The following is a 230,686-nucleotide window of genomic DNA, read 5'->3' as shown; positions in this document are numbered from 1 at the left end:
AAACCATTAGCTGTTGTGAACTGACCAGAACTTGCATGTGCAATTTGCTTCCAGGCATCGGGGTAGCGATTCGATATCTTAAGTTGCTTTTTTTCAGGAAACATAAAACCCCACTCATCTTCTGCCGTTTCTCCTTTTAACCAATATCCTTCATTATTGAGCAGCATAAAATGATGTGAAGATGAGCGGTCTTTCTGGTCCAGTAAAGATACCAGCTTTTCTGCTAGATAGTTGATTATAACAATTCCATGCTTGTCACCTGCTTTGTCAAAGATAGGTGTTGCAAATCTAACCATCGGCTTGAAGGGCTGCTCGATGTTACCGTGTTCTATGTTTAGGTCCATCGGAGAAACAAAGATCTCTTCTCGTACCTTCATCATAGTGTTTTTGAAGTAATACCTCCCACCCTTGTTTTGCAGCTTCTCTGGTGGAACAATTTCCCCCTCACCGTATCGATTGTTCACCCTGATCACTTCTTTACCCTCTTCATTGAGGTATCTGATCTGGTCAAACTGCTGCTTTTCTTCAAGCATTGATTTGAAAATCAGTGCCACCCTTTCAGCGCTCCTATTTATCTCCGGTTGTATTACCAGTTGTTGAAGATCTTCAACGGAGGCAAGAAACATGAGGTCTTTAATGGCACTTTCAAGCAGATGTTCGAATACGGTTTCACTCTGATAGAGATTCAGCATTTCCGACTGTTTAACAAGCATTCTCTTGCTATCAACTTCATTGATAAACATCCAAATGGATATACTCGATAGAAGTATGATCGGCGGTATAAATAGTACAGCAAAGATACCAACGTATTTACGAACAAGAGAATGTGTCACTTTGATATTCCAGTATTTGATCAAGGTGTTATTTACAGTACAGCCTTCTTTATAAGCCGAAAAAATGCGTCCACAACATCTGGATCGAAGTGTTTCCCCCGCTCACTTCCTATCAGCTCCAATACCTCCTCACTCGGCCAGGCATCTTTATATGGTCTTTCATTGGAAAGTGCATCATAAACATCGGCCAACGCAGTAATTCTGCCACTAAGCGGTATGTCGTCTCCGACAAGGCCATTAGGATAGCCTGATCCGTCATAGCGCTCATGATGTGTTCTTGCGATCTCGCTGGCCAATTTCAAATGGCCATGCCCAGCAAGTATTTTCTCACCGTTAAGTGTATGCAATTTTATTGTATCGAACTCTTCATTAGTCAGCTTTCCCGGTTTTTGCAACACGCTGTCGGGCACTGACAGTTTGCCGATATCGTGCAGAGTCGCTGCCTGTCCCATCTGAATCGCCTCTTCCTTGCTTATACCGAGTTCCTGGGCGAGCATACTGGTTATCAATTCAATTCTTCTGATATGTTCTCCCGTGTTTTCATCCTTATATTCAGAGGCAACGGCCAACAGATTTATAGTCTCCTGATGTTCTCTTGATATCAGTTCAAACAGGTCGATATTCTTGAATGCGGAACTCGCCTGCATCGACAGAATGTTCAGCAATCGCTTGGCATGTTCACTGATATGACCTAGATTTTCCAGCAATATGGCGGCAACGATCTCATTTTTATCCTTTATCGGTATGGCAAAAGTACCCTCTTCCACATTGAATACACCTTGGATACTGTCGAGCTGAGGATGGAGCCTGTGCAGCATTACAGCAATCTTCTCTTCATCCTCCTCCCAATTCCCCTGATTGTTTATTCCATAACAAATCTTGTATTCACCATCCTCCGTTACCGGATAAGCGATGAATCCAGAGAGCGAATCCACTTTACTGCGCCCTTCGGAGATGCCTAACAAATCGATAATGGCATTCAATATGGAACGAAAAAAGTCTTCAAGTGAGGTGATTTTGAATATCGCTGGCGCAGCTTGAACGATATATTCCAATGATCTTTTCTGGCTGTTCAGTGCAGTGATAAACTCGTAGGACTTGAGTCCCATGCGTACAGATGTATATAGCTTTTCCTGTGTGAGTTCAGTTTTCTCCTTATAATCATTGATATCGTAGTGATCGATTACATATCGCTCAGGCGCATACCCCGGTTGCCCAGTACGCAGAATTATCCGCATATGGTTGTTGCCCAGAACATTCCTCACATACTCGACAACTTCGAAACCCGCGTTCTCGGTTTCCATCACTACATCAAGCAAAACGATTGCTATATCACGTTCCTTACGTGCTGTTTCCATCGCTTCCTGAGCCGAATAAGCGGAGATGAAACTGAGTTTGCGCCCCTTATAATCAAAGTGCTTCAGCGCCAGTTCTGTAACCTGATGCACACTCTCATCGTCGTCAACAATAAGTATTTTCCAACCTATTTCAGAAAGCCTTTTCTTTTTTGATTTTTTTGCAAAAAATAGTTTAGCCATCGCTTGTTATTCCAATGCTTCCACCACTAACGAAATATTAAAACGACTCCCCTCTCCAGGTTTGCTTTGAACCTCAATCTCGCCGCCAAAGCGCTGTGCAACTAGATTATAGACAATATTGAGTCCAAGACCGCTACCACCCCTATCCCGTGCCGTTGTGATAAATGGTTGAAAAATTGTATCTTTCAACGCCGCATCCATACCCTTGCCATAATCCTCAACCAATAGGTTCAGAAGATTACCTTGTTGTTCGATTTTAATATGAACGACCCCAGGTTCTTGTGGCTTATATGCGTGATTAATCACATTAGAAAGAAGGTTGTTTAATATTTGCGATAGTGATCCAGGATAGGTCTTTACGATCAGTTGTTGTGGGCAATCGAGATCCACTTGAATCTTTGTTTTCTTTAACTGGTTCTTAAATGTACGAATTATGTCTCGGAGGTATTCACATACATCAAACTGCCGTATATCGTCGAAATTCTGATCAACCGATATCATCTTGAAGCTGCTGATCAACCTTGCTGCCTGATCGAGGCCCGACTTGGCTAGATACATCGACTCATGAACAGTTTCAAAGAACGTATCCATGTCACTTTCAGAAAGCTCTTCCTCCTCATACAACTTTTTCAACTGCCTGACCTCTTCATTGCAGGCAGAAATCGAAGTCATGGCTACACCAATCGGCGTGTTCACCTCATGTGCCACACCGGCCACGAGCGATCCCAATGCTGCAAATTTCTCCTTTTCAATTAACTGCTGCTGCATTGCTTTCAACATTTTGAGATCTTTCTCGATTAATTGTTTACTCTTCTTTAACTCTAAATCCTTCTGTTTAAGAATCGAGAGTGCATCCTGATAACGTTTACGGACGAGATTGCTTTGACGTGACGATTCCTTAAACAGCTTCAGTTGCTGTTCAAGTGCCTCGATTCTGTTGTCGGTGCCACTGACCATTTACGTTGTTAAATACGGATACATAATATCAGTACCACATACCAGAGAATTCAAATAGCGTAACGCATGATCAACATTATTCGAATCAATAATTGAACCGTGTTGCGGCAATACAGCATTGATCTGATACTTGCGGATTTTTTCAATATAACCGCGGCAAGCGATATTCGAGGCCATATAATCCACATGAAATAGATCCAAGACCGACTCATGCGCTTCAAAATCATCTACAATCAAGCGCCATTCAAGCTGAATGGCTGCCCATATATCCCCGGAAAACAAAAAACCGCTCGATTCATCGAAACTGGTGAATGCACCAGCAAAATGTAGATAGGGTGCCTCGGTAAAATTGATCCTCTTACCGCTTTTGAAAGTGAATGCAGGTTCTTCGACCACGTCGTACCAGTGATACTCACCGACTCCATAGTACGGCAAAAGGACTTGCGTTCGCGGTGTAGTAAAGATCGACATCTTCGGATTTACTTCCAGCCACTGCGGCATTGATGCCGCCACATCAGGATCCTGATGGCAGATAATCAGACCACTGACCATTTCAGGATCCAATACCTGGGCTACACGTTCCCTGGTCTTCTCGAAGTATGCCTGATGTCCCGGATCAACAATCAATGCTTCATCGCCGGACTTAATCAGATAGATATTGCTTCGAAACGCAGTGTGCTCCGGAATACCCAACCAGTAGATTTCGTGTACTTCATCGCAATAAAGAAGCACAGGGTTCTCAGTATCCGGATCAACATCCTGGTATTTCGCAATTTGATTCCCTTTCATCATTCAACCTTGTATTGCTGTCCAAACAGATTGGTTACGCACCATTCGCTGCAGATTGTCAACATATCCCCAGTACTGTTGTCGGCTAACCGAAAATTCACTGAAGCAGAAATAGTCGATTTATTCACAAGCAATACCGATAAATTTCAAAAATACTAGATTTGGGGCTATTTCAGGCTTCATGCAGGGATGCATTGGGTTTCACCACCCTTACACTCTCATGGCTGGGGGCAATATGCACCGACCTGTAACCCACTTTGGACTCATTCCAGCGAAACTGACTGATACCTATAAATGTCTGATCAATCGGGTGATGGAGCTTTAAGGTTAGTAGGCATAACAACTTTCACCTATCCGTGACATCCATATCACTAAGAACGAAGGGTATAAATCGTAACTCTGGAGTCTGTAGACGATCTCTACGGAAATAGCCGAAATGGATAAAAATCATCGCCTTTACACTAGAGATACCGTGCTATGGTTACGAGGGGTTGGAAACGACGACAACGTTTCGGGCTAGGGCCTGTTAACACTAATCCAATATGCCCTGTTGAGCCTGAAAAAGTGCCAATCAAGGCGCGAGGAGAGAAGTTTGGTTATTCCAAATGAACGACGAGCAACGCCGAGTGGCGCTTTTTCAGGCTCAACCCGAAGGGCTGGGGCTGTTTTTGCGCCCAGCGGCGTTATCATTCGCTCATGTAGCCGCGCTACACCACGCTCATTCTGCCTTGCTGGGCACGAAAACAGCCCCAGCAGGGCATATTGGATTAGTGTTAACAGGCCCTAAATGCGAGATGTGAGGATCTATTAAATACTACGAATCCGCTTTCTCACTTGCATTCATCTTAGACCGCCCTTGTAGGTATTCTGGACCATGCTCAGAAAAACAGGAGAGACACAGTGGGTATAATACTCACCCTATCCGGTCATTAGGGTATCAATCTCATTCACTTTTTCGTCGCACATAAAAAAGCCGGCGCTGAACACCGGCTTGAGCCTGAACTGAATCAGTGATTCAGCGCAGTTGGTCTTTTTTAGTTTTTATATCTACCAAAAACAAACTTTGGTTTCAGCCACGCTACCATCATCGGCAGGATGGTGAGGGCTGTGACTACATCGATCAATAATGCCTGACTGATATATATCCCCAAGCCCCAGGTGTTGGCAAGATCGGTATTCAGCAATGGTATGAAACAACCAAGCAGTACGATTACTGAAATGATCACTGCCGAGCCGGTAGTATTCAACGTATTGATCAACGACTGCTGCCAATCCCCCGCGGTTGCCTGCATCTCCTCTTTCAGCCTCGACATCATATAGATGCCATAATCGATACCAAGTCCCATGGCGATACTCAGCGCCACCTGAAGATGGAAAGCCAGATTGCCCGACCAGTTTTGCACACTGGTCATAAAACCACCAAGACCATACTGGGCGAACAGGGTGATGAACAGCAGTACCATAAGGATTATCGAGACCACGACGGAACGGAATATCAGGGCGGCGATGATAAATACAGCTGTTGCTGTCAACAAAGGGCCGGTTAGCCAGTTATCCACCGCGACCTCACGCGTGGCCTCTGTGGCACCCAGGAAACCACCCACCCCAGGCCTGATATAATCAGGGCCGTCGACAGACAACTCGTTGCTGTCACCGGAAAGATCTTCCACCGGGCCTGAGCGCAAACCGAAGTTGACCTTGCTGAAGCCGGTGTCGTTCTTGTGCTCCTCGATGTATTGCTGGATATCCATGGTGACTACATGGGCCTCTATGGGATCCATGGTGTTGATGAATCCCATCACCACGCCTTCGTTCCAGTTCTTCATCACGAAGGAGTCCATGTCTCCCTCTTCGGTCATGGTCTCCAACAGACCGTTATAGAGTTGCACGATGCCGTCACCGCTCCTGTCGTCATCGGGATCGATGGAGCGCAATTTTTCCGAGGTGGGGATATACAGATCAGCGACATCCGGTTGCTCACCCGGCTCAGCCGTGAGCAGCATATTCACGAGCCGGATATATTGCGCATAGGAGCCGGTGAAACCGATGAACGGATGAGCGCGCATCCACTCCTCCATCGCCTCGATGTCGGCAAGTACATCGGCCTCATTGAAGATACCCTGAGCACCACAGGGATCGGGATCCCAGCAGGCCAATTCAAGCTTGGCCTTTTCACAGGCGGCAACCTTCTCCAGCGGATCCTCGATATCATAGATCTCTTCCGGAAAGTAGGTATCCACGCACAGCTCTTGTACCGGTTCCTTACCCCGAATCGGGATGGATACCGATATCACCCCCGGCATGATCTTATTCAGTCGTTCGATATGCTGGATGGTGATCGACTTCTCCTTGAACGCCGCACGGGAGTAGTTGATGCCCTTTTCAACCCCCGGCATGATGTCGAACTCATCCTGTATTCTGGCCACCTCCGGATCTTCCCTCCCAGCCTCACCGGCCAGCATGCCGGAGATACCCCGGCCTATTTCCGTATAGTAGATAGACCAGGCGAAGATTCCGATTACAAAAAGGATGGGAAGCGCCTTGCCCGGACCATTCAACATACCGGTGATAACCCCGCCCACCTTGGTCTCCCACGATTGCTCATGGCCCTCAGTCATATCAACCTGGCTGCAGGGAAAGGTCATCATCAGCAATGGGATCAAGGTGGTGGTGGTAAACAGCAGGGTCAGCATGCCGAACATACCGAAGTAGGCATAGGCCTTGTAGAATGAGATATCCACTGTCGCCAGGGTGGCGAAGCCGACCATATCGGTCACGATCGAGAGAGTGGCCGGTACGATGGTGTGGGATATTGCGACCCTGGCGGCCGATTCGCAATCCCCCGAGGTAGCCTGCTCCTGCATAAAACGTCGCGTTACCTGCACCGAGTGTCCTATCCCTATCGCGAGCAACAACATCGGGGTCAACACCATCATGGTGGTCAGTTTAAAAGCGGAAAATCCCATCAATCCCAGTGTCAGCACAATCGTTGCACTGACCCCGATGATCGGAAACAGGGAACCGCGCCAGTTGCGGAATTCAAACCAGAGTGCGGCGATAACGATGGCAAAAGAGATGACGAACAACCACCACTTATTCACCAGGTCGGCCAGCATCCACGCCAGGAAGTAGGGTTCGCCCGCCACCAGTAGTTCGAACCTTTCATCCTCACCATACTCATCCATCATCGCCCTGATCTCCCTCACCCAGGGCAGATAGATCTCCTTAACTTCATCGGTATAGTCGCCGATGATGTAGAGGGATTTGGCGGTGCAGTTGTTCTTTTCCCTATCCTGAAATTCGCATTTATTCCCTTCGGCATCCTCAAACCCGACCAGCATCGGACCGATGACGGGATTGGTCTCTATACCCTCTTTAAGAAAGGCCAGCTGCTGTTGCGCCTTTTCCTGGTCGCTGCTGATACCTTCGGTGGGGATCAGACGCTTGAAGACCAGGCCGTTCTCATCGGCCCCCATAAACTTGATCTTCTTCGCGGCGATATCGATGAAATTGGATTCCCGTGCCTTTGGTAGCGCGACGAGTCTGTCGTGAATCTCCTGGACCTTGTTGATGAACCAGTTCTTGTAGACATCCCCCTCCTTGATGCGCAGCGTGAAGACCATCAGATTACCCATGCCGAAGTTGTATTCGGCATACAGATTGGTCGCTACGTAACGATTGCTGGGAGGCAACAGGGTATCCGGATCATTGCGCATATCCAGATACTTGACCTGCAAGGCGGCAACGATGGTGACCACCAGTAAGATCAGCATCAAGGGCCAGCGAAATTTGATAACAAAGTTCGCGTAACCTTCAGCCCATCGATTTCCTGATCCGTTGCTTGACACAGAACCACTCATGGCTCGATCCCCGTGAAAGCGCTGTTTGGTAAGAGCTGCCCGGTATTCTCACCGGGCATCTCCAGTTGCTTAAGATGATTGAAGCAGGACTGTTTTTCGAATTATTCGAAGATCCACTTCAGACCAACCTGGAAGTTTGAGCTGTTCTCAAACTGACCGAAGGTTGTATCTTCATCACCCCAGTAGTTGTTCCACTCCACTGAGCCAAGAATGGTATCGGTAAAGGTGTACTCGATATCGAGACGATTCCATTTGCCGCCACCCTCTTCGTAGATGAAGATATTATTCCAACGATGCTCCTGGGAATCACCAAAGGGCTTGGACAGGAAGAACGAGTAAAACTCCTTGTCCTCATACCCCTTCATCAAGCCGTTGCCCAGGTTCATGGTCGGGAAGTCTGCGGTATAACGGCTACAATCCACGGTCACACCGGTTTGGGTCATACAGCTGTCTTTCTCGTCGACGAAGTCGAGATTACGGAACTGGATGAACTGACCGCTGACAAGCAGGTTGGTGGCGACAGTGACATCAGCACCCAAGACATATTTGAAGTAGTCGGCATCCTCCATCTTCAGGGCGTTGGTCAGGTCGCCGATGGAGAGCAGGAATTTGTCGATAACAGGTTGCTTGTCTCCCTCGTCATAGAGAAACTCACCTCTAAGCACCAATGGGATATCACCCATATCGAGTGCATAGTCGAAGGAAGCGCCAACACTGTTAACCCGATGCAGGGTCTCGGTGAAACGTAGAGTCGGTGCCCCTGCACCCATCACCATTGCATCATTTAAAGGATTGCCATCCGCCAAGCCCGGCAATACGGCACTCGGATCAAGGGCGCCGTAGTATGTGGAACCGGTTCCATCGTGCACCAGGATGGTGGTGGGGTTGGCCATATCCCAATTCGCCCTGGCCTGATCCCGGGTCAAACTGGTTGCGACATCTGGTACGTAGGTATCGTCCTGCTGCGGACCGGCAGTGCCGTTGGTATCGAAGAACAGGGTCGGTGCGAGCTGCACGGCCAATTCATCCCCGGCGGAATTGCGCCAGCTCAGATCGAGATCCGGATTGGCACCATAGTGGTGGAAATAGTTGAAAGACCAGTTAAGACCACCATCGGTGGAGTTGCGAAAACGAAAACCGGCATTCACATCGCTGTCATCCGGATAGTCACGCACCCACTCGCTGGTAGTGCCGGTCAGACCTGTGGGTGCCGTTGGACTGAAGCTGGTAAAGGTGTTGAAGGTTGCGAATGTCGCATTCGACATGAACTCAAAGGCAGAGCTTGCATTTTCCGGATCCCAGGTCACCTCTGTGGGTGAAAGTGGCGTGAGACCTGTGATCGGCATCAGGTTGGTGCTGCCGTAGTTGCCATTGGGATCGTTCAAGCCGGCAGGGAAACCAGGCTGTCCGGTAAAACCGAACTGGCTGAAGGCATTCAGCAACAACCAGCCCGGTGCGGCCACTGGATCAGTGGGTACCGTTGGATTCAACAATCCTGGCGTTGTCGCTGCGTCCCAGAAGTTACCGGCAAATCCGTCCACGGTCAGACCTGCAAAAAGATTCAGGCCCACAGGCAGTGGCATACCGCCGGTAAACCCACCCCCCATTGCGGCGCCATTGAAGGTGGCCGCCACATTACTCAGGGCAGGTGCCACATTATAAAAGCCGTTTACTTGGCCACTGATAGTCTCAACCCCCTTCATCAGGAAGGGATGTCCGGCATCACCATTTGGATTGAGTCCCGGGATCTTGTTCTCTTCCACCTGGGAGACGATGAGCTGTACGTTGCTGTTATCACCGATATTGCGTTCCGCATTGATCATCCAGATCGGAATCCGGGAGTCTTCCATGGCATTCTGGTTGAGTTCGCGAAAATCGGTGGGATTGATGATATCCAGCAATTTGATACCGTCAGCCGTGCCCCAAACCACCTGCTGTTTACCCAAGCGCATATCCCAGCCCAGAGCCGAGGTATCCACATACAGCTCTCTTACATAGTCGTGCTGGGTGTAGAGCTCATGTCCCTTATAGTAGTCATTCACGCCTTCGGAATCGTAGATAAAGTTCAGATCGGCGTGCCAGGTACTCTCTTCACCCAGGTACCCATTTAGGAAAAGACGGGCCGAGTTTTCGAATTTCAGCAAATCCCCTTTATCGTGACCTCTCTCATCAAGCATCGAGTCCGCCTCACCGGTCACTTGGCCGTCGCGAGTAAAGACAGATGTTTCATTCTTCAGATAGCCAGTGATCTCGACTTCAGCAATCGCCACACTAGGCAATATCAAGGCAAGCAGGATCGATTGATGCAACTTACAGCGTTTGAACATGAATTGTTCCTCCCGGGTTCAACGATAACCGGCAGCCCTTATTGTCACTATTGCCGGATCCGATGATGTGTATGGCCGCCGATTACCGGCCAGCCGGATTTTATTCGGCCTGCCCCTGACCGGGGCAGACCCATTTATGATTAGCGTTTTATTTTTCTCAAGGTCTTTTCTGACCAGAAGTCCGATGCCCATCCCTGATTGAACTGGACGATCTCCTTGGGGATTACCGCCCAAGTCTCATGACCCGAGGCGGAGGTCTTGCCATACCAGTAACCCCAGTATTGGGCGCGAGGATCATCCTGATCGAGAGATCTCCAGTCTCGGTCGATCACTTTCACCTTCTCACCCCCCTTGAAATACTCGGTGCGGTAATCGGCGAATGTCTTGCTATCCACGTAACTCACGCGATGATCGTACCACCAGTTCTCACGCTTGGTAGTGCTCTTCAGCTTATATACCTCTTTGCCCTTATGATCACAGGCCGCCTCGGGGGGGTTGGGCAGGTACTTGTTTTTGGATTCCGCTTTAGCGATGGCGCCAAGACAGTCGTTGAAGGTCTCGGTACCCAGCAGTTCATGGGTTTCGTCCTTGGGCTTACGCAAGGTTACGTCACCGAATGTGAAGTCGGTACCGCCCCAGGCATCATCATGAGCAGGTTCGGCAAAGCGACGGATCTTGCGCAATGCCGGCAGCCAGATGGAGTAGGACTGGCTCTTGTTGTCATCCACATAGTCGGTGATCAACATACCGGTGCCTTTCAACTTACCGGAGCGGAAGATGGCGATATCCTGGGCGTTGGTGGCGCTGTCTCCGTATTCATTGTTCAGATAGCGCTCTACGGTGATGGTGGTTGGCTTGCTGCCGGCGGACTTGTTGACAATCACAGTTATCTTGCCGGGTGTGGCACGGTTGCTCCGTTTGGGATCCTTGTTGTTGTTGGTGATACCGAAATTCTTCAATGCATAGAAATGGTTGACAAAATAGACCTGATCCGCAATCGCATCCGCATCCGGGGTTCCGCTAGGCAAAGGCAGATCTTTGGCTACCCCCGCGATGGCACTACTGGAAATAAACAAACCACCGGTGAGTGCAGCGGCCACAAACTTTTGCACCTGCATAGACTGATCCTCCTGTTTTGGGCGGTTTAGATGGGCTGAACCACCCTATATATTATTGAATTAGGTATTTCTTATGGGCGTTTTTTTAGTATTCAGATCACATTTATAACAGTGAACCCGGTCATTTAGCAATCGGGGTTAACCTTAATTGTTAATGGTGGTAATAGCTTTTACTTATTTTTAAGCTCTCGACAATAATGGCCGCCAATTATTAAGATCCACTTAAGAGGAAATTGGTCATGACTGCACAATTCATCCGCTGCAGGGCCGAAGCAGATGGATTAAACTTGAATTCAACTCTTTGATATAACAAAATTTCCCTTTTGTTTAAGGCAACCCCCGGTATCGAATGTCCATAATCGCACTAGGACTGAACCATAAAACCGCCCCCGTGGATGTCCGCGAGAAGGTGACCTTTGGCCCGGATATCATCGTCGGGGCCTTGCGCAGCCTGCAGGATAACCCGGCGGTCGAGGAGACAGTTATCCTCTCCACCTGCAATCGCACCGAGATCTACTGTTCGGTCAATCAAGAGGATCATGAGCCTCTGGCGGATTGGATCAGCCGCTTTCACGGCCTCTCTGAGAATCGTGTCTCACCCTACCTCTATTGCCATTTCGGGCTCGACGCCATCAAGCACCTGCTGCGGGTATCCTGCGGCCTGGACTCCCTGGTGCTGGGTGAACCACAGATTTTGGGACAGGTGAAAACCGCCTTTCAAACCGCCACCGACGCGGGCACCACCGGAAAACTGCTGTTCAAACTATTCCAACACGCCTTCTCCGCCGCAAAACAGATCCGTACCGATACCGCCATCGGCAACAGCCCTGTATCTGTGGCATTTGCGGCGGTCAGCCTGGCCAAGCAGATATTCAGTGAGCTATCCGAGCAGACCGCACTCTTGATCGGGGCCGGCGAGACCATCGAACTGGCGGCCCGTCATCTCAATCAACACGGAATAGGGCGAATCATCGTCGCCAACCGCACGGTGGAGAAGGCGCATAACCTGGCATCCCAGTTTGACGGCTACGCCATTGCCTTGACTGAACTCAGCACCCACCTGGCCGAGGCGGATATCGTCATATCATCCACCGCCAGCCCGTTGCCGGTATTGGGTAAGGGGAGCGTGGAGAGCGCCCTCAAGGAGCGCAAGCACAGCCCGATCTTCATGGTCGATATCGCAGTACCCAGGGATATCGAGCCCGAAGTGGCCGATTTGAGCGATATCTATCTCTACACGGTGGACGATCTGGATGAGGTGATTCAGGAGAACATGCGCTCCAGGGAAGAGGCGGCCGAACAGGCGGAGGAGATCATCGAGCACTATGTGGGTGAGTATATGGGATGGCTGCGCTCACTGGATGCAGTGGGTTTGATACAGGACTATCGAAATTATGCCGAGCGACTGCGGGATGAAGTGATGCAGAAAGCGTTGCAGCAACTGGCCAAAGGCAAGTCACCGGAGGAGGTGATGCAATTCATGGCGCACACCCTCACCAACAAATTGTTGCACACCCCCAGCACGCAGATGCGACAAGCCGGATTCAATGGCCAGATGGAGTTGCTCGAAGCAGCCAATACGCTGTTTCAGCTCAATAAAACAGAAACCAAATCATGAAGTCTTCGCTGCGCGGCAAGCTCGACCAGATCGCAGAACGCTTCGAAGAGATTACCGCCCTCCTCGCCGATCCGGAAATCCAGAACAAGCAGAATCAGTTTCGCGACCTGGGGCGTGAATATGCCCAATTGGAACCGGTGGTGGAGGCATATCGAGGCTATGTCACTGCCGAAGAGGATGTCTCCGCCGCCCAGGAAATGATGAATGATCCTGAAATGGCCTCCCTTGCAAAAGAGGAGCTGGCCATGGCACAGGCGATCAAGCAGCGCCTGGAGCCGGAACTACAGCTGCTGCTGATCCCCGCCGATCCCAACGATCAGCGCAATGTGTTTCTCGAGGTACGCGCCGGTACCGGTGGCGCCGAGGCGGCGCTCTTCGCCAGTGACCTGCATCGTATGTATCTGCGCTATGCCGAAAGTCAACAGTGGCAGACCGAAACCATCAGCGAGAGCCCGGGTGAACACGGCGGTTACAAGGAGGTGGTGTGTCGCATCAGTGGCAATGCGGTCTACTCCCGCTTGAAATTCGAATCGGGGACGCACCGGGTGCAGCGGGTTCCCGAGACGGAATCCCAGGGGCGTATCCATACCTCCGCCTGTACCGTGGCGATCCTGCCCGAGGCAGAGGGGGTCGACGAGGTGGATATAAACAGCAACGACCTGCGCATCGACACCTACCGCGCCTCCGGCGCCGGCGGACAACATGTCAACAAGACCGACTCTGCGGTACGCCTGACCCATCTGCCCAGCGGCATCGTGGTGGAGTGCCAGGATGAACGCTCCCAGCACAAAAACAAGGCCCGGGCCATGTCGCTGCTGCAGGCCAAGCTGCTCTCCCAGGCCCAGGAAAAGATCGTCAACGAACAGGCCAGCTCACGTAAACTCCAGGTTGGCAGCGGTGATCGCTCGGAGCGTATCCGTACCTATAACTTTCCGCAGAACCGACTCACCGACCACCGTATCAATCTCACGCTCTACAAGCTGGATGAAGTGATGACAGGCTCCCTGGATCAGGTCATCGAACCCCTATTGCGCGAGCAGCAGGTGGAAGCCCTTGCAGCCATGGGCGAAGCCTGAGATAACATCTCTCTATGGCCACCCTACAACAGGCCCTGAAAACAGCACAGCAGGCCCTCAGTGCCCTGCCCCAAGCCAACCCCGAGCTGGAGGCAGCCCTGCTACTGTGCCATCTCCTGGAACAACCACGCAGCTATCTGTTTGCCTGGCCGGAGAAGGAGTTGACCCCTGCGCAGCAACAGCGCTATGTGGATCTTGTAGAACGGCGCCGGGCCCAAGAACCGATCGCCTATATCACCGGTCAACGGGAGTTCTGGTCCCTCAACCTGAGGGTCAATCCCCACACCCTGATTCCCCGCCCTGAAACCGAGCTGCTGGTAGAGCGATCTCTGTACCACCTGCAGCTGATATCCCAACCCCGCATCGCGGATCTTGGCACCGGCAGCGGGGCGATAGCCCTGGCGCTGGCGAGTGAACGCCACGATGCACAGATCGCTGCCACAGATATTTCAGCCGAGGCCCTGGCCCAGGCCAGAGAGAACAGCACGGCACTTGGTTTTACTCAGTTAACCTTCCATCAGGGCAGTTGGTGCGAGGCACTTCCAGCGGAAGAGTCCTACGACCTGATCGTGAGCAATCCCCCCTACATCGAGGCCGATGACCCCCACCTCAACCAGGGTGACCTGCCCCAGGAGCCGGAATTGGCTCTGGTCTCAGGTAGAGACGGCTTGGATGCCATCAGAGCCATCATCCAGCAAGCCAGCCTCCAGCGCCTGAGCCCTGGAGGCTGGCTCCTATTGGAGCATGGCTACCAGCAGGCAGAGGCAGTGCAGCAGCTGTTGGAATCGGCAGGCCTCGGTAACATCGCGACCCATCCAGACCTCGCCGGGCTGCCCCGGGTCACTGAAGCCCAATCGATGGATATCGCGAAGGGTGGACACAACTGGTACTTGACACTCAGTCACCTGATTGGAAAAGAGCCAGGGATCAGGTGATACACACCTGGTTCCAACGCTGTTTGCTTAAGATACCTCTCCCCTCGCTATCCCAGCAGTAACGGTGCGGCAAGCCGCACCCTACCCATTCTGATGGTTCGCTGATATCTGCATTCGCACGCGGGAGCCCCATCGTCTCAAGGAAATCAAGATGTCAATCCGCTTGCTTGATTATTTCAGCGCATTCGTTAGGATTGCCAGGTATGGGTGAAACCCCACACGACTTAGTGAAAATCCGGGACATTCACTTTGCCGAACTCCACCCGGACCCCAATCAGGCTGCAACCGCAGCAATGCTGCTGGCAGATGTGGCGGGCATTATCGAGGCGAACCCCTGCTCCGCAATCCACCTGCAGGTCAGCTATCAGTTGATGGAGGTCTCTCTGGAACAGATAGAGACAGGTCTGACCGCAATGGGTCTGCATATCGACAATCGCCTGCTCTACCGTCTCAAGCGCGCCCTCTACCACTACACGGAAGAGACCGAGCGGGCAAATCTGGGTTGCACCCACAGCGACTCGAAATGCACTCGCATGATCTTTGCCGACCGCTACCAGCGCATGAACCATAAACTCCGGGATCAACGCCCGGAACATTGGCGAAAATATCTCTGAACGATCCCCAGTTGCGTTTTCCTACTCGACAGATAACCGATTGCCCTGACACTATTTGGGCGTCACAATGATTCGCACCGGACCAACAGACAATGAATGACGATCAACTACTGCGCTACAGCCGGCAGATTATGCTGCCGGCGATCGGAATCGAAGGCCAGGAGATACTCCTGGGCGCACGCATACTCATCGTCGGCCTGGGTGGACTCGGCTCACCGGCTGCCATGTATCTGGCCGCCGCGGGGGTGGGTAATCTGGTGCTGCTCGATTTCGATCAGGTCGACCTGACCAATCTGCAGCGGCAAATCGTGCATACCACCTCGCGCATCGGTGAGTTGAAGGTAGAGTCGGCCCGCGAGACCCTGCTGGCCCTCAACCCGGAATGCCAGGTGGAGACCATTGCCGAAAAACTGGATCAAGAGGCGCTGCAGCAGCAGATAGAAAAGGCCGATCTGGTACTCGACGGCACGGATAATTTCGCAACCCGTTTCGCCATCAACAAGGCCTGTTACCTGACAGGAACACCCCTGGTCTCTGGTGCAGCCATCCGCATGGAGGGTCAGATCAGCGTCTTCACCGGGGAACCCGGCGGTCCCTGCTACCACTGCCTCTATCCAGATGAGGGGGAGATGGATGAAACCTGTTCCGCAAACGGCGTGCTTGCACCGCTGGTGGGGGTAATCGGCAGCCTGCAGGCTACCGAGGCCATCAAGCAGCTGACCGGGGCCGGCAACACACTCCACGGCAGGCTGCTACTGTTGGACGCCCTGGAGATGGAGTGGCGCAGCTTGCGTCTCATCCCTGATCCCGCCTGCCCGGTTTGCGGTACGCCAGGTTGATGCGGGGTGAGGGCTGAATCGATCCCATGGCGCCTGCTCTGTGGATTGCTCTTCGGCCTTGCCTGCCTCCTGATCGCACTGCTTCCTGAAACCCTTCTGGCCAAGCTGGAGTACCATCGGGCTCAGATCTTCGAAGGTGAATGGTGGCGCCTCCTCAGCGCCCATATGACACATCTGGGTTGGGGACATTTAAGCATGAACCTGGCGGGTTTCTGGCTCATCCTGTTGCTGTTTCCCAACATCCAGCAACCTGGGCGCTGTCTGATCCTGTTATTTCTGCTGATGCTGGGCACCAGTGCCGGTTTGTGGCTATTCTCTCCTGAAGTGAGCTGGTACCGGGGACTATCGGGTATCCTGCATGGCCTGTTGTGCTGGGGGTTATTGAGCCAACTGAGGAGCCACCCCACAGTCTCCTTGTCGATCCTGATCCTGATAGTCATTAAGCTGCTATGGGAGCAATGGCAAGGCCCGCTACCAGGCAGCGAATCACTGGCCGATGGAAGCGTCATCGTCGACGCACACCTTTACGGCGCGGTCAGTGGCGGCATACTATGGGGTCTGGTGACCATTTACACTGGCATTGCCACGACCCATACCCGTAGCTGAGGAAACCGAGTGAAGCCAATCATATTTCTGCTTTTTTTTGCCTACTTACTCAGCGCTTGCCAGGAGATGGAGGGTATCGATATGAGTCAACTCTCCCCTGAAGAGAAAAAAGCCGTGGAATCCCTGTTATGGGTAAAGGATGCCGATCCGAACAAGCATGCGGCACAGGCACTGGAAAAGGGCGACAAACGTTTGATGGCCATGGCCTCCCGCTCGACCAGCATACCCGGCATACAACCGGAGTTGCTATCCAAGGCCAAGAGTATCTGCGGGATCCGCTATTTAGAAGGCTCCACCGACACTGTGTTTGGCGAAACCCATCTACTTCTCATCCAGCGCGCAGCGGAGTACGCGGCATCCTATAACAAGATCGTTGTTCAACAATGCATGCAGACGCAATAAATCCTAAGTCACCAGATAGTCGATCACGAGACCGATGAAGATCACCATGCCGAATTGGTTGTTGTTGAGGAAGGCGTCAAAGCAGGCCTTGGGTTCCCTGGCCCGAATCAGCCACTGCTGATAGGCAAACAACCCACTGCCCAGCACCACCCCCACATAGTAGATGGCTCCCCTTTCAACCAGGACGCCAATCACCAGCAGTAACCCTATCATGGTCACTTGCAGCAGTCCGATCATCAGCCTGTCGTGGCTGCCAAACAGGATCGCACTCGACTTGACCCCGATCCTGATATCGTCCTCCCGATCCACCATGGCGTATTGAGTGTCATAGATCAACGCCCAGATCAGGGCGGCGCAGAATATCAGCCAGGCGACCGGTGCTACGGTTTCGTTCAGGGCCATGAAGGCCATCGGTACCGCCCAACCGAATGCGGCACCCAACACGACCTGAGGCAGGTGGGTATAGCGTTTCATGAAGGGGTATACCCCAGTCAGCAACAGCGCCACCAGTGACATATAGCGGGTTGGCCAATTGAGAAAAATCAGCAGTGAGGCCGCTATCAGGGAGAGCGCGACAAAGACCCCCAGCGCCTCACCTGGCGTGACCAGGCCAGTGGCGATGGGCCGGCCTTGTGTGCGCGCCACATGGGCGTCAAAATCGCGATCGGCATAGTCGTTGATAGCGCAGCCGGCGGATCGCATCAACGCCACCCCGGCGACAAACACCACCACGATATGCCAGGCAGGTGAGCCCTCACCGGCAATCCACAGCGCCCACAAGGTGGGCCACATCAGCAGCAGAATACCGATGGGGCGATTCAACCGCACCAACAGGGCATAGCGGCGCAGACGCTCCAACCAGTCCACTGGACCGGCATCGGGAGGCATCATGTCAACCTGTTGACTGGTCATCAGCTGCAACCTCCCTTGAGTGGCAGGGTGGGGAGAAAAATCTCATTTACCAGCAATGGCTTTTTCTCTACATAAAACAGGGTGCGTCGTCCCCAAAGATGATCCGGTTTATCCCGCAGATTATTGCAGGCCGTTTCGAATAGAGGCTGTCTCGGCAGCAACTGCGCGATCTGGGTTGCCCCCCGAACCACCTTGGGATCGGAAAAGAGCACCGCACCCAAGGGTTTCTCCCCCAACTGGGTGAGCCGTTGCGCCGCCCCTTTGAGACTTGAGATCGGTATCAGGGTGCGGGCAAAAACCCATGGGCTGTTATCACATTGCAACTCCACATCCCGCACCAGGGCCACCATTCCCCGGCGCATCCTCAATATACGGCATTCACTGGTGAGGGGAGTTCCCCAACCCTGATGTAACAGGCGCACCCTGAACTCGCCAGCAGCGCAACACTGGATGACACGCTGCGTCAACGAACCCCTATCACCCAGCCAGGAAGCCACTAACGGCGGTATCTTCGTGTGCGAACGTTGACGCCAATCGCACCAATTCGGCTCAGGGTTAGTGCTGCTGCTTCTCTGCTGACTCAAACCAAGTTATCCCGAAAAATGCTTATTATCGCACACCCTAGGATCGAGTGAAGAAATTCAGGCGCCGCGGCTAAGACGGGCTAAGCCTTGACATACTCGACACGTTCCCCCAACCAACGATTGACCAACTGGGCAGCCGCATCAGGGTAGCGATGCAGTAACATCTCCGCCGCCTCCCGTACCTCGTCGAGCATCCCCTGATCCCTGACCAGGTCAGCGATTCTCAGCTGCATCTCACCGGTCTGGCGGGTACCCAATACCTCACCTGGCCCCCGCATCTCCAGGTCTTTCTGCGCGATGACAAAGCCATCGCTGGTCTCACGCAGAATCGCCAGACGCTGTTTGGCGTTGGCCGAGAGCGGTGCATGGTACATCAGAACGCAGTGACTCTCTGCACTGCCGCGACCTACCCTGCCCCGCAGCTGATGCAGTTGCGCCAATCCCAGGCGCTCGGGATTTTCGATAATCATCAGGCTCGCATTGGGCACGTCCACCCCCACTTCAATCACCGTGGTGGCCACCATCAGGTCGACTGCACCGGATTGAAAATCCTGCATCACACGCTCCTTCTCCTCCTGCTTTACCCGGCCATGCACCAGTGCCACCTTCAACTCCGGCAGCGCCTCCGCCAGGAGTCGGGCCGTATCCTCCGCGGCCTGGCACTGCAACACCTCCGACTCCTCGATCAGGGTACAGACCCAATAGGCCTGGCGTCCCTCTGCACAGGCGGCTCGAACCCGTTCAACCACCGCATCGCGCCTGGCCTCGGATATCACCGCTGTGACGACCGGCTTACGCCCTGGCGGAAGAACATCGATAACCGACAGATCGAGGTCGGCATAGGCAGTCATCGCCAAGGTACGCGGGATCGGTGTGGCGGTCATGATCAGTTGATGGGGTGTATGTCCCTTTCTGTTGCCCTTCTCGCGCAACGCCAGCCGTTGATGGACACCGAAGCGATGCTGCTCGTCGATGACCACCAAACCGAGATCATTGAACACCACATCCTGTTGAAACAGGGCATGGGTACCCACCGCCAACTGTATCTCTCCCGAGGCTATCCGTTCGACTACCGCGTCCCGTGGACGTCCCTTGAGTCGCCCGGTGAGCCAGCCGATGTCGATCCCCAACGGCCGCAGCCATTGAGAAAAGTTACGCAGATGCTGTTCCGCCAGCAGCTCCGTAGGGGCCATCAACGCCACCTGACTGCCGGCAGCGATGGCCTGCAGTGCCGCCATGGCACTGACCACGGTCTTACCCGAACCCACATCACCCTGTACCAGACGCTGCATCGGCTGGGAGCGCTCCAGATCCCACTCGATCTCCGCCACCACCCGAGCCTGGGCTGAGGTCAACTGGAAGGGCAGGGCCGCCAGAAATGCCTGCTTCAGGCCATGCTCCGATTTGAAAAGGGTGGCACCAATACTTTGATGCTGAGCCCGCATACTGCGCAGGCTGATCTGATGGGCCAGCAGTTCCTCGTAGGAGAGACGCTGCTGTGCCGGATGGATCCCGGCCAGCAGCAGCTGCTGATCGGCATCGGGAGGGGGAGAGTGGAGAAAACCGACTGCCTGTGCCAGGTTCAATTCAGGGAAACGCGCCAATATCGATGGGGGCAGCCACTCGACCAACCCCTCCGGCTCCCGTTGCAGCCTCTCCAGGGCCTGTTGCATGAGACCACGCAGGGTCAACTGATGCACCCCCTCGGTAGTGGGGTAGATTGGCGTCAACGAGCTCTCCACTGCCATCGGTTGATCCGGATCGATACGCTGATACTCGGGATGGACCATCTCCAGACTGTGGGGGCCGTTGCGTACTTCACCAAAACAGCGCAGCCGAACGCCACGATTCAATGCTTGCCGCTGAGCATTGCTGAAATAGAAAAACCGCAGAAACAGGCTACCTGTACCATCGGCGAGGTGCACCATCAATGAACGGCGGCGCCCGTACTTGATCTCCGCCAGGTCGATCTCACCCTCGATGACCACCTGATCACCTCGTCGCAAGCTGCCGATAGGCTGAATCCGGGTACGGTCCTGATAGCGTAACGGCAGATGGAACAGTAGATCCTGCAGGCTCACAATGCCCAATCTGGCGAGTTTTTCGGCACTCCTTGCCCCGACCCCTTTCAATACCGTAACGGGCTGTTCGGCCAGACTCTTCGATGCACTTTCCTTTATCAATGGGACTCGCTTTCGTTGTACTATTCAGCTCTACCACAGCATGCCAGAACAGATGGGAGAAAGGCAAAGATGGTGATCCAGGAACAGTTACAGATTCAGACCCGGGGACGCAGCACCTACAACATCACCGACCAGGTGGCGGAAGTCATCACCCGTGCCGGACTGCAGACAGGAATCTGCCAACTCTTCATCCAGCACACCAGCGCTTCACTGATTCTGTGTGAAAATGCCGACCCCAGCGTGCGTTCCGATCTGGAGCGGATCATGGCCCGCCTGGTACCGGATGGGGATCCGTTATTCGATCACACCCTCGAGGGGCCTGACGACATGCCTGCCCATGTTCGCTCAATTCTGACCAGTATGGATTTGAGCCTGCCGATCAGCCACGGCAGACCTGCCCTGGGGACATGGCAGGGGATCTATTTGTGGGAGCATCGCACCCATCCTCACCAGCGCAAGGTGACGATCACCCTATATGGAGAATAGATACAACTATGAGTTTTGAGTTTTGAGTGGATGGGTTCGCTTCGCTCACGATTCTTTAGCTCCACTCATCCCAATTCTCATGCGCCACAAATCTGGCCCCGATAACTAATAACTAAAAACTAAAAACTCTTAAGCCAGATCCGTGGGCTTGCCATCGAGGCTCACTCTATTGCGTCTCTCCCTGAACTCTTTGACACCCTTTTCGCCTTTATTCTCGGCCCACTCCACAAGTGCATCACGCTGTCCTAGATAGTCAAACAACGGCACACCAAAGCCGCAGGAAGTCGCGACCAGGTCCACCTCCATGAGGATAATCTGCCGGGCTCCCGGCAGTAGCGGGAAACGACCGATATGGGCATCCCAGACTTCACTCCCTTCGTGATGACTGGTTGCCTTGCCATACAGCCTGAGAATCTTGGGATCCCCCTCGAAGGCACAGAACATCAAGGTCATGCGCCCATCTTCCATCAGGTGGGTTGCCGTTTCATTCCCGCTCCCGGTGAGATTGAGCCATACCAGTTGCTGGGGATCTATGATACGCAGACTGTCCAATCCCTTGGGTGAGAGATTGATCCGCCCTTCACTCGTCCCGGTGGCAACAAAGAAGAGCTGTTGTCGAATGATAAAATCGATATGTTTATCGCTGATCTGATCGTATTGTTTACCCATTGAGTTCTACTTGTAAAAAAGCTGTTATTTATCCATTTTCACCTTACCGCCGAAGAAGCGACCGGTGAGACTGTTCTTGGTTTTTAACAACCACTCCTCCCGTTCCTCCAAAAGCTGCCGGGAGAGAGAGACCAGTGAGCGTACAGATCGCGTACGGGTGATATCCATACGTATCTCTGTCTGTAGTGTGGCTGTTGCCCAGGGACCACCGTTGTGCTTTCGAATAAACTTGCGTATCTGCGCGTGCAGGGCGTTGCGCAGTAGGGCGACCACCTCTTCTTCAGCCTTTTCCGGGATCTTGCCGACCAATCCATGCTTCAACTTCTTGGCCTGATTGGGGGATACCAGCTTAAGGGTCACGCAGTCATTCAAAATCAAGTATTCCATATCCGAGCGTAGATCCTTGAGGCGCTCCGGCATCGACTTGGCATCTGGCACATAACCGGTGGCCTTCTTGTTGGCATTCAATATTTTTGGCGCTTGCTCGTCGCTATCAACCTCATCATCCTCGTTTTCATCAGATGCGGCACTCGACTCTTCACTTTCAGCGGGGTCACTGACTTGGCCGATTTCTGACTCCAACCATTCAGCCTGCTGGTTGAGCAGTTGGTGGAAATCGGCGGGTGTGCTCTCATCATGGAGCATAGCGCTAATCGCCTGGTGCATAATATCCGTGTAGTACCCGATGATGGTTGGATCCGTGACACCATGGGCCTGGCAGATTATAAACACCCGCCCCTGGATATTTACCTGCATCATCTGTTCGAACTGTCTATCCATCTCACCTACCTTAGCTGTAGCTCCCACAGGCAAGCAGCTCAATCTTGGTGGAACTGTCGCCATATGATGCTAATCATAGGCGAAATTCACGATTCATCACCCAAACTGCATAATCGCATCCATCTCCACAGCCGCATCCTTTGGCAAGGCCACCACCCCGATAGCGGCCCTGGCCGGATAGGGTTCCGAGAAATATTCCGCCATCACCTGATTCACCACTGGAAAGTCTCCCAGGTTGGTGAGGAATACATTCAGCTTTACAACATCGGCCAGACTGCCGCCTGCAGCCATGGCTACCGCCTGAAGATTATCGAAAACACGACGGATCTGCTGCTCAACATCTCCATCCACCATCTGCATGGTCTCAGGCACCAGTGGTATCTGACCTGATAGGTAGACTGTGGCGCCAACCTTGACCCCCTGGGAGTAGGTACCTATGGCCTGCGGGGCCTGATCGGTGCGGATGATTTCACGGCTCATGTTCAGCTCCTGGTTTGGTTAATTTTGAATGTTGAATTATTGTTGTGTTCGCAAGGCTCACACTTTTTAATCTCTGACAAAGGTGTGCGAAGCACACACAAATCAATTCAAAATTCACAATTATTATTTGATTCTGTTGATGCGCATGATCGAAGGCAGGGAGCGCACATGGCGCAGAATTTTCGCCAGATGCTTACGATTCTTCACCGTAATGACGAAGACAAGGGTGGACGAGAGTCCATCCCTTTCTTCAGAGCCTACATGCTCAATATTTGAACCCTGTTGGGAAATAACCGAGGCCACGGAGGCCAGCACGCCTCTTTGATTGCCGGATTCGACCCGTATCATCGTGGCGAACTCCCCAGCCACATCCGCCTCCCACTCCGCCTCGATCCACTTGTGGCCGTGCTTTTTATAGTCCCCGAGATTTGGACAGCCCTGCCGATGTATGACGATGCCCTTACCGGGATTGAAGACACCGACTATGGCATCGTCAGGAATGGGACGACAGCACTTGGCGAAGTTCACCACCATCCCTTCTGTGCCTTTGATGGCCAGCGAGCCGGCAGGGATCTCCTGCTGTGGGGTGGATTCGTTGCTTTGCGGCGCCAACTCCTCTCCTGCCAACCGGCGGGCAAGCAACATCGGCATATGGTTGCCAAGGGCTATCCCCGCCAGCAGATCGTCGGGTTGTTCCAGTCGGAACTCACTCAATATCTGATCTATCCTTTCAGGATCTACCTGATCGAGGGTCAGTGATAATAGACTGAGTTCCCGCTCCAACAGACGTCTCCCCAGGTTGACCGCCTCCTGGGTCTTCAGGTTTTTCAAATAGGAGCGGATATTGGCACGCGCCTTACCGGTTACCACGAAGTTGAGCCAGGCCGGACTCGGTCCTGCGGTTTCGGAGTTGATAATCTCCACGGTCTGACCATTGTGCAGACGGGTGCGCAACGGCACCAAGCGCCGGTCAACTCGCGCGGCAACACAAGTATTGCCTACATCGGTGTGTACGCTGTAGGCGAAATCGACCACGGTAGAACCTTTTGGCAGAACCATGATGCGTCCCCGCGGGGTGAACACGTAAACCTCGTCGGGAAACAGGTCGACCTTGACATGTTCGAGGAATTCCACCGAGTCCCCGACACCCTGCTGCATCTCCAACAGATTTTGCAGCCAGTCCGAGGCACGGGACTTGACCCATTGGCCACTTGCCTCACCGGTCTTGTACATCCAGTGGGCGGCAATACCCGATTCGGCCAGTTTATCCATCTCCTCGGTGCGAATCTGGATCTCGATGGGGATACCCTGGGGTCCGAAAAGCACTGTGTGCAGGGACTGGTAACCATTTGCCTTGGGTATCGCGATATAGTCCTTGAAGCGTCCCGGCATCGGTTTATAGAGATTGTGTACGGCACCGAGCACGCGATAGCAGGTATCCACCAAATCCACCACGATACGAAAGGCGAACACATCCACAACCTCGGAAAAGCTCACCTTTTTCTTCAGCATCTTTTTATAGATGCTGTAGAGATGTTTCTGGCGTCCGAATACCTGCCCCCTCATATCTTCCTGTTCAATCCGGGCGCGGATCACCGACTCCACATTCTCCACCAACTCCCGGTGATGTCCTCGGGCATCGGTAACGGCGCTCTTCAGGGCCCGGTAACGCATCGGCCAGTAAGCGGCGAAGCCCAGCTCCTCCAGCTCCAGGCGCATGCTGTTGATACCCAGCCGATTGGCGATGGGGGCGAAGATATCCAGGGTTTCTTTTGCGATACGGCGTGATTTTTCCGGTTTCATCACTCCCAGGGTACGCATGTTGTGCAAGCGGTCCGCAAGCTTGATCAGAATCACCCGGATATCCTTGGTCATCGCCAGTAACATCTTGCGCAGACTGGCGGCCTGGGCCTCCGCTTGGGAGTTGAAGTCGATCTTTGAGAGCTTACTCACCCCATCGACCAGTTCCGCGATCTCAGCGTCAAATGTATCCGCGAGCTGCTCCTTGGCGGTGGGGGTATCCTCAATGACGTCATGCAGAATGGCCGCCATCAGACACTTATAGTCCATCCGCATATCCGCCAGAATGCGTGCCACAGCAACCGGGTGATAGATATAGGGCTCGCCGGTCTTGCGATGCTGTCCCACATGGGCCTCAGCGCCGAACAGATAGGCTCGATAGACCTCCCGGATATGGTCGGGTGAGAGGTAAGACTCGAGATAGGCACACAGGTCGCTGATCAGGAAACGCGGGGCATCCTGATCATCTTCCAATATGCCTAAGGGATTGTTCATTCACCTCTCCAGTGCCTGGTTAGCCCTGCCTTATGGTCAGCCTGTGATATCAATCGATTTGGCCTGAATCCGGGACTTACCATAGGGGATCGAATGCAGCTTCCCTCAACAGCCCTGACGGGTCAAGAAGCAGACTCAGTAATAGGGGGAATTCTGTGCCTATTCAACCTTGAGTTGCAAGGGTTGATGTTGTCGGTGTGAGAGTCGGGTGCGGCAGCCCTGGGCTGCCGGTCGGAAACGGTTATGGCAGGAGCGACAGGGTAATTACTTACCAGGCTCCATGGGAGTGATATCGATATCCATCATGGCCTCATCCACCAGCATCTCTTCCTCAGCCTCCTGCCTATCCATATCCTGGTGAGAGATCAATCCCTCAGCAATCTCGCGCAATGCCATCACTGTGGGTTTGTCGTTCTCCCAGGGAAGCAGCGGTTCAACGCCATTCACCAATTGACGCGCCCGTTTTGTGGCCAGCAGAACCAGATCAAAACGGTTATCCACATAGTCCATGCAATCTTCTACTGTGACACGTGCCATCGATGCTCTCCACAGGGGGGCGAAATTAGGTCTTCGACCGGAAAAAAGGAAGCAGATAATAAACCATGCATCCATTAAAGCCAACTCCATGCTGCGTTTTTTCAGCACTATTCTCGGGAATCGGTAGCCTTATGGTGACTCGACTCGCTGAAAAACCGGGCCGGCGGTTCACCCAGGTTTTCACGGAACATGGCGATGAATGCGCTTGGACTGGCATACCCCAACTCGAATGCGACCTCGCTAACCGAGATCCCATCCGCCAACCGGTTCATGGCCTCCAACAGACGCAATCGCCGCCGCCAAGCGCCAAAACTCATCCCCAAATTGCTGAGGAACAGCCGTCCGAGGGTACGCTCACTGGCACCGGCGTGGGTCGCCCACTGGGCCAGGGTCTGGTTATCCGCAGGATTTTCCACCAGGGTATCGATGATCCTGCGGATTCGGGGTTCGTCCGAAAAGGGCAGATGGAAGGGGAACTGCTCGATCTTCTGCATCTGGTCCAGGATCACCAGCATCAACCTCCACTCCGCACTCGCTTCCCGATATTGGTTGCCGATAAGGCTCGCCTCCAGGATCAAGGCCCGCAACAACGGTGTCACTCTCAGCACGCAGCAGCTCTCAGGCAGCCCGGTCAGATAGGCGGGATCGATATAGATCGAACGCAGGGATACCGGTTGCGTCATCTCCACCTCGTGCATCTCCCCGGGGGGGATCCAGACCGCCTGGGCCGGGGGTACCAACCAGGCCCCCTTGTCCGTGGTGGTCCTCATTACGCCGCGGATGGCATACAGCAGTTGCCCCCGCAAATGGGCATGCCGGGTCACCAACTCAGCCCCCGGTCTCTCCATGGAAACAGAAAGTACAGGTCTCCGGGCATCGACGACATGTCCCACATGGACCGAGGGATCAACTGTCTTTTTCTCGATATTCATTGTCATATTATAGCTATTACGCCAAAAGAAAAGGGGCCATAATCACACTATGCAAAGCTTCTCTCTAGCAAAACTCAGGCGTCCCGAAATCCTCCTGCTGTTGATGGCCATTGCGGTGCCACTCAGCTTCGCGGCCTGGCAGACCCTGTTGAATAACTTTGCCATCGAGCGGGCCGCTTTCACCGGCAGGGAGATTGGCATACTCCAGAGCCTGCGTGAAATCCCCGGTTTTCTTGCCTTTGCCGTGGTATTTCTTCTGCTGCTGATCCGCGAACAGCGACTGGCCTATATCTCCCTGGCACTGCTGGGGGTCGGCACCGCCATCACCGGGCTTTTTCCATCGGTGATCGGTCTCTATATCACCACCGTCATCATGTCCATAGGCTTTCACTACTATGAAACCCTGCAGACATCACTCGCCCTGCAGTGGATCGATAAAGCCCGCTCCCCGGAGACCCTTGGACGCCTGATCGCCGCGGGCTCTTTCGCCTCTATCATCACCTTCGGCCTGATCTGGCTGTTAGACGATCTGCTGGGCCTCGATTTCCAATGGATCTATTTGATCATGGGCGGACTCACCCTGGTGATCGTATTGATTGCCTGGTTGGCCTTCCCGCTCTTCCCGCAGAAGACCGAACAGCATAAACACATGGTGTTTCGCAAACGCTACTGGCTCTACTACACCCTGACCTTCATGTCGGGGGCAAGGCGGCAGATCTTTGTCGTGTTTGCAGGCTTTTTGATGGTGGAGAAGTTTGGCTACAGCGTCTCTCAGATTGCCCTGCTGTTTCTGATCAACGCCACGATCAATGTCTTCCTGGCCCCACGCATCGGCCGGCTGATAGGCCGGATCGGGGAACACCGGGCACTGTTGATCGAATACGCGGGGCTGGTTCTGGTGTTTTGCGGCTACGCCCTGGTGGAGACCGCCTGGGTCGCTGCCGGTCTCTACGTCATCGATCACCTCTTCTTCGCCCTGGCCATCGCCCTGAAGACCTATTTCCAAAAGATCGCCGCACCCGAGGATATCGCCTCCAGCGCAGGTGTCAGCTTCTCCATCAACCATATCGCCGCAGTGGTCATCCCCGCCCTGTTCGGCATCATCTGGCTGACAGACCCCGCCCTGGTCTTCTATGCGGGCGCCGCCATGGCGGGTGTATCCTTCGCCCTCTCTCTACTGGTGCCGGAAACGCCGACCATGGGCCGGGAGAGCCGGCTCGCCTACTCCAATATCGGTATTAACTAGTTTCCCCCATCAACTATATGAACATAAGTAGGCGCCTAGCAACATCCAGATAGTGTTACCGACATTGACTAACACCTCCTGTGCACCCCAGCTTATCAAACTACTCCCATTGGGCAGCAGGATGACATTGATTGGGAATATGGCTATCCTCTGCGCTCTTGTGTCTCAATAAATCGCGTGCCTTGTCCCGACCGAGAAGAACTCAGAATGAAACCAGGATAAACAGGCCGCCTTGCAAAGAGACCCAGAAGCCCATTGTACGGCTCAAGCCGCAATGCGCCTGTAAAGTTGAAGCAGTTCGATGAAGATAAAAGTCAGTGAATTTATCGTCAGATACCTTGAACGCCTTGGCATAGATACCATTTTCGGTATGCCGGGGGCGCATGTTCTGCCGATCTACGATGCCCTCTACGACTCGACTGTTCAGGCCGTTTTGGCCAAACATGAACAGGGGGCGGCCTTCATGGCCGGGGGTTATGCCAAGGCATCCGGCAAGGTGGCTGCATGTATCGCCACCGCGGGACCGGGCGCCACCAACCTGATCACCGGCATTGCCAACGCCTACGCGGACAAACAGCCCGTTCTGGCCATCACCGGCGAGGCCCCCACCTATATCTTCGGCAAAGGGGGATTGCAGGAGAGTTCCGGTGAAGGCGGCAGCATCGACCAGGCCGCACTGTTCAAACAGATCACCCAATACAGTAAAACGGTGGAGAGGACCGACTATCTGCCTCAAGTATTGATTCAGGCGAGCAAGGCACTGTTTGAACCCAACCCCGGACCTGTGTTGCTGAGTATTCCATTCAATGTGCAAAGCGAGTTGATCGAGGAGGCACTGCTTGAGGATCTGACCATCAAGCCTGAACCGATCTTCAACCCGGTGCAGGAAAGCAAACTGGATCACTTCCGCACTCTGCTCCAGGAGGCAAGCCAGCCGGTCATCGTCGCCGGTTACGGGGCTATTCGTTCGGGCGCCCGGGACGCAGTCAGCGCCTTCAGCCAATTACTGCAACTTCCTGTCGCCTCAAGTCTCAAGGGCAAAGGGATCGTCAGTGAAGACTCCACACTCTCCCTCGGCAGCCTGGGCGTCACATCCAGCGGCAATGCCTACAAGTTCATTGTGGAAAAAGCAGATCTGTTGATCATTCTGGGCGCCGGTTTCAATGAACGTACCAGCTATGTTTGGGATCACTCCCTGCTGCGGGATCGAAAAATCGTTCAGATTGACAACGACCCGCATCAACTGGAGAAGGTATTCAAGGCAGATCTGGCAATCTGCGGCGATATCGGCGAAGTGATAAACGCTCTCATGGCGAGGTTGAGCGTGAAGCGTGAGGCTCAGACGCGTATCACTGAAACAGAGAACAATATTACCGACCTCAAGTCATCCAGCGAAGGTGACTACACCATATTCAAATCGGGCTTTTCCCTCGCTGCGGCATTCTTTAACAAGCTGGCTGAACATTTCCCGCAAGGGATACGGGTATTCGATGACAATATGATCTTCGCCCAGAACTTCTATGAGGTCTCCAACGGCACCCAATACTACCCCAACTCCGGCATCTCATCCCTGGGGCACGCCATTCCCGCTGCCATCGGCGCCCAATTCACCGCGCAGATGCCCAGCTTCGCCGTGCTTGGGGATGGGGGTTTTCAGATGTGCTGCATGGAGATCATGACTGCGGTCAACTATAAGCAGCCGCTGAATGTGGTACTGTTCAATAACGGCACCATGGGACTGATTCGAAAAAACCAACATCAACTCTATCAGCAGCGTTTCATCAACTGCGATTTCATCAATCCCGACTACAGCCATCTTGCCCAGACCTTCGGCATTAACTATAAACAGATAACAGCGCCGGAGGACCTGGATCACCTGTTCGAAACCTATGATTTACGCCAGGCAATCAACCTGATCGATATCACTATCGACAAGGATGCCTTTCCCAACTACTCCTCCAAGCGTTGACGATCCGTCTGAAAAATCCATAAACAATGGCCTCAGACAAACTTCAAGCACTGCAAAGGTTTTTCACCCAACACGCCTCCCATCCATCGTTGCACAATGCCGTCGAGCATTGGCAAAAGCTATCGAACACCGACCTGACCAGCAAACATACCACTGCACTGGTCGAGTTGACTGACACTGCAAGCATGTACCTTGAACACCAGTTGCACCGCAGCGGCTACCCCGATGATCTACTCGACCTTCATCAACAGCTGTTTCTGGAGTTGGAGTCACTGATCGCCAATCAATCAATAGATGACCGACATAACTTCATTATCGTGATACCCGTCGCTGACAGACCACAGCATCTTCAAACCTGCTTGGACAGCCTGTACACCCTCTGCCGACGCTTCAATTATGGCGGCTTCGCACAACAGAAATTCCAAAAGATAAGGGTGCTGATTGCGGATGACAGTAAAGATCCGGACAACCGGAACTTGAACCGCAAGATACAACAACAGTTTTGCCAACTCGGTCTCGAGGCCATCTACTTCGGTCAGGATGAACAACTGCAACAACTGGATAAACTGAGCGATAGTCAACGGGAAAATCTAGTCAGGATTCTCGGCGATCAACCAGCAACGGCCTTTTATCACAAAGGGGCGTCTATCACTCGCAACCTAAGCTACTTGAAACTGAAACAGCTTATCGCTGGCGATAGCCAGACATTGATCTGGTTCATCGACAGCGACCAGGAGTTCCGGGTCAACAGTCACCGCCATCGGGATGGCATCTATGCCATCAACTACTTTCATCGCATCGATCGCATCTACGCCTCCACAGAGACCCTGGTTTTGACCGGCAAGGTGGTTGGCGATCCCCCGGTGTCGCCCGCGGTGATGGCCGCTAATTTCCTGCAGGATGTCCTGGGATTCGTCTCTGACTGCGCCAGACTGCAACCTGAGCACGCATGCCAATTTCATCAGACGGCAACCACCCAGGGCGGAGACGCGGCCTACCATGACATGGCTGATCTGTTTGGTTTTCATGATCAACAGGAATACTTCCGTTACAGCTGCCGGCTTCAGGGCGAGCACGATCAAGTTGCCTGTTTCAACGATTTTTCCCAGCTGTTGAGTCACTTTTTCGATGGCGAACACCTGACCCGGCAAAACGTCTACACCAACCCGCCAGCGGCGATGGAACTCGCACCGGCACGTACCCTTTACACCGGTAACTATCTTCTCAGTCCCCAGGCACTGGACTACTTTATCCCCTTCGCGACACTCAAGCTGCGCATGGCCGGTCCGCAACTGGGACGCATTTTGAAATCCGAACTGGGTAGTCGATTCGTATCCGCCAATCTGCCGCTACTGCATAAGCGCACCCGGGATCAGACCGGCGAATCCGAATTCAGACCGGGTATCGACAAAGGCCGGACAGGCATAGATATATCGGGTGAATTCGAACGTCAGTTCTTCGGCGATATCATGCTGTTCAGCCTGCAGGCATTGATTGAGCATGGATACCCGCAGCAAAAGATCACCGACGAACGGATAGCGCAGATCCTGATCACTACCGAATCCAGCATGCTGGATCGCTACAAGCAAATGCAGCAAGAAATCATGGCCAAGCTGGAAACCCTCAAGCAACAGATCGATAATCGAGACCGCTGGTGGTTGCACTGTTCCTCAACCACAGATGCAATTGAGAATATTCGACAATTCATAGGCAACATGGCCGGCAACTTCGGTGAAGGCTCTCCCGGTTATGCCATGATTCGTTCAATCCAGCATCGACAGCGGCGCAGGCAACAGATCCTGCAGGCATTGCAGTCATACACCGAGGACCGTGAAAACTGGCGGCAGCTCCTTACACAACTATTATGAATATCTTTATTCTCAATGCAGGTAGGTGTGGATCCTCAACCTTCGTTCAGGCCTGCAAACACATCAGCAACTTTTCCGCGGCCCATGAGTCCCGTTCAACCCTGACTGGAGATCTGCGCCTGGCCTACCCCGACAACCATATCGAGGCGGACAACCGGTTATGCTGGATGCTCGGACGACTCGACCAGAAATATGGCAACGACGCCTACTATGTTCACCTAACCCGGGATCGCCAAGCGTCGGTGGAGAGCTTCGTCAAGCGCATGGACTACGGCATCATGCGGGCATACAGGGAAGGTATCCTCATGGGTGGACAACAGCAATCGGCGCTGGAGATCGCTTCCGATTATATGAATACCGTTTCGCGAAATATCTCACTCTTCCTCAAAGGCAAGGATCACACAATGATGTTCAACCTGGAAAACGCCAGCAGTGACTTTGTCGATTTCTGGAATTGGATAGGCGCCCAGGGTGAACTGGATAAGGCCCTTGCAGAGTGGCAGATCCGCTACAACGCATCGGTTTAACCTGTCTCTTTCAGGACATGGTTACAATCCACCTGCAATACCTCCGCGCCATGGGTGCAATCAACCCCTGATCTACCCAGAGATATCCGATTCCAGGCCCGCTCATGCAGGTAATAGAGCACCATTTTGGTCACCACCTCGGTGAGGCCGATGGCCGCCGCCGTGCTCAGGCTGCCGGTGAAGAACCAGGAGAGCAGGATGGTGTCGATGGAGCCGGTGACACGCCAGGAAACCGCCTTGGCGAGACTGCGTATGGGGCGATCCGAGGTGACGGCCTGTTGCGACCGCTTCTCGGCTTTTTTGTCCGCAAAAGATAGCAGCATCAGTCGTTATCCGCCTCAGGCTTCCAGGGCAACCGGTTGGTAACCCGCCTGCAAGGCACCGATTTCATGCAGATAGGCCAACAGCTGGTTGACCGCCTCCGCCACCGAGATCTCACCGGCGGGTATATGTACCTCCGCTTTCTCAGGCACCTCATAAGGGCTGTCGATACCGGTGAACTGCTTGATTTCGCCTCGATCCGCTTTGGCATACAGCCCCTTGGGATCACGCTCGCGGCAGACCGACAGATCCGCATCCACGAAGACCTCCACGAACTGTCCCTCGGGCATGATCTCCCTCACCAGCCGGCGGTCGTCACGAAAGGGGGAGATGAAGGCAGCCAGGGTGATCAGACCGCCGTCGGCCATCAGCTTCGCCACCTCGCCCACCCGGCGGATATTCTCCTGACGGTCATCGTCACTGAATCCCAGATCCCGGCAGAGACCGTGCCGGACATTGTCGCCGTCCAGCAGGTAGGTGTGATAGCCCTGCCCGGTGAGGATCTGCTCCAGGGCCCCGGCGATGGTGGATTTACCGGAGGCGCTGAGGCCGGTGAACCAGATCACAAGCGGGCGCTGGAATTTCTGCTGCGACCTGGTCTCCTGGTCGACCGGGTGGGAATGCCAGACGATATTGCTGCTCATTTTAAAATTGCTCCTTATCTCAGATTTAGAAAATTTGTTCAGGTACCTTCATTGCGTGATGCTGCATAAGCAACCGCTTTTAAAAAGTTTTGAGTTTTTAGTTTTTAGTTTTTAGTTAATGTCTTCGCTTTGCTCACCGATTGTTGGTTCCCCCTCTCCCTGGCCCTCTCCCGCGAGGGGAGAGGGAATGCACGGATCAAGGCTGTTCTTGAACAGAAAGCATGTCTACCAACTGACATGAAACTTTGGATACACTCTATAAGAACGTCCTCTCTCCCCTCGCGGGAGAGGGACAGGGAGAGGGGGGATATTGAACCCGTGAACGCAGCGAACACCCAATCACTCATTCATGTATGCCGCACTCCCGCTTCAGTCCGAAGAAACGGGTCTCCTCCTCGTGCATGCCCAGCTCCAATGGACGGCTGGTGTGGATATCCCCCACCGATGCGTAGCCCTGGTCCCACAGGGGATGGTAGGGAAGATTGTGCTGTTGCAGATAGCGGTGCACATCCCGGCTGTGCCAGTCGACCACCGGATGGATCTTGAAGCGGCCATCCTGGATCCGTACCACTGGCAGAGTGGACCGGCTCTGGGACTGCTGCCGGCGCAGACCGGCGAACCAGCTGCCCACCCGGAGCTCCTTCAAGGCGCGCTGCAGGGGGTCCACCTTGTTGATCCGGTTGTAGTGTTCGATGCCCGGCAATCCCTGCTCCCAGAGACGGCCATAACGGCTCTCCTGCCAGGCCGGGGAGTACTCGGCACGGTAGACCTGAAGATTCAAGTTAAGACGTTCGGTCAACTGATCGATAAAACTGTAGGTCTCCGGAAAGAGGTAGCCGGTGTCCACCAGCACCACCGGGATATCGGGCATGATGCGGGTTACCAGATGCAACATGACGGCACCTTGGATACCAAAACTCGAGGTCAGGATATGCTCACCCCGGAGATGGCCCAGGGCCCACTCGACACGTTGTTCCGCGCTCACTCCCTCAAGCTTACGGTTAATACCTTCGAGCTCCCCGGGAACGCCTTGGGGCACCAGGGTGATCTCTTCAAGGGGATTCATGATAGTCCTCCGCGGGATCGATCACCGGCCTCACCAGACCATGGCGCACCACGAATTCACCGAAACGCTCCTGGGATTGACCCTCGGCTGCATAGCTTTGGAATAGCTCATCTAGGGTCTGCAGCAGCTCGCTCTCATTGAGATTCTTGCGATAGAGGCGATTCAACCGCAAGCCGGTACCGTCACCGCCCAGGTGCAGGTTGTAGCGTCCCGGACCTTTGCCCACCAGGCCGATCTCCGCCACATAGGGTCTGGCACAACCATTGGGGCAGCCGGTCATGCGCATGACGATGGCCTGCCGGTGGATGCCGTTACGCTGTGCCATCTCCTCGATGGTCTGCAACAGCTCGGGAAAATAGCGTTCGGCCTCGGCCATGGCCTGAGGGCAGGTGGGGAAGGCCACACAGGCGATACTGGCCAGACGGGTGGGACTGCGATCCTCGGCCAACAGACCGTGGCGGCGGGCAATCCCCTCGATAGTCCCTTTCTGGTCCTGTGCCACGCCGGCCACAATCAGGTTCTGACTCGGGGTGATACGAAAGTCCCCCTGGTGGATTTCGGCGATCTCCCGCAAGCCACTCATGAGGCTCGCATCCGGGGTGTCGACCACCCGGCCGTTCTCGATATAGAGGGTCAGGTGATAACGATCCCCAGCGTCCCCTACCCAGCCATAGCGGTCGCCCTGGCTGGTGAATTGGACCCTGTGAGAAGGTTCGAAGCGCAGGCCGGCACGCTGCTCCACCTCGCTGATGAAGGTGGCCAGACCCATGCGTTGAATGGTGTATTTGAGCCGCGCGTGACGCCGGCTGACCCGGTCGCCGTAATCCCGCTGCACACTGACCACCGCTTCGGCAACCGCCAGGGTCTGCTCGGGAGGGATGAAACCGAGTTCATCCGCCAGGCGTGGAAAGGTGGAAGGGTCGTCGTGGGTGGCACCCATGCCGCCACCGGCCAGAACATTGAAACCCAGCAGCCGGTCGCCATCCACAATAGCCACAAACCCGAGATCGTTGGTGTAGACGTCCACGTCGTTGTGGGGCGGTATCGCCACCGCGGTCTTGAACTTGCGCGGCAGATAGGTCTCCCCATAGATGGGTTCCGCTTCGCCGCCCGTTACCTGCTCACCATCGAGCCAGATCTCATGGTAGGCACGGGTCTTGGGCAACAGATGCTCACTGATACGTCGGGCCCAGCCATAGACCTCTTCGTGCAGGGTTGAACGCTCCGGATTGGGATTGCAGAGCACATTGCGATTGACATCGCCACAGCCACCGATGGAGTCGATCATGGCCTGGTTGATGCGCTGGATCAGGGGCTTCAGATTGCGCTTCAGGATACCGTGGTATTGAAAGGTCTGACGGGTGGTGAGGCGAATGCTGCCATTACCCAGCTCCCGCCCGACCGCGTCGATGTCCAACCACTGCTGGGGCGTGCACACACCACCGGGAAGCCGGGCCCTTAACATGAAGCTGTAGTAGGGCTCCAGAAACTGCTGCTGACGCTGCAGCCGCTGGTCCCGGTCGTCCTGTTCGTAGAAGCCATGGAACTTGCTGATCTGGGCATCGTCCGGTGACAGGGCACCGCTCGCCTGATCGGCCATGCTCTCCCTCAGAGTACCCCGGAGATAGCGGCTGTTGGCCTTGATGAGTTCGTTGGGATTGAGCTTGATATCCATCAGTAGACGTCCCGCTGGTAACGCCCCTGCTGACGCAGGGACTCGATATATTCGACGGCGGCCTCCTCTTTCAGGCCACCCTGATCCTGGGCCACGGCCAACAGGGATTGATGCACCCCATGCGCCATCTCCACCCCGCCACAGATATAGAGGTGGGCGCCCTCCTGTAGCCAGCGATAGAGTTCCGCCCGCTCTTCGTAGAGCCTGGCCTGTACATAGCTGCGCTCACCCCCGTCCCGGGAGAAGGCGAGGCTGATACGATCCAGTAGACCGGCCCTGCGGTAGCTGAGCCAGTCGGTCTGATAGAGGAAGTCCCGGTGAAAATGGCGATTGCCGAACACCAACCAGTTCTCGCCGGCAGCACCTGAGGCCTCGCGCTCCTGCAGGAAGGCGCGATAGGGCGCGATACCCGTCCCAGCACCGACCATGATGATCGGTGTATCTGCCCCTTGCGGCAGCTTGAAACACGGGTTCTCCACCACATAGGCAGCCAAAGGATCGCCCTCGGCGATACGCTGGGTCAGATAACCGGAGGCACCACCCAGATAGTCCCGTCCATGGCCCCTGTAGTGCAGAGCGGCGACAGTCAGATGGATCTCGTCTGCGTAGGCTGCCTGGCTGGAGGCGATGGAGTAGAGCCGGGGCTGTTGGGTATGCAGCAGCTCAACCAACCCCTGGGCATCCACCTCGGCGGGATGCTGCTGTGGCAGATCGATGAATTGGCGGTCGCTGACAAAGGCCCGTAACTGTTCGTTGTCTTGGCTCAGGGTAGTTAGATCCGCGGCAGCATCGAGCGCCGCCCAGGCCTTGACCACATTGGGATGGAGCTGGGTCAGCTCCAGACGTTCTCTCAGGGCCTCGGCCAGGGTCAGACTCTCGCCATTGAGGCCGACCGGCGTCTCGGCTGCCAGCCTTGTCAGGGAGAGAATCTCGTCGACCAGGGCTGGATCGTTCCTGAAGAAGAGTCCCAGAGCATCCCCCGGCCGGTAGCTGATCACTTGCGGATCGATCTCCAGGGTTAGATGCTGCACATTGCACACCGCATCGCTGGTGGTGATACGGCGACGTTCCAACAGCTCGGCCTGAAACGGGTTGTTGCGATCATGCCTGACTGTCGCCGGCCCCCGCTGCAGGGGAATGATGGTTGCCTGATCCGACGGCTGCAGTTTTTCCAGGGTCTGCAGGATCTCACCCTGCCAGCTCGAAGAGGATTGCTGGAAATCCACATCCGCATCGACACGTTCGAGCAGCGCCTGGGCACCCTGCCCGTTTAGCAACTCATCCAGTTCCCTGGACGCCTGGCAGAACTGCTCGTAACTGGAATCCCCCAGGCCGAAGATGGCGTATTTAAGCTGCTCCAGTCGAGGCGCCCGCTTGCCCTGGAGATATTTGAACAGTTCGTGTGCGCTCTCCGGGGGCTCCCCTTCACCCTGGGTACTGATCACCACCAGCAGCAGTCGCTCCCTGACAAGCTCCCTGGGGCGGTAACTGTCGGCAGAGACCAGGCGTGGGGCAAGCCCCCTGGCCGTGGCGTTTTCAGCCAGGGTCTCCGCCACGCTGCGGGCATTGCCACCCTGGGTGGCATACAGGATGGTCACGCCTGAGGCCTCATTGGCCGCCTTGCTCACTGAGGGTTGCACCGCACCCAGTCCCGCAAGATAGCCGCTTGCCCAATTCAGTTGCTGGCTGTTCAACCCCTCGACCGCCTGCTGCAGACGGGTGAGCTGCAGGCCATCCAGGGGGTGGGATGGAAACCCCGCTAGGGTCTTGGCACTGTTTTCCATGGCGAATCGACTCCAGGTTAAATTTTGCGCTTGTGTTGGGTAGCAATCTTGGTAGAGGTGATATATCTTGTGAAGTTATATATTTTGATATTTAATCTTGAAAAGAGATATGGAACTGAGGCAGCTCAATTCACTGGTGGCCCTGGCAGAGTCGGGCTTCAACGTCACCCTGGCGGCAAAACAGATCTTTCTGGTGCAGTCGGCGGTCTCCCAGCACCTGGCCCAGCTCGAAAAGGAGCTGGGCACCCAGCTCTTCGTGCGCAAGGGGAAACGGCTGATCGCCCTGACGGCGGCTGGGGAGGAGGTTCTGAACTATGCGCGGCAGGCCCTCTCGATCCGTGAAAATATCCTTGCCATCGGCCGTGACCATGTGGAGGAGAGCAGTGGCGTACTGCGCATCGGCACCACCCATACCCAGGCACGCTATGTACTGCCTGCGGTGATCCGCGCCTTTCGCCCCCTCTTCCCCACCGTCAACCTGCAGATTCACCAGGGCACACCCAAGGAGCTGGTGGAGATGTCCATCAACGACCGGGTCGATTTCTCCATCTGCACCGAGGAGTTGGGGGATCACTCCGCGCTCAATGCCATCCCCTGCTATCGCTGGAACCGCAGTCTCATCGCCCTCAAGGACCACCCGGTGCTGGCGGAGAAATCCCTCTCCCTGGAGCGTATCTGCGACTACCCGCTTATCACCTACACCTTCGGCTTTACCGGTGCCAGCCATATGCAGAACACCTTCGCCCGGGCCGGACTGCAGCCCAACGTGGTTTTGACCGCCGCGGATACCGATGTGATCAAGACCTATGTACGGGAGGGCTTTGGCGTCGGGCTCATCGCCAGCATGGCCTATTCAAAAGAACAGGACAGGGATATGGCGATCCGGGATCTCGGCAACATGCTCCCCTGGGAGACCACCTGGGTGGCCTACCACAAGGACAAATACCTGCGCCGCTATCAGCAGAAGTTCATCGATCTGATGGAGTCGATGGTGCTTGAGAACGGTGTGACAAAAACATCCTAAAATTAACCTCTAATGCAAAAAACAGCAATATAGCAATGGGATTGGTAGAGATAACCACGAAATGTCCAACTACCTAACTTCTATTTGTTGTTCAGTCTCTGCCGAGCGTGCCTATAAGGCGATTACCCAAGAGATGTCGGCATGGTGGACACCGATGAGCGGGCGATTCGAAAAAGTCGGCGATAGAGCCAAAACCAACTTCGGCGGCGTATCCTACTGGGTATTCGAAGCGGTGTCCTTGAGCAAACCGCATATGATTGAACTCGAATGTTGCAAGTCCCATATGGTTTCAGACTCTTTGGATGATCCCGAAGAGTGGCTGGGAACACGCTTAAGGTTTGAGATCACCGAACAGGATGATCAAAGCACCATCACCCTTACCCATATAGGCTTAACCCCCGAGTTGCAGTGTTATGACATCTGCAAAGCTGGTTGGGATCACTATATCGCCAGCAGTCTAAAGCAACACCTCGACGGGGTCGGCGGCAGGCCCAACTCTTATTAGATCCACAGGATAACAAAGCATGGCTGAATATATCTTTACCTATCACGGCGGCAAGATGCCCGAAACACCGGAAGAGGGCGCTGAAGGGATGGCCGAATGGCAGGCTTGGGCGGACAGACTGGGTTCGGCCCTGACCAATCCAGGCACACCGGTGGGCATAACCAAGGTATTGACCCCTGGCGGCGTCTCCGAAGAACCCTCCTCAAATCCGATTATGGGATTCTCCATTCTTCAAGCCGAGAGCATGGAGACGGCGTTGGAGCTGCTAAAAACCTGTCCACACCTGGAATACGGTGGCACGCTGGAGGTATCCGAAATGCTGCCGATGCCTGGCGACATGGGTTAATGGAACAGTGCAAAGGCCAGGCGCATCCGATTAAAAGGAGAGGATGGAGCAACCCCTGATAGTGTTGCGAAACTCATGTTTCAGCTCTGGGAAGCGGGCCTGCCACATGTCCACGATCGCCTGTTCATCCTCGCGGGCGGCGTCATCCAGATAGATCTCACAGCTTTCGGCCAGACGTGTACGGCAGACGGGCAGCACAGGATAGCGCGAGCGCTTCTGAATAAAACCGGAAGGCCCATCGACCACCAGCATATCTATGCCTGATTCAGGAATGGCGTCTGTCGAGTACCACGCATAAGTTAATCCATCCACAAGCGTCTCCTGCAGCGGCGCATGGATCACGCTTGCATAGTCACCGAGATCATATCGATCGATATAGCTTCGTGTATGGTCGGCATACTGCTGACCATCCTCAAGACTGATCACATGCCCGGCACCATTGATCTGACAGCAGCGGGCCAGCATCAATGTTGTCAAACCGCTGCTGCACTCCAGAATAAGTTTGGGTGTGGCTTTCAGACAGGCATCGACAATGATCTGTATGAAATCTGACTCAGCGGTCCAATTTGGGGTGAAGGGGATGCCTTGATGTAAATCGAGTTGGATCTGTAACGCGTGATATTGTTGCGGATCGTCTGTCACTTATTCACTTTTCCATACTATTATTAATCTACTGCAGTTTCAGCCAATAGCCTGTCTTATTCGAGATCGATAAGTTCTATATACTCCGCCTCTACCTCAGCTTCGGCATAGGGCCCATCACCGTCATTATCTATTTGTGGCGTATCGAATTTAACCCAATAAAATACAATCGATCCCTTTTTTCCCTTAACGACTCTCCTTGCACCTCTCCATGACGCATGATCAGCCGCATGATGAGCGGCCAATTTGGGAGGTTTAGAAATTGTTCCTGTGCAGTCGTTAGGAAAATTCCAGTGACCTTCGATATGTACTCTGTTGCCTATTTTATATTTCATTTCTTATCTTGATGCTACAACTCACCAGAGGCTAAAAGTATTGTGAGGAACCATCGACACCACTATCGTCCGAGAGAGTTTACAATACTGGCCGCCTGTAAACGGCCATATTCTATAGTCACGCCATCCCAGTTTCACCACTTGGCATTTTGTTGAAGCAAAGCGGCCATCACCTTGAGACACTTGCTGCCTATATAGCGATATTAACAAGCCACCCTATCCTGTGGATAGATATAGACTGCAAAATGCGGCCAAATATGGTTACGATAAATGGCGCTTGAAAAATGACCAGTGTGTTAGGCTATTACCCAGTGCCAACCGATAAAACAAATCACACAATTTGGCTACAGACTTCAATAGCATAATCATGAGATATAGGAATCATACAGATAAGCTTCTGTTTATCGGCCTCTTGCTCACAATCCTCCTGGGTGGTTGCGGAAAAGGGACAGATTCAACGGCAGACGGCATCATGCTCAAGGTCTGGGCCCATGCCGGACAGGAGAGCGAGCGCACAGTTCTGCAACAACAGGTCGATCGTTTCAACCAAACAGATTCCTACACCAAGGTTCAACTCACCCTGATCCCCGAAGGGAGCTACAACGCCCAGATACAGGCCGCAGCCATTGCCGGCGAGCTGCCTGACCTGCTCGAGCTGGATGGTCCCTTTCTCTCCGCCTATGCCTGGCAGGGACACTTACGCCCGCTGGCGAACCTACTCGACAATAAACTGCTTGCCGATCTACTTCCATCGATCACTGCCCAGGGTAGTTATGCAGATCGGCTCTGGGCGGTCGGCATCTATGACTCGGGCCTCGGTCTGTATGCCGATCGCTCCAAGCTGCTTCAGGCAGAACTCCGCATCCCCTCGCTGCAGCAACCCTGGTCGTTGGATGAGTTCGAAGCTGCATTGAAGCAACTGGCCAGCCAGGACCCGGACGGACAGGTACTCGATCTCAAGCTCAACTATGCAGGCGAATGGTATACCTATGGCCTGTCGCCAATGCTGCAGTCGGCAGGGGGTGATCTCATCGAGCGAGAGCGTCACGACAGTGCCGATGGGGTACTCAATGGGCCACATAGCATAGCCATCCTAAGCAGGTTGCAAGGGTGGATAGCAGACAACCTGGTCGATCCCAATATCGATGATGCCGCCTTTACCAGTCGCCGCGTACCCTTGGCCTTGGGAGGGCATTGGAACTACCAGCAATACCACTCGAACCTGGGCGATGACCTGCTGCTACTGCCCTTGCCCGATTTCGGTACCGGCAGCAAGACAGGCCTGGGTTCATGGTGTTGGTCGATTACGGCTGACAGCGAGCGCCCCGAGGCGGCAGCCAGTTTTCTCGAATTCCTGCTCAGCACCGAAGAGGTGTTGTCCATGGCGAATGCCAACAGTGCCGTACCCGCCACCCGATCGGCCATCGATGCCTCCCCTCTCTATCGCCAGGATGGGCCACTCCATCTGTTTGTTGCACAGCTCAACCAGGGGCATGGTGTGCCACGACCGAGAACCCCGGCTTATCCGATCATCACGGCTGAGTTTCAAAAGATTGTCGATCGCATTCGCAGCGGGGGCGATGTACAGCGTGTGCTGGACAGCGCAGTGGAGGTAATCGATCGTGAGATTGAGGACAATCAGGGCTATCCCTGGCAAGGAGTAGCAAAACCTTGAGCAAGCAACGCCGTTTACGTGATCAAACAACAACAGCCGTAATCATGGCGATTCCCGCATTGGCGGGACTGCTGCTTTTTATCCTCCTTCCCTTCGCCACAGCCTTGGTATTAGCCTTTACCGACCTGCGCCTCGGCTCGCCACTGCCAGTGAATTTTGTTGGCTTCGATCAATTCCTGCATCTGTTCGACAATCCCGGCTTCTTGCGAGCGCTACTCAACAATCTCCTGTTCGCGTTAATCGTGGTCCCCGTGCAAACCGCGCTCGCCCTCGCATTGGCCCTGTTGCTGAATCAGGGACTCCCTGGAACTGTCGCGTTTCGCACCCTTTTCTTCATGCCTGTTGTCTTCCCCATGTCCCTGGTTGCGGTAATCTGGTCACTGATCTATGCCCCGGGTTCGAACGGCATGATGAACACCTTTCTCACACAGGCGAGCTTTGGTCTGTGGGAGGCCAGGGACTTCTTACGTGATCCCATATTTGCCCTGCCGGGCATCATGCTGCTTTCGATCTGGCAGGGCGTGGGATTTCAGATGGTGATCCTGCTCGCCGGCCTGCAGAATATTCCGCAGACACTCTATGAAGCCGCCACCCTTGATGGTGCCGGGCGTCGCCAGCAACTCTTGCACATCACCCTGCCACAACTGCGCAATCCATTGATCTTCGTTATGCTGATCACCACCATTCTCGCCTTTCGCCTGTTTGACCAGGTGCAGATCATGACCCGGGGAGGTCCCGACAATGCCACCACAACCGTTATGTATGAGGCGGTGCAGGCGGCCTTCGCCCGCCAACAGGTAGCCCTTGCCAGTGCCATGACGGTGGTGTTCTTTCTACTCGTGCTCGCAGTCACCTGGCTACAGCGCCGTTTCACACACCATGAGCGGGAGGTGGCATGAGACCTGCCCCACGCATTCTGTTCAGTTATCTACTACTTGTCGGCATGGCGCTGCTGTTCATCGCCCCATTGATCATGATGTTCTCCGGCAGCCTCAAACCGGATCATAGAGTATTGTTGGAGGGTGGTTCACTGGCAGCATTTCTACCAAGCGACCTATCTCTGCAAAACTATAACGACGTGTTTCGACGCAGCGATTTTCTGCGCTTCTTTTTCAATTCGCTGTTCATCACCAGCTGCATTGTCATCTGTGGCCTGTTGGTCAATTCACTCGCCGCCTATGCCTTCGCGCGCCTGCAGTGGCGTGGGCGGGATCTGCTCTTCAATCTGGTTCTGGCACTGATGATCCTGCCTTTCGAGGCAATCGCCGTGCCCTTGTTCTATGGCGCTTCCCTGCTCGGTCTGCGCGATAGCTACAGTGTGCAGATCATCCCGTTTATTGCCAACGCCTTCGCCATCTATCTCTTCTACAGCTTTTTCATCGGCATGCCCAAAGAACTCGAAGAGGCCGCCCGTCTCGATGGCGCTTCAACCCTGCGTATCTTTTTCAGCATCATCGTGCCGAATGCCAAACCGGCATTCGCCAGTGTCGCCATTCTCACCTTCCTCACTTGGTGGGGTAGCTACCTTTGGCCCACGATGGTAACCATTGGCCCTACAGTGCGCCCCTTACCGGTTGCTATCGCCAGCTTCTATACCCTGCCACCCCTGCAATGGGGCGATATCCTCGCCTTTGGAATGATGATGGTGTCTCCGGTATTGCTGGTGTTTGTCATCTTTCAACGCTGGTTCGTTGCCGGCGTGGCAAGTTCGGCTATAAAGGGCTGAGTATGGCTACTATCGAGTTCGACAACGTCAGTAGAAGCTTCGGTGGCACTATTGACGCAATCCATGAACTGAACCTCAAGGTCAATGATGGTGAACTCATGGTGCTTGTCGGCCCCTCCGGTTGCGGCAAATCCACACTGTTGCGCATGACGGCAGGTTTGGAGGAGATCAGTTCAGGCGAGATCCGTATAAATGACCGGGTGGTCAACCACATCCCCCCACAGCAACGCAATCTGGCCATGGTGTTTCAGAACTATGCCCTCTACCCCCACATGACGGTACGCGACAACCTGGCGTTTCCCTTGCGTATGCAGAAACAGTCAGTCGCCGCCATCGAGGAGAAGGTGATGGGAATCGCAGAAATGCTCGATCTCATACCGCTCCTGGCACGCAAACCCAAGGCCTTGTCGGGAGGACAGCGCCAACGGGTGGCGATGGGCCGCGCGATCATCCGCGAGGCCGACATCTTTCTGATGGATGAACCGCTCTCCAACCTGGACGCCCGACTACGGGTTCAGATTCGTTCCGAGATCGCCCGCCTGCAAAGCGAACTCGCCACCACCACCCTGTATGTCACCCACGACCAGGCAGAGGCCATGACCCTGGGTCAGCGGGTGGCCGTGATCAGTCACGGACTGTTGCAACAGGTGGGGACGCCTCAAGCGATCTATGAGCGTCCCACCAATGCCTTCGTTGCACGATTTATCGGCTCCCCCGGCATGAACCTGCTTTGCGCATCGCTACGCCGGGATAACCGCGAGAGCCTGCTCGAACTGGGGCCTATACGCCTCCCGCTCCCGCAGCAGCTAGTGGCGAATTTTCCAGGTCTTGCTTCTCGCTACGAAGAGAGACTGCTAGTGGGGATTCGTCCCCATGCAATCCAACTGGCCAATACGCAGTCAGAGCAAAACCTGGCTGCCCGGATTAGCGCGGTTGAAGCAATGGGGCATGAGACAATCCTGCATCTGGATACAGATCTGATCATGCACACAAGCGCCAAGGCCGGTGAAGCCAAGACCCCGGGTGATGCGCCTCATTTACTGGTCCAATTGACCGGCCACCAGAACTTCAGAATTGGTGAACAACTCTATGTGCATATCGGGGTAGAGAATCTGTGCTTTTTCGATCGGAATGGCAAGGCAATCCATTCTTAACCAGGCCACCGAATATGCCATGCAGATGATTTTGCGCAAAGAAATCAACTGACATTCAGACTATATTTAAATTGTCGCGACCGCTGGGAGATAGCGGTACCATGCTTGTATTGAAAGCTGTGACGGAGCGTCATTCTAACTAAGGATTGATATTAAAAACCTGCAGGGAATAACATGGTGTACCGTTCAATTATCTATCTGTTACTGATCACGCTTGGCGCTGGCCAGTTCAGCCTGGCTGTTGCCGATAACGCGCTGCAGGCGGCTATGGAGCTGGAAGGGGCCCTCCTCCTCACACCGGACATTGAAAACGGCAAGAAGGTCTACCGCACCTGTGCGGTCTGTCATCAACCTGAGGCCTGGGGCAAGGAGAGCGGCTACTACCCTCAGGTAGCCGGTCAGATAAGAACAGTCATCATCAAACAACTGGCTGACATCCGTGCGCGAAATCGGGACAACCCAACCATGCTCCCGTTCACCAGGCTCGAACTGCTGTCACTGCAGGAGATCGCGGATGTCAGTGCCTATATCGCCAATTTGCCAATGACCCGCCACAACGGGGTCGGTCCAGGTACCGACCTTGTACATGGAAAAAAGATCTATGAAGACTATTGTGCCGAGTGCCATGGCCCCCGTGCTGAAGGGGTTGTCGACGACCATATTCCCTTGTTACAAGGTCAGCACTACCGCTATCTCATGCGTCAGTTCTTTTGGATCAGAGACGGGCGAAGACGCAACGCCGACAAGAAAATGGTGAAACAGATCCAGGGATTCCAATCCCGTGACATCAGTGCTGTGATGGACTATATCTCGCGCTTACAGCCTCCCGAGGAGAAACTCGCACCCGCTGACTGGCGTAACCCCGATTTTCCCAACTACCGCAGTACCGGTCACCGACAATAGGAGAGCGGGTAGCTATCAGAGCGCTAGAACGTCACCCATATCCGGCACAGATGCCTTGAGGCCCAACTCCGATTCCAGCAGATCACGCAAGTCCTTTTTTGACTCGGGCTCGCCGTGTACCACGTGCATCTGTGGTGAGCTCTTCCTGAAATTACCCACCCAACGGGTCAGGTCATCCACATCCGCATGTGCCGAGAGACCGCCCACGGTGTGGATACTCGCCTTAACCCGATATTCATCACCATGGATCTTAACCCGGGATTTACCATCCACCAGGGCACGCCCCAGTGTGCCATGGGCCTGATAGCCCACGATCATGATATGCGCGCCTGAACGGGAGATATTGTGCTTGAGATGGTGCATGATCCTGCCACCCGTACACATGCCACTGGCGGAGATGATAATCGCGCCGCTCTTGATCCGGTTGATCCCCATCGACTCCTGGGGTGACTCGGTCAACTTGAGGTTCCTTAGATGGGGCATCTCATTGATCTGCTTGCGCAACTTGGTCGCCTCCTCGTCATAGAGGTGGGGATACTCCCAGTAGACCTTGCTCGCCCTGATCGCCATCGGGCTGTCCAAGAACACCTGCCAACGCCCCAGGTCCCACTCATCGTAATATTTTCCCAGGTAGTAGAGAATCTCCTGGGTACGGCCTATGGAAAAGGCCGGAATCAACAGGTTGCCCTTCCCATGGGCCGCTGCACTGATGATCTCACCGATCTCCTCAATCGTGTTCTGACGATCCCTGTGACGGCGGTTACCGTAGGTACTCTCCACAATCACATGGTCCGCCTCATCGATCACCGCCGGGTCGTTCAGGATCGGGGTGTCGTACTGACCCAGGTCGCCACTGAAGACAATCTTCCGTTGTTTGCCCTTTTCATTCAGCCACACCTCGACACTGGATGAACCGAGAATATGCCCCGCGTCCTGAAAGCGGATCGAGATCCCCGGCAGGATCTCCCGCTTCTCCCTGTATTTCAGGCCAACGAGGTTATTCAACGCGTCACGGGCATCGGGTACGGTGTAGAGGGGCTCGACGAATGGTTTCCCCTTACGCTTTCGCCACTTGTTTTCATACTGCGCATCCTTCTCCTGCAGGAAGGCGGAATCCTGCAGCAGGATATCGCACAACTCCATGGTGGCATTCTGCGCGTAGATCGGCCCCTGATAGCCCTGCTTGACCAGCAGCGGGATGCGCCCCGAATGGTCGATATGGCCATGACTGAGGACAACCGCGCTGATCTCGTCGGGAGAGAAGGGAAAGGGACGGTGGTTTTTCTCCATCTCCTCCCTGCGACCCTGAATCAATCCGCAATCGAGCAATATTGTCTCTCCATTGGCACGCAGGATATGACAGGAACCGGTTATGCCGCTGGTTGCACCATAGAATTCAATCTGCATAGGAAGTGTCCTTATGAGGATCTTTTTGATTCGACGTGAAAGGCCATACTGGTAGCTTACCATGAGGATACGCCAATCCACCCTTTAGGCCTATATAAAGCCACAAAATTAAACATTCACAGGGTCATTTAAGGCATATAATCACTTATGGAAGCTAAAATAGCAGCCTGACTGACACCACTCAATCAACCAACCTCACCGGGTAGCCATGATGACAACAGGTACAGAGCAATTAGAGGGGCAAGCAACTAAAAACGGTTTTCGCGGCATCCATATCCTATGGATCGTACTGGCTACCATCCTGGTCACCGCCGCTATCACATACTGGGTGGTGCGTACCTATATCTATGCCAAGGATTTTACTCCGGTGGAACTGAGTCATGCCGAACAACAGGTACTCAACGGCAAACTCAAGCAGTTGGGCTATGAACCAAACCCGGCCTCCGAGTCCAACGCCAAACCTCAACAAAAGGAGACAGATGAGGAGTGGCTGAAACCGCAACGCTACAATGAGAAGGGGGCAAAGCGCGAGGTCTTTTTCAGCGAGAGGGAACTCAATGCCATGGTGGCGAACAATCAGGACCTGGCCAGGAAGCTCGCCATCGACCTGGGTGACGACCTGGTGAGCGCAAGACTGCTGGTGCCGGTCGATCAGGACTTCCCCATCTTCGGCGGCAAGACCCTGCGTGTCTCCACGGGTGTAGAGATGGCGTTCCGCGAAGCCAAACCGGTGGTGATCCTGAAGGGTGTCAGCATCATGGGCGTACCCATACCCAACGCCTGGTTGGGCGGCCTTAAGAATATCGACCTGATCAGCGAATTTGGTGATGACCAGGGCTTTTGGAGCGGATTTGCCAAAGGTGTTGAGGATATTCGAGTCGAAGAGGGCGAGCTTAAAATCAAACTCAAAGAATAAGTTGTTTAACCACAAGACACAGCCAACCCTTTCTCCCCTCTCCCACTCCCCTGGGATGATGGAGTCGCTAATCCTGAGGATACCTATCCCGGGAAGCAGATATGAACCCTCGGAGCCAGGAACCACACTCTACATATCCCGCACCAATCGAACATAGTTGTAGATACGCGCGGCATCTCCTTGCGGACTGATGTCGAAATAGTAGCCATCAGTTACATAGGTTAGGTTATAGCCTTCCTGTGACCCGCCCTGTTCCACAATTTCTGCACTCACTGTCTCATCTTCACTCGACGAACCGCCACCGCAACCTGCCAGGGCTATTGACAGCAAGCAGATGAGACAATAGCCGGTAAAATCAACTTTGCATATTTCCACTGTTACCATCCCTTAACCTCGGTACCAATCTCACTCACAGACTTGGTTTTTCAACGCCGGCGACCCGGGCGGCCTGCTCTTTCATGCCAAAGACGATATGCCTCGAGCTGCTCTATCTGTGCCTGGGTCAGCACAGTAGAGAGCCGTTCCCGGGTTTCCACACGATGTTGCTCCAATTCATCATGATGGCGCTTGTGCAATAACACGCGACCCTGTAACCGCTCTTCCAGTATGGTCTCCAGGGAAGCCATCTGTTCATCGGTAAGTTCCAACCGCTGCTGCAGAGACTTACTATCGGATCCACCGCAGGAACCACCAAGGGGTGACATGGCAGCGGCTGAGCTCGCCACAAAAATAAAAATAACTAAAGTTGTAAAAAGTGCTTTATTCTTCATCTGTCACTCCAAGCTCATACTGAATTACTGCAATCTATTGAACCGATCAAACAGGCCCGTTCACTACTGAGTCTAAGCAGCGATATCGCAGGGATAGAGGAGAAAATGTGGAGAAATTGTAGAGATCAGGCAGGACCAGACATCAGTGCAGCAACAAGGAATAGTAGATATCTCAGGGCCGGAAAATCTTCAGGATTGAACCAGTGAAATAGCTTGACATATGCATGAAAATATACTTCGAAGAAGCAGTGACCAGCTGCTCTTTGACCCACATGATGAAGGATTTACTGCAATATGTTATCCCCCCTACCCGGCTTAGTGTTCATGGAGTTAACATATGGTATTGTTCAATCACCTATCATCAGATAATTATTTGTATGCAATTTTGCCATGACGGCAATGAATAAAAATGATGCATCCATGCAGCGCCTTATTCGCCCATTACTATGGTCGATCCTTGCAGCTATGGCGATATATGGCGGGTTTGTAATCGCCAGTGATTTCGAAGGTTTTATCAACTCACTCACTAAGCTCAGTCTTGAAGGCTGGTTGATTGTCCTGGGCCTGTCACTGTGTAATTACTGCCTGCGATTTGTCCGTTGGGAAATCTATCTACACCGCCTCAACAGCCGAATACCTACACTGCAGAGCCTGGCCTACTACCTGGGTGGTTTTGCGTTTACCACAACCCCCGGAAAGGCAGGCGAAGCTGTACGATCCCTGTATCTGAAAAGACATGGCGTTTCCTACACTAACAGCTTAGCTGCCTTCTTCACCGAGCGATTTACAGATCTCATCGCCATGGTCTTGCTGGCCCTGACCGCAGCCGTGATGTTCCCCGATTATCAATGGCTGGTAATGGTGATCACTGCTATTATTTTGGCACTTCTACCTGTTATACATGCAAAATTCTTCCACAGTGCCCTCGAAAAGCAGTTAAACAAACTACATTCAGAGAAGATTCGAGGAATCGGTCTACACGTATTGGAGCTGTTACGCTCAGCTGGCTCCTTGTTACGATCAGGCCCTCTCTACACAGGTGTTATTCTAGCGCTCATCGCATGGGGCGCTGAAGGCATAGCTTTTTATGTAATCCTGCAGTCACTCGATATCGATACGACTATCAAATTAGCAGTAGGAATCTATTCTGTCAGCATCTTGGCCGGAGCACTGTCCCTCATACCCGGCGGGCTGGGTGGAGCAGAAGCGGTTATGATCCTGCTATTGAAGCTTGTTGGCGCAGATACCCCGACGGCTGTCGCTGCCACATTGATCTGCCGCTTGGCTACACTGTGGTTTGCCGTCATCATCGGCGGCATTGTCATTGCCGCCGTAGAAGTCAATAATAAGAACAATGGCAATCAGACTTCCAATCCCCCTCAGTAATACAAATGCGATGAATATACTGTAAGCATGGAGGATTCATGACAACAACCAATAAAAAACCACTAGTCGTGGACCTGGACGGGACACTGATTCAAACCGATCTACTCATTGAATCTGTGCTTGCTTTGATAAAACATAATCTCCTCTATGTATTCCTACTTCCCATTTGGCTTCTCAAGGGCAAAGCCAAGCTCAAACAAGAAATAGCATCACGGGTTGATATCGATGCAAGCCTGTTACCTTACCAGGATAAATTTCTTGAGTACCTCAAGGCAGAGCATGCCAATGGGCGCAGACTTATTTTAGCCACCGCGTCAAACGAAAAATTCGCACATTCCATAGCGCACCACCTGGGAATCTTCGCCGATGTGCTGGCAAGCGATGACCAGACAAACCTCTCCGGGCAACATAAACTTGAAGGGCTACAAAGGGCACTTGGCAACCAGGATTTCGTTTATGCTGCCAACGCGATGGTCGACCTTCGAGTCTGGGAGGGGGCTGACTCGGCCGTGCTCGTCAATCCGGAGCCTGGCGTGATAGAGGCAGTCCAGGATCATGTTGAAAATCCCCTCGTATTTGAAACCCCTGACCTCAACTCCGTCAAAAACTATATCAAGGCATTGCGATTTCACCAGTGGCTAAAAAACTTTCTAATATTCATTCCACTCTTGATGGCTCACAAGTTTTATGACCTGCAACTGCTTTCTCAGGTTTTTGTAGGTTTTATTGCCTTTGGGCTGTGTGCTTCAAGTGTCTATTTACTGAACGATTTATTAGATCTGGCCGACGACAGACAACACCCCACCAAGCGTCATCGACCCTTTGCTGCCGGTACCATTTCCATTCTCAAAGGCACCCTGCTCATCCCCGTGCTTTTGATTGCAGCATTCGGTCTTTCACTGCTTTTACCGCTTGAGTTTACCGGCGTACTCGCACTCTATTATGCGATCACAATCGCATATTCTCTCTACCTTAAACGCTTCGCCCCAATCGATATATTAACTCTGGCCGGCCTCTATACAATTCGCGTTATCGCCGGTGCGGCGGCAGTTTCAATCATGCCATCATTTTGGTTGTTGGCCTTCTCCATGTTCGTATTCTTAAGCCTGGCGCTGGTCAAGCGCTTTACAGAATTATTGAAGCTACAACACCAGCATCAGACCACGACACGTGGTCGTGGTTATTCGACAATAGATCTCCATACCCTTGCCCAATTTGGAAGCGCCAGCGCGTACACCGCGGTACTTGTATTAGCACTCTATATCAACAGTGATGACGTGACAAAACTCTATTCCCACCCGGAACTGATCTGGATGCTGTGCCCGCTTGTACTCTATCTTATGACGAGGATCTGGCTATTGGTGCACAGGGGAGAACTTGACGAAGATCCTGTGGTATTCGTTATTCGCGACCGTCATAGCCTGTGGCTGGTAGTGATTGGTGCAGTATTGTTATGGTTGGCCATATAAGATGACAGAAAAACGCTATCAGTCCTGGGGACGCTACCCCAAAGTCACACAAAACGCACATAACCTCTATTGGCGTGATGACTCTCTCCCGACACAAGCCATGTCAGGAAAATCCTTTCTCCCGATTGGTAATTGCAGAAGTTATGGAGATGTATGTCTGAATGACGGTGGCATAGTTATGAATTGCCGCCACCTGGACCACTTCATTCAGTTCGACCAGGCAACTGGACTCCTACGTTGTGAAGCAGGCGTGTTACTCTCAGAGATCCTTCAGCTGACAGTTGCCAAGGGTTGGTTTTTACCAGTCACGCCTGGTACCCAGTTTGTCACTGTAGGCGGCGCCATAGCCAACGATGTGCATGGTAAGAATCATCACAAAGCCGGAACTTTCGGCCAACATGTGCGCAGTTTTGAACTGTTAAGGTCTGACGGTACGCGGCTTATTTGCTCAACAAATGAAAATAGCGAGTACTACCAAGCCACTATCGGCGGCTTGGGTCTCACGGGCATCATCACCTGGGCGGAGATCCAGCTTCATCCCATAAAAAACGCATATATCGATCAGGAGATCATTCGCTATAACAATCTCAGTGAATTCTTCGCACTCGCTCGAGAATCCGACCAGGACTTTGAGCATACGGTTGCCTGGATCGACTGTCTGGCAAAAGATAAACAGATTGGCCGCGGCCTGTTCATCCGCGGCAATTACGCAGAGACTATCGGCGCAAAAACCCCAAGACACTTTTCAAAAAGGATATCTTTCCCGCTCGATCCTCCTTTTACATTGGTCAACCACCTGTCACTCAAACTATTCAACACACTCTATTTCAATAAACAGCGCACAGACAGGATTCAGGGTCAGATACACCACCAACCATTTTTCTATCCCCTGGATGCAATACATAGCTGGAATCGCATCTATGGATCAAAGGGATTCTTCCAATATCAATGCGCAATACCGACAGAGCAGATGGAAGATGCTATACACGAGATCCTGCAACGCATCAGCAGGGCCGGTCTTGGCTCATTCCTAACGGTGCTGAAGCTGTTCGGCAACAAGCCATCGCCAGGGTTACTGTCATTCCCCATGCCTGGTGCGACCCTGGCACTTGACTTCCCGAACAAGGGAGCACAGACACTGCAGCTACTTAGTCAATTGGATGAAGTCACCCGTTCGGTTGACGGACGCATCAATCCATCCAAGGACGCACGCATGTCAGGGGAGGATTTCAGAAACAGCTATCCGAATTGGGTTAAGATGGAACAATATATGGATCCAAATATTTCATCGAGTTTCTGGCGGCGGGTAACGGAGGCATCATGAAAAAGGTACTTATCATCGGAGCAACATCAGCGATCGCCGAGGCCACCGCACGCTTGTTTGCAGAGGCTGGGGACGCATTATTTCTTGTGGCCCGCAATCAAGACAAACTGGACATTATCGCAGATGATTTGAAGCTGCGTGGTGCGGCGACTGTTTCGACCGAGATCCTTGATGTACTAGAGTACTCCCGGCATAAAGCAGTAGTTCATGCCGCCGTTGAGACCCTCGATGGACTTGATCTGGCTCTCATAGCCCACGGCACCCTGCCTGACCAAAGCGCATGCGAACAATCCTTTGAGCTCAGTCACAAGGAGTTTGAGGTCAATGCGTTAAGTACCATATCCCTATTAACACATTTGGCTAACCACTTCGAGGATGAGGGCAGCGGAACGATCGCTGTCATATCGTCTGTAGCTGGAGATCGTGGACGACAAAGTAACTATCTATACGGCTCCGCGAAAGGAGCACTATCGATATACCTGCAGGGACTACGAAATCGCTTGTATAAGTCTGGAGTGAATGTTCTGACGGTAAAACCCGGGTTTGTTGACACCCCGATGACGGCCGCCTTCGACAAAGGGTTATTATGGGCCTCACCGGCCACAGTGGCAGACAAGTTAAACAAAGCGATCAATAGTCAAAAAGATGTTGTTTATATTCCATGGTTTTGGCGCTATATAATGGCCATTATCAAATCAATACCCGAGTTTGTTTTCAAGCGACTATCTTTGTAATGTATACCTAAGCTTCACAATATCCTAATTTCAAAACAGATAATGCAGCATGATCTCTTTGTGGCCACTATGAGGAATATGCCATGTCAGAGCATAAATGAACAGCAACGCCACCACCCCCATATATAGAGAATATTTTATTATTTTGTTACCGAAAGTTATGCTTTGGATATAATCTTTAATTCCAGCAGTAATACCCCCTGTAGCATCTGCAGCTAACGGACTGGCCATTGAAACAATCATTAGCGATACCAAATGAATGTAGATAAACCGCCCCCAATCTACAGCAACAAAAAATAACGGTATCGTCCCTATGACAGTGCTCAGGAATAGCATTTTGACAGCCACACTGGATGAAATGATGGAAAACCTGTTTGCGATTGGAATATATGCAATCAGCGCAAGTAGAGAGCAGATTAAATATTTCCAAATATAGTCGTTCCTGGCAATATTGCTTTGCACGATATCTCTACCATAACCCGTGGATTCAGAAAGCGCCGCAATAGCCCCAAGACTCTCACAATTTACGGCCGCGTGCTCTTTCAACGAATTACAAATTTCACTCACATGTTGCTCTGAGCCTGTGTAGATAAGTGCGAGGAAAAATGCAAAAACCGACAATCCTACGTAAATCGACACATAAAATAGATCCTTTTTCTCAAAATACTCAGATTTATAGAAATACAACATCAGAAAATATGGCAAAAACACCGCCAGCATTTCATGGGATAACACCAAAACCGGATAGATAAGGAGCACTAAGATGGAGGCTATTTTTTGCGTGCCGGGCTTTGTCGTCAGCATCAACCAGACATAAGAGGAAAACAACGCCAGATATAGAATCTCTTTTCTGAAACCACCCTGTATATCATGCAAATGATAGGTAAAGATGAATGGTGAAATAATCAGCACAATATACGCAAGCAGATTATTCTGCCTTCTGAGTAATAAACCCGTGAATAGATAGAAAATAAAATAACACATCACCTGGGTAATAAATACGAATGAACCTGGCTTGATACCGGTTATATTCCATAATCTGAAATAGACCTCGCCAAGCAGCCCCCGGCGCACAAACCCTCCTTGGTAATTGATGAGCCAATCGGCGATACGCCAATTGTTATTGTCCACATAGCCTTGCCATGACGCAGACGCTGTCAATAAAAACATAATCGCAAGAAAAGTGAACAGTAAATAATCCTTCAACTCAAACTGCTTAATATTGCTTTCCAATGAGAGCAGTTTGTAGAGTCCTGGTGTAACCAGTGTGAAGATGACACAGAGAAGCAAGAGCAGGTGGTAGGATTCATCAAACGCGTTGTAATAAACACTAAGAGGGATGGTATCCTGGCCACCAATCAGCCGGTTAAAAATAGATGCATTACCTTCATAGATCGACTTTATGGCATCATGCCCAAAGTATCCGATAATCGTCAGGCCTATCCAGAGCAATGCAAACAGCAGATACAACAATCTTTTTTTAGTAAACATTTTAACTAATTACTCTTAATTACGGAGAAACAATCTATCGGGTAATAGATACAGAATATCTGTATACAGACAACAGCCATCACCGACACCCCCGTCATACGAACCACGCAATGTTCTGCACAAGCCAAGAAATAGCATTCAAGCAAACATCAGAGTACACACCAAGTCGCCTATTATGAAATTTACTGTGATCTTTTCAGCATACGCAAACACGATCGATTCCAAGCGCCTTCACTTATAAACCAATCTCTTTCAGGGTAGTTGACCTTCTTGTGCCTTGAATTGCATAAGATCCATAGGACCGGGTCTATCCATACCGATTGAATCTTCTACGCAATGGCATCTTCCCCTTGAGCCGAAGCGCAGCTGATTCAGCTCTTCACACCCTTTCCGATCCCCCACTGCCGGTATGACAAGAGGCTGGTCACTGAATGGTGTGTAGTCATCCGGCGCATGGATATGGCAAACCACTTCCCTGGCATGAAGCTGGGAGTAACTAACACCACACAGGATTATTGTAACGGCGAATGATCGCCAGGCCATACTCATTCGTAGGGTGTCACCTCTTCCGCCTCTATCTGATACCCGGCGGTCGCCAGGTCACTGTCAAAGGATTTGGCACTCAGAATCCCGTATACCCAGACCGTATCGAAGGCCTGACGTATCTTCGCGTCACCCTTGGGCACCTTCACATAGACGGTCTGATTGGCTGGGGGGGGAGGTACATGGATACAGGCGCCATAGTAGGGTACCAGCAGAAACTCGGTCAGCTTCTTGCCGTCTCCTTCAATGGGCACCACGAAACCGGGAAGCTTGACCCGTTTGCCATCCAGGCTTTCAACCACTGGCGCCTCCGCCCAGGCCGCCTCCAGTTCCTCCAGTATCTTCTGCGCCCTGGGATCATCGTCTTCAAGTGCGTTGATATCGCCAAACTGCTGCATGATCTTATCCGGACGATAGTCCTCGGGAATCATGGCATCCCACTCCAGTTCCTGGGCAGGCTCGGCATGCACGGGTGTCAGGGACAGGAGTGAGAAAAATAACAGTACAATAACCCAGAATTTCATAAATGGTCCTCTAGATTCGTATGCTCATGCCATCGGCAAGTGAGTAGCGGTAGGCGCGGTAACCGGGTATTAGGCCAATGACCAGAGCGGAAGTTCCGACCAGCCCCAGGATCAACCACTCCCGCATCGATGGAAGGCCGATTGGCAGGTGGAGGCCATACTGGGTCTCGACATAGGTCTGAGCAAGAAGCAGCCCGGCATACAGCAGCAGCAAGCCCAGGGTGATCCCGATCAGGCTGAGCAAGAGACTCTCACCGGTGACCAGAAGCAGGATATGTCCCGGACGCGCCCCCACCGAGCGCAGGATCGCCATCTCGCGCCGGCGCTCGTTGAGACTCGCAAGCATCACCGTCAGGATGCCGATCAGACCAACGGCCACCACCAGTACGGTAATGATAAGCAGGGCGTTTTCCGCCACGCCGATCAGGTCCCAGAGCTGCTGCAGCGCCACCCCTGGCAGCACCGCGAGCAGGGGCTCCTTGCGGTAGTCGTTGATCTCGCGCTGCACCCGAAAGGTGGCGATCTTGCTTTTCAGCCCCACCAGGAAGGCAGTGATCGCCTTCGGCGTCAGGTCCTTCTCAAGGGCCTCTTCAGCACTGACATTGAGGCCTCTCACCTGTCTCCCGGCAACCCAATCCGCATGGATCGCCTGTATGCCCTCGAGCGGTACATGCACGGTACGATCCACCGGCGTGCCCGTGGGTTTGAGTATCCCCACCACCCTGAACGGCTTGTCATCGTGCAGGGTGAAGCTGGTCTTGCCGGCGCCGTGGGCGATCACGATCTCCTGGCCAATTTGATAACCGAGTTCCCCAGCCACCTCATGCCCCAGTACGGCTTGATAGACCTTTTCGAAAGGCTGCCCCTGGCGAAATGACAAGGATCGCTTATTCGCGTACTTGTAGTATTGGAAATAGTCCCGGCTGGTCCCCATCACCCGGTAGCCCAAGTGAGAATCACCCAGTGAGATAGGGATGGTCCATTTCACCATAGGGTGGTCGGCAAACTTTTTATAGCTCCTCCATGAAATATTATTGGTGGCGTCTCCGATGCGGAATACCGAGTAGAGCAGCAGGTTGATAGCGCCGCTGCGCGCGCCGACGACCAGGTCAGTACCGGAGATGGTGTTGGCGAAGCTGTTGCGGGATTCCACCCGCAGTCGTTCCACCCCCAGCAGCAATGAGACACTGAGAGCGATACTCAACAACACCAGGCCCGCGGTAAAGCGGCGATTCAATAGGCTTTTGAATGCAAGAGAGAGAATCGCCATCAGATCGCCCCCTGCCCTGCCCGGTTGACCTCGTCCAGGGTGATATGACGCTCGAACAGGGTCTCGAGCTGGCGGTCATGGCTGACGAAGAGCAGGGTCGAGCCTGTCTCTTCACACTCCTGGAACAACAGCCGGAGAAATGCCTGTCGCATATCGCTGTCGAGGGCAGAGGTCGGTTCATCGGCAATGATGATCCCGGGAGCGCCGATCAAGGCCCGCGCCGTCGCAACACGTTGCTGCTGGCCGACACTCAGTTCGGTTACCGGGCGATCGATGAGATCCTCATCCGCCATATCCAGGTGTGCCAGTAACCGCATGGCTTCATCCTGGAGGCTGTTTCCCGATACTGTCGCTTTCTCTTTGCGCAAACGCGAGAAACGACAAGGCAGGGTAACGTTGTCAAGCACAGAGAGATAGGGAATAAGATTGAACAGTTGGAATATAAAACCGATATGATCGGACCGGTAATGGTCCCTCCTGGCGCTGGAGAGACGGTTGATGGTCTCCCCAAGGATCGCCACATCACCCCCGGTTGGCAGATTCACGCCGGCGAGCAGCGCCAGCAGTGTACTCTTGCCGCTGCCGCTGGCGCCGCGAATAAAGATACGCTCGCCACGAGCCACCTCAAGCGCATCGATGTGCAACACCTCAGGAAGCTCTTTGCGCCATCTGAATCGGAGATCCTTAACCTCTATCGCAGCTGTTTGCGCCATCAGGTTAATCAGGTTTTTGCACGGTGTTAATTACCCCTAGAGTTCCAGAGCACTCTGTCCCGGGGTCAAGTCTATCTTCTGTTGCCCCCGTTTTGAAATGCTCTGCACCTCGATGACCTCGGTACCTGGAAACTGTTCAAAGAGCTTGATGTCAATCTTCTCCAGATGTGAGATCTCCGCGCATCGGAAGTGATAGTGTCCCGTGAAGTTGGAATGAGTCTCTTCTTCATGATCGTGATCCGCATGTTCCGCATGTTCCGCATGTTCCGCAAGAGGTGACTCTACCTCGATAGAAACAGGTTCACATTTGGCCGTGGAGGGGATGCTGAATACCAGGTCCGGTTGCTTCAGGGTGCCAATGGCTGATTCGACTGCCTGGATCTGAGCCTCATCGGCCGGCCTGTGTTCAAAGCCCACGATGTTCATGGCCGGCGTGTGAAATTCAATTTCGAGGGCATCGCCCTCTACGGCGATCATTAACTGCGCCTCACCATGGACATGAGCCTCATGCTGTTCGTGATCCGACTCAGCTGCATGTATTTGGATTGAACTGCCAAGCAGGGAGATTGAAAATACAATAGCTCCAGGATTGATTTTTTTCATATTGCCAAGGCCTCATGTCTAATGGATTAAAATGTTATAACATAACATTATCGTTCAGATACAGCATTTGGTACCACAAGTGCGAAAGAGACCACTACGCATTGAGAGCTGTAATTGGAATGTGACAGTTTCATGAACACATTTCGCTCTCGGTTTATCCGCCTTTGTCGCATTTTTATGTGTCGAGACGCTTTCGGTCTCATTCAGACCAAGCGGAAATTCGCCTCTATAAAAAAAACCAGATAGGACAAACTGTTACCAACCTACAGGGGTGGTAGCCGTATCTCAGGCACTATTAGGGACGAGCTACACTTGAAGTTAAGAGTAAGGCAATATTTCGCAGGGAGACTTTATGGACCTGATGCACATCAAAGCGGAATTCGAGGCGGGCCGACTCAGTGAGGCGGTAACGGAACCCTCGGAACAGAGCGAAGGCTGGCGGCTGCTGTTACATACCGTAAACGGCGAAACACTGGTGTTGACCGATCACTCTGGACGAGAACGGGTCTATCACAGCCTGGACCACGCCACCGAGGTGGGGCTGGATATCGGCTTTGACTCGGTACGCGTGGAGGAGCACTTCTGATACGACCAATCGCCCGACCTGGCCAAACGTGTTCTTAACCCGCTTGCAATCTATTCACTGAACCCGACGTTAGTTTGCCCAGTTAAAGGGGGGACGCAACTATTCAGCCGTTTCCGGCAAATCCCGTCCGGAGCTGGATATGCAGAGTGTTCATTCCTCCATTACCCGGTTCGCGAAGGTAACTATTGCGGAAACACAGGGAGAACCTGTGTCAATACGGCGTTCGCCAACTGTAGCTTATCTTCACGATCTTTCTCCCTGGCGACCGGGCCGTCGACAAACAGACAGGCCAATCCATGCACTGTGGACCAGGCCAGTAACTCATGCGGACTGAAGTCGGATGGATCCTCATCGGCGATGGTCCTGACGAAACCCTCCTGAAGGTAACCGGCCAGACGCTCCGTCGCAACGAGGTAGTCCGAATCCCTTGAGTAGATCATCTCCTCGCGCCACATTGCCCTGAAAAAAGCCGGCTTGGTCAAGGCAAAGCGGACATATGCCATGCAGACAGCATGCAGCGCATCGTCACCCTTTTCCTGCGCCTGCAGCATAGCCGCTTCCATCGCATCGGCGAGCTGATTCAATGCCCGGGTCGCAAACACAGTCAACAGCGCACGCTTGTCCGTATAGTGCCGGAAGGCGGATGCCGGTGAAACCCCGATGCGTTTGGCGCACCCCCGTAGCGTGACCGCCTCAATACCGAACTGCGAGGCGATCTCGTCAACGGCATCGAGCAGTGACTCCGCCAGGTGGCCGTGATGGTAGCGACTGTTTCTCTTCTTCATGATCTATATGTAGCACTAAAAGTGATCATTGTTAACATTTTCTCCCGGAATCCTTGAAATACTCCGCGATTTCATCTAAATTGTAAGTTAACAGCGTTTACATCTGGCCTTGGAATATGTTCCAAGCCACTGTAATCCCTAAATTAATGGAGGATACTGACAATGTCGTCAACTGACTATTCAGCAGCAGACAGGTCACGCGGGTACTGTTTCAATGGCCATATGGGGTCGTGCGGGCGCGGTCACTGGAGCGGTGCGAATATCGTAGCAATGGTGTTGGGATTCATCCTATTTCCGCCATTGGGCTTTATAGTCCTGTTGTGGACAATCCTGGGTCACCCAATCCAGGAGCTTCCCGGTTGGGTGCGCGACAAGTGGAATCAGATGTTCCGAAAAAACAATGCGGGAACATACAAGGATAGTGAAAACATCGTATTCAACGAGTATCAGCAGACACAGTACGATCGCATCCGCGAGATCAAGGAGGAGATCAAGAAGCGGACGGAGGCATTCCGTTCATTTCGCTTCGATGCGAAACGGCGTAAAGACCAGGAAGAGTTCGACGAGTTCATGGCAAACAAGCCTGCAGACAACAATGATGCGCACTGATCGCCTGAGATCCGAGTGCCCTCGTCGATAAATGCCACCCGTGCGAGAAGCAGGGTGGCTCTAGAACATGATTATATTGCAATGCATTAGACTCTTTTCGGCCATAGCAGACGTAGTCATCGATGAGATAACGACGACGGTAGAATAAGAAAAGCTGATATAACCATTTACTCAAGCGACATGCGCAGCGCACGAAAAGAACGTGGGCATGTGATAGACCCACAGAACTCTGCCTGTGAGTTACCAACACTGAGAATCGATCCTATGGCGGTCAGTTGCTTGTAAGTTACTTCCTTTAGAAAATCCGTATAGCATCTATACAGTTCTGAATCGCAGAGCCCGAGTGACGATTTTGGCAGCCTATCATTTCCAACTGTCGTTCGATTTCAGATCCAAATAACCGCTTGATTTCCTGTTTGTTCTAGGCCTTAATTAGGGCATCGATAATCTTTACTCTGCACATATGCGTCTATATAAGTATCAAGTATTTATAGACATTTCTATTAGTTATAGAGCAATCATTAAATGAGGTCAGGGACGATGGTGGGAAAACCGTTTATATTTACTCTCATTATCAAAGCCTCGTGCAGCCTGCCCAGATCAACCAGATTTTTTCTCTTGCTAGACCGATTCGTTCAATCGCATGATAGGCCGCAACTACACTATTAGTAATAGTGAAGAAGCGGTCTAAGGTAATGTTAGGTAATGAAGCAGACTATGCGAATTATAGAAGTTGTTGAATATAACGACGATTGGCCTCGTCTATTTGAGATAGAAAAGCAATTGATAATCTCAAGCCTGCCTATAAAAAATTTATGGATTCACCATATAGGCAGCACAGCTGTAAGTGGCCTTGCGGCTAAACCAATTATTGATATATTGCTAGAGGTAGAAGAAATTGAAATACTGGACGGCTACAATGAAATATTTGAGTCCATCGGTTACGAGTGTAAGGGAGAATTTGGTATTTCGGGACGCCGCTATTTTCAGAAAGGTGAAAGTAAACGGTCGCACCAAATTCATGCATTTAGCAAGAACTCAGAAAATACTATTAGACACATAGCGTTCAAAGAATATTTAATTGCACATCCTACGGTCGCGAAAGAGTATGCAGGTCTTAAATTAGACGTTGCTAAAAATTGCAATAATGATATTGGAGCATACTGTGACGGCAAAGACGAGTTTGTAAAGACGCATGAAAAATATGCAGTAGCGTGGCGTAAAAATGCCTAACAAAAAAGCTGCACGCGGAATTATTTTACTACGCTCATTTTTGTGCATTCCGCTGCGCTACATTTTTTCACAAAAACGCTCTCCGTAAAATAATCCGGTGAGCTTGGCGTTGAACTAAACCGTTATGTCTCATAAAGTGTCGTAGTGACCGCCGATGGCAAAAATATAAATATATGTATCGTCAAACTTATATATGAGCCTGTCTTTTTGGCTAATTCGCCTCGACCAAAAGCCAGTGAGATTATGACGAAGGGCTTCTGGCTACCCCCAAACCTGTCGTTGGATCATCGCGCAACATTTCTTTCAAAATTGCGCAGGTTTTTTGTGCATACGTTTATCGTGTTGTCGCAAATCTTCGTATACGAGCCATGTTTTTCCTTAAAATACTAAGGATCTCATCCATCTGCCCTTCCGTGGGGGTATATCCTTTACCTGCTTTATTGGTTGTACTTGATTCAGCGATCTGGCGCATAAGGCTGGTATTTTGCAAAACGTACAATGTCTCCTGGTCTCGTTCCCAATCTTCTGCGCTCATCACTACAAAATCTGCACCGCTTCGGCGGGTTACACGTAGCAGAAAGTGGTGGTTAACAACTTGTTCTACAAAGGATTTTAATCCTTCTCTAAATTTATTTACTGTGGTGGTGTCCATTGTAGGCGCCTTCGAAATGTACGGTATTGCCGTACAGGCTAGACAAAAAGCCTTAACAATGCCATACACTAAGGACGGTAAAATTCGGCCAGGTTCCGAGTTTGCCTCCTGTGAAGGCGGCCGTTAACGTCCGCTGTCGGGAACCCACTGAGATTCACCTAAATAACCGCTTCGGTCGTGAAAAGGAATATTTCGTCAGCTTATTCTTAATTTAAGGAGGAGAAGTTATGCGCAATAAGATTAAAAATACAGTTGAGGCGCTTTTTCTGTCGCTGATGTTAACCAATGCCGCCTATTGTGAAAGCATGATCTATCATGTCGATGAAAAACCCTATGAGGGATACTACATCTCTCCTGAATCTGACGCCCCGATGGTACTGCTCATCCATGACTGGGATGGATTAACTGACTATGAAATCAAACGGGCCAACATGCTGGCCGATATGGGGTATGCAGTATTTGCCGCTGATCTGTTCGGTGCAGGGGTAAGGCCAAAAGAAGTGACGGATAAACGCCAACATACCGGAGAACTCTATAAAGACCGGAAGAAAATGCGCATGCTGATGAACAGCGCTCTGGAAAAAGCTACCGAACTTGGAGCAAATACGGACAATGCCGTTGCGATGGGTTATTGTTTTGGCGGTGCGGCCGTGTTGGAGCTGGCCCGGTCCGGAGTGGGTCTGAAGGGTTTTGCCACTTTTCATGGCGGATTGAAAACACCGAGCGGCCAGGACTATTCGACTACCCGGGGTGAGATTCTGGTGATGCATGGCAGTGCCGACAGCAATATCCCCATGGACCAGTTTGCGTCACTGGCAAATGAGTTGGAAGCGGCAGGAATCAGTCACCAAATGGTTACCTACAGCGGAGCACCGCACGCTTTCACTGTATTTGGATCCGATCGATACCGGGAGGAGGCAGACCGCAAATCATGGGCGCTTTTCAGCCAATTCCTGAAGGAGAAGCTGCACTGATTTGCCTCAAGTTTTCATCGGCCAGGGAGCAATCTAGTGTGGTGCGTCATACTAGACACAAATGTCAGCTGGACTCAGCTGATTTCAGCAGACGGGAGATATTTAAAACGATTAAGTCCATGAGAAATCAAATTATTCCATTAGCAAAACAAGGCTCTATTTTCGAGCTTCGGTGATATATTTATGAAGTCATATCATTGTTCCCCCGGCCAAGGTCATATGGATATTCCGCAACAAAATCGGTACCAGACAGGTCTCTTTGTTTTGAGACGATTCTTGGCGTTAATGGCATTCATTTGCGCGAACCCAGCATTTGCTCAACAGAGCGGTCCGATGGTTCTGGTGGATTCAGCCGAGGAGGTCGCTCTAATCGAAGAGGTTCCAATAACCGGCAGCGTAGTCTCGGCACGTATTGCCAAACTATCGACTGAGGTGAGCGGTATCGTTGAGCGTATCTCAATCGAGATAGGCGACCAGGTGCGGGCCGGTGATGAAATCCTGCAGCTCAACTCGGAGCTGGACAGGCTTTCCCTGGCGGCGGCTCGCGCGGCAACGGAAAGTGCGATCCAGGAATTGGAGGACGCCAAGCGCCGTTTGAACGATGCCAAGGTGCTGGCCAAGCGCCACAGCGTGTCGGTCAATGAAATCGAGTCGCTGGCGGCTGAGGTTCGCATTGACAGTGCTGGAGTAAAGCGTTTCCAGGCAGAGCAGCAACGCCAGGCGGCGCAACTGAAACGACACAGGCTGATAGCGCCTTTCGCCGGCGTCATCAGTCGCAGACTGGTCGAACAGGGCGAATGGATTCAGCCGGGTGACACCGTCGCCGAATTGATCGCTACTGAGGGACTGCGCATCGATTTCCAGGTCCCGCAGTCCGTTTACGCCAAACTGGATAAGTCCACCAAGATCCTAATCAGCTTGGATGCGCTGCCTGGGCGAACATTTGATGGCGTGATCGAAACTATTGTCCCGGTCACCGACCCCGGCACTCGCACCTTTCTGATTCGGGCAACGCTGGACGATCTCCAGGTGAAGCTGGCGCCGGGAATGTCTGCCAGTGCGGTGCTGCGATTGAATACCGGGACTCGAGGTGTCGTGATTCATCGTGATGCATTGATACGCTACCCAGACGGTCGTGTCACCGTTTGGGCGGTCAATCAGAAAGGAGAAAGCGCCACGGTCTCTGAACAACAGGTTCAAACCGGTTTGAGTTTCAACGGCAAGGTCACTATCACCAACGGCTTGGCCGCCGATACCACCGTTGTAGTGCAAGGCAATGAAGCGTTGCGCGACGGGCAGCGTGTGATCATCAAGGGTGAGGAATAAAGAGGCCACTGGAAAGAGTCATGTTCGAAGCCATGGTCAAACACGGAATTCTGATCGCTGTGGGCACGCTCATCGTGGTCGTGCTGGGGATCGTCGCCGCCTTGAAAATACCGGTGCAAATGATCCCCGATCTGGAGGTTCGCACCATCTCCATCCGCACCAACTGGCCAGGCGCTACTCCGCAGGATGTCGAGAAAGAGGTTCTCATCGAACAGGAAGAGCACTTGCGCAGCGTGCGCGGACTGCAGCGCATCGTCTCCTCCGCCTCCTTTGGTCGCGCCCATGTCGAACTGGAGTTCCCATTCGGTATTAACCTTAACGATACCCTGATCGAAGTAATCAACGCGCTGAGCCGCGTGCCCTCTTATCCCAATAACGTGGATGAACCGCGCATCTACGCCACCTCCTTTTCAGCCAACTCCTTCATGTATTTCCGGGTTACGCCCTTACCGGGCAATCCGCGCAACCTGAACATGATCCCCATGCAGGATTTCATACGGGACCATGTGGCCGTGCGAATGGAAACGGTGCCAGGCGTGTCGGAAATCTCTGTCTACGGCGGTGCCGAACGACAAATTCAGATACTGGTCGATCCTGCTCGACTCGCCGAACGCAATCTCACCGTGGCGCAAGTGCGCTATGCCATTCAACAGCGAAATCGTGACGTCTCCGGCGGCGAGATCGAATCAGGCAAACGGCGTTATCTGCTGCGTACCATCGGGCGTGTTCGTGACGTCGAAGATCTGAAAGAGGTGATTATTGACCATGAGGGTGATGCCCTGACCCGTCTCGGTGAGATTGCGGAGATTCGGCTCGGCCATTTCGAGATCACCCGTTACTCTTATACGGACGGCAGTCCGGTGATCGGCATGTCGGTACGACGTCAAGCAGGTTCCAATGTCATTGACATCAAGCGCGCCATGATGCCGGAGGTTGAGGCCATAAACGAAGAGGTGCTCAAACCCGCGGGCATGCAGATGTTTCTAGTGGCGGATGACGTGGGTTATGTAGAGGCCTCGATCCATAACGTCTGGACGAATCTGCTTATCGGGGCAATATTGGCCAGTATCGTCATGTTTCTGTTCCTGCGCACAGGCAAGGCGACACTGATCGGGGTGATGGGCATACCAATCTGTACCATCGCCGCTTTTACGGGCCTCATCCTGGCGGATCGCACCATCAATGTCATCTCATTGGCCGGGGTGGCTTTCGCCATCGGCATGACTCTGGATAACAGTATCGTGGTGCTGGAAAGCATCGAACTGTCATGGCGCAAGGGGCTGGACCGATGGCAGGCTGCCGTTGACGGGGTGCGCAAGGTCTGGCCAGCGGTGCTCGCCTCGACCCTGACCACGGTGCTGGTATTCGTGCCCATCGTGTTTATCGCCGAAGAGGCGGGGCAGTTGTATTCCGATGTAGCCATCGCCATCTCTGCTTCCATCATTGCCTCCATGCTGGTGGCGATTGCCGTGATACCTGCGGCAGCCGCACACGTCTTTAGGGGCAGTCAGGGCCATCGGTCTGCAACCAAGGTGGGTTGGAGGGAATTTCTGATCAGGCGTGTCGAATGGATAGTCGGGACACGCATGCATCAGTTGGGCGTCATCGCGGTGGTGATCGGTATCTGTGGCGCAATCATCGTCTACCTCACACCTCCCGCTGAATACCTGCCGGAAGGAGAGGAGCCGAAGCTGTTTGCCAGCATGAGTCCGCCCACCGGCTACAATCTCGAAACCATGACGCGCATCGGCCATGAAGTGCAGGAGTATTTCATGCCCTTCCTGGAGCACGACCCGAGCCGATTTGACCGTGGCGAGACCGAGGTGCCGGCCATGGCCTATTTCAATCTGAGTATTCAGGCCACCCGCCTGCGCATCATCGCTCAGCCAAAGGACCCCAATCATATCAAGCCGCTGATGGATGCCATTGATAGGCAGTATGAAAAGTATGTCGGTATGCGTTCGTTCGTATCACGCGGCTCCATCATAACCAGCAATAGCGGCGGTACTCGCAGTATAAACCTCGACATCTCAGGCCCCTCCCTGCAGACCATCTATGCGGTTGCCGCAAGCGCCGAATCCCGCGCCAAGCAAGTTTTCGAAAAACCGAGGGTCCGCTCGCAACCCGCTTCGTTGACCCTCTCTCAACCCTTGATCGAGATCAAGCCTAACTGGGAACGGCTGGCGCAGTCCGGTATATCCAATGCCGACATTGGATTCACCATCGCCGCCATGACCGACGGCGCCTTTGTCGATGAGTTCTTTCTTGAAGATGACAAGATCGATATCTATCTCTACAGCAGTGCGGGTAACAATGCCTCGCTGGAAAGCCTGGATAGTCTGCCGGTCTATACTCCTACCAATGCCGTGGTGCCTCTGGCATCGCTGGCGAGAATAGTGGAGTCAGTCGACACCAGCAACATCCGCCGCGTGAATGGAAAACGCACCGTAACCCTGAGCATCATACCGCCAGACAACATCGCCTTGGAGACGGGACTGGAGATCGTCAAACGCGACGTGGTTACATACCTGCTGGATAGCGGCGCCGTACCCAGCAATGTAAAAATCATCATCTCCGGCGCCAGCGACCAATTGCAGGCCACCCGCGAATCACTTACCGCCAACTACCTGGTGGCCCTCGTCATTATCTATCTGGTCCTGGTCGCTATCTTTTCCCACTGGGGTTATCCCTTGTTGATCATGACCACTATTCCGCTGGGAATCGCTTCCGGACTTGTTGGGCTCTGGTTGATGAACCAGATCGGCGCCTGGCTGCCAGCCATCGGCTACCCGGCAATGAGCCAACCGTTCGATATGATCACTATGCTTGGTTTTCTCATCCTTATGGGTACCGTGGTCAACAACCCCATCCTGATCGTGCATCAGGCCATGGTCAATGTCCGGGAACACAACATGGCGGCACGGCAGGCCGTGCGCGATGCGGTCGCCATACGCCTAAGGCCCATCGCCATGACTACATTGACGACCGTATGCGGATTGGCGCCGCTTGTCCTGATCCCAGGCGAGGGTACTGAACTCTATCGTGGTGTTGGTGTAATAGTGCTGTGCGGGCTGGTTGGAACCGCGTTCGTTACCTTGACGTTCTTGCCTGCATTAATCATGGCCGCTCTGTTTTTTCGTCGTTTACCAAAAGCAACTGGCAGCACTGAGTCAGGATCAGCCCTCTAGACCTGGAAAGTCTGTTAAAAGAAGAGCATATTCTTGGGTATTTTCAATTATTTTCACTTAGGGCCTGTTAGTCTATCTCGGTGTTTTTTTATTAACCGGTACGCTCAAGATCGAGTCTATGAGGGGAAAATGCAGGTATAGAGGAGAAAGTGTGGAGATGCCGGCGGGGCTAACGGGAACAGGTATAGGGCCAGATCATGCGTGTGTCAGCCGGGTGCAACTCTCCATTTTCCAACATATAGGAGATTCGAACAGCCTTCTCACTCTTAGGCAGGGCCGACATGCTTATTGAATCAACGGGCATGGATTTGCGAAAAAGTGCATTCGGGTCCATCCAGTGCGCATCGAAAGGGATCACCATATTACCGTTGTCATAATATTTCTCACTGCCGGAGTAGAGGATATCGAAATGGAGTACCGGTCGGCGGGACTTCCTGCAGATTTCATGTTTCAACTCACAGCCCAAAACCCCGGTGTTGCCGGTGGTGCCGATAACATCGCCCATCTTCAGGCGCTGTCCTACCTGGACATCGGGCATACGTTGAAAATGGGTGTAGCGACTGTAGAGATAGAGGGGCAGACCACTCTCTCCGGGAGTATGTCGCATCACTACCTCGATACCGCGAGGGCTTTGCTTACCCGCATAGACTGCAATCACCTCACCATCCATCACCGCATGGATGGGGGTGCCGAAGGGAGCGGGAATATCGACGCCACCATGGTAGGCCTGCTTGGGGCGGAATTGTGAGTAATCCATGGCATACCAGTGATCGATACCACGACATGAGACATCCTCACCCCACACAGGGTAAAGCCCGGTTTCGATCAAACCACGATCCTTCAGGTCCTGCACACTGTCATGACGGCCGCGGCGGATGGCGCTGATGGAAACCGCATCCGGCAGTTCGATACCGCTTTTCGGATCAGGCGCTTTTTCACCCAAACGGATCTGCAGTTCGTCAAAGGATATGACACCGTCCCCATCCAGATCGACCTTGTCGAAAATCCGTTTCTTGCGCCACTCCTCGCGGCTGATGCTTGCATCGCCGTTACGATCCAGTTTTGACATTATTCCCGCGGCTGTCTTTTGTGCGCAAACCTCTGCCGACAGTGAGGCGAGAATGAATATAAACAGTAACTTTAGTGCAGTTGAAGGACTACAACTCAAGGTAATATTCTGTTCCATCCCGTATCACCTCAGACCTTGCCTTATTGAGACTGTAGAATGTTCGTCATGCCGGAATCCAGAATCTGGGCACACAGAAATATGAGCCAAGTGACTAACATACTCAAGGTTGCCTGATCTGACACCCTCTGTCGTTTTCAGCACAGACCGCTACGCCTGAATTTTGGCAGGACGAGCTCCCTCGACTGCCTCACTCTTGCGGGGCGACCGAGGCCTTGCTCCGCTCCATGACCTGCTGCGCCAGGTAGCTTTCCCCAAAGCGCTTCACGTTATCGCTTTCACTGTCGAACTGACCGAAGTGGCGCTCTTCATCCATCACCAGATCCTCGAACAGCTTTTTGGTGGCGGAGTCCGCATGGCTGGCGCACTCGAGGGCGAAGCCGTTGTACATCTTGATCGCAGACTGCTCGGATTTGTCGGCCCATTCCAGCATCGCCTTCACATCCTGGATCGGCTCCACCTTTTGCGCCGCCTGCATCACCACATCCCCCTTGAGAAACAGGATCCGGTCTGCCAGACGCTCGATATGCATCATCTCCTCGATAGCGGTTCGCTTGAACAGGGCCGACAGCAGTTCGATGCCCTGGTCATCGCAGTGGAAGTGGAAGTACATATATTGATGGACCGCCGTCAGTTCATCGGCCACGGCCTGATTCAACAGTTCGATGCTCTTTTCGTACATTTTGAATTCACTTCCTTAAAAAACTATTCAGCAGAGAGAATACAACATCTGCTCCAGGATGGAATACTCATTTTCGGGTGTTATCTCTCTGTATCGTATTGCGCTACCTGTATGAGATTTCCGTCAGGATCTCTGAAGTAGAATGACAGGATGCCGCCCTTAGCCCCTGTACGCTTTATGGGGCCTTATATGATTTCTACCCCGTAGGCTTTGACATGAGCCATCGCCTCTTTGAGGTCTGTATTGGAAATGAAAGCGCCACCCTGCCTTTTGCAAAAGCCTCTTTGGTCATACCCATCACCGACCCATAGAACTCAACGGTTTTGTCTATATCCTTGACTGTCAGTACGATGTGATCGATGCGATTGATCTTCATATTCAATTCTGTTGTTCCCCTTCCATGCCATACTTCTTCAGTTTGCGCCACAAGGAAACACGATCGATGCCTAGCGCCTTTGCCGCCTGGGTGCGATTCTGGCCACTGCGTTCGAGTACATACTTGATATAGTCTACCTCCCGTTCGGCCAGGGTGGGCAGGCGCCCCGATTCTTCCCGCACCACATGGATCGCTCTATCCACCAGGGCCGGGGGGAAATTGGCGGTTGTCAGTAAACGATCATTGGCGAGGGTGACCGCTCGTTCGATGATGTTCTCCAGTTCACGGATGTTCCCCGGATAATCGTAATCGTTCAGCACCGCCAATGCCTCGGGGTCTATATCATCCGTCATGCGTCCTATTCTGGCCGCATGCTTGCGCATAAAGTAGAAGGCGAGCAGAGGAATGTCGTCCTTGCGTTCCGCCAAAGGCGGCAGGTGCAGTTCCACTACGTCGAGGCGGTAGTAGAGATCCTGGCGAAAGCGGCCCGCGGCAACCTCTTTTTGCAGGTCGCGATGGGTGGCGGTTATCAGGTGGATATCCACCGCGCGTGCACTGGTCGAGCCCAGGCGCTGTACCTCACGTTCCTGAATCACACGCAACAGCTTGACCTGCATCGAGAGGGACATTTCCGCAATTTCATCGAGAAACAGCGTGCCGCCATGGGCCGCCTCGATCAGCCCCTGCTTCGCTTCATTGGCGCCGGTATAGGCCCCCTTCTCATGACCGAAGAGTTCGTTGGCCAACAGGTCTTCCTGCAGCGCGCCGCAGTTGACGGCCATGAAGGTATCCTTGTCGCGGCCACTGTGGTTATGTATGTATCGGGCCAACAGCTCCTTGCCTGTGCCGCTCTCTCCGGTAATCAGGATATTGGTGTCGCTTGGCGCAACCTGTCTCGCCATCTCCATCAGGCGCTGCATGATGGCATTCTGGGTGATGATGGACGGCTCGGGATGGTTACTGTTGAGTTGCTCCTTCAACTGCCGGTTCTCCCTTTTCAAACTGACCAGCTCCAGGGCGTTGCGAACAACCTCGCGCACCTCATCCAGGCGAAAGGGTTTGGCAATATAGTGAAACGCTCCCGCCTTCATGGCGGCCACGGCGGAGTCTACGGTGGCATAGCCTGTTATCAACACCACGGCAACCTCCGGGTCCAGCTCTTTGGCGCGTTTAAGCACAGCCATACCATCGACCTTTTCCATCTGCAGATCGGTAAGCACCAGATCGAAACGATCCTTCTCCAGGGCGTCGACGGCCCCCGCGCCGCTGGTGCGCGTGGTTACCTCATAGCCCTGCTTGCGGCATACATGGGCCAGATTTTCAACAGCGGTCTCCTCGTCATCGACTATGAGGATGCTGGCCTTCTCCGTTAATGCCTCAGTCATTTGCCTGCTCCTCACCGGGGAACAGCACGATTACCTTGGTCCCTTCCCCGGCACGGGAAGCGATAGCCAGGCAGCCGTCATGTTCCCGCACTATCTCCTGAATGATGAACATACCCAGTCCGACACCCTTCCCGGGTTCGCTGGTTGTAAAAAAGGGATCGAATACCTTTGGCAGGGTCTCTTGCGGGATGCCAGGCCCATCGTCGACAACCAATATCTCGACAAAGGGACCAGCGTGATCGGAAACACATGTAAGACTCCCCGCCACCTCAGCCCCCTCGGGTATCATGGAGCCGCCATTATCGCGCTGTATGGCACTGATCTTCACATGCACACCCTTACCTGCAGCATGCAGCGCATTCTGTATCAGGTTGATAAACATCTGTTGAATACGCTGTTTATCCACCACCAGGACCAGCTCATCCGGAATATTCACAGTCAACTTCGCTGAGTGTTGCAACAGCGCCTTTCCAATCAGGGATTGGGTTTCATTCACCAGATCCAGCAGTTTGATCCTGTTCTTTTGAAATACCTTTTGGCTGCCGAAATCGAGCATGGTGCGAACGATGTTCTTGCCACGTTCAGTCTCACTGTCGATCTGCTTCAACCAGGTGCGGAGTTGCTCGGGGTCGGCGTCTGCTTCTTCAAACTCCTCCATCAGCAACTGCGTGGAAGAGGAAATATTCGACAGCGGATTATTCAACTCATGCGCCACACCCGATGCCAGAATCCCCAGTGACGCCAATTTTTCGCTCTGCAGCATTCGCCTCTGACGGATCTCCAACTCCTTGAGCATGCCATTGAATGCATCGGTAAATGTGATGAACTCACGATCATCGGACGGTGGCTGGAGATGATTGAAACGCCCATCGGCTATCGGTTTCAAGTATGACTCCAATCTTTTCAGGGGCAGCAGAACCACACGTTTGGCTCGATGCCCAACGATATAGATAGCAAGCCCGATGATGGGCAGGAATATAAGTAAAAACCATCGGGACTCCTTCACAGCGGCTTCGAGCATGCTGCGTTCCTGCTTGGACAGGAACTCGACGGTGATGTAGATCTGGTGTCCGAGTGTCCTGATATCGTCTTCAATCTGCTGTTGATCGACGCGGGATGTCTGCTCCCAATCACCCAGCTTGCCGCGGTAGGCCTGCAGAGTTGCGATCAAGTCAGAAGGGGCCGATTGCTGCATAAGCGCGGCCAATGATACTTCATAGGCGCGCACAACCTGCAAGGATGACTTGGCATATTCATCTGCCCTCAAGCGCGCCTGCCTGTCTGCATAGAGGAAGAGGTTTTTCTCCTCTCTGCGCATCTCAGAAACAGCATTCCGCAGATCCGATACCACCTCACCCTCCCTGATCTGGCGCTGCAGAAACAACAGATCGAGAAAGGCGATCACCGCAAGCACCAGGGTGCCGAGAACCAGGGCGATATACACAGTGGTGATCTTGCCCTGCAAACTGGAGAGATCAAAAGTCATCGCTATTACAAATCGCAATACACTGTTTCAAAATGAAACAACTATAGCAAATCGCATTGATTCCCGCACGCCCCCGGCATTTACCATGAAATTGCCTCAAACCCTGCAGATAAGCATTGCATTTTGCAACACACCCCTCCATTAAAGCAATAATAACCAACCAACTATCAATAAGTTACATGCCTTATAAATTGGCACACCTATTGCGATTACCTGTGACAACGAATACTTGGAATCTGTACCCATGACCAAATTAAGCGATGACCTGAAACGCATGTTGACCAGCCTGGCATACCAGGATGCGGGGGAGTTTTTATCCACACGAGACAAAATGAAGGCGCTCGGTATCACCGCAAAACCGAATGATGCCGGTTCCTCACCCGCCCTGAAGATGGTCTCAAAGCCCGCTTCCGACCGAATCGCATTTATCAGTGACGGCAGAGGTCGCGGAGCACCCCTCGATTACGCCATTGACACCTGTTTACGGCTAGGGGCAAGAATCGATCTGCTCATTCATTCCGCAGATGATAAAACAGAGATCACAGCATTGGAGGATCGGATCAGGTCCACCGGTCTCTACTGCCAGACCATCCAGCTAAGTGCTGAACCTGTGGGTGACATCCTCAACTACATTCACAACCAACCTTCAATCGTTTCCATCGTGGCGATGCCGGATGACGCTGCAGCCAAGCGAATCGTCGAAAAGATGATACCCGGGCATAGTGGGCACATAGATGTACCGCTGGTGCTCATAGGAGATCGTTCATCCCCACGCCCTTCCAAGCAATCAGCAGCCTGACAACCAAGAAGTACCAGCATGAATCAAACGACTACTTTCTTACCGAATACAGACCATGCAGCAAACACAGGGTCGACCATGAATAAACTCGCGGACGAAGAGATAACTATCACTAAACCGGGAATAATCTCTAGCAAGCAATTAATCGCAGCCATCCTTTTTGCCGCTTTGGCGGGATTTCTATCCACCGTGGTACCGACAGTTGAAATTGCCTGGGTCGGGGCCATCCTGGTCCTGACTATCTACCTGTTCGCTTTTGAAGTGGTCGGTGTGGATGTGGCTGCGGCGACCGTAATGGTGATGCTGGGATTAACATCCCTGCTGGCTCCAATGATGGGTATAGATCAGGGCCTGGTCGATAACAAACATCTGTTTGACGGCTTCTCATCCAACGCGGTGATCTCCATCATAGCGGTCATGATCATCGGCGCCGGACTCGATAAGACCGGAATCATGGGCAAGGTGGCAGCCTTTATTTTAAAGATCGGCGGCACCACCGAGTCACGCATCATTCCGATCATATCGGCCAGCGTGGGATTTATCTCCTCCTTTATGCAGAACGTGGGCGCGGCAGCACTTTTCCTGCCGGTGGTTTCCAGAATCTCCGCGCGCTCGGGTTTGCCCATGTCGCGCCTGCTTATGCCGATGGGTTTTACCGCCATCCTGGGCGGCACCATGACCATGGTGGGATCCAGTCCGCTGATTCTCCTGAACGATCTGATCCTCACTTCAAACAAGGCACTGCCAGCCGATCAGCAGATGAATACCTGGGAGCTTTTCTCGGTGACCCCGGTGGGGGTGGCATTGATTGCCACCGGCATAATCTATTTTGTTGTAGCCGGTCGCTATGTTTTACCCAAGACCAAGAGTGAAAGCAGCACTGTGGGAGCGGATCCGATGACCTACTTCAATAAGGTCTATGGTGTTGATTTTACCGTCAATGAAATCGTCGTAAAGGATGACAGCGACCTGGTCGGTCAGAACCTGGATGACGTGGAGACATCCTATAGGGTTCGGGTTATTGCGAGTAAGCAATCCGGTGAAGAGGCAAGGGTAGGCCCAGGCACCATTGCCCGTGATACAGAATTCCGCACCGGTATGGTTTTAGGTATTGTTGCCGATCCCTACGATCTCTCTCACTTCGTAGAAAAGTACAACCTCAAGAAACGCCGAGAATTGCGTACCTTCTCTGAATCGCTCTCACCCAACAAATCGGGCATTGGTGAAGTGGTCATTCCACCGGGTTCCAGCCTTATCGGCAAGAGTGCGCGGGATGTCTGGATGCGCAAAACCTACGGACTGGCGTTGATCGGTCTGCACCGGAATGGCGAAACCATGCGTGAAGGGGACGACATACGCAACATGCCGTTTCAAGCCGGCGACACACTTGTGGTGCACACCGCCTGGAATGTGCTGGAGCGAATCGAGAAGGATCGTGACTTCGTGGTTGTTACCACCGAGTACCCCCATGAGGAAGAGCTGCGACCCAACAAGATAGTGCCGGCGGGTATATTCTTCAGCATTGCTCTGTTCATGGTGCTGTTTACCGATATCCGACTCTCTGTCGCGCTGCTTACAGGGGCCATGGGCATGGTACTAAGCGGTGTGCTGAAGATCGAAGAGGCATACGCTGCCGTGAGTTGGAAAACGGTTTTTCTGCTGGCATCGCTGATCCCCCTGGGATTGGCGGTTGAAACATCCGGCACCGCAAAATGGATCGCGGAGCAGGTGCTTTTCGTCGTTGGTGACATGCCGATCTGGGTGATCCAGGCTGCAATCGCGCTGCTGGCCACTTTCTTTACCCTGGTAATGTCCAATGTAGGCGCAACCGTACTGCTGGTTCCGCTGGCAGTGAATATCGCTATTGGTGCAGGCGCGAATCCTGCAGTTTTTGCTTTGACGGTTGCAATCGCCACCTCCAACTCATTCCTCATTCCCACCCATCAAGTGAATGCCCTGATCATGGGGCCGGCCGGATATCGGGTCGCTGACTTCATGAAGGCTGGCGGTGTCATGACACTACTCTTCTTAGTGGTAATGATTGGTGTGATGAATTTGGTATTCTGAGGGTATTTGAGTAATGAGTGGTTCACCTTCGATATTAAAACTTATCCTTCTGTCTCTTTTTTCTCTCCTGCCGGCAGCAGCTATGGCGGTAGAAGCGGAAGCTCACCCATTGGACCTGACCGAAAGCTGGGTGGGCTTTCTCTCCATTGGCATATTTCTCCTCGCCTACCTGCTGGTAATGGCCGAGGAGTACACTCACCTGCGTAAATCCAAACCAGTCATTATCGGTGCAGGTCTGATCTGGGGATGCATCGCCTGGGTCTATGCAAGCCATGACATGCCCACTGCCGCTGGCGAAGCGGTACGCCACAATCTTTTGGAGTATGCGGAGTTGATGCTCTTCCTGTTAGTGGCGATGACCTATATCAACACCATGCAGGAACGGCGTATATTCGATGCCCTTCGCGCCTGGCTGGTACGTAGCGGTTTTGGCTTTCGCGCACTGTTCTGGATTACCGGAATCCTGGCTTTTTTCATCTCCCCGATCGCCGACAACCTCACAACCGCCCTGCTGATGTGTGCGGTGGTTATGTCAGTCGGTGGCGATAACCGGAAGTTCATCAACCTGGCCTGTATCAATATCGTGGTCGGTGCAAACGCAGGTGGGGCCTTTTCTCCCTTTGGCGATATAACCACGTTGATGGTCTGGCAAAAAGGCATTGTGGAATTCGGTACTTTTTTCAGCCTGTTCACTCCTGCGGTTGTAAATTTTCTGGTCCCCGCCGCCATCATGCATTTCGCCATACCCGACATCAAACCTGCCGCATCCGGTGAAAAGATAGTGATGCAGCGAGGTGCAAAGCGGATCGTCGCTCTGTTTATCGCCACCATTGCCACTGCAGTCTCATTCCACAATTTCCTTCATATGCCACCGGTCATCGGCATGCTGACCGGACTTGGATATTTACAACTGATGGGTTTTTACCTGAAGAAGACCGCAGGTAGGGACCATCACGGCAAACCCGACAATGTTGAACATGATGGCGAAATGGGTTCGCCTGTCGCATTCGATGTGTTCAATCCCGTTGCCCGGGCCGAGTGGGACACCCTGCTCTTCTTCTACGGGGTTGTGCTTTGTGTGGGTGGCCTGGGTTTTCTGGGCTATCTGAGCATGGCATCAGAGCTGATGTACACAGGATGGGGCGCCACCAGCGCCAATGTGGCTATCGGCGTTCTCTCCGCCATTGTCGATAACATCCCGGTTATGTTCGCGGTCCTCACCATGAATCCTGACATGTCTATGGGTCAATGGCTGCTTGTCACCCTGACCGCAGGTGTCGGCGGTTCATTGCTATCAATCGGCTCTGCCGCAGGTGTTGCCCTTATGGGACAGGCGCGAGGGAAGTATACCTTTTTCAGCCATTTGCGATGGACACCTGCGATTGCCCTGGGCTACATCGCCAGTATCTTTTCCCATATGGCAGTGAACAGCCACTATTTCACAGGCGCCTGATCAATAAGGACCATCGCAATCCTCAAGCCCTGCAATCCACTCCCGCACAACTGCCAGCGCCTGGGTATCGATCTCACTGCTACCCAGTGGCGGCATGCGCAGACTGTCCAGGCTCTGCATACGCAGCAGCAGGATCGAATTGTCCGGATCACCCGGCTTCAGCAGGACCGGGTTGATCAACCCAAGGTCGCCTGCCAGCGGCGCCTGGTTGCAGAGACCGGTAGCGGTCAGGTCAGCACCCATGCGCAGATCGAGGTTGCCACCACCCGTACCATTGGGCTGGTGGCACATGGCACAGTTGCTGTGGAGATAGCTGCGTGCGCGACGCTCCGCTGAGTAGACGGTGTCATCGATGGCGTAGAAGACGGTCGACTTCTGCAGATCATTGAGCGAATCGGCCAACAGATCGATCGCCTCGTAGGTTATCAACTGGTTTGCGTTTTGTGCGCTATAGGGAAAGTCGCGATTCAGCTGACCCAGTTCAGGCCCCAGTGCAACTCCGGCGATGCCAGTATGGCAAAGCATACACTCCGCGGGACTCGGGTAGTGCCAGGTCTGGTTGCCAATGGTCTTGTCCTTGGCAGCATCGAGCAGGACCGCATCGGTCAGGCTCTCGTTCCACTCATAGCTGTAGCCTCGCCAGCCGCTATTGGCGTGACGCATCAGCAGACGGGTCTCGATCAGCTCGCCATTGAGACGAAAATGTTTGCCTAGAACGCTTCCGGAAGGAAATACAAAGCGTCCTTCGGCATCGACGGAGATGGTGCTGCCATCGGGTATCGCCATGAAGCGCTCCTTGTCAGCGAAGTCTGTCCATAACAGCGCATTTATGTTGTAGGGGATGACGTTGTCGGAAAAGCTTTCAACATCACCGGATTGGAAACAGCCCCAGGAGGAAAGCATTGTGGGTACCGCTCCCCCGCCACCCGTCGTCTCAGCTGTCAGTTTGTGGATGCTGCCCCCCAGGTGGAGCACATACAGTTCCCCCGGCTGGTCCTCTGCAAAAGAGACGATATTGAGATCGGTATCCAGGAGTTCCTCGGCGCTATAGCCACCGGCGCCGTCATCCACCAATCCCCAGATCATTCCGGAGCCGTAATCGCTGTAGAGATAGCGCCCCACCAACTGAGACAACTCACTGCCTCGATAGACATGACCGCCGGTCACCGAAATACCCTGACTATGGTCATACTCCGCCACCGGCAGCGTGAGTCCTGTTGCATCGCAATTTGCACTAGCAGGATAGCAGTGGCTGGCCTCCATCAGGTTCCAGCCATAGTTACCGCCACGGCGGATTATATCCACCTCCTCGTAGGCGTTCTGACCCACATCCCCCAGCCAGAGATCCCCTGTCTGGCGATCGAAGCTCCAACGCCAGGGATTGCGCAAGCCATAGGCATAGACCTCTGCCGCGCCACCCCCTGAAACGAAGGGATTGTCGGAAGGGATGGCGTAACTACCCAGGCCATCACCAACATCGATACGCAGCATCGATCCCAGCAGGGTCGCCGTATTCTGACCATGCCCCAGGGGATCGCCACCCGAACCGCCATCACCCAGACCGATATACAGCATACCGTCCGGGCCAAAGCTGATCTGCCCGCCGTTGTGATTACTGTAGGGCTGGTCCACCACCAGGATGATCTGCTCTGTGGTGGGATCGAGGGTTTGGCTGGCACTATCCAGGGTGAAGCGTGAGATACGCGATTCCAGGTCACCTCCGGGGGAGGCCGTATAGGAGAGATAGACAAAACCGTTGCTGGTAAAGTCGGGATGGAAGGCCATGCCAAGCAGCCCCTTCTCACCCCCATAATCCACCCGATCGCTGATATCGATATAGCTCTCCACACTCTCAACAGCCGGGTCATTGGCGAAACGAACCACCTGACCGGTCTGTTGCAGCGCGTACCACATAGAATTGTCGCCAGCTATCTGGTACAGCCCCACAAGGGAACTCAAGTTGGGCAGCGATGGATAGGGTGTGGATAGCTGTATCGCGGTTGCGATACCGGCATCCGCAGGCGCGACGCACTGACTACTGTTGGCCGGTATTGCACTGAGTCCTGACGCCCCTGCGGCCATGGGATTCACGGTTACCCACAACCTATCCCTGCCAACCAGGTCCTGATCACTCACCTCAAGCAGGAGCTCATAACTACCGATGGCAGGGAAAGCGATCTCGGGTGATGCAATGGAGGAGTCTGTGATTGCCGCCGCATCCGGCCCGGCAACCTGTCGCCAGGCAAAGGAGACCTGATCCGAGGCTGGCGCCCCATCGATCAGCACGCTGGGATTGGGAATCAGTCTATCCGGCAGGGTAAGTGTTTGAGCCTCTCCCACATCCACTTCAAGCCGGGTGGATGAGTCTGTGTCATCACTGCCTCCACCGCCACCACAACCGCTTATCATTATCACGACGGGATATAACGCAACTGTCACGAACCATGCAAGATGGATCTGCATCACACACTCCTCCGTCCTTATGCCGCCCTTGATGGACACTCCGCATCGGATCGACGTTAGCCACAGGGTGTCATGATCTAGTGCGCCGGCATCAATGCTTCAGGATCATTAAGTCTGGTATTGATATCATTCAATGATAACGGTTCAGGCCAGGTGGGGGGATCGAAAAGCGTGACCTGGAGCATAAATCACTCGATTGCCTCTCTTTTGAGTGGCATGGCAATTAACAGCCATTCAGCGCTTTATTATCAGCTTTTTCTCGTTACTCAGACTTTTTTTTTGATTGCTTCCCTGGTCGATTTCGGCGACGTCCATGGGTTTTGAGAGGAAGTGTCCCTGTACATAGTCGACACCGGATTCAAATAAAAATCTCAGTATCGCAGCGTCCTCCACATATTCCGCAATGGTGTACTTGCCCAAGGAGTGGGCGATATCGTTGATGGAGTGGACGATAGCCCGATCGCTGGGGTCCATTGCAACACCCCTGACGAACAGACCATCGATCTTGATGAAGTCCACCGGTAGATTTTTCAAATGGGAAAACGACGAGAACCCGCTGCCGAAATCATCCAAAGCGAAGCGACAACCAAGGGCCTTCAAACGCGTGATCATTTCATTGGCGGAGACCAGATTGGATACCGCCGAGGTCTCAGTGATCTCGAAAATCACTTTGCTGGGGTCGATCTCAGACTTTACGACCAGTTCCTCAATATCGCTGATTAGTTGTTCGTTGGTGATTGTTTGACCAGATAGATTGATGGTAAACACACCCAAATAGCCGCTCTTCTGCAACAGCCCCAGCTTCTTCAATGCGGCGTTAACCACCCAGTAATCAATTTTATCCATCATGTTGAAGCGTTCCGCCGTAGGCAGGAACGCACCCGGAAAGACGACCCCCCACACCGGATCATCCAGGCGCAGCAACAGTTCATTGATCTGTTCTTCCTGGGGAATAAAGGGTAGCAGTCGATCGTAGATCGGTCCTTCGTTTTCCAACAACATCTCAGGGGGAATATGGGCTATGGGGACGATAGGTTGGTAGTGTAGAACCAAGTGATTCTCCACCAATGCATTATGCAGACGCGAGGACCAGCCCAGATCTAGATCCATCGCCTTTTTACTGTCGCTCTCGGAGATAAACAGATGAGTGCGGTTGCGACCTTCGCCTTTCGCGATATGGCAGGCGATATCAGCGTTGGCGAGTATTTCACTGGCTGATTCGGATTCCTTGTCGATCAGGGCAATCCCGATGGTCACATTTACTTTGTACTGCTTCCCATTGTAGATGAACATATAGTTATCGAGCATCTCTCGATATTCATCGGCCACCTTGCCAACACTATTCTTGCACGCATTGCACAGTATGATGGCGAATTCGTCTCCTCCCAAACGCGCGAGTAGATCGGTTTGTCGCAGACGCTGTTTCAGTTGTTGAGAGATCTCCACCAATAATCGATCACCCGCCGCATGACCAGCGGTGTCATTGATGTATTTAAAGCGATCTAGATCTATATACAGGAGCGCACTGATCTCATTGCTACGCTTCAGTCGCTCAACCTCATGGGTCAGCTGCTCCTCGAAGTAACGCCGATTGTAGAGCTTGGTCAGTGCATCGTGGCTTGCTTGCCAACGTAACTCTTCTTCCAGTAACTTCCGTTCAGAGATATCGCGGAATGCAACCACTGAACCCTCGCGCTTATCTTCTATCGTCAGCGGGTATACGGTGCACTCCACTGGTATCGAATTACCGGACTTATGCCAAAACAGGGTCTCCCGCGCTTTGACAGGCACCCCACCTGCATAGCTCTGTTGCAAAAAACAGCCCGTTGCATCGACGGGACAACCTTCTGCATCAGTGTGATGAAAAAGCTCCAGCGCCGATTCGCCAATCAAGCGTTCATCAGCCTCATACCCCAGGATACTTCTGCAGGCAGGATTGACGAACGATATGGCACCCTCGGAATTCACACCATACACCCCTTCACCAACAGACCTGAGGATACCACTGAGGCGTTCACGCTCTTTTTCGATCGATTTATGCGCGCGGATATGCCGGCTCATGGCGTCTATGCGAGTCAGAAACAGATCATCACTTTCATTCTTGAACATGCATTCGACAGCGCCGGCTTCAAGAGATTGTTGAATGGCTTTATCGAGATAGGTACCGGTTATGATGGCAGTGGTAATACCTGTCGTTGTCACATTATCACGTAAACGCTGACATAATACGTCACCTGTGGCATCCGGCATGAAGTAATCGATAATGGCAATATCGAACTGAGATTCAAGGGCCTTCTGGTAACCCTCTCCCACGGTACCGGCAGTCTCCGCTTCATAACCATTTGCCATCAAAAGTCGTTGATACTTCACCCGCACCGTGCGTGAGTCGTCGACAAAAAGTACCCGGATCGGCTGCACGATAGGTTTGATAACTGTTTGTTTACGTTTTCTCTCATTCGCATCGACAAGCAGTTTAGCGAGTAGGTCTGTACTGCTCCAATACTCCTCCCAGAGTAGAAACGACGAATTGGACCTGCTCTTCAAGCGGGCTGTGACAGCCGCATCCGCTTCATGGGCGAGGATAAGCACAGGCAGGGATTGATAGGTTTTACTCTCGAGTAATGTATAGAGCTCGTCCGCCCCCGGGATGGTTTGATCCGGCCAACCCAGGACGACCGCGTCAAAGGCACCCCCATCATCCGAACCCGGCTTGAAACGGTGCAGCGCAGAATTGAAATCGAAATCCGCCACCACCTCATAACCCGATTTGATTAGGAGATTTTTTTCAATGTGCCGAATCGTGGCAGATAGTTCGATCAGCAAAATTCGAGGCAAAACTGCTTTCCCCAGGATAAAATTGGGCTGTGGATTGGAAAAATCCCCCATTAATTATGATGTTAACGGATAGGGGAGCTAAAACTTTAGAGCAACCCCCACAATCACAGCCTCGGCTGCAGTAAAGTCATACGGCTCCGCTGATTATGCACATCTAGATCATAGAGATAGGCGCAGGAGTTGCAGCAGATGGGAACAGGAAGATTGTTCCCATCCGTTTGGCTCACATACGTTAGCTAGGATTATGTTTGATGGGACAGGAAGAGGCCGAACCACCCAGATACAGCAGTGATTAAACTGTCACTTGATACTCTGCGTTGCCACCCCAGGATCAAAGGGAGTTCCTGCATATCACTAGATCCTGATGATTCATTATGCCTTTTTTAACGATTTTGACTATTTCTAAATACCTTCCCCAAGTACTCCGAATATATTGTTCAGTGTGAAAACTGGTCTGATAAAAATCGGGCAAGCCATCTGTTCCACCGGCAACCGAATAGTAGAAACCATGCTCGTTTAGCCTTGGTTGAATCTCTTTTGGCGCAAGCTGCTCGCTATGGGTTGTAAGGAGCAGATAACCATTCCTCTTGGTTACTCGCCTTAACTCCTCCAGCCAAACGAGATGCATCTCCTCCGGGAGATGGGTAAACACCGAGATCGAGTAGATGAAATCAAAATAGTTACTATCGAACGGAAGTGGTGGAAAGCTATTGTTAGCAGTGAAATCACATATATCCGATAGCTTATCCCGGCACCATGCGATCGCCTCATGGTCAATATCGCTGGCGTAAAATTGATTTTGCGAGAACAGCTTGGAGAGATATCTGACAACTCGGCCACAACCGCAGCCAAAGTCAAATACGCGATTACCCCCGGCTTTCTCGGCATGTGAATAAAAAAATGAAAAAAGATCATAAGACAATAACTTACCTGCATTTTCAAAATCTTGCAGGCTCTCATCCCCATGCACCCTGGTGCGTAAATAGCTAGGTGGCGACATCGAATCATGAGGATGGCTTCGCATATGCTCGCGCATGGATCGCGGAAGCCCGGGACGATCCTCATATATCCCATAGATCAAACAATGCTCCAAGCCGGATGCGAATGATCGATTATCGACAGCCGCACTCACATCCGGATTGAGTTTCAGGTAGGTGGCTTCGTCATAGTCTTTTAGGATAAAGGTAGGGTCGATCATGGCACTCCCTGCTGAATATATTCCTTGAATTCGCATTACATTACAGTCTGCTTCAGCATCTGTCCATTGACGTACTTAGTAACTACCCAGCACTAACAAAGCACAGAAGCATAGCCTTCTTCACAGCTGGACAAAGCATCAACCATAAACCTGCCTCGGCAGCCATAGGACGACTTCCGGAAAAATAATACAGATCGCCAGGCCGACAGCCTGCAGAAAGAGGAAGGGTAGCGAGGATCGATAGATCTGCCCCATGGTCACCTCGGGGGGGGCGACGCTCTTCAGATAGAAGAGGGCATAGCCGAAGGGCGGACTGATAAATGACATCTGCATGTTGACCATATAGACCACACCGAACCATAGGGGTAACTCCTGCGGACTGACTCCCGGCAGACCGAAGACGCCATCGAAGCTCATGGTCTTCATCAGTGGAATGAATATCGGTACCGCCAGCAACAGGATGCCGACCCAGTCGAGAAACATGCCCAGGATGACCAGGATCACCATCATCAATATCAACACCCCATAGGGCCCCAGACCGGTACCGGCTATAGTTTCATTGACGAATTCCTGCCCGCCGTTGACCACGTAGAAGCCGACAAACAGGGTGGCACCGAAGATGATCCAGAGCACCATCCCGGTAACCCGCAGGGTGGTGATGGCAGCGGAACGGATGTTCTCGATGCTGAGACGTCGATGCATGGCGGCCACCACCAGGGCGCCGAAGGTACCAACCCCCGCAGCCTCCACCGGGGTTGCGATGCCGGCGAAGATGATGCCCAGCACCAAGGCCACCAATACCAGGGGGGCGAACATGTTACCCAGCAGGCGAATCTTTTCCCGGGTCGTCACCCGCTCCTCTTTCGGCAGCGGCGGCCCCCATGACGGTTTTATGGTAGTGGCGGTCGCCACATAGATGATATAGAGACTGGAAAGGATCAGGCCGGGAATAACCGCGCCGATGAAGAGTTCGCCCACCGACTGCTGCGCTATTACCGCAAACAGGATGGCCAGGATCGACGGGGGGATCAGAATCCCCAGGGTCCCGCCAGCCAGGATGGAGCCACAGGCGATGGTCGGATGGTAGTGGCGACGTATCATGGCCGGGAGGGCGATCATGCCCATGGTCACTTCGGTGGCGCCGATGACGCCGCACATCGCGGCCAGCAGGGTAGAGGCGATGATAGTGGATATGGCCAGCCCGCCGCGTAAGCCACCGAGGATCTTGTAGACCATATCGTAGAGCTCTTCGATGATCCCCGCCCGCTCCAACATCGAGGCCATGAAGATGAACAACGGGATCGCCGACAACTGGTAGTTGGTCATCAGGGGGAAGATGCGTGACGGCAAGATGTTCAGCATCGCGGCATCGCCGAACAGGAACAAGAAAACACAAGCCAGGCCGCCGGTGACAAAGGCCAGGGGTAATCCTGCCATCAGCAGCACCAACAAAGAACCGAACATAAGGACGGTCAACCATAAGATATCGATTTCCAGTCCCATGGCGCTACCCTTCCGGCCTCACTTCCGCATCCAAGCTCACTGTGTCTGGTTTGATCACAACCAATATGTCTTTGATCAACTGGGCGATGCCCTGAATCAAGAGCAGCAGCGCGCCAATTGAGAGCGCCAGTTTGATCGGCCAATATTGGATACCCCACTCGGAGATAGACACCTCATTCACCTCATAGGAGTCATAGAAAAAGGTCCAACCGGTCATCAACAGGGTGAGCATAAAGATAAAAAAGAAGATGGATGTTACGACATCCACCATTGCTTTGGCACGGTTGGAGAAGTGATTGTAGATCACATCCACCCGTACATGCGCCCCTTCACGCAAGACAAAACCACCGGCAATGAGATACTGCATGCCAAACATCAGAAACATGCTCTCGTGAGCCCAGTTGGTGGGTGAATTGAAGACATAGCGGACGATGACTTCGTAGTAGTAGACGAATACTGCAATCACCGACCAGTAAGCGACAAACTCACCAGCCACACCATTGATGTGGGATATTACCCGGTTAATCAGAAGGGGTTCGAACCGGTCTTCATGCTCCTCTTCTACAACAGGACAATGAAAGCCCTCATCCGGCTCTAACTTTTCAATCTGGTTGCGCTGTCGGATCAGTTTCGGCATCAACACCAGATCGATAAGCAGCAGAAGCAGCATACCACCACCCAGGATTTGGGCTATGCCACTCCAATTCTCACTCCCCTGTTGTGCCTCTTCCAGTGATAATCTGGCCCCGGTCAGCTTCTGCTTGGCATCACTGAGACGTTGTTCTGCGTTTCGGCGCCCCTTCTCGACCGCCTTTTGCCCACGCTGCACCCTGAATTCCGCCAGCTTGACCCCATTTTGTGCAGCGGAAAGATCATCACGCATACTCCGCACCTCCACATTCACCACCAACAGCGAGATGAAGAGGGAGATGAAGGCCAGCGCCCAAAAACTTTTCAGATAGAGCCTGTGCACGCCGAAAATTCCGCCAACGATGAGCAGAAAATAGCCGAGTGAGAGGGAAAGAGGTTTAGTCGATTGCTTGAGTGCTGCCTTGCGGAACAGCACCATGGCCAATAGAGGAAACAGGATCAGACCACTCCAGTAGAGCCAGTGTGGCAGTACAAAGCTGATCTCAGGCATGGGACCGGGTCTCCCGACTGCACCCACCCATGGCGCAGCAGTTATTCTTCGTAGGATAGTGGGTAGTGCGGGGCCTGCTCTTGGGCAGGCCCCGTCTGCTCATCACTGGATCAAGCTTTCAAAGACTGTCCTTTGATCATCTCCTTATCCACATAACCCAGGGAGCCCGACATCATATACTCCAACTGGATCTTGAAGGCCTTGGCCGCATAGGCATCTTTATTCGCCCATTTGTACCACAGGGGTACGGAGAGCAGCGTGAAGGCCTCTACGTCTTCCTCGGTAAGACGGGTGACTTCCGTACCGGCCTCCTCGAATTTCTTCCAAGCCTTCTGATCGGCCGCCTGAATCGCCGCATGATGCAGATCGGAGTAGGTGTGTACCTCCATCTCCACGAACTGCTTCATATTCGCAGACAGCTTATCCCAGGACTTTTGCGAAACGGTGAGATCCATCAGATCCACCGGCTGATAGAGGGACATGAATCCCGGCGGTCCCATGGAGATGTACTTGGTCACCTGATGGAAACCCAGGGCGTGGTTGATCGCCGGGCCCACGTAGTCCGCCACGTCGATGGTCCCCTTCTCCAAGGCCGGGAAGATCTCCGAGCCGGGCAGCAGGGTAGTCTTCGCACCGGCCGCCTGGAATACCTCCGCCACCATGCCGCCGGGCAGGCGCATCTTGCGTCCGCGAAAATCATCGATGGAGCGGATGGGCACCTTGGAGTGGATGATATTGGGGCCGTGATGAATAGGTCCGACAAAATAGAGCCCCATCTTACCAAAGGCTTCCCGCGCCAACTCCAGGCCACCGAGCCCATAATAGAAGGTATCCCACTCATGGGGATTGCGCAGCCCAAGAGGATAGGATGAAAGAAAAACCGCCAATGGCATGCGCCCGGCCCAGTAGAGGGTGAAGGGATTCATGGCATCGAGAACCCCGTTCTTCACCGCATCAAATAGTTGGAACTCCCCAACCACATCCTTAGCGCCGAAGGGTTTGAATGCCAGCTCACCTCCGGTTTTTTCAGCGATACCGTTACACCAGTCCTTGAACACCTCCAGGCCTATTCCACCGGGCCATGAGGTTTGAATCTTCCAGGTTGTGGTTTTGGCAGCTACCGCATTACCGATAAATGGTGCGCCGGTAATGGTCAGTGCACCGGCGGCTGCCGAGGTTTTGAGAAACTGGCGACGGCGCATGTCAGTAGTGTTGTCAGGCGCTGTTTCTTGATCCTGACTTTTTTGGTTTTGAGTCATGGAACCCTCCTCGTTAGTTATTACCCGCAATTATCGACTGGTTTTGGACCACTCGAATCCTATGCCTTGATTCATTACGCTTGAGGGACAAGTGGCGATCTTCGATCCATCCATGCCCTACTCTACAGTATCTGAAAGACCCGGTGAGCAGCCAGAGAGAGGTCTGTACCATTACTGCCGACACGTTCTAACACATCCTTGCGTGCTTATCCTCAACCTCAGACTAGCAGCAACAGCTGATATAGACTAGTTTCCAGCAATAACGTCGTGTGTATAATAAAATTATACTAGAGGCTAATTATGAGAATTTCCTTATGATCTATCGCTGCTAAGTCTCTTCTTTATTTACTGGTTGCACGCTGCAGAAATGAACGACAGATCGAATACACACCGTTCGAGGAGTAGTACGGCAGGTTACTCTGGTAGTCGTGTTCTGTCTGCTGAATGCTCATTGGGTGTATCCTAACTCAATGCATTTGAATAAGCATCGAATCCCTCTGATTGCCATGTATACCGACTTTGGCCCCAGCGGTCCTTACCAGGGCCAAATGGCAGCCGTGCTCGCAACCCAGGCTCCAGAGATACCCCATGTAACACTGATGGCGGATGCACCGATGTTCGATCCTCAATCTGCCGGACTGTTATTGTCCTGCCTATGCGACAAGCTGCCGTTGCATACTCTGGTCTTATCTGTAGTAGACCCAGGTGTAGGGGGAAACAGACGGCCCATCATGATCAAGAGTGAAAGGCAGCTGTTTGTCGGCCCTGACAATGGCCTGTTCATCCCTGTTCTACGCCGTCACGAAAGATGCGAAATCGAGACCATCGACTGGCGCCCCCACGAGCTCTCCGATACCTTTCACGGACGGGATCTATTTGCACCCGTAGCCGCCAAACTAGCGGCCGGCAAAGATGTTGAGGGAAGCCCCCTCAATTTAGATCAATTAGTTGGATATGATTTACCAGTCGATGATAGACGAATTATCTATATCGATAACTACGGCAATGCGATGACGGGTATCAGCGCAGAAGCTGTCAGGGATGACAAGTTATTTTTCATCAAGGGGACTAGATTAGGTTATGCACGGACATTCTCTGAGGTTCCTGCAGGTCAGGCGTTTTGGTACCGCAACTCCAATGGTTTGGTGGAATTCGCTATCAACCGCGGAAATATAGCAACTCTTCTTAACCTCGACTTAGGCATGACAGTCGAGGTTTAGGAACAATTCCATTGGCAGTTAATTAAATTCACAATTACTTTGCCCTCAAACAAAATGGGTGCAGCAGGTTTCTTGATAATTCACCATACTTGACACGTGCCCGAGTACACGCCTCCTTTTGATAGGGACAGGTAAAGTTTTGGTCAATATCATGAATTCGCTTAACCACCTTTTCCTCGATGACCGGATCGGCGTAGCTGTTGCAGTTATTCCCCTCATCCCAGCTTCCATCAATAAAATCCTCAATATCGAACTCGACGCTAAATTCCCAGGCCCTTACGATCTCACCGGCTTTAAATGAATCGATGATCTGGATATCGCAAGTGACATAGGGCCTTTCCAACAGATTGGCAATCACGCCTTTCAAGGGATCGTCGTGCTTAAGCAGCACCTTGTTCCAGAAACGCATACCATTGAAGTTGGCGACCAGGTCAGCATAGGAAAAAATACCGGTAGTGCTATAGCCAAACAGACCTGACTCCTTCTCTCTACCCCAGGCAAGCACATCTGACAGAGACCTGTTATCGTACTCCATCAACTCGAAATAACGCCATCCTTCAGCAAAAAAGTGGCCGAGCTTGTCGACACCGATGAGGTTGCCTTCAACATGCACCACATCACTTAGCTGCTTCAAATTCAGTGAGATGCCCTCGATATAGTCGATATCGCGATAGATCGAGTCATTCAGAGGCAGAGAGTAGCTGTTCCTGACAAGCAGGCTTCGCAACTGAATATCGAGATGGTAACCCTTAAGCCCCCATGTCACGGAGTTGGATTTAAAGATAGCCTTTCTGAGTTCCCTGTAGAGCACTTGCTCGTCGCAATACTCACCTTCCCGGTAGAGCTCAAGATCGCCCACTGCATGTATGCTTATGCGTTTCCGATTTGCTTCGTCAATACCCTCCTTGAGTCGTTGATTAAAGATTTGATTAATGGCTGTACGACTGTTTTCCAGCTCTACATTTCTTGTTGTAACGCTATCGATTTCCGCGGCAAAAGCCACAACGGATGCGCTCATCAATACCAAGACAGTGATCAGCAAATGACGCACTCTGGGCAAATTCACGACAAATAACATCTATTTTCCAAATAGCGATCAGTAAAAAAAGGAATTTCCAGTCTGTCAACACTCAATCATCACACGCCGAAGTTCAACTTGCATAGAAATCAAAACACCAACAAAACCGCTTATAGCGGGCAACGGTTATCCATCAGCCTCGAAGGCGCGCCACGCTATTGATAATTTTCCCCGCCGAGTATTCATGCCATATGGTTCAAAGCGGCAGGGTCCCTGAGGCTGCATTATCAGCCAGGTGACATAAGGGTCGCAGCGTGAAGATAGTACCTGGTACAAACTGTGTCCGTTCTCATCTTTAATTTTAGTCAATGAGAATAATTAAATTATTGCAGTACCACCTTGTTAGTGGTTGATTGATCCCAAAACTCCACCAGATTCCCGGCACCATCCAGCGCATACTCTAGTGTACCTCGGCCAGCGCGGTCAGGATGACTTCTGTCCGAAGCGATTCAGAATAGAACACAATGAACAACAGAAACCAGTTAATTGGGTGCCGCATGCATTGTTCAAAGTCATTTACTAAAAACAGCATCCTCAATAATTAACGGATAGAAGTAGCCATAGCCAAAATCTTTATTGACATATAAAACACCTTTCCCGACAACTTCGTCACCTACAGCCAATCCAACTTGAGTTGTACGAAAGATAATCTTATTGTTATTTTCCTGCTTTGCTCCTGTCCCATCTTCAATGTGGACCCAATCTCTACCCATGATTTGACTGGATAATTTTGATATCTTTCCCTTTACTTCAATTACCTTGCCGACCAGATCATCCTTCTTTTCAAAGATATCTTTGATAGTAAAACGTCCGACAGGGGCTGCTAATTCTTTTGGATTTTGTGCTTCAGCGTGTTGTTCAGGTGATTTTATATTTGGTGATGGTTTTGCTTTAGCCTTTGTAGGTAAATCTGTTCCTCTGTTAATTGCCTCGACAAAAAGAATTCTATCAAAGGTTCGATTGAGTGATTTACTAGTGAAGTTTTCCATTAGCATCTGTTCGTAAAAACTGACCTTTTCCCCAACACTAACCTGGGTTTCAGGCAATGCAATCCAGAATGTTTTACCTTTTTCCTCAACCCGAATATAAGTATAGCCGGCACTGGACATGGTTTCCATAACGGTAGCCGTGTGGGCGATAGCTCCCGGATTATTGTCAGACATGCTTGTTCCGTAAGACCAAACTTGCGTACCAGCAAGGGTGAACAGAACTAAGAAAGTCCATGAAATTTGCCTAAACGTGTACATGGTTGTCTTCTCTAAGTTGGAAATCCTGGGACCAAAATCATTGTAATCATAATGGCAATAGCCCGTAATACTATATTTTTTTAAATGAGATCTACTGCTATTGCTTGGTGTGCATGTCTATGCAGTGGTTTTAAGCCAATAGGCTACTTCTAACATACCGTAGATAGGGCGATTGTTACAGGATCACCACTTGGGACAACGGGTAAAGGTGAAGTTGTAGGTTTTGTCTTTCCAGGCTCCGCCCCAGATCCGGGTGAGATTCATCTCGTCCCCATCCAGGCGCAGGATTTCGCGTACCGGCGTCCCCCAACCACGAACAGTTTTGGCCTCACACTCGGTATAGGCATCATTGCACCTGAGATCCGCCTCGTGGGTCTGCCCGCTGCGACCACCGCGGATGAACAACTTGCCATCCATTACGGTGTACTGGGTGATCTTGCGCTTCTTCTCACGACACCACTCCCCCATGAGTCCAACAGGCTCTCCACCGGGCTCGGACACAGGCGGCTTTGCCGCTAAAGCAATGCTGTCAAGGAGCGCCGAAATGACAATCATGAGCCACATCCAGCGCCGTTGATCCAATGGCTTTTTAAACAATATCACGCCACGCCTCCTGATCAGGAAATTGGAGCCAGAAACACCCGTGGTGGGTGCTCTCGCAAGATGGGTAGGGATGATACCTTTTAAAGATATGCCATGCCTACAGTTTGCCTGAATGGCTGGAACGGACTGTTCACACGAACTGAAGCCAATTGAACGATTCGTTCAATACTTTCGATACCTGACTCGCTGCAGTGGATCGTTATCTTTCGAAGTAGAGCAAATAACATCCAGGCAGGCAGCTCCTGTAACGCGCTATGATCCCCGATTATTCGATAGTTGACACCACTTTGGAGCTCTCCCCCGGATGGCGTTTATCCTTCTCCATCTGCTTTGGATTGGCTCTGGTATAGTTCTTGCAAATTGAATTAGTCATCAAAGTCTATGTCCCTCTAAAAGAGGTTTGTAAATTGCCCGCGAGGGACCATCGTCTCTATCACTACAAGTTTCTGGTTTAGGAGTTTTTTCATGAAGAAGTATGCTCTGGTAGTCTTGGCTGCTGCAATCGCTTTTCCTATGGCTAGCGTTGACGTTATGGCAATGGATGAAGCCAAGGCGATAAAAAAAATGGTAAAAAGAGGTAAGAAAGTTGCCATTAAGCAATGTTTCGCATGCCATGACATAACCGAAGACAAGCAGAACAGAGTCGGCCCCCCGCTGTGGGGTGTCTACGGCAGGTCTGCCGGTGCGGTTGAAGGTTATCAATACTCCGAAGCCCATTTGAGCAAAGCGGATTCAATCGTTTGGGATGAAACCACCCTCGATGCTTATTTGCAGGATCCAAAGGCGCTTGTACCCGGTAACAAAATGGCATTTCCCGTTGTTGGTGTGCCTGCTATGAGCGATAAACAACGGAAGAATGTGATCGAATTCCTGAAGTCTCTAAAATAAAAGTTATTTTCAGCTCCAGCAGTAAGGAGATCGTGAATCATGACCCGCTTGTGCAATCGAATCATATTACCCCTATTACTCATTATGTTTATCTCCTCTCCTGTGTTTGCGGCCGACAGCGGTGTGGTAACAATCAATGCCAAAAACTCCGCAGCGGAGATCCTGGAAAGCTTAAAAATGCAGCTTGAGCAAATGCGTTTCAAGATCTTTTCGGTGTATGACCATGGGGACAAGGATTCCGTAAAGCAGGTTATCGCTTTCGGAAAAACCAGTCACAATTCACGCATCATGTGGCACGACCCCGCCGCCGGTCTGGAACTGCCCCTGAAGATAGCCGTTTTCCAGGACGACGTGGGTACCCAAGTGATCTATCGCAAACCCAGCGCATTGCGCAACACTTATAGCTTGCAAAACTGTAGCCTGCTGGATGAGTTGGACCAGGTAATGGCGGAGCTGGCTCAGAAAGCAGCCCAGTGACACTTTCCAGTCTTCGCCTCCTTCTACCAATCCTGCTTTGGCTTATTGCATCTCCGATTGCCGCACTCTCTGAGCCAGTGTCGTCGGGAGCCTGTGAAAGCCGCTCTTTCGGTAGCGGTATTTTTCGCGCTTACACCGACCCAAGACCGGTATCCAAGCAGGCGTTTACCACCGATGGCGGTGAAAAGATCGATTTGGCCTCTCTTCCCGGCCCACGCGCCCTGCTTGTCAATTTCTGGACCACCTGGTGTACCCCATGCAGAGAGGAGATGCCCTCCCTTGACCGGCTGCAGGGACGCATCTCCAGTGACCGGTTGCTGATACTGCCCTTGGTTAGGGATGGAAAAGGATTATCGGAAGCGGAGCGTTTCTATCGAACCCATGAAATAACCAATCTGCCGGTCGCTGCCGACCGTTTCGGCAAGATCTCCCATGACCACCGTATTGGCGCGCTGCCCCAGACGCTGTTTGTCGACCAACAAGGACTGGTAAAAGGTGTTTTGATTGGCGGTGTGGATTGGGAAAGCAAACCAGTATTGGAGTTATTGAACGACTGCTTGAATGTAAGGGTCGACCAAGAAGCATCAGGTTGACATATTCTATCTATGCTTCGGTATCGTGTGAGTGGGCACTGTTCCACTCTCTGTCGCAGACTTCTTCAAGTCTAAGGTAACCAGGGCCTGTTAATACTAATAATGATAGAAAGGTTGAAAGAAATTTTGTTGGGCTTGAGCCTGAGTGCTTTCTCGACCACCAGGGTCATCAACAATGGCGATTCGGTTCCGTTGACGCTTGAGTTTGATGATGGCAGTAGAATGGATGTAATAGCGCCGGCTAGTAATATCGTGGTGAGCGACAGTTAGCGGAAGTCGGGCCTTAGCCAATAAATGAAACGGCCCGTCAACGAGGTTCGCATGAGTTGTGGAGATTGACACTGTTATATCAGGGAAAATCAGCGACAGGCGTAAATAGGGAGAGTATCCAGCCAGATTGCTTAACTGTAGCAGTCGGTTCTTAATATGATAAGGGGTATCAGGTCAGACAACGCTGAATTGGGACAGCTAAGGAGTATAAATTCAGATTTGATCTGACAGTTAGTGTCAGATGGGCTATAGACTTACTTCGGCTTCCGGCCAAGACCGGACTAATTGGCCACCATCAGGACGATAGGCGGGAAGGTTGATCATGCGCGAGTAGTAAATCGATCCTGATTGGTTCACACAATGATTACCTCGTATCTTTTCTCCAGTGAGCTATGCTCTCCTTTGGGCAAGGAGTCTTGTCAGATATCTCATCATCGCAATGTATCGGCTTCTGCCACTCTCTATAGACGTCGAATAATTGAATGCTCAAGAAGCACGAGGGTCATCGATCAAGAACAATAAGCAGGCGATCGTCAAAACAGTATTCTTCAACAGAGGAGGATGAAATTATGTCTACGCATATCACTCTTGTGAACTTTACGGACCAAGGAATCCGAAATGTGAAAGAATCACCGGATCGGTACGAAGCTTTCAAGGTACTCGCAGAACAAATGGGGTTAACAGTTGTGGGCGTCTACTACACTGTCGGGCATTATGACATGGTCGTGATCTTGGAGGGGAGCGACGAAGCGGCTACAGCGGCACTACTGAAGGTAGGCTCCCTCGGCAATATCCGGACGGAATCAATGCGGGCGTACTCAGTGGAGGGTATGAGAAAGCTTGTCGAGAACTTATAGACGTACTCTTCAATTTTCGCTCTGGCGCTGATCAGAACTGCTCAGCATTACCCCGCCAAGGAGGGGTTTTTCATGGCGGTTTTCTCAAAAGCAGCCCCTCTGATTGTGCAATGCAATAGACATGAGGCGGCCAAGAGCGGAAGGTAGGGGTAGCTATTGACCAAATTAATAAACCTAAAAAGCGGACGCTCCAAATTTTGCAATTGCGAATTTCGTTAATGATGAACACTATAAACCGACTTCTAATCAGCTAGTTAAATCCGCTTTCAGATGGATAGTCGATGCACTAGGAAATAAATGGCGTGCAGACAGTCCGCCCAGAAGCCTTCTCTTTGCTGTATTCTCCCCCGTTTCTCAGAGAGTTACAGAGCTGGATAATTGTAGCGCTGCCACTTTCGCACACAGTTGCTAGATACGATATGAAACAGGTCATCCTAGAATCCACTCTCACCTGCCCCCATTGCGGCTATCAGAAAACCGAAATAATGCCGACCGATGCATGCCAATGGTTTTACGAATGTGAAAACTGCAAGAAACTGTTACGTCCCATGAAGGGAGATTGTTGTGTATTTTGTTCTTACGGAACGGTGAAATGTCCTCCTATCCAGATTGGCGATCGTAATTGTTGCGATCACTAACGACCTAAAAGACTACCAATCCGTTTCACTCTGTTTTTTGTGCACAGTTGTAGACACCAATAAAAATTCTAATCCATTGAAAAACTTTAGTTTAATCTGCATGGATTCACTGTTTCTAAACTGATGATGCATTAGGAGCAAGATTCTTCTGTACTCCCTATCTTCGGTCAATAAGTTGACTTAATATGTCGATCACTCTAGATTGAGGATGTTTTACATTAACTGATAACTGTCTATGCTTCGTCGTTTCCTTGTCACATGGCTAGTCGTGTCCATCCTCGGTTATGGGATGGCGATGGCAGCTGATGTGCACAACGATCTAGCGTCAGACCATATTCACATTATTGGCGAACACGTGAATAATCAGAGTGATACCGATGACGCGGTTGGTTGTGACCACTGCTGCCACGGTGTTCTCCATTTGCTCGGTCTGAACAGCACTGAAACTTTTAACCTAGAAGCCGATCTAGGCATTGTTCCTGCGTCCTATTCTGTTTCGTTAGTTTCCTTCTTTCCGCCCTCAGTTCTCCGACCTCCAATCGCAGCCTGATTTCCACCATATTTGGTGCCTGCCTAACCGCCTGCTAGCTACATATCAGACGGCGTTCATAGCAGGCAATCGTTTCTAACGATACAACGGAACTCAGATTATGCCGTTTTCTATCTGCATGCGTGCAGGCCTGTTAGCCTGCCTGTTATCACTGATTGCCTGGACGCCATCGGCGCTCTCAAAGACGGAGTCATCACATAGCGAGGATATTCAACAACTGGCTGACATCGTCAACAGTGCTCTTGAAATTAACCCGGAGATACAAGCAGCTAAGGCCGCAATGGAAGCGACCCGGGCTCGTCTTGCCGGTGCTGGTTTGCCGCTAAACAATCCTGAGTTGGAACTGGAGGCTGAACGTACTGACATTAATATCTACACCCTCGGTATCAGTCAGACCATCGACTGGCACGACAAACAGAGTGCGTTTGAACAGGTGGCTCGGGCAGAATTCGCATCAGCCCAAGCACATGTTGACGTCCTACGGTTGACAAAAACCTCCGAGCTTCTCGACACCGTAGGGAGAATCGCCGTACACCATGAGATCACCACGTTTTCCAAACACCGCACCAAGATATTGGAGCGTTTCACTAAACTTGCAGAGCGACGTTATGCCGCAGGTGACATACCTCAGTCGGAGCTAGAGTTGGCACGCCTGTCACTGGCGGAAGCGGTTATGCAACATGCCGGAAATGGCTCTGAACTCATCCAGGCGAGAAGCGATTTTTTCAGCCTTAGTGGGCAGATGTTGAAAAGCAGCATCAAGTTTCCTGACCAATTGCCTACAACTCTTCCCAGCACCCAGGATGAAGCAACTCTCGCTCGGAATCATCCACAAGTCCAAACTGCTTACCAGATGGCACAGGTAGCTCGGCAAAAAATTCGTGCATCTGACCAGGAACGCAAGGCGGACCCTACATTCGGCTTGACCGCTGGACGTGAAGACCAAGAAAACTTGGTTGCACTCTCGTTCTCTATTCCACTTCAAGTCAGAAACAGTTTTCGAAGCAACGTTGATGCCACACAGGCAGAAGCGCTGCAAGCAGAGCAGGAGGCTCAACAGGCTTACCTGAGTGTACTGGCCAGGTTGAAAGGTGCCCAAGAGCGCTACAAGTTAGTAGCTCGCGCCTGGTCCTTCTGGTTGTCCCATGGGCAGCCCAGTTTGCAACAGCGTATTGAATTGCTGGAAGCCCAGTGGCAAGCCGGTGAGATCAGCACCACTGACTACCTTCTACAGATCCAACAAACACTGGACACCCAAATCGCCGGAGTTGAACTTCACGGCAATCTGTGGAGCGCCTGGGTTGAGTGGTTGAGCGCATCTGGAAACTTGAATAAATGGCTGAATGAAACGTCAGAGGAGCAGTAGACAATGAACATTCGAAACTGGAGCCTTTGTCTCCTGGCCCTGATCTTCTTTTACACCCATCCACTTACTGCTGCGGAAGAACATGATCACGCTGAAGAAGTGACAGAAGAACACAGAGGTGAGCATAAGGATGAACACGGGCACGAAGATGAACATAAGGATGAGCACGGACATGAAGAGGAAAACCGCGTCCATCTTAATAATGAACAACGCCATAGTGCCGGAATTGTAGTGGACACCTTAACAGCGCGATCCGTTCCTACAGAGATAGAAGCACCGGGTGAGATCCGACTCAACGCCTATGCCTCCAGCCAGGTTACACCTCGTATCGAAGCTCAGGTTGTCACGCGCCATGCTCGCCTCGGAGATCCTGTCGCTGTAGGGCAACCGCTTGTAACCTTGTCCAGCGTCTCGATGGCCGAAGCACAAGGGGAGCTGCTAGTTGCCGCAAAAGAGTGGCAACGGGTGAAAGATTTGGGGAAGAAAGTTGTCTCTGAGCGGCGCTATCTTGAAGCCCGAGTGGCCTTTCAACAGGCTCAAGCCAAACTGCTGGCCTATGGCTTAACCTCCAAACAGACTGATCAGTTGATCCATACAGGCAATATCACCCAAGCAGATGGTCGTTTTACGCTGCTGTCACCCCAGGATGGCACTGTCATTCGTGACGATTTCCTTACAGGCCAAATGGTGGACCCTGGGGATTTGTTATTTGAGCTCACTGACGAATCCAGTCTCTGGGTCGAAGCCCGTATTAACCCTCAATTCGTTTCCCAGCTCAACATTGATGCGTCCGCACGGGTGCTCGTGGGAGACGCATGGATCGATGGCAAAGTCATCCAGATTCATCACGCACTGGATGAGACAACTCGCACCTTGGCCGTTCGTCTGGAGATTCCAAATCCGGAAGACAAAATTCATCCCGGTCAATTCGTGACTGTAAGAATTCAGACCGGTACGTCAGGGCAAACCGCCCTCACCCTGCCACTGGAAGCGGTCTTGCGCAGTCCTGATGGTGATTGGCAGGTTTTTGTGGAAGAGGAGCCAGGCGAATTCGAGCCAAAAGAGGTCGAAGTGGTTCGGCAATTGCCGGGGCTGGCTGTAATCGTGGGACTGTCACCCGGTACGCGTGTGGTCACTCAGGGGGCCTTCTTTGTGCAATCGGAACTAGCTAAGTCCGGTTTCGACGTTCACAACCACTAGGAGGCCGGTATGCTCAATCGACTTATCGACTGGTCTGTCGCCAACCGTCTGTTGGTGGTGCTTAGCTTGCTGGCTGCGTTGGGTGCTGCCGTCGCCCTGATACCCCGGCTCAATCTGGATGCCTTTCCCGATGTCACCAATATCCAGGTACAGATCAACACCGAAGCACAGGGATTAGCCGCTGAGGAAGTGGAGCAACTCATCACCTATCCCATTGAGGCAGTGATGTACGCCTTGCCCGACGTCGAAGAGGTCCGTTCCATCTCCAAGACCGGTCTTTCTGTAATCACCGTTGTGTTTAAGGAAGGCACTGACATCTACTTTGCCCGTCAGCTTGTCTTTGAACGGCTACAGGATGCTAGGGAGCAGATTCCTGAAGGCGTCGGCACGCCAGAGATGGGGCCGAACACGTCTGGCTTGGGCCAGATCTATCAATATATCCTGCGCTCCAGCGATCCTGAAAAGTACGATGCTATCGCTTTGCGCAGCCTCAATGATTGGGTGGTTAAACTGTTGCTCCTGCCGGTGGATGGAATCACTGACGTACTCTCCTATGGTGGGGAAGTACGCCAATACCAGGTACAGGTCAATCCCGACAGACTGCTCGCCTACGGTATCACGATCGACGGGATCGCCGAGGCTATCGAAGAGAACAATCGCAATGCCGGTGGCTGGTATCTCGACCGTGGCGCTGAACAACTGGTGATTCGCGGTGTAGGGTGGTTGCGGGCTGGTGAAGATGGCCTGCATGACATCGCCAGTATCCCTCTCAGGGAAGAAGACGGCGTGGTAGTACAGGTGCGCGATATCGGTCAGGTGGTATTCGGCGGTGAAATACGCCAGGGAGCGGTGACCATGACACATCGCAACTCCGAAGGAAAACCGGAATCCTTAGGTGAGGTTGTAGCCGGGATCGTGCTCAAACGGTTAGGGGCCAACACAAAGACGACTATTGATTCAGTCAAGGAACGAATGCCGGCCATTCAACAGGCGCTCCCGGATGGAGTCACCATCGAACCCTTCTATGACCAGGCTGACCTGGTGGAACAGGCAGTGGAAACCGTCAGCCGAGCGCTTACCGAAGCCTTAGTACTCATCGTGGTCGTGTTACTGCTGTTTCTCTTGAATATTCGGGCCACTCTTCTGGTGTTGATATCCGTCCCTCTCTCCGTGGGCCTGGCTTTGACGGCTATGAGCTACTGGGGGCTCTCAGCCAATCTAATGTCCCTGGGAGGTCTGGCGATCGCCATCGGCATGATGGTGGACGGTTCGGTCGTAATGATGGAAAACATCTTCAAACATCTTTCCCACCCCGACCCTACCCATGAAGAAGCGGCAAAGGAGGAACAGGCACCGGGGGACGCTGATCCCTATGACGCGGCTCAAGACCGGCGAGGTATTCCATTGCGCATTCAGGAGGCTGCCCGGGAAGTGGGCAGACCGGTGTTCTATGCGGTAGTCATCATCATCGTGGTCTTTGCCCCACTGTTCACGTTGGAAGGTGTGGAAGGCAAGCTGTTTCAGCCTATGGCGATCTCCATAGTACTGGCTATGTTGACTTCACTCGTGGTGGCGCTGGTGGTGATGCCTGCGCTATCCACTTATGCCTTCCAGCGTGCTGTCAAACATCGAAATAGCCCCATATTCCATCCACTAGAGTGGCTCTATCGGCATTCCTTGCGCTTTGCTCTCAAAGTGAAATGGTTAGTTGTACTGGTTGCTGTGGCGATGTTCGCTGCTGCCATGATGCTTCTTCCACGGTTGGGTACTGAGTTCGTGCCAGAGCTGGAAGAAGGTACCCTTAACATTCGAGTCACCCTGGCGCCGTCTACCAGCCTTAATACTGCATTAGGGGTGGCCGCGCAGCTCGAAAAAATTCTCATGGCGTTTCCAGAAGTGACCTATGCCTCCAGCCGAGTAGGACGTCCAGAACTGGGTGGCGATCCAGAGCCAGTCTCCAACATTGAGATCTTTGTGGGATTGATGCCGGTTAGTGAATGGACCAGTGCAAAGGATCGTTTTGCATTACAGAAACAGTTCGAAAAGGCACTATCTATACATCCGGGCCTACTTTTTACTTTCTCTCAACCCATCGCTACCCGTGTGGATGAGCTGCTCTCGGGCGTCAAGGCCCAACTGGCGATCAAATTATTCGGCCCAAATCTAAATGTACTTGTAGAAAAGGGTAAAGCCATCGAAGCTCTTGCGAGGACGGTCCAAGGCACCCGTGCTGTGGAGATGGAGCAAATAACAGGGGAGGCACAGTTGACTGTCCGACCGAAGCGGGAGGTGTTGGCTCGGTACGGTATTCCAGTGTCACAGGTAATGGACTTGGTTTCTGATGGAATTGGCGGCACTGAAGCTGGTCAGGTCATTCAGGGTAATGAACGTTATGACATCACTGTGCGTCTGGGAGAGTCATATCGTAAGAACACCGTGGCACTGAAAGAGCTGGTCCTACAGGCTCCTGGAGGAGCCTGGGTGCGTCTTGGTGAAGTGGCCGATGTAGTCATTGAATCCGGCCCGCCACAGATACGTCGAGATGACGTTCAGCGTCGAGTAGTAATTCAATCTAACGTGGATGGTCGAGATATGGGAGGGCTAGTCACTGAACTGCGCGAGCGTATTGCCGGGGAGATCAAATTACCGCCAGGATACTCCGTTGTCTTTGGTGGGCAGTTCGAGAACCAGGAGCGTGCACAACAACGATTAATGATCGTCGTACCCTTATCTCTTGGCTTGATATTCCTCCTACTCTACTTTGCCTTCCACTCCGTGGGTCAGGCATTATTGATCATGCTTAATGTACCACTGGCATTGATAGGTGGTGTCGCTGCTCTTTATGGGACGGGGCAATATCTCTCGGTTCCAGGTTCTATCGGGTTCATTGCCCTGTTCGGAGTTGCGGTGCTCAATGGCGTAGTGATGGTTAACGCCATTAATCAGAACGTTGAAGGCGGTATGCCATTATCTGATTCTGTCTTCCGTGGTGCCTTATCTCGTCTGCGCCCAGTACTAATGACTGCTGCTATTGCAGCGTTGGGATTGATTCCAATGTTACTTTCAACTGGAGTCGGATCCGAGGTTCAGCGTCCCCTGGCTACTGTAGTGGTTGGAGGATTGGTATCCAGTACCCTGCTGACTTTGTTTGTCCTGCCTTCCTTATACCAGGTGTTCTCCAAAGGGGCTCAATCAACTCCGGAAAATGGTCAAACGAGAAAGAGGCAATCATCATGAAGAATCCATTTGTTTTCAACCAAAAAAGTCTTGTAGCGTTGGCCGCTGCCTCTTTCCTCTCGGGCTGTGCCGGCCTGTCCGATAATATGGCCAACGACGGAAAAATAAGCGTTGAACGTATTGATTCCCGAGTTGCACGGATAGCCCATGTACAGGTACGCTCCGATGGCTCCGAATTGAGAGTTAGCGGAGATATTCGCAAATCATTTCAAAGGCGCGGACGAATTCCCGGCCATCTTCATATCAAGGTCTTCGGTGTCAATGGAAAGTTGTTGATCCAGACGACAAGCCGTTACTATCGCAAACACACTAAATCACGGAGGTCTCATTTCTCTGAATCACTACCAGTCGATCCAAAAACAGCGACTAAAGTGCGTGTGATCCATCACAGGATTCGTGACAACCATGCCGAGTGAAAAGCAGACTGATCCTAACCACAAAAAGTAGACATTAAATTATGCACACTTAGCATAGTAGTCTTCTTCAAATTGCCTTGGGCTTTTATAATCGATAGTTGAGTGCCGTCGGACACTGTTGTAGAACAGTTCGATATATTCAAATACGCATGCATAAGCATCATCCTTGGTTAGAAATCTCTCTGCATAGATCGACTCCACCTTCATTCTCGCAAAGAAAGATTCGACTGCAGCATTGTCCCAGCAGTTACCTTTTCGACTCATACTAGGCCGTATACCTTGTTCATACAACTTTCCTTGATACTCAGATGAGCGATACTGAACACCCCTGTCTGAGTGAAGGATGAGCCCAGGCTTTACGTTGCGGCGTGCTTTTGCCATCTCAAAGGCCTCTATGATCAATTCCGTTGTCATCGACGTGTCCAGTGCCCAGCCGATAATCTGTCGTGAGAAAAGGTCCATGACCACCGCTAGATAAACAAAGCCACGCTCCAGCTTGATATAGGTAATATCCGATACCCATTTCTCATCCGGAGCGCTGGCACTAAAGTTTCGCCCAAGCAGATTGTCGCTGACATGATTGATGGCATTGCCTGATGGATAAAATTTAAAATGCTTGCCATTACGGGCCTTTAGGCCGGATTCTGCCATCAATCTGGCGACATGGTTGAGGCTACAGGGAATACCTGCTTCATTCAGCTCCACCCTGATTCGTGGCGCCCCATAGCGCTTTTTGAACTGCTCAAATACCAAAATCACGGCCTGGCGCACCTGCTCACGACGTAATGCCTGCTCGCTCGGCTGGCGATTACGCCACTTGTAGTAGCCCGATCGACTCACACCCAGCCATGCACACATCTTGTGTATCGCATGCTGGCCCCGCAGAGATTCTACATAGGCGTACTTCACCGATTTTGATTCGAGAAGTACGCCGCTGCTTTTTTTAGGAAATCGCGCTCCTCCTTGAGATCGGCGATCTCGCGCTTTAATTTGCGGATTTCCTCACTCTCCTGTTTCGAATAATCGACTCCGTTCATGTTATTAAACTGTTTCTCAGATAGACGTTTATATTGGCGTCTCCAATTATAGATCTGACCGGGATGTATACCCAGTTCCCGGGCAACCTCAACAGCAGAGGTATTCGGATCTTCTGACCGTCTGACGGCTTCGCGCCGAAAGTCCTCTGTATAGTGATTGTATTTATTCTTGTGTCTTTTGTTTTTCGTCATCTCAAGACTCCTTATTAGGTTGTAGTGAGATGTCTACTTTTCATGGGTAACTTGAAGACTTAACGCCAGTTCTAACAGGAGCGTTTAATAGGGGATTCAATTTTTTGTTCGCTGAGTTCACAGACTGATGACTCTGAGTAACCAGCTCGAGTGTAGCGTAATTCCGCAAGAGCTTGCCGAATTATCAACGATGCGGAGTGCAGAAACAGTGCGGCCATTAAAAAGGCTACAATATGATCCGGCCATTGACTTTGAGTGACATAAACGACGCCTGCGGCAATCAAAACCGCCAAATTTCCTATGGCGTCATTGCGACTACAAAGCCACACGGAGCGTACGTTTGCATCCCCATTACGATATTTTTGCAAAAGAATCACACTGAAGACATTGGCACTGAAGGCGATTATAGCCACAGAACTCATAACGAGTTCGTTGGGAATACCGAGTATAAACACTCTATGCAACGTCGAGACCAGAACCCACACCCCCATGGCGGCCAGCGTAAGTCCTTTAAACATCGCCGCTGAGGCACGCCAGTGCAAGGAGTGACCGATAGCAAGCAAAGTAATACTGTAGGTAAGGCTATCACCCAGGAAATCCAGCGCATCAGCCCTCAAAGCCATTGATTTTGCAGTGAAACTAGCACCCATTTCTATTAGAAACATTACTGCATTGATAGCAATAACAACCCATAACACAGCCTTATATTGACGCGATACACCATCAAATTTCAGATTGCTTTCACAGCCGCACCCAGTCATCTTTTCACCCATTTTTAGGTAGCTTTTCTACTCTCTGATATAATCTTAATACCTACAGTGACTGTAGCTTCAAGAGGAGTTTCCACATGAATCGACGATACTCCATCGGCCAGATGGCTGAGGCAGGCAACTGCAAGGTACAGACTATTCGATACTACGAACAGATAGGTCTCTTACCGGAGCCGGAAAGAAGTGAGGGAAACCAGCGCATCTACCATCAGAATCATCTGGACCGGTTGGGATTTGTTCGCCATAGTCGTGAACTTGGCTTTTCGCTCGATCGCATTCGCGAAATACTTGCTATAAGTGATGACCCTTCCCACTCATGTGAAGAAGTCGATCAAATTGCACGTAGCCATCTGCAGGAGGTGGAGTCCAAAATAAAACGGCTTCAGAGCATGAGGATGGAACTGAAACGAATGATTAACCAATGTGCCGGTAACCAAGTAGCAGATTGCCGAATAATTGAAATTTTGTCCGACCACTCGCTATGTTTATCAGGAACGCACTCTTCCCAGTAACCGAATGGTCAGCTGAAGGCTTGCGCCAACAGCCTGAAAACATGCAGACAGTTTTTATAGAATCTTCTGCTCGCATAATTATTTAAGACTTTGCAGCTAGTTGCAGTGTCTACAGGGAAGGGTGACGGGATTATTAAGGAGAGAACAACAAATCTTAGTATAAACCCGCCGAAGATAAATAATTGAGCAGCCAATCGTTGGAAGTTACGCGCCTCCTCGTCTGAGCTAGGCGTTGAATGTCACCTTATGGGTGAACTGAAGATTCGTCTTAAAGACTGTAATGGTCGCGAAAGTGACCGTACCGTAAATCGACAATACTAATGATTCCTTTCCCTTGATTGGAGGAATCGAATCATGAAGCAGCAACCCGCGAACATCGAATGTGCCAATAATCGTCGCATCCCATGGAATAAAGGAAGGATCATCGGGCAAAAACCGCCCCTAAAGCCACAGGATATCTGGTCAATTAGGATCCTCTTAAAGATGAAAAAGAGGTATCGCGATATCGCATTGTTCAATCTGGCAATTGACAGTAAGCTCAGAGCATGTGACTTGGTAAAGCTGAAGACAAGTGATGTCGTCCATGGCGAGAACGTCCTGTCACGCGCATCAATTTTACAGCAGAAAACGGGACAACAGGTTCGGTTTGAAATCACTGACCAAACCCGTGTTGCGGTGCAGCAGTGGATAACGACTGCAAATTTGCGAGGTGATACCTGGCTATTCGCAAGTCGGGTACGACCCGAGGCTCATATCACGACGCGCCAGTACGCACGGATTGTCAAAGCTTTGGTTGCTATGATAGGGCTCGACCCGTCTATCTATGGAACGCACTCGATTCGCCGCACGAAAGCCAGCATTATATACAAGCGGACAAAGAATCTGCGTGCCGTTCAATTACTGCTTGGCCATACCAAGCTCGAAAGTACAGTGAGATATCTTGGGGTAGAAGTGGATGATGCTCTTGAAATGGCGGAGCATACAGAGATCTGACCAAATATTGGCCGGTTTGAGTCCGGGGTACGGTCGCTCTCCGGCCAATAGCGGACATAGTCATCGATGAGGTAACGACGACGGTAATAAGAAAAGCTGACATAGTCATTTCACAAGCGTCATGCGCAGTGCACTTTAAATAACGTGGACGAATGGCAGACCTCAAGAACTCTGCCTGGCAGGCATCAACATCGAGAATCGATCCAAAGGTGGTCATGTGCTTGCAGGTGACTTCCGTTAGAGAATCCGTATAGCATCAATCCAGTCCAGAATCGCAGAGCCCACGTGACGATTTTGGCAGCCTATCATTTCCAAGTGTCGTTCGACTTTAGATCCAGATAACCGCTTGATTTCCTGTTTGTTCTAGGCCTTAATTAGAGCGTCGATACTCTTAACTATGTACATTCGCGTCAACATAAGTATCAATTATTTACAGGCAATTCATCTAGTTATAGAACAATCAGAAAGTGAGGTCAGGGACGATGGTAGGAAAACCGTTCATATCTACTTTCTTTTACAAAGCCTCGAGCAGGCTGCCCATATCAACCAGATTGATTCTGATGCTAGGCCGATTCGTTCAATCGCATGATAGGCCGCATCCGCACTATTAGTAATAGTAAAGATTCTGTGTAATGTAATGTTAGAGCTTAAAAAAATGCCGGTATTGGATTTTTATTACAAAACTAGGGAGAAGTATCCAGCCATTACTGAAAAGGCCGATCGTGAACACATTCGAAATTGGCATTCTCTTGATCTAGAGTTTGCCTATTCTTGGTTTGAGAGTCTGGCAAATGCACTGAATAAAGAAATGAGCAGGGGTGTTGCTCCAAAAAAATATGCAGGTTTATTTAGGCATATGAGCGCATCATTTAACAATGGAGATGAAGAAGTTAGAAATTGTATCGATGTAGCGTTTACTGAAAATCTTTTTTGGCAGGTCACATCAGAAAGAGCAGAATCATACTGGGAGTTGTTACCGAGCAACCTGAAGGAGTTATATGTTAATTTTCATCATCAAAATCCGCTCTAACCAGGCCTTCCAGCGGACGCAGTCGCTAGCGCGCCTGCTCTGCTGAAGGCAACGTTAGGCAAAATAATGAGGAAGCGAAATGACAACAACTGATTGGGATCTTGCGGGTACGTTTCAAACTAGATTCCCGCATACATTCAATTCCCTGCAAAAACTTGTAATGGCCATGGCGGATTATGAGAAAAACAGAGGAAAGAAAACTCTGTTCGGAAAAGATAAGGGGCTGAACGCTTACAAGAAATTTGAAGACGTATTGAGAGACACGTTATTGGCAATGGTTGTCGATGGGGCGGTTGCAAGGAATGTTGGCGCAAAAGAATGCCGCGAAACACTTACAGAAATGATAGGGGCATTTGCCGAGGTGTTTCCAAATTGGCAGGATGCGTATTCCTTCGCAGAAAATTACTTTATCCACAACGCGGAAACTGCCGAGGCCAGAATACAGCAGATGTTGGCCCAGTAACATCATTACTGAGAGGGTACGGAGATGGGATTATGGGATTCATTATTTGGTAAAAAAGTAACCATTCAAGGTCAAGACGAGAATGGTAATCCGTTTGAAAAACAAGTTTCTGAAAAGCAGTTTAAGGAATGGGAACGGGATGGTCTTATAAGCAAACAGGAGGTTGTCGAAGTTCACGTTCTCGACCCCAAAGGAAGTTATACGGCTCACTGGAAAATTGGCGATGATATTCCTGCCGATGTGGTCGAGAAATTCAAGAATCCTGCAACAAACAAACTTTATGCGCTTACGGTGTATGAGGCAGGGAATCCAAAAACAAGCGTATTGCCTCATGCTAAATGGCTGGAAGCAAAGGCGGCAATGGGTGAATAATTCGCCTAAAAATGTATAACGTATATGGACTCCTCCTGTTCAGCAATGTATTTTCAGGAAAATAACGAAATAGTTTTAGTTCACGTATATCCGGTCTTTATTATGGGGAGCTACCCCTGACCTTAACGGCTTAATTCACCGTTTGCCAGATACCTTATCGAGACAGTGGCTTCAAGAGCCGTCGTTATACCCAGGTTTTATCTGGCTGACTATTTGTCACTTTCCGTTAATACACTGCCAAAACTCGGTTTACAACTGTGGCATTTGAAATGAATATGATGCTACTGAGCTACAGGGGATCTATATTCATCGCCAGTAATCAAAAATGACCAGGCCATCCTGACTATCTTATTAGCCAATGCCACAGCTGTATTGTTTGCATGTTTTGTGGACAGTTGCTGGCGTACCCAAGCACTCAATCCATCCTTCTTGCCGTGTACTCTATGCAGGGTAGACCGCGCGCCATGCACCAGCAAACAGCGAAGATACTTGTCACCCCGTTTAGTGATTTTTCCTAATCGGTTCTTTCCACCACTACCGGAATGGGATGGTACCAAACCCAGGCTCACGCTGGCATCTCGGCCTCGCTGGAAGGCACTACCATTACCTAATCGTGCATAGAGCATGCTCGCAACTAGCCAGCTTACACCGGGTATTTTTTCGAGTCGCACACAAGCATCAATTTGTTTGGCATGACTAACCAGAATGGTCGTCGCCTGCTCAATGATTTTGTCTAGGGCCAACAACTGGTTGTATAAATCCCACAAGCATGTTCTTGCAACTAATGTTAATTCATTCTCTGCATCTTCCAGGGCGGAAGGAATCTGATGGCGCAATCGATGTATGCCACGTGAGAAGTTAACTCCATATTCCATTGCGAATCCACGGATACGGTTACCTAACTACGTTCTTTGCTTGATATACTCACTTCGCAATTTATGTTGCGTTGCTAGATCCTGTTGCTCCAGGGTACGTATTGAAACGAAGTAAACATGAGGATTTTTGGATGCTTCATAAATAGCCACAGCATCGTTTTTGTCGCTCTTGTTGCTGGTACGATATTTAGCAACCAAATGGGGCGGAATCAAGTGAGCCTTGTAGCCTAATTGCGTGAATCGTCTCCCCCAATAATGGGCTGACCCACAGGCTTCCATGTAAATGCAGGCTCCTGGATGTTGCATAACCAGTTTCGCCAACTGCTTTGAATTCACGTCCTTATTGACTAATTGTTTACCAAATTTATTAAAAACAGCAACTTGGAATACATCTTTGGCGAGGTCTATGGTGATTGTGGTAGTATTTTTCATGGTATGGGCTCCGTTGGTTTTGGTCGACCTGTCACTTTAACGAGATTTCGACTTAAGGTGGAGGAGTCCATACCATTGAGACGCGGGGTCTCGTTAATAAAGCTGTTAGGCCCAGGAAATCAGAGTATATGGATACAAGCGATATAATTGCCTCATCTGCTGTAATTATTGCATCAATAGCAGTAGGAGTATCGATATGGCAGGGTTATTTACAACGCAAACATTTTCGATTGTCAGTAAAGCCAAATATTTCCGTTCATAGTGACCATACTTCGGAAGAAGAAGTAATATTTACTATGCGAAGTAATGGCCTTGGGCCAGCTATTATTAAAAGCTTTGCCATTGAAGTGGACGGAAAACAAGTTCCTAGTCAAGGTGATGGATTAATGAAAAATGCGCTTATTGGTATTGGAATTGATGTAATAGGGGATGCCAAGTGTAAGCATTTTTTACCATCTATCGATGACGTATACGGCCCAGGCGAAGATCTTATGTTGCTGGATATTACTTATGATCCCGAGAGTAGAGAGAATATTAAAGAGGCTATTTCTCGACTGAAATTTAGTATCAATTATTCATCAATTTATCAAAATGATGAACACACATTCTATGGAAATTGCTAGGCCTAACAATGGCAATAAACTCGGACCCAATTCCGCGGTGTTTAAGTTGTGCTAAAAGAGCCTAGCACAACTTAAACACCGCTACATCGGTCCGGTTATTGCGAGCGTTGAGGCTGTCGGAAAACCCCATAATCCGATAAAATCACATAGACAATAACGGTGCATGGAGAAAGGAAGATGGCACGTTATAAGGATTACAACTACGATCAGATGAAAATGCTGCCCGTGTCCTATGAGAAACAAATCCTGCCGGGCAGTTTCGAATACTCCCTCTCCTACCTGATCGATAACGAGCTTGATATAAGCGCATTTGACCAACAGTATCAAAACGACAGCACAGGCCGGCCTGCCTATGATCCCAAACTGCTGTTAAAGATCATCATTCTTGCCTATTCCAAGGGCATTACCAGCAGCCGTCAGATCGAACGCCTATGTCGCGAGAATATCGTGTTCATGGCGCTGTCGGCAGACCTGCAACCCGACCACAGTACAGTAGCAGATTTCATCTCCCGCGCCCCTGATACGATAGCCGACCTGTTTGGACAAGTCGTATTGGTGTGTGATCGGTTAGGCCTGATCGGTAAAGAGATGTTCGCCGTTGATGGCTGCAAGCTGCCCTCAAACGCGTCCAAGAGCTGGAGCGGCACACATGCTGAACTGAAGAAGAAACGACAGAAGATCGATCGCGCGGTGCGACGCATGCTGCAACGCCATCGTGAGCAGGATACAGCGGAACAACAACCGGATATCTACGAGCGAGAGCAAGAGCAGATCAAAAAGCTGCGAGCAGCCTCACGTAAGATCAAACAGCACCTGGACACCGAGCCCGAGCGCAAGGGCACAAGCGGGAAGAGGGTCAAAAGCAACATCACCGACAACGAAAGCGCCAAGATGAAGACCAGCCACGGGGTTATCCAGGGCTACACCGGCGTTGCCGCCGCCGACAGTCTACACCAGGTGGTCGTGCACGCCGAAGCCTTTGGGCAAGGCCAGGAACATGGTCTGCTCAAGCCCGTAATAGAAGGGATCAGGGAGACCTTCAAAGAGAGCAGCCCCAAAGAAGAGAGGAAACTGCAAAAGACCAAGATCACTGCCGACTCGGGATACCACAACCGGGATACCCTGGAATACCTGGAAGCCGAAGGCATAGACGGCTATCTGGCGGACACCGGCTTTCGCGCCCGCGACCCCCGGTTCAAGGATCACAAGGCATCGAAAGAGAGAAACAAGCGTAAAGAGAAGGAACGGTTCAGCCAGAGCGAGTTTAAGGTTGACCGCAATAACGAGACTTGCCGGTGTCCTGCCGGAAAGGCAATGTGGCTAAAAGCCCGTCGGGCAAGAATCGGCCATCACCTGTTCATGCAGTTCCAGGGCTACGAACAAGACTGCGACAACTGCGGCTTGAGGAAACGCTGCCTGAGAAACGAGGCCCAGCATACACCAAGGCAGATCAATGTCACACTGGATATCACGCAGGAACAGAAGGCGGGAATCCTCGAACGGATGAAGCGTAAGATCGATAGCCCAAGAGGCCGCCATATCTACAGTCAACGATTAGGTACGGTTGAACCGGTGTTTGGCCATCTCACTGATGCCATTGGGATCAATCGGTTCAGCTATAGAGGCAAAAGGAAAGTTGACGGTCAATGGAAATTGATGATGATGTTACACAATATCCTGAAGATCCACCGGTATGGATGGGAATGGACTTAGAATCGAGAATGAAACAAAGTTTGGTGCAACAATTAAAGAAGTTGATTAATCAGTAAAACAATGAAAAAGCTTTGTCAAAAATTGATCATAGGGAAATCTATTTTCCGAAATCAGGTTTTTCGACAGGCTCGTTATGCATCAAAGGAAAATTATGGACATTGAATCGATAAAAATTATATCCGCAATATGCAGTATTGCAGGTTCTTCTATTCTAGCTCTTAGAGTAACAGGTATCCTAAAGGCATTATCTATAGTCGCTCAAGCTCACGAATTTAATATCAATGCACATAGCTCTGTCCAAAAAAACAGCGATAGAGCTCTTATTCAATTGAAAAACTCCACTGAGCACGTTGAAAAAGCCCAGAAACTTCCTCTCTTAATTTCAGGCTTCTTATTAATAATTCTTGCAGCAATTTTGCAGTTAATAGCACTAATAATGCAAAATGGGTGGTTCAATGAATAAAAATGTATAACGTATATGGACTCCTCCTGTTTGGCAATGTGTTTTGTGGAAAAACGAAATAGTTTGGTTCACGTATATCCGGTCTTGTTTATGGGGAGCTACCCCTGACCTCAACGGTACAATACACCGTTTGCAAGATGCCTTATCGGGACGGTGGCTTCAAGAGCCGTCGTTATACCCAGGTTTTATCCGGCTGACTATTTTGTCAGTTTCCGTTAGTACATTACCTAAACTCGGCCTACAACTGTGTCTTTTGAGATGAATGAGGTGCTACTGCGCGACAGGCGCCCTATATTCATCCCCGCTGATTAAAATAGACCAGGCCATTCTGACTATCTTATTGGCCAATGCCACAGCCGTATTATTTGCATGTTTTGTAGAAAGTTGTTGGCGTACCCAGCGACTCAATCCATCTTCCTTACCCTGCACCCTATGCAGGGTAGAACGTGCCCCATGTACGAGCAAACAGCGAAGATACTTGTCACCCCGCTTAGTGATTTTTCCAAGCCTATTCTTTCCACCACTTCCGGAATGGGATGGAACCAAGCCCAGACTTGCACTGGCATCTCGACCTCGACGGAAGGCACTGCCATCACCTAAGCGAGCATAGAGCATGCTTGCTACCAGCCAACCGACACCAGGTATCTTTTCGAGTCGTAAACAGGCATCAATTTTCTTTGCGTGATTGACAAGTGTGCTGGTCGTCTCCTCAATGATTTTATCCAGGACCAATAACTGGTTGTATAAATGCCACAAAGCGCTCCTTGCGACGGTCGTTAATTCGTTTTCTGCATCTTCTAAAGCTGAAGTAATCTGCTGGCGCAGTCGATGTAAACCCTTGGAGAAGTTAATCCCATATTCCATGGCAAAGCCTCTGATGCGGTTACCTAACTGTGTCCTTTGTTTGATATAGCCACTGCGTAGTTTATGCTGAATTGCCAGATCCTGTTGCTCCAAGGTACGTATGGTAACAAAGTAGATATTGGGATTCTTGGATGCTTCGTAAATGGCTACGGCATCGTTTTTGTCACTTTTGTTGCCACTACGGTATTTAGCAACCAGATGGGGTGGAATCAGCTGCGCCTTGTAGCCTAATTGCGTGAAACGTCTTCCCCAGTAATGAGCTGATCCGCAGGCTTCCATATAGATACAAGCTTCTGGATGTTGCAATACCAGTTGTACTAATCGCTTCGAATTCATGCTCTTATTGATCAACTTCTTACCATACTTATTAAAAACAGCAACTTGGAACACGTCTTTGGCGAGGTCTATGGTGATTGTGGTAATATTTTTCATGGTATGGGCTCCGTTGGTTTTGGTCGACCTGTCACTTTAGCGAGATTTCAGCTTAAGGTGGAGGAGTCCATACCATTGAGACGCGGGGTCTCGTTATTAAAGCTGTTAAATTTATGAAGAAATACACCTTAACCCTTACACTTTTATTCATATTCTCACTCCAAGCTTGCAATGAGCATGATGATAAGCACATTGCAACTAAGGGTGTTGAAGGGGGCTTTCAGTCTCAAGATGAAGGAAAGTCATTCTCAGAAGCGAACAACAATCTTTTGAGTAAAGCTACTATGCTAATTCAGGAGGAAAATTATTCTGAAGCTATAAATGTCTATAGAGATATTATTTATCAAAGCCCAAATGAATTCGCGGCTTACCATGGTTTAGGTACAGCATATTACTATCTAGATGACCTTGTTCTAGCAAAGAATAGCTATGAGAAGGCAATATCGTTAAATACAAATCTCTATCAAGCTTACGCAGGATTAGGCGCCATAGCTAAACGAAGCAAAAACTACTCTGAAGCAATATATCAGTTCAACTCTGCAATTAGTATCAATAAAAATTATGCTCTCGCATATTATGGTAGAGCTGGCGTGTATGAAGAAATTAATAAGTATGAAAAGGCATCTAATGATTATAATAAAGTAGTAAGTTTAGCACCTAGATCGAGCTTAAGTATTAAAGCTAAAGAAAAGCTTTCGGCAATAGAAAAATTAACAAGTCAAAGCACACCGACGCAGTAAAGCTGCGCTGGTGTTTGAAGCGTTAATGTCTTCTTTTGATAAGGACCGTAAGAAAGTCTTTACGTTAGCTATGGTCGCAAAACAGACCTGATAATCTCACACTTACTGTCAGATCAAGCCGAGATTCTCACAGTTTAAGCTACACGCCATTACAGCGCATGCCAGAATGTCGGGCATTCTATTTGATCAGGTATTCCTGGAAGACCGGCCTGTTTGTTTTCAACAGTCACCGCTGGATAAACCAACAACAACTATCATAACTGGTCATGACTACTCCGGCTTAACCCTACGAGCTTGGCCAATGCAGTGACAGCAGCTTATCAAAAGTTTCACTACGGCCTACTCGGCAGCAGCAGCCATGTCTCCACACTTCAGCAGGGCAAGCATCTCCCTGTTCTCCAGTTTATTGGCAAAATCACAGGCGTCGACCTCCTGCTTGCCCATTTTAAGGTAGTCCGCCGCCTTCATCGTCTGCTCGGGATCCGCGCCATATTCCAGCAACAGCTTAACCATCATATTACTACCGGTGTTGATGGCGTACATGAGAGGAGTCAGATCCTCCTCACTTACCCTGTAGTTGACATCAACGCCATTTTCCAGCAGCAGCCTGACCGCTTCGATTTTTTCCTCACTGACAGCCTCTTGCAGGAGCGTTCTGCTGAACATGGTTGTCACATTGGGATCCAGCCCCAGTTGAATTGCCTTTTTTAACTGTTTGTCACGATCCTTAACACCCGGCTCATACAGCACAAGCTGTAGCAATTCCCCCTTCTCAACCGCCCCTTTATAGGCTTCACACCCCTCCACTGAGCCAAAATCACAAGCGAGTTTGGTATATTTGTAGGCCTCAACGATGTCTTTGGATTGAATGCCGAATTTAACCTCCCCTTCAAAATAGGCCGACGCCAGGACAAGGCAGAGCTCGCCACTTTTCTCTTCAATACAGTACCCTTTCAGCTTTTCACCCGCCTCTTCATACTGCAGCTGTGAAACCAGGGAGGTAACCTCCCTCTGCCAACCAAAAGGAGCCCCTGCCGCCATGGCCAGGCTGGGCAGAAGGAACAGTCCTATGACTGCAATAACCAGTTGTTTCATGGCTTTCCCTCTCAAGCTGTAATCGTGTTGCATTGATATTACCTATGCACGTTAATTGAGTCATACAAACTTAACTGAAAACACAACAGACATTAACCGATCGGACCACCCATATCATCGGTGCTGTCATGCATCTCCCCGCCCCAATCTATCCACTCCACCAGGGAACCGTCATAGAGCCGGGCTTTTGGGTTTTGCAGCATCTGATGCAATACGAACCAACCCAATGCAGCCCAGACGCCGGTATCGCTGAATGTGGCAAGTTCTCCCATGGTTTGAATGTCATAACGCTCAAACTCCTGTTGGATGATCTCCGAGGGAAGGAACCGCCCTGTGTCGCCATCCAGTAACCGTTCAGGCGGAATCCCGACTCCGTCGTAAATCGTCCCGCCTTCTGGCACCTGCGGGTCTCGCTTGTAGCCTTCAAAGTAGGGCTTGGGCCGTAGGTCGATCACTGGCCTGTTATTACCCAATAGATCTTCCACATGATTGCTGTCGGCCAACAGATCAGGTTGGAATCTCATGGTGCACTCTTTTTGGACCACGGATGGCATGCCTTTGACCAAGTCGTGAGTGGACAGCGACTCAATACCACCATCTAAAAGTGCAACCTGCTGAAAGCCGGCCATCATCAGGCTCCACACAACACGAGCCGCTTCAGCGACCCGCCTGGGTTGCCTGGCGGAGCCGATCACAATCACCGACTCCTTGCCTTCCAATCCAAGGCTGCCCAGCAACTCCGCCAGTTTTTTCTCATCAGGCAGATAACCGGGCAGGCCGTAGCGAGCCACCTGCCAATCACGTTCTTTAAAGCCGGCCCAACGTGCCTGCGGCCAGTGGCCACCCATGAACTCGATCCGGGTCCTGACATCCAGAACAACAACTTTACTTTTGTTCTGGGAGAGCCAGCTGCCATCCACCAGCACCGGCAATGGCGCGGCTGAAAGATGGTATGACCAGAGACACCCCAGCAGAGCCAGGATGCGCAACAGCAAAGACATTATGATCGAGTCACGCAGTGATTCAGTTTGGATACCAGATTGCCAAACCACTGAAAGTAGCCTCCCGTGGTTTTGGGCATCTCTTGACCAGCGGGATCCAATACAACACTGTTCAAACCAGCCTGATCCAATATGGATTGGAGATGCTGATCAAAAGGTTCTGCCGCCACCACGCATTTTGCGCCCCGGGCCTTGGCCTTATCAACGATGTCCCGGGCGCTTCCGCCGGCTGGAACTGTTATCAGCTTATAGCGCTGTTCAAGGTACTGAAAGTCATCCTGCAAGACCACAAACGGGTGACTACTGGCTTCGTGCAACAGCTTGTTAATCCGAATATCCAGCTCCCATAGGGCCTGGATAATCTGATCTGAATTACTTTGGTAGCCCCAGTGGTTGCGTTGATCCAATCCCTGGAAAACCATGGTTATCGCTTCCAGGGCCGCCATTGCGTTCAACGGATCGAGCCAATACTTTGTGTCTATCAGGCCTTCGGGTCGAATGGTTTGCACCATGCCATATCCCTTTCCCAATGACTCCATGTGCGGATCGTCATCTTCATTCGGTCCTTTCCAGTCTGCCGGGGTTCGTTTGGCCAACTGGTGAACCCCTGCAGCGTCAATCAAGGAGACTGATGCCTGGCCGGATTCCGCCAACTGCTTCCCAAGCTCGGGCTCTAACGTCGCACCACTCCAGAAGAGGACCGTGAGATCATCGGGTATCTGCCAGCGAGCATCCACATCCCTCTCTACCAACAGGACTTCCACCGGGCTGCCCCATGCCAGGGCAGAAGCCAGGGTAAACATAGGCGGCTGTGTAACACCCACGCGGAAACCAGTTTGTGGCGTCTCTTTGGCAGGCATATCACCAGCAACCACCTGAGTAATAAGCCCCAAACAGAGCGCGATAACTACGATAACCAATCTAGCCATAACCACTCCAAACCCACTGTTCCCTATTCAGCACTTGTCGCCTGGCTGTTTTTCGCCAATCGCCCTTTCACTTTCGCCAGTAGCTCTTTATATGGCCCCAAGTCGGCCAGAGTGAGGTGGCGGACCCCGCTGTGAGAGTTGAAAGTGACCACAATTTTGTGTCCCTTCTCCATCTCATCAAGGATCTTCGCGGCAATTTCAGGGGAGATCATCAGGTTGTTCCCCTTGGGTGCCGTGATCTTGTGACGGCTGTGCTTATCGATGCCGATAGTGACAGTGGTTCCCGCCTTGAATCCCTGGTAGGTGGCGACCACAAAGCCAATGGAATCCGGTGTCCACGCTGGCCCCACCTGGATAAAATTCTTGGCTTTCCACTCACCGAACTGTTCGATGTGAAACATGCGGCAGTAGACCTTGTTCTCCTCCATCTCGTCGCATGTCGCCTTCCAGGTTCCGGCTCGCTCTTCGAACAGGTGATCCCGCTGCATCGGCATGGGCATCTGCGGTTCTTTCATCGCGCCTTCATCCGCCGCCTTTGCCAAGGCAGGACCGACGCAATATCCAAACGCCAAGATCAAAACAGCCATAACCAGTGGCTTTTTCATCAATCCGCCTCCGCATCATTACGCGCACCGCGCAGCACCCAGTTACTGACCAATTGCAACTGTTCCTGACTCAGTTTGGTGTAACGGCGCATCTCCTTCAGATTATTGCGCCAATCGAACATGATCCACTTATCACGTGGATAGGTTTTGTGACACAGATTGCAATCCACCTCATGCAGGTCGGTCACATACTCCCAGAACCTCTCTTCACTGGGTCCAACGGCAGCGCGGGGCACCCATCCGGTGAGCTTGATACGGTTCCAGGTCAACTCATACTCCGGCTCCAGCCTGCTCTCTATCTTCTCCACTCGATCCATACCATCGAAATTCATCTTCGCCAGCGCGACAGCACGATTGAAATCTATAAAGATCTGACTGCCCTCTTCCCTGTCCCAACCTTCACTTGTCACTTGAACCCAATCTCCCTCCTGTTTGACAACCATCAAAGGCGTACCGCCATACAGTGTTGCCAAAGGATCCTCGCCATCCGGAGTAGCTGTCATTTCCGCTTCAGGCAGGATCACAACCGCTTTGTCAGCCAGTTGGGAATTGTTGGTTTCTGTCTGATATTCGGCTTCCATCTTCGCATAAAGACTCTCCACAGGTAATTTATGGGCAATCCCTTTGTGACAATTGATACAGGTCTGTTCACCACTCATAAGCTTCTTGTGCATCTTTTGCGCCAATGAAGTCTGCTTGTCAGTCAGCATTGTTTCGTTCGTATGGCAGTTACGGCACTCGCGGGAGTCACTCTTCTCCATGGTATCCCATACTTTATTGGCAAGTTGCATCCGATGTTGTTCAAACTTCTCCGGCGTATCGATGGTTCCCAATGCCCAATGGTACAACTCCTTGGTCGCCATGATTTTACGCACCAGTTTTGCACCCCAGGGTTTCGGCACATGGCAGTCTGAACAGATAGCCGGGACACCAGAGGGATTGTGTGCGTGGGCAGACTCTTGATACTCCCCCTTCACCACGCTCATTTCGTGGCAGGAAGTACAGAATTCATAACTATTGGTATATTCCATGAAGGTGTTAAAACCGCCCCAACCAATAATACCGGCAACGATACCGATACCAAGCACCAGGCTGCGTGGGCCTGTTCCCGACAACCATTTGAACGCTCTTTTAACCATCACATTCCTACCGATTACAATTCTGAAAGTTTCATCATTGAAGCATAGAGTCGTAAATCAAGATCTATTCAACAATAAAATATAGGCAAAAAATATATCTTAAAAACAGACAACTGCTTTAGGGCCTGTTAACACTAATCCGATAGGCCCTAGATCAATACCGCAATCGAAGGCAGTCATAAAATTTAAAAAAAGGGGTGAAAAAATGGAGCCAGCCCAAAGGACTGGCTCCATCCATTCAGGTGATAATCACCTCTTTACCGCCTGCTACTGCAGCTTACTTCTTCTGAGCAGCAATAGCCTTCAGCGCTTTCTTCATGAACTGCTGGTGTTCGAAGCTATCCATAACGCCAGGTTGGGATACCTTGTTCCAGAAGTCAGGATTGAAACGCTCTTCGTGACATCCGAGGCAGACACCGGTCTTCTCGATGGCGTCACGCTTCTCATCAGGCAGAGGACCTGTCAGCGGCCAGTGAGAACCTACGGAACTCAGCTGTTCGCCATCCTCAGTAACGATCGCAGACCAGTCGTAGGTCAGGCCGGGGATACCGGGGATCTGAACCTGGGTCTTCTGAGGAATGATCTTACCGGAAGCGGAGTCCTTCAGATCCAGGACGAAGTCCTTGTCAGCACCCAGCAGGAAGCGGCCGCCTTCAACACCGTAGCCCAATGCCTTGGGATTGTCGTGACAGGACTCACAGCTACGCGCGCTACGGCCAGCGGTATGAGGCTGTACGGCGGCGGTGTCGATACCTGGGCCTTCAGGGGTTTCCCAGATCTTGTTATTGACCAGGGTCTTGCCGTCTTTGTCGATAACCGTGGTGGTTACCTGACAACCAGGCATCATCGGACTGACACGGCCTTCACCGTTGATACCGAGTACCGGAGTCTCCCAACGCAGATAGGAGCGGGTCTCCATGACTTTGCCCGGGCTCTTCATGCCGTTGGTGGTAGGAGGCGCATCCGGGGTCAGACCGGTCTTGGGATCACGATTATTGGCGTTGACCAGCCAGTCGGTACCCTCATTGCCCTTGGAGTAGTCAACAGTGACATGGCAGCCATAACACTGGGGAACCCAGTCGGCGTGACAAGCGTAGCACTCCATGTTGTTCTGATGCTGAGGGATCAGGAACATGGAAACCTTGGCCAGGGTTGATTTGAAGGTGCCTTCGTCGCCGATCTGCTTCAGCAGTGGAACCCTGAAGTCCAGACCGTTGGCGGAGTGAACGATAACGTCCTTGCCCTTCTTCACCACATTACCCAGGGGGTTGCCGCGAGCGGTCAGCAGGAAACCATCCTCAGGTTCGTACTGGGTCGCGTCTTTCATGTACTCCGGCCACTTCTTGCCAAGACCGCGAGGATTGGCGTTGGCAGTCGGCATACCGTCCTTCATCTCACCGAACTCTTCACCACGGCCCAGGGGCAGATCCCAGGGTAGCGTGTTGAAGGTACCGTGGCAGTCTTCACACTCGACCTCAACCTGAGCCAGGGTGGTACCGGCGATGTTGCCGTCACCGTGCAGGTCGATGGTGGTATGGCAGTCCTGACACAGCATCCCACCTTTCGGGTTACCCGCAATGGAGTTCATCTCATGATGCAGGTCTTCCTTGATGAACAGGTAACGCTTGGTGTGCATCTTCGGCTGTTTCTTACCCTTTGCATTGAAAGGAGAGCCGTAAGGCTGTTCCATGATGCCCTGATAGCTCACGCCGACACGCTTACCGCGGTTGTGACAGGAGACACAGGTTTCAACCGGGATACCGGAGTATTCAACCTCGCCAACCTTGACCTTGCTCTTACGGGTGCCCTGCATGCGGTGAGTCAGTATGTGACCCGCTTCGTCCTTCTTGATGGTGGGATCGCCGCCTTCGTAGAAACCATCATTGGAGTAAGGCACGTGACAGGCGGAACAACCGGAACCACGATAGTCACCACGCTTGTCGCGACCGGTAACGCCAACGTGACAGCGCTGACAGTCATGACGGGAGTAGGTAAGACCCGCATGATTGGGATTGTCGGTCAACTTGGCCAGATCCACCTGAGGCAGCTGTTTCAGACGTTTGGGCATCTGGTCCGGATGTTTCTTGACGAAGTCCTTCATGTACTTCTTGTAGGCCTTGGTACCCACCAGAGGTACAGGACCATCTTCGTCCATCACGTCGTAGTTGCCCCAGACAACCTTCATGTCTTTCTGATAGCCCCAGGACCACATGTTACCCTGCAGCTTACCGGCCTCGGTATTCATCAGGGACTTGTTCATACGATCGTAGTAACCGGAGTGGCACTGACCACAGGCCTGGTCGTTTACCGGCATTGCGCCGGGATCGGGGAGGAAGTTCTTGGGACCACCCTTCTTGGCAAGGTCGGAAGGAGAGCCCATATGGGCCTTCATCTTGTCCTTCTCTTCGGCTGGGTTACCACCGTGACAGACCACGCAACCCGCGGGATCGCCGTGTTCGGCGCCCATCTTTTCAATATCTTCCTGCATGACGCCGTCACTAAAGCGTTCAACGCCATCGTGACAAGCCAGACAGGCTTTGCCTTCGGCTTCAGCGATAGGGACGAAAGTAGAACCTCCACTACCCCATCCGACTAACGCCACTACTGCAAGTAATGCTAGGCGTTTCATTTTTTTTAGCTCCCAAAAGAATAAGAAAAGATGCTTCCGACCGACGGAAGCGGCGAAAAGGGATTTCACACCCATTCAACCTCTTGTTTGTGATCACTCCCCACTGATAAACACACGCAATGCATGGTAATAATGGCAAGATCCATACCAAGACAAATTCATAAGGGGTCGAGAGCTAGAAAATCCAAGCGAAGGAACAATTTTATAGTTGTATTGGATGACAAATTGTAGGGGAATACAGAGTGTTACACGTACTACCTACTTTGGTGTAATTTGACCTACTTCGAAAGGGAATGAATCGTTGCTGAGTCTGCCCTGGATCCTAGACTCAGAAACATTGAACGAATCGTTCAATCACTACCCATTTATGTGAATAAACCGTTCCAGCCAATCAAAAAAACAGCAGACAAACTAATCATCCATACCTGTATCAATAGCCTCAATCCCTGACCACCCAGTCGGGACGCTCGTCACGTCCACTGGCTCGCAAACGGTATATCAGCCAGCGCAACTCCAATAGAAGTAGTTCTGTTGCACTGAGCAGGCCATTCCCCTGAGCCTGGCTCTGCATATAATCGAGCAGTTCCGACACCGGCACGTACCAACCATTCTTACCTGAGATGTACTCCAGAATGGACTGAGTTGAAGGATCGACCACCCCATCGCGGACAAAAAACTTGCCAAAATGTGTAGCAACGATGCATACCCCACCTTGTTCCTCCAACCGATCCACCGCTGATTGCGTCAACAAATGATTAAAACTGGTGACGTTTGGCGCATCAAGGGCTGAAAACCAGTAGTTGACGTATGGCTTGCGGGGATTGTGGTAGGGCATCGAGGGATTCACATTCAGCAGGTTAATGTTATCCAGACAGAAGTTACGCACGTACTTAACCTGTTGCTGACAGAGATCCCCCCAGAAGTAGGGGGAGTCCGGGTGATTGCCTGAGAAAGCGGGATCATTGTCTGAACGCAGTTTCGATATCATCCACGCCAACATGCGCAGAGGCAATGAAGAGAACCGCTCCCCGCCCCAATAGAGGTTATCGCGATTTTCAGCATGATTGGCATGTGCATTTGGTGGGGAACCGAACTCCTGTGCAAATGATTTCAGGGCCGCCATGACATCCTCACGCCGCGAGGATTCCATTGCCGCCCCATGGAATGCAATCTCAAATCCACGCTTGTGGAGGTCTAACACGAACTCCCGATAGTGCTTATCCTGCATGGTCTCAGAACGCGCGAAGTTGGATCCTTCGGTGTCACCCCGCAGCATCCACACCGACTTGGTGGTACGAAATCCCAATTCATCGAGCAAATCATAAACCGGCGCAACATTCGCCACTGTGGAAACATCGGTATCATCGAAGACTGTGAATGCAAATTTGGCTCCCCCGGGAAACCTCATTTTTTTCCGCCCATCCAACTTTTCAACCGGTGCAGCAATCGCAAGCGCGCCCAGTGGAGACGAATCAGCGCGGTGCGTGCCAACAACAGTCCTGGAACTGGTGAATAACACCAAGTGATCACTTCTTCGTTGGTTGCGCCGAATTTGCGTTTGAACTGACTGGTCCCACAAAGATCATAACTGCCTATTCCCTGTTCAACGGCATGGCTTATGGCGGTCCAGTGCATGAGCTCGTTGGGACACAATTTGGTCAGGCTGCGCTTGGATGCGCCCCCGAAGTAGTAGATTGTGCGCTCATCATGGGGAAACAGGCCCGCCGCAGCGAGTTCTCCTTCATGGATTACCTTGACCAGCAGCAACCGACCGTGAGGCAAGAGACAACGCGCAAGGGTCTTCAGCCTCTCGACTGAGAATGGAAAGCTCATACCCTGCTCACGATATCGCTCGACGATCAACTCGTAGTACTCATCAATCATATCCATGTCTGTTGTGGCTTCAGCTACGAGAGACTTCTGGGCCTTGCGAACACGATTGCGCGCGGTGCTTTTCAACTTGCTCCAGGTCTCTTCTTCAGTAGGCGCAATCTGCAACACAGCCGTAACATCCCGCACGGGTTGAAATCCGTGGGCGAGCATTTTGTTTTCATCGAGCGCCTGGTTTTTCAGCTCAGCATAGAGGTAACCGTTACGCCACATATACCGCTTTAGACTGACAAGCACCGAATCGAGGTCGGTGTCGGCACCCATCAATGGCCCCATGAAATTCGTGGTCCAGCCAGGAAGCGGGCTACCCATGACCTTAACAGGCCCGATTCGCCTGGTCAGCCAGATGTGGTATGCAGGGGTATCGCCAGCCTCATCGCGCAGCGCAAGCACCTCTGGTTTACCTTTACCAGTGGCCTCAAGATACTCGAGCCAGGGCCGTTCATGAAATAGTGTTTTGGATGAAAACTCTTCGAATCGCCGGGCTACCTCATCGTATTCCGACATCTCCATTCGATAAGGTGTGTAAGTTAAATGTAGGCGTTGCATAATGTCTATCGGGTCTGATTGTATTCATTGGACATGTTATATCCACCGGGCATACTCGACCAGGCCAAGTGGAGTGAATACGCGTATCCGCCCAAATTCACGATATCCGGCTCGTTTGTGCCCCTTCCAGGATGGTACATTATCCTCATATGCATCGATATAGACACGTGAGGCGCCGCGCGCGAAAAGAGAGCTTAGCAGCAACTGGTGACGTACAGGATAGAGCCCTTGCCCCCGAAACCCAGGCAACACACCTTCGCGCACAGCCCGGAACTCGCCAGGTTGTAGTTGTAAATAGTAACATTTAGCGCCGACATCACCACTTTGCAGCCAACCGAACGCAGCAACCTCATCCTTGACGGTGAGTAATGCGCAGGTCTGTCCCCAGCCGAAATAGCGCTTCCATTCGCTCGACAGGTCCCGGCCATAGGCTTCATTGAGCGCAGGGAGATAGGGGATTGACGCTTCGAAGCTGTCTAGGTGGATCAACTCGCATCCATCGGGGACAGACACTGTCTCTTTCCACCATGCTGCATCAGCGAACGACACAATCTCAGTATGAATAAGGAAGCCCTGAACCAGTAAACGCAATTTACCACTAAGCCCCTGATAGCGTGGGCCAATAAAACCACGGCTTTTCATACTACGGAGCCAAGCCGCAATTCGTGTTCTCGCGCTTGTAACCACGTCAGGGTATTTCCTGATACGACGAAGGGGCAGCTAAGGTTAAACGCCCCTCCGAACTAAGTCAATCAGCCTCTCGAATCCCTATTCATTCAACATTCCACACAGCCAAATTTCAACTCATATGGAGCCTGTTACCAAGTCAGGCAGCAGGGATCTCAAACGATAGCTGCCGGCCATGATTCTCCAGGCATTATTCAAATAGATTCGTAGGTCTCCGAAAACTCTTTACGTGCGATCCGATATATCTCCATATCATCCTGTAGCGGCAAGGTGGTAACGAACATATCACCTTCCTCAACGTACTGGGCCTCACCCCATGGGGCCGTGATATAGAATGACCCCTGTTGATCGAAGAGATTGAGAATGCCTCGATCCACCGCGATACCCTTGACCCTACCTTGCGGCATATATGTGCTCCAACCGCCGTCGAGCTGAGTCTCCTGCGTGTAGCGTTGCTCGAATTTTGTGCCGGACACAATGTAGCGCTCTTTTGCCCCGGTCTGATTTTCAACCACGTAATCACCCTTGTTGGCGATATTGACCGTCTCGCGCCCTGATGCAACAACCGAAACCACCTCCTCCCCCTCCATTGCCGCGCGGGCCTTGATAATTTGGTATTTTCTATAATCCACGCCTGTTTCCATCAAGGAGGCCTTGAGGCCCTGGACAAGGTCTTTTTGCTCGATGCTGATATCGGACTTGAAGTCATCGATCAGCCGATGAAAATCACCCTGGGATGTTTCCGGCATCTGTTCAACCAGAATTTCAAGAAACTCGATACATAACGCGATTTCCCAGTTAGCCAATTCTTGCAGGGCAACAGCATCGGCAAGTTCCCTGGCCCGGCTCAAATCAGCCTGGTGAAATGCCACAAGCAGGCGGGCAGCGTCGACCCAGTTATCGCCAGTGTTGAGCAGTTGCTTGTGATCACAAACCTGTAAAATGTGAGCGGCCATGTCTGAAGCGGCTTTTTCATAAGCACCCTTATCGGCCAATGGATACAAGACCAACAGGTTGCGTGCACAGCCATAGTCGTTGAGATCGAGTTTCAACCCCGTTTCGTAGTGTTTAATCGAAGCCTGCAGCGCCAGCCTTTTCTTACGCGCATTGTCCAAATCAAAATAGCGCTGCTTATAGAATCCGCCCAGCAGGCGACAGCGTTCACCGCTGTTTCCATACTCATCGATCAGGGATTCGATTTCAGCAATCGCTTGATCCACATCGCCGGTTTTACTCTCGGCAAGGGCTATCTGTTCCTGGAAGAAAGGCGTCTTTCGCTGCTTGCTGTTCAACTGCATATAGAAATCACGCAGCGATTGCCAACCCAAAACATCCCGTACAAGCTCAAACAGCTCTCGAATCGAATAGTCAGGCAGTTTAGCCAGGTCATACCTGCTCAATATCCTTAAAGCGGCCTGTTTGGCCTCCTGGGCGTTTGTCTTGATTTTGCAGGCCCTGACATCTGTCTGGAACCGAATGACTTCGTCCCGCACTTCGTTCAAGTGCGCACTTTCACCCTGAAGCATAAGATTTCGATCAATCAATTCCCGAACGGGATTACTCGAAACATTCAGGCCACGCAAACCTTGCATGATCTCCTGTTGAATTTGCTGGTAGTCCTGCTCTGATGGTGTATCCGTATCCAAGGTATAGTGACTTCTTCGTATCTGCGCCAGATCAAATACAGGATCGGCCCAGTTAGCACTGAAAAGCAGGCATCCACGGATACTGCCCCCGTGACGCAGCCCCGTCTCGTAATAGACATTCGCATTCGGAATCGATATGTCAGCCACAACAAGGTCGGCAAGTATCAGTTGTGCAACCATATCGCGGATTATCAGCGAACCCTCTTGCATATCAGCCCGAACGGGCAGGTAACCTTCCTGTTCCAGCGCAGGATAGTAGGCGTGATTCCACAGGGCATCGAAATCGACTTTGCTCGGCGCAGCCGTTTTGTCGCTGCAGCCGGTCTCTTTGATGCCGAAGGGCATGGCGACAAAGGCAATTTTCTTAATAGCCATAGTTCTGATTCCACTTCATGTTTGTTCAACGAAACCCACTGTCCCGTTAGGGACTGTTAACACTAATTCCTGAATCTTAGTACATAGGATCGCGACGCCGATCAACCAGCCGCTGGGTCAGTGCCAGTGCGACATCAAGTATCGGCAGCGGTAACATGGCGAACAGCCTGGCCAGTCCGGAATGTACGGGATCTTTTCACGCCCGGTGGCCACCACCACATGATCGGCCTCGAAAGTATCTTTCGAGGTTTCAATATGCCATTTGTCGTTTTGACGCGCTATTCGCCTGACCTCGGTATCGAACTGTATTGGTAGATCGAGCTTGCGGGCGTGGGACCACGATCTTCAACGCAGACCACACGACAATTTTTGTAACATCTCTTCGGGACTCTCCTCAAAAGCAACCATTTCCAGTATGAAATATCTTTAAGATATGATCGATGCGATTTTCGTCACGACTTCAATTCTCTCTTCCGATTTCCTAACCGCCTGGTTTTAGTGGATAATCCCAGACCACTATTTTCCAACGCATTGATTTTATTGCTTTCAGCATGGTTAACCCCGCACCGCACAGGGCCAGGAAAAGGTTTGGCCAGAACTTCCTTCATGATCCCGGCATCATCCAACGGATAGTCCAGGCCATCGCACCTCAGCCGGGGGAGAACCTGGTTGAGATCGGCCCTGGCCAGGGGGCCATCACCACCGAGCTATTGACTTTGGTGGGTCAGATGCACGCCATCGAGCTGGATCGGGATCTTATCACTCCGCTGGCGCAGCGTTGTGCATCCCTGGGTAAATTACAGATCCACAACAGCGACGCCTTGAAGTTTGATTTTTCTCAGTTGGCGGAAGCGGGCCGTCCCCTCAGAGTAGTCGGCAACCTGCCCTACAATATATCCACCCCATTGCTGTTTCATCTCCTGGACCAATCCGACCAGATCCTCGATATGCACTTCATGCTACAGAAAGAGGTGGTGGATCGCATGGCCGCGGCACCGGGAAGCAAGACCTATGGCCGATTGTCCGTGATGTTGCAGGCCAGGGCCGAGGTCAACTCCCTGTTCAACATCGGCCCCGGCGCCTTCAATCCGCCACCCAAGGTCGAGTCCGCTTTCGTGCGCTTGCGGCCCAGTAAACCCTCAGCCTATCGAGTCGATGATTGGCCCCTATTCAGCAAACTGGTCAGCCAGGCCTTCTCCCAAAGACGCAAGACCCTGCGCAACAGCCTCAGCAAGATCCTACCGGCAGATACCATTAGGGCAGCGGATATCGACCCAGGCAGCCGGGCGGAGCAACTCTCTGTCGCCGAGTTCGTAAAGCTGGCCAACCTCCACCACTCAGGCTGAATCAGCCGATTTCCTACCATTTTCAGGTGTTGCTGCAGTAGCAAATGCTAATTGTCTTAAGTCAAACACAAACCTGATCTCATCCACAAAATAGGTTAATCGATCAAACCAAGATGTATCGGTCGATACTATCGCGACCCTGCAGTAGATACGCGATATCTGACAATCAATCAGGGAGCGTAACCATGCACCAGACAAAACAGCCCAATCTCTTATCCTTGGCTTGTCTCTTTCTCGTCTCCTGTCTTTGGCTAGTAGAAGCAGGCGCCTGGACAGACAAGATCACCGAGACCGCGTATGTCAACAGCGTCTGTCAGCTGACACCCGAAGCACAGTGTTCCTGGGCAATTCTGATCGATGTGCAAGCGCCAGGTGTGGATATGCACGAATCCTCTCTTGCCTCCGCCCGTCTCGACAGATCTAATTTCGAGCGCGCAAACTTCTCCCGATCGATTTTTCAACTGGCCAATCTCAAGGATACCAATCTCATGTTGAGTAACTTGGAATTCGCTCATATGCACGGCGTCAATCTACAGAATGCCAACCTGATGTTCGCCAATCTGAGCGGCGCCAGCCTTTTTGATGCTGACTTGAGTGGTGCGGATCTACGCGGCGCCAATCTGGTCGGAGCCATTCTGATAAAAGCGAAGTTCGACGGCGCAACCTGGACTGACGGCCGTATCTGTGCAGAGAATTCTATTGGTGAGTGCAGATAACCATTCCCATATGGCGCGTAGCTCAGTGTGGAATTCCCGTTCCCTGATCAATTCGGTATGCTCTATACTCCGTATAAGACCGCCCTCTGCAAGAGCAATCAAGACATGGAAGTACAATGAATCTCACCACACTACTCATCGATACCTTAGGCAACCATATAGAGGAAACCTATCTTAGCCTCTATGGTCCTCAGGAGCCCTTATACCCCAAGGCACTGAACTACGCATCACGCATGATTTTGGAGCTGATAGCAAACAGTGACGCCCTTTATCACGATGTACACCATACGGTGCAGGTTACCCTGGTTGGCGAGGCTATCCTTCGCGGGCGTCACATGATTAAACGGGTCAGCCCCAACGACTGGTTACATTTCATGGGTGCTTGTCTATTGCACGACATCGGTTATGTACGCGGGGTTTGCCCCGGTGATACAGATACAGAATTTGTCATCGATGCCGAAGGAAACAGTATCACTCCGCCCCGTGGCGCCTCCGACGCCTTTCTTACACCCTATCATGTGGATCGTGGCATCCTGTTCGCCAAGAGCCGTGGCAAAGAGGTCCCCTATATCGACACCGAACGTCTGTCACGGGCCATTGAGCTGACCCGATTTCCCGTGCCGGATTCGGCTGATCATCAGGAGACGGATACCGAGGCCGGCCTGGTTCGTGCAGCCGATCTCATCGGTCAGCTTGGCGACCCTGATCATATGCGGCGCTTGACCGGGTTGTACTACGAACTCGTGGAAACCGGCACCGCCCAGAACCTAGGCTATACCAGTGCCGCCGATCTTGCGGAAGATTATCCGGTTTTTTTCTGGAACAAGGCGCAACCTTATCTGAAAGACGCCCTGCGTTATCTTCAACTGACCCAGGAAGGCAAACAGTGGATTGCCAATCTACATTCACATGTCTTTGCTGTGGAACATAACCAGTTTTACCTAGGCCCGTTCGTCGGGAATAAGTCAACTAAAAACTAAAAACTCAAAACTCAAAACTCAAAACTCAAAACTCAAAACTCTTCAGAATCTACCACGGTCCTGATGATCTACTTCCGATGGCTGAACATGGTGGGTAATCAGGAAAAGGTATTACAGTGGCCTGGCCATGATGGAGACTTCCTTGGCCGATTTTAAACTATGCACAACTCTCCTGATGAAACGAAAACCGGATTCTCCCAATCCCAACCTATCCGCCCAGTTAGCCGCAAAGCGGTCATAACCAAACCGGCGCACACCGCCAGAGACAATATCAAAACCACAATCACTAACCAGATTACCCAAGGTTTGCACATTCCAGGCATACAGATGGTGATTGGGCTCCAGAGGGTCATACTTCTGATAACGCACCTCTTTTTCGTAAGGCACGAACAGTAACAGCCTGCCATCCTTTTTGAGCAAGCGGCGAATCTCCGTCAACACCTCGATCGGTGCCGGCACATGTTCCAGCACATGATGGCAAACCATCACATCCACCGAGTGATCCAAAAGCATCGAGGTATCTGGTACAAACTCTATACCCTGCTTGTCGAGCAGAGGCGCCAGATGCTGTGCCAGATCGTATCCCAGACGCTTTTGGCAATTCAGCCTGGCGATATTCCAACCGAAACCGACGCCATACTCCATTACCACATCTGTCGGTTTTACCTGCGGCGCGATCTTTTCATACCTGAGTTGGGTCACCCATGGAAATGCATTTTCCGGAATTTCCCGTTTCTTGCCGTGATATTCACGACCCTGGTCACCCTGATAACGCTCTTTAATCTGGTCTTCGGTGTTCATCTATTGGCTTTTCAATTCGATTTAGGATGGATTGGTTCAACTATATCACGGCCAGGTATCCTCTCCGCGAGTCAAGCAGCTACACTGCATGCCACCACCAATCCCCTACCAGCTGTATTGATACTCGTTACCTATCAAGATCGATTTTGCTATTAAACTTGCAACTCAGTAAACCGACCCCATATTTGATACTTGATCAGCTTGCAGCGCAGAGATCCTCTCCTGACTGATGAGTAACAGGCCCTAGGAGCGCTTTGCGAAATCCACGATTATTTACAACTAAACTTCTGTTCTGATGTAAATTGCCATCCATGGGTAACTAAAGAAAAAAGGTAGCGGCATGCAGGAAGACGAGAATAACCAAGAAGAGATTGTCGAGGTCATAAGCGGTAACACCCTGGCGCGATCCAACGAGGTCCTGCCCAACCTGATCCACCTGTTGCCTGTCTCGGCCAGGCCCTTCTTTCCCGGTCAGGCGGTACCACTGCTGATGGATCAGGCCCATTGGGAGAAGACCATGGACGCGGTGATGAGCTCCCCCCACAACCTGCTTGGGGTGGTTCTGTCCGATGCGGAAACCGCCGAAAGCTCCACACCCGACAGCTTCAAGAGCATCGGCACAGTCTGCCGCGTGCATCGCGTACAGCGCTCGGAAAACCGCTTACAGGTGCTGGTGGAGTGTCTGCAACGTTTCCGTATCGATGAAATCGTGCACCCGCAAACCCCCTTCACCGCCCAGATCGAGTATCTGCCCGAGCCGGCCAGTGACAGCAAGGAGATCAAACCCTATGCAGTCGCAATCATCAATACCATCAAGGAGCTGTTGCCTCTCAACCCCCTCTATGCGGAAGAGCTGCGGATGTTCCTCGACCGCTTTGGTCCGGATGACCCATCCCACTTGACCGACTTCGCCGCCAGCCTCACCACCTCGGATAAATTCCAACTTCAGGGGGTTCTCGAGAGCGTCGAACTCCTGCCCCGCATGGAAAAGGTGTTGGAACTGCTGCATCGCGAACTGGAGGTGGTCAAGGCCCAGGCCTCGATCCGTAAAACGGTGGAACAGCGCATGGAGAAGCAGCAACGGGAGTTTCTGCTGCGCGAGCAGTTGAAGGCGATTCAACAGGAACTGGGGATAGAGAAGGACGACCGAACCGCCGAGTTGGACAAGTTCCGTGAAAGGCTCGAAAAACTGACCCTGACCGAGCAGGCCCAGGCAAGGGTCGAAGAGGAGATGGACAAACTCGCGGTGCTGGAACCCGGCTCACCGGAATACTCGGTAACCCGCAACTATCTGGATTGGATCACCCTGCTGCCCTGGGGCAGCCACTCGGAGGACAAGCTCGACCTGCAGTTCGCCCGCAAGTCCCTGGATAAGGACCACTACGGCCTGGACGATGTCAAGGAACGCATCCTTGAATTCCTCGCCCTCGGTATCATGAAGGGAGAGATCGCGGGTTCCATCATCCTGCTGGTGGGCCCACCCGGCGTCGGCAAGACCTCCATCGGCCACTCCATTGCGGAGGCCCTCGGACGTAAATTCTACCGTTTCTCCGTGGGCGGCATTCGCGATGAGGCTGAGATCAAGGGACACCGGCGCACCTATATCGGCGCCATGCCGGGCAAGTTTCTGCAGGCGATGAAAGATGCGGGAACCCAAAACCCGGTGATCATGCTCGATGAGATCGACAAGATCGGTGCCTCCTATCATGGGGACCCCGCCTCCGCATTGTTGGAAGTGCTCGATCCCGAGCAAAACAGTGATTTCCTCGACCACTATCTGGATCTGCGTTTCGACCTCTCGAAGGTACTCTTCATCTGTACCGCGAATCAGCTCGATACTATTCCAAGACCCCTGCTCGACCGCATGGAGACGATTGCCCTGTCGGGCTACATCGCCAGCGAAAAACTGCAGATCGCGCGAAAATATCTTTTGCCGCGACAACTGCAACGGGCGGGATTGAAACGCAGTGACCTGAAACTCAACAGCAGTGTCCTGCGAGCCATTATCGAAGGCTATGCCCGGGATGCCGGTGTCCGCCGCCTGGAGAAACAGATCGGCAAGATAGTACGCAAGGCGGTGGTGAAAATCCTCGAGGGGGCGAAGAAACCGATTGAGGTGACCAAGGATGGCCTCAAGGACTATCTGGGCGGTCCCGTATTCAAGGATGAACGCAATCTGAGCGGCGCCGGGGTGGTAACTGGCCTGGCCTGGACCGCGATGGGCGGCGCTACCCTCAACATCGAGGCGGTCGCCACCCACGAATTCAACCGGGGTTTCAAACTCACCGGCCAGTTGGGGGATGTGATGCGCGAGTCCGCAGAGATCGCCTATGGCTATATCGTAAGCCATGCGGATGAGTTTGCTGCCGATCAGGACTTTTTCAGCAAGGCATTCATCCATCTGCATGTGCCTGCGGGCGCCACACCGAAAGATGGTCCCTCCGCGGGCATCACCATGGCCTCGGCACTACTCTCCCTGGCGAGGAAAAAACCGGTGCGGAATATCGCCATGACCGGCGAGTTGACCCTGACCGGTCAGGTCTTCCCGGTGGGAGGTATCCGCGAGAAGGTAATTGCCGCCCGACGTGCCGGGATCAGGGAGTTGATATTGCCGGAAGATAATCGCAGCGACTACGAAGAGGTACCTGAGCATATCCGCAAAGGACTCAAGGTCCACTTCGCCTCTATATTCGAGGATGTAGTGCCCCTGCTGTTTCGCGGCAAATAGTCGCACCATCAGCTTGACGCACATCAAGGAGGCAAGTGGGTCAGTGGACTAGGGTTCGCCAGAGATTCGATTCAAAAAGGTTTTGATATGGGAGTGGTCCCCCTCGGCGAACGCCCTGCACCATCCACCCCTCCAGCAGGATGGAGGCCTTTCGGATTGGGTTTTCGTCCCTTTTTCGCCCTGGCTGGACTCTCTGGACTGGTGCTCATGCTGCTGTGGATCGGATCCTGGCAGACTGGCCGGCCGCCCTCCGCCTATTACTCACTCATCGATTGGCACAGCCACGAGATGCTGTTTGGCTTCAGCATGGCCATCATCGCCGGTTTTCTCCTGACAGCGGTGCGCAACTGGACCGGTATCGAGACACCTACCGGCAAGCCCCTGGCACTGCTGGCTCTGTTATGGCTTGTTGGCAGACTGTTTCCCTTCGTCCCGTCCATGCCCGTCTGGCTGATATCTCTGGCCGACTGGTTGTTCATTCCTGCATTGATCCTTGCCCTCACTCCAGCGCTGATAAATGCGGAGAACCGTATCAACCGTCTCTTCCTTCCGCTATTGGGTGCCATGGCAATTGCCAATCTGCTCTACCATCTTCAGATATTAGGCTTTGCCTCAACCGGGCAGGGGGGAATCTCTCTCATGCTCAATTTGATCCTGCTGCTGCTGATCTTCGTCGGCGGCAGGGTCTTACCCTTCTTCACTGAAAAGGCGGTGAAGGGGGCGACACCCCGCTTCAACAAACATCGGGAACAGTTCGTCTATGCTCTGTTCATTCTCTGGATCATAGCTGAACTGCTGATGCCTCAAAGCTGGTTGATCGCTCCCCTGGCGCTTGGGGTTGCCTTCACCCAGGCCTGGCGTCTCATGGACTGGCACCACCCCGCAGTTTGGCGGCGACCTATCTTATGGGTGCTGTATAGCGGACTATGCTGGCTTGTGGCTGGCTTTCTTCTAAAAGCCCTGGCCCTGCTCGAAATTTATCCGCCCATGCTCGCCACCCACGCACTCACCGTGGGGGCCATCGGTATCTTCACCCTGGGCATGATGGCCAGGGTCGCCCTAGGACATACCGGTCGTGACATTGAACCCAACAGATCCATGCTCACCGCTTTCGTCTTGATCAATATCGCAGTGGTCATTCGGGTAGTGTTACCCATCACTGGTCTCATCAGTTATCAGGTCTGCATCGCACTCTCAGGCGCCATCTGGTCGATCTGCTATCTACTCTTTGTCATTACCTATCTACCGATTCTGCTTCGCCCACGTGTTGATGGGCGCCCCGGCTGAACTCTGACACAACCGGCAAAACCACCCCTATATAGCCAATTACTATCGAGGCTAATTAAACGATAGATAATTAGTTATTGAATATTTAAGTAATTACTAATATTCTTTTGCACCATAGTAACGCAGTATCTTACTTCTGACACTTTTCAAAAAATTTAACACTGAGGAATGACTCATGTCCAAAATCGTAAAAATCGCAGCCGCTGCTGCTCTGATCGCCGCTTCCGCTTCTGCTTCTGCATGGTGGGGCAACCCTTGGAACAATGGTTGGGGCAACAACAACGACATGTTCGGCAATGGTGACGGTTCTGGCGACTTCTCTTTCAACATGAGCGGTAACGCCCGTGGCGCTGGCAACGGTTATGGTCGTGGTTACAACAACTACTACAACCGTCCTTACTACGGTTACGCCCCTTACGGCGCTCCTTACGGTGCTCCTTATGGCGCGCCTGTAGCCCCTTACGGTGCTCCTGTTGCTCCTCAGGCAGCAGCTCCTGAAGCCAAGTAATTCAGCGTGATTGCTTGAGGGTCCGTGACAACGGACCCAAAAGAAAAAGGCGGACTTAGTGTCCGCCTTTTTTTTTACAGACTGCAGCGTCATTTCCAACCTAAAACAGCAAAGAATGTATCAGTTTTACTGGCTTGTTTCAGTCTTGGATTACTATACTTGTCAGTAGTTACGAATGCAGGATCTAAAGCATCCATACACTAGGTTAATTATTACAAATAACCAAGCAACACCCACCATATCAACAGGAAACACTTCTCAGATAGGGATCCAATTATCATTACACTCATTAAAAAAAAGACCCTGATCATTTTAATGATTTTCGGACTATTGAGTCTGACTGTCTATTTCCTCAATCGGCTCGTCTTCGCCCCCCAACAACCCGTCCCCAAGAAAGAGCTGCTCGTCTACTGTGGCATCACCATGATAAAACCGATCTCCGTGATCGCTGCAATTCTCGAAAAACGGGAAGGCATCAAGATCTCTATCATAAAAGGCGGCTCTGGCAACCTGCTCAGATCAATCAGATTCAACCGTCAGGGTGACCTCTATCTGCCAGGTTCTGAATCCTATATCAGGCAGGCCAAAGCCGAAGGACTGATCAGCAAATCGGTTCATGTCGGCTACAACAAGGCGGCCATGATGGTCCGAGAAGGCAATCCCAAAGGGTTTCAGCAGAACCTGGATGCCATGAAAAGCCCCAATCACTATATCGTCATAGGCAATCCCGACAGCGGCAGTATAGGAAAGGAGACAAAAAGGATTCTCACCTCAGCAGGGATCTTCGAGGATGTCATGCTAAATGTAAAAGAACTGACCACAGACTCTAAACGCCTGATTGAAGTTTTGAAAGACGGCGAGGCTGATCTCGTCATCAACTGGCATGCCACAGCCACCTGGCCGGAAAATTCAAAGCTCATTGATTCCCTCCCAATCGATGCACAGTACGCCAAAAAAAAGAGGCTGATGTTGGGTTTGTTGAGCACTGCCAAGTATCCTGAAATCGCGAAAAAGTTTATGGATTTTGCCGCTTCCGATAATGGAAAGCGCATATTTGACAGTTATGGTCTCTACCAGGTCGATTAGAAATATATTGGAATGCCTCACTTAACTGAACATCCCATACAGCGACAAATCATCGGCTTGGCGCTATCCATCCTGACCATCGTAGCCATATTGGTTGTGGTAAATATCGGGCTGCGTGAAAAAAGCGCCCATATTGAGGCAAGACTGATTAACCAGAAGGCACGACAGGAGATCGGATTATCAATCTATCAACGGCTTTTTTCGGCCAAGGCTTCCATCTACAAACTAAGTACACTGCATAACGAGCTCGAACTTGAGATCGTAAAAAAACGCTTTGATTACAACCTGCTGACGATCACAAAAGGGCTTGAAGTGCTACACAACGGCGGTGTATTTGAGGACGAGATAGCGACCAACATTCCAGGACACAATATCATGAACCTGGTCGCTTCCTATGAAAAACCAGCAATGGAAGGCTATGTGCTTGAAGTGCTCGAGCTCAGCCCAGCCATACACGAATTGGATAACCAGGTGCAGCTGTTGCATCAGTTGATCAAGCAAAGAATCAACGAAAGCCCCGCCCAGTCTGCAGGCCTGCAAATCCGCATCGACAACCTGATAAAGACCATCAATACAGTCCTGCAGCGCACTCAGGAAAATGCAGCCAGTATTCTTTATGTCAGTCAAAACAGAATCACTACGCTGACCCTGGATCTTAAACAAGCAGAAGGTCTGCACAATACATTTCGCATCCCAATTGTCTTTCTGGCGCTAAGCCTGTCAGGCTATCTGCTGTATATCACCCTGGCCAGGGTCGGAAAGGCGATTGAGAACCGCAAGCAGGCTGAAGATCAGTTACAACTGCTTTTGGATACCACTGTTGAGGGGATCTACGGCGTTGATACCCACGGTCTCACCACCTTTGTCAATCCAGCCGCTTCACGCATTCTGGGTTATAACCCCGATGAACTGATCGGACGAGAGAATCATTCGCTGATCCATCACTCCCGCAGTGATGGGTCGCACTATCCAGCCTCGGAATGCCGTATGCTGCAAGTCTTGAAAGGCGGGGCCCTGGAAACTGTGGACGATGAGGTTTTCTGGCGCAAGGATGGCAGTCCCTTGCCAGTGGAATACTCCAGCAACCCCATTTACCGACAGGGCAAGATCGTAGGCACGGTGGTCAATTTTCGCGATATCAGCGAACGAAAGAGGGCAGAAAAACGCATCCGTACTCTGTTGCAGGCTGTAGAACAAAGCCCGGTCTCAGTGGTCATGACCGACACAGACGGAGAAATCGAATATGTCAACAAAGCCTTTGAAATAGCGACCGGTTATCAGGCTTCGGAAGTCATAGGTAAGAATCCAAGGATTCTTAAATCGGAAAACACACCTCCAGCTCTTTTCACCGACCTGTGGAATGCAATCACTTCGGGCGAATCCTGGCAGGGTGAACTGCAAAATCGAAAAAAGAATGGCCAACTCTTCTGGGAACGCGCCTATATAGCCCCTGTCGTGGATGACTCAGGGAACACCAGCCACTACCTGGCCGTGAAAGAGGATATCACCCTGCAAAAACAGCAGGGAGAAAAAATCATTCATCAAGCCAACTACGACAGCCTGACAGACCTGCCAAACCGTTTTCTTACCCTCGATCGACTCTCGCAAATCATTAAAGAAGCGCAACGCAACAAACACAAGGCTGCCGTGATATTTCTTGACCTGGATGATTTCAAGAAGATCAATGACTCTATTAGTCACGAAGTCGGCGACAAACTACTGGTAGAGGCAGCCAAGCGACTAAAAAATGCAGTGCGAATCGATGATACGGTCAGCCGGTTGGGTGGCGACGAATTTATTATTCTGCTTGGCAGCATAAACGGTGAAAAAGAGGTCCATCCGGTTGCGGAAAAGCTGCTCAACTGTTTCAGAAAAGCCTTCCTGCTCGACGGGCGCGAATTAATACTCACCGCCAGTATCGGCATCGCTATCTACCCCAACGACGGGGACAATCCCGCGGAACTGCTTCGCAATGCGGATACCGCCATGTACCAGTCAAAAGAACAGGGCCGTAACACTTTCAATTACTTCACCCGTGCGATGAACAAGGGGGTTTCCCGCCGTCTGCAGCTCGAAGAACAACTGCATGGCGCTTTGGAACGGGGTGAATTTCGACTCGATTATCAACCTATTCTGGATATTACCAGCCGCAAGATAGTCGCAACCGAGGCGCTTCTGCGCTGGAACAGCAAGGTACTGGGAAAAATAAACCCGGACGAGTTCATTCCCATCACCGAACAAACCGGGCAGATCGTATCCATCGGCCAGTTTGTGATTCAGGAGGCGCTGAGCAAGACGGCTCAATGGCTGAAGTTGTTGAACAGGCCTTTCAGAGTGGCCATCAATATCTCACCCCGTCAGTTCAGGGATCCAAATCTTTTGCAACATATCAAAGGGGCGATGGAGCAGACAGGGGTTCCAAGCGATTCGATTGAACTGGAGATTACCGAAGGTGTGTTGATGAGTGGCCACAGCTATATTGACGACACCCTGTCAGAGTTGAATGCACTGGGAATCACCCTCGCCATGGACGATTTCGGTACCGGTTATTCCTCACTCAGCAACCTGCGCAGTTATCCCTTTGACATCCTGAAGATCGACCGCAGCTTCGTCAGGGACATTACTGCCGATCCCGCCGACCGAGAACTGGTCAATGCGACAATCGCCATGGCTCATGGCTTGGGACTTGCCGTTGTCGCCGAAGGCGTGGAAACCGAAGCTCAGTTAACCCACCTGGCACAGCATGGTTGCGACTTGGCACAAGGGTATCTTTTCTCGACTCCCATACCCGCGGAAGAATTAACCCGCCTCCTGGAGAGAGAGCAATCACAACGGCCCATCGACGACACTGACAAGCTCAATCCCACCCACCAACCGAGCGAGCCCACCGCGGAAGAGTAGGCACGCGCTTAGGGCCTGATTACAGGGGCTTAGAGAGAATTCACCAGAGCACAGCTGCCTGACGATTGTCAGAAGGGTATATCATCATCAAAATCATTGTCAGGCACGGATGTAGGCGCAGCTGACTGTTGCGGCCTGGGAGCAGCCTGGGATTGAGACTCACCAAACGAGGCACTGCCACCCCGGCTATCCAACATCTGCATCTCGCTGGCCACAATCTCGGTTGTGTAGCGATCCTGCCCATCCTGACCCTGCCATTTGCGGGTACGCAGACTCCCCTCCACATAGACCTTGGAGCCCTTTTTCAGATACTCCCCGGCAATTTCACCGAGACGATTGAAAAACACCACCCGGTGCCACTCGGTACGCTCCTGCTGTTCGCCGCTATTCTTATCCTTCCAGCTCTCCGAAGTCGCCAGGGTCACATTGGTGACAGCGCCGCCACTGGGCATATAGCGTGTCTCCGGGTCCTTACCCAGATTACCGATCAGGATTACTTTATTGATTCCTCGAGCCATCTGATATCTCTCCAGTGCTGTTGCGATCCCTTCCTTGGGGCCTTTTTTCATCTCAAGTCGGCCAGTCTATCATCCTTATCCCTGAACGGCATATTCCTCGAGGCGATCTTTATCCACAATCCCCAGATCCACCTTCAGGTAGGCCACTCCGTCCTCAGCGATGATGACCGCATCATCGACTCCCTCAATCGCCATCAGCTTCTCCGCCAACCTTCCTATCTCCTGCTCATCCAGCCTGCCCACCGGCAGCAGGTAGTTGCTCAGGTAGTTGGGGGTCGGCATCCCCCAGGCGATCAGCAACCAGGCCAAGGTCATACCCCCACAGAGCAGGAATGTTCCTTCGAGCCCAAAATGGGTATGGAACCAGCCACCCAAGGCACCACCGAGAAAGGCGCCGATAAACTGGGAACTGGAGTAGACACCCATTGCCGTTCCCTTGCGCTCCCCCGGCGCCGCCTTCGCTATCAGGCTGGGCAGGGTCGCCTCCAACAGGTTGAAGGCAGTAAAAAAAACAAACAGCGAGACCACCATTACAAGCAATGAGTGGCTGAAACCGTAGAGCACCGTTGAGGCTAGCATCAACGCCGCGATGGCGGAGATAAATACCGGCCGCATGCGGCGTCGGCTCTCGGCGAGGATGACAAAGGGCACCATTGCCAGCATGGACATCAGCATCACTGGCAGATAGACCAGCCAGTGGCTCTCACTATCCATACCCAGATCGCGCAGTGCCAACGGATAGGTGAGAAACATCGCCGTCAGACACATGTGCAGGGTGAGGATACCGAAATCGAGTCGCAGCAGCTCCGGATCTGACAACACCTGCCCGAACTGGGCGGGGACCGCTTCTGCATCCCGATGAAAGTGGCTCTCTTTCGGCGTCGGTACGACAAAGATTACGATGCCGACCCCCAGCAGGGCCAAAACCATGGTCAGCCAGAATATACCGGGGACGCCGATCCAGGTATTGAGAATGGGCCCCAGGATCAGTGCCAGGGCAAAGGCGGCACCGATACTGATGCCGATGAAAGCCATCATGCGCAACCGCTGCTGCTCACGGCTGAGATCCGCGGCCAATGCCATGATCACCGCAGCGATGGCGCCGCTGCCCTGGAGTGCACGCCCGGCGATGATGCCGTAGATGGTCTCCGAGCTGGCCGCCACTCCACTGCCGATGGCGAAGACCAGCAACCCCCCGATCAACACCGGTTTACGCCCGATGCGGTCGGACAGCATACCGAATGGGATCTGCAGCAGCGCCTGGGTCAGGCCATATATACCGATGGCAATCCCCACCAATAGCGGGGTAACCTCGGGGAGTTCTTCTGCATACAGGGCGAACACCGGCAGGATCAGGAATAGACCCAGCATTCGTAGGGAAAATAGTCCGGATAGAGAGTAGGCCGCCTGTCGTTCAACCGCATTTAAACCGGCGTCGTTGCCCCGCCCACTTCTCATCGATGTTTCGCTATGTTTATGAATTGAAAGAGGTGCGTATAGTATCAGGTTCACTCAATTCAATGCAGTACTACATCACTTGCTTGATCGTATCTCCTGGCGTTAGAGCTTCTCGTTGGCACACTCCAGTGGATCAGGTCGCTGCAAATGCATCCGACCCAACCCGCTGATCAACCGGATGAAGCGTCTGCGAGTGATTCCAGGCCCCCACTATCCAGACTGTTGGCCAGTGTACGCAAGGTGTCGATACTATCGGCCTGGCCTTCTACCTTGATCACGAAACGATCTCCGACAACAACACTGTATTCACCGCGTCCGTCCACATCATGCCACTTTTCACTCACTATGCGGCCTGCATCCGAGTAGGTTTTTTCATACCCACGCTCGGTCTTGCGTTCACTGCCCACGGCCGCGAAACCTGCCAGGGATAAGATCCCCTTCGCGCCACCCATGTCGGTGATTTCCACACGCAGCTGCTGGCTGCCGTCACTGTAGTCGGCCTGCGCCTGGGCGATTTGCAAACCCATCATCTGATTGCGTTCAGCGGAGAAGTTGCTTCGTTGCATGCCCATCAGGTTTTGCGGCAGGAAATCACCCAGCTCATCAGGGCTCATCGCCTCGACCTGGGCATCACCACCCATCAGCGTACCAACCATGTTTTGCATGGCTTCCTGCTGGGCCTTGCTGTCACCGGATTGCTGCGCCGCCTCCATCTGTTCACTCGCCTCCTCCATCTGCTTGCTCCAACTCTCGAGCTTACCCATGGGCGAATCTTTTTCGAAGTGTACGTCATCCCCACTCCCGGGCAGTTTGCCTGAGAGACTGCCGACACCGCTGATCGCGCCCACCAGAAAGCTGAGTATTATGCCGAGTACGATGCTGATCACCACCACCGTTATGGTGTACCCCAGTGATTTTTCCTCGGGGCACTGCATGGTATGGGGCAACCCGAGCTTGATCAGGTAAAATGTATAAAACAAGGCAACCAGCCCGAGCAAGCTGACCAAAACACCCAAACCGGGCAGGAGGTGTAGAATCCCCACAACCCAGACCGGTGTCGCCGCATAGGCAATGGTCTTGAGACTCTGCAGCCTGTCCTTGACGGCCCCGAAGGTGGGGGCCAATGATTCGGTGATCAGCATCATCACGTAGATCATCAGCAAGCTGACGCCATAGCTTAGCAGCGCCTGGGTCAGCAGGGCACCGAAACCAATGCGGATGGTACCCATCATGGGAATCTGTATACCGAACAGGGCGGTACCGATCAACGTGCCCAGCGCAGGGATAGCCGCGAGAATCAACACATAGTTGCGATAAATGCCGGAAAGACTGTCCTGCTCAGTGGCGATTTCCGGCCAGGTTTCTTTGGGTTTTAACAGGATGGAACGTACCCGGGTGATGAGTGACTGCATATTCATGACTATTCTCCCTGACATCTGTAACTACAGTTTAACCTGATTACCCAGTGACTGGCACGGGGAATCTAACAGCATGGCGGGTTTAATCATGTCCAGTTTACCCATATTGCCTCTCATCGTCTCTGAAGCGCTTTATGAGTCATTCCAAGGCATGCTTAGCCTATCGGTTTTGCTCAATTCAATGCCGAACTACCTGGGTAATATGGGCGGCGTGCTTTCAGGCGCCAGGGCTCCCTGGCGGAGGATGTCACACTGCAGTGCAAAAAAAAGCGGGGCCCGAAGACCCCGCTACCCATCAATTTATCGTCTCGGACGATCTAATTTGTTATCTCACCCATTCCCGGTTCTCCCTTACCGGGCTGTAACGCAAGGGCATGGACAGTTGACCCACGTCAGGATGATGCTTATTTCCTGGATTACTTAGAACTTGTGAATCAAGCCGCCGAAGAAAGCGGTCTCTTCGTAGTCGCTCTCATCCTCTTCGTAGATAGTGTAACCCACATGCAGTTTAGTCTTCTTGCTCAGACCATGCTCATAACCCAAGCTCCACTGAGTGACGTCGTTACCCTCGGTACCGTCGGTGATCTTGACCGCAGGTGAGATCGGTGCTTTTCCTACCGGCGCATCACCCGACAGGTACTGGGCCTTGATCTTGCCGCTGCCACCCACCTTGACATTACCGCTCACACCGATGGCATCGGCATCTTCGCCCGCACCGTCCAGGTCGAGGCTGCTGAACATGACACCGGCCTGCCACATACCGCCCTTGTAGACCAAGGTCCCACGCAGCAGAGAGGGATCGGCATCAGCCACAATACCGAGATCGTAGGTGTTATAGGCCAGGGATGCGAAGATAGGGCCGTTGTTGTAGAGGCCGGCAATAGAGATGTGATCCGCAGGACCGTCGAGCTCACCACCGGCACCATCACCCAGTTCACCAGCAACCAGGGCACCGACGAAGCTCAGACCACCCATTGATGGAGAGACATAGGCGATGACGTTGTCGACCCGATCCTCACCCGGAATCACCGACTTGATATCGCCAGCCACATCGCCGAACTGATCGAATTTGCCCTGGGACATTTTGAGTGGAGTGTCGTGACGACCCAGCAGCAGGGTGCCGAAACCACCAGCCAGACCCACATACTGGTTTCGGTCGCCCAGGCCGCTACCATCGTCGAGGTTGACCTTGAACTCAAACTTGTAGACAGCCTTCAGGCCGCCACCCAGATCTTCGCTGCCCTTGACACCGACCCGTGAATCGATGCTGTCGACACTCCAGACATCGACGTCGTCGGTGCCATCATCTTCAGAGGTGTTTTGTATGACCATATGTGCCTTGCCATACACTGATGCTTCAGCCATGGCAGCTACAGGAGCCACCAGCGCGGCGGCAATTGCCAGAGAGAGAATTTTTTTCATTGGATACCCCGTTAACGGAAACAGAAAATAGCTTCGAGGCCGCATTCTGATAAACGGAGGTTAAGGGATTACGATAGCTCTATTGCAGTTAGGCTACAGTAGTTAGAAATGTTGTAAATAAAACAACAGACGCCGGGCTGGTTGAGTAAGAGTCATTGCAGTAACGGAATTTTTTCCATGACCTATTTATGACAGGATAATGGATGGGGCATGCCTGCTTCTGTTCGTTGTAGGATCTAGACAAAATGAGAAAGGCCCATCAGATGATTCCTGTCATATAAGAGATTGGAGCATATCCCCACCCGACAATCCCCTTATCAGTCATTCCAAAGAATGCGTATACTATCAGGTTTGCTCACTCCAACGCGGTACTAGTCCAGCAAGCTTATGGATACCATTATTATTCGCGGTGCACGCACCCATAATCTGCAGAATATCGATCTTGAGCTGCCGCGGGACAAGCTCATCGTGTTTACCGGTCTCTCCGGATCCGGCAAATCCTCCCTCGCCTTCGACACCATCTATGCCGAGGGCCAGCGCCGCTATGTGGAGTCCCTCTCCGCCTATGCACGGCAGTTTCTGTCACTCATGGAGAAGCCCGATGTGGATCATATCGAAGGCCTCTCGCCGGCGATCTCCATTGAACAGAAGAGCACTTCCCACAACCCTCGTTCCACGGTTGGCACCATCACTGAGATCTACGACTACCTGCGCCTGCTGTTCGCCCGGGTGGGCACACCCCGCTGTCCCGAGCATGACACGACCCTGGAGGCACAGAGCATCAGCCAGATGGTGGATCAGGTATTGGCACTGCCGGAGGGGGAACGCATGATGCTGCTGGCACCGGTGGTGCAGGAACGCAAAGGCGAACACCATAAATTACTCCAGGAGCTGCATACCCAGGGTTATATCCGTGCACGTATCGATGGGGAAGTGTTCGAACTCGACGACGCCCCCACCTTGGAGTTGCATAAAAAACACTCCATCGAGGTCGTGGTCGACCGTTTCAAGGTACGGGAGGATCTCGCCACCCGCCTGGCGGAGTCGTTCGAGACCGCGCTCAACCTGGCGGATGGCCTGGTGCGGGTGGCCTGGATGGACGGCAGTCAGCCGGAGCTGCTCTTCTCCTCCCGCTTTGCCTGCCCCCACTGCGGTTACAGCCTGACAGAGCTGGAGCCCCGACTCTTCTCCTTCAACAATCCAGTCGGCGCCTGTCCCACCTGTGACGGCCTCGGGGTGGAACAGTTCTTTGATCCGGCGAAGGTGGTTGGCCACCCGGAACTCTCCCTCGCCGGGGGTGCGGTACGCAGTTGGGACCGACGCAACGCCTACTATTTCCAAATGATCACATCCCTCGGGCGCCACTACGATTTCGATCCCGAAGCCCCCTGGGAGTCGCTGACGAAAAAGGTGCAGAAGATCATCCTCCAGGGCAGTGGCCGAGAAAGCATCGAGTTCAGCTACTACAACGAACGGGGCCGCTCGGTGAAAAAGCGTCACCCCTTCGAGGGCATCATCCCCAACATGGAACGCCGCTATCGGGAGACGGAATCCAATGCGGTGCGCGAGGAGCTCTCCCGCTATATCTCCAGCCAATCCTGCCCCGATTGCGCCGGCACCCGGCTGACCCAGGCGGCGCGGCATGTGTTCATCGCCAAGCACAACCTCCCCCAGGTCACCAGCATGCCCATCGGCCAGGCCAAGCAGACCCTTTCGACCCTGAAGCTGGCAGGCAAACGGGGCAAGATCGCCCAGAAGATCCTCAAGGAGATCGATCAGCGGCTGCACTTTCTGGTCAACGTGGGGCTCGACTACCTGACCCTCGACCGTAGCGCGGAGACCCTCTCCGGGGGGGAGGCCCAGCGCATCCGTCTGGCGAGCCAGATCGGCGCCGGTCTGGTGGGTGTCATGTATGTGCTTGACGAACCCTCCATCGGCCTGCACCAGCGGGACAATCAGCGTCTCCTCGACACCCTGACCTACCTGCGCGATCTGGGGAATACGGTGATCGTGGTGGAGCATGACGAAGAGGCGATACGCAGTGCCGACCATGTGGTGGATATCGGCCCCGGGGCCGGGATCCATGGCGGTCGCATCATCGCCCAGGGCAGGGCCGACAAGATAGCAAAAAGTAAGGGTTCACTAACCGGAGACTACCTGAGCGGCAAACGCAGCATCGATACACCCGCGCGCACCACCGAGATCGACCCGACCCGCAACCTGGAACTTCTCGGCGCCAGCGGCAATAATCTCAAGTCGGTGGAGCTGGCGATCCCGGTGGGAAGTTTCTGCTGTATCACCGGTGTCTCAGGCTCGGGCAAATCGACCCTCATCAACGACACCCTCTACCCGATCTGCGCCGCAGCCCTGAACAAGGCCAATACCTCGCCCGCTCCCTATACAGAGATACGCGGGCTGGACTTTTTCGACAAGGTGGTGGATATCGACCAGAGCCCCATCGGGCGTACCCCCCGCTCCAACCCGGCAACCTATACCGGGCTCTTCACCCCGATCCGGGAGCTCTTCGCCGGCACCCACGAGGCCCGCTCCCGGGGCTATAGCCCGGGCCGTTTCAGTTTCAATGTCAAAGGCGGGCGCTGCGAGGCCTGCAGCGGCGACGGGGTGATCAAGGTGGAGATGCACTTCCTGCCCGACATCTATGTGCAGTGCGATGTGTGCAAGGGCAAACGCTATAACCGTGAGACCCTGGAGGTCCGTTACAAGGGCAAGAGTATCGATCAGGTGCTGGCAATGACCGTGGAGGAGGCGTTGGACTTCTTCGATGCGGTGCCGTCCATCAAACGCAAATTGCAGACCCTGATGGATGTGGGCCTCTCCTACATCTCCCTGGGGCAGAACGCCACCACCCTATCCGGCGGCGAGGCACAGCGGGTCAAACTCTCCCGGGAACTCTCCAAGCGGGACACCGGCAAGACCCTCTATATCCTCGACGAACCGACTACCGGCCTGCACTTCCACGACGTCAACCATCTGCTCGAGGTGCTGCATCGACTGCGCAACCATGGCAATACGGTGGTGGTGATCGAGCATAACCTGGATGTGATCAAGACCGCCGACTGGGTAATCGACCTGGGCCCCGAAGGGGGCGATAAGGGGGGTAAGATCATCGCCCAAGGCACACCGCAACAGCTTACCAAAATCCGCGGTTCTCATACCGGGCATTTTCTTAAAAAACTGCTGAGCACCTGACCCGGGCCAGTTCTCGTGAGCCGACAAACCTCAATCAGCAGAATTGTAACGACCAGGCACTTCAGGCACATTTCTCTGTCCCACTTGCTACTGTTCATTATTTGACCTGTTAGCCCATCAGGGGGTTAAGCCTGAGTCCGCCTTTAGGGGCCGATACTCAACTCCAGATACCCAGCATAGGATTGATTGATATGTCCAAACACTATGACTTAATCGCCATCGGCGCCGGCAGTGGCGGACTCTCGGTGGCGGAACGTGCCGCCAAGTACGGCGCCAAGTGCGCGGTTATCGAGGCCAAAAGGATTGGCGGGACCTGCGTCAACCTGGGTTGTGTGCCGAAGAAGGTCATGTGGTATGGCGCCGGTATCGCACACACCCTGCATGATGCTTCAGATTACGGTTTCGACATCGACGTCAAAGGCTTCTCCTGGGAGACCCTGAAGGCTCGGCGGGATGAGTATGTAGCGGGGATCAACAGCTGGTACCACACCTATCTTAAAGACTCCGATATCGATGAGATCACCGGTTTTGCCCGTTTCATCGACGCCAACAGAGTGGATGTGGAAGGTGTGGAGTTAAGCGCTGATCATATCGTTATCGCACCCGGTTCATATCCGGAGGTACCCTCTGTGCCCGGCGCCGAACACGGCATCACGTCGGATGGTTTTTTTGCCCTGGAAGCATTGCCGCAACGGGTGGCGGTTGTCGGTAGCGGCTACATAGCGGTTGAAATCGCCGGTCTGCTCAATGCATTGGGCGCGGATGTCACCATGCTGCTGCGCCGCGAACAGCTGCTGCGACCATTCGATGCCATGTTGCGCGAGTGCCTGATGGAGGAGATGATCAATGCCGGGATCAACATCATCACCTCATCCCAGATCGGGGAGGTCAGGAAAGAGGCGGATGGCACCCTGGATCTGATCTGCGCCGATACCGGACAAAGCATCGGCCTGTTCGATCAGCTGTTATGGGCGATCGGCCGAAGCCCCGCAAGCGCCGGCATGGAGCTGGCCAATGCCGGCATCACCACCGACGCAGAGGGTTACATCCCCACTGACGCCTTTCAGAACACCAACATTCCCCATATCTATGCAGTCGGGGATGTCACCGGGCGGGCTCAGCTGACCCCGGTGGCCATTGCCGCCGCCAGGCGCCTCGCAGACCGGCTTTTTGCCGGCATGTCCGAACGCAAGCTCGACTATGAAGTCATCCCGACAGTGGTGTTTTCACACCCGCCCATCGCCACAGTGGGCCTGACCGAATCCGAGGCCAGGGAGCTCCATGGGGATGCGGTGAAGATCTACCAGTCGAGGTTCACACCGATGTATCACGCCTTCACCCGACACCAGAGCAAAATGGCCATGAAACTGGTAACCATCGGCGCCCGGGAGAAGGTCATCGGCTGTCACGTCATCGGCATCGGCGCGGACGAGATGATGCAGGGATTCGCGGTTGCCATCAGGATGGGGGCCACCAAGCAGGATTTGGATGACACCATCGCCATCCACCCGACGGCCGGTGAAGAGTTGGTGACCATGCGTTGATTGGAATGCGCAACGACATCAACCGAGTAGTCACAGAACACGGTTTTACCTATTGCATAAAGGCCATCGATGACTGGCGTATTATTGATCCCGAGGATGACTTGCGGGTGTCGATGTTAGGGTGAGGCTTGCCGCACCGAAACTCAGAGCGCAGCCGACCGATGCGCTTGCGGGCTCACGCCCCTTACACGCTTGAACGCAGTACTGAATGCAAATGGCGTTGCATAGCCAACCTTCTCGGCCACGCTGCCCACGGTCTCGTCTGGCTGACACAAGAGGTCGGCTGCCAAGGCCATGCGCCAATTTCTCAGGAAGGTCATCGGTGATTCCCCAACCCGCTCCTGGAAGCGGCGCGCAAGCGACGCCCGCGAGGCACCGACTTCCAGTGCCAGTGTATCCATGGTCCATGGATTGGCCGGTTTGTCATGCATGATGTGCAGGGCACGTTCGATGATCCGATCACCCTGGTAGCGCCACCACTCCGGCCTGCTGCTGTCGTGCTTGCCGAACCAGGCCTTGAGCACGGCGGTCAACAACAGGTCGAGCAGCCGATCCAGCACCGCAGCCTGACCCGGTTCATCTTTGATCACCTCGTCACAGAGTAACGCCACCAGGGGAGACTCCCAGTCGGTATGGGTAAGCGACAGCACTGCCGGCAACGCCCGCATCAGGCGATCGCTGATGTCGCTTAAATGCTCATAGGCGCCGACGAGAAATACGCTTGAACCTTCAGCATCGTTACCCCAGGTTCTCACCCCATGCATCATCGCCTCATGCAATGAGTTTCCATTCAGGTCACAACAGCGTTGCCCCGGATGAATGATCACCTGCGGGGGCCTGGACGGAGAATCGGCGAGGTTGTATTGCATCGGTGCGCGTATGACAGCGATGTCTCCGGGGCCGATTTGAATGGGATCACCGGCATCGGCTACCAGCCACAGCTCTCCTGCCACACCAGCGATCAGCGTCAGCGGTGAACCGGCGAGGTCCCTCAGCGACCACGGCGAGTTCATGACTGCTCGCAAAGCGAAGGCACCCCGCGCACGCGGAGCATCCAGCAATCCACCCAAAGTATCCATGGGGCCAATTATAGACGAACGCGTATGAATCTGAGCTTTCCGAAAATGGCGTCACCCAACCCCCGCACTTACCATTATTTATACCGAAACAAGCTGCATGAACGGCACCAAACTGAACCAATAGAGGAGAAGCGCAAATGTCCCTGAAGAATGAAATGACAATGCGACGTTTTGTCGAGCAGGTCATCAACAAAGGCAATTTCCCGGTTCTGGATGAGGTCATTCACCCGAACTACGTCTACCGCAGTCCCGATCAGGTGCTCCAAGGTCAGGAAGCTCTCAGAGAGCTGCTCACAACCTACCGCAGCGCCTTTCCCGATCTGCACATAGAGATCGAGGAAATGGTCAGCGCGGGTAACAAGACCGTGATCTCCATTACCCTATCCGGCACCCACAAAGGCGATCTGATGGGAATAGGTGCAACCGGCAGGCAGGTGAAGGCAAGCGGGATGATACTGAGTCATTTTGAAAACGGAAAAATCGTCGAGGAGTGGGAGCTTCTGGACCAATTAACCCTATACCAGCAGCTTGGCATCGTTTCAATTCACCCGGAAACAGCGACCGGCAACAATGAGGAGAGCGCTATGCATACCGAGACAAGCAATGAGCAGACAACCGAGGGCACTACCCTGGTAGTGGGAGGAACAGGAAAGACCGGTCGCCGCGTCGCAGAGCGACTGCAAGCACGCGGGGTTGAAACCTGCATTGCATCCCGCACCTCAAACCCATCCTTCGACTGGAACGACCCAAGCACCTGGAACGCAGTCCTCGAAAGGGTAACGACGGCCTACATCACCTATGCGCCGGATCTCGCAATACCGGGCGCCACCGACTCGATTCGCCGTTTCGTTGACCAGGCGGTAGCGCAGGGCGTCAAGCGGCTCGTACTATTGTCGGGTCGCGGTGAAGAAGAGGCCCAGGCCTGTGAGCGGATTATCCAACAAGCCGGTGTCGAGTGGACAGTGGTTCGCGCGAGCTGGTTCATGCAGAACTTCTCCGAGGGTGAGTTCCTCGGCATGGTTCTGGACGGTACTATCACACTACCGGCCGCGGATGTCCCCGAGCCCTTTATCGATATCAATGACATCGCAGATGTGGTGGTTGCAGCGCTGACCGAGGAGGGACATGCCGGTGAGATCTATGAAGTAACCGGCCCCCGCACCCTGACCTTCACCGAGTTGGCGCACGAGATTTCCCAAGCCGCCGGTCGCGAGGTGCAGTTTGTTCAGATCCCGAAACAGGCGTTCACTCAGGCCATCGCCGAATCGGGCGCGCCGGATGATATCGCCTGGCTATTGAACTACCTGTTTGAAACGGTCCTCGATGGTCGCAACGCCCATGTTTGTGACGGCGTCAAGCGTGCGCTGGGAAGGGAACCGACCGACTTCACCGATTATGCGCGTCGCATCACCGCGCGTGGCACCTGGAATGCGAAGCATGAGGAGGGGGTGGCAGCGTGAACCACCTGACCGTAATTGCGATCAGGGAGAAATCAAGAAATAACAAATTAAGAAAGGAGGGAAGAAACCAGGACAGGCACCATTTGAATACAGGTCACCTGAGCGTTCTTTTCAAATAGTGCCTGTTCTGGTTTATTACTGGTTTATTATTAGTTTATTTTTGACTGTCCTGGTTTATTTCTGGTTTATTTTATTATTGTGCAACGAAAGCCCACTCGCGTAGAACCACTTTCAACTGTAGTGGCTTAATTAGAGTGTCCGTTGATATAAGGGAGGCTCAAAGTGTCCCCTTTATACCCTATAACCTGCTTGTTATCGTGGTAAAAATGCCAAAACGCTTCACTCGATAAAGGCGGACTCATCAGAAATCCCTGCGCGATAGTAACCCCAGTTTTTATGAGAAAGTCTCTTTGCTCCTCAGTTTCAATTCCCTCCGCAATCAGGCCTAGATTGAGTTTGTCAGCAAGCGTTACCAATGAGCTGATTATGGCGGAATCGTTCTGGTTTCCAGGAAGATCTTTTATGAATAAACGGTCTATTTTCAATCTATCTGCAGGTAGCTGTTTTAGATGTTTAAGTGATGCGTAACCTGTACCAAAATCATCAATTGCTATCCTGATGCCAATGTCTCTGAGCGCATGTAATTTTTGCAGGCTGGCCTGGTAATCTTTAATGAATGCAGTTTCTGTGATCTCAATTTCCAAATTGTCTGGCCGCATACCTGTAGTCTGTAATGTATGTTTGACAGTCTCTACAAATGTTGGATTTTTAAGTTGTACACTCGAGACATTAACAGAGATATATTCCAGCTGTATTCCCTGCTTACACCAGCTTAGATAGACCTCACAGGCATGTTTCATGACCCAATTACCAATCGGCTCAATAAGACCTGTATCCTCAGCAAGTTCAATGAATAAACCAGGAGAAACAAGCGAAAACCCTGGGCGGTGCCAACGTAGTAGTGCTTCAGCACCTATCATTTTACCATTCAACAGATCTATGCTGGGTTGATAGTAAAGCTCAAATTGTCTCTCTGTTAGCGCATCAATCAGATCCTGTTCGATCTCCATCTCATCAGACAGTGAGTCCTGTAGACTTTTTGAGAAGAAAGCATGGCTGCCTGGCTTACTTCTTTTAGCCTGATACATGGCTGCATCAGCGTTTTTCAGTAAATCGATGAAAGTTTTACCATCATCAGGGTAGATGGCGATCCCCTTACTAGCGCTGATGTGGATTTCACGATTAACCAATTTGAAGGAGTCGATGAATACCCTGTCCAAGCGAGCGATAATTTCCGGTATAATGTTTCGAATAGTCGCATGGTCAGTTGTGAATAGAAATACGAATTCATCGCCAGCAAAACGACTAAGAATATCACGCCGACTAGTGAATTGTCGCAGGCGGTTGGCCAGTTGCCTGAGAAGATCATCCCCTATGACATGCCCCATTGAGTCATTGATCATTTTAAAACGATCAATATCCAGAATCATGATAGCCAACTCATGTTGCCGGGCATTAGCAAGCTGTATTGCCTTTTCAGTCTCTGATTTTATTAGCTTTCTGTTGGGTAGGCCTGTCAGAGAGTCATGATCCGCTTGGTATTGAAGCTGTTTTTTTAAAGAGATATTTGATAGGGCGCTTGCTAAGATATCACAGAACTGGGTCAATAAAGATAAGGCACTCTTCTCTTGTGTCTCAGTCGATGACTGAAGCATCACCAAGTAAGCTGTGACTTGTCCATTGTGCAGAGCAGGATAGAGTACAATTTTATCGCTGTGTGGTAGTGATGTTTCAGCCAGGATTGGCAGGAATTGGTTGGCATCATTGAGCGTTCCTTTCCAAACCATCTTTGGGAGTACTGTGGAAGATGCCATGTTTAGCATACTGCGCTCAATAAGCTTGTCGTTGTTGCTATAAATACAAGCCATTTCGTAAAAACTCGCGTGTCCTTCTATCTGTACTAATACAAAATGAGAGTCCCTTGTGAACTTTGGTAGTGCCTCATAAGCAACGAGTAAAGCAGATTTTATCGTACTTGCATTCTGTATATGAGAACTGAATTCAATCAACAAGTTTTGCTGTAGGAAATGGTTGCCGAGCTTCTCCGCCATGTTGTTAAATGAGATACCAAGCTCTTCAAACTCATCTTTGGTCTGTATTGAAACACGGGTTTTGAATATTCCCTGACTCAATTGACGTGTACCAATAAGAAGCTTTTCCAAAGGAAGCAATACTTTTCTTATTGAAAATATACTTAGTAGCACAACAAGGATAAAGGTAACGAAAACAACCTTCAGAAACACGCCTTGAAACGTGAGCACAGCCTCCATCTGTTTAGAATAAGGTAATGCAATAGCCACATTCCATTTTTCTATCTGATAATGAGGTTTTAGAAAGATTGACCAGTAAGCGGAGATCATTTCTTGTTCTTCATCACCTTGAAATACAAAGCTACTACTAAAACTTGTTTGCGCTAGTTTTACTATTTTCGAGAGCCATTTGGTATCTTGCCTTTTGTTGCAATAGATGGGCACCCCAGACTCGGTAAGGATACAGACAGCTTCACTTCGTGTACTTAACAGATCGATGTTAAGTAAGGTCTGCATATTTAATTTAGCACCAAGTAGTTCTCTGGATTTAGAGTAATCTCCCATTGGCACGAAGATAAAAACATCAACATTAGCCTGTTGGTTGTCGACGGGTTGAATTAACAAAATCGCTTTATTAGGTACGAAATTTTCATTGATTTTATCTAACAGCCGGTTGCCGCTAAGGTTGAGTTCACCATGTAGCACACGGGTAGTATTTGTAGGAGAAAGTATGAAAAGTGAATCTATACGATAAGTCTGATTAGGGTCTCTATACTGGAGGAAGTCCTTAACAGTTTTACTGTTGCCCTCGGTGAGAATAGATGCAAAAAGATCAAGTTCATCCTTGTTGTACTGCAAAACCTCAAAGATATTCATACCAATGTTCTTAGCCATCTGCCTCAACTGTTGGCTATGGTGATCTACCAGATTATCTTTGACCTTGTATAGTGTTAAACCGGTAAAAATCAACAGCGGAATGATTGCAATGGAAATAAATAGCAGAACGATTCTGCGGGAAACGCCGTTGGACAACACTTTGGATGTTATCTGCATGAAGTCAATAATCCTCAGCGTAGCCGTAGTAGGCACCATTATTGGCGCGGATTATATCATCGTGACTATGTGAGGCTGTGATCGGTGGTGAGCTTCTACCATCTTCACCCATACTATATAGATCAAAATCGGAGTTAATCGGTACCAGGTTGTGATCCTTACGCTGATGTCCTCTCCTTGCGTTACCTGCGCCTTCAATCGCAAGATACTGATACGGATTTCCCCAAGGATCTAAAATCGTCATATTTATCTCAGAGAGAGTCTCAGGATAGCGACCCATATCAATCTTGTAATCATGAAGATTGATTTCAATTCCTTGCATCACTTCCATAGCTTTGTTCGCCCTTGAATTTCTTATGTATTCTGAGTAGTTAGGTATGGCAATTGATAGTAGGATGCCAAGTACCGCCGTTATGAGTAGTAATTCAAGAACTGAAAACCCGAGTATATATTTGGTCATATGATCAAACTTGGGCTTGTGGGATAGATTGAATCCCCTTACTGTTTTTCCCATGAAAAACTTATACATACGATTAAACACATCTTTCCCCAATCAAGTACAAGTGCTCAAATTTCTAGCGACCTTTTTTTGATTTTCTTGACTTGAGTTGGGGCGCTTATCTTTGGAAATTGCCTACTAAAGAACAGCAATTGTTTGATAAAAATATAATTTAAACCAAATATCAATCACTTATCACACACCGGCATGCGGAATATCGAGTGTGATCTGGTGAGTGCAGAAAAAACTGGATATGAGAAATAATCTTGGTGACAGAGTTGGACAGAATGGAAATGGGGACTCACCATTTAAAGAAATGCGTATATGGCAATGCAACTCAATAGCTCATGCCAACTAATCAGAAAGTAACAACAAAATAAGATATCTCTTTAGCTGCGAAAAAAGGAAGGCTATCGGTAGACTTGGCGGCGATGGTTAACGGCTAATACCAGTACGACAAGCTTGTCGTTCTCAATCTGGCAAATAGCGCGATAATCACCAATCCGGTAGCGCCATAGACCTTGTATCTCATGCCTGAGTGGCTTGCCAAAACGGCGGGGATCATCATCGGTTGCTATTCGTTCTGAAAAATTGCGTAGGATTGTTCACTGTACTTGGCGGTCCAACTGGCGCAATTCACGCCTGGCACGATCATCCCACTCAACGTTCCAGATCAAGATCCGACTCCAACTCCTCCTGAGTCCAGCGCTTGGCGGGCTCCTTCAGTCGCTCAGCGGCGAGATAGGCATCCTCCAGCTCTTCCAGGTGCTCAAGGATCGCTTCACGGGCATAAAAACTCTTGGAACGACCTGTTTTGGCTGCCAGGTCGGCCAGGCGTTGTTCAATGTCATCGGGTAATCGAAGGGCTAACATAGGAAGTCTCCAGGAATGCTATACATGTATAGCAGAGTCTAGTAACGGCTGATTTGCACATCAGAGTACCCATGAAAATCCAAAAAAGTGCCACTAGTAAATACTGGGACAGCCGCCAGTCGCCAACCACTGCGCCGGAGTTAACTCGGTTCACTCACGCTTCTTAGCCAATATCAAGGCATCGTAAAGCATAATGATCACCCCGAGCGTGATCGCCGAATCGGCCACATTGAAGGCGGGAAAGTAGTGTTGCTGATAATGGAAATGGAGAAAGTCGATGACCTGGCCGAACAGGATGCGGTCGATGACGTTGCCGATGGCGCCGCCGATGATCAGGGAGAGGGCCACGGCAATCCACTGCTCGTCCCGTTTCAGGCGCCATATCCAACCGACCAATACCCCACATACGCCGATTGCCAAGACGATGAAGAACCAGCGCTGCCAGCCACCCTGGTTGCTGAGAAAGCTGAATGCCGCACCCTTGTTGTAGAGCAGGGTCAGATCGAAGATGGGCAACACCCTGACCGACTCATACAGGGTCAAGCTGGACTCGGCAATCTGTTTGGTCACCTGATCCAGCACCACCACAACCAGTGACAACCATAGCCAGCGTGTCATCCTGTCACTCCTCTCGCGCAGTCTCAGGCATAGTGACGAGTTTCACCATCCCCGACCACGTTCTCCACACAACGTCCGCAGAGTTGCGGATGTTCGGCATTGGACCCGACATCCTCCCGGTGATGCCAGCAACGGACACATTTTTCATGGGCCGAAGCCGTTACCTGGACGGCGATGGCCAACTCCTCGTCCACAACCGCATCGGCCGGCTGCTGCTCCATTGCATAGACCCGCGCCTCGGATGTAATCAGGACGAAACGCAACTCATCCCCCAAGCTATCCAGCATCGCCTTCAGTTCATCGCCACAGTAGATATTCACCTCGGCATCCAGTGATGAGTTGCCCGCGGCACGAAACGACTCCATCGCCTTGCCCACACTCTCTCTCACCGCGATTGCCCGCTGCCAGAAGTCGCGATCGAAACGATCATCGGCATCGAGGGGAAAGAGATCACCATACCACTGCTCGAGGAAAACACTGTCGCTGCGTTCCCCCGGCATCGACTGCCAGATCTCGTCCGCGGTGAAGCTGAGGATCGGCGCCAGCCAGCGCACCATCGCCTCGATGATGTGATACATGGCGGTCTGGCAGGAGCGGCGCGGCAGGCTGTCGGCCTGTGTGGTGTACTGCCGGTCCTTGATGATGTCGAGATAGAAGCCGCCCAGCTCATTGACACAGAAGTTATGGATCTTCTGGTAGATGAGGTGGAACTGGTAGTTGGCATAGGCCTCCACGATCTCCTGCTGCAGCTGCAGGGTACGATCCACCACCCAGCGGTCGAGTTCGATCATCCGTTCCGGTGCGACCTGGTTCTGCGTCGGATCGAAGCCATTCAGATTGGATAGCAGAAAGCGCGCCGTGTTGCGGATCCGGCGATAGGCGTCCGAGGTACGCTTGAGGATCTCGTCGGAGACACTCATCTCGTTGCGATAGTCGGTGGCCGCCACCCAGAGACGGATGATATCGGCGCCCAATGTCTTCAGCACCTTCTGCGGCGCCACCACGTTGCCCAGGGACTTGGACATCTTGCGGCCCTCGGCATCCACGGTAAAGCCGTGGGTCAATACCTCTTTATAGGGCGCACAATCGTTCATCGCCACCGAGCTCATCAGTGAGGATTGAAACCAACCGCGATGTTGATCGGAGCCTTCGAGATAGAGATCGGCGGGAAACTTCAGTCCCTCCCGGGCATCGAGCACACAGTGGTGGGAGACACCGGAATCGAACCAGACATCCAGGGTGTCAGTGACCTTCTCATAGTCAGCCGCCTGATCACCAAGCAGGGTATCGGGAGAGAGGTTGAACCACGCCTCGAAGCCCGACGCTTCTACCAGTTTCGCCACCTGTTCGATCAGCTCCGGGGTCTGGGGATGGAGATCGCCACTCTGCTTGTGGATGAACAGGGTGATCGGTACCCCCCAGGTGCGCTGCCTGGAGATACACCAGTCGGGCCGGTTCTCCACCATACCCTTGATACGCGCCAGGCCCCAGTCCGGCATCCAGGTCACCTTGTCGATCTCCCGCAAGGCAGCCTCCCGCAGGCCGCTCTGATCCATGCTGATGAACCATTGGGGTGTGGCGCGGAAGATGATCGGGGTCTTGTGGCGCCAGCAGTGGGGATAGCTGTGGCGCAGCCGCTCTTCATGCATCAGGGCGCCACGCTGTTTCAGTACATCGATCACCTTCTCGTTGGCGGCCAGGACATGCTCACCGGCAAACAGGGGGGTTCCCTCCAGGAAACAGCCATTGCTGCCCACCGGGTTGTCCACCGGCAGGTCGTAGCGAACACCCACCAGATAGTCATCAAGGCCGTGGCCCGGGGCGGTGTGAACCGCACCGGTACCCGCCTCTAGGGTGACATGTTCACCAAGAATCACCGGCACCTGGCGATCATAGAAGGGGTGCTGCAGCTTCACTCCCTCGAACGCCTCACCCTTGGCATAACCCGCCACATGGTAGTGTTCGATCCCGTAGCGGTCCATGACATCCTTGAGCATCGCCTCGGCGATCACCATCCGCTGCTTGCCATGCTGACCCTCGAACGCCACCACGGCGTATTCCAGGGAAGGGTTCAAGGCCACCGCCTGGTTGGCCGGCAGTGTCCAGGGAGTGGTGGTCCAGATCACCATCGAGACCGGGCCCTCTCCGCAACCTTCCGGACCATGGTGACAGCGCGCCTCAAGATCGGTCTCATCGACCACATAGAAGCGCACATCGATGGCGAAGGAGTCCTTGTCCTGATACTCCACCTCCGCCTCGGCCAGGGCGGAACCGCAATCGGTACACCAGTGCACCGGCTTATAGCCCTTCTGCACATGCCTGTTGGCGACAATCCGGCCCAGGGAGCGGATGATATCGGCCTCGAACTGGTGGTCCATGGTCAGGTATGGATTGTCCCAGTCACCCAATACACCCAGGCGCTTGAAGTCCTCCCGCTGACCGTTGACCTGCTTGGCGGCATACTCACGGCAGGCCTTGCGAAACTGTCCGGTGGTCACCTTCTTGCCCGGTTTGCCGATCTTCTTCTCCACCTGCAACTCAATCGGCAGACCATGGCAGTCCCAACCCGGCACATAAGGGGCGTCATAGCCGTCCAGGGTACGGCTCTTGACGATCACATCCTTGAGAATCTTGTTCACCGCGTGGCCGATATGGATCTCGCCATTGGCATAGGGCGGTCCATCATGCAGGATAAAACCGGGCCGGCCGGCGCTGACTTCGCGAATCCTTTTATATAGATCTTTCTGCTGCCACTTTTTCAGCATCTCCGGCTCACGCTGGGCCAGATTACCGCGCATGGGAAAATCGGTTTTGGGTAGATTGAGGGTTTGCTTGTAATCGCTCACTTACGGCTGCCTGTTGTGGGTGCGAAAAAATAGAGTATTGAAACTCAAAATTGCGCCGGGCGCAAAATATTCCAGCACGATTCCAGTCTATCTAACCATAAACAACATCGAATTTAGGTGGCGTCAGGCGTTGTCTGCAACACCCAATATTGCCCTGGCCTGGTCCGCGTCGCGCAGGATCTGTTGTCGCAGCAATTCAAACGTGTCAAATCGCTGCTCCTCCCTCAGTTTGCGCACAAACTCCACCGAGACATGCTCCCCATAGACCTCCCGGTTGAAATCGAACAGGTGCACTTCCAATAGATAGCGGTGATCTCCTTCAACCATAGGTCGGTTTCCAATGTTAGCCACACCAGGCAGGTCTTTTACACCGAAGCCATCCAGCTTGACCGCATACACCCCATGCAGCGGACTCACCCTGCGATGCATGTTGATATTCATGGTGGGGAATCCGATGCTGCGCCCCCGTTTGTGACCATGAGCCACCCGGCCGCACAGCCGGTAGGGTCGTCCCAGGCACTGGGCGGCGCCTTCCAGGTCGCCAAGGGTGAGGAGCTCCCTGATCCGGGTGCTGCTGACACGGTCCGCATCCAGCTTGTAGGTGTTCATATTCTCCACCTCGAAAGCGTATTCCCTGCCCATCCTGCGCAACAACTCGAAATCACCCTCGCGTCCTCGGCCGAAGCGAAAATCGTCACCCACCGAGAGAAAGCGTGTCCCCAACCCCTCCACCAGCAGCTCCTTGACAAAGGCGTCGGCAGGCATGGCCGCCAAGCGCTTGTTGAACTCCAATACCACCACCCGCTGCACCCCGGTCTCCTTGATTGCCTGTAGCTTTTCCCGCATACGGGTAAGCCTGGCCGGCGCGGATGCAGCCTGAAAAAATTCCCGGGGCTGGGGCTCGAAGGTGACAACGGTGGTGGGCAGATCCAGTTCCACCCCCTTTTCCATGAGGTGGCGAAAGACCGATTGATGGCCCAGGTGGACACCATCGAAATTACCGATAGTGGCCACGCAGCCATGGTGATCAGGTTTCAGATTGTGTAGTCCGCGAACCAGTTGCATTGATTAACCGCCCAAACTCGAGCGGTCAATTATAGGGCCTGTGGGAAAATTGGACATCCCTGATTGAAGATTCGCTTAATCCCTCTCCTTTCCTGGGTCAAATGAGGCAGTGTCGGCCGTGATTTAAAAATGTCTGCCAGGACAGCAAATCGTCCTGACAGACAACACGCACCCAGTCATCGACCTGCAGGTGAATTGCTTGGCTTGAAAACTCAAACCTATTTCTTGCGTAGGGTGCGGCTTGCCGCACCGTTGAAGTATTAGCGCCATGCTGATACTTAGGTGTTGGTGCGGCAAGCCGCACCCTACGATTAACCGCAAACGAACGCCAATAACAGTAAAGACCCGGAAAAGGAAAATAGAGATCACGCCCTATCGATTTATACTCCGAAAATGGCTGGGGCGGGTGCCCAGGAGAAACAGTGTCAGAAAGTAGACCAGGATGGCTGAGGCAATCAGCCCGGCCAACCGCCACACCCTAGAGGAAGTGGAATCCGCCAGCCATTCGCCGATATCCCCTACCCCCCACAAGAGCAGTGCAGCCATAATCAGCGAGGCTGCCAGGGTACGTGACAACAATACCGCCCAGCCCTTTGTCGGGGTATAGATACCCCCTTTTCTCAAGGCATGGTAAAGAAGATAGGCATTCAATCCCGAAGAGATCGTGGTCGCCAACGCCAAGCCGGCATGGGCCAGGGGGAATACCAGGAGAAGATTCAGCAGCATATTCACACTCATGGCAATGATGCCGATCCTGACCGGCGTCTTGGTATCCTGACGACCATAGAAACCGGGGGCGAGGACCTTGATCAGCATGATTGCCATCAACCCCGGGGCATAGGCCATCAGGCTCTTTGTCGCCATCCCCACATCGTGATGATCGAAGGCCTCGGAAAAGAACAGGGTGGCCAGCATCGGCCCGGCCAACAGAAACAGGCCCACCGCGGCCGGCAGGCCGAACAGGATATTCAGGCGCAGGGCCCAATCCAGGGTGCCGGAGAAGGCTTCAGGGGAGTTTTCCGCATGCCTGCGTGAGAGACTGGGCAGAATCACTGTACCCAGGGCAACACCCAGCACTCCCACGGGAAACTCCATCAAGCGGTCCGAATAGTAGAGCCAGGAGATGCTCCCGCTGACAAGGAACGAGGCGATAAGGGTATCCAGGAGCAGATTGATCTGACTCACCGAGACACCGAAGAGTGCGGGCACCATCAGACGCATGACCCGCACCACACCCGGATCCTTGAATGCTACCCGAGGTCTGGGAAAGAGTTTGACCCGCCACAGGAAGGGCAATTGAAACAGAAACTGGACCATGCCCGCAATCAGGACTCCCCACGCCAGGGCCACGATCGGCCGCTCCATCATGGGAGAGAGCCAGATCGCACACCCTATGAGGGAGAGATTCAGCAGCACCGGGGTGAAGGCGGGCACCCAGAAGCGATTGTAGGTATTCAGAATACTGCCGGAAAAAGCGGTCAGGGTGATGAAGAACAGATAGGGGAAGGTCAGGGTGAGCATCTCCACTGTCAGCTCATACTTGCCCTCACTCTCATTCCAGAATCCCGGCGCGAATATCATCACCAGTATCGGCGCCGCCACCACCCCCACCAGGGAGACCAACAGCACCACCAACCCCAGGGAGCCCGCCATATGATCGGTGAACCTCTGCAGCTCCAGCTTGTTCCTTTTGGTCCGGTATTCGGTCAGTACCGGTACGAAGGCCACCGAGAATGAGCCTTCGGCAAACAGGCGACGCAGAAAATTGGGGATCTTGAAGGCCACGAAAAAGGCATCGGTGGCCGCACTGGCGCCAAACCAATGGGCGAACACCAGATCCCGGACAAAGCCGAGGATACGTGACAGCATGGTATGGCTGCCCACTGCGGTAAAGGCGCGAAAAAACGAGGCCAGGGTCGGGTCCTTGTATCTAACGTGTATGAACCAGGGTCAATCCGCGGCGCAAACGGGGTTGAGGTTCCCTGGCGAACTCCGCAACGCTGTTGATTACCCATCCAATACCCAGGCAACCTGCTGAGGAGTGCGCGTGCCAGATTGCGGCCGCTGAGGCGACCATACCAGCAGAAAGGTGCCGGATCAAAGATGTTGACATGGGGGAGAATATTAGGGAGAATTCGCCCCCTTTAAAAAGCTAGTTTCATCCCAGGAGAAAACCTTGGCCAACTCAGCCCAAGCACGTAAACGCGCCCGCCAGGCCGATAAAAGACGCGGCCGGAACCAGGCCCAGCGCAGTGAAATGCGTACCCACATCAAGCGGGTAGTAAAACTGATCGCCGCAGGGTCCAAAGATAGCGCCGTAGAAGCCTACAAACAGGCCGTGCCAGCTATTGACAACGCTGTCAGCAAGGGTTTGATCCACAAGAACAAGGCTGCGCGTCATAAAAGCCGCCTGAATGTGCAGATCAAGGCCATGTGAACCATCACGAATCCGCAAAAAACCGGCCGATGGCCGGTTTTTTTTGCTTGTCGGGTACTTGGCTCAGGCGAGAGGCCCGCAATCAGATCCCGTTTCCCTTCTCCGGTGTCCTACTGCAAAGAGGCCCGCCAGCGCGGAACCCAACAGCCAAAAGGCCCCGGGCAGGGGCACAGGATCCACGATTTCGTCGCCAGTGAAATCCTGGGTCCAGTAGGTATGTAAAGGGAAGGTGATTTCGTCTTCATCCCCGAGGATAGGCGCTGAATCGTCCGACTCCCAGAAATAACCCACACCGACCCGGTCAAACAGGCGACTGAGGATGTTTTCACGATGGCCTTGACTGCCCATCCAACCGCCGTCACTTCGATAGTTGGATGCCTCTCTTCTATGGCTATACCAGGCGTCCCACTGAGCACCGGTAATACCATCCCCCACCCTATCCCAACTGTTCCAACTATCTTGCGGATCGGTGAAGAAGAACGAATTCAGATCGGCAATATCAACTGTACCGTACATAACACTGTGTGCAGCATCCACGGGTTGCATCTGTTCCAAAGGCGTGAAGGTGCGGCCATGCCCGCCGGCGATGTTCTCGCCACCGTAAGTCCAGTCCACATGACCAACGTCACGGAGACGATCCACAAAGGTTACTCCATTACTACCTTCCAGAGTTGTATGACTGAAGAAGTCATTGGTGGCCATGGACCGGGAGTGTCCCCGGGCTGAATCGTGCAGCTGGTCATTCTGCACGAGGGGGGGCAGGTTATTGAGCGTTCGCTGTTGGTTAACGAGATCAAACACAGCCGTTTCTCGGGGCGACCAAACCGCCCCACTGATGTCGAAGGAAGCGATGAGGCCCAGCATCGACAGCAGATATAAAGATAATTTCAGCAGGGGTGAATTTCGACTTCCCTCTGTTTTGTAAATAGCATATTCCATCTATCCCACTCCTTTAGGTCCTGCTATCCCGCATCCCTTGTAAAACAGTTCATTGTTACTATCCAGGCATTCGTTCCTGGGTTGTGACCAGTTTTATCGAGCTGGCAATCCTAAGTCTGTGATTGAACACACACTTCAATCCTCTGTAACCAGATTGATAGACCCCATCACCTGTTTGAGTATCTGAGAACACTGTTCAGTGTCAGTGTTGCTTTTAACCTGGCCCGACCTACTACAGTAACACCAGATTATCCCGATGGATCAGCTCGTCCTCATCCACGTAACCCAGTACCCCCTCGATCATGCTGCTGGGTTTCCCCATAATCCGCTGGGTCTCCTGGGCATTGTAGTTGACCAGGCCACGGGCGATTTCATCACCGGCATTGTTCAGGCAGACCACTACCTCACCACGGGCAAAATCACCCTCCACACCAGACACGCCGACAGCCAGCAGACTGCTGCCCTGTTCACGCAGCACACGTACCGCACCCTCATCCAGGGTAAGGCTGCCACGGGGTTGCAACTGCCCTGCCAACCAGCGTTTTCTTGCGGCCTGAGGCTCCTGTACCGGCATCAGCAATGTGCCAACCCGTTCACCGCGGCTGATGGTCTCCACAACCCGATCCCGAAGCCCCGAGGCGATCACCGTACCGGTACCCGAGCGTGCCGCAAGCCTGGCGGCCCGCACCTTGGTCACCATGCCGCCGAGTCCGAGCCCACCAACACTCCCCCCCGCCACGGCATCCAGCTGAGGATTGTCGACCCGGGTCTCATGGAACAGGGCAGCCGAGGGATTGAAGCGGGGATCGGCGTCGAACAATCCCTCCTGATCGGTGAGCAGGAGCAACAGGTCAGCCTCGATCAGGTTGGCCACCAGGGCCGCCAGGGTATCGTTATCCCCAAAGCGGAGCTCATCGGTGGTCACGGTATCGTTTTCATTCACCACGGGTACCACGCCCAACTCAAGCAGGGTGCGCAGGGTGGAGCGGGCATTCAGGTAGCGGGAGCGATCATCCAGGTCGTTGCGGGTCAGGAGGATCTGCGCGGTATGCAGTCCATACTTTTGAAAGCAGGCCTCCCAGGCATGCACCAGGCCCATCTGACCGATAGCCGCTGCCGCCTGCAGTTCATTCAGGTTGTGCGGACGCTGGCTCCAACCCATGCGACTCATGCCTTCGGCAACGGCGCCGGATGAGACCAGTAGAATCTCATGCCCGGCATGCCTCAGTGCCGCCATCTGCTCGACCCAGCCGGCAAGCACATCATGGGAGAGCCCTTTGCCATCGGCGGTAAGCAGTGCGCTGCCGATCTTTATCACCCAGCGTTTGGAGGTAGCGATCTTTTCCCGGGTAATCATTAATCCGTCACCGTGCTATTCAACGACCTGGGGCCGGTAAAAACGGATCCGAAAGGATCCGCAGTTCTGTCTCAACCTCGCAGAGGATCCCAGGACTCATCGTCCGTCTCTTCATCCAGCGACCTCTCCGCATGCCAGATTGCTTCCAGCCGCTGCATGAGATCGCCGATCAGACTTTTCACCCCTTCCCCTGTAACTGCAGAGACGCCATAAACAGGCCCATCCCACTCTACCGCCTCAAGCAACTCTCTACACCGTTCATCAAATGTCTCATCTGGCAGCAGATCTTTTTTATTCAGCACCAACCATCGCTCTTTGTCCACAAGCTCCGCCGAATAGCGTGATAACTCCTGTTCGATCTGTTTCACCTCAACGGCGTAATCCACACTCTCATCCAGGGGGGCCACGTCCACCAGGTGTAGCAGCAGACGTGTACGCGACAGGTGTTTGAGAAACTGCAGTCCCAAACCCGCCCCCTCCGCAGCCCCCTCGATCACACCGGGTATATCCGCGACCACAAAGCTGCGTCCGCTACCCAGACTCACCACTCCCAGATTGGGGTAGAGGGTGGTGAATGGATAATCGGCAATCTTCGGACGGGCGCTGGAGATACGACTGATCAGGCTCGACTTACCCGCATTCGGCATCCCCAGCAGGCCCACATCCGCCAGCAGGATCAATTCCAGATTGAGCTCGCGTCGCTCACCGGGTGTTCCATGGGTGAACTGGCGCGGGGTACGGTTGGTACTGCTCTTGAAGTGCACATTTCCGATCCCCCGCTCACCTCCCTTCGCCACCAAAAGCTCCTGCTGGTGATGCAACAGCTCACCCAGCAACTCACCGGTCTCCCCTTCCAACACCCGGGTTCCCACGGGCACCCGGACATGCAGATCCTGTCCCTTGCGGCCGCTCCGCTCCCGTCCCATGCCGTTCTGACCCCGTTCAGCCTTATGCATGCGCTGGGTTCGAAAGTCGACCAGGGTGTTCAATCCGCTGTCGGCAACCAGATAGACGCTGCCCCCATTACCCCCATCCCCCCCGTCGGGTCCGCCTTTGGGGATATATTTCTCGCGGCGAAAACTGGCACAGCCGTTCCCTCCGTCCCCGGCAACCACTTTGATCCTGGCTTCGTCTACAAATTTCATGGCAAGAGTTTGGACTGGATTGGTTGGAATATAACGCAAAGCACGCCAAGAAGCGCTATGTACGCAATGTTAATTGATTCACCATGGCACTCTTTGCGTTTCTTGGCGTACTTTGCGTTATAAATGGCTCTAAAACGTAAAAAGCCCCGTCATTTGACGAGGCTTTACAGGGTTCCATTTGCGTGAAGCCTAGTCGATGACGATACTCACATATCTGCGATTACGCGGCCCCTTCACATCGAACTGAACCTTACCGTCAGCCTTTGCAAACAGGGTATGGTCCTTGCCAATGCCTACGTTGACACCGTTGTGGAACTGGGTGCCGCGCTGGCGAACAATGATATTACCCGCCTTGACCGACTCACCGCCGTAGATCTTCACGCCCAAGCGTTTGGATTCTGAATCGCGACCGTTTCGTGTACTGCCGCCTGCCTTTTTATGTGCCATCTAACTCTCTCCTCAGCCGCTGATGCCGGTCACTTGAAGTTCGGTGTACCACTGCCGGTGCCCCTGACGCTTCATGTGGTGCTTACGACGGCGGAACTTGATGATCTTGACCTTCTTGCCCCGGCCGTGGGATTTAACGGTAGCGGTAACCTTTCCGCCATCCACATAAGGCGCACCGACCTTGACGTCATCACCGTTGGTGATCATCAACACCTTGTCCAGCTCGACGGAGGCCCCCTCATCAGCGGTCAACATTTCGACCTTGATGGTGTCGCCTTCCGAAACACGATACTGTTTGCCGCCGGTTTGAATTACCGCATACATTGCTTGAATCCCCGAAAAAAATAGCGTTACGCCCCGCCAAACAACCGGGCGAGGTAAAGAGCGGGAATTCTACCCACAAGCCCCATGCCGGTCAACCATAAAGATCGGTGGCAGGTGCCAAGGGCGAGAAAAGAATCGTGGTTTCCTGGGCGCGTGCAAATCAACCCGACAAGGAACCTTGGCTAACACCCTAAAACAATTCTAACCATTTGATGAAAAACGTTTTTCAGCCTCTATAAAGACTCTTTTCACATGCGGGAATCGCAGTTTGATCTGCCTATCCATAACGCCAATCGCCCTCTCCACCTCATCCGCGGTGATAGCGTCCCTGAAATCGATGCTCATATTGACCAACACAAAATCCGGTCCCATATGCATGGTCAGCACCTCGTTGACGCACTCTACCGCGACATCCTGGCCTGCCATCTCCCGGATCCCCTCTACCACTGCCTGGCTGGCGCTCTCCCCAATCAGCAGACCCTTGGTCTCGTAGGCCAGCCAGACAGCTGTGCCGACCAGGATCAGGCCAATGACGACCGAGGCTATTCCGTCAAACAGGTAGTTACCGGTAATCTGGGCCAATGCAACCCCCGCGAAGGCAACGATGAGTCCAAGCATTGCGGCGGTATCCTCGAACAGGACCACGAATATGGAAGGGTCCTTGGCGCGTTGCACTGCTTCCAGATAGCCCCATTTGCCCTTAGCACGGGTGAATTCGCGAAACGCGAACATCCAGGCGGCCCCCTCGAACAGCATCGCCAATCCGAGTACCACATAGTTAATCAAGGGATTCGCTATCGGTTCAGGATGCTGCAGATGTTTGATACCTTCGTAGATTGAGATGCCCCCGCCGAGGGCAAAGATCAGGATGGCCACGATGAAGCTCCAGAAATAGATCTCCTTACCGTGGCCGAAGGGGAATTCCGGGCCCGCCGGACGCTTTGATCTGGCAATTCCATACAGCAGGAGACCCTGGTTGCCGGTATCCACCAATGAGTGGATGCCTTCGGAAAGCATGGCGGAACTGCCTGTGATAAATGCAGCGGCGAACTTGGTTATGGATATCAAACTGTTTCCAATCAATGCCGCAAAGATGACCTTTTTCGAACCCGAAGCCATTTATCACTCCCAATTAAGATTGCATCCAACATCCATAGGCAATGCCCAGGCACAGAGTCGCTCAGTATATCCATTTGGCATCCGAACCGATAACCAAAACCTATCTGTCATGGACTCAGCAGCAGGCGCCAAATCGAACACACTGCAACGGAATCAGGCATAACCCGGGATCCCCGGGTTTCCCTGTCCGAGTCAGTTCACACAACATTAAAAAACCACTTAATCTCGACTCCATTCTGCCGCCAACAGGAGTGACGGTCTTAATTAAACGTCAGTTGTAATCTGGATTCGAGACGATATAATCCCCAAGGTTCGTTTCACTCTAGAAACAACAACAAAACAATGAGTTAAAGCAGGATCCAAGATGAGTGCCGAACACAGCGGTAATCGACAACCATTCCCGAACGGGGTAATGCTGAACGCCTATCCGGATAGTATCGGTGGCAAGCTTTCCGATATGGTCACGCTTTTGCAACATCCGGAACTCAAGGATACATTCTCCCAGTTCTATATCCTGCCCACCTTTTTCAACAGTGATCTCGACCGCGGCTTCTCCATCATCGACTATGACCTGAATGACGAACTCGTCTGCGAACAGGATCTGGAGGCATTGAGCGACCTCAATATCACCTTCAAATTTGATCTTATCCTCAATCACCTGTCAGTGGCATCACCACAATTCAAGGACCTGCTGACCCATGGCGACACATCGGAGTACAAACACTTCTTCGTCGATTGGAACGAGTTTTGGCGGACTCACGGGCATATGGCAGATGAGGGTTATGTGGTACCGAAGGAGGAGTATTTAAACAAGCTCTTCATGCGCAAACCCGGACTGCCGATCCTAAAGGTCGGTTTTCCTGATGGTTCCCAACGTCCCTACTGGAACACCTTCTATCAGCAAGTCAATTACAAATCGGTGAGTGCCAATGATTTCACCGGCATTCAGGGTGTAACCCACGAAGCTGCAAAAACGATTGCAACCATTGTAAATGAGAACATAGAGACAGAATCGGATGCGGATCAGTTCAACCTGGACGGCTATGCCCACTACAAGAGTGAAATCCTCGAGGTGCTTGATCGCAACCGGAACTACCTGGGACAGATGGATCTGAATGCGAAGTCAGAGAAGGTCTGGCAATTCTATGAAGAGACGCTGAAGAAACTAAAGGGCTATGGGGCCAAGATAGTCAGGCTTGACGCCTTCGCCTATCTGCATAAAGAACCCGGGGAGAGCAATTTCTTCAACCGGCCAGGAACCTGGGAGTACCTGGAACGACTCAAACAGACCGCAAATCGCTATGATTTGACCATCTTTCCCGAGATCCATTCAGAATATGGCGCCGGACTGCATGAAGAGGTGGCTGAAAAAGGCTATCCGATCTACGACTTCTTTTTCCCTGGGCTTGTGATCGACGCCCTCGAACATGCCACAAACAAACATCTGCTCAACTGGATCAACGACATTCAGGAGAAAGAACTCCAAACCATCAACATGCTCGGTTGTCATGACGGTATTCCCCTACTCGACCTGAGAGGCAGCGAGATGAATGGCGTCAAGCGGGAAGGCTTGTTGGATGACGATAAGATCGAGACCCTGATTGAGCGAATTATCGAGCGCGGTGGCAGGGTGAAAAACCTGTATGGCCCAGACGGCAAGAAGATCGCATATTATCAGGTCAATGCAACCTTCTTCAGTGCGCTAGGCGAGGATGAAAACAAACTGCGCCTTGCACGTGCGATACAACTATTCATGCCAGGCATACCACAGGTCTGGTACCTAGACCTGTTTGCCGGCAAGAATGATTATTGGGCAGCAGACATGGGGGGGACAGCCGGGCATAAAGAGATCAACCGTACCAACATCCCCCTGGAAACTGCTGAATCAGGTCTGAAGAAACAGATCGTCAGAGACCAGCTTGAACTGATTCGTCTGCGCAACAGCTCAAATGCATTCAAGGGCGAACTGGAGATACACCGCTGCGAATCCCATCTCCTGCACTTAACCTGGAAGCATACAAGCGCAACCGCAACCTTGAAGGCAGACTTACACAGTTGTCACTTCAGCATCGAACATAGGGATAGTAAAGGAAACAGTAGCCTTCTGAGCTTCTGAACCAACACCCGATCCAATACCAGCCCCAGCAAATACATTTCATAATCCAGGGTAGTCAGACAACGCCAACCGTTAGCGAATACCAGTCAATCGCTCACCAGCGAACAATCCGCCATGAATGGAGTCGCGCCCATCTAACAATCTTACCAACTCTGCAGCGGGTAGCGGGTGACTGAAGTAGTAGCCCTGCAATTCATCACAACCATACTGATCCAGGCGAGTGACCTGGGATTCACTCTCCACACCTTCAGCGATAACCTCGAGGTTCAAGCGTTTGGCCATATTGATAATGGTCAGAGTGATCTCCCGGACATCGTCATCAGTGACTATGCCACGGGTAAAAGAACGATCAATCTTTATCCTGTCCAGCGGGAAGTGCTGTAGATTACTCAATGACGAGTATCCAGTACCAAAATCATCGATTGCCAGCTTAATCCCAAGCTCTTTCAGGGCACGCATTCCTGCCTTCGCCTCCTCAAGGTTCTGCATGACTGCACTTTCAGTGATCTCCAGCTCTAGTTGAGCGGGATCAAGACCACTCTTTTCAAGGGTATCGCACACCTCTGCGAACAGATTCTGATCGACAAATTGCAGGGGCGACAGGTTAACCGCCAAGCGCAACGGGCCGAGACCGCTCTCATTCCATTGCTGTACTTGATGACAGGCTGTATGCAACACCCACCTGCCTATCTCCCTGATCAGACCGGTATGTTCCGCCACCGGAATAAAGGTACCTGGATAGACCAGGCCAAGCTTTGGATTATGCCAGCGCAACAAAGCCTCAACACCGATCAAACGACCACTTCCCGTGACAATCTGCGGTTGATAGTAGACCTCGAACTCATCCCGCTTTATTGCGCTTATCAATGCCTGCTCAAGCTGTGAGCGCTGCTCCACCTCTTTCGCCACTTGCATGGAATAGATACAAGTGTCCGTAGAGTGCCTGATGCGGGCACTGAACATCGCCATACTGGCATCACGTAACAGCGCATCCCCGTCCTGACTCTCTTGGGGCCACAAACTGAGCCCCATGCGTGGTGTCAGAAAGAGCTGGGATTGCTCGACCTGGAGTGGTTCCTGTAATACGTTAAGTAGATTTTTTGCTACCTGTTGCGCACTTTCGCCATCACTCAGGCCTTCGATCAAAACACCAAAATCATCACCATTTAGATGAACCACCATGTCGTCACTACGCACGGCATTGCGCATTCGTTGTGCTATGGCACGTAGCAATTGATCAGCATCGGATCGTCCCAGAAATTCTCCAGCAGAGCCCGACCATTGGATGTTCACGATTATCAAGGCAGCTATCTTGCCATCCCTGTTATTTTCTTTACTCAGCCTATTCAACCTGTCTTCCAAGGCATACTGGTTTGGTAGATCGGTGGCAGCATTGTGCAGCGCCTGATGATGCATGCGGTCACTGAGGGAACGATTGATACGCCGCTCATGTAACAGAGAGAAGACTCCCCAGAGGGGAAACCCAAGAATCAAGGAGGCCGTGGAGGCCATGGGTGGAAACCATAGTTGCTCTACATACATCGCAATCCCTGCAACAGCAGGAATGCCTAATACACACATAAAGAAGATAATAATTGCCGAAGGAAAACTTGCGTTAAACATGAATAGTGCGGCAATTGCAGTTACCAGGAGGGTCAACACAAGGTAATGTGCTGTGCCTATCTCCCTGATCAAGGTCCCTTGCAACAGTCCACTCAATACATGGGCATTCACTTCGACCCCAGGCATGCGTTGATGAACGAGTGAGACCGGCGTCGACATAACATCGCCTAAACCGGTTGCAGTCGAGCCGACCAGAACATACTTATCCTTGACCAAGGACGCCGCCTCATCATCACTCAATAAAATATGTGCAGACAAAACCTTAACAGCATCGGGATTGGGATCGAAGGGAATCAGAAAACGTCTATCGCGTATCCACCCTATATGTTCAACATGTGGAGCCTGATTTCCATCTACCTGCTCCGCCAGGGGTGACACACCCGCTACTTGTAACAGTGCCAGCGAAAGCGCCGGCCAATGTGCATCACTGATACCGGCATTGAGATAGAAACTGCGGCATAAACCATCTCTGTCTATTTCGAAGTCCACATGCCCCACACCAGCTGCTGCCTCTGCCAGCAGGGTCAGCGGCAGCACCTCGGTGATCGGCATTTCCGGCCCTGGATTACTTGGAGCAACCACCAGTACCGTTCTACCATTCCGTTCGATGGCTTGTGCGAATATGCTGTCCGCCTGGGAATCAGCGGTCTCGGATTCAGCGAACAGGATGTCGAAGGCAACTGTTTTGGCCCCCATATCGGTGAGGCGGTCGAGCATCTGACCATGCACTCGCCGTGACCAGGGCCACTGACCAAGACTGTTCAGGCTGACATCATCGATGGCGACCACAAGCACTTCATCACTGACTCGGTTGTCCTGCAGATTGAGAAAATAGTCATACAGAAGGAGATCGATGCGTTGCACAGCGGCATTACCACTGATTAGATAGGCGAGCACTATCAGCGTGACAACCGGGATGATTCCCCGCTGATAGAGCTTTTTTATCAGTGGGTAGAGCATCCCGCTAAATAAAGAACAGACCTAAGATAAAGAGTATCGGTATGGCCCAGATACCCTGATCCAGGGGTGGCTCAATACGCTGCACACTCCCCCATGGCCCTTGATAACCATCGGCATCGATGGCACGCACTCTCAAGTAACGAACCTGACCATGCAGTTGATCAAAACTGACCTCCGGCTGATCGGTCTTCTGATCCAGCTCGAGGCTGCTGAACTCTGGATCGAGTGCTAGCTGCACCTGGTAGAGTTGACTATTTGTCGCATGCTGCCAAGACGCAGTCACTTTGTCATCTGTTGTCTCAATGGTGGAATTTACCGCTTCAAGGGCCGGTCTAAGTTGCCATGAACGTACAACACCGGGCGGACCAAACTCGGTATCGAGAATGCTGGTGACACGCCAATAGTAGGTGCCTGGCTCGGTGATGATATGGGCTTGATAACGGGTTTCCTGTAAATCCCCCACGCGATGCACGATCTGTTCAAAGCCTTGATCGGTGGCGATCTCCAGAAGATACCTATCCGCATCTTCAGATTTGGTCCATTGCAGTTCTATCCCGCTGCCTCTTTGAATCGTCCCATCCGGCGGGTTGAGTGACAGCGGCGCTTGCGGTTGGGTATCGAGTAACACAGAGGCGACGCGGCTGTTACCCTCCAGACCATTGGCATCTATTCCCCGGACCCTGACCCAATATTCACCGTCCGGCAGTTCTGGAAGTGGGAGGTGGGTTTGATCCGTCAGTTGATCCCAGGTCAGCACCGCCAACTCCCGATCCCGGCTGACCTCGATGCGGTAGTTCACCGCCCCCTCAATCGCATCCCATTGCAATCGCCAATCGAATTGACGCACAACCTCGGGGATCGGATTAAACGTGGGTGGCGGCAAGAGTTTCACCGGCGCTGTCGGTGCCTTGCCTTGCTCAATATGGGTGCCGAATCCAGCACCAACCAGTTGCTGCTTCTCACCCCCGCTCACCTCAACCTTTCCTTCCAACACCTCTATATTGGAGCCGGTTCCGTTGCCGGTTACGGCTGCACGATATACGGTACCGCGCACCGCACTGATCGCCGATGGTGTATAGATCTCGTAACGAGAGCCCGGCCCCGCAGATGGCCGCACCTTTGTTTGCAGACGTCCCTTGATCAAACGCAACCTGGAATCGACCATGCCCGTCTCGCCATGAGCACTCAGGTGATCAAACTTCATTTCTCCATGACTGTGAAGGGTCAAGGCACTGTTGTCCGCAAACAGGATAGCAGCGCTGCTTTTCGGTCCTGTCCTTAGTTGGTCGCCAAGGCGAATCAGGGTGCCTGCCTTGATTGGTGACACAAGAGATCCGTCTGCCCGAGTAAGCTGCACTTGGCCTTCATGATCCGCAAGTGTTGCCGGTACAGCGTTGCTTCTTATCCATTTCATCGGCACCCGGAGCCAGGAGCCCGGCTGTAAGCGTTTCGGATTCTTAATATTGTTTAATTTCCTCAACTTCTCAAACCGCAACACGCTGTCCAAATACTTTTCACTGAAATCCCAGAGATTATCCCCATCGACGACGGTGTATACCCACTCGGAGCCAGTCGCCGGTGAAAGGGTAAACAGCAGCAGCATCGCCAATATATGTCTACGGATATGACTCATGGATGGGATCAAGGAGAGTTTCTTTACTCTACCCTGCCCCATTGATTGCTTGAAGTTAGGCTTTCTATGATCTGCTTCCATGAAAATACCGGCCTTCACCCTGAAAGTTTGTGTTTATTATTAGATTGTAATTATAGTAGATTTGTCAGTTGCTTACCGCAAAAGCAACAGACTGGTGCTTATCACCTGTTTTGACAGGATTTTCATGAGAAACCGCAGTTTCCAGGACGGTTCATTCACACAAGAATAAACCGTGGCATCACTATTTGTAATGAATTAAAGACAACAGAATTCAATTGACGACTCACCTTCGCCACAGGTGATCCAGAGAAATCAAACCGCCCCCATGGCGCATCAGGTAGAGCATCGCCAAGGCCCACCACATGTGCACGTTCCAGGCGTCCGGATAGACAAACAGCTGGATCACTGCCGTCATGATCAACAATGACAGAGCGGCAAAACGGGTGAACAGACCCAGGACCAGTAATATAGGAAAAAAGTGCTCCGCATAGGTCGCCATATGGGCAGCGATATTCGGCGGGATCAACGGTACCCCATACTCGTGTTCGAATAGCAGGAAGGTTGAATCGGAGATATCGAGAAAACCTGAAACCTTACTCCGGCCGGACGACCAGAAAGTATAGGCAATTGCCCCCCTGGCCAGCAGTCCAAGCCCCCACTCCGGGATGGACCTGCCAACAAAGTCGAAAAGCCTTTGAAATGTATCGATGAGTGCGTTCATGGTTATCAACCATCCTATCTTTGTCTGTTATTGAGCCTACTGTTGTTACGTATTTGCGGACGATTCAGATTCCAAAACTCACAGCGAGCAGAAAGTGCCATCGAATAGATGTCGGGCGAAATAGCTATTCAGGTCAAACTCCGGTTCTACTTTGGTCGCTTGGGAATATGCTTCACCAATGGCATCACCCCAGGCCAGCCGCTGCAGAAACGTTAGAGCGCCAGCGGACACTTCCCTGACTTCCACTTCTACCCTGGGACGTATCACGACGATATGCGATCCACCCTGATCAAGGGAGATGGTTTCATCCACTCCATCACTCTGGTTGACAGACCAGATACGATAAAGGGGATAGCCGGAGGCAATACAGTGCATCGAAGGGTGCGGCCGCAAATGAAGATTTTCCAGCTCATCCGGGGACAGGTTGGAGATCTGCCGTTGCTCCAAGGGTGATGCATCATCCGCGTGATAGGCGGCGGTCCAAGCAAACTCCAACCTTGCCACATCAGCCAGATACGCCAACCCTGAGAGCTCTGGAACTGCTGCAAGGAAATCTGCAAATTGCTCACCATACAGGAGCAGTGTGCGATCCTTGGGCGGATGCTCACGTACATAGGCTGTCGCCAGAACACGGAAGGCTTGATCACCAATCAATCGCTTGATAACCGGATACATATCGGCAAGGGCATCACCGTTCAAAACAATGAAGTTATTTCTATAGACGTTGAATCTCTGCAACTGGAGACCATCATCCACGATTTCATCCAGGAGCGCCTTTGAAGGGGGCGCCGATGAACGAAGACCATCACAAAACATCTGTTGTAATTCAGACAGTGGCTTCATGATATGGCTCAAGGTTTGCCCTGAGAAACTCTTCAGCAAAGCGGACTTCCCTGAACAGTTCGGGAAATTCAGGGATATTGCTGTCCCACTCAATCAACGTGGGTACTGCACCGTTGCTGTTGATATAGTTTTCATACAACTGCCATACCTCTTGGCAAACCGGTGAACCATGATCATCCACACGAAGAGTCGCTCCCTCCAGCTCTTGTATGGAATGTCCGGCGAGATGTATCTCTGCCACCATCTCGTGGGGAACCACCGACATATACTCGTCCACAGACCAACCATGGTTGCCGCAGGAGACGAAAACATTGTTGATATCCAGAAGCAGGCCTGCACCGCTACGTTTGGCGGCCTCCACATAGAAGATATGTTCCGGTATTTCGTTTTGTTTGAACTGCAGATAAGTCGAAGGGTTTTCGATGAGGATTGCCCTGCCAAGACACTCTTGAACCTGGTCGATATGTTCCACGATAAGCTGCAAGGTTTGTTCGGTATAGAAGAGTGGCATCAAGTCGTGGGTATACCACTCATAGCCATGGCTCCAGGACAGGTGTTCCGATACCAGGCCAGGCTCGAATCGGTCGACCAGGGCCTTCAGACCCTGCAGATGTTCTCTGTCCAGAGGCAGGTGACTTCCGAGTGAGGTGCCGACACTGTGCAGGGAGATTGGATAATCGGCACGGATTCGTTCAAGGTAAGCCAACGCCGGACCACCCCGGCCCATGTAGTTCTCAGGGTGGACCTCGAACCATCCGATATCCGGCTGTTGTTCAATGATCGCCTGATAGTGCCTTGGCTTCAAACCAGCCCCGGCCCTCTCGGGTACCGGGGCTGCCACCTTTTTCAGTGAGTCATCATTCATGCTTGGATGACACCAACTATTTCGCTGCCAGGCTGCCGCCTACAATCTTTTCGCAAGTGCCTTTGAGCACGAGCATCCAGGCATTTCCCTGGCCGTCAGTGGTAGAGGTTCCTGCACAACTGGTACCGGGGCCGGCCGCACAATCATTCTTTCCCGCTTTGGCAACACCGTAACACTTCTCGGTATCGGCAGCATTTGCCACACTCATGGGTGAGAGAGTGAGTGCCGTGGTGATGGCGCCCGCGACGATTGCGGAGGTGGTCGTTTTATTCATTGTCTACTCCTCAGATTATGGATTTGTTTAATCAGTCACTTCACATCGGCGAGTTGTTATCGACTCTCGCTCTTTGCTCTAGTGTAATTCAAAAATAGCCATTTTTTGGGTACTGGATATTGTTAATAACATGATCCAAACTGTGCTTATTCTCTTCGTACCAAGCTAAGCAGCCTTTCAAATCATGCAGTTACATAGCCATATTTGGATAATGCCAAAGTTTATACCCAGTACAGAGAGCTCAATCGTGATATTCTGGTTATAAAATCGTTATAACCGAATTATAAAAAATGCATGTTTTGCCCCCTTGGTTCGCTACTATTTACCTATACGCAGAATAATAAAATGCAGATGCATAAACCTGCGTCACACTGTCCGGGTATTGAATCCAAGACCCAACCGACCTTGGAGATTTCGCTATGAAGGCATCTGAACTGATGGTGAAGTGTTTGGAAAATGAGGGTATCGAATATATCTTTGGCGTGCCGGGTGAAGAGAACGCCGACTTCATCATGTCACTGGAGGAGTCCGAAAAGATCAAGTTCATTCTGACACGTCATGAACAGGGGGCAGCCTTCATGGCGGAGATATATGGTCGTCTCACCGGCAATCCCGCCGCCTGCCTGGGTACTCTCGGACCTGGCGCCACCAACTTGATCACCGGTGTTGCAGATGCCAACATGGACCGGGCCCCGATGTTGGTGTTGACCGGACAGGGCTCCACCCTGCGCCTGCACAAGGAGTCGCATCAGATCATGGATGTGGTGGATATGTTCAAGCCGGTCACCAAGTGGGCCACCAGTATCTACAATGCGGTGACCATTCCTGAAGTCATTCGTAAGGCCGTGCGCCTTTCACGCACCGAAAAACCCGGTGCCGTTCATATCGAACTCTCGGAAGATATTGCGAAACACCAGGTTGATGCCGAACCACTGGAGCCACGCCGGTTTCGCCGCTCGGTGGCCGACGACAAGATCGCCGACCAGGCCTTCGCATTGATCAGCAAGGCCAGGAAACCGGTGATTATCGCCGGCAATGGGACCATTCGACGGCGTGCCGCCAAGCAGCTGCGCCTGATGTGCGAGAAAACAGGGATCGGTGTATTGAGTACCTTTATGGCCAAGGGCGCAGTCGATATGGATGCCGACTACTGTCTCTACACCATCGGACTCGGCAGCAAGGACTATCCGACCCTGGCCATCGATGACGCAGACCTGGTTATAACCCTGGGTTTCGACATGGTCGAATACCACCCGCGACTCTGGAATCCACATAAAAACAAGACCATTCTGCATGCCGATTTCCTGCCCGCGGAGATCGATGAGTATTATCATCCGGAACTCGAACTGGTTGGCGATCTCGCGCATACCATATGGATGTTGAATGAACGTCTGACGACCCATGGCGTACCCGACTATGAGTTGTCACAGCAGGCCGAGACCAGGCGGCTGATGCAGAATGAACTGGCAGAGCATGCCAATGACGACACCTCAGGTTCCATACGCCCGCAAAAGATGTTGTGGGACGCACGCAAGGTAATGGGGCCTGAGGATATCGTTCTTTCCGATGTGGGCGCACATAAAATGTGGATTGCCCGCCACTACCATTGCCATGAACCCAATACCTGCCTGATACCCAACGGCTTCTGTTCCATGGGCTTCGCCCTGCCTGGTGCAATCGCCGCCAGTCTGGTCCTGCCCCAACAACGTATTCTCGGCATCTCGGGCGATGCCGGTTTTTTGATGAACGTTCAGGAGATGGAGACCGCCAAACGACTCAATACCAACCTGGTGATGCTCGTCTGGGAGGACCACGCCTATGGTCTGATTGCCTGGAAGCAGGAGAGCGAATTCGGTCGGCATACCAAACTCTCCTTCGACAATCCCGATTGGATGCAGTTGGCCAGTGCATTCGGCTGGCATGGCCATCATGTGGAACAGAGCAGCCAATTCGCCGATACCCTGGAGGCGGCATTCAGGGAACAGGGGCCGAGCCTGGTTGTGGCACCGGTGGACTATCGGGAGAACATGGCGCTAACCCGGCGTCTCGGTGAAATGACAGAACCTTGCCCCGTCGCCAGTTGATACTGGAGCTGATACTGGAGCCAACCAATGATGACCGCTGTCACTGAAAGCTGGGTATTCACGCTGTTCGAGATACTCTCGGTAATATTTGTTTTCATTCTCGGCATGGGCGTGCTCACAATAATCGTCCTCTACATAATCGATGTTACCCAAACCCAACAGACCATACGCCGCAACTACCCGGTCATCGGTCGATTCCGATACTTCTTCGAACACCTGGGTGAGTTTTTTCGCCAATACTTCTTCGCCATGGACAGGGAAGAGATGCCCTTCAATCGCGCGGAGCGGTCCTGGGCCTATCGGGCTGCAAAGAATGAAGATAACACGATTGCATTTGGCTCAACGCGGGACCTGCGTCCGATGGGTTCCATACTCTTCGTCAACTGTCCCTATCCAACCTTGGGTGAGGATGCGGTACCCGCCACCAAGGTGGTCATTGGCCCTGGCTGTAAAACACCCTACACAACCGATTCCATCATCAATATCTCCGGGATGAGTTTCGGTGCGCTCTCGGTACCCGCAATAAGCGCTCTATCGGCCGGTGCCCAACAGGCCGGTTGCTGGATGAATACCGGTGAAGGAGGACTTTCACCCTACCATCTCGAGGGTGGCGCCGACCTGGTATTCCAAATCGGCACGGCCAAATTCGGGGTACGCGACCGGGACGGCAACCTTTCGGATATAAGACTCGAGGAGATTGCGGCACAAGACAGGGTGCGCATGTTCGAGATCAAACTCAGTCAGGGCGCAAAGCCAGGCAAGGGCGGTATCCTGCCAGGCGCCAAGGTTACCCGAGAAATTGCCCGGATCAGGGGTATTGAGGTTGGCCAGGACGCTATCAGTCCCAATCGACATCCCGATATCAATTCCGCAGATGACCTGTTGAATATGATTGAACGGATTCGACGGGTAACCGGAAAACCCGTTGGCTTCAAGACCGTGGTCGGTGCCTACGGATGGCTGGAAACCCTGTTCGAAAAGATCAACCAGAGAGGATCGGAATATGCTCCCGATTTCATTACGGTTGACGGTGCCGACGGCGGCACGGGTGCCGCCCCCATGGCATTGATGGACTATGTGGGATTACCGCTCAACGAAAGCCTGCCCATGGTCGTAGACATGTTGTGCGAATACGGTCTGAGAGAACGGGTAAAGGTTGTCTGCTCAGGCAAGCTGATCACCCCTGCCGGTGTAGCCTGGGCATTGGCTGTTGGCGCCGATTTCGTAACCTCCGCCAGGGGTTTCATGTTTGCGCTGGGCTGTATCCAGGCCCTACAGTGCAATAAGAACACCTGCCCTACAGGTATCACGACCCACAACCCTAAGCTCCAGCGTGGGCTGGTATCCCAGGACAAGGCCATACGTGTCGCCAACTATGTCAAAAACATGAACTATGAGGTGGGTCTTCTGGCCCACTCATGCGGCGTTCGGGAACCGCGCGAACTGAAGCGCTTTCATGCACGGATAGTCATGGAAAATGGAAAATCCATACCCCTGGATCTCCTCTATCCACCGAAAACTCCCGCGTCGGTCTAATCAAAATCCTATGACAGCGCCACTTGCGGGATAACAGCCGTCGTTAAAAGATCAACATATATCGTGGATGATCAGGATATCCGAATCAGACAAGGCTCAATCTGTGAGCAGGACCCCGACGATCAAGCCCTGTTGAATCCAACCTTTAAGCAGACCGGCGGCCCGCATCGATACCCGATCGACATCTATCTGCATCGCCAGCAGTTCACATGCGTCGTTGAAGGTGGCTCCATTGCGAAGGGAGTCGAGGACCAGCCGTTCATCCGGCTCAAGGTAACGGAATCGGGTGACCAGATCCTGGCGCCAGATCAACCATCCGTTTTCACCCGTCTCCCTTAACGCATCTATTGTTTGTGGCGGATCCGCGGTGAGCGCCTTCCACATTGCAGGGACGTTCCATTCAAGATCGAGACGGTGCAGAGAGGGACTGAACTCAAACCTCAGGAGCGGCCAATCTTCGGCAGCTATGGCGGTTAAATCCTCCTCCGCCAACGGCCCACAATCAGCAGCATCGAAGGCATCCCCCAATGTCAACTCAAACCAGGCAAGTTCAGACAGCCATCCCATATCGCGATACCAGGGATCGCTATGAATCTTTCGCTCGATATAGTCAGGAAATTGAGCGCCATAGTCACGCAGGCTGAAGTAGCGAGATGGGTGTTGTTGAATGTACGACTCTGCGAGCTGATCGAATCGATCACAGTCGATTGCCGTACTCAGCGCCGGATAGTCATTTGCCAACACCTCTTTCAGGCGTGAGACATAGGCATTTGCATAGACCTCAAGCTGATAGCGCGGTGTTGCGCGTCCGGCTCCGCTTACCCAGTGAGTCTGGTCATCGCTTCCAGGATCCAATATGAATCGCTGCATGCGGGCCTGTAATTCACCTAAATTATTCATTTTCCACTCTCATGCAACCTGCTCTACCCTACCGGCTTCACCGATACGCCGCACACGCTCCAACTCCTGCAGCAAATCAGCAAGGGGAGGTATATGATCATCGCGTTCAATCATCGTGCTGACACGGCCAAACCGTTCTACCGCTTCGGCATAAAGATCATATACCGGATCTGCGATAGGGTGATCGTGGGTATCTATAATCAGGTTCTCCTCCCGGGTATGGCCCGCCAGGTGAATCTGGTATATCCGATCAGCGGGCATGGCCTGCAGGTAGGTGCTGGGATCGAAGTTATGGTTGAAGGCACTGACATAGATGTTGTTGATGTCGAGCAGCACAAGACAGTCCGCACGTTCTACAACTTCGCGCAAAAACTCCCATTCACTGAGTTGCGACTCACTGTAATTTATATAACTCGAGACATTTTCCAACAGCATCTGCCGTCCAAGGTAGTCTTGCACCCTTGACACCCGATCCACCACATGGTCAATCGCCTCCTCTGTATAAGGTAAGGGCAAAAGGTCATGCATGTTCAACTTATCGACGCCGGTCCAGCATAGATGATCGGAGAACCAGACCGGCTCCACCCGTCCAATCAACTGCTTCAATTGTTTGAGATAGTCATAGTCAAGTGGCTCCATACTGCCAATCGACAGCGACACTCCATGCATCACTATCGGATAGAGTTCACGGATCCGGTTCAAGTAGTGGAGCGGTTTCCCCCCATCCACCATATAGTTCTCGGAAATAACCTCAAACCAGTCCACGTCAGGTCTTGTATCGAGCACATCATCGTAATGTTGTCTACGCAGACCCAATCCATAACCCAGAAAAGGCCTTTGCTTGTCATCAGCTTCGATCACGACTCATCTCCAGATAGATATTTGGTATACAAGCAATTGAAGAACTGGTATCACTATCCTTGGATAGTGCACCAGTCCATCATTGCTTGACTTATCCCTTCGGTTTATCGACCGAGCCGCCTATCTCTTCGCAGGCATGCTTAGACATGCTCACAAAACCCTGCCCCTTGCATGATGCCTGGCCCTTACAGGCATTATTGGCGGTTTTACAATCATTGTGTCCCTTACACTTATTGACGCCATAACAATGAACATTTGCATCGCTGCCTGCCTGTACCGTGGCCATTGGGGCAACGGAAAACAGGGTGGCGGCTGTGGAGGCGAGTGCAAGAGAGGCTAACTTTCTGCGCGTAATCATGGATATATCTCCTTCGGCTTAACTGAGTATCTGTTGTAAATAGACTTAAACGCCAAGGCTGCGCCATGGACGTAACTCAATTCTTGAGGACAATTATCACGTATTTATCACAGCGAGATAACAAGAGTTATCCCAGCCTTCTTTACAGGACAGGAATCGTCATCTGAAACCATGACACAAGCATACAGTCACTCAAACCATAGCTGTAGTAGTTTACTTACACTATGATTTTACAATCCGGAGCAGATACCAAGTGACGGCTATGCAGTCCGCCCTTGGCCCCACCACCTATCAGTTTGAGGGTTATGCAATGAACCTATATCAACGCTTCTACAAGCATCCGTTCGCCACATTCTTTGTGCTTATTGCATCGGGTCTTGTTTTCGGCGCAATGACAGTCAATATATTTCGCCTGTTTGCCGCTAACTGGAATTTCATCCTGACCTACGGGCTCATAGCTTTACGGGAAGGCGCACTGATTCAGACAATGGAACTGGTGTTGACCGGGATATTCGCCATGATATTTTTTCTGCTCTTCAAATTCTGTGAAAAAATATTGATCGATCGTTTGAGTACCTGCAAAGTTTCCTTCACGCGACAAACTGAATCAGGGAAGAAGTAACTTAACAGCAGTAACAGCGCTCTATCTTTGCAGTATGAGATTGGATTTTGGTTTTGAGATACACATTAGACAATAGCCACGCCCCGGATTTATAGCCGGTTTCTGATGATATTCCACCTCGCCTTCAACAAGCTTGGTACGGCAGGAGCCACACTCACCTGCCCGGCACAGACATTCAACCTCAATACCTCGGGATTCGGCAAACTCCAGCAGGGAATCGCTTGTACCATTCCAGCGAAACTGTTGCCTGCTATCACTGAAGGTAATGGTGATATCCAATCCACTTTCAGTTGAGGAACTCTGTTTCACCTGGCTATTACCACCCACCGGAGAAGATGCAGAATCCTGGCTAGAACCGTGTCCCACACCAAGGAGTGTTTTTCTCCGTCGTGCGAGCAGGGTAATCCCTAGGGAAAAAAGCGCGAGAGCCAATATCGCGGCAATGATGATTAGATCGTTCTCTACCACCGTACTACCTCTTGGGCCTGAATCTGGGTTTCTGCCGATTCTAGTATCTACGAATAAACTTAAGTAACGATGAAGAGGGTTGTGACAAGGATCACGATATAACCAAGGTATACACCAATAGTGGGAAATTAACCGCTAGGGTGATTCCGGCAGGCCAGCAAAGGATGGCAACCACAGGCAATCAGTTTCGGCATGAGGTCATGATGGTGACGACCATCGGGTTGACAACATTTCAGCATAGCCTGTAGTAACAAAATCGAGTCAGACTATTAATATCATTGGAGCCGGCGAGAGGATTCGAACCCCCGACCAGCTGATTACAAATCTGTTGCACAGTTTTTTATAATCAAAGGGTTACAAAGAAATGTCGACAACAAAACTTGTTTTTCGACCCTTAAAGATCAGATAGTTAGAGGTATGTCGACAACATATTTATTTATGAATTTGGTTCACTTGGCTTGTCGTATATGCCAAATAATTTAAAACGAAGTAATTCATAATAAAATCTCACAAATCCAATGTGTCGTTTTCCGATAGACCAAACACGCAGTCTTTTCCCGATACCCCTAGTCGGTCGAAATGTATATGAAATAAAAAGGAGGAATGGATATACAGCACCTATTTTAAATGCCGCTCTAAACATTTTTGGTTTAAAAGGGGGCAACTCCCTTTCTAAATCGCTTATTTCAAATGAGGCTTGGACATACTCCTTTTTTGGCGTGTAGCCCGAAACAAACACTGTTGGCTCTAATGAAGTTGTTCGACTTCCAACATTCTCAATTTCATATTCTACTTTTACTTTGAGATCATTTTCAGATGCAAGATCAAAAGTTTCTTTTTGTAATCGAACTCGGATACGAATTCGGTCGCGCCATTGATTAATCCAGTACCAAATACCACCACTGCCGCCGATAAAATATAGGAGATTTAAAGGATCATTGGCGAAATATTCGATCACTTAAGTATTCCCTTACGTTTTTTATAAGCGCCTGCACGACATGAATCACTACAGTAAACAGCACCTTTTCGTCTAATTGGAAAAGGGTTCCTGCAGTATTCACATATTTTCCAGGGTATAGGATCAGTCATAGCGTCAAACAACTGCACCCAAGCTTTTGCTATTAACGTACGAGTTAAGGGTTTTAGAATGATACCTGCCCCTTCCCACTCTGCTTGTACAATCACCTCTTCAAACCTTAGGCCTGTATTCAAGTAATCTAGCAATGAATCAATAGCTTTTTCTTTTGGGTTTCGGTCGTTTTCAAATTCATCATGTTTATATAAGTGGTTTACTAGTTGTGGATCCCATTTATCACGGGTTTCTTTACCTATAGTATGCATTGACATACGTACAGCTGCTTGCAATATCTCAATATCGATAGCTCGCAAATCGTGAATTGATACGTCTCCAGTTCCACCACCTAGTTTTCCATACTTTTTCTCTAAATTTGCGAAATCTTCATCAGTTTCGGCCAGCGCTAGTAACAGCCACATCCCCTCAGGTATCTCTTTCACCACCCATCTCTCACATTTAAATCTTACTAAAATGTAATTTCTTCGGATATTTGATCATTTTCCGTTGATTTATTCAAAACAGATGTTAAAGTTTGTCACGATATTTTGTTATATATCCGTAGATGTCACTTTAATTATAGGTTCATCCGTATGATTCCAACGCTATTAAACACAATGGAAATAGTTGAAATAACTGGGGAAAAACGGAGAGCGGTTTACATCGCCATGCGAGAAGGAGAATTTCCTGCTATATGGCTCGGCCCCCGCCGCCCACGTTGCCCCCGTGGTGTTCTCGAAAAATTCTTGCGTGGCGAACCCGTCGCGGATCACTACTTCAAAGGCAAGCCAAAAAACGAAAAGGAGACTCAAGATGCAGAACCACCAACCCCCGTTTATCGATTCGAATGATGCCCTGGACCGCGAGGATGCGATCGAGATGCTTAGGCTGTCGGCCGATCACACTTCCGCCCTCCTCTCTATGGCGATGAATGACGAGATCGACACCAAACCGACACCGCGTTTCATTAAAGAGGCGAATTACCTGATTAGTGAGCAACTTCGGATCGCTAAACGATTGGCCGCTAACAGGCATCCGGACGACGTAGCACTACAGGCGGGTGCCACCTGTCAGGTAAATAGGTGGGTGCATCCGATCTGCGGCTGGCGTAAGTCGGAATGCAAAAGGGGGGTGATGGGTGGCGAATGACCGTGGAGCGGTCAGTCCGTCAGCTGCAACCGACGGACGCGACCAAGAAAGTCCTGTGGCGGGACGCGTAAATAAAATCACATATGCAGGTTTACCGTTAAACCCTGATGGTATTCCCGACGAGCTTAAAAAGCACATCCGGTTTGTACTCTATCGACTGGTGGAGAAAGACGGCAAGCCAGGGAAGCGCGACAAAGTCCCGTATCAACCAGATAATCCAAGGTACAAAGCCAAATCTGATAATCCGGACCATTGGAGTACATTCGATAAAGCACTCGAGGTTTATTCCGCAGGTCGTGCCCATGGGATCGGTTTCGTTTTAACCAGCATCGAATCACTTGTTGCCATTGATCTCGATAACTGTATCAACGCTGATGGCAAGGCATCTAAGACGGCCTTAGAGATTGTTAGCGCACTCCCTGGTTATTGGGAAATGTCGCCCTCCGGCCGTGGACTACATGGTTTTTTTAAGGGATCGTTACCTGGTCCTGATATCGCTAACCATAAAACCGGTGTTGAGATCTATGGCGGTGGTAGTACACGATTTATAACGCTAACAGGACAACTGTGGGGCAGCGCATGATCAATACGTTGACAGTCGCTTCCCCTGATGCCCTCAATCAGATATACGACGCCCATAAGCCGCGACAGTCGACACCCGACCGAGATATTCCTCAACCGGACCTACTTCCCGAGGATGAATTGCCGATTATCGACGATCGAGTGTCGGCAGACACCTTGCGCGAACTTCGTGAAGGCATCATCGCAGACGATCGATCACTTCGACTGACATCGATTAGCCATGAGCTATTTGATAGCGGATTCAATGACCAACAAGTTTTATCGATACTCGTCGACAGCCACGGCGCCATGGATGTCGCACTAGCCCATCGAAACAAAATTCAAAACAAGGCCATCGACTACCTATGGCAACACATTGTCCTTAAGACTACAGGCAGCTACCGAGACCCTAAAGAGATGTTCGAGGATCTCGGCGCGCCGAATGATATCGATGGAATCGACAAGCGATTTATAGCTAAAACGATTTGCAGTGTAGATATTTCCACCATACCGCCCCGTCAGTGGATTCTCGCTAATCGAATTATGTCGGGCGCGGTGACTGCAATATTTGCAACAGGTGGGGTGGGTAAGTCGATTTATGCCATTGTCACCGGTATCGCCATCTGTCTCGATAAAGAAATTACCGGTGAGAAAATTCGGTACTCGAAACGAGTCTGGATAATCAACAATGAAGACGAAGAGTACGAATTACACCGGCGAGTAGCGGCTACGTGCCAGCATTTCGACATCCACCCCGAGTTGCTAGAAGGTCGTCTTTATATGAATACTGGCGCCGACATACCCTGGCAGGTGGCGCGACGCACTGTCGAAGGAAAGACGATCATTAAAACCAAAATCGTCAACTACATCATCGAGCAAATCCAAAATCTCGATATCGGCGTTTTGATTGTTGACCCCTTCGTATCCACCCACACAGCAGCCGAGAACTCGAACGACGAGATCCAGCAGGTAATCAATATCTACAAACAGATCGCGGCGGAGACAGGCTGTGCGGTCGTCATAGTACACCACACATCTAAGTCGGGCAGCGATTCGGAAGCACACGCCGGTAACGCTGATTCATCAAGGGGTGCATCGGCGTTAATCAATGCCTGCCGGTTTGCCTTCACCTTGGCACGCATGAATACCAAAACAGCCGAGGATCTCGGAATTGATAAGGAAGAACGACGGCGGATGATCCGCATCGATAGCGCGAAGGCGAATTACGCCTTGCCTGACAAGGAGGCAACCTGGCTCCGGCTCGATACTGTCGCGCTGCCGAATGGTGACCATGTCGGCGTCCCTGCCCCATACGACCTTAAATCTATCACGGCAGAAGTTACCCGCGCCAAGGAGCAAGAGAAAGTCGATAAACGTCAAGATTATTTGAAACAAATTGCAGAGGCACTCGACGAGCTCGGGGGGTTGCGCGTCACTCGAAAATCGCTAGTCGATCGATTACGTCGAATATGGGGCGTGGGAGAAACGGCTGCACGTGCAAGGGTTGAAGACTCTCTACCCATTCTTAGCGATAGCCCTAGTTTTTCACCCATAGGAGGCAAGACGATGTTCAATGGCCTTTGGCATATGTGGATAGAGAAGCATCCGACTAACCCAACGGCCACCGTTCATGTATGTCGCGAACATATTACTGAGGAACAATTACCCACCACTCCAGGTGGAACAGATACAAATAGCCATAACTCTGCGGGCTCTGCAGATGACGACTAACTGCAATGTTGCAAAGCCCATAACTACTGGCGTCAGACGAATTTTCGACCAGCTGCGGCTTTGCGGAAACCGCAGAACTGCAGAGTTCTCAGAACCCCAGTGTTTATGCACTTTGCAGCTCTGCGGACTCTGCACCCCTTACAGGGGGGCGTGTCTCCCCGCAGAGGGCGGCGGAGACGCCCCCTACTAGGTGATTGTTTGGAGTAACGATATGCGAAATAGAATGTTAATACCGACTGACGGAAGATCGATTAAGAAGTTTCGAGACGGGTGGGTGTTGTATATCCATCCCGAGCGTAGCGGTAACGGATGGGTGAATCTGAAGCTAGTCGATACCATTTCACAGAGGCGTCCGAACTACAAACGAACATATTACCTGGGTTGGAACGGCGAGCGCTTTGCAAGGAATCCCGATTTTCACGAATTGATCAAACGCATGCCGTCACACTACGCTGCTATCGATCAGAAATTAATCAAAATGACAAAAGAACGTCGATTTCATCGATACGACATAAGAAGCAGCGTCAACCATCCACACCCCTCACAACATGCAGTTACAACATCAAAGGGGGTAAGGGGGGTTCGAATCTCTACAGCCTCGGCCAACCAGAACCGCCGCCCTAGGGACTTTTTTACATCCACAAAATGAAACTCGGCAAAAAAAGGTGGAATAAATGAACTGTTTGATGTGTGAAAACCCAATCCAGTATTTAGGGCGCAGTAAACTGCCAACCTTTTGCGGTAGGCCGTGCCGCCGACGTGCTGAATATGAGATCCGGCGAATACACAGATCAAATTCGTGAACACAAGACCTTTACAACTGATAGGAGTTGATAATGAAGCATGAAAACATGATTAAAGCCAAAACCGTCTTTCAAAAAGGAGCTGCTCAGATGATAGCCTCCGGCGTCGACCCGGCGGACGTAAGCGCCGCATTAGTGGGAGCTGGTACGGCCATCAGCGTCGACGTGGATGGCCCCGAAGCGACAGTTGATTGGTTGATCGAAGACGCACAGTCTATAAAAAAACAAAAATCGGCAGTTACTATTAATTAGATTGTTATCATCGTCATGTGCTATTATTTACATATGAGCCACCTGCGTGACGCCGGTTGGCCCCTCAGTTTCCGATCCTGCGCGACGCTGCGATGGCCTGATGCAACCGAAAATTCGTTTTACGCACAGAAGGGCTCATAATGCCTAACCAATTTAATGATGCTATCGAAGAACTCAGGCATAGTTTCGAACGATTTAAAGAGAAACAGTCCGATAATCTCCAGTCGATCAGCGACCGCCTTGATCGTATCGAAACCCGCTCCAATCGTGCCTCGATGGGTGGTGGTATGACTTTCAACAGTAGCGAATCCTCTACACAGAAAGAGCACAGGAAGGCTTTCCAGCAGTGGGTCACCCGGGGCCGGGATGAAGACGGTCTCCTCGATCTGCAACAGAAAGCGATGAGTATCGGTGTAGGCGCCGATGGCGGTTTTGCTGTACCGACTGCCATTGATGCACAAATCGAAAAGCTACTCCGGGATATCTCCCCGATTAGGCAGATTGCAAGGATGGTCCCCGTTGGTACCAGTGATTACAAAAAACTGGTAAACACGGGCGGCCTGACTTCTGGATGGGTTAGCGAGACAGATGCCAGACCGGAGACGGATACACCGCAGTTTGCCGAGGTTATCCCCCCGATCGGTGAAATCTACTGCAACCCCTCGATCACTCAGCACGCTCTCGATGATGTTTTCTTCGATGCTGAAGGCTAGCTCGCCGAGGAGATCGCCGACGAGATCGGACAGCTGGAAGGGACAGCCTTCATCCTGGGGGATGGAGTGAACAAGCCGAAAGGGTTTCTTACCTACACCACGGCAGCCACAGACGATGCGGCCCGTGCATTCGGTACTCTGCAGTACATCCCGACTGGGGTAGCTGATAATTGGCCAGCGGCAGACGGTGATACGGCTAATCTGTTGATCGATACGGTCCATAAGTTGCGGCCCGCTTACCGGCAAGGAGCGGTATGGGTGATGAACAGCACCACCCTATCGACCATCCGCAAACTGAAGGATGCTAACGTGCAATTTCTCTGGCAGAACACGCTGGTAGAAGGTCAACCCGGTATGCTATTGGGGTACCCGGTCATCGAGGCCGAGGACATACCGGATATCGCTGCAGACAGCCTCTCAGTGGCGTTCGGCAATTTTGACCGAAGGTATACCGTCGTAGACCGCATGGGGACACGCGTACTTCGTGACCCTTATACGCGCAAGCCCTACGTCCACTTTTACACCACAAAGCGCACCGGTGGCGCCGTGGTGAACTCTGAGGCGATCAAGATTATCAAGTTCGCCGTAGCATAAAGGATATGGACCTGGGCAAGTGCTAAAACCGCCCAACGTTGAATAATGTCGGACCTGGGGCACGCCTTAAAACTACCCCTGTTTGTTGCAAGTTCTGCCCCTTCGGGGTGCCAGTATTAGTCGGCGAGTGTCTGGTTCATAGAAATAACCCCGACAGCCTGCGGTTCGAACTCCTCGAGCGTGGCAGGCAAATACCATCGTGGAAGGGTGCTTTACATCTCTGGAACCTCTTTTTCCAGAACTGCACTCCCCCCTACCTCATCATGCGTACAGCGAAAACTTTTTTAACTTGAGGACTTTAGCTAGACGCCTGATTATTAATCTTGAAAGGATCCTAAAAAAATGGTTAATTTGGATCCTGATAATATATGAGTTAGAGTACTCATATGAACATGCTTCAAGGATCGTCGCTGTGAACGGAGGAAGAATGAGCAAGGATTTTCTACCACTTAACGTGCCTACCGAACAATCAGTGCGATACAATATAAATTTCATACAAACCGCAGTTTGTGAATTGAAATTCCCTGTTTTACTCGAACTCGAAGAAAAACCACCCACTGAATTTCAGGGTGCCTTGAGGAAGGATTTTCCTATTTTCAAAAAAAGTAAAACGGTTTCGATTCATGTTGGTGGTTCGACAGATTTACCGCTTAGTTATGCTTTCGAATCTAGAGACAAAAAGTGGGTAGTCGCCCTCAAGCCTGATTCGCTCGTTATAGAAACGACTAGTTATACAGAGTTCGCTGATTTTCGTACAAAGATCGATAGAATATTACATCTGATCGGTGGCATGCTTGACACAGAATTTTTTACTCGAGTCGGACTGAGGTATATCAACGTCATCGACTTAGAAGATGGCGAAGTCGATGGATGGGTGAATGAAAAACTTATTGCACCGCTTATAGGCGGAGAACTCGGAACCTTAACTAAATATGTTTCTGAGATCCATGGGGCCTTTAGTGACGGACGGTACAGTTTCAGGCATGGATTAGATTCTGATCAACTTGATGCCTCAAAGATCAGATATATTCTTGACTTCGACTACTATGATGAAGGCATTGACTATAATGATGCCTTAGAACTTTTAACGAAATTTAATGCACAAAATTTTTCATTCTTCAAATGGGCCCTAGGTGAAAAAGCATTACATAAGCTTGGCGCAGGTAAACAGAAAGAATAAGGTTAGTCTCACATGCTACACAAAATACAATCAACTGCTACATCTTTCGCATATAACGACTCGAGTAAACGCTTATTAGGCTCTGAGGTTGAGTCCGTAGAGACACCCACATTTTGTGAAACACACCCAGAGCCAAGCCAAGAAACCTTTAACCTTCTCTCAGAAAGGTTAACCCTTAGATTCACTAAAAACCTAACAACTAGATACATCAGCGACAATGACACCATTGTTGAGGCGGTTACTGATTTTAATTTAGTAAGTCTTGACGAAAGAAATGCACAAGACCGTATTACACTATTATCACGTAAATATGCTCGTAATAGTCTCTCGCAGGAAGAGTCAGCCCGACTTGATATGCTAACTGAAAGGCTTCGTAATTTAATCCCTGAGGTCAGTGAGAGTGAAATTGCGCGTATGGAGCATTTTGCGAATACTTTAGAGGAAGCTGCTCAATCTGCAAAAGATATAGCCGATGAACTCAATATCACCCTATGAATCTATATCATTACCCGAAAAGTCGACATGTAAGAACTCAAACACCTTTTCCTTACAAAAACTATAGTGAATTTAAGCCAACGCTTAAGAAAGAGTTTAATAACACATGCGTCTATTGCAGGACACCTGATCACTTATCTGAGGTAAATTATTATGCAGTTGAACATTATAAGCCAAAAAGAAAATTTCCTGAATTAGAAACAGAATATACTAATCTATACTACGCATGCGGCCACTGTAATAGTAAAAAAGGGGAGTTCTGGCCTACAGACGATCAATTGCAAGCTGGAATTTTTATACCTAATCCCTGTAGTCATATAATGCACGAACATTTAAGGTCATCTAGAGATGGCACAGTTGCACATCACTCTATCACAGGCAAGTGGACAATTGATTCACTGGACCTCAATAGCCCCAAGAAAGTGCAAAAAAGAATTTTTTATTTAAATACATACAACAACGCTAAGCGACAGATTAAAATTTTTGAAAAGTTGCTGACTGAAATAAAAGGAAAGATTGATGACTCAGATGAAGAGGAGTTATCGGATATTGAAATTTCGTACCTAGAAGCAATAGAGCAATGCGAATCAGTTAATTCAATAATTGACTACATAGAAAATGGCCCTTCTGAATAAACGCACTGCCAACCACTTCCCCTCGCATATCGACTCCGACAAGCTACCCGCTAACGTCGGTTACGATCCCCGCGGTAAAGGCCGGTGGTACTATCGAAAAAGTTCCGGCCGCAATAATCGCGGTACAGCGTTCCGATTTGGCTCAAGCGATACGACACTCGCCGAGATATGGCAACAAGTCGAAGCGATAGAGACAGACACGGTCGGCACATTCAAAGGAATATCACTAAAATTTCAAGAGTCGAGAGACTGGAGCCGATTAGCGAAACGCACGCAAGATAACTATCTAAAGCTGCACAAGTCGATATGCGCTACAAAAACAAAGACCGGCACCTTGTTGGGTGACATTGCTCTCGACGCATGGACACCGGGCACCGTACGTCGTTATTTAGAAACTCGGGCAAAGGCAAGTGAAAGCGTAGCGACCGCCGAGATTCGTTATATCAAGCGCGTTTTTAGTTGGGCTATATCGATGGACTACTACCTCAAACCTAACCCCGCGAAGGAAATCAAACTAACGCGCCTCAATCCACTAAGGACGCACTATGTTCAAGACGCCGACTATTACCTTACGATCGCTGTCGCTCCGCTTCTCGTAGGTCTGGCTGCCCACATGGCCTACTTAACTGGGCGTCGTCGAACGGATATTCTCAACCTGCACCGTTCGCAATTAACAAACGATGGTATCGAATTCGAAGAAAACAAAACCGGGAAATTAACGGTCGTCGCATGGTCGGACGAACTTCGCGACACTGTGGAGATATTGAAAAGTGAAGCGGGAGACTCGGTGTTTTTATTCCCCCGCCGGGGATCGCCTTCCGAACCAATGACTGATAGCGCATTCGATACTGCGTGGCAGCGTGTACGGACTCGCGTAAGGACCGAGGGAGGCACACCCTGCCAGTTTAAAGATATTCGCGCCAAGCATGCCAGCGACCTCGAAACAGACGACGAGGCGAGCCTCAGTCTACGGCATAGCGGGCGATCCGTTACCCGTAGACACTACCGTAGACGGCCGACGAAGGTGGTGAGTTTACGCTAATGTCGACAACATGGTCGACAACATTTAGCGCATAAATGGACACAATAAATCAGTAAGTTATTGTTTTCATTGGAGCCGGCGAGAGGATTCGAACCCCCGACCAGCTGATTACAAATCAGCTGCTCTACCAACTGAGCTACGCCGGCTGGAGAGTGCGAATTCTATGCGTTTCTGTCTCTTCTGGCAAACTTAGCGGCATGCCGTCTCCTGCGCCTCCAGATCAGGAAATTTTCTAAATAGCTCAATCCAACCCGGTTTGGTATCGGAAGCGGGTGTACTATCCTGAAAGTAGAGCCAATATTTGGTTTTTTGGCGGTAACGCGGCTTTACAATCACTTCATAACCGAGGGCTGTGATCTCTTTATTCCTTGCTTCCGCACGCTCCTTGTTACGGAACAAACCGAGGGATATGGCATGCACCAGATCACCGCTGGTAAAACGCCACAAGTCGCTGACACCATCCTTCTCCAGGCGATTTGAGATATCGATCGCATCCCGTCTGGAGGCTTGTGGCGGGATCAATACCCAGAATCCGGCCTGTTGATTACTGGTCTCGGACTGCAGATCCGGCTTCAGTCCCAGTGCACGTAGGCTTACTGAGATGATCTCCGCTTCAGAGCGAGTATCCAAAAACCCCACTGTTCGGCAAACTGGTGGCTCAACTTCTGCTGTTTTCCCGGCCGTAGCACCATCAATCACAGGTGCCTCCACCTCAGGTTCGATGGCAATTTCAGCTTCTGCGCTGGAAGCTTCAGGTACAGATGCAGCAACCGACTCGGGCGCCTCACTCGGCGCTTCTGGCTGTTCAACTGCCTGCGTCTCCGTTTGATCCGCATTGGATTGAAGCACTTGGTCTGACTCCGGCTGCTCCTTCTCGGTCAGTGGAGCAGCCTCCACCGCGCTTGTATCGGTTTCCATCTCGGCAATCTCTTGGAAGAGATAGAGTTCACCTACATCAGGCAAGGTCTTCTCAACAATGTTTTCTGCCTTCTGAGGATAGATCAAGATAAACATCCCCAGATTCGCTAACAGCAGAATGAAGAAGAGCCATTTCATAGCATTCCTTTAACTGTTGTGTTCATTTCTTACCCTGTGTCGCTGGTGGGACCTACCCCGGCAGCCCCGCTTGACCTGACTGTATAAGCAGCCCATTTAGAACCAGACAGGGAACGAGCTGATGGGGCAGTTCGAGATAATGGGTCAACATTCCTGCATCACCACCCGTCACAGTGCATTGGATAGCACCCTTTTCCCGCTGCTGTAGTGCTTGATAGAGCTTCTCCACAGCTGCACACTGCGCCACAACGGCACCTGTAATTATGCCCGATGCCGTATCGTTGGCGAAGCAATCCCGGATCTCACCGGCTGCGTAGGGAGGAATGTCGGTATTCTGCCTGAGACATTGGGCAAATACCCGCAATCCCGGCAAAATGATACCGCCAACGTGCCGCCCGTCCCCGTCCATGGCATCGATCGTAGTCGCTGAGCCGCAGTCTACGACAATCTGGGGTAGGGGTGAAAGGGCTCGCGCCGCAAGCAGGGCCAGCCAACGGTCGACCCCCAATTGGTCGGGCTGCTCATATCCATTCGTCACCCCGTGCTCCTGCTGCCTCGTCTCGGCGAATATGGGTGTCAGTTGCCACTGCTGTCGAATCCAGGAGAGCAGTGTCTTGTGGACATTTTCATGGCGTACACTGGCAATATACACCGCTTCGGGCCTTTCCATGTCAAGCCAGGCCTGTTCAACCGCAGCGGTCAGTTTATTGGATTCGACCTGGTGCAGGTTGCCGGCGCGCAGCTCGGCCCCGGTTGCCCATTTGATGGCGGAATTACCTATGTCAACGTAGAGTTTTATCATCTCTTATGGAATGAATGCCGCAAGCTCACCTCACCGGCGTGAAATGTACGCTCCTTACCGTTACTGCGCAAACGGATAGCTCCATTCGCATCAATCCCCATATGCTCTCCTGTATGTCGTTGAGTATGGCTACGGATAACCACCTCTTCACCCAATAACAGGTCGTGTCGCCGCCACTCATCGATAAATGATTGCAAGCCATCGGCTTGATACTGCCCTATCACATCTCTCAGATGGCGAATCATATTACAGACCAGCTCATTACGCGTTGGCAATGTTAGATTCGGGATTGAATTCAGGTCGACCCAGGGCTGGTCGATGGCCTCACCATGGCTGTCCAACCGGGTGTTCAATCCGACACCGATAACGACCTGTGAGGGACCGCTGGCCTCACCGCTTACTTCCAGTAGCAGACCTGCCAGTTTCTTACCTTGCCATAATATGTCGTTCGGCCACTTTAGCCCGGCCTGATCACAATTGAACTGATGCAGCAGGCGCAAAACTCCTATTGCCGAGGCCAAACTGAGACCCGCAATCTGCATCGGCGGATACTCAAAACGCCACAAGATTGAAAGATAAATGTTTCTACCGAAAGGTGAGATCCACTTTCGACCATGCCTTCCCTTTCCGGCCAATTGCTGTTCCGCAAGACATACACTACCTGACTCGGCGCCGCTCGCAGCCTGCTTCATCAACCAACTGTTGGTGGAGTCTATGCAGGCATGCAGCGTCAATGCAGGTGGCGCTGCCATACCCTCCTCCCGCAACAACTCCAAAATGGCATTCTGGCTGAGGAGATCCAGTGGTTCACGCAACCGATATCCTTTCCCTGTCACCGCATCGATATCAAGACTGTATTGCTCCTTCACCTGTTTGAGTCGCTTCCAAACCGATGAGCGTGTCACCTCCAACAGGCGTCCCAGCTCCTCGCCTGAATGAAATCGGCCATCCGCCAATCTTTGAATCAAGTCATGATGTGGGTACATGGCCTTTCAACCAATTATTAAGACGTTGCTGCTGCAGACTGCCGGGATGTTGCGGAAGATAGATAGTACATGTGTCAGATGCAGCCGGCAGGGGAGTAAAGGGGATAACCTTTAACTCATCCCTGCGAAAAAGATGCAACTCGATCGATACACCCTGCTGTTGCCGGGCAATGTACTCTTCCATCTGCTTCGCACTCAGATTCAACCCATCAACGGCCACGATCTCATCACCTGCCGACAGCCCCGCCTGTTGAGCTCCTCCACCATCAAACACCTGTAACAGTCGAACCCTCTTTTCCAACTGCTTCCATTTAGCGCCCAAAACCGGTTTGGCCCCAGCCGCCTTCGGAGGTTCTGTAACCACCCTCCCCATATCCTCACTCGACATAGCGGGAAGCAAATGGAGCTCTACAGCAAATTCGGCAAGTGCCTCTGCCAGGGGTAACTCATCCGTGGATCGGACCCCCAGGTCGAACAGCGGCTTCAGATCCAGAGATGTCACATCACCCGCCAGGGTTTCGAATCCATCCTCAGGAACCCCCACTGAGTGACGACCGTATCGCCGCCACATCTCTTGCATAACATGGTCAAGGGAAAACCTATCGTCACTGCGCAGGCGTATGGTCAAATCAAGCAGCAGGGCAAAAAGGGCCCCCTTGGCATAGTAACTTACGATAGCATTGGGTGCGTTCTCATCCTGTTTATAGAATTTGCTCCAAGCATCGAAGCTCGACTCTTCCAGGGTCTGTTTAAAGCGTCCGCTGTTTCGCATCACCCGGGTAACGGTCTCAGCCAGCATCTTGAAATAGGCATTGCGGTCAATCACTCCGCTCCTGACGAGTAACAGCTCATCATAGTAGGATGTGATTCCCTCAAATATCCATAACTGCCTTGTGTAGACCTCTGCCGCCGTCCCCTGCTGTAAAAATAGTTCGGGTGTTATGCGCTTCACATGCCAGAGGTGGAAATACTCGTGGCTACAGAGTGCCAGCAGTTTTCGATAACCCGCTGTGACAGCCTCATCACCCCGCTTTGGCAGTTCATCCCGACTGATCATAAGGCTGGTGGAGTTGCGGTGTTCCAATCCACCATAACCACTGCCGACCACTTGCAATAAAAACAGATATTCAGAAACAGGCAATTCACCAAACAGTGCCACCTCTTCCTGGCAGACGCGGCTCAAATCGTCGCAAAACCTTTGCATATCCAGATCATGCACACCACTGATCACCATCCGATGCTGTCGCCCATCGACTGAAAATTCCGCGTCTGCAAAAACGCCTGCCTCGGCTGGATAGTCGATAAGCTCTTCATAACTGTCACACAGGTAATCGCCAAACCCGGCTTGATCAAGATTTCCCGCCGGCATGGCGGTTGCCAGACGCCAATCCTCAGCATAACTGTCACTGGGACGGACAACGGTTAATCTGCAGGCCTCACTTTCCGAACCGGCAACCCCTAACAGCAGACAGGGTCCATTGAAATAGGCATGCTCGGTATCGAAATGGGCGGTTCGAACAGACAACTCCCAAGCATAAACCGTATATACAATCCGCAGTTCACCTGCCACCGTTGCTGCACGCCAACTCTGCTTATCCAGTTTGACCAGTGCCACAGGTTGATTATCAGACGATGCCTGAATGGCAATAATATTTCGCGCGAAGTCCCGCACCATGTAACTGCCGCGTATCCAAGCGGGTAGATAGACCAGCTGCCCATTGGGATCGGGATTTCTGATCGTCAGCTCCACTTCAAACAGGTGTGCCTGAGCTGACTTGAAGCTAATTTTGTACTCAATCATTACCTGTCCCACTGCATGATTGCCTGTTCTCCCTCCTGGTTTATGGGGCGAGCAATCAAGCCTGCATGGTTTGCACTGACCTGGTAGTGTGCGCCCGCCTCAACCGGCATATACACCGAGCTGCCATACATGGTGTCTATCATGCCAAAATGATCAGTCAGGTTAGTGATTATTTTATCGATGATCTGAAAATCCTCATGCAGGTTATAAACCTGTATCACTCTGCTTCCAGCTGCGGCATTTCTCCCTGATAGGGATTCCAGGCGTACAACCGGGGTTTTTCCAAGCAGCGCCACCCAAGGTTTCCATTTGATAAAGCGTGCATCCACCCGCCACTCATCGGTTGAGATGGAATAGGTCCTGGGTTCACCGTTGATGGTTAACACCAGCACTGCGGCACCTGAGTCAATGGCACCGATTTCAACCTCGGCAAGCACATGCTCCTTTGTCAATTGGATGTAACTTTGAACATTGAACAGCAACATTGCCACAAAGGTTGAAACCAGCAACACAACCAGCCCCAAGAAGCCATTCAGGCTAGCTGCGATCAGCTTCCTTTTAAATATCAGCTGTCGCAGGGCAAATCCTGTCAGCAGGATACCGAGAACCATCAGTGTCAGTGAGAGAAGCATTATTTGCCTATACGCGGAGCGTTTCCACTACATCAAGACCGACATCTTACACGTAACCGTTAAATTCGAGCCAGGAAACTCATCTTGGTTCACAGCGAAAGACAAAAAAAAACCCCGGACCGTTCGGTCCGGGGTTTTAGCGTAAAAACCTGGCAGTGTCCTACTTTTACATGGGGAAACCCCACACTATCATCGGCGCTATGTCGTTTCACTTCCGAGTTCGAGATGGGATCGGGTGGTACCAACACGCTATATCTACCAGGTAAACTGGTCGAAAAAAGGGGTCGGAGTCAATTTCCCTCACTCCTATCGCGAATCGCGAGTCCGAGCATGGAAACTTGACTCCGACCCCTTTTTTCTGATTCGGTTAGATCGCATGGTGATATCAATGGGTGTTGCGTTTGCTTGAACCTGACCCAAAATGTTTGGGTGTTATATGGTCAAGCCTCACGGGCAATTAGTACTGGTTAGCTTCATGCATTACTGCACTTCCACACCCAGCCTATCAACGTTGTAGTCTTCAACGGCCCTTCAGTGTCTTCAAGAGACAAGTGAGATCTAATCTTGGGAGGGGCTTCCCGCTTAGATGCTTTCAGCGGTTATCCTGTCCGTATTTAGCTACCCGGCAGTGCCACTGGCGTGACAACCGGAACACCAGAGATACGTCCACTCCGGTCCTCTCGTACTAGGAGCAGCTTCCCTCAAATCTCAAACGCCCACGGCAGATAGGGACCGAACTGTCTCACGACGTTCTAAACCCAGCTCGCGTACCACTTTAAATGGCGAACAGCCATACCCTTGGGACCGACTTCAGCCCCAGGATGTGATGAGCCGACATCGAGGTGCCAAACACCGCCGTCGATATGAACTCTTGGGCGGTATCAGCCTGTTATCCCCGGAGTACCTTTTATCCGTTGAGCGATGGCCCTTCCATACAGAACCACCGGATCACTAAGACCTACTTTCGTACCTGCTCGACTTGTCTGTCTCGCAGTCAAGCACCCTTATGCCTTTGCACTCGTTGCGCGATGTCCGACCGCGCTGAGGGTACCTTCGTGCTCCTCCGTTACTCTTTGGGAGGAGACCGCCCCAGTCAAACTACCCACCATACACTGTCCCTAACCCGGATAACGGGTCGAGGTTAGAACTCCAAATATATCAGGGTGGTATTTCAAGGTTGGCTCCACGAAGACTGGCGTCTCCGCTTCAAAGCCTCCCACCTATCCTACACAAACATATTCAAAGTCCAGTGCAAAGCTGTAGTAAAGGTTCACGGGGTCTTTCCGTCTAGCCGCGGGTACACTGCATCTTAACAGCGATTTCAATTTCACTGAGTCTCTGGTGGAGACAGCGTGGCCATCGTTACGCCATTCGTGCAGGTCGGAACTTACCCGACAAGGAATTTCGCTACCTTAGGACCGTTATAGTTACGGCCGCCGTTTACCGGGGCTTCGATCAAGAGCTTCGTCCGAGGACTAACCCCATCAATTAACCTTCCGGCACCGGGCAGGCGTCACACCCTATACTTCCTCTTTCGAGTTTGCAGAGTGCTATGTTTTTAATAAACAGTCGCAGCCACCTGGTCACTGCAACCCTCTTCTGCTCCGAGAGCAAGTCTCTTCACATACCAAGGGCGTACCTTCTCCCGAAGTTACGGTACTATTTTGCCTAGTTCCTTCACCAGAGTTCTCTCAAGCGCCTTGGGATTCTCACCCTACCCACCTGTGTCGGTTTAGAGTACGGTTACTTATTACCTGAAGCTTAGAGGTTTTTCCTGGAAGCATGGCATCAATCACTTCGTCTCACATGGAGACTCGTCATCACGTCTCAGAATTGCCTGTCCGGATTTACCTAAACAGACTCCCTACACGCTTAAACCGGGTAAACCAACACCCGGATGACCTAGCCTACTCCGTCACCCCATCGCAGTAATAAATAGTTCCGGAATATTAACCGGATTCCCATCGACTACGCATTTCTGCCTCGCCTTAGGGGCCGACTAACCCTGCGCCGATTAGCGTTGCGCAGGAAACCTTGGGTTTTCGGCGAGGGGGCCTCTCACCCCCTTTATCGTTACTCATGTCAGCATTCGCACTTCTGATACCTCCAGCATGCCTTACAGCACACCTTCGCAGGCTTACAGAACGCTCCTCTACCATGCGTGCAAGCACGCATCCGCAGCTTCGGTACATGGCTTAAGCCCCGTTAAATCTTCCGCGCAGGCCGACTCGACTAGTGAGCTATTACGCTTTCTTTAAAGGATGGCTGCTTCTAAGCCAACCTCCTAGCTGTCTATGCCTTCCCACATCGTTTCCCACTGAGCCATGATTTAGGGACCTTAGCTGGCGGTCTGGGTTGTTTCCCTTTCCACGACGGACGTTAGCACCCGCCGTGTGTCTCCCGCGATTACACTTCCACGTATTCGGAGTTTGCATCGGTTTGGTAAGCCGGGATGGCCCCCTAGCCGAAACAGTGCTCTACCCCATGGAGTGAGACGCGAGGCGCTACCTAAATAGCTTTCGAGGAGAACCAGCTATCTCCGGGCTTGATTAGCCTTTCACTCCTATCCACAGCTCATCCCCTCATTTTTCAACATAAGTGGGTTCGGGCCTCCAGCGCGTGTTACCGCACCTTCACCCTGGCCATGGATAGATCGCCCGGTTTCGGGTCTACTCCCAACGACTAAACGCCCTATTAAGACTCGGTTTCCCTACGCCTCCCCTAAACGGTTAAGCTTGCCACTGAGAAGTAAGTCGCTGACCCATTATACAAAAGGTACGCAGTCACCCCCGAAGGGGCTCCTACTGCTTGTACGCATACGGTTTCAGGTTCTATTTCACTCCCCTCTACGGGGTTCTTTTCGCCTTTCCCTCACGGTACTAGTTCACTATCGGTCGGTAGAGAGTATTTAGCCTTGGAGGATGGTCCCCCCATCTTCAGTCAGAATATCACGTGTTCCGACCTACTTAATACGTCAATCATTCATTTCGTGTACGGGGCTATCACCCTGTATCGCTGGACTTTCCAGACCATTCCACTATGAATTTCTTGCTCGGCTGGTCCCCGTTCGCTCGCCGCTACTGAGGGAATCTCAATTGATTTCTTTTCCTCCGGGTACTTAGATGTTTCAGTTCCCCGGGTTTGCCTCTTACACCTATGAATTCAGTGCAAGATACCTGTCTTACGACAGGTGGGTTTTCCCATTCGGAAATCTCCGGATCAAAGCCTGTTTGCTGGCTCCCCGAAGCTTATCGCAAGCTACAACGTCCTTCATCGCCTTCTACCGCCTAGGCATCCACCATATGCGCTTAATCACTTGACCATATAACCCCAAAAATTCTGGAGTCAGGTCGCTCGTACAAATGCAACATACCCAAGTAACTAAGTTTGAGAACTTAGATACTTAATTAGATATTGTGGATGTCTCACGACATCCGCCTATCTGCGATCTAACCTAATTTTTAAAGAGCAGTACTTCGATAATACGAAGTGGCTAGCGTTGTCGCTAGACACTTGGCACTAACGGCCTGAACCGTTCAGCTGTTTGGTGGAGCCAGGGAGGATCGAACTCCCGACCTCCTGCGTGCAAGGCAGGCGCTCTCCCAGCTGAGCTATGGCCCCTGAAGAGTCAATTGGTTCTGAATAAATATGGTGGGTCTGGGAGGATTTGAACCTCCGACCTCACCCTTATCAGGGGTGCGCTCTAACCAACTGAGCTACAGACCCAAGTCACTCAGCGCAGTACAGCTGCTTAGCTGTTTAACAGGTCTGTATCTGCTTCAACATCGGTTAGGTAACTTGTGTGGATGCTCCGAAGATCCGGGCAACATTTTTAAAGGAGGTGATCCAGCCGCAGGTTCCCCTACGGCTACCTTGTTACGACTTCACCCCAGTCATGAATCACAAAGTGGTGAGCGCCCCCCCGAAGGTTAAGCTACCCACTTCTTTTGCAACCCACTCCCATGGTGTGACGGGCGGTGTGTACAAGGCCCGGGAACGTATTCACCGCGACATGCTGATTCGCGATTACTAGCGATTCCGACTTCACGCAGTCGAGTTGCAGACTGCGATCCGGACTACGACCGGTTTTCTGAGATTAGCTCCCCCTCGCGGGTTGGCAGCCCTCTGTACCGGCCATTGTAGCACGTGTGTAGCCCAGCCCATAAGGGCCATGATGACTTGACGTCATCCCCACCTTCCTCCGGTTTGTCACCGGCAGTCTCCATAGAGTTCCCACCATTACGTGCTGGCAACTATGGACAAGGGTTGCGCTCGTTACGGGACTTAACCCAACATCTCACGACACGAGCTGACGACAGCCATGCAGCACCTGTCACTCGGTTCCCGAAGGCACGAATTCATCTCTGAAAACTTCCGAGGATGTCAAGGGCTGGTAAGGTTCTTCGCGTTGCATCGAATTAAACCACATGCTCCACCGCTTGTGCGGGCCCCCGTCAATTCCTTTGAGTTTTAACCTTGCGGCCGTACTCCCCAGGCGGTCAACTTATCGCGTTAGCTGCGCCACTAAACCCTTATAATGAGTCCAACGGCTAGTTGACATCGTTTACGGCGTGGACTACCAGGGTATCTAATCCTGTTTGCTACCCACGCTTTCGCACCTCAGTGTCAGTATTGGTCCAGGAAGCCGCCTTCGCCACTGATGTTCCTCCGGATATCTACGCATTTCACCGCTACACCCGGAATTCCGCTTCCCTCTACCATACTCTAGTCAGGCAGTTTCAAATGCAGTTCCCAGGTTGAGCCCAGGGCTTTCACATCTGACTTACCAAACCACCTACGCGCGCTTTACGCCCAGTAATTCCGATTAACGCTTGCACCCTCCGTATTACCGCGGCTGCTGGCACGGAGTTAGCCGGTGCTTCTTCTAAAGTTAACGTCAAGACTCAGGGTTATTAACCCTAGGCTTTTCTTCACAATTGAAAGTGCTTTACAACCCGCAGGCCTTCTTCACACACGCGGTATTGCTGGATCAGGGTTGCCCCCATTGTCCAATATTCCCCACTGCTGCCTCCCGTAGGAGTCTGGGCCGTGTCTCAGTCCCAGTGTGGCTGATCGTCCTCTCAGACCAGCTATGGATCGTCGCCTTGGTGAGCCGTTACCTCACCAACAAGCTAATCCAACGCAGGCTCATCTAATAGCGCGAGGTCCGAAGATCCCCCGCTTTCCCCCGTAGGGCGTATGCGGTATTAGCTCGAGTTTCCCCGAGTTGTCCCCCACTACTAGGCAGATTCCTACGCGTTACTCACCCGTCCGCCACTCGTCAGCCAGAGCAAGCTCTGCTGTTACCGTTCGACTTGCATGTGTTAAGCATACCGCCAGCGTTCAATCTGAGCCAGGATCAAACTCTTCAGTTTAAGTTTGATAGCTGCTTATGGCAGCCAATCTTTTTGACTCGAGATTCTCGGATAGAATTACTATCTTTGAATGCTCTCTGTCGATCTTTGGTTACCCAAAATCAACGGAGCACCCACACAAATTACCTAACCTGATTGTTAAAGAGCATCTCGGAACTTTCTTCCGAGAAAGACCGCCTATTTTAAAGGACCCTGCGCTTGTGTCAAGAAACTTCTCAACTTTTTCCAAGCCACCGGGGCCTCCCGGTCCGTTCAAGAGCGCGTATTCTACAGCCCGTTTAGTCATTGTCAACAACTAAATCGAAGCCCCAGAAACAACCCGCTCCAGGCTTCCGAAAAGGCCTGTTCGACCCCCGCGAAAGAGTGGCGCATTATACGTAGTTCACCCCCTCCGTCAACAACTTTCAGAATGTTTTTTACAACATCCATCACCACACCGCCAAGCCGTCCCATTGACAAGCCTGGTGATCGATTTATGGGTCGCGGGAAAAGGCCCTGCCGACAGTGACTGACTATATATATAGGACCGGTCAGTTCATACTGATGCGGGCGAATCTGCGCTTGCCCACCTGATAGACACGAGTGGATCCAGCCTCAATGGTGAGGTCACGACCTGCGACTCTCTCCCCATCAATACGTACCGCACCCTGCTTTATCATGCGCATCGCCTCAGATGTGCTCTTCACCAAATCAGCGTCTTTCAGCAGATTGGCGATCGGGTAGCCACCATTTGGCGCCGTAAACTCAAACTCAGACATCTCATCCGGCAGCTGACCTTTTTGAAAACGCGCCACGAACGCCTCATGGGCCTTCACGGCCGCCTCCCTGGAGTGGAAGCGCTCCACCAGCTCTTCGGCAAGGCGGATCTTCACATCCCTGGGATTGGCTCCCTGCGCAATCTCGCCCTTCCAACCCTCGATCTCCGTCATCGGCCGGAAACTCAGCAATTCGAAATAGCGCCACATCAGATCATCGGAGATCGACATGATCTTGCCGAACATCTCTTCGGCTGCATCGGTAATACCTATATAGTTATCCAGGGACTTGGACATCTTCTGCACCCCATCCAATCCCTCCAGGATCGGCATGGTGATCACCACCTGCGGCTCCTGCTGATAGGCCTCCTGCAACTGACGCCCCACCAGGAGATTGAATTTCTGGTCGGTTCCCCCCAACTCCACATCGGCCTTCAACACCACTGAGTCGTAGCCCTGGATCAACGGGTAGAGAAATTCGTGCACCGCAATCGCCTGGCCGCTGCCATAACGCTTATTGAAATCATCCCGCTCCAACATCCTTGCAACCGTATGTTTGGCGGCCAGCTGGATCAGGTCGACCGCTGACATCTCTCCCATCCAGGACGAATTGAACAGCACCGTGGTCTTACTCGGATCGAGAATCTTGAATATCTGATGCTCATAGGTCTTTGCGTTCTCCACCACCTCATCCCGCGTAAGGGGAGGCCGGGTGGCGCTTTTTCCTGTAGGATCACCGATCATGCCGGTGAAATCGCCAATCAGGAAGATCACCTCGTGCCCCAACTCCTGGAATTGGCGTAGCTTGTTGATCAGCACAGTGTGCCCGAGATGGAGGTCAGGGGCGGTGGGGTCGAACCCCGCCTTGATCTTCAGGGGCTTGCCTCGCTGCAGCTTTTTAATCAGCAGCTCCTCGGGCAGCACCTCATCAGTACCTCGCCGAATAAGTTCTAGGGAACCAGTGACATCGATCATTTACTAAATCTCTAAAATTAAGACAATGGTTGCACACTCTACTAGAAGCATCTGATAAAATTAACCATTATATGGTGTAATGCGCTACTATCCATAATGTGATCAGACCCTATATTCTATCGCCAAGAGGCCGCTACAAAGTATATATTCCTGTATTGTTGAATCATGCAAGACTTTAAATCCTATACATTGGAGAGAAAACCGACCCGCGGTCAGATTGGCCGCCGCATACTCTATGCCGCCATCTTGCTGCTTCTCCTGGTAGCAGGATTGTTATACTTCAGCACTTCAATTGACAACTCCCCTGTGGATGAGAGGCTGCCTGCTCCGGAACAGATTGAAAAACCGGATCAGAAGAGGGTTCTACCCCTACAGCTGCCCGGCCAATCCAAGCGGGAGCCTATCGCACCCAGCCCGTCGCCTAAGTCGATCAGCTTCATCAAACAGGCGGTCGCCACCGAAAACGAACCGACCATCGAGGCCGACACCCCTGTTGTAGCTGAGATGCAGGAGCAAGGACCCGAGTTTCACACTCTCACCTACGAAATCAAGAACGGCGACTCCCTGGCAACTATTTTCAAAAAGCATGATCTCAGCGCCAACCTGCTGCACCGTATCGTCCACTCCAGCGATACCGCCAAAAAACTGACCGATATTCGCCCTGGGGAGGTCCTGTATGTGGACCTGGATCATGAACAGAACTTTCTTGGCCTTCGCCTCGAGCAGAGCAAGATCAACAGCCTCAAGATTACCGCCGTCGATGATGGGTTCGAATCAGTCGAACTTAGCAGGGAGGTGGAAGTCAGGACCAATCATATCAGTGGCACCATCGAAAGCTCTTTCTATGGCGCCGCAAAAGAGGCCGGCCTGTCAGAAAAACTGATCATGCAGATGGCGGGCATCTTTGGCTGGGATATCGACTTCGCGCTGGAGATCCGCAGCGGTGATCAGTTCACAGTAATATTCGAGGAAGACTATCTGGATGGGGAGAAACTCCGCGATGGCCCCATTCTAGCCGCGGAGTTCGTCAATCGTGGACGACCCTACCGTGCCCTGTTATATAGCGATGATACTGGTCGATCGGATTACTACAGTCCCGATGGTCGCAGCATGCGCAAGGCCTTTTTGCGGGCCCCTGTCGATTTCAGACGTATATCGTCACGCTTTGCCCGGGAGCGTTACCACCCTGTGTTAGGTAAAAAACGCCCCCACCGTGGCGTCGACTATGCAGCGAAAACCGGCACACCAGTTAAGGCCGCCGGTGACGGTAAGATCATCCACCGAGGCAAGAAGGGTGGCTACGGGAGGACCGTTATCATCAAGCACGGTCAGACATACACTACTCTGTATGGCCATCTTTCCCGCTACAACAAGAAGGCCAAGCGGGGGAGCAAGGTCAAACAGGGACAGACAATCGGTTATGTCGGCAGTTCAGGACTCGCCACCGGCCCTCATCTCCACTATGAATTCCGCGTCAACGGGGTGCACAGAAACCCATTAACGGTAAAACTTCCCGCAGCCAAGCCAATCGCCAAAAAATATCGTGACGATTTCCAACTTAAGATCCAACCCCTGCTGAGCCAGCTTGAGCTGATCAATCGCACCCTCGTCGCCAATGCCGAATGAATCGGTTTTCGTGGGGCTCATCTCAGGCACCAGTCTGGATGGTGTAGACGCGGTTGTCGTCGACCTCTCCAGCAACCAACCCCAGCTGATTGCCAGTCATATTGAACCCTATGGGGATCGACTGAGAACTTCGCTACGCACTCTCTGCCAACCCGGCAATAACGAAATAGATCGCATGGGAGAGATCGACAGGCAGGTCGCTATCACCTTCGCAACCGCCTGCCAAAGGGTATTGGAACTCGCCCACATGGAGTCACAGCAAGTTACCGCCATTGGTAGCCATGGCCAGACCATTCGCCATCGTCCCGATGCGGTTAATCCTTTTACCTTGCAGATTGGGGACCCGAATACCATCGTAGAACTGACCGGCATAACCACTGTGGCCGATTTCCGTCGCCGCGACATGGCTGTTGGTGGCCAAGGGGCACCTCTTGTACCCGCCCTGCATCAGACTTTTTTTCAACAACCGGGAAAAAAGCGCATCATCCTGAATCTTGGAGGGATTGCCAATATCACAGGCCTACCCGATACCGCAGCACAACCGGTGATTGGCTACGATACCGGCCCAGCGAATACATTGCTCGATCGCTGGATAGAAAAGCATCAGGACGTCAGACTGGACCAGAAAGGTGAATGGGCGAGAAGCGGTCAAATCGATCACGGCCTGTTAGACGAACTGCTGGCTGATCCCTATTTTCAACTGCCAGCACCCAAAAGCACCGGTAGAGAATATTTCACTCTCGATTGGTTACAGGAGCGACTTGCCAATCACCTCACCTCAGCGGTAGATGTTCAGACAACATTGGTTGAACTCAGCGCTGTCACTATTGCTCAGGCGATTACTGGCGAGGGTTATGCACAGGGTGAGATTTTGCTGTGTGGCGGCGGCACCCACAACCACTACCTGCTCGAACGATTGGGCATTCATCTGCCCGCTGCCAGCATACAGTCCACCTCCTCCTATGGCGTGGATCCGGATTGGATCGAAGCCATCACCTTTGCCTGGCTGGCAAAACGCACCCTTGGCGGACTTAATGGCAACCTGGCTTCTGTTACCGGCGCTGCACGGAATGTGGTGTTAGGTGGTATCTATCCCGCTTCTCCCTGAGCGGGGTACAACACATTCAGCATACATTGAAGCAGACAATTTCAACCCGTCAAAGTATCTTGCTCAGTGTATCGAATGGTTAGGTTTCGCCCCTGGTCTTTGGCCTCGTAGAGCGCCATGTCCGCCGCCTTCAGCAGGTTCTCCGGTGTGGGTGAATCTAACTGGTCAAGAGATGCCACACCGATACTTGTTGTGACACTGACACCGTCAGTGTCCATCTCGGTCAGTGCCCGGCGAATATCCTCGGCGGTTTTAAATGCACCCTTGGCTGGGGTATTGGTCAAGATGACACAAAACTCTTCACCACCATAGCGACAGGCATAATCAGAGTCTCTCAAGCGCCTTTTCAACAGCTTCCCAAACATGCCCAACACCCGGTCTCCCATGTCGTGACCATGGGTGTCATTCAAGCGCTTGAAGTGATCCAGATCCAGCATCAGCAGGCTGAGTGGGCGCATTTTTTCCAGAGCATCAGAAACAGCTTGATCCAGGATATCGGTCAGCGAGCGGCGATTTAGCAGTCCGGTTAATTCATCCGTGTAGGAGATAGCTTCGAGATAGGCCTCCCGACGCCGCTGGTTGGTGACATCACGCATCAGTGCGGCCATGCCCAGGATATCTCCCTGATTTGTATGTATCCTTGCAGCCATAATGCTGAGATAGCGTTTACCCTGCTGCACCGACTCAGCATAATTGGGATCGGGATGCCGGATCAGACGTTCAATCATTGCCGAATCATCCACCATGTTATAAAACCCTTGCTTGATGATGGCTGTTTTTGCCTTGCCCAGCAACGCCTCCGCCGCAGGATTTACCAACGCGATCCGCTCTTCCCGGTCGGTTACCACAATCCCCTCACCGGCATTGAGAATGATGGTCGTCAGCTTGTCCTGCTCCATCTCCAGCCCGGTTTGGATCTCGAGTATTTGACGGGCCATGGCATTGAAGGAACGCGCCATCCGCCCCAGCTCATCCTTACCGATTTCAGGCACCTGCTGAGTCAGATCACCCTGCTCAACATGGTACATCGCTTCGGTCACCTGGTGAATTGGTGTGATCACGGCTTTACGCAGAAACAGATAGGTCAGAAGCAGAAACAGTATCAATACAACAACCAATACCCAGATCGCCTGGTTTCGACTTTGGCTTACCATCTGATTGACCTGTTGCAGTGAAGTGCTCAATCTGGCAAAACCCAGCACCTTCTGGCTATCACCATGGCATTGGTGACAGACAAGCTTGTTGGCAATCGGTAAAAGAATCGTATACCGCTCTCCTGACTCATCCACTTTGCCAATCAAGCTGGCGGTATTTTTAACCTGCTGCAGGAGTTGATGGTTCTCTGGATAGTGCCGAACCTCTCGTGTCTCAGTTCGCTCTCTGAACAGAGTCTGACCCAGTCGAGAATTGACCTGCTTGAGGGTGGCATTGTCCAAAAAGGCCTCTGCACCATTTGGACGGATAAAGCTGAAGCCCTCCAATCCCACGGCACCTTTAATATCCTCCGCATATTGTTGGGCTATGGCGGCAGACCCGGTCTCCATGATGGCCCCTAAACCGGCAACCACGGTGGAGACTATACGCCCAGTGACAACCTTGTAATCATTGACAATAACGGTTCGCTGACTTTGGGTGTAGAAGACCACTAGACCGGTGAGGGTGAGTGATGCTGCAATCCCCACGACAAACAGTATCCTTGCGCCGATGCTTTTACTGAGCATTTTCCATGAGCCCCCACTCACGCAATGGAAGTGGCATCTATCCTTTAAACTACCGATAACTTTGCTATCTATATTCTTGACCTATTAGTCTATCTGATTATTACACCGATGTCGGCTGGATCATCAATTAAATCTATGGGTTGCCACCGGCACCTGTTGGATTTTCAGAATATCCGCGTGTATAGATAGTTCATCAGATAATTGAATCCTAAACAGGCGTCAATAAATGGTACTTAGATGCTCCACGTCAGATAATTAGAAGGTAATAATTCTATAATATACATACACAGATCAGCCTCTTTAAACCATGCATAGTGCCTCAATCCACAATCTGCATTTCTTGTTGCGCCGACTGCACTCACTCTTCGGGCTCCTGCCTATTGGTGGTTTCCTGCTGTTTCACCTGTGGGAGAATTCTCAGTCCCGCTTTGGCCAGGCCCATTACAACGAGCAGGTGGTGGGCTGGCTGCAGGGTCTCAACTACCTGACATTGATGGAGATTTTCGTCATTGCCCTGCCCCTGATATTCCATGCGGGTTATGGTTTACTCATACTCCACCCTACCCAAGGTAAGTGGAATCCCTATCCCTGGCTGCACAACCGTTTTTATTGGCTGCAACGGGTTTCAGGCATCGGCATACTGCTATTCCTCATACTCCACGTTGGATGGACAAGAATCTGGGCGATCTGGCAACCCGACATCAAGCTCGACCTCTTCACTCATATGCAGATGCTGCTCAGCAACCCTTATACATTCCTGCTCTACCTGACAGGTCTTCTACTGGCGGTTTTTCATCTATGCAATGGTCTATGGACCATGGCCATCAGTTGGGGACTGACCACGAGTGTCGAGGCCCAACGCCACTGGTTCTACGCCTGTATGCTGCTTGCCCTTATGCTCTCTGCCATGGGGCTGCATGGCATGCTGGGATTTTTGCCATGAAACGACCACCTAAAGTGATCGTCATAGGTGGTGGGCTGGGCGGTCTATGGTCGGCTTTACGGGTCGCAGAAGCGGGATTTCAGGTTGATATATTCTCCCTATTCGAGGTCAAGCGCTCCCACTCCGTATGCGCTCAGGGTGGCATCAACGCCTGTTTTGATACCAAAGGTGAGCGGGATTCGGTTTGGCAGCATATTACCGATACCCTGAAAGGAGGCGCCTACCTCGCCAATCAGCCGCCGGTGAAATCTATGTGCGAAGAGGCCCCCGGTATCATCCGCACCTTTGAACGCATGGGTGTAACCTTCTCCCGCACGGCAGAGGGTTTATTGGATCTGCGCCTGTTTGGCGGCGTCAAGAACCGGCGCACGGTATTCGCAGGCGCCAGTACCGGACAGCAGTTGTTATATGGCGTCGATCAAGAGGTACGCCGTCAGGAGGCGCTGGGGCGTGTCCAGAAATATGAGTGGTGGGAGTTCCTCTCTTTGGTGAAGAATGGCCAGGGGGTGTGCAAAGGCATCGTAGCCATGAACCTGCGCACCATGGATGTAAAACGTTTTCGTGCAGATGCCGTGATCCTTGCAACCGGCGGCATGGGACAGGTGTTTGGTCATCGTTCCACCAACTCCACCAACTCCACCGGGGCGGCCGCCTGTCGCGCCTACCAACAGGGTGCCTTGTATGCCAATTGCGAATTCTTTCAATTCCATCCTACCGCCATGCTGGGGGATGACAAAACCCGCCTGATGAGCGAGGCGGCTCGGGGTGAAGGGGGCCGCATATGGGTGCCCAAGGAGCCGGGTGACAAACGAAAACCCAACCAGATCCCGGAACAGGAGCGTCTCTATTTCCTCGAAGAGTGGTATCCCAGCTATGGCAATACGGTACCCAGGGATGTGGCGTCACGCGCCATCTGGAAGGTGGTCCACGAAATGGGTCTGGGTGTCGGCGGGGAAGACAAGGTCTATCTCGACCTCACCCATCTGAATCCCGGCTTTATCGAACAGCGCTTGCATGCGATCCTCGATATCTACCGTAAGTTTCACGGTACCGATCCAGTGCATGAACCCATGGAGATCTATCCCTCGGCGCACTATGCCATGGGAGGGCTCTGGGTTGACTTTGAGAAGGATCAATCCCATGGCGGCATGCAGGCGGGAAGCCCGCGTAACCATGCCACAAACATCCCTGGCCTGTATGCCTGTGGCGAGTGCGATTACGGCTACCATGGCGCCAACCGCCTGGGGGCCAATTCACTGCTTTCTGCTTCATTCAGCGGCCGGGTGGCGGGTGAGGCGGTCGCCAACTACCTGAAAGGACTGGAGGAAGATCTGCATAGCGTACCAGAGCGCCACTATGACGATGAGATCATGCGTCAGAAGTCGATCAATCAAAATCTGACCGCCAACAATGGCAGGGAGAATCCCTATACGCTGCATCATGAACTGGGTGAAATCATGTCGAGCAAGGTGGGCGTCGTCAGAGACAATGAGATCCTGAAACAGGCCATTGAATCGCTCCAGGAGCTGGAACAACGAAGCCAATCGGTAGACCTGCAGGCTGCTAATACATGGAACAACCAGGGCCTTATATACACCCGTCAGCTGCAGGAGATGATACGCCTTGGACAGGTCATAGCAAGCAGCGCCCTGGCCCGGGATGAGTGCCGAGGCGCCCACTACAAACCTGCCTTTGAACTGCCGACACCGATTGATGCCTATCCTGGAGATCCGACCTATGAGACCTATCGGAAGGAGTGGAAAAAGCAGAATAAGGATTGGCTGAAGACAACCATCGCCGAACAATCAACATCCGGTCCCAGGATCAGCTTTCAAGAGATTGATCTATCGGTCCTGCCCCCGGAAGAGCCACGGGACTATCGTTGAGGGAGAGATGATGGGTAAAAAGATCGAACTACGGATACGCCGCCAGGACACCCCCTACAGCCCACCCTATTGGCAGACATTTTCAATACCCTATCGCGAGGGCCATAACATCGTCTCAACCCTGATGACAATCCGTGAGCACCCAATCACCACTGAGGGTCAGTTAGTCGATCCAGTGGTGTGGGAATTCAACTGCATGGAAGAGGTCTGTGGCGCCTGCTCCATGGTCATCAACGGGCGCCCGCGACAAGCCTGCTCCACCCTGGTCGACTCCCTGGAGCAACCCATAACACTTGAACCCCTGAGCAAATTCCCCGTAGTGCGAGACTTAATGGTTGATCGCAGCAAGATCTTCAGCGATTTGAAGCGAGTCCGCGCATGGATCGAAATAGACGGTGCCTGGGATACGCATCAGGGCGCCCCTCGAATCTCACCGGAGGCGTGGAAGGAGAACTACCTCTACAGCCGTTGCATGAGTTGTGGATGTTGCATGGAGGCCTGCCCGGAGTATGCGATGGAAAAGGAGTTTGTCGGCCCCGCAGCCCTGGCAGCAGTGAGATTGATGAACAACCATCCTACCGGGAGCTATCATAAACAGCAGCGTCTGCATGCCATCATGGCTGATGGGGGTCTGAGCGATTGCGGCAATGCGCAGAACTGTGTACAGGTCTGTCCGAAACAGATCCCTCTCACCACCGCTATTGGCGAATTGGGTCGCCAAACCAGCTTGCAGCTATTCCGCGACCTGTTTGGCAAGAGTGACTAGCGCCCAGGCGCCCAGCTACGGGCTCCATCCATCAACAATTGTAAAATGTCGTTTCGTTGGCAGTTAACATTGGCGGGAATTGTTAGCATAAAAGCAACATACCCGGAGAACAAACGTTGACTGACGAGGTCTGTTAGGGCCTGGTAACACCAATCCCCCATCCCAACTGGATGTCGGAGGAGCATAGGAGATTAAATAAAGATGGCTATTCGAAGCACACTCTGTTGCCTTGTGGCAAGCATGGTCATGCTGCAGGCATGTACCACCGTCGACCCCTATACAAGGGAAGAGAAGACATCCAAGGCAACCACCGGTGCCATGATAGGTGCTGTAGCCGGGGCTGTATTGGGAATAGCCACCTCCAAGGATAAGAAGAAACGCAAGGAACGTGCTTTGAAGGGTGCCGGAATCGGTGCCATTGCCGGCGGCGGTGTCGGCTACTATATGGATGTGCAGGAGGCCAAGTTACGTCAGCGCCTGGAAAATACCGGGGTCAGCGTAACCCGCGAAGGGGATAACATCATCCTGAATCTACCCGGCAATATCACCTTCGAGGTGGACAAATCAGACCTTAAACCCAACTTCGTAGAGGTGCTCGACTCGGTCGCCCTGGTACTCAAGGAGTACAAGTCGACCATGATAGAGGTGGCGGGCCACACCGACAGCACAGGTTCGGATTCCTACAACCAGCTGTTGTCACAGCAGCGCGCCCAGTCTGTCTCAAACGTCCTGGTACGAAGTGGCGTGGAGGGTGTGCGTATCGATACGGTTGGATATGGTGAAAAGATGCCAACCGCATCCAACAAGACACCCGCCGGACGTCAGCAAAACCGCCGCGTGGAGTTGACCCTTCTGCCTTACGCCGAGGGTTGATCAGGATTGCCGGAGAGCGTCTGACAGGCGCCCACAAGCCATGCAGCGGCGATGTGGGCGCCTTGTGGAAGATCAATCAGACAGAAAATGAGGAACCGCAGCCACAGGTGGTGGTTGCATTGGGATTGCGGATAATGAATTGGGCACCCTGCAGGCCTTCTGTGTAGTCCACCTCGGCCCCCATCAGATACTGCATACTCATGGGATCTACCAAGAGTGTCACGCCACCGGTTTCGACCTTGGTGTCGCCGTCGTTTTCATTCTCATCGAATGAGAAACCATACTGGAACCCGGAGCAGCCTCCCCCCTGAATATAGACGCGCAACATCAGATCGGGATTACCCTCTTCAGCAATCAATGCAGCCACTTTGGAGGCAGCCGCTTCGGTGAAGTTGATGGAATCGGCATATGTATCAACGCTAGTCATGATGATGGTCCTGCTCTCTTCGACCTGATCTCCTCAGGTGAGTTTGATCTAAATTTCCAAACCTAATTCGGTATTAGGCACGGTTAATGGGAAGTATGCGATTACCAAGAAAAACAGTCAAGTATTATTCACCCACCAATCCTACTATCCCTCCGGGGTAATCACCTTCTCCCCATCACTCACCACGGCCTCGTCTTGCTGCTGTTTCCCGTCATACTGCAACTGCGGGGGTTCCTGCTCTGTGGCGTGGATCAGTTTACCGTTGACCTCCGCTCCCATCGCCATCTCCAACATGGCATAGGTTAGAGTGCCCGTTATTCTTGCCTTGGGAGCCAACTCCACCCTGTTACTAGCGATCACATCTCCCACAACCGTGCCATTCAGCATCACATTGCCCACCCGGACATTGCCATCGATGGTGCCCAATTCGCTCAACGTCAGGGTTGCGGTTTGATCCTGAGGATCGGAGAGCACATCCCCCTTGATCACACCATCCACGTGCAGCCCATGACTGAAAGTGATATCACCCTTGATTTCGGTTCCCGTTCCAATCACCGTAGTAATCCGCGGGGAACGGAATTTTTTCTTACTCTTACCAAACATAACGTCTTACCTTTTTTACATCAGGATATTGGTGACCAGTTATAGGATTCGCTCACGGGTTTCAACTTGGCACTGCTAGGCTTAACATCAATCGTGATAGATGCGGGCTGAAAACCTGCCGGCAGATGGACCTTGCCTTCCACATTCTGATAATAGCGAAAACGCATTTTGTGATTGCTCAGCTTCTCATCCGACAACTCTTCAAGACGCAACAGCTTGCTTTGACCATCCTGCAGACCCATCACGGCCACCTCGATTTTTCCCTTCACCACCGTGCCGCTGTTAATCACCTGGCTGACGGAAAATTTGTAGATAAACTGCTGCGCTTCCAGTCCCGGTTCCAATTTGAAGTTTTGCACTCTAAGCACTTGTTTTTTTGTCGAGGTCGAGACGATACCGCGTAAAAACGTCAGCTCTTCCTCCATCTTCAAGCGCTCGTCCTGTAACTTCTTGATCTGATTACGAACTGCGAGCAATGCTTCACGATCAACCTCACCAGCCTGTTTGACCATGGCCAATTCACGCCTTAATTCATTCCGCTCCTGCTCCAGGGTCTTCACATGGTCCATGCCCGACTGGAGCCGGGCAAAACCCTGGGCAAGGCTACTCCCACCCTGTTGGTAGGCCAGCCAGGCCACCCCGCCCAGCAATAGCAGCAGCAGGGTTAAGCGAGCCCAATGTGGCACACCCTGATTGGCGCCAACAATTTTTGGTACTCGATATTTCTTGAGGTCTATCATGATCTCAAGGTAGCAGAGCTACCTGACTCAAACCACAATCTTCTGCCAGATCAAACATCAAATTCATATTCTGCACCGCCTGCCCTGCAGCGCCCTTGACCAGATTATCGATAACCGAGCTGACCACCACCACATCCCCATCCAAGGGTGTATGCACTGCAATACGGCAATGATTTGCGCCTTTTACACTACGTGTCTCCGGGTGTGACCCAGCCGGCATGATATCCACAAAGCAATCCTGTTGATAACGTTCCTCAAACAAGGATTGCAGATCCACCGACCGATCAGTCAATCGAGCATACAGGGTTGCTTCAATACCCCGGATCATCGGCACCAGATGGGGTACGAAGGTCAATCCAATAGGCGCTTCACTGACCCGGCTCAGGGTCTGATGGATCTCCGGTTGATGGCGGTGGCCAGGGATGGCATAGGCCTTGAAACTCTCACCCGTCTCGCCCATCAGGGTGGCAACACTTGCCGATCTGCCGGCACCGCTCACCCCCGATTTCGTATCCGCAACCAAAAAATCGGTAGCCACAATGCCATTTTCAATCAACGGAAGAAAACCCAGCGCAACGGCTGTGGGATAACAGCCTGGATTCGCCACTAAACGCGCCTCCCGCAGCGCCTTTCGATTCAACTCCGGCAGGCCGTACACCGCCTGGGACAGAAGCTGCGGACAGGCGTGCTGCATCCCATACCACTGTTCCCAAACAGCCTGATCTGCGATCCTGAAATCCGCAGCCAGATCGATGACGCGGACACCTCCAGCCAGCAATTCAGGCACCTGCGTCATGGCAACGCCATTTGGTGTGGCATAGAAGACCAGATCGCACTGCCGCAGTTGCGCCGCATCCGGCTCGATAAAAGAGAGGTCGGTATGGCCACGCAGATTCGGAAACAGGTCGGCAACCGCTCTACCTGACTCTGCGCGTGAGGTTATGGCAACGAGCTCACAAGAAGGATGTGCCACCAGCAACCGCAGCAACTCAACACCGGTGTACCCGGTACCACCAACAATACCTACCTTTATCATTTCAAGCAGACCTATCTTTGCATGCCAAACCACCGTGAACTCAATGGGTTGCAGCTCCCACAGAGATCCAGAGTGTGAATCAATATTAAGACGGCTATCATAAGGCTTGGTTAATAAAAGAAAAAGTCACCAAGCAAGAAAACCTAAACAATTGTGAACTCAGGGGCTTTTAGTGGCTGATAAACCAAACTATAAGTAGAAATTCCGATCAATCGTCTCCACATTAGTGGAAGTACTCAACAGGAATGCGATTATGGAGACTATCGACACCCTTGCACTCACCCTAGGCGCCGGATGGGCTGCCGGCATCAACCTCTATGCCGCAATCCTGGTATTGGGCTATCTGGGCATGACAGGTCATGTGGTCCTGCCCCCGGGACTCGAGGTACTTAGCGACCCTTTGGTAATGGGTATCGCGGGCATCATGTATTTCATCGAGTTTTTCGCTGATAAGACACCGGGTGTCGACAGCGGTTGGGATGCCCTGCATACCTTCGTGCGCATCCCCGCTGGCGCCTTGCTGGCAGCCGGTGCCGCGAGTGGATTCGAGGTCAACCAGGCAGCCGAACTAGCCGCTGCATTGGTGGGCGGCACCATGGCGGCCGGTAGCCACTTTACCAAGGCCGGTACCCGCCTGATGATCAACACCTCCCCGGAGCCGGTCACCAACTGGACCGCCTCTATTGCCGAAGATCTGGCCGTCATCGGTGGTCTCTGGGCAGCACTGCACTATCCGCTGGCATTCATCATCATGTTGCTGCTCTTCGTCGCCCTGGTGATCTGGTTGCTGCCAAAGATCTGGCGGGCACTGAAATCCCTGTTTCGACGTATTGGGGCCCTGTTCGGAAAAGAACCCCCGTTGGCTGAAGCGACAGGGGGCCGGCCTGAAGATCCCGATGTACTGAAATCACTCTTCCATACGGCGAACAGTGATCAAAATATGGAAAAGTAGGGTGGCGGTGATTTGCGTTCCTTTGCGGTTAATCCTTTCAGGTGAAGACTAATACGCATCACCCGGAATGCGTACCCAGCCCTCCATCAGGATGCGCGCGCTGCGGCTCATCACCACCTTCTCCACGATCCAGTTGCCGTTCTGCTCGCAGGCTGCTGCGCCCACCCTGAGAGTGCCGGAGGGGTGGCCGAAGGTGACCGATTCCCGCTCGCCGCCCCCGGCGGCCAGATTGACCAGGGTACCGGGGATGGCCGCCGCGGTGCCAATGGCGACGGCGGCGGTGCCCATCATGGCATGGTGTAGCTTGCCCATGGAGAGGGCGCGCACATTGAGGTCGATGTCGTCCGCTGCGATCGCCTTACCGCTGGATGCAGTGTAATCGGCGGATGGCGCCACGAAGGCCACCTTGGGGGTGTGCTGGCGGGCCGCTGCTTCTTCAACCTTCTCGATCAGCCCCATCCTGATGGCGCCATGGGCGCGGATGGTCTCGAATCGCTCCAGGGCTGCCGGGTCTTCGTTGATCGCCTCCTGCAGTTCTGTGCCGGTGTAGCCGATGTCGGCGGCGTTGAGAAAGATGGTGGGAATGCCGGCGTTGATCATGGTGGCTTTGAAGGTGCCGATGCCTGGAACCTCCAGTTCATCCACCAGATTGCCGGTGGGGAACATGGCCTCGCTGGGATCCACCGGGCTGATGAATTCGATCTTCACCTCGGCGGCGGGAAAGGTGACGCCGTCGAGTTCGAAGTCGCCGGTCTCCTGTACCTGCCCATCGGCGATGGGCACATGGGCGACAATGGACTTCTCGATGTTCTTCTGCCAGATGCGCACCACGGCAGTGCCGTTGTCGGGGATACGCGACCCATCCACCAGACCGCTGGCAATGGCGAAGGAACCGACCGCGGCGGTGAGGTTGCCGCAGTTGCCGCTCCAGTCGACGAAGGCCTTGTCGATGGCTACCTGGCCGAAGAGGTAGTCCACGTCGTGATCGGGCCTGTCGCTCTTGGCCAGGATCACTGTCTTGCTGGTGCTTGAAGTGGCGCCGCCCATGCCGTCGGTGTGTTTGGCGTAGGGATCGGGGCTGCCGATGACCCGCAGCAGGAGTTTGTCGCGGGCTTCTCCAGGGGCCTGTGCCGCTTCCGGCAGGTCGTTCAGATTGAAGAAGACCCCTTTGCTGGTGCCGCCGCGCATGTAGGTGGCGGGGATCTTGATTTGGGGTTTGTGGGTCATGGTTGGTTTACTCATGATGTCTCATTTGCCTGTTTCATGCCCCCTCTCCCCCGGCCCCTCTCCCGCAAGGGGAGAGGGGAGGCGGACGTCCTGTCGGCCTCCCGTGAGGTGAGCCTGATTGTGTGACATCTTTACCATCCGGTGGACCGGTGCGGCAATATATTCCCCCCTCTCCCCTCGCGGGAGAGGGGCTGGGGGAGAGGGGGAACAAACAGCCGGAGAAGGGGTGAAGCGCATCAAGCCCCCTTGGACTCCAAAAAGTCCTGCGCAAACCGCTGCAACACACCCCCGGCGCCATAGACCGACACCTCCTCAGCGGTATCCAGCCGACAGGTGACCGGGATCTCCACCCGCTCGCCGTTGCGCCGGTGCATGACCACGGTCAGGTCGGCCCGTGGAGTAGGCTCACCCACCACGTCGAAGGTCTCGGTGCCGTCGATGTTGTAGCTGTTGCGATTCTCGCCCCACTTGAACTCCAGCGGCAGCACGCCCATACCCACCAGGTTGGTGCGGTGGATGCGCTCGAAGCCTTCGGCCAGGATCGCCTCCACCCCGGCCAGGCGCACACCCTTGGCGGCCCAGTCCCGCGACGAGCCCTGACCGTAGTCGGCGCCGGCGACGATGATCAGCGGCTGTTTACGCTGCATGTAGCTCTCGATCGCCTCCCACATGCGCATGGGTTCGCCCTCCGGCTCCAGTCTCGCCAGGGAGCCCTGGATCACCTCGCCCTGGTCGTCCCGGCACATTTCGTTGAGCAGCTTGGGGTTGGCGAAGGTGGCGCGCTGGGCGGTAAGATGATCGCCGCGATGGGTGGCGTAGGAGTTGAAGTCCTCTTCCGGCAGACCCATCTTGGCCAGGTACTCTCCCGCCGCACTGCTGGCTAGAATGGCATTCGAGGGTGACAGATGGTCGGTGGTGATGTTGTCACCCAGTACCGCCAGCGGACGCATGCCCTTCAGACTGCGCTGACCCGCCAGGGCGCCCTCCCAGTAGGGAGGCCGGCGGATGTAGGTGCTCTGGGGACGCCAGTCATAGAGCGGGCTCTCCGCCTGTTCCCTGTCGCCCAGGTCGAACATGGGCTGGTAGACCTGGATGAACTGCTCCGGCTTGACCGACTGGGAGACAATGGCGTCGATCTCCTCGTCACTGGGCCAGATATCCTTGAGGGTGATCGGATTACCCGCCTTGTCATGTCCCAGGACATCTTTCTCGATATCGAAACGCACGGTGCCGGCGATAGCGTAGGCCACCACCAGGGGCGGCGAAGCAAGGAAGGCCTGTTTGGCATAGGGGTGGATGCGGCCGTCGAAGTTACGGTTGCCGGAGAGCACCGCGGTGGCGTAGAGGTCGCGATCGATGACCTCCTGCTGTATCTTCGGATCGAGGGCGCCGCTCATACCGTTGCAGGTGGTGCAGGCGTAGGCGACGATGCCGAAGCCGAGTTTCTCCAGCTCCGGCAGCAGGCCGGATTCTTCGAGATAGAGCCGGGCCACTTTCGAGCCAGGGGCGAAGGAGGACTTCACCCAGGGCTTGCGCAGCAGGCCCAGCTCATTGGCCTTGCGCGCCACCAGACCGGCAGCCACCACGTTGCGCGGGTTGGAGGTGTTGGTACAGCTGGTGATGGCGGCGATGATCACCGCGCCGTCTGGCATTTTCCCTGCCTGCTCTTCGGCCTGGGCCTTGTCCAGGTCCACCGCTATGCCCCGTTCCTGCAGATCGCTGGTGGGCAGGCGGCGATGGGGGTTGGAGGGGCCGGCCATGGTGCGGTCCACCTCCGACAGATCGAACTCCAGCACCCGTTCATACTCGGCGCGCTCCAGCGCATCGACCCAGAGACCGCTGGTGCGGGCATAGTTCTCCACCAGCGCCACCTGTTCCGGTGTGCGGCCGGTGAGCTTCAGGTAGTCGATGGTGTGTGCGTCGATATAGAAGAGCCCGGCGGAGGCGCCGAACTCGGGGGTCATGTTGGCGATGGTGGCGCGGTCGCCGAGGGTGAGGCTCTCTGCCCCCTCGCCGAAGAACTCCAGATAGGCCGAGACCACCCGTTCCCGACGCAGGAACTCGGTCAATGCCAGCACGATATCGGTGGCGGTGATGCCGGGCTGGCGCTGGCCGGTGAGCTTGACGCCGACGATCTCCGGCAGACGCATCATGGTGGGACGACCGAGCATCACGGTCTCGGCCTCCAGACCGCCGACGCCGATGGCGATCACCCCCAGGGCGTCGATGTGGGGGGTGTGGCTGTCAGTGCCGACGCAGGTGTCGGGGAAGGCCAGGCCGTCCCGGTTCTGGATCACCGGCGACATCTTCTCCAGGTTGATCTGGTGCATGATGCCGTTGCCGGCGGGGATCACATCCACGTTGTCGAAGGCGGTCTTGGTCCACTCGATGAAGTGGAAACGGTCCTCGTTGCGGCGATCCTCGATGGCCCGGTTCTTCTCAAAGGCATCGGTTTCGAAACCGGCGTGTTCCACCGCCAGAGAGTGGTCGACGATGAGCTGAGTCGGCACCACCGGATTGACCTTGGCCGGGTCGCCCCCCTTGTCGGCGATGGCGTCGCGCAGACCGGCCAGGTCGACCAGGGCGGTCTGGCCCAGGATGTCGTGGCAGACCACCCGCGCCGGATACCAGGGGAAGTCCAGGTCCCGTTTGCGCTCGATGAGCTGCTTCAGGGCATCGGTCAGCAGGCCTGGATCGCAGCGGCGTACGAGTTGCTCCGCCAGGACCCGCGAGGTGTAGGGAAGCTTCTCGTAGGCGCCTGGCTGGATCGCCTCGACTGCCTCGCGGGTATCGAAGTAGTCCAGGTCGGTGTTGGGCAGTCGTTTTCTGAATTGGGTGTTCATCTGGGGTCTCGTTTGGTGTGCGGGCGAGATGGGAAGTTTTGAGTTGTGAGTTTTTGGTTTTGAGTGGGGGTGTTCGCTGTGCTCACGAGTTTTTGGGCCCCCTCTCCCTGGCCCTCTCCCGCGAGGGGAGAGGGGACGCTCTTGCCGAGTTGGTCGAAAGCTTCTGGTCTGGTCGAAGTAACAAACTTTCCGTTTACCACTTCCCCCTGATCCCTGCATTCCCTCTCCCCTCGCGGGAGAGGGCCAGGGAGAGGGGGAACTAAAAACAACCAGCGCAAAGCGCTTCCCTCAACTCAAAACTCAACACTAAAAACTCAAAACTAAATCTTCAGCTTCTTTCCTCGATCGGAACCCAGGCCCGATTCTCCGGACCTGTATAGTTCGCCGATGGCCGTATGATTTTTCCATCCTCGCGCTGTTCGATCACATGGGCGCCCCAGCCAGAGACACGGGAGATGACGAACAGGGGGGTGAACATATCGGTGGGCACACCCATCTGGTTGTAGGAGACGGCGGAGAACCAGTCCAGGTTGGGGAACATCTTCTTGATCTCCCACATCACCGCTTCGAGACGGTCGGCGACGCTGAACATGGTCATGTTGCCGGCCTCTTCGGAGAGCTCTTTGGCGACCCGCTTGATCACCTCGTTGCGGGGATCGCCCACGGTGTAGACCGGATGGCCAAAACCGATGACAATCTCCTTGCGCCCCACCCGCTCACGGATGTCGGCCTCCGCCTCGTCGGCGGTGTGGTAGCGGCTCTGGATACGGAAGGCCTCCTCGTTGGCGCCGCCGTGCTTGGGTCCGCGCAGGGCGCCGATGGCGGCGGTGATAGCGGAGTACATGTCGGAGTTGGTACCCGCCACCACGCGGGCGGTGAAGGTGGAGGCATTGAACTCATGCTCGGCGTATAGCACCAGGGATGTGTGCATGGCACGCACCCAGGACTCCTTGGGTTTCTCACCGTGCAGCAGGTGCAGGAAGTGGCCGCCGATGGAGTCGTCGTCGGTCTCCACCTCGATACGCTTGCCGTTGAAGGCGTAGTGGTACCAGTAGAGCAGGGCGGAACCGAAACTGGCCATCAGGCGGTCGGTGATGTCCCGTGCCTCGGAGGCGGGGTGGGTCTCCTTCTCCGGCACACAGCTACCCATTACCGAGCAGGCAGTGCGCATCACATCCATCGGATGAGCGGAGGCGGGTATCGCTTCCAGGGCCTGTTTAACCGCTTGAGGCAGGCCACGCATGGACTTCAGCTTGGCCTTATAGGCGACCAGCTCCGAAGGGGTCGGCAGGGCACCGTGGATCAGCAGATAGGCGATCTCCTCGAACTCCGCCTTTTCAGCAAAATCGAGGATGTCGTAACCGCGGTAGTGCAGGTCATTACCGGTACGACCCACGGTGCAGATGGCAGTGTTACCGGCGGCGGTGCCGGAGAGGGCGACCGACTTCTTCGCCTTGGGCAGTATTTGGTTGGGTTCGCTCATGGGGAGATCCTCCTGTTGGGCGATGGTTAACTTGATAGTTAAGGTGTACGAATAATTTAGTTTTGAGTTTTTAGTTGATGTGTGCGCTTTGCGCACGGTGTTTTGGTCCCCCTCTCCCTGGCCCTCTCCCGCGAGGGGAGAGGGGACGTGCTTACCTCGTTCGTCGATAGCTGCTGGTCATGTCGAAGTAACGAACTTTCCGTATATCACTGCCCCTGATTCATGCATTCCCTCTACCCTCGCGGGAGAGGGCCAGGGAGAGGGGGATATAAGCGTGAGCGCAGTGAACACATCCACTCAAAACTAAAAACTCATAACTCAAAACTGTTGTTAAACAACTAAGCGTTTTCCTCCGAAGCAAATAGCGAATCCAGCTTCTGTTCGAAATCGTGATAACCAAGGTAGTCGTAAAGATCCATCCGGCTCTGCATGGTGTCGAGAACACCCTGCTGGGTACCTTCACTGCGCAGGGTCTTGTAAACGTTCAGAGCAGCGGCGTTGGCAGCGCGGAACGCGCTCAAGGGGTAAAGGGCGATGCTCACTCCGGCGCCGGCCAACTCATCGACGGTAAACAGCGGTGTGGAGCCGAACTCGGTGATATTGGCGAGTACCGGCACCTTCACCGCGGCAGCAAACTCACGGTATTGATCGAGCTCCGTTATCGCTTCCGGGAAGATCATATCGGCACCTGCCTCGACACAAGCGCAGGCCCGGTCGATGGCCGACTGCATACCTTCCACCGCCAGGGCATCGGTACGGGCCATGACCACGAAGTCGTCGTCCAGCTTGGCGTCCACTGCCGCCTTGATGCGATCCACCATCTCCGCCTGGGAGACGATGGCCTTGTTGGGGCGGTGGCCGCAACGCTTCTGCTGCACCTGGTCCTCCAGGTGAACCGCGGCGGCGCCGGACTTGTTCATGTTGCGGATGGTGCGGGCGATGTTGAAGGCGCCACCCCAACCGGTGTCGATGTCCACCAGCACCGGCAGTTCGGTGACATCGGTGATGCGGTGCAGATCGGTCAGCACATCCTCCATGGTGGTGATACCCAGATCGGGGATGCCGCAGGAACCGGCGGCCACACCGCCCCCCGAGATATAGAGGGAGCGGTAGCCGGAGGCCTCGGCGAGGCGGGCGTGGTAGGCGTTGATGGCGCCCACGCACTGCAACGGCTTCTCCTGCTCGATGGCGGCGCGAAAGCGAGCACCGGGATTTTGATGATTGGTCATTTCGTATCCTCAACTAAAAATAGTTTTGAGTTTTAAGTTAAAAAAACAGTGAGCGAAGCGAACTCCACAACTCAAAACTAAAAACTAAAAACTAAAAACTAAAAACTAAAAACTAAAAACTAAAAACTAAAAACTAAAAACTAAAAACTTGTAAACGGTTAGTTTTCCAGCAACATTTTTTCCACATTCCTGCGGGATGAACGAATATGCTGGCGCATTAACAACTCAGCCATTTCAGGGTCGCGTGAGGAAATGGCATTCAATAAATAGTGGTGTTCGTCATAAGCCTGACGGGAACGCTTGCTACGCATTCCGAATTGGTAACGGTACATGCGCAGCAGATGATAGAGATCGTTGCAAAGCAGGCCGATCAGGTGACGGTTTTTACTGCCTTGAACAATTCGATAGTGGAAGTCCAGGTCACCCTGCTTTTGAAAGTAGGCCTCACCATGCTGCTCTTCAATCTGCTGACCATGCTCAGTCAACAGCAGCTGCAGCTCCTCGACCTCCTTGTCGCTCATATTTTGTGCCGCCAACCTTGCAGCCATACCCTCCAGGGCTTCGCGAACCTGATAGATCTCTATCAACTGTTCGTATGACAGGGTCACCACCCGGGCACCCAGGTTGGGTTTGCGCTCAACCAGCTTTCTCGCTTCGAGGCGTCCGATAGCCTCTCTCAACGAGCCCCGACTGACGCCGTGCTGGCGAGCCAGTTCCGGTTCACTGATCTTGCTGCCAGAGGGTATCTCCCCTTCCACGATGGCACTCTGAAGCCTGTCGAAGAGTCGATCTGTCAGAGTAATCGTGACCGGGTCATTCTTTTCCACTGTTGACTGATTCCTCATATTTAACCAATATTGTCGACAATATATAACCAAAATAGCTATAAACAAGTAAAATATAGCTTATATAGTTAAATGTGTCGACACTTTTATTTGATTCAGTTCGGTAAGACACCCCACTTGCATGCCTGCATGCATGCATGCAGAGGCGGGGCAATGAATCTAAACCAACCTATCTGGCACTACCTGGCATAACCCAGGGACTGCAGGGAGGATGAGATTTCATCGAGAATTGCAGGGTCATCGATGGTTGCAGGCATCTTCCATTCATCGCCGTCGGCGATCTTCACCATTGTTCCCCGCAATATTTTCCCCGAGCGGGTTTTGGGCAGGCGCTTCACAATGGCCAGGTGTTTGAATGCCGCAACCGGACCTATCAGTTCACGCACCCGCTTGACCAATTCCACGGAGAGCTCTTCTGCGGAACGCTCAACACCCGACTTCAAAACAACAAGTCCGAGTGGTAACTGCCCTTTCAAGGCATCACTGACACCGATGACAGCGCACTCAGCCACATCGGCATGGCCCGCCAACACCTCCTCCATCTGGCCGGTGGAGAGACGATGTCCCGCCACATTGATGACGTCATCGGTGCGGCTCATGATCCATAGGTAGCCATCCTCATCTTTGTAGCCCGCATCACCTGTCAGATAGTATCCGGGATAGGCACTCAGATAGGACTCCACGAATCGTTGCTCATTGTTCCAAAGGGTGGGTAGACAGGATGGGGGCAGAGGTTGTTTGATCACTATATCGCCCATTTCACCAGCGGCTTTTTCACTACCCTGATCATCGAGTACCTGCACATCATAGCCAACCATGGATACCGTCGGCGAACCGGCCTTCACCGGTAACGGCTCAACACCCATGGGATTGGCAGCGATCGCCCATCCGGTCTCGGTCTGCCACCAATGATCGATAACCGGCTTTTGGAGCATGGTCTCCGCCCAATGAAGGGTGTCTGGATCACAACGTTCACCCGCAAGAAACAGGGTATCCATGCAACTGATGTCATACTTCGACATGTATGCGCCCTGCGGGTCCTCTTTCTTGATTGCACGGAATGCGGTTGGCGCGGTGAACAAAACCTTGACCCCATACTCACTGATCACGCGCCAGAAGGCACCTGGATCGGGGGTACCGACGGGCTTTCCTTCATACAACACCGTGGTACACCCCGCCAACAGTGGACCATAGACGATGTAGCTGTGGCCAACCACCCAACCCACATCGGATGCGGCCCAATAGACATCGCCCGCCTCCACGTTATAGATACTCTTCATCGACCAAAGCAGCGCGGCGGCATGACCCCCATTATCACGCACCACACCCTTGGGCTGTCCGGTGGTACCCGATGTATAGAGTATATAGAGAGGGTCGGTTGCCTCTACAGGCACGCAATCCACAGGTTCCGCCTCGGCCAATGCCTGATCCCAATCATAGTCCCGTCCATCCTGCAGCTCAGCGGTCAATTGAGGCCGCTGCTTGATAATGCAGTTGGCAGGTTTGTGCCGGGCGATTTCAATCGCCTCATCCAGCAGGGGCTTGTAGGCAACCAGGCGACTGGGTTCAATACCACAGGAAGCGGAAAGCACCATTTTGGGCTGGCTGTCGTCGATTCGGGTAGCCAACTCATTAGCTGCAAAGCCACCGAATACGACTGAGTGGATGGCACCGATGCGGGCGCAGGCCAACATGGCGATGGCCGCCTCCGGTATCATCGGCATATAGATGATGACCCGATCACCTTTGCCCACACCGTGAGACGCAATCACACCAGCCAGGCGGGCGACCGTGTCGCGTAGTTCACTATAACTAAAGGTGCGCTTCTGCTCAGTTACCGGGCTGTCGTAGATGAGTGCCAGACGATCGCCGTGACCAGCCTCTATATGCCGATCCAGGGCGTTGTAACAGGTATTGAACATGCCACCCTTAAACCAACGTGGCGAAGGTTTGACCGATTCGTCGAGAACCTTGTCCCAAGGTTTGTACCAGTGAAGTTCCTTGGCAACTGTACCCCAAAACGCTTCTGGGTCATTCAAAGAGTGCTGATAGATCTCGGCATAACTTGTCATGTGGGGGGGCTCCTCTGATGTTGTCTGACCTGAGCAAGTGTCGACACTATTTGTTAATAATTGCTATTAGAACCTAATTTATAGACAATATTTTTCAAAATGTCGACACTTTTGTAAAAATTTCTTTTTTTACCACCACTCACCAAAACCCAACGCATGCAATACAGCAGGATATTCACCCGAATAGAGGGACATATCCAATTGATTATCCAGATAAAAAAAGAGAGCATCATGACATCTTCATCCCAACAGGGAAGAAATCACGCTCAGCAATTTGCTTAAACTGGAACCTTCGGGAGCAGTCTTGGAAACCCACAAACTGGTTGCTATAGCCATCTTCATTTGTGTGGCTCTCTATACATCCATCAGAGATGGCATTGATGACGCCCTGGCAGCCAACATCATCCTATTCATATTCCTGCTGCCGATTCTTTTCTATCGGATCATTGCCTTCTTTTCCGGCTTTGGTTTTCCAGAGTACTTCGCCAAAGACTTCAAATCCGACAACCACCCCGGACCCTATGCCTTTTTCTTCTGGATCATCTATCTGATTGCATGCCTATTCATCGTTTTGGATTGGCATCTATATTGAGAGTTGTTAGCTGAAAGATAGGCCCTGTTGAGATATCAACAGTTGCCTGGAGACAGACTAATGGAGCAGCGGGAGAAGAAGTGGAAAAATAGCAGTAGAAGGAGGGGTAAACAAAAACGGGGCCCGAAGGCCCC

General features: G+C 52.2%; 200 protein-coding genes, 3 tRNA genes, 3 rRNA genes and 3 pseudogenes (1 of these 209 only partly in view). 88 read left to right on the top strand and 121 right to left on the bottom strand.

What is annotated here, in order from left to right; translation table 11 throughout:
* The 7 genes from R2K28_RS02525 to R2K28_RS02495 form a co-directional block, all read right to left on the bottom strand.
* Positions 1–743, bottom strand: the 5' portion of a protein-coding gene (locus tag R2K28_RS02525) for a PAS domain S-box protein (RefSeq protein ID WP_316367853.1). Its footprint begins 628 nt before the window's first position; only the first 743 of its 1,371 coding nucleotides appear in the window; the start codon lies at positions 741–743; its stop codon lies off the left edge, out of view.
* Between the two features lie 122 nt (positions 744–865).
* Positions 866–2,371, bottom strand: coding sequence for a response regulator (locus R2K28_RS02520; RefSeq protein ID WP_316367852.1), 1,506 nt, complete (start codon positions 2,369–2,371; stop codon positions 866–868).
* A 6-nt stretch (positions 2,372–2,377) separates the two neighbouring features.
* Positions 2,378–3,328, bottom strand: coding sequence for a sensor histidine kinase (locus R2K28_RS02515; protein WP_316367851.1), 951 nt, complete (start codon positions 3,326–3,328; stop codon positions 2,378–2,380).
* On the bottom strand, positions 3,329–4,120 hold the full coding sequence (locus R2K28_RS02510; RefSeq protein WP_316367850.1) for an MBL fold metallo-hydrolase: 792 nt from the start codon (positions 4,118–4,120) through the stop codon (positions 3,329–3,331).
* Between the two features lie 1,031 nt (positions 4,121–5,151).
* Positions 5,152–7,890: an efflux RND transporter permease subunit gene (locus tag R2K28_RS02505; RefSeq protein ID WP_316367849.1), complete on the bottom strand. Its 2,739-nt coding sequence runs from the start codon at positions 7,888–7,890 to the stop codon at positions 5,152–5,154.
* 188 nt (positions 7,891–8,078) lie between these two features.
* On the bottom strand, positions 8,079–10,304 hold the full coding sequence (locus R2K28_RS02500) for an RNA polymerase-associated protein rapA (RefSeq protein ID WP_316367848.1): 2,226 nt from the start codon (positions 10,302–10,304) through the stop codon (positions 8,079–8,081).
* A 140-nt stretch (positions 10,305–10,444) separates the two neighbouring features.
* Entirely contained in the window at positions 10,445–11,422 is a 978-nt protein-coding gene (locus R2K28_RS02495) for an outer membrane lipoprotein-sorting protein (RefSeq protein ID WP_316367847.1), read from the bottom strand.
* 349 nt (positions 11,423–11,771) lie between these two features.
* Between R2K28_RS02495 and hemA the strand changes: the two genes are divergently transcribed.
* The 7 genes from hemA to R2K28_RS02460 all read left to right on the top strand — a co-directional run bounded on the left by hemA (position 11,772) and on the right by R2K28_RS02460 (position 17,512).
* On the top strand, positions 11,772–13,040 hold the full coding sequence (hemA, locus tag R2K28_RS02490) for a glutamyl-tRNA reductase (protein ID WP_116445743.1): 1,269 nt from the start codon (positions 11,772–11,774) through the stop codon (positions 13,038–13,040).
* A complete protein-coding gene (prfA, locus tag R2K28_RS02485; RefSeq protein ID WP_316367846.1) occupies positions 13,037–14,116 on the top strand; it encodes a peptide chain release factor 1 in 1,080 nt (359 codons plus the stop codon). Before hemA ends, prfA begins: the two co-directional genes overlap by 4 nt.
* A gap of 14 nt (positions 14,117–14,130) precedes the next feature.
* On the top strand, positions 14,131–15,051 hold the full coding sequence (gene prmC, locus R2K28_RS02480; RefSeq protein WP_316367844.1) for a peptide chain release factor N(5)-glutamine methyltransferase: 921 nt from the start codon (positions 14,131–14,133) through the stop codon (positions 15,049–15,051).
* 203 nt (positions 15,052–15,254) lie between these two features.
* Complete coding sequence (locus tag R2K28_RS02475; RefSeq protein WP_116445740.1) at positions 15,255–15,665, top strand: hypothetical protein; 411 nt, start codon at positions 15,255–15,257, stop codon at positions 15,663–15,665.
* Positions 15,666–15,757: 92 nt separating this feature from the next.
* Positions 15,758–16,504, top strand: coding sequence for a HesA/MoeB/ThiF family protein (locus tag R2K28_RS02470; RefSeq protein ID WP_316367843.1), 747 nt, complete (start codon positions 15,758–15,760; stop codon positions 16,502–16,504).
* 6 nt (positions 16,505–16,510) lie between these two features.
* A complete protein-coding gene (gene rrtA / locus R2K28_RS02465; protein ID WP_316367842.1) occupies positions 16,511–17,110 on the top strand; it encodes a rhombosortase in 600 nt (199 codons plus the stop codon).
* A 9-nt stretch (positions 17,111–17,119) separates the two neighbouring features.
* Complete coding sequence (locus tag R2K28_RS02460) at positions 17,120–17,512, top strand: glutamyl-tRNA amidotransferase (RefSeq protein WP_316367841.1); 393 nt, start codon at positions 17,120–17,122, stop codon at positions 17,510–17,512.
* A 3-nt stretch (positions 17,513–17,515) separates the two neighbouring features.
* Here R2K28_RS02460 and ubiA read toward each other — a convergent pair whose 3' ends face one another.
* From ubiA to recG, 3 genes are all read right to left on the bottom strand, one after another.
* Positions 17,516–18,424: a 4-hydroxybenzoate octaprenyltransferase gene (ubiA, locus tag R2K28_RS02455; RefSeq protein WP_316367840.1), complete on the bottom strand. Its 909-nt coding sequence runs from the start codon at positions 18,422–18,424 to the stop codon at positions 17,516–17,518.
* Positions 18,424–18,921, bottom strand: a complete 498-nt coding sequence (locus tag R2K28_RS02450; RefSeq protein ID WP_316367839.1) for a chorismate--pyruvate lyase family protein — start codon at positions 18,919–18,921, stop codon at positions 18,424–18,426. The genes ubiA and R2K28_RS02450 overlap by 1 nt, the downstream gene beginning before the upstream one ends.
* Positions 18,922–19,088: 167 nt before the next feature.
* Positions 19,089–21,191 carry an ATP-dependent DNA helicase RecG gene (recG, locus tag R2K28_RS02445; protein WP_316367838.1) on the bottom strand — a complete coding sequence of 701 codons (2,103 nt, stop codon included), beginning with the start codon at positions 21,189–21,191 and terminating at the stop codon, positions 19,089–19,091.
* A 69-nt stretch (positions 21,192–21,260) separates the two neighbouring features.
* Between recG and R2K28_RS02440 the strand changes: the two genes are divergently transcribed.
* Positions 21,261–21,677, top strand: a complete 417-nt coding sequence (locus R2K28_RS02440; RefSeq protein ID WP_316367837.1) for a secondary thiamine-phosphate synthase enzyme YjbQ — start codon at positions 21,261–21,263, stop codon at positions 21,675–21,677.
* Positions 21,678–21,806: 129 nt separating this feature from the next.
* Here the strand turns inward: R2K28_RS02440 and R2K28_RS02435 are convergent, their stop codons facing one another.
* The 6 genes from R2K28_RS02435 to R2K28_RS02410 all read right to left on the bottom strand — a co-directional run bounded on the left by R2K28_RS02435 (position 21,807) and on the right by R2K28_RS02410 (position 27,376).
* Positions 21,807–22,346 carry a pyridoxamine 5'-phosphate oxidase family protein gene (locus tag R2K28_RS02435; RefSeq protein WP_316367835.1) on the bottom strand — a complete coding sequence of 180 codons (540 nt, stop codon included), beginning with the start codon at positions 22,344–22,346 and terminating at the stop codon, positions 21,807–21,809.
* A 24-nt stretch (positions 22,347–22,370) separates the two neighbouring features.
* Positions 22,371–23,126: a hypothetical protein gene (locus R2K28_RS02430; RefSeq protein ID WP_316367834.1), complete on the bottom strand. Its 756-nt coding sequence runs from the start codon at positions 23,124–23,126 to the stop codon at positions 22,371–22,373.
* Positions 23,127–23,222: 96 nt separating this feature from the next.
* On the bottom strand, positions 23,223–23,606 hold the full coding sequence (locus R2K28_RS02425; protein ID WP_316367833.1) for a RidA family protein: 384 nt from the start codon (positions 23,604–23,606) through the stop codon (positions 23,223–23,225).
* Positions 23,607–23,729: 123 nt separating this feature from the next.
* Positions 23,730–25,901 carry a bifunctional GTP diphosphokinase/guanosine-3',5'-bis pyrophosphate 3'-pyrophosphohydrolase gene (spoT, locus tag R2K28_RS02420; RefSeq protein ID WP_316367832.1) on the bottom strand — a complete coding sequence of 724 codons (2,172 nt, stop codon included), beginning with the start codon at positions 25,899–25,901 and terminating at the stop codon, positions 23,730–23,732.
* Between the two features lie 264 nt (positions 25,902–26,165).
* On the bottom strand, positions 26,166–26,438 hold the full coding sequence (gene rpoZ, locus R2K28_RS02415) for a DNA-directed RNA polymerase subunit omega (RefSeq protein ID WP_116445732.1): 273 nt from the start codon (positions 26,436–26,438) through the stop codon (positions 26,166–26,168).
* 107 nt (positions 26,439–26,545) lie between these two features.
* Entirely contained in the window at positions 26,546–27,376 is an 831-nt protein-coding gene (locus R2K28_RS02410) for an AraC family transcriptional regulator (protein ID WP_316367831.1), read from the bottom strand.
* Between the two features lie 43 nt (positions 27,377–27,419).
* Here R2K28_RS02410 and R2K28_RS02405 point away from each other — a divergent pair, with 43 nt between their 5' ends.
* The 4 genes from R2K28_RS02405 (at position 27,420) to R2K28_RS02390 (ending at position 32,980) form a co-directional block, all read left to right on the top strand.
* The gene (locus R2K28_RS02405) at positions 27,420–28,616 is read left to right on the top strand and encodes an MFS transporter (protein WP_316367830.1); all 1,197 of its coding nucleotides are present in this window, start codon (positions 27,420–27,422) and stop codon (positions 28,614–28,616) included.
* A 301-nt stretch (positions 28,617–28,917) separates the two neighbouring features.
* Positions 28,918–30,585 (top strand): thiamine pyrophosphate-binding protein, encoded by a 1,668-nt coding sequence (locus R2K28_RS02400; protein ID WP_316367829.1) that lies wholly within the window; start codon positions 28,918–28,920, stop codon positions 30,583–30,585.
* A 26-nt stretch (positions 30,586–30,611) separates the two neighbouring features.
* Complete coding sequence (locus R2K28_RS02395) at positions 30,612–32,453, top strand: hypothetical protein (RefSeq protein WP_316367828.1); 1,842 nt, start codon at positions 30,612–30,614, stop codon at positions 32,451–32,453.
* A complete protein-coding gene (locus R2K28_RS02390; RefSeq protein WP_316367827.1) occupies positions 32,450–32,980 on the top strand; it encodes a hypothetical protein in 531 nt (176 codons plus the stop codon). Before R2K28_RS02395 ends, R2K28_RS02390 begins: the two co-directional genes overlap by 4 nt.
* On the opposite strand, the gene R2K28_RS02385 is transcribed toward R2K28_RS02390, so the two are convergent.
* The 5 genes from R2K28_RS02385 to R2K28_RS02365 form a co-directional block, all read right to left on the bottom strand.
* Complete coding sequence (locus R2K28_RS02385) at positions 32,977–33,303, bottom strand: DUF2061 domain-containing protein (protein WP_316367826.1); 327 nt, start codon at positions 33,301–33,303, stop codon at positions 32,977–32,979. The two genes, R2K28_RS02390 and R2K28_RS02385, sit on opposite strands and share 4 nt — an antisense overlap.
* A gap of 15 nt (positions 33,304–33,318) precedes the next feature.
* A complete protein-coding gene (gene cysC, locus R2K28_RS02380) occupies positions 33,319–33,945 on the bottom strand; it encodes an adenylyl-sulfate kinase (RefSeq protein ID WP_316367825.1) in 627 nt (208 codons plus the stop codon).
* Positions 33,946–34,288: 343 nt separating this feature from the next.
* Positions 34,289–35,011 carry a phosphoadenylyl-sulfate reductase gene (locus R2K28_RS02375; RefSeq protein WP_316367824.1) on the bottom strand — a complete coding sequence of 241 codons (723 nt, stop codon included), beginning with the start codon at positions 35,009–35,011 and terminating at the stop codon, positions 34,289–34,291.
* Positions 34,998–36,686 (bottom strand): assimilatory sulfite reductase (NADPH) hemoprotein subunit, encoded by a 1,689-nt coding sequence (cysI, locus tag R2K28_RS02370; RefSeq protein ID WP_316367823.1) that lies wholly within the window; start codon positions 36,684–36,686, stop codon positions 34,998–35,000. Before cysI ends, R2K28_RS02375 begins: the two co-directional genes overlap by 14 nt.
* Positions 36,686–38,470, bottom strand: coding sequence for an assimilatory sulfite reductase (NADPH) flavoprotein subunit (locus R2K28_RS02365; protein ID WP_316367822.1), 1,785 nt, complete (start codon positions 38,468–38,470; stop codon positions 36,686–36,688). Before R2K28_RS02365 ends, cysI begins: the two co-directional genes overlap by 1 nt.
* A 109-nt stretch (positions 38,471–38,579) precedes the next feature.
* Between R2K28_RS02365 and R2K28_RS02360 the strand changes: the two genes are divergently transcribed.
* From R2K28_RS02360 to R2K28_RS02350, 3 genes are all read left to right on the top strand, one after another.
* Positions 38,580–39,494, top strand: a complete 915-nt coding sequence (locus R2K28_RS02360; protein WP_316367821.1) for a LysR substrate-binding domain-containing protein — start codon at positions 38,580–38,582, stop codon at positions 39,492–39,494.
* Positions 39,495–39,555: 61 nt separating this feature from the next.
* Positions 39,556–39,999 (top strand): SRPBCC family protein, encoded by a 444-nt coding sequence (locus R2K28_RS02355; RefSeq protein ID WP_316367820.1) that lies wholly within the window; start codon positions 39,556–39,558, stop codon positions 39,997–39,999.
* 19 nt (positions 40,000–40,018) lie between these two features.
* Positions 40,019–40,345: a hypothetical protein gene (locus tag R2K28_RS02350; RefSeq protein ID WP_316367819.1), complete on the top strand. Its 327-nt coding sequence runs from the start codon at positions 40,019–40,021 to the stop codon at positions 40,343–40,345.
* Positions 40,346–40,375: 30 nt separating this feature from the next.
* Here R2K28_RS02350 and R2K28_RS02345 read toward each other — a convergent pair whose 3' ends face one another.
* Positions 40,376–40,987: a class I SAM-dependent methyltransferase gene (locus tag R2K28_RS02345; RefSeq protein ID WP_316367818.1), complete on the bottom strand. Its 612-nt coding sequence runs from the start codon at positions 40,985–40,987 to the stop codon at positions 40,376–40,378.
* A gap of 56 nt (positions 40,988–41,043) precedes the next feature.
* Positions 41,044–41,322 carry a hypothetical protein gene (locus tag R2K28_RS02340; protein WP_316367817.1) on the bottom strand — a complete coding sequence of 93 codons (279 nt, stop codon included), beginning with the start codon at positions 41,320–41,322 and terminating at the stop codon, positions 41,044–41,046.
* A 367-nt stretch (positions 41,323–41,689) separates the two neighbouring features.
* On the opposite strand from R2K28_RS02340, the gene R2K28_RS02335 reads away from it, so the two are divergent.
* From R2K28_RS02335 to R2K28_RS02315, 5 genes are all read left to right on the top strand, one after another.
* Entirely contained in the window at positions 41,690–42,997 is a 1,308-nt protein-coding gene (locus R2K28_RS02335) for a sugar ABC transporter substrate-binding protein (RefSeq protein ID WP_316367816.1), read from the top strand.
* A complete protein-coding gene (locus tag R2K28_RS02330) occupies positions 42,994–43,896 on the top strand; it encodes a carbohydrate ABC transporter permease (protein ID WP_316367815.1) in 903 nt (300 codons plus the stop codon). The genes R2K28_RS02335 and R2K28_RS02330 overlap by 4 nt, the downstream gene beginning before the upstream one ends.
* On the top strand, positions 43,893–44,723 hold the full coding sequence (locus tag R2K28_RS02325; protein ID WP_316367814.1) for a carbohydrate ABC transporter permease: 831 nt from the start codon (positions 43,893–43,895) through the stop codon (positions 44,721–44,723). The genes R2K28_RS02330 and R2K28_RS02325 overlap by 4 nt, the downstream gene beginning before the upstream one ends.
* 2 nt (positions 44,724–44,725) lie before the next feature.
* Entirely contained in the window at positions 44,726–45,877 is a 1,152-nt protein-coding gene (locus tag R2K28_RS02320; RefSeq protein ID WP_316367813.1) for an ABC transporter ATP-binding protein, read from the top strand.
* Positions 45,878–46,051: 174 nt separating this feature from the next.
* A complete protein-coding gene (locus tag R2K28_RS02315; protein ID WP_316367812.1) occupies positions 46,052–46,780 on the top strand; it encodes a c-type cytochrome in 729 nt (242 codons plus the stop codon).
* A 15-nt stretch (positions 46,781–46,795) separates the two neighbouring features.
* Here the strand turns inward: R2K28_RS02315 and R2K28_RS02310 are convergent, their stop codons facing one another.
* The gene (locus R2K28_RS02310) at positions 46,796–48,187 is read right to left on the bottom strand and encodes an MBL fold metallo-hydrolase (protein WP_316367811.1); all 1,392 of its coding nucleotides are present in this window, start codon (positions 48,185–48,187) and stop codon (positions 46,796–46,798) included.
* Positions 48,188–48,395: 208 nt separating this feature from the next.
* Here R2K28_RS02310 and R2K28_RS02305 point away from each other — a divergent pair, with 208 nt between their 5' ends.
* Positions 48,396–49,103, top strand: a complete 708-nt coding sequence (locus tag R2K28_RS02305) for a hypothetical protein (protein ID WP_316367810.1) — start codon at positions 48,396–48,398, stop codon at positions 49,101–49,103.
* A 129-nt stretch (positions 49,104–49,232) separates the two neighbouring features.
* Here R2K28_RS02305 and R2K28_RS02300 read toward each other — a convergent pair whose 3' ends face one another.
* Both R2K28_RS02300 and R2K28_RS02295 read right to left on the bottom strand, forming a co-directional pair.
* Entirely contained in the window at positions 49,233–49,478 is a 246-nt protein-coding gene (locus R2K28_RS02300) for a hypothetical protein (protein ID WP_316367809.1), read from the bottom strand.
* 50 nt (positions 49,479–49,528) lie between these two features.
* Positions 49,529–49,873: a hypothetical protein gene (locus R2K28_RS02295; protein WP_316367808.1), complete on the bottom strand. Its 345-nt coding sequence runs from the start codon at positions 49,871–49,873 to the stop codon at positions 49,529–49,531.
* Between the two features lie 390 nt (positions 49,874–50,263).
* Here R2K28_RS02295 and R2K28_RS02290 point away from each other — a divergent pair, with 390 nt between their 5' ends.
* Genes R2K28_RS02290 through R2K28_RS02275 form a run of 4 tightly spaced genes read left to right on the top strand, consistent with a single transcriptional unit; the run spans position 50,264 to position 54,786 of the window.
* Positions 50,264–51,259 (top strand): lysylphosphatidylglycerol synthase transmembrane domain-containing protein, encoded by a 996-nt coding sequence (locus R2K28_RS02290; RefSeq protein ID WP_316367807.1) that lies wholly within the window; start codon positions 50,264–50,266, stop codon positions 51,257–51,259.
* Positions 51,260–51,297: 38 nt separating this feature from the next.
* The gene (locus R2K28_RS02285; protein WP_316367806.1) at positions 51,298–52,728 is read left to right on the top strand and encodes a UbiA family prenyltransferase; all 1,431 of its coding nucleotides are present in this window, start codon (positions 51,298–51,300) and stop codon (positions 52,726–52,728) included.
* A gap of 1 nt (position 52,729) precedes the next feature.
* The gene (locus R2K28_RS02280; protein ID WP_316367805.1) at positions 52,730–54,052 is read left to right on the top strand and encodes an FAD-binding oxidoreductase; all 1,323 of its coding nucleotides are present in this window, start codon (positions 52,730–52,732) and stop codon (positions 54,050–54,052) included.
* Positions 54,049–54,786, top strand: a complete 738-nt coding sequence (locus R2K28_RS02275; RefSeq protein ID WP_316367804.1) for an SDR family oxidoreductase — start codon at positions 54,049–54,051, stop codon at positions 54,784–54,786. The genes R2K28_RS02280 and R2K28_RS02275 overlap by 4 nt, the downstream gene beginning before the upstream one ends.
* Positions 54,787–54,816: 30 nt before the next feature.
* Here the strand turns inward: R2K28_RS02275 and R2K28_RS02270 are convergent, their stop codons facing one another.
* The 6 genes from R2K28_RS02270 to R2K28_RS02245 all read right to left on the bottom strand — a co-directional run bounded on the left by R2K28_RS02270 (position 54,817) and on the right by R2K28_RS02245 (position 59,930).
* Positions 54,817–56,277 carry a hypothetical protein gene (locus R2K28_RS02270; RefSeq protein WP_316367803.1) on the bottom strand — a complete coding sequence of 487 codons (1,461 nt, stop codon included), beginning with the start codon at positions 56,275–56,277 and terminating at the stop codon, positions 54,817–54,819.
* 252 nt (positions 56,278–56,529) lie between these two features.
* The gene (locus R2K28_RS02265; RefSeq protein ID WP_316367802.1) at positions 56,530–56,826 is read right to left on the bottom strand and encodes a hypothetical protein; all 297 of its coding nucleotides are present in this window, start codon (positions 56,824–56,826) and stop codon (positions 56,530–56,532) included.
* Complete coding sequence (locus tag R2K28_RS02260) at positions 56,823–57,344, bottom strand: DUF3299 domain-containing protein (protein ID WP_316367801.1); 522 nt, start codon at positions 57,342–57,344, stop codon at positions 56,823–56,825. The genes R2K28_RS02265 and R2K28_RS02260 overlap by 4 nt, the downstream gene beginning before the upstream one ends.
* Positions 57,345–57,354: 10 nt before the next feature.
* Positions 57,355–58,614: an ABC transporter permease gene (locus tag R2K28_RS02255; protein ID WP_316367800.1), complete on the bottom strand. Its 1,260-nt coding sequence runs from the start codon at positions 58,612–58,614 to the stop codon at positions 57,355–57,357.
* The gene (locus tag R2K28_RS02250) at positions 58,614–59,327 is read right to left on the bottom strand and encodes an ABC transporter ATP-binding protein (protein ID WP_316367799.1); all 714 of its coding nucleotides are present in this window, start codon (positions 59,325–59,327) and stop codon (positions 58,614–58,616) included. Before R2K28_RS02250 ends, R2K28_RS02255 begins: the two co-directional genes overlap by 1 nt.
* A gap of 36 nt (positions 59,328–59,363) precedes the next feature.
* Positions 59,364–59,930, bottom strand: coding sequence for a DUF2796 domain-containing protein (locus R2K28_RS02245; protein WP_316367798.1), 567 nt, complete (start codon positions 59,928–59,930; stop codon positions 59,364–59,366).
* 352 nt (positions 59,931–60,282) lie between these two features.
* Here R2K28_RS02245 and R2K28_RS02240 point away from each other — a divergent pair, with 352 nt between their 5' ends.
* On the top strand, positions 60,283–60,516 hold the full coding sequence (locus tag R2K28_RS02240) for a hypothetical protein (RefSeq protein WP_316367797.1): 234 nt from the start codon (positions 60,283–60,285) through the stop codon (positions 60,514–60,516).
* A 182-nt stretch (positions 60,517–60,698) separates the two neighbouring features.
* Here R2K28_RS02240 and R2K28_RS02235 read toward each other — a convergent pair whose 3' ends face one another.
* Positions 60,699–61,301: a TetR/AcrR family transcriptional regulator gene (locus R2K28_RS02235; protein ID WP_316367796.1), complete on the bottom strand. Its 603-nt coding sequence runs from the start codon at positions 61,299–61,301 to the stop codon at positions 60,699–60,701.
* 162 nt (positions 61,302–61,463) lie between these two features.
* Between R2K28_RS02235 and R2K28_RS02230 the strand changes: the two genes are divergently transcribed.
* The gene (locus R2K28_RS02230) at positions 61,464–61,910 is read left to right on the top strand and encodes a DUF2852 domain-containing protein (RefSeq protein ID WP_316367795.1); all 447 of its coding nucleotides are present in this window, start codon (positions 61,464–61,466) and stop codon (positions 61,908–61,910) included.
* Between the two features lie 705 nt (positions 61,911–62,615).
* On the top strand, positions 62,616–63,143 hold the full coding sequence (locus tag R2K28_RS02225) for a GrpB family protein (RefSeq protein WP_316367794.1): 528 nt from the start codon (positions 62,616–62,618) through the stop codon (positions 63,141–63,143).
* Positions 63,144–63,272: 129 nt separating this feature from the next.
* Here R2K28_RS02225 and R2K28_RS02220 read toward each other — a convergent pair.
* Together R2K28_RS02220 and R2K28_RS02215 are read right to left on the bottom strand one after the other, a co-directional pair.
* Positions 63,273–63,473, bottom strand: a pseudogene (locus R2K28_RS02220) (type II toxin-antitoxin system YoeB family toxin).
* A 4-nt stretch (positions 63,474–63,477) separates the two neighbouring features.
* Positions 63,478–63,795 (bottom strand): type II toxin-antitoxin system Phd/YefM family antitoxin, encoded by a 318-nt coding sequence (locus R2K28_RS02215; RefSeq protein WP_316367793.1) that lies wholly within the window; start codon positions 63,793–63,795, stop codon positions 63,478–63,480.
* A gap of 227 nt (positions 63,796–64,022) precedes the next feature.
* On the opposite strand from R2K28_RS02215, the gene R2K28_RS02210 reads away from it, so the two are divergent.
* From R2K28_RS02210 to R2K28_RS02200, 3 genes are all read left to right on the top strand, one after another.
* Positions 64,023–64,769 (top strand): dienelactone hydrolase family protein, encoded by a 747-nt coding sequence (locus tag R2K28_RS02210; RefSeq protein WP_316367792.1) that lies wholly within the window; start codon positions 64,023–64,025, stop codon positions 64,767–64,769.
* A 285-nt stretch (positions 64,770–65,054) separates the two neighbouring features.
* The gene (locus R2K28_RS02205; RefSeq protein ID WP_316367791.1) at positions 65,055–66,095 is read left to right on the top strand and encodes an efflux RND transporter periplasmic adaptor subunit; all 1,041 of its coding nucleotides are present in this window, start codon (positions 65,055–65,057) and stop codon (positions 66,093–66,095) included.
* 20 nt (positions 66,096–66,115) lie between these two features.
* Positions 66,116–69,283, top strand: coding sequence for an efflux RND transporter permease subunit (locus R2K28_RS02200; protein WP_316367790.1), 3,168 nt, complete (start codon positions 66,116–66,118; stop codon positions 69,281–69,283).
* A gap of 169 nt (positions 69,284–69,452) precedes the next feature.
* On the opposite strand, the gene R2K28_RS02195 is transcribed toward R2K28_RS02200, so the two are convergent.
* The 5 genes from R2K28_RS02195 to R2K28_RS02175 all read right to left on the bottom strand — a co-directional run bounded on the left by R2K28_RS02195 (position 69,453) and on the right by R2K28_RS02175 (position 74,398).
* Positions 69,453–70,352 carry a peptidoglycan DD-metalloendopeptidase family protein gene (locus R2K28_RS02195; RefSeq protein ID WP_316367789.1) on the bottom strand — a complete coding sequence of 300 codons (900 nt, stop codon included), beginning with the start codon at positions 70,350–70,352 and terminating at the stop codon, positions 69,453–69,455.
* Positions 70,353–70,659: 307 nt separating this feature from the next.
* On the bottom strand, positions 70,660–71,151 hold the full coding sequence (locus R2K28_RS02190) for a bacterioferritin (RefSeq protein WP_316367788.1): 492 nt from the start codon (positions 71,149–71,151) through the stop codon (positions 70,660–70,662).
* A 196-nt stretch (positions 71,152–71,347) separates the two neighbouring features.
* Positions 71,348–71,527: a VOC family protein gene (locus R2K28_RS02185; RefSeq protein WP_316367787.1), complete on the bottom strand. Its 180-nt coding sequence runs from the start codon at positions 71,525–71,527 to the stop codon at positions 71,348–71,350.
* Between the two features lie 2 nt (positions 71,528–71,529).
* On the bottom strand, positions 71,530–72,912 hold the full coding sequence (locus R2K28_RS02180; protein ID WP_316367786.1) for a sigma-54-dependent transcriptional regulator: 1,383 nt from the start codon (positions 72,910–72,912) through the stop codon (positions 71,530–71,532).
* Complete coding sequence (locus R2K28_RS02175) at positions 72,905–74,398, bottom strand: sensor histidine kinase (protein WP_316367785.1); 1,494 nt, start codon at positions 74,396–74,398, stop codon at positions 72,905–72,907. Before R2K28_RS02175 ends, R2K28_RS02180 begins: the two co-directional genes overlap by 8 nt.
* A gap of 244 nt (positions 74,399–74,642) precedes the next feature.
* On the opposite strand from R2K28_RS02175, the gene R2K28_RS02170 reads away from it, so the two are divergent.
* From R2K28_RS02170 to nhaD, 3 genes are all read left to right on the top strand, one after another.
* Positions 74,643–75,197 (top strand): hypothetical protein, encoded by a 555-nt coding sequence (locus R2K28_RS02170; protein ID WP_316367784.1) that lies wholly within the window; start codon positions 74,643–74,645, stop codon positions 75,195–75,197.
* Positions 75,198–75,275: 78 nt separating this feature from the next.
* Positions 75,276–77,264, top strand: a complete 1,989-nt coding sequence (locus tag R2K28_RS02165; protein WP_316367783.1) for an SLC13 family permease — start codon at positions 75,276–75,278, stop codon at positions 77,262–77,264.
* An 82-nt stretch (positions 77,265–77,346) separates the two neighbouring features.
* Positions 77,347–78,717 carry a sodium:proton antiporter NhaD gene (gene nhaD, locus R2K28_RS02160; RefSeq protein WP_316367782.1) on the top strand — a complete coding sequence of 457 codons (1,371 nt, stop codon included), beginning with the start codon at positions 77,347–77,349 and terminating at the stop codon, positions 78,715–78,717.
* Here nhaD and R2K28_RS02155 read toward each other — a convergent pair whose 3' ends face one another.
* The 6 genes from R2K28_RS02155 to dctP all read right to left on the bottom strand — a co-directional run bounded on the left by R2K28_RS02155 (position 78,718) and on the right by dctP (position 89,116).
* Positions 78,718–81,180, bottom strand: coding sequence for a PQQ-dependent sugar dehydrogenase (locus tag R2K28_RS02155; RefSeq protein WP_316367781.1), 2,463 nt, complete (start codon positions 81,178–81,180; stop codon positions 78,718–78,720).
* Between the two features lie 234 nt (positions 81,181–81,414).
* Entirely contained in the window at positions 81,415–84,015 is a 2,601-nt protein-coding gene (locus tag R2K28_RS02150; protein ID WP_316367780.1) for an EAL domain-containing protein, read from the bottom strand.
* Positions 84,016–84,346: 331 nt separating this feature from the next.
* Complete coding sequence (locus R2K28_RS02145) at positions 84,347–85,213, bottom strand: class I SAM-dependent methyltransferase (RefSeq protein ID WP_316367779.1); 867 nt, start codon at positions 85,211–85,213, stop codon at positions 84,347–84,349.
* A gap of 138 nt (positions 85,214–85,351) precedes the next feature.
* The gene (locus tag R2K28_RS02140) at positions 85,352–86,716 is read right to left on the bottom strand and encodes a TRAP transporter large permease (protein ID WP_116447591.1); all 1,365 of its coding nucleotides are present in this window, start codon (positions 86,714–86,716) and stop codon (positions 85,352–85,354) included.
* A 4-nt stretch (positions 86,717–86,720) separates the two neighbouring features.
* Entirely contained in the window at positions 86,721–87,857 is a 1,137-nt protein-coding gene (locus R2K28_RS02135) for a TRAP transporter small permease subunit (RefSeq protein WP_316367778.1), read from the bottom strand.
* Between the two features lie 110 nt (positions 87,858–87,967).
* Complete coding sequence (gene dctP, locus R2K28_RS02130) at positions 87,968–89,116, bottom strand: TRAP transporter substrate-binding protein DctP (protein ID WP_316367777.1); 1,149 nt, start codon at positions 89,114–89,116, stop codon at positions 87,968–87,970.
* A 470-nt stretch (positions 89,117–89,586) separates the two neighbouring features.
* Here dctP and R2K28_RS02125 point away from each other — a divergent pair, with 470 nt between their 5' ends.
* Positions 89,587–90,336, top strand: coding sequence for an SAM hydrolase/SAM-dependent halogenase family protein (locus R2K28_RS02125; protein WP_316367776.1), 750 nt, complete (start codon positions 89,587–89,589; stop codon positions 90,334–90,336).
* Between the two features lie 34 nt (positions 90,337–90,370).
* On the opposite strand, the gene R2K28_RS02120 is transcribed toward R2K28_RS02125, so the two are convergent.
* The 3 genes from R2K28_RS02120 to R2K28_RS02110 form a co-directional block, all read right to left on the bottom strand.
* Positions 90,371–91,378 (bottom strand): hypothetical protein, encoded by a 1,008-nt coding sequence (locus tag R2K28_RS02120; protein ID WP_316367775.1) that lies wholly within the window; start codon positions 91,376–91,378, stop codon positions 90,371–90,373.
* Positions 91,379–91,926: 548 nt separating this feature from the next.
* Complete coding sequence (locus R2K28_RS02115) at positions 91,927–92,577, bottom strand: hypothetical protein (protein ID WP_316367774.1); 651 nt, start codon at positions 92,575–92,577, stop codon at positions 91,927–91,929.
* Between the two features lie 267 nt (positions 92,578–92,844).
* Positions 92,845–93,264: a hypothetical protein gene (locus R2K28_RS02110; protein ID WP_316367773.1), complete on the bottom strand. Its 420-nt coding sequence runs from the start codon at positions 93,262–93,264 to the stop codon at positions 92,845–92,847.
* A gap of 465 nt (positions 93,265–93,729) precedes the next feature.
* Between R2K28_RS02110 and R2K28_RS02105 the strand changes: the two genes are divergently transcribed.
* The 10 genes from R2K28_RS02105 (at position 93,730) to R2K28_RS02060 (ending at position 103,756) form a co-directional block, all read left to right on the top strand.
* Complete coding sequence (locus R2K28_RS02105; RefSeq protein ID WP_316367772.1) at positions 93,730–94,152, top strand: c-type cytochrome; 423 nt, start codon at positions 93,730–93,732, stop codon at positions 94,150–94,152.
* 39 nt (positions 94,153–94,191) lie between these two features.
* Positions 94,192–94,629: a DUF302 domain-containing protein gene (locus R2K28_RS02100; RefSeq protein WP_316367771.1), complete on the top strand. Its 438-nt coding sequence runs from the start codon at positions 94,192–94,194 to the stop codon at positions 94,627–94,629.
* Positions 94,626–95,222, top strand: a complete 597-nt coding sequence (locus tag R2K28_RS02095) for a TlpA disulfide reductase family protein (RefSeq protein ID WP_316367770.1) — start codon at positions 94,626–94,628, stop codon at positions 95,220–95,222. Before R2K28_RS02100 ends, R2K28_RS02095 begins: the two co-directional genes overlap by 4 nt.
* 114 nt (positions 95,223–95,336) lie before the next feature.
* The gene (locus R2K28_RS02090; RefSeq protein ID WP_316367769.1) at positions 95,337–95,492 is read left to right on the top strand and encodes a hypothetical protein; all 156 of its coding nucleotides are present in this window, start codon (positions 95,337–95,339) and stop codon (positions 95,490–95,492) included.
* 569 nt (positions 95,493–96,061) lie between these two features.
* Positions 96,062–96,349 carry a GYD domain-containing protein gene (locus tag R2K28_RS02085; protein WP_316367768.1) on the top strand — a complete coding sequence of 96 codons (288 nt, stop codon included), beginning with the start codon at positions 96,062–96,064 and terminating at the stop codon, positions 96,347–96,349.
* Positions 96,350–96,768: 419 nt separating this feature from the next.
* On the top strand, positions 96,769–96,987 hold the full coding sequence (locus tag R2K28_RS02080) for a GDCCVxC domain-containing (seleno)protein (RefSeq protein WP_316369669.1): 219 nt from the start codon (positions 96,769–96,771) through the stop codon (positions 96,985–96,987).
* Between the two features lie 650 nt (positions 96,988–97,637).
* Complete coding sequence (locus R2K28_RS02075; RefSeq protein ID WP_316367767.1) at positions 97,638–98,903, top strand: TolC family protein; 1,266 nt, start codon at positions 97,638–97,640, stop codon at positions 98,901–98,903.
* A gap of 3 nt (positions 98,904–98,906) precedes the next feature.
* The gene (locus R2K28_RS02070; protein ID WP_316367766.1) at positions 98,907–100,103 is read left to right on the top strand and encodes an efflux RND transporter periplasmic adaptor subunit; all 1,197 of its coding nucleotides are present in this window, start codon (positions 98,907–98,909) and stop codon (positions 100,101–100,103) included.
* Positions 100,104–100,112: 9 nt separating this feature from the next.
* Positions 100,113–103,340, top strand: coding sequence for an efflux RND transporter permease subunit (locus R2K28_RS02065; protein WP_316367765.1), 3,228 nt, complete (start codon positions 100,113–100,115; stop codon positions 103,338–103,340).
* Positions 103,337–103,756: a hypothetical protein gene (locus R2K28_RS02060; RefSeq protein WP_316367764.1), complete on the top strand. Its 420-nt coding sequence runs from the start codon at positions 103,337–103,339 to the stop codon at positions 103,754–103,756. The genes R2K28_RS02065 and R2K28_RS02060 overlap by 4 nt, the downstream gene beginning before the upstream one ends.
* A 39-nt stretch (positions 103,757–103,795) precedes the next feature.
* Here the strand turns inward: R2K28_RS02060 and R2K28_RS02055 are convergent, their stop codons facing one another.
* From R2K28_RS02055 to R2K28_RS02045, 3 genes are all read right to left on the bottom strand, one after another.
* Positions 103,796–104,665 (bottom strand): IS3 family transposase, encoded by an 870-nt coding sequence (locus tag R2K28_RS02055; RefSeq protein WP_316367763.1) that lies wholly within the window; start codon positions 104,663–104,665, stop codon positions 103,796–103,798.
* Positions 104,662–104,985: a transposase gene (locus R2K28_RS02050; RefSeq protein ID WP_316367762.1), complete on the bottom strand. Its 324-nt coding sequence runs from the start codon at positions 104,983–104,985 to the stop codon at positions 104,662–104,664. Before R2K28_RS02050 ends, R2K28_RS02055 begins: the two co-directional genes overlap by 4 nt.
* Before the next feature lie 71 nt (positions 104,986–105,056).
* Positions 105,057–105,758, bottom strand: a complete 702-nt coding sequence (locus tag R2K28_RS02045; protein WP_316367761.1) for a cation transporter — start codon at positions 105,756–105,758, stop codon at positions 105,057–105,059.
* A gap of 74 nt (positions 105,759–105,832) precedes the next feature.
* Here R2K28_RS02045 and R2K28_RS02040 point away from each other — a divergent pair, with 74 nt between their 5' ends.
* From R2K28_RS02040 to R2K28_RS02020, 5 genes are all read left to right on the top strand, one after another.
* Entirely contained in the window at positions 105,833–106,267 is a 435-nt protein-coding gene (locus tag R2K28_RS02040; RefSeq protein WP_316367760.1) for a MerR family transcriptional regulator, read from the top strand.
* Positions 106,268–106,621: 354 nt separating this feature from the next.
* Positions 106,622–107,260 carry a tyrosine-type recombinase/integrase gene (locus R2K28_RS02035; protein WP_316367759.1) on the top strand — a complete coding sequence of 213 codons (639 nt, stop codon included), beginning with the start codon at positions 106,622–106,624 and terminating at the stop codon, positions 107,258–107,260.
* Between the two features lie 637 nt (positions 107,261–107,897).
* On the top strand, positions 107,898–108,290 hold the full coding sequence (locus R2K28_RS02030; RefSeq protein WP_316367758.1) for a DUF7674 family protein: 393 nt from the start codon (positions 107,898–107,900) through the stop codon (positions 108,288–108,290).
* A gap of 79 nt (positions 108,291–108,369) precedes the next feature.
* A complete protein-coding gene (locus R2K28_RS02025; protein ID WP_316367757.1) occupies positions 108,370–108,753 on the top strand; it encodes a hypothetical protein in 384 nt (127 codons plus the stop codon).
* A 24-nt stretch (positions 108,754–108,777) separates the two neighbouring features.
* A complete protein-coding gene (locus tag R2K28_RS02020; RefSeq protein WP_316367756.1) occupies positions 108,778–109,125 on the top strand; it encodes a hypothetical protein in 348 nt (115 codons plus the stop codon).
* A gap of 281 nt (positions 109,126–109,406) precedes the next feature.
* Here the strand turns inward: R2K28_RS02020 and R2K28_RS02015 are convergent, their stop codons facing one another.
* Entirely contained in the window at positions 109,407–110,000 is a 594-nt protein-coding gene (locus R2K28_RS02015) for a transposase (protein ID WP_316367755.1), read from the bottom strand.
* A gap of 27 nt (positions 110,001–110,027) precedes the next feature.
* The gene (locus R2K28_RS02010; protein ID WP_316367754.1) at positions 110,028–110,432 is read right to left on the bottom strand and encodes an IS110 family transposase; all 405 of its coding nucleotides are present in this window, start codon (positions 110,430–110,432) and stop codon (positions 110,028–110,030) included.
* A gap of 128 nt (positions 110,433–110,560) precedes the next feature.
* Between R2K28_RS02010 and R2K28_RS02005 the strand changes: the two genes are divergently transcribed.
* The 3 genes from R2K28_RS02005 (at position 110,561) to R2K28_RS01995 (ending at position 113,231) form a co-directional block, all read left to right on the top strand.
* Positions 110,561–111,055 carry a hypothetical protein gene (locus R2K28_RS02005; RefSeq protein WP_316367753.1) on the top strand — a complete coding sequence of 165 codons (495 nt, stop codon included), beginning with the start codon at positions 110,561–110,563 and terminating at the stop codon, positions 111,053–111,055.
* A 177-nt stretch (positions 111,056–111,232) separates the two neighbouring features.
* On the top strand, positions 111,233–112,768 hold the full coding sequence (locus R2K28_RS02000; RefSeq protein WP_316365261.1) for an IS1182 family transposase: 1,536 nt from the start codon (positions 111,233–111,235) through the stop codon (positions 112,766–112,768).
* Between the two features lie 151 nt (positions 112,769–112,919).
* Entirely contained in the window at positions 112,920–113,231 is a 312-nt protein-coding gene (locus R2K28_RS01995; RefSeq protein WP_316367752.1) for a hypothetical protein, read from the top strand.
* Between the two features lie 270 nt (positions 113,232–113,501).
* Here R2K28_RS01995 and R2K28_RS01990 read toward each other — a convergent pair whose 3' ends face one another.
* Positions 113,502–114,527 carry an IS110 family transposase gene (locus R2K28_RS01990; protein ID WP_316367751.1) on the bottom strand — a complete coding sequence of 342 codons (1,026 nt, stop codon included), beginning with the start codon at positions 114,525–114,527 and terminating at the stop codon, positions 113,502–113,504.
* A gap of 113 nt (positions 114,528–114,640) precedes the next feature.
* Between R2K28_RS01990 and R2K28_RS01985 the strand changes: the two genes are divergently transcribed.
* Complete coding sequence (locus R2K28_RS01985; RefSeq protein WP_316367750.1) at positions 114,641–115,267, top strand: tetratricopeptide repeat protein; 627 nt, start codon at positions 114,641–114,643, stop codon at positions 115,265–115,267.
* Positions 115,268–115,606: 339 nt separating this feature from the next.
* Here the strand turns inward: R2K28_RS01985 and R2K28_RS01980 are convergent, their stop codons facing one another.
* The 11 genes from R2K28_RS01980 to R2K28_RS20400 form a co-directional block, all read right to left on the bottom strand.
* Positions 115,607–116,362: an ankyrin repeat domain-containing protein gene (locus R2K28_RS01980; protein WP_316367749.1), complete on the bottom strand. Its 756-nt coding sequence runs from the start codon at positions 116,360–116,362 to the stop codon at positions 115,607–115,609.
* A gap of 92 nt (positions 116,363–116,454) precedes the next feature.
* Positions 116,455–117,363 (bottom strand): sulfurtransferase, encoded by a 909-nt coding sequence (locus R2K28_RS01975; RefSeq protein ID WP_316367748.1) that lies wholly within the window; start codon positions 117,361–117,363, stop codon positions 116,455–116,457.
* Entirely contained in the window at positions 117,363–118,292 is a 930-nt protein-coding gene (locus R2K28_RS01970) for a metal ABC transporter solute-binding protein, Zn/Mn family (RefSeq protein WP_316367747.1), read from the bottom strand. Before R2K28_RS01970 ends, R2K28_RS01975 begins: the two co-directional genes overlap by 1 nt.
* A 23-nt stretch (positions 118,293–118,315) precedes the next feature.
* Positions 118,316–118,897 (bottom strand): hypothetical protein, encoded by a 582-nt coding sequence (locus R2K28_RS01965; RefSeq protein WP_316367746.1) that lies wholly within the window; start codon positions 118,895–118,897, stop codon positions 118,316–118,318.
* On the bottom strand, positions 118,897–120,036 hold the full coding sequence (locus tag R2K28_RS01960) for a NapC/NirT family cytochrome c (RefSeq protein WP_316367745.1): 1,140 nt from the start codon (positions 120,034–120,036) through the stop codon (positions 118,897–118,899). The genes R2K28_RS01965 and R2K28_RS01960 overlap by 1 nt, the downstream gene beginning before the upstream one ends.
* A 277-nt stretch (positions 120,037–120,313) precedes the next feature.
* The gene (locus R2K28_RS01955) at positions 120,314–122,665 is read right to left on the bottom strand and encodes a multiheme c-type cytochrome (RefSeq protein ID WP_316367744.1); all 2,352 of its coding nucleotides are present in this window, start codon (positions 122,663–122,665) and stop codon (positions 120,314–120,316) included.
* Positions 122,666–123,104: 439 nt separating this feature from the next.
* Positions 123,105–124,073 (bottom strand): hypothetical protein, encoded by a 969-nt coding sequence (locus R2K28_RS01950; RefSeq protein ID WP_316367743.1) that lies wholly within the window; start codon positions 124,071–124,073, stop codon positions 123,105–123,107.
* Positions 124,070–125,062 (bottom strand): lipid II:glycine glycyltransferase FemX, encoded by a 993-nt coding sequence (locus R2K28_RS01945; protein ID WP_316367742.1) that lies wholly within the window; start codon positions 125,060–125,062, stop codon positions 124,070–124,072. Before R2K28_RS01945 ends, R2K28_RS01950 begins: the two co-directional genes overlap by 4 nt.
* Before the next feature lie 78 nt (positions 125,063–125,140).
* Complete coding sequence (locus tag R2K28_RS01940) at positions 125,141–125,746, bottom strand: GNAT family protein (RefSeq protein WP_316367741.1); 606 nt, start codon at positions 125,744–125,746, stop codon at positions 125,141–125,143.
* 239 nt (positions 125,747–125,985) lie between these two features.
* The gene (locus tag R2K28_RS01935; RefSeq protein WP_316367740.1) at positions 125,986–127,812 is read right to left on the bottom strand and encodes a tetratricopeptide repeat-containing protein; all 1,827 of its coding nucleotides are present in this window, start codon (positions 127,810–127,812) and stop codon (positions 125,986–125,988) included.
* 117 nt (positions 127,813–127,929) lie between these two features.
* Positions 127,930–128,094, bottom strand: a complete 165-nt coding sequence (locus tag R2K28_RS20400; protein WP_442871430.1) for an NAD(P)-binding domain-containing protein — start codon at positions 128,092–128,094, stop codon at positions 127,930–127,932.
* A 269-nt stretch (positions 128,095–128,363) separates the two neighbouring features.
* Between R2K28_RS20400 and rsmA the strand changes: the two genes are divergently transcribed.
* The 3 genes from rsmA to R2K28_RS01920 all read left to right on the top strand — a co-directional run bounded on the left by rsmA (position 128,364) and on the right by R2K28_RS01920 (position 130,854).
* Positions 128,364–129,158: a 16S rRNA (adenine(1518)-N(6)/adenine(1519)-N(6))-dimethyltransferase RsmA gene (gene rsmA, locus R2K28_RS01930; protein WP_316367739.1), complete on the top strand. Its 795-nt coding sequence runs from the start codon at positions 128,364–128,366 to the stop codon at positions 129,156–129,158.
* 185 nt (positions 129,159–129,343) lie between these two features.
* Positions 129,344–129,874 (top strand): pentapeptide repeat-containing protein, encoded by a 531-nt coding sequence (locus R2K28_RS01925; RefSeq protein WP_316367738.1) that lies wholly within the window; start codon positions 129,344–129,346, stop codon positions 129,872–129,874.
* A 116-nt stretch (positions 129,875–129,990) separates the two neighbouring features.
* Positions 129,991–130,854 (top strand): hypothetical protein, encoded by an 864-nt coding sequence (locus R2K28_RS01920; protein ID WP_316367737.1) that lies wholly within the window; start codon positions 129,991–129,993, stop codon positions 130,852–130,854.
* 111 nt (positions 130,855–130,965) lie between these two features.
* Here R2K28_RS01920 and R2K28_RS01915 read toward each other — a convergent pair whose 3' ends face one another.
* Positions 130,966–131,655 (bottom strand): class I SAM-dependent methyltransferase, encoded by a 690-nt coding sequence (locus R2K28_RS01915; RefSeq protein WP_316367736.1) that lies wholly within the window; start codon positions 131,653–131,655, stop codon positions 130,966–130,968.
* Positions 131,656–131,995: 340 nt separating this feature from the next.
* On the opposite strand from R2K28_RS01915, the gene lon reads away from it, so the two are divergent.
* The 5 genes from lon (at position 131,996) to R2K28_RS01890 (ending at position 140,165) form a co-directional block, all read left to right on the top strand.
* On the top strand, positions 131,996–134,383 hold the full coding sequence (gene lon, locus R2K28_RS01910; protein ID WP_316367735.1) for an endopeptidase La: 2,388 nt from the start codon (positions 131,996–131,998) through the stop codon (positions 134,381–134,383).
* Positions 134,384–134,539: 156 nt separating this feature from the next.
* Positions 134,540–135,670, top strand: coding sequence for an NnrS family protein (locus tag R2K28_RS01905; protein WP_316367734.1), 1,131 nt, complete (start codon positions 134,540–134,542; stop codon positions 135,668–135,670).
* Between the two features lie 175 nt (positions 135,671–135,845).
* Complete coding sequence (locus tag R2K28_RS01900) at positions 135,846–136,178, top strand: sulfur globule family protein (protein WP_116445268.1); 333 nt, start codon at positions 135,846–135,848, stop codon at positions 136,176–136,178.
* A 315-nt stretch (positions 136,179–136,493) separates the two neighbouring features.
* The gene (locus R2K28_RS01895) at positions 136,494–137,264 is read left to right on the top strand and encodes a substrate-binding domain-containing protein (RefSeq protein WP_316367733.1); all 771 of its coding nucleotides are present in this window, start codon (positions 136,494–136,496) and stop codon (positions 137,262–137,264) included.
* Between the two features lie 12 nt (positions 137,265–137,276).
* The gene (locus R2K28_RS01890; RefSeq protein ID WP_316367732.1) at positions 137,277–140,165 is read left to right on the top strand and encodes an EAL domain-containing protein; all 2,889 of its coding nucleotides are present in this window, start codon (positions 137,277–137,279) and stop codon (positions 140,163–140,165) included.
* 68 nt (positions 140,166–140,233) lie between these two features.
* Here R2K28_RS01890 and ssb read toward each other — a convergent pair whose 3' ends face one another.
* The 4 genes from ssb to R2K28_RS01870 form a co-directional block, all read right to left on the bottom strand.
* Entirely contained in the window at positions 140,234–140,683 is a 450-nt protein-coding gene (ssb, locus tag R2K28_RS01885) for a single-stranded DNA-binding protein (protein WP_316367731.1), read from the bottom strand.
* Between the two features lie 75 nt (positions 140,684–140,758).
* Positions 140,759–142,141 carry an MFS transporter gene (locus R2K28_RS01880; protein ID WP_316367730.1) on the bottom strand — a complete coding sequence of 461 codons (1,383 nt, stop codon included), beginning with the start codon at positions 142,139–142,141 and terminating at the stop codon, positions 140,759–140,761.
* Positions 142,142–142,311: 170 nt separating this feature from the next.
* Positions 142,312–143,559, bottom strand: a complete 1,248-nt coding sequence (locus R2K28_RS01875; protein WP_316367729.1) for a Yip1 family protein — start codon at positions 143,557–143,559, stop codon at positions 142,312–142,314.
* A 420-nt stretch (positions 143,560–143,979) separates the two neighbouring features.
* Positions 143,980–144,981, bottom strand: a complete 1,002-nt coding sequence (locus tag R2K28_RS01870) for a porin (protein WP_316367728.1) — start codon at positions 144,979–144,981, stop codon at positions 143,980–143,982.
* A gap of 387 nt (positions 144,982–145,368) precedes the next feature.
* On the opposite strand from R2K28_RS01870, the gene uvrA reads away from it, so the two are divergent.
* Together uvrA and gorA are read left to right on the top strand one after the other, a co-directional pair.
* Positions 145,369–148,191, top strand: a complete 2,823-nt coding sequence (gene uvrA / locus R2K28_RS01865; RefSeq protein WP_316367727.1) for an excinuclease ABC subunit UvrA — start codon at positions 145,369–145,371, stop codon at positions 148,189–148,191.
* A gap of 191 nt (positions 148,192–148,382) precedes the next feature.
* Positions 148,383–149,735, top strand: a complete 1,353-nt coding sequence (gene gorA, locus R2K28_RS01860; protein WP_316367726.1) for a glutathione-disulfide reductase — start codon at positions 148,383–148,385, stop codon at positions 149,733–149,735.
* 143 nt (positions 149,736–149,878) lie between these two features.
* Here the strand turns inward: gorA and R2K28_RS01855 are convergent, their stop codons facing one another.
* Positions 149,879–150,814, bottom strand: a complete 936-nt coding sequence (locus R2K28_RS01855; protein ID WP_316367725.1) for an AraC family transcriptional regulator — start codon at positions 150,812–150,814, stop codon at positions 149,879–149,881.
* 137 nt (positions 150,815–150,951) lie between these two features.
* Here R2K28_RS01855 and R2K28_RS01850 point away from each other — a divergent pair, with 137 nt between their 5' ends.
* Complete coding sequence (locus R2K28_RS01850) at positions 150,952–152,274, top strand: ester cyclase (RefSeq protein WP_316367724.1); 1,323 nt, start codon at positions 150,952–150,954, stop codon at positions 152,272–152,274.
* 245 nt (positions 152,275–152,519) lie between these two features.
* Here the strand turns inward: R2K28_RS01850 and R2K28_RS01845 are convergent, their stop codons facing one another.
* From R2K28_RS01845 to murJ, 8 genes are all read right to left on the bottom strand, one after another.
* Positions 152,520–155,417, bottom strand: coding sequence for an EAL domain-containing protein (locus R2K28_RS01845; protein ID WP_316367723.1), 2,898 nt, complete (start codon positions 155,415–155,417; stop codon positions 152,520–152,522).
* 4 nt (positions 155,418–155,421) lie between these two features.
* Positions 155,422–155,958: a prepilin-type cleavage/methylation domain-containing protein gene (locus R2K28_RS01840; protein ID WP_316367722.1), complete on the bottom strand. Its 537-nt coding sequence runs from the start codon at positions 155,956–155,958 to the stop codon at positions 155,422–155,424.
* Positions 155,959–156,326: 368 nt separating this feature from the next.
* Complete coding sequence (locus tag R2K28_RS01835) at positions 156,327–156,494, bottom strand: type II toxin-antitoxin system RelE family toxin (protein ID WP_335342912.1); 168 nt, start codon at positions 156,492–156,494, stop codon at positions 156,327–156,329.
* Positions 156,495–156,576: 82 nt separating this feature from the next.
* On the bottom strand, positions 156,577–156,789 hold the full coding sequence (gene relB, locus R2K28_RS01830) for a type II toxin-antitoxin system RelB family antitoxin (protein ID WP_316367721.1): 213 nt from the start codon (positions 156,787–156,789) through the stop codon (positions 156,577–156,579).
* A gap of 150 nt (positions 156,790–156,939) precedes the next feature.
* A complete protein-coding gene (gene lspA, locus R2K28_RS01825; protein ID WP_316367720.1) occupies positions 156,940–157,407 on the bottom strand; it encodes a signal peptidase II in 468 nt (155 codons plus the stop codon).
* 23 nt (positions 157,408–157,430) lie between these two features.
* Positions 157,431–160,253: an isoleucine--tRNA ligase gene (gene ileS, locus R2K28_RS01820; protein WP_316367719.1), complete on the bottom strand. Its 2,823-nt coding sequence runs from the start codon at positions 160,251–160,253 to the stop codon at positions 157,431–157,433.
* Between the two features lie 123 nt (positions 160,254–160,376).
* Positions 160,377–161,318, bottom strand: coding sequence for a bifunctional riboflavin kinase/FAD synthetase (gene ribF, locus R2K28_RS01815; protein ID WP_316367718.1), 942 nt, complete (start codon positions 161,316–161,318; stop codon positions 160,377–160,379).
* A gap of 372 nt (positions 161,319–161,690) precedes the next feature.
* On the bottom strand, positions 161,691–163,187 hold the full coding sequence (gene murJ / locus R2K28_RS01810; RefSeq protein WP_316367717.1) for a murein biosynthesis integral membrane protein MurJ: 1,497 nt from the start codon (positions 163,185–163,187) through the stop codon (positions 161,691–161,693).
* Positions 163,188–163,494: 307 nt separating this feature from the next.
* On the opposite strand from murJ, the gene rpsT reads away from it, so the two are divergent.
* Positions 163,495–163,755: a 30S ribosomal protein S20 gene (gene rpsT / locus R2K28_RS01805; protein WP_316367716.1), complete on the top strand. Its 261-nt coding sequence runs from the start codon at positions 163,495–163,497 to the stop codon at positions 163,753–163,755.
* Positions 163,756–163,818: 63 nt separating this feature from the next.
* Here rpsT and R2K28_RS01800 read toward each other — a convergent pair whose 3' ends face one another.
* The 6 genes from R2K28_RS01800 to R2K28_RS01775 all read right to left on the bottom strand — a co-directional run bounded on the left by R2K28_RS01800 (position 163,819) and on the right by R2K28_RS01775 (position 169,086).
* A complete protein-coding gene (locus R2K28_RS01800; protein WP_316367715.1) occupies positions 163,819–164,694 on the bottom strand; it encodes a CAP domain-containing protein in 876 nt (291 codons plus the stop codon).
* Between the two features lie 232 nt (positions 164,695–164,926).
* Positions 164,927–166,051: a glutamate 5-kinase gene (gene proB / locus R2K28_RS01795; protein ID WP_316367714.1), complete on the bottom strand. Its 1,125-nt coding sequence runs from the start codon at positions 166,049–166,051 to the stop codon at positions 164,927–164,929.
* A 71-nt stretch (positions 166,052–166,122) separates the two neighbouring features.
* Positions 166,123–167,196, bottom strand: a complete 1,074-nt coding sequence (cgtA, locus tag R2K28_RS01790) for an Obg family GTPase CgtA (RefSeq protein ID WP_316367713.1) — start codon at positions 167,194–167,196, stop codon at positions 166,123–166,125.
* Positions 167,197–167,385: 189 nt separating this feature from the next.
* Positions 167,386–167,643: a 50S ribosomal protein L27 gene (rpmA, locus tag R2K28_RS01785; protein ID WP_316367712.1), complete on the bottom strand. Its 258-nt coding sequence runs from the start codon at positions 167,641–167,643 to the stop codon at positions 167,386–167,388.
* A gap of 12 nt (positions 167,644–167,655) precedes the next feature.
* The gene (rplU, locus tag R2K28_RS01780; RefSeq protein WP_316367711.1) at positions 167,656–167,967 is read right to left on the bottom strand and encodes a 50S ribosomal protein L21; all 312 of its coding nucleotides are present in this window, start codon (positions 167,965–167,967) and stop codon (positions 167,656–167,658) included.
* Positions 167,968–168,168: 201 nt separating this feature from the next.
* Entirely contained in the window at positions 168,169–169,086 is a 918-nt protein-coding gene (locus R2K28_RS01775) for a cation diffusion facilitator family transporter (RefSeq protein ID WP_316367710.1), read from the bottom strand.
* Between the two features lie 364 nt (positions 169,087–169,450).
* On the opposite strand from R2K28_RS01775, the gene R2K28_RS01770 reads away from it, so the two are divergent.
* Positions 169,451–171,202, top strand: a complete 1,752-nt coding sequence (locus R2K28_RS01770) for a glycosidase (RefSeq protein WP_316367709.1) — start codon at positions 169,451–169,453, stop codon at positions 171,200–171,202.
* A 72-nt stretch (positions 171,203–171,274) separates the two neighbouring features.
* On the opposite strand, the gene R2K28_RS01765 is transcribed toward R2K28_RS01770, so the two are convergent.
* The 6 genes from R2K28_RS01765 to R2K28_RS01740 form a co-directional block, all read right to left on the bottom strand.
* Positions 171,275–173,785 (bottom strand): putative bifunctional diguanylate cyclase/phosphodiesterase, encoded by a 2,511-nt coding sequence (locus R2K28_RS01765; RefSeq protein WP_316367708.1) that lies wholly within the window; start codon positions 173,783–173,785, stop codon positions 171,275–171,277.
* Between the two features lie 4 nt (positions 173,786–173,789).
* A complete protein-coding gene (locus R2K28_RS01760) occupies positions 173,790–175,499 on the bottom strand; it encodes a FecR domain-containing protein (RefSeq protein ID WP_316367707.1) in 1,710 nt (569 codons plus the stop codon).
* Positions 175,500–175,722: 223 nt separating this feature from the next.
* Positions 175,723–176,160, bottom strand: coding sequence for a DoxX family protein (locus R2K28_RS01755; protein WP_316367706.1), 438 nt, complete (start codon positions 176,158–176,160; stop codon positions 175,723–175,725).
* Between the two features lie 78 nt (positions 176,161–176,238).
* The gene (locus R2K28_RS01750) at positions 176,239–177,003 is read right to left on the bottom strand and encodes a DNA-binding domain-containing protein (RefSeq protein ID WP_316367705.1); all 765 of its coding nucleotides are present in this window, start codon (positions 177,001–177,003) and stop codon (positions 176,239–176,241) included.
* Complete coding sequence (bufB, locus tag R2K28_RS01745; protein WP_316367704.1) at positions 176,987–177,868, bottom strand: MNIO family bufferin maturase; 882 nt, start codon at positions 177,866–177,868, stop codon at positions 176,987–176,989. The genes R2K28_RS01750 and bufB (R2K28_RS01745) overlap by 17 nt, the downstream gene beginning before the upstream one ends.
* Positions 177,869–177,884: 16 nt before the next feature.
* The gene (locus tag R2K28_RS01740) at positions 177,885–178,142 is read right to left on the bottom strand and encodes a BufA1 family periplasmic bufferin-type metallophore (protein WP_116447295.1); all 258 of its coding nucleotides are present in this window, start codon (positions 178,140–178,142) and stop codon (positions 177,885–177,887) included.
* 419 nt (positions 178,143–178,561) lie between these two features.
* On the opposite strand from R2K28_RS01740, the gene R2K28_RS01735 reads away from it, so the two are divergent.
* Positions 178,562–180,226 carry an acetolactate synthase large subunit gene (locus R2K28_RS01735; protein WP_316367703.1) on the top strand — a complete coding sequence of 555 codons (1,665 nt, stop codon included), beginning with the start codon at positions 178,562–178,564 and terminating at the stop codon, positions 180,224–180,226.
* Between the two features lie 27 nt (positions 180,227–180,253).
* The gene (locus R2K28_RS01730; protein WP_316367702.1) at positions 180,254–181,762 is read left to right on the top strand and encodes an FMN-binding glutamate synthase family protein; all 1,509 of its coding nucleotides are present in this window, start codon (positions 180,254–180,256) and stop codon (positions 181,760–181,762) included.
* Positions 181,763–181,858: 96 nt separating this feature from the next.
* Here R2K28_RS01730 and R2K28_RS01725 read toward each other — a convergent pair whose 3' ends face one another.
* From R2K28_RS01725 to bufA2, 3 genes are all read right to left on the bottom strand, one after another.
* Positions 181,859–182,662 carry an HvfC/BufC N-terminal domain-containing protein gene (locus R2K28_RS01725; RefSeq protein WP_316367701.1) on the bottom strand — a complete coding sequence of 268 codons (804 nt, stop codon included), beginning with the start codon at positions 182,660–182,662 and terminating at the stop codon, positions 181,859–181,861.
* 9 nt (positions 182,663–182,671) lie between these two features.
* Positions 182,672–183,523 (bottom strand): MNIO family bufferin maturase, encoded by an 852-nt coding sequence (bufB, locus tag R2K28_RS01720; RefSeq protein ID WP_316367700.1) that lies wholly within the window; start codon positions 183,521–183,523, stop codon positions 182,672–182,674.
* Between the two features lie 91 nt (positions 183,524–183,614).
* Entirely contained in the window at positions 183,615–183,881 is a 267-nt protein-coding gene (bufA2, locus tag R2K28_RS01715) for a BufA2 family periplasmic bufferin-type metallophore (protein ID WP_316367699.1), read from the bottom strand.
* A 253-nt stretch (positions 183,882–184,134) separates the two neighbouring features.
* Between bufA2 and R2K28_RS01710 the strand changes: the two genes are divergently transcribed.
* Positions 184,135–184,503 (top strand): hypothetical protein, encoded by a 369-nt coding sequence (locus tag R2K28_RS01710; RefSeq protein ID WP_316367698.1) that lies wholly within the window; start codon positions 184,135–184,137, stop codon positions 184,501–184,503.
* A 21-nt stretch (positions 184,504–184,524) separates the two neighbouring features.
* On the opposite strand, the gene R2K28_RS20395 is transcribed toward R2K28_RS01710, so the two are convergent.
* The 3 genes from R2K28_RS20395 to R2K28_RS01695 all read right to left on the bottom strand — a co-directional run bounded on the left by R2K28_RS20395 (position 184,525) and on the right by R2K28_RS01695 (position 186,486).
* Positions 184,525–184,812, bottom strand: coding sequence for a 2Fe-2S iron-sulfur cluster-binding protein (locus tag R2K28_RS20395; RefSeq protein WP_442871429.1), 288 nt, complete (start codon positions 184,810–184,812; stop codon positions 184,525–184,527).
* Between the two features lie 595 nt (positions 184,813–185,407).
* Complete coding sequence (locus R2K28_RS01700; protein WP_316367696.1) at positions 185,408–185,929, bottom strand: hypothetical protein; 522 nt, start codon at positions 185,927–185,929, stop codon at positions 185,408–185,410.
* Positions 185,926–186,486: a hypothetical protein gene (locus R2K28_RS01695; protein ID WP_316367695.1), complete on the bottom strand. Its 561-nt coding sequence runs from the start codon at positions 186,484–186,486 to the stop codon at positions 185,926–185,928. The genes R2K28_RS01700 and R2K28_RS01695 overlap by 4 nt, the downstream gene beginning before the upstream one ends.
* 370 nt (positions 186,487–186,856) lie before the next feature.
* Between R2K28_RS01695 and R2K28_RS01690 the strand changes: the two genes are divergently transcribed.
* The 10 genes and pseudogenes from R2K28_RS01690 (at position 186,857) to R2K28_RS01650 (ending at position 195,198) form a co-directional block, all read left to right on the top strand.
* Positions 186,857–187,192 (top strand): hypothetical protein, encoded by a 336-nt coding sequence (locus tag R2K28_RS01690; RefSeq protein ID WP_316367694.1) that lies wholly within the window; start codon positions 186,857–186,859, stop codon positions 187,190–187,192.
* Positions 187,182–187,775: a hypothetical protein gene (locus tag R2K28_RS01685; protein WP_316367693.1), complete on the top strand. Its 594-nt coding sequence runs from the start codon at positions 187,182–187,184 to the stop codon at positions 187,773–187,775. Before R2K28_RS01690 ends, R2K28_RS01685 begins: the two co-directional genes overlap by 11 nt.
* Positions 187,772–189,484, top strand: a complete 1,713-nt coding sequence (locus tag R2K28_RS01680; RefSeq protein ID WP_316367692.1) for an AAA family ATPase — start codon at positions 187,772–187,774, stop codon at positions 189,482–189,484. The genes R2K28_RS01685 and R2K28_RS01680 overlap by 4 nt, the downstream gene beginning before the upstream one ends.
* Before the next feature lie 836 nt (positions 189,485–190,320).
* Positions 190,321–190,539 carry a hypothetical protein gene (locus R2K28_RS01675; protein ID WP_316367691.1) on the top strand — a complete coding sequence of 73 codons (219 nt, stop codon included), beginning with the start codon at positions 190,321–190,323 and terminating at the stop codon, positions 190,537–190,539.
* A gap of 140 nt (positions 190,540–190,679) precedes the next feature.
* Positions 190,680–191,846, top strand: a pseudogene (locus R2K28_RS01670) (phage major capsid protein).
* 427 nt (positions 191,847–192,273) lie between these two features.
* Positions 192,274–193,026 (top strand): TIGR04255 family protein, encoded by a 753-nt coding sequence (locus R2K28_RS01665; protein WP_316367690.1) that lies wholly within the window; start codon positions 192,274–192,276, stop codon positions 193,024–193,026.
* A 12-nt stretch (positions 193,027–193,038) separates the two neighbouring features.
* Complete coding sequence (locus R2K28_RS01660) at positions 193,039–193,521, top strand: hypothetical protein (RefSeq protein ID WP_316367689.1); 483 nt, start codon at positions 193,039–193,041, stop codon at positions 193,519–193,521.
* Positions 193,518–193,718: pseudogene (locus tag R2K28_RS20390) on the top strand (hypothetical protein); the annotation flags it as partial. The gene R2K28_RS01660 and the pseudogene R2K28_RS20390, both read left to right, overlap by 4 nt.
* A gap of 123 nt (positions 193,719–193,841) precedes the next feature.
* Positions 193,842–194,156: a hypothetical protein gene (locus tag R2K28_RS01655; protein WP_316367688.1), complete on the top strand. Its 315-nt coding sequence runs from the start codon at positions 193,842–193,844 to the stop codon at positions 194,154–194,156.
* Positions 194,140–195,198: a tyrosine-type recombinase/integrase gene (locus tag R2K28_RS01650; RefSeq protein WP_316367687.1), complete on the top strand. Its 1,059-nt coding sequence runs from the start codon at positions 194,140–194,142 to the stop codon at positions 195,196–195,198. The genes R2K28_RS01655 and R2K28_RS01650 overlap by 17 nt, the downstream gene beginning before the upstream one ends.
* Before the next feature lie 70 nt (positions 195,199–195,268).
* Here R2K28_RS01650 and R2K28_RS01645 read toward each other — a convergent pair.
* From R2K28_RS01645 to tyrS, 12 genes are all read right to left on the bottom strand, one after another.
* Positions 195,269–195,344: transfer RNA gene (locus tag R2K28_RS01645), tRNA-Thr, on the bottom strand.
* Between the two features lie 43 nt (positions 195,345–195,387).
* The gene (locus tag R2K28_RS01640) at positions 195,388–196,254 is read right to left on the bottom strand and encodes a hypothetical protein (RefSeq protein ID WP_316367686.1); all 867 of its coding nucleotides are present in this window, start codon (positions 196,252–196,254) and stop codon (positions 195,388–195,390) included.
* Positions 196,255–196,306: 52 nt separating this feature from the next.
* Positions 196,307–197,056: a type III pantothenate kinase gene (locus R2K28_RS01635; protein ID WP_316367685.1), complete on the bottom strand. Its 750-nt coding sequence runs from the start codon at positions 197,054–197,056 to the stop codon at positions 196,307–196,309.
* Positions 197,053–198,042 carry a bifunctional biotin--[acetyl-CoA-carboxylase] ligase/biotin operon repressor BirA gene (gene birA, locus R2K28_RS01630; RefSeq protein WP_316367684.1) on the bottom strand — a complete coding sequence of 330 codons (990 nt, stop codon included), beginning with the start codon at positions 198,040–198,042 and terminating at the stop codon, positions 197,053–197,055. Before birA ends, R2K28_RS01635 begins: the two co-directional genes overlap by 4 nt.
* Positions 198,026–199,843 carry a M61 family metallopeptidase gene (locus R2K28_RS01625; RefSeq protein ID WP_316367682.1) on the bottom strand — a complete coding sequence of 606 codons (1,818 nt, stop codon included), beginning with the start codon at positions 199,841–199,843 and terminating at the stop codon, positions 198,026–198,028. Before R2K28_RS01625 ends, birA begins: the two co-directional genes overlap by 17 nt.
* Positions 199,843–200,475, bottom strand: a complete 633-nt coding sequence (locus R2K28_RS01620) for a hypothetical protein (protein WP_316367681.1) — start codon at positions 200,473–200,475, stop codon at positions 199,843–199,845. Before R2K28_RS01620 ends, R2K28_RS01625 begins: the two co-directional genes overlap by 1 nt.
* Before the next feature lie 147 nt (positions 200,476–200,622).
* Positions 200,623–200,738, bottom strand: a 5S ribosomal RNA gene (gene rrf / locus R2K28_RS01615).
* Between the two features lie 173 nt (positions 200,739–200,911).
* Positions 200,912–203,797: ribosomal RNA gene (locus R2K28_RS01610) — 23S ribosomal RNA — on the bottom strand.
* 223 nt (positions 203,798–204,020) lie between these two features.
* Positions 204,021–204,096, bottom strand: a tRNA-Ala gene (locus tag R2K28_RS01605).
* Between the two features lie 28 nt (positions 204,097–204,124).
* Positions 204,125–204,201 (bottom strand) — tRNA-Ile (locus tag R2K28_RS01600).
* A gap of 108 nt (positions 204,202–204,309) precedes the next feature.
* A 16S ribosomal RNA gene (locus R2K28_RS01595) occupies positions 204,310–205,850 on the bottom strand.
* Together the 16S, 23S and 5S rRNA genes with 2 tRNA genes alongside form the textbook arrangement of a ribosomal RNA operon.
* A 530-nt stretch (positions 205,851–206,380) precedes the next feature.
* Positions 206,381–207,580 carry a tyrosine--tRNA ligase gene (gene tyrS / locus R2K28_RS01590; RefSeq protein WP_116447953.1) on the bottom strand — a complete coding sequence of 400 codons (1,200 nt, stop codon included), beginning with the start codon at positions 207,578–207,580 and terminating at the stop codon, positions 206,381–206,383.
* 165 nt (positions 207,581–207,745) lie between these two features.
* Here tyrS and R2K28_RS01585 point away from each other — a divergent pair, with 165 nt between their 5' ends.
* Positions 207,746–209,206 carry an OapA family protein gene (locus R2K28_RS01585; RefSeq protein WP_316367680.1) on the top strand — a complete coding sequence of 487 codons (1,461 nt, stop codon included), beginning with the start codon at positions 207,746–207,748 and terminating at the stop codon, positions 209,204–209,206.
* Positions 209,207–209,216: 10 nt separating this feature from the next.
* Positions 209,217–210,314 carry an anhydro-N-acetylmuramic acid kinase gene (locus tag R2K28_RS01580; RefSeq protein ID WP_316367679.1) on the top strand — a complete coding sequence of 366 codons (1,098 nt, stop codon included), beginning with the start codon at positions 209,217–209,219 and terminating at the stop codon, positions 210,312–210,314.
* 41 nt (positions 210,315–210,355) lie between these two features.
* Here R2K28_RS01580 and R2K28_RS01575 read toward each other — a convergent pair whose 3' ends face one another.
* Positions 210,356–212,035 (bottom strand): sensor domain-containing diguanylate cyclase, encoded by a 1,680-nt coding sequence (locus tag R2K28_RS01575; protein WP_316367678.1) that lies wholly within the window; start codon positions 212,033–212,035, stop codon positions 210,356–210,358.
* A gap of 343 nt (positions 212,036–212,378) precedes the next feature.
* Here R2K28_RS01575 and R2K28_RS01570 point away from each other — a divergent pair, with 343 nt between their 5' ends.
* The 4 genes from R2K28_RS01570 (at position 212,379) to R2K28_RS01555 (ending at position 216,503) form a co-directional block, all read left to right on the top strand.
* Positions 212,379–212,978 carry a succinate dehydrogenase gene (locus R2K28_RS01570; RefSeq protein ID WP_316367677.1) on the top strand — a complete coding sequence of 200 codons (600 nt, stop codon included), beginning with the start codon at positions 212,379–212,381 and terminating at the stop codon, positions 212,976–212,978.
* Positions 212,975–214,864, top strand: coding sequence for a succinate dehydrogenase (quinone) flavoprotein subunit (gene sdhA, locus R2K28_RS01565; RefSeq protein ID WP_316367676.1), 1,890 nt, complete (start codon positions 212,975–212,977; stop codon positions 214,862–214,864). Before R2K28_RS01570 ends, sdhA begins: the two co-directional genes overlap by 4 nt.
* 7 nt (positions 214,865–214,871) lie before the next feature.
* Complete coding sequence (sdhB, locus tag R2K28_RS01560; RefSeq protein WP_316367675.1) at positions 214,872–215,630, top strand: succinate dehydrogenase iron-sulfur subunit; 759 nt, start codon at positions 214,872–214,874, stop codon at positions 215,628–215,630.
* Between the two features lie 201 nt (positions 215,631–215,831).
* The gene (locus R2K28_RS01555) at positions 215,832–216,503 is read left to right on the top strand and encodes an OmpA family protein (protein ID WP_316367674.1); all 672 of its coding nucleotides are present in this window, start codon (positions 215,832–215,834) and stop codon (positions 216,501–216,503) included.
* Between the two features lie 76 nt (positions 216,504–216,579).
* Here R2K28_RS01555 and erpA read toward each other — a convergent pair whose 3' ends face one another.
* The 4 genes from erpA to argC all read right to left on the bottom strand — a co-directional run bounded on the left by erpA (position 216,580) and on the right by argC (position 219,309).
* Entirely contained in the window at positions 216,580–216,930 is a 351-nt protein-coding gene (gene erpA, locus R2K28_RS01550; RefSeq protein ID WP_116449055.1) for an iron-sulfur cluster insertion protein ErpA, read from the bottom strand.
* 144 nt (positions 216,931–217,074) lie between these two features.
* A complete protein-coding gene (locus R2K28_RS01545) occupies positions 217,075–217,533 on the bottom strand; it encodes a bactofilin family protein (protein ID WP_116445110.1) in 459 nt (152 codons plus the stop codon).
* Positions 217,534–217,553: 20 nt separating this feature from the next.
* Entirely contained in the window at positions 217,554–218,273 is a 720-nt protein-coding gene (locus R2K28_RS01540; protein WP_316367673.1) for a DUF6776 family protein, read from the bottom strand.
* Between the two features lie 4 nt (positions 218,274–218,277).
* Positions 218,278–219,309 carry an N-acetyl-gamma-glutamyl-phosphate reductase gene (argC, locus tag R2K28_RS01535; RefSeq protein ID WP_316369813.1) on the bottom strand — a complete coding sequence of 344 codons (1,032 nt, stop codon included), beginning with the start codon at positions 219,307–219,309 and terminating at the stop codon, positions 218,278–218,280.
* Positions 219,310–219,562: 253 nt separating this feature from the next.
* Here argC and R2K28_RS01530 point away from each other — a divergent pair, with 253 nt between their 5' ends.
* A complete protein-coding gene (locus R2K28_RS01530) occupies positions 219,563–220,261 on the top strand; it encodes a DUF4126 domain-containing protein (protein WP_316367672.1) in 699 nt (232 codons plus the stop codon).
* Positions 220,262–220,309: 48 nt separating this feature from the next.
* Here R2K28_RS01530 and prpF read toward each other — a convergent pair whose 3' ends face one another.
* The 6 genes from prpF to R2K28_RS01500 all read right to left on the bottom strand — a co-directional run bounded on the left by prpF (position 220,310) and on the right by R2K28_RS01500 (position 229,960).
* Positions 220,310–221,488, bottom strand: coding sequence for a 2-methylaconitate cis-trans isomerase PrpF (prpF, locus tag R2K28_RS01525; protein WP_316369812.1), 1,179 nt, complete (start codon positions 221,486–221,488; stop codon positions 220,310–220,312).
* 236 nt (positions 221,489–221,724) lie between these two features.
* Positions 221,725–224,331, bottom strand: a complete 2,607-nt coding sequence (acnD, locus tag R2K28_RS01520; protein ID WP_316367671.1) for a Fe/S-dependent 2-methylisocitrate dehydratase AcnD — start codon at positions 224,329–224,331, stop codon at positions 221,725–221,727.
* 328 nt (positions 224,332–224,659) lie between these two features.
* Positions 224,660–225,814, bottom strand: coding sequence for a bifunctional 2-methylcitrate synthase/citrate synthase (prpC, locus tag R2K28_RS01515; RefSeq protein WP_316367670.1), 1,155 nt, complete (start codon positions 225,812–225,814; stop codon positions 224,660–224,662).
* Positions 225,815–226,152: 338 nt separating this feature from the next.
* Entirely contained in the window at positions 226,153–227,043 is an 891-nt protein-coding gene (gene prpB / locus R2K28_RS01510; RefSeq protein WP_316367669.1) for a methylisocitrate lyase, read from the bottom strand.
* A 158-nt stretch (positions 227,044–227,201) separates the two neighbouring features.
* Positions 227,202–227,888, bottom strand: a complete 687-nt coding sequence (locus R2K28_RS01505) for a GntR family transcriptional regulator (RefSeq protein ID WP_442871416.1) — start codon at positions 227,886–227,888, stop codon at positions 227,202–227,204.
* Between the two features lie 179 nt (positions 227,889–228,067).
* Positions 228,068–229,960: a propionyl-CoA synthetase gene (locus R2K28_RS01500; protein ID WP_316367667.1), complete on the bottom strand. Its 1,893-nt coding sequence runs from the start codon at positions 229,958–229,960 to the stop codon at positions 228,068–228,070.
* Positions 229,961–230,264: 304 nt separating this feature from the next.
* Here R2K28_RS01500 and R2K28_RS01495 point away from each other — a divergent pair, with 304 nt between their 5' ends.
* The gene (locus R2K28_RS01495) at positions 230,265–230,552 is read left to right on the top strand and encodes a hypothetical protein (protein ID WP_316367666.1); all 288 of its coding nucleotides are present in this window, start codon (positions 230,265–230,267) and stop codon (positions 230,550–230,552) included.
* Positions 230,553–230,686: the final 134 nt, after the last annotated feature.

The sequence above is a fragment of the Candidatus Thiodiazotropha sp. CDECU1 genome (genome assembly GCF_963455295.1).
Taxonomy (GTDB): Bacteria; Pseudomonadota; Gammaproteobacteria; order Chromatiales; family Chromatiaceae; genus Thiodiazotropha.
Note: the sequence above shows the minus strand (reverse complement) of the source record. Positions and strands in the feature narration are given on the sequence as shown.

Coding starts and splice junctions, on each gene's coding strand:
- R2K28_RS02520 (WP_316367852.1), bottom strand. CDS start 2,371: ATGGCTAAACTATTTTTTGCAAAAAAATCAAAAAAGAAAAGGCTTTCT.
- R2K28_RS02515 (WP_316367851.1), bottom strand. CDS start 3,328: ATGGTCAGTGGCACCGACAACAGAATCGAGGCACTTGAACAGCAACTG.
- R2K28_RS02510 (WP_316367850.1), bottom strand. CDS start 4,120: ATGATGAAAGGGAATCAAATTGCGAAATACCAGGATGTTGATCCGGAT.
- R2K28_RS02505 (WP_316367849.1), bottom strand. CDS start 7,890: ATGCTGATCTTACTGGTGGTCACCATCGTTGCCGCCTTGCAGGTCAAG.
- R2K28_RS02500 (WP_316367848.1), bottom strand. CDS start 10,304: ATGTTCAAACGCTGTAAGTTGCATCAATCGATCCTGCTTGCCTTGATA.
- R2K28_RS02495 (WP_316367847.1), bottom strand. CDS start 11,422: ATGCAGGTGCAAAAGTTTGTGGCCGCTGCACTCACCGGTGGTTTGTTT.
- hemA (WP_116445743.1), top strand. CDS start 11,772: ATGTCCATAATCGCACTAGGACTGAACCATAAAACCGCCCCCGTGGAT.
- prfA (WP_316367846.1), top strand. CDS start 13,037: ATGAAGTCTTCGCTGCGCGGCAAGCTCGACCAGATCGCAGAACGCTTC.
- prmC (WP_316367844.1), top strand. CDS start 14,131: ATGGCCACCCTACAACAGGCCCTGAAAACAGCACAGCAGGCCCTCAGT.
- R2K28_RS02475 (WP_116445740.1), top strand. CDS start 15,255: ATGGGTGAAACCCCACACGACTTAGTGAAAATCCGGGACATTCACTTT.
- R2K28_RS02470 (WP_316367843.1), top strand. CDS start 15,758: ATGAATGACGATCAACTACTGCGCTACAGCCGGCAGATTATGCTGCCG.
- ubiA (WP_316367840.1), bottom strand. CDS start 18,424: ATGACCAGTCAACAGGTTGACATGATGCCTCCCGATGCCGGTCCAGTG.
- R2K28_RS02440 (WP_316367837.1), top strand. CDS start 21,261: ATGGTGATCCAGGAACAGTTACAGATTCAGACCCGGGGACGCAGCACC.
- R2K28_RS02435 (WP_316367835.1), bottom strand. CDS start 22,346: ATGGGTAAACAATACGATCAGATCAGCGATAAACATATCGATTTTATC.
- R2K28_RS02430 (WP_316367834.1), bottom strand. CDS start 23,126: ATGGATAGACAGTTCGAACAGATGATGCAGGTAAATATCCAGGGGCGG.
- R2K28_RS02425 (WP_316367833.1), bottom strand. CDS start 23,606: ATGAGCCGTGAAATCATCCGCACCGATCAGGCCCCGCAGGCCATAGGT.
- spoT (WP_316367832.1), bottom strand. CDS start 25,901: ATGAACAATCCCTTAGGCATATTGGAAGATGATCAGGATGCCCCGCGT.
- rpoZ (WP_116445732.1), bottom strand. CDS start 26,438: ATGGCACGTGTCACAGTAGAAGATTGCATGGACTATGTGGATAACCGT.
- R2K28_RS02410 (WP_316367831.1), bottom strand. CDS start 27,376: ATGACAATGAATATCGAGAAAAAGACAGTTGATCCCTCGGTCCATGTG.
- R2K28_RS02405 (WP_316367830.1), top strand. CDS start 27,420: ATGCAAAGCTTCTCTCTAGCAAAACTCAGGCGTCCCGAAATCCTCCTG.
- R2K28_RS02400 (WP_316367829.1), top strand. CDS start 28,918: ATGAAGATAAAAGTCAGTGAATTTATCGTCAGATACCTTGAACGCCTT.
- R2K28_RS02395 (WP_316367828.1), top strand. CDS start 30,612: ATGGCCTCAGACAAACTTCAAGCACTGCAAAGGTTTTTCACCCAACAC.
- R2K28_RS02390 (WP_316367827.1), top strand. CDS start 32,450: ATGAATATCTTTATTCTCAATGCAGGTAGGTGTGGATCCTCAACCTTC.
- R2K28_RS02385 (WP_316367826.1), bottom strand. CDS start 33,303: ATGCTGCTATCTTTTGCGGACAAAAAAGCCGAGAAGCGGTCGCAACAG.
- cysC (WP_316367825.1), bottom strand. CDS start 33,945: ATGAGCAGCAATATCGTCTGGCATTCCCACCCGGTCGACCAGGAGACC.
- R2K28_RS02375 (WP_316367824.1), bottom strand. CDS start 35,011: ATGAATCCCCTTGAAGAGATCACCCTGGTGCCCCAAGGCGTTCCCGGG.
- cysI (WP_316367823.1), bottom strand. CDS start 36,686: ATGGATATCAAGCTCAATCCCAACGAACTCATCAAGGCCAACAGCCGC.
- R2K28_RS02365 (WP_316367822.1), bottom strand. CDS start 38,470: ATGGAAAACAGTGCCAAGACCCTAGCGGGGTTTCCATCCCACCCCCTG.
- R2K28_RS02360 (WP_316367821.1), top strand. CDS start 38,580: ATGGAACTGAGGCAGCTCAATTCACTGGTGGCCCTGGCAGAGTCGGGC.
- R2K28_RS02355 (WP_316367820.1), top strand. CDS start 39,556: ATGTCCAACTACCTAACTTCTATTTGTTGTTCAGTCTCTGCCGAGCGT.
- R2K28_RS02350 (WP_316367819.1), top strand. CDS start 40,019: ATGGCTGAATATATCTTTACCTATCACGGCGGCAAGATGCCCGAAACA.
- R2K28_RS02340 (WP_316367817.1), bottom strand. CDS start 41,322: ATGAAATATAAAATAGGCAACAGAGTACATATCGAAGGTCACTGGAAT.
- R2K28_RS02335 (WP_316367816.1), top strand. CDS start 41,690: ATGAGATATAGGAATCATACAGATAAGCTTCTGTTTATCGGCCTCTTG.
- R2K28_RS02325 (WP_316367814.1), top strand. CDS start 43,893: ATGAGACCTGCCCCACGCATTCTGTTCAGTTATCTACTACTTGTCGGC.
- R2K28_RS02320 (WP_316367813.1), top strand. CDS start 44,726: ATGGCTACTATCGAGTTCGACAACGTCAGTAGAAGCTTCGGTGGCACT.
- R2K28_RS02315 (WP_316367812.1), top strand. CDS start 46,052: ATGGTGTACCGTTCAATTATCTATCTGTTACTGATCACGCTTGGCGCT.
- R2K28_RS02310 (WP_316367811.1), bottom strand. CDS start 48,187: ATGCAGATTGAATTCTATGGTGCAACCAGCGGCATAACCGGTTCCTGT.
- R2K28_RS02305 (WP_316367810.1), top strand. CDS start 48,396: ATGATGACAACAGGTACAGAGCAATTAGAGGGGCAAGCAACTAAAAAC.
- R2K28_RS02295 (WP_316367808.1), bottom strand. CDS start 49,873: ATGAAGAATAAAGCACTTTTTACAACTTTAGTTATTTTTATTTTTGTG.
- R2K28_RS02290 (WP_316367807.1), top strand. CDS start 50,264: ATGACGGCAATGAATAAAAATGATGCATCCATGCAGCGCCTTATTCGC.
- R2K28_RS02285 (WP_316367806.1), top strand. CDS start 51,298: ATGACAACAACCAATAAAAAACCACTAGTCGTGGACCTGGACGGGACA.
- R2K28_RS02280 (WP_316367805.1), top strand. CDS start 52,730: ATGACAGAAAAACGCTATCAGTCCTGGGGACGCTACCCCAAAGTCACA.
- R2K28_RS02275 (WP_316367804.1), top strand. CDS start 54,049: ATGAAAAAGGTACTTATCATCGGAGCAACATCAGCGATCGCCGAGGCC.
- R2K28_RS02270 (WP_316367803.1), bottom strand. CDS start 56,277: ATGTTTACTAAAAAAAGATTGTTGTATCTGCTGTTTGCATTGCTCTGG.
- R2K28_RS02265 (WP_316367802.1), bottom strand. CDS start 56,826: ATGAGTATGGCCTGGCGATCATTCGCCGTTACAATAATCCTGTGTGGT.
- R2K28_RS02260 (WP_316367801.1), bottom strand. CDS start 57,344: ATGAAATTCTGGGTTATTGTACTGTTATTTTTCTCACTCCTGTCCCTG.
- R2K28_RS02255 (WP_316367800.1), bottom strand. CDS start 58,614: ATGGCGATTCTCTCTCTTGCATTCAAAAGCCTATTGAATCGCCGCTTT.
- R2K28_RS02250 (WP_316367799.1), bottom strand. CDS start 59,327: ATGGCGCAAACAGCTGCGATAGAGGTTAAGGATCTCCGATTCAGATGG.
- R2K28_RS02245 (WP_316367798.1), bottom strand. CDS start 59,930: ATGAAAAAAATCAATCCTGGAGCTATTGTATTTTCAATCTCCCTGCTT.
- R2K28_RS02240 (WP_316367797.1), top strand. CDS start 60,283: ATGGACCTGATGCACATCAAAGCGGAATTCGAGGCGGGCCGACTCAGT.
- R2K28_RS02235 (WP_316367796.1), bottom strand. CDS start 61,301: ATGAAGAAGAGAAACAGTCGCTACCATCACGGCCACCTGGCGGAGTCA.
- R2K28_RS02230 (WP_316367795.1), top strand. CDS start 61,464: ATGTCGTCAACTGACTATTCAGCAGCAGACAGGTCACGCGGGTACTGT.
- R2K28_RS02225 (WP_316367794.1), top strand. CDS start 62,616: ATGAAGCAGACTATGCGAATTATAGAAGTTGTTGAATATAACGACGAT.
- R2K28_RS02215 (WP_316367793.1), bottom strand. CDS start 63,795: ATGGACACCACCACAGTAAATAAATTTAGAGAAGGATTAAAATCCTTT.
- R2K28_RS02210 (WP_316367792.1), top strand. CDS start 64,023: ATGCGCAATAAGATTAAAAATACAGTTGAGGCGCTTTTTCTGTCGCTG.
- R2K28_RS02205 (WP_316367791.1), top strand. CDS start 65,055: ATGGCATTCATTTGCGCGAACCCAGCATTTGCTCAACAGAGCGGTCCG.
- R2K28_RS02200 (WP_316367790.1), top strand. CDS start 66,116: ATGTTCGAAGCCATGGTCAAACACGGAATTCTGATCGCTGTGGGCACG.
- R2K28_RS02195 (WP_316367789.1), bottom strand. CDS start 70,352: ATGTCAAAACTGGATCGTAACGGCGATGCAAGCATCAGCCGCGAGGAG.
- R2K28_RS02190 (WP_316367788.1), bottom strand. CDS start 71,151: ATGTACGAAAAGAGCATCGAACTGTTGAATCAGGCCGTGGCCGATGAA.
- R2K28_RS02185 (WP_316367787.1), bottom strand. CDS start 71,527: ATGAAGATCAATCGCATCGATCACATCGTACTGACAGTCAAGGATATA.
- R2K28_RS02180 (WP_316367786.1), bottom strand. CDS start 72,912: ATGACTGAGGCATTAACGGAGAAGGCCAGCATCCTCATAGTCGATGAC.
- R2K28_RS02175 (WP_316367785.1), bottom strand. CDS start 74,398: ATGACTTTTGATCTCTCCAGTTTGCAGGGCAAGATCACCACTGTGTAT.
- R2K28_RS02170 (WP_316367784.1), top strand. CDS start 74,643: ATGACCAAATTAAGCGATGACCTGAAACGCATGTTGACCAGCCTGGCA.
- R2K28_RS02165 (WP_316367783.1), top strand. CDS start 75,276: ATGAATAAACTCGCGGACGAAGAGATAACTATCACTAAACCGGGAATA.
- nhaD (WP_316367782.1), top strand. CDS start 77,347: ATGGCGGTAGAAGCGGAAGCTCACCCATTGGACCTGACCGAAAGCTGG.
- R2K28_RS02155 (WP_316367781.1), bottom strand. CDS start 81,180: ATGCAGATCCATCTTGCATGGTTCGTGACAGTTGCGTTATATCCCGTC.
- R2K28_RS02145 (WP_316367779.1), bottom strand. CDS start 85,213: ATGATCGACCCTACCTTTATCCTAAAAGACTATGACGAAGCCACCTAC.
- R2K28_RS02140 (WP_116447591.1), bottom strand. CDS start 86,716: ATGGGACTGGAAATCGATATCTTATGGTTGACCGTCCTTATGTTCGGT.
- R2K28_RS02135 (WP_316367778.1), bottom strand. CDS start 87,857: ATGCCTGAGATCAGCTTTGTACTGCCACACTGGCTCTACTGGAGTGGT.
- dctP (WP_316367777.1), bottom strand. CDS start 89,116: ATGACTCAAAACCAAAAAAGTCAGGATCAAGAAACAGCGCCTGACAAC.
- R2K28_RS02125 (WP_316367776.1), top strand. CDS start 89,587: ATGCATTTGAATAAGCATCGAATCCCTCTGATTGCCATGTATACCGAC.
- R2K28_RS02115 (WP_316367774.1), bottom strand. CDS start 92,577: ATGTCTGACAATAATCCGGGAGCTATCGCCCACACGGCTACCGTTATG.
- R2K28_RS02105 (WP_316367772.1), top strand. CDS start 93,730: ATGAAGAAGTATGCTCTGGTAGTCTTGGCTGCTGCAATCGCTTTTCCT.
- R2K28_RS02100 (WP_316367771.1), top strand. CDS start 94,192: ATGACCCGCTTGTGCAATCGAATCATATTACCCCTATTACTCATTATG.
- R2K28_RS02085 (WP_316367768.1), top strand. CDS start 96,062: ATGTCTACGCATATCACTCTTGTGAACTTTACGGACCAAGGAATCCGA.
- R2K28_RS02080 (WP_316369669.1), top strand. CDS start 96,769: ATGAAACAGGTCATCCTAGAATCCACTCTCACCTGCCCCCATTGCGGC.
- R2K28_RS02075 (WP_316367767.1), top strand. CDS start 97,638: ATGCCGTTTTCTATCTGCATGCGTGCAGGCCTGTTAGCCTGCCTGTTA.
- R2K28_RS02070 (WP_316367766.1), top strand. CDS start 98,907: ATGAACATTCGAAACTGGAGCCTTTGTCTCCTGGCCCTGATCTTCTTT.
- R2K28_RS02065 (WP_316367765.1), top strand. CDS start 100,113: ATGCTCAATCGACTTATCGACTGGTCTGTCGCCAACCGTCTGTTGGTG.
- R2K28_RS02060 (WP_316367764.1), top strand. CDS start 103,337: ATGAAGAATCCATTTGTTTTCAACCAAAAAAGTCTTGTAGCGTTGGCC.
- R2K28_RS02050 (WP_316367762.1), bottom strand. CDS start 104,985: ATGACGAAAAACAAAAGACACAAGAATAAATACAATCACTATACAGAG.
- R2K28_RS02045 (WP_316367761.1), bottom strand. CDS start 105,758: ATGGGTGAAAAGATGACTGGGTGCGGCTGTGAAAGCAATCTGAAATTT.
- R2K28_RS02040 (WP_316367760.1), top strand. CDS start 105,833: ATGAATCGACGATACTCCATCGGCCAGATGGCTGAGGCAGGCAACTGC.
- R2K28_RS02035 (WP_316367759.1), top strand. CDS start 106,622: ATGAAGCAGCAACCCGCGAACATCGAATGTGCCAATAATCGTCGCATC.
- R2K28_RS02030 (WP_316367758.1), top strand. CDS start 107,898: ATGTTAGAGCTTAAAAAAATGCCGGTATTGGATTTTTATTACAAAACT.
- R2K28_RS02025 (WP_316367757.1), top strand. CDS start 108,370: ATGACAACAACTGATTGGGATCTTGCGGGTACGTTTCAAACTAGATTC.
- R2K28_RS02020 (WP_316367756.1), top strand. CDS start 108,778: ATGGGATTATGGGATTCATTATTTGGTAAAAAAGTAACCATTCAAGGT.
- R2K28_RS02015 (WP_316367755.1), bottom strand. CDS start 110,000: ATGGAATATGGAGTTAACTTCTCACGTGGCATACATCGATTGCGCCAT.
- R2K28_RS02010 (WP_316367754.1), bottom strand. CDS start 110,432: ATGAAAAATACTACCACAATCACCATAGACCTCGCCAAAGATGTATTC.
- R2K28_RS02005 (WP_316367753.1), top strand. CDS start 110,561: ATGGATACAAGCGATATAATTGCCTCATCTGCTGTAATTATTGCATCA.
- R2K28_RS02000 (WP_316365261.1), top strand. CDS start 111,233: ATGGCACGTTATAAGGATTACAACTACGATCAGATGAAAATGCTGCCC.
- R2K28_RS01995 (WP_316367752.1), top strand. CDS start 112,920: ATGGACATTGAATCGATAAAAATTATATCCGCAATATGCAGTATTGCA.
- R2K28_RS01990 (WP_316367751.1), bottom strand. CDS start 114,527: ATGAAAAATATTACCACAATCACCATAGACCTCGCCAAAGACGTGTTC.
- R2K28_RS01985 (WP_316367750.1), top strand. CDS start 114,641: ATGAAGAAATACACCTTAACCCTTACACTTTTATTCATATTCTCACTC.
- R2K28_RS01980 (WP_316367749.1), bottom strand. CDS start 116,362: ATGAAACAACTGGTTATTGCAGTCATAGGACTGTTCCTTCTGCCCAGC.
- R2K28_RS01975 (WP_316367748.1), bottom strand. CDS start 117,363: ATGTCTTTGCTGTTGCGCATCCTGGCTCTGCTGGGGTGTCTCTGGTCA.
- R2K28_RS01970 (WP_316367747.1), bottom strand. CDS start 118,292: ATGGCTAGATTGGTTATCGTAGTTATCGCGCTCTGTTTGGGGCTTATT.
- R2K28_RS01965 (WP_316367746.1), bottom strand. CDS start 118,897: ATGAAAAAGCCACTGGTTATGGCTGTTTTGATCTTGGCGTTTGGATAT.
- R2K28_RS01960 (WP_316367745.1), bottom strand. CDS start 120,036: ATGGTTAAAAGAGCGTTCAAATGGTTGTCGGGAACAGGCCCACGCAGC.
- R2K28_RS01955 (WP_316367744.1), bottom strand. CDS start 122,665: ATGAAACGCCTAGCATTACTTGCAGTAGTGGCGTTAGTCGGATGGGGT.
- R2K28_RS01950 (WP_316367743.1), bottom strand. CDS start 124,073: ATGAGGTTTCCCGGGGGAGCCAAATTTGCATTCACAGTCTTCGATGAT.
- R2K28_RS01945 (WP_316367742.1), bottom strand. CDS start 125,062: ATGTCGGAATACGATGAGGTAGCCCGGCGATTCGAAGAGTTTTCATCC.
- R2K28_RS01940 (WP_316367741.1), bottom strand. CDS start 125,746: ATGAAAAGCCGTGGTTTTATTGGCCCACGCTATCAGGGGCTTAGTGGT.
- R2K28_RS01935 (WP_316367740.1), bottom strand. CDS start 127,812: ATGGCTATTAAGAAAATTGCCTTTGTCGCCATGCCCTTCGGCATCAAA.
- rsmA (WP_316367739.1), top strand. CDS start 128,364: ATGGTTAACCCCGCACCGCACAGGGCCAGGAAAAGGTTTGGCCAGAAC.
- R2K28_RS01925 (WP_316367738.1), top strand. CDS start 129,344: ATGCACCAGACAAAACAGCCCAATCTCTTATCCTTGGCTTGTCTCTTT.
- R2K28_RS01920 (WP_316367737.1), top strand. CDS start 129,991: ATGAATCTCACCACACTACTCATCGATACCTTAGGCAACCATATAGAG.
- R2K28_RS01915 (WP_316367736.1), bottom strand. CDS start 131,655: ATGAACACCGAAGACCAGATTAAAGAGCGTTATCAGGGTGACCAGGGT.
- lon (WP_316367735.1), top strand. CDS start 131,996: ATGCAGGAAGACGAGAATAACCAAGAAGAGATTGTCGAGGTCATAAGC.
- R2K28_RS01900 (WP_116445268.1), top strand. CDS start 135,846: ATGTCCAAAATCGTAAAAATCGCAGCCGCTGCTGCTCTGATCGCCGCT.
- R2K28_RS01895 (WP_316367733.1), top strand. CDS start 136,494: ATGATTTTCGGACTATTGAGTCTGACTGTCTATTTCCTCAATCGGCTC.
- R2K28_RS01890 (WP_316367732.1), top strand. CDS start 137,277: ATGCCTCACTTAACTGAACATCCCATACAGCGACAAATCATCGGCTTG.
- ssb (WP_316367731.1), bottom strand. CDS start 140,683: ATGGCTCGAGGAATCAATAAAGTAATCCTGATCGGTAATCTGGGTAAG.
- R2K28_RS01880 (WP_316367730.1), bottom strand. CDS start 142,141: ATGAGAAGTGGGCGGGGCAACGACGCCGGTTTAAATGCGGTTGAACGA.
- R2K28_RS01875 (WP_316367729.1), bottom strand. CDS start 143,559: ATGAATATGCAGTCACTCATCACCCGGGTACGTTCCATCCTGTTAAAA.
- R2K28_RS01870 (WP_316367728.1), bottom strand. CDS start 144,981: ATGAAAAAAATTCTCTCTCTGGCAATTGCCGCCGCGCTGGTGGCTCCT.
- uvrA (WP_316367727.1), top strand. CDS start 145,369: ATGGATACCATTATTATTCGCGGTGCACGCACCCATAATCTGCAGAAT.
- gorA (WP_316367726.1), top strand. CDS start 148,383: ATGTCCAAACACTATGACTTAATCGCCATCGGCGCCGGCAGTGGCGGA.
- R2K28_RS01855 (WP_316367725.1), bottom strand. CDS start 150,814: ATGGATACTTTGGGTGGATTGCTGGATGCTCCGCGTGCGCGGGGTGCC.
- R2K28_RS01850 (WP_316367724.1), top strand. CDS start 150,952: ATGTCCCTGAAGAATGAAATGACAATGCGACGTTTTGTCGAGCAGGTC.
- R2K28_RS01845 (WP_316367723.1), bottom strand. CDS start 155,417: ATGCAGATAACATCCAAAGTGTTGTCCAACGGCGTTTCCCGCAGAATC.
- relB (WP_316367721.1), bottom strand. CDS start 156,789: ATGTTAGCCCTTCGATTACCCGATGACATTGAACAACGCCTGGCCGAC.
- lspA (WP_316367720.1), bottom strand. CDS start 157,407: ATGACACGCTGGCTATGGTTGTCACTGGTTGTGGTGGTGCTGGATCAG.
- ribF (WP_316367718.1), bottom strand. CDS start 161,318: ATGCAACTGGTTCGCGGACTACACAATCTGAAACCTGATCACCATGGC.
- murJ (WP_316367717.1), bottom strand. CDS start 163,187: ATGCTGTCACGTATCCTCGGCTTTGTCCGGGATCTGGTGTTCGCCCAT.
- R2K28_RS01800 (WP_316367715.1), bottom strand. CDS start 164,694: ATGGAATATGCTATTTACAAAACAGAGGGAAGTCGAAATTCACCCCTG.
- proB (WP_316367714.1), bottom strand. CDS start 166,051: ATGATTACCCGGGAAAAGATCGCTACCTCCAAACGCTGGGTGATAAAG.
- cgtA (WP_316367713.1), bottom strand. CDS start 167,196: ATGAAATTTGTAGACGAAGCCAGGATCAAAGTGGTTGCCGGGGACGGA.
- rpmA (WP_316367712.1), bottom strand. CDS start 167,643: ATGGCACATAAAAAGGCAGGCGGCAGTACACGAAACGGTCGCGATTCA.
- rplU (WP_316367711.1), bottom strand. CDS start 167,967: ATGTATGCGGTAATTCAAACCGGCGGCAAACAGTATCGTGTTTCGGAA.
- R2K28_RS01775 (WP_316367710.1), bottom strand. CDS start 169,086: ATGGCTTCGGGTTCGAAAAAGGTCATCTTTGCGGCATTGATTGGAAAC.
- R2K28_RS01770 (WP_316367709.1), top strand. CDS start 169,451: ATGAGTGCCGAACACAGCGGTAATCGACAACCATTCCCGAACGGGGTA.
- R2K28_RS01765 (WP_316367708.1), bottom strand. CDS start 173,785: ATGCTCTACCCACTGATAAAAAAGCTCTATCAGCGGGGAATCATCCCG.
- R2K28_RS01760 (WP_316367707.1), bottom strand. CDS start 175,499: ATGGAAGCAGATCATAGAAAGCCTAACTTCAAGCAATCAATGGGGCAG.
- R2K28_RS01755 (WP_316367706.1), bottom strand. CDS start 176,160: ATGAACGCACTCATCGATACATTTCAAAGGCTTTTCGACTTTGTTGGC.
- R2K28_RS01750 (WP_316367705.1), bottom strand. CDS start 177,003: ATGAAGCCACTGTCTGAATTACAACAGATGTTTTGTGATGGTCTTCGT.
- bufB (WP_316367704.1), bottom strand. CDS start 177,868: ATGAATGATGACTCACTGAAAAAGGTGGCAGCCCCGGTACCCGAGAGG.
- R2K28_RS01740 (WP_116447295.1), bottom strand. CDS start 178,142: ATGAATAAAACGACCACCTCCGCAATCGTCGCGGGCGCCATCACCACG.
- R2K28_RS01735 (WP_316367703.1), top strand. CDS start 178,562: ATGAAGGCATCTGAACTGATGGTGAAGTGTTTGGAAAATGAGGGTATC.
- R2K28_RS01730 (WP_316367702.1), top strand. CDS start 180,254: ATGATGACCGCTGTCACTGAAAGCTGGGTATTCACGCTGTTCGAGATA.
- R2K28_RS01725 (WP_316367701.1), bottom strand. CDS start 182,662: ATGAATAATTTAGGTGAATTACAGGCCCGCATGCAGCGATTCATATTG.
- bufA2 (WP_316367699.1), bottom strand. CDS start 183,881: ATGATTACGCGCAGAAAGTTAGCCTCTCTTGCACTCGCCTCCACAGCC.
- R2K28_RS01690 (WP_316367694.1), top strand. CDS start 186,857: ATGCAGAACCACCAACCCCCGTTTATCGATTCGAATGATGCCCTGGAC.
- R2K28_RS01680 (WP_316367692.1), top strand. CDS start 187,772: ATGATCAATACGTTGACAGTCGCTTCCCCTGATGCCCTCAATCAGATA.
- R2K28_RS01675 (WP_316367691.1), top strand. CDS start 190,321: ATGAAGCATGAAAACATGATTAAAGCCAAAACCGTCTTTCAAAAAGGA.
- R2K28_RS01665 (WP_316367690.1), top strand. CDS start 192,274: ATGAGCAAGGATTTTCTACCACTTAACGTGCCTACCGAACAATCAGTG.
- R2K28_RS01660 (WP_316367689.1), top strand. CDS start 193,039: ATGCTACACAAAATACAATCAACTGCTACATCTTTCGCATATAACGAC.
- R2K28_RS01655 (WP_316367688.1), top strand. CDS start 193,842: ATGCACGAACATTTAAGGTCATCTAGAGATGGCACAGTTGCACATCAC.
- R2K28_RS01650 (WP_316367687.1), top strand. CDS start 194,140: ATGGCCCTTCTGAATAAACGCACTGCCAACCACTTCCCCTCGCATATC.
- R2K28_RS01640 (WP_316367686.1), bottom strand. CDS start 196,254: ATGAAATGGCTCTTCTTCATTCTGCTGTTAGCGAATCTGGGGATGTTT.
- R2K28_RS01635 (WP_316367685.1), bottom strand. CDS start 197,056: ATGATAAAACTCTACGTTGACATAGGTAATTCCGCCATCAAATGGGCA.
- birA (WP_316367684.1), bottom strand. CDS start 198,042: ATGTACCCACATCATGACTTGATTCAAAGATTGGCGGATGGCCGATTT.
- R2K28_RS01625 (WP_316367682.1), bottom strand. CDS start 199,843: ATGATTGAGTACAAAATTAGCTTCAAGTCAGCTCAGGCACACCTGTTT.
- R2K28_RS01620 (WP_316367681.1), bottom strand. CDS start 200,475: ATGCTTCTCTCACTGACACTGATGGTTCTCGGTATCCTGCTGACAGGA.
- tyrS (WP_116447953.1), bottom strand. CDS start 207,580: ATGATCGATGTCACTGGTTCCCTAGAACTTATTCGGCGAGGTACTGAT.
- R2K28_RS01585 (WP_316367680.1), top strand. CDS start 207,746: ATGCAAGACTTTAAATCCTATACATTGGAGAGAAAACCGACCCGCGGT.
- R2K28_RS01575 (WP_316367678.1), bottom strand. CDS start 212,035: ATGCTCAGTAAAAGCATCGGCGCAAGGATACTGTTTGTCGTGGGGATT.
- sdhA (WP_316367676.1), top strand. CDS start 212,975: ATGAAACGACCACCTAAAGTGATCGTCATAGGTGGTGGGCTGGGCGGT.
- sdhB (WP_316367675.1), top strand. CDS start 214,872: ATGATGGGTAAAAAGATCGAACTACGGATACGCCGCCAGGACACCCCC.
- R2K28_RS01555 (WP_316367674.1), top strand. CDS start 215,832: ATGGCTATTCGAAGCACACTCTGTTGCCTTGTGGCAAGCATGGTCATG.
- erpA (WP_116449055.1), bottom strand. CDS start 216,930: ATGACTAGCGTTGATACATATGCCGATTCCATCAACTTCACCGAAGCG.
- R2K28_RS01545 (WP_116445110.1), bottom strand. CDS start 217,533: ATGTTTGGTAAGAGTAAGAAAAAATTCCGTTCCCCGCGGATTACTACG.
- R2K28_RS01540 (WP_316367673.1), bottom strand. CDS start 218,273: ATGATAGACCTCAAGAAATATCGAGTACCAAAAATTGTTGGCGCCAAT.
- argC (WP_316369813.1), bottom strand. CDS start 219,309: ATGATAAAGGTAGGTATTGTTGGTGGTACCGGGTACACCGGTGTTGAG.
- R2K28_RS01530 (WP_316367672.1), top strand. CDS start 219,563: ATGGAGACTATCGACACCCTTGCACTCACCCTAGGCGCCGGATGGGCT.
- prpF (WP_316369812.1), bottom strand. CDS start 221,488: ATGACCCACAAACCCCAAATCAAGATCCCCGCCACCTACATGCGCGGC.
- acnD (WP_316367671.1), bottom strand. CDS start 224,331: ATGAACACCCAATTCAGAAAACGACTGCCCAACACCGACCTGGACTAC.
- prpC (WP_316367670.1), bottom strand. CDS start 225,814: ATGAGCGAACCCAACCAAATACTGCCCAAGGCGAAGAAGTCGGTCGCC.
- prpB (WP_316367669.1), bottom strand. CDS start 227,043: ATGACCAATCATCAAAATCCCGGTGCTCGCTTTCGCGCCGCCATCGAG.
- R2K28_RS01505 (WP_442871416.1), bottom strand. CDS start 227,888: ATGAGGAATCAGTCAACAGTGGAAAAGAATGACCCGGTCACGATTACT.
- R2K28_RS01500 (WP_316367667.1), bottom strand. CDS start 229,960: ATGACAAGTTATGCCGAGATCTATCAGCACTCTTTGAATGACCCAGAA.